At 67.8% G+C, this 230,206-nt stretch carries 202 protein-coding genes and 3 tRNA genes; 100 read left to right on the top strand and 105 right to left on the bottom strand.

All coding sequences use genetic code 11. The annotated features are described in order from the left end of the window. Nucleotides 1-161: 161 nt before the first annotated feature. On the top strand, nt 162-842 hold the full coding sequence (gene gntA / locus IQ292_RS15615) for a guanitoxin biosynthesis heme-dependent pre-guanitoxin N-hydroxylase GntA (protein ID WP_287980021.1): 681 nt from the start codon (nt 162-164) through the stop codon (nt 840-842). Next, nucleotides 815-1,483, top strand: a complete 669-nt coding sequence (locus IQ292_RS15610) for a DUF1989 domain-containing protein (RefSeq protein WP_238941166.1) — start codon at nt 815-817, stop codon at nt 1,481-1,483. The genes gntA and IQ292_RS15610 overlap by 28 nt, the downstream gene beginning before the upstream one ends. Before the next feature lie 43 nt (nt 1,484-1,526). On the opposite strand, the gene IQ292_RS15605 is transcribed toward IQ292_RS15610, so the two are convergent. Further along, nucleotides 1,527-2,762, bottom strand: a complete 1,236-nt coding sequence (locus IQ292_RS15605; RefSeq protein WP_203311230.1) for an efflux transporter outer membrane subunit — start codon at nt 2,760-2,762, stop codon at nt 1,527-1,529. 712 nt (nt 2,763-3,474) lie between these two features. Between IQ292_RS15605 and IQ292_RS15600 the strand changes: the two genes are divergently transcribed. From IQ292_RS15600 to IQ292_RS15590, 3 genes are all read left to right on the top strand, one after another. Further along, nucleotides 3,475-4,725 (top strand): HlyD family secretion protein, encoded by a 1,251-nt coding sequence (locus IQ292_RS15600; protein WP_203311229.1) that lies wholly within the window; start codon nt 3,475-3,477, stop codon nt 4,723-4,725. Continuing rightward, nucleotides 4,722-7,052, top strand: coding sequence for a peptidase domain-containing ABC transporter (locus IQ292_RS15595; RefSeq protein ID WP_203311228.1), 2,331 nt, complete (start codon nt 4,722-4,724; stop codon nt 7,050-7,052). The genes IQ292_RS15600 and IQ292_RS15595 overlap by 4 nt, the downstream gene beginning before the upstream one ends. Nucleotides 7,053-7,198: 146 nt before the next feature. Beyond that, nucleotides 7,199-8,071 (top strand): alpha/beta hydrolase, encoded by an 873-nt coding sequence (locus IQ292_RS15590; protein WP_203311227.1) that lies wholly within the window; start codon nt 7,199-7,201, stop codon nt 8,069-8,071. 98 nt (nt 8,072-8,169) lie between these two features. On the opposite strand, the gene IQ292_RS15585 is transcribed toward IQ292_RS15590, so the two are convergent. Beyond that, the gene (locus IQ292_RS15585) at nt 8,170-8,589 is read right to left on the bottom strand and encodes a DUF427 domain-containing protein (protein WP_420853710.1); all 420 of its coding nucleotides are present in this window, start codon (nt 8,587-8,589) and stop codon (nt 8,170-8,172) included. On the opposite strand from IQ292_RS15585, the gene IQ292_RS15580 reads away from it, so the two are divergent. The 4 genes from IQ292_RS15580 to IQ292_RS15565 all read left to right on the top strand — a co-directional run bounded on the left by IQ292_RS15580 (nt 8,588) and on the right by IQ292_RS15565 (nt 13,095). Further along, nucleotides 8,588-8,770, top strand: a complete 183-nt coding sequence (locus IQ292_RS15580) for a hypothetical protein (protein WP_203311226.1) — start codon at nt 8,588-8,590, stop codon at nt 8,768-8,770. The genes IQ292_RS15585 and IQ292_RS15580 overlap by 2 nt on opposite strands. Beyond that, complete coding sequence (locus IQ292_RS15575) at nt 8,767-9,426, top strand: UPF0149 family protein (protein ID WP_203311225.1); 660 nt, start codon at nt 8,767-8,769, stop codon at nt 9,424-9,426. The genes IQ292_RS15580 and IQ292_RS15575 overlap by 4 nt, the downstream gene beginning before the upstream one ends. 216 nt (nt 9,427-9,642) lie before the next feature. Next, entirely contained in the window at nt 9,643-11,595 is a 1,953-nt protein-coding gene (locus tag IQ292_RS15570) for a DUF3857 domain-containing protein (RefSeq protein WP_203311224.1), read from the top strand. Nucleotides 11,596-11,688: 93 nt separating this feature from the next. After that, entirely contained in the window at nt 11,689-13,095 is a 1,407-nt protein-coding gene (locus IQ292_RS15565) for an MATE family efflux transporter (RefSeq protein WP_203311223.1), read from the top strand. A 5-nt stretch (nt 13,096-13,100) separates the two neighbouring features. Here the strand turns inward: IQ292_RS15565 and IQ292_RS15560 are convergent, their stop codons facing one another. Continuing rightward, complete coding sequence (locus tag IQ292_RS15560; RefSeq protein ID WP_203311222.1) at nt 13,101-14,021, bottom strand: NADP-dependent oxidoreductase; 921 nt, start codon at nt 14,019-14,021, stop codon at nt 13,101-13,103. A gap of 96 nt (nt 14,022-14,117) precedes the next feature. Further along, nucleotides 14,118-15,560 carry a L,D-transpeptidase family protein gene (locus tag IQ292_RS15555; protein WP_203311221.1) on the bottom strand — a complete coding sequence of 481 codons (1,443 nt, stop codon included), beginning with the start codon at nt 15,558-15,560 and terminating at the stop codon, nt 14,118-14,120. Between the two features lie 252 nt (nt 15,561-15,812). Between IQ292_RS15555 and IQ292_RS15550 the strand changes: the two genes are divergently transcribed. The 3 genes from IQ292_RS15550 to IQ292_RS15540 all read left to right on the top strand — a co-directional run bounded on the left by IQ292_RS15550 (nt 15,813) and on the right by IQ292_RS15540 (nt 17,933). Next, entirely contained in the window at nt 15,813-16,199 is a 387-nt protein-coding gene (locus IQ292_RS15550; protein WP_203311220.1) for a hypothetical protein, read from the top strand. Next, complete coding sequence (locus tag IQ292_RS17830) at nt 16,184-16,819, top strand: PAS-domain containing protein (RefSeq protein WP_338057646.1); 636 nt, start codon at nt 16,184-16,186, stop codon at nt 16,817-16,819. Before IQ292_RS15550 ends, IQ292_RS17830 begins: the two co-directional genes overlap by 16 nt. Before the next feature lie 67 nt (nt 16,820-16,886). Continuing rightward, nucleotides 16,887-17,933: a retroviral-like aspartic protease family protein gene (locus IQ292_RS15540; protein WP_203311219.1), complete on the top strand. Its 1,047-nt coding sequence runs from the start codon at nt 16,887-16,889 to the stop codon at nt 17,931-17,933. On the opposite strand, the gene IQ292_RS15535 is transcribed toward IQ292_RS15540, so the two are convergent. From IQ292_RS15535 to IQ292_RS15510, 6 genes are read right to left on the bottom strand one after another with little or no spacing between them, the layout of a single operon-like run. Then, nucleotides 17,884-18,870, bottom strand: coding sequence for a glycosyltransferase (locus IQ292_RS15535; protein ID WP_203311218.1), 987 nt, complete (start codon nt 18,868-18,870; stop codon nt 17,884-17,886). The genes IQ292_RS15540 and IQ292_RS15535 overlap by 50 nt on opposite strands. Beyond that, complete coding sequence (locus IQ292_RS15530) at nt 18,867-19,754, bottom strand: polysaccharide pyruvyl transferase family protein (protein WP_203311217.1); 888 nt, start codon at nt 19,752-19,754, stop codon at nt 18,867-18,869. The genes IQ292_RS15535 and IQ292_RS15530 overlap by 4 nt, the downstream gene beginning before the upstream one ends. Further along, nucleotides 19,751-20,824, bottom strand: a complete 1,074-nt coding sequence (locus tag IQ292_RS15525) for a glycosyltransferase (RefSeq protein ID WP_203311216.1) — start codon at nt 20,822-20,824, stop codon at nt 19,751-19,753. The genes IQ292_RS15530 and IQ292_RS15525 overlap by 4 nt, the downstream gene beginning before the upstream one ends. After that, nucleotides 20,821-21,744, bottom strand: a complete 924-nt coding sequence (locus IQ292_RS15520; protein ID WP_203311215.1) for a galactosyltransferase-related protein — start codon at nt 21,742-21,744, stop codon at nt 20,821-20,823. Before IQ292_RS15520 ends, IQ292_RS15525 begins: the two co-directional genes overlap by 4 nt. Further along, nucleotides 21,741-22,883 (bottom strand): glycosyltransferase, encoded by a 1,143-nt coding sequence (locus tag IQ292_RS15515; protein ID WP_203311214.1) that lies wholly within the window; start codon nt 22,881-22,883, stop codon nt 21,741-21,743. Before IQ292_RS15515 ends, IQ292_RS15520 begins: the two co-directional genes overlap by 4 nt. Continuing rightward, the gene (locus IQ292_RS15510) at nt 22,880-24,898 is read right to left on the bottom strand and encodes an HAD-IIB family hydrolase (RefSeq protein ID WP_203311213.1); all 2,019 of its coding nucleotides are present in this window, start codon (nt 24,896-24,898) and stop codon (nt 22,880-22,882) included. The genes IQ292_RS15515 and IQ292_RS15510 overlap by 4 nt, the downstream gene beginning before the upstream one ends. Before the next feature lie 297 nt (nt 24,899-25,195). Between IQ292_RS15510 and IQ292_RS15505 the strand changes: the two genes are divergently transcribed. The 3 genes from IQ292_RS15505 to IQ292_RS15495 all read left to right on the top strand — a co-directional run bounded on the left by IQ292_RS15505 (nt 25,196) and on the right by IQ292_RS15495 (nt 27,747). Next, on the top strand, nt 25,196-25,828 hold the full coding sequence (locus IQ292_RS15505) for a Dps family protein (RefSeq protein WP_203311212.1): 633 nt from the start codon (nt 25,196-25,198) through the stop codon (nt 25,826-25,828). Between the two features lie 384 nt (nt 25,829-26,212). Continuing rightward, nucleotides 26,213-26,521, top strand: a complete 309-nt coding sequence (locus IQ292_RS15500) for a hypothetical protein (protein ID WP_203311211.1) — start codon at nt 26,213-26,215, stop codon at nt 26,519-26,521. A 437-nt stretch (nt 26,522-26,958) separates the two neighbouring features. Continuing rightward, entirely contained in the window at nt 26,959-27,747 is a 789-nt protein-coding gene (locus tag IQ292_RS15495) for a PEPxxWA-CTERM sorting domain-containing protein (RefSeq protein WP_238941147.1), read from the top strand. A gap of 1,382 nt (nt 27,748-29,129) precedes the next feature. On the opposite strand, the gene IQ292_RS15490 is transcribed toward IQ292_RS15495, so the two are convergent. From IQ292_RS15490 to IQ292_RS15455, 8 genes are all read right to left on the bottom strand, one after another. Continuing rightward, complete coding sequence (locus tag IQ292_RS15490; protein ID WP_203311210.1) at nt 29,130-29,540, bottom strand: hypothetical protein; 411 nt, start codon at nt 29,538-29,540, stop codon at nt 29,130-29,132. Nucleotides 29,541-30,291: 751 nt separating this feature from the next. Next, nucleotides 30,292-33,999, bottom strand: a complete 3,708-nt coding sequence (locus IQ292_RS15485) for an RHS repeat-associated core domain-containing protein (protein ID WP_203311209.1) — start codon at nt 33,997-33,999, stop codon at nt 30,292-30,294. Nucleotides 34,000-34,199: 200 nt separating this feature from the next. Beyond that, nucleotides 34,200-34,664, bottom strand: a complete 465-nt coding sequence (locus tag IQ292_RS15480) for a hypothetical protein (protein ID WP_203311208.1) — start codon at nt 34,662-34,664, stop codon at nt 34,200-34,202. A 1,021-nt stretch (nt 34,665-35,685) separates the two neighbouring features. Beyond that, a tRNA-Glu gene (locus tag IQ292_RS15475) sits at nt 35,686-35,760 on the bottom strand. A gap of 79 nt (nt 35,761-35,839) precedes the next feature. Beyond that, entirely contained in the window at nt 35,840-37,648 is a 1,809-nt protein-coding gene (gene recJ, locus IQ292_RS15470) for a single-stranded-DNA-specific exonuclease RecJ (RefSeq protein ID WP_203311207.1), read from the bottom strand. Next, nucleotides 37,648-38,328 carry a prolyl hydroxylase family protein gene (locus IQ292_RS15465; RefSeq protein WP_203311206.1) on the bottom strand — a complete coding sequence of 227 codons (681 nt, stop codon included), beginning with the start codon at nt 38,326-38,328 and terminating at the stop codon, nt 37,648-37,650. Before IQ292_RS15465 ends, recJ begins: the two co-directional genes overlap by 1 nt. A gap of 93 nt (nt 38,329-38,421) precedes the next feature. Further along, nucleotides 38,422-39,339 carry an RcnB family protein gene (locus IQ292_RS15460; protein WP_203311205.1) on the bottom strand — a complete coding sequence of 306 codons (918 nt, stop codon included), beginning with the start codon at nt 39,337-39,339 and terminating at the stop codon, nt 38,422-38,424. 127 nt (nt 39,340-39,466) lie between these two features. Beyond that, entirely contained in the window at nt 39,467-40,012 is a 546-nt protein-coding gene (locus IQ292_RS15455; protein ID WP_203311204.1) for a (2Fe-2S)-binding protein, read from the bottom strand. A 207-nt stretch (nt 40,013-40,219) separates the two neighbouring features. On the opposite strand from IQ292_RS15455, the gene IQ292_RS15450 reads away from it, so the two are divergent. Beyond that, a complete protein-coding gene (locus IQ292_RS15450; protein WP_203311203.1) occupies nt 40,220-41,527 on the top strand; it encodes a sugar MFS transporter in 1,308 nt (435 codons plus the stop codon). Nucleotides 41,528-41,533: 6 nt separating this feature from the next. Here IQ292_RS15450 and IQ292_RS15445 read toward each other — a convergent pair whose 3' ends face one another. From IQ292_RS15445 to IQ292_RS15425, 5 genes are all read right to left on the bottom strand, one after another. Beyond that, a complete protein-coding gene (locus IQ292_RS15445) occupies nt 41,534-42,694 on the bottom strand; it encodes a CaiB/BaiF CoA transferase family protein (protein ID WP_203311202.1) in 1,161 nt (386 codons plus the stop codon). Then, on the bottom strand, nt 42,691-43,875 hold the full coding sequence (locus IQ292_RS15440) for an acyl-CoA dehydrogenase (RefSeq protein ID WP_203311201.1): 1,185 nt from the start codon (nt 43,873-43,875) through the stop codon (nt 42,691-42,693). The genes IQ292_RS15445 and IQ292_RS15440 overlap by 4 nt, the downstream gene beginning before the upstream one ends. 90 nt (nt 43,876-43,965) lie before the next feature. After that, the gene (locus tag IQ292_RS15435) at nt 43,966-46,089 is read right to left on the bottom strand and encodes a TonB-dependent receptor (RefSeq protein WP_203311200.1); all 2,124 of its coding nucleotides are present in this window, start codon (nt 46,087-46,089) and stop codon (nt 43,966-43,968) included. 87 nt (nt 46,090-46,176) lie between these two features. Then, nucleotides 46,177-46,476 (bottom strand): hypothetical protein, encoded by a 300-nt coding sequence (locus IQ292_RS15430; RefSeq protein WP_203311199.1) that lies wholly within the window; start codon nt 46,474-46,476, stop codon nt 46,177-46,179. 5 nt (nt 46,477-46,481) lie between these two features. Then, nucleotides 46,482-46,658: a hypothetical protein gene (locus IQ292_RS15425; RefSeq protein ID WP_203311198.1), complete on the bottom strand. Its 177-nt coding sequence runs from the start codon at nt 46,656-46,658 to the stop codon at nt 46,482-46,484. 117 nt (nt 46,659-46,775) lie between these two features. On the opposite strand from IQ292_RS15425, the gene IQ292_RS15420 reads away from it, so the two are divergent. Continuing rightward, nucleotides 46,776-47,366 carry a S24 family peptidase gene (locus IQ292_RS15420; protein ID WP_238941146.1) on the top strand — a complete coding sequence of 197 codons (591 nt, stop codon included), beginning with the start codon at nt 46,776-46,778 and terminating at the stop codon, nt 47,364-47,366. 18 nt (nt 47,367-47,384) lie between these two features. Here the strand turns inward: IQ292_RS15420 and IQ292_RS15415 are convergent, their stop codons facing one another. After that, a complete protein-coding gene (locus tag IQ292_RS15415; RefSeq protein ID WP_203311196.1) occupies nt 47,385-47,555 on the bottom strand; it encodes a hypothetical protein in 171 nt (56 codons plus the stop codon). Between the two features lie 161 nt (nt 47,556-47,716). Between IQ292_RS15415 and IQ292_RS15410 the strand changes: the two genes are divergently transcribed. The 3 genes from IQ292_RS15410 to IQ292_RS15400 all read left to right on the top strand — a co-directional run bounded on the left by IQ292_RS15410 (nt 47,717) and on the right by IQ292_RS15400 (nt 54,213). Then, nucleotides 47,717-47,950 carry a hypothetical protein gene (locus tag IQ292_RS15410; protein ID WP_238941145.1) on the top strand — a complete coding sequence of 78 codons (234 nt, stop codon included), beginning with the start codon at nt 47,717-47,719 and terminating at the stop codon, nt 47,948-47,950. 174 nt (nt 47,951-48,124) lie between these two features. Then, nucleotides 48,125-50,098 (top strand): autotransporter assembly complex protein TamA, encoded by a 1,974-nt coding sequence (locus IQ292_RS15405; protein WP_203311195.1) that lies wholly within the window; start codon nt 48,125-48,127, stop codon nt 50,096-50,098. Further along, the gene (locus tag IQ292_RS15400) at nt 50,095-54,213 is read left to right on the top strand and encodes a translocation/assembly module TamB domain-containing protein (protein ID WP_203311194.1); all 4,119 of its coding nucleotides are present in this window, start codon (nt 50,095-50,097) and stop codon (nt 54,211-54,213) included. Before IQ292_RS15405 ends, IQ292_RS15400 begins: the two co-directional genes overlap by 4 nt. On the opposite strand, the gene IQ292_RS15395 is transcribed toward IQ292_RS15400, so the two are convergent. Continuing rightward, nucleotides 54,207-54,752, bottom strand: coding sequence for a TetR/AcrR family transcriptional regulator (locus tag IQ292_RS15395; protein ID WP_203311193.1), 546 nt, complete (start codon nt 54,750-54,752; stop codon nt 54,207-54,209). The two genes, IQ292_RS15400 and IQ292_RS15395, sit on opposite strands and share 7 nt — an antisense overlap. A gap of 57 nt (nt 54,753-54,809) precedes the next feature. On the opposite strand from IQ292_RS15395, the gene IQ292_RS15390 reads away from it, so the two are divergent. After that, complete coding sequence (locus tag IQ292_RS15390) at nt 54,810-55,271, top strand: monooxygenase family protein (protein ID WP_203311192.1); 462 nt, start codon at nt 54,810-54,812, stop codon at nt 55,269-55,271. 4 nt (nt 55,272-55,275) lie between these two features. On the opposite strand, the gene IQ292_RS15385 is transcribed toward IQ292_RS15390, so the two are convergent. Next, on the bottom strand, nt 55,276-56,700 hold the full coding sequence (locus IQ292_RS15385; RefSeq protein WP_203311191.1) for an aldehyde dehydrogenase family protein: 1,425 nt from the start codon (nt 56,698-56,700) through the stop codon (nt 55,276-55,278). 112 nt (nt 56,701-56,812) lie between these two features. Between IQ292_RS15385 and IQ292_RS15380 the strand changes: the two genes are divergently transcribed. From IQ292_RS15380 to IQ292_RS15350, 7 genes are all read left to right on the top strand, one after another. Further along, entirely contained in the window at nt 56,813-57,787 is a 975-nt protein-coding gene (locus IQ292_RS15380) for a quinone oxidoreductase family protein (protein ID WP_203311190.1), read from the top strand. A 171-nt stretch (nt 57,788-57,958) separates the two neighbouring features. Further along, nucleotides 57,959-61,333 carry a glycosyltransferase gene (locus IQ292_RS15375; RefSeq protein WP_203311189.1) on the top strand — a complete coding sequence of 1,125 codons (3,375 nt, stop codon included), beginning with the start codon at nt 57,959-57,961 and terminating at the stop codon, nt 61,331-61,333. 126 nt (nt 61,334-61,459) lie between these two features. Then, nucleotides 61,460-62,521 (top strand): aspartate-semialdehyde dehydrogenase, encoded by a 1,062-nt coding sequence (locus IQ292_RS15370; RefSeq protein ID WP_203311188.1) that lies wholly within the window; start codon nt 61,460-61,462, stop codon nt 62,519-62,521. Continuing rightward, a complete protein-coding gene (locus IQ292_RS15365) occupies nt 62,518-62,964 on the top strand; it encodes a GFA family protein (protein ID WP_203311187.1) in 447 nt (148 codons plus the stop codon). Before IQ292_RS15370 ends, IQ292_RS15365 begins: the two co-directional genes overlap by 4 nt. Nucleotides 62,965-63,080: 116 nt before the next feature. Next, complete coding sequence (locus tag IQ292_RS15360) at nt 63,081-63,773, top strand: alpha/beta fold hydrolase (RefSeq protein ID WP_203311288.1); 693 nt, start codon at nt 63,081-63,083, stop codon at nt 63,771-63,773. 56 nt (nt 63,774-63,829) lie between these two features. Next, nucleotides 63,830-65,647, top strand: coding sequence for a M2 family metallopeptidase (locus IQ292_RS15355; protein ID WP_203311186.1), 1,818 nt, complete (start codon nt 63,830-63,832; stop codon nt 65,645-65,647). Next, the gene (locus IQ292_RS15350; RefSeq protein ID WP_203311185.1) at nt 65,641-66,348 is read left to right on the top strand and encodes an SIMPL domain-containing protein; all 708 of its coding nucleotides are present in this window, start codon (nt 65,641-65,643) and stop codon (nt 66,346-66,348) included. Before IQ292_RS15355 ends, IQ292_RS15350 begins: the two co-directional genes overlap by 7 nt. Before the next feature lie 85 nt (nt 66,349-66,433). Here IQ292_RS15350 and IQ292_RS15345 read toward each other — a convergent pair whose 3' ends face one another. From IQ292_RS15345 to IQ292_RS15335, 3 genes are all read right to left on the bottom strand, one after another. After that, nucleotides 66,434-67,009: a hypothetical protein gene (locus IQ292_RS15345; RefSeq protein WP_203311184.1), complete on the bottom strand. Its 576-nt coding sequence runs from the start codon at nt 67,007-67,009 to the stop codon at nt 66,434-66,436. A 113-nt stretch (nt 67,010-67,122) separates the two neighbouring features. Continuing rightward, nucleotides 67,123-68,559, bottom strand: coding sequence for an AMP nucleosidase (locus IQ292_RS15340; RefSeq protein WP_203311183.1), 1,437 nt, complete (start codon nt 68,557-68,559; stop codon nt 67,123-67,125). A 187-nt stretch (nt 68,560-68,746) separates the two neighbouring features. Continuing rightward, nucleotides 68,747-69,226 carry a peroxiredoxin gene (locus IQ292_RS15335; RefSeq protein ID WP_203311182.1) on the bottom strand — a complete coding sequence of 160 codons (480 nt, stop codon included), beginning with the start codon at nt 69,224-69,226 and terminating at the stop codon, nt 68,747-68,749. Nucleotides 69,227-69,333: 107 nt separating this feature from the next. On the opposite strand from IQ292_RS15335, the gene IQ292_RS15330 reads away from it, so the two are divergent. From IQ292_RS15330 to IQ292_RS15285, 10 genes are all read left to right on the top strand, one after another. Further along, nucleotides 69,334-69,894: a YqgE/AlgH family protein gene (locus IQ292_RS15330; protein ID WP_203311181.1), complete on the top strand. Its 561-nt coding sequence runs from the start codon at nt 69,334-69,336 to the stop codon at nt 69,892-69,894. Nucleotides 69,895-70,019: 125 nt separating this feature from the next. Next, entirely contained in the window at nt 70,020-71,438 is a 1,419-nt protein-coding gene (gene ahcY, locus IQ292_RS15325) for an adenosylhomocysteinase (protein WP_203311180.1), read from the top strand. A gap of 206 nt (nt 71,439-71,644) precedes the next feature. Continuing rightward, nucleotides 71,645-73,993: a PAS domain-containing sensor histidine kinase gene (locus tag IQ292_RS15320; protein ID WP_238941144.1), complete on the top strand. Its 2,349-nt coding sequence runs from the start codon at nt 71,645-71,647 to the stop codon at nt 73,991-73,993. Nucleotides 73,994-74,030: 37 nt separating this feature from the next. Continuing rightward, nucleotides 74,031-74,477 (top strand): tRNA (adenosine(37)-N6)-threonylcarbamoyltransferase complex ATPase subunit type 1 TsaE, encoded by a 447-nt coding sequence (gene tsaE / locus IQ292_RS15315; protein WP_203311179.1) that lies wholly within the window; start codon nt 74,031-74,033, stop codon nt 74,475-74,477. After that, entirely contained in the window at nt 74,474-75,439 is a 966-nt protein-coding gene (locus tag IQ292_RS15310; RefSeq protein ID WP_203311286.1) for an aminoglycoside phosphotransferase family protein, read from the top strand. Before tsaE ends, IQ292_RS15310 begins: the two co-directional genes overlap by 4 nt. After that, nucleotides 75,436-76,191: a nucleotidyltransferase family protein gene (locus IQ292_RS15305; protein WP_203311178.1), complete on the top strand. Its 756-nt coding sequence runs from the start codon at nt 75,436-75,438 to the stop codon at nt 76,189-76,191. Before IQ292_RS15310 ends, IQ292_RS15305 begins: the two co-directional genes overlap by 4 nt. Continuing rightward, nucleotides 76,184-79,138: a double-strand break repair protein AddB gene (gene addB / locus IQ292_RS15300; RefSeq protein ID WP_203311177.1), complete on the top strand. Its 2,955-nt coding sequence runs from the start codon at nt 76,184-76,186 to the stop codon at nt 79,136-79,138. The genes IQ292_RS15305 and addB overlap by 8 nt, the downstream gene beginning before the upstream one ends. Next, entirely contained in the window at nt 79,125-82,550 is a 3,426-nt protein-coding gene (gene addA / locus IQ292_RS15295) for a double-strand break repair helicase AddA (RefSeq protein ID WP_203311176.1), read from the top strand. The genes addB and addA overlap by 14 nt, the downstream gene beginning before the upstream one ends. A gap of 60 nt (nt 82,551-82,610) precedes the next feature. Continuing rightward, complete coding sequence (gene trxA / locus IQ292_RS15290; protein WP_203311175.1) at nt 82,611-82,934, top strand: thioredoxin TrxA; 324 nt, start codon at nt 82,611-82,613, stop codon at nt 82,932-82,934. A 369-nt stretch (nt 82,935-83,303) separates the two neighbouring features. Further along, a complete protein-coding gene (locus IQ292_RS15285) occupies nt 83,304-83,444 on the top strand; it encodes a hypothetical protein (protein WP_203311174.1) in 141 nt (46 codons plus the stop codon). A 21-nt stretch (nt 83,445-83,465) separates the two neighbouring features. On the opposite strand, the gene IQ292_RS15280 is transcribed toward IQ292_RS15285, so the two are convergent. Next, nucleotides 83,466-84,263 (bottom strand): inositol monophosphatase family protein, encoded by a 798-nt coding sequence (locus IQ292_RS15280; protein WP_203311173.1) that lies wholly within the window; start codon nt 84,261-84,263, stop codon nt 83,466-83,468. A gap of 14 nt (nt 84,264-84,277) precedes the next feature. Beyond that, the gene (gene argJ / locus IQ292_RS15275) at nt 84,278-85,507 is read right to left on the bottom strand and encodes a bifunctional glutamate N-acetyltransferase/amino-acid acetyltransferase ArgJ (protein WP_203311172.1); all 1,230 of its coding nucleotides are present in this window, start codon (nt 85,505-85,507) and stop codon (nt 84,278-84,280) included. 40 nt (nt 85,508-85,547) lie between these two features. On the opposite strand from argJ, the gene IQ292_RS15270 reads away from it, so the two are divergent. Beyond that, a complete protein-coding gene (locus tag IQ292_RS15270; protein WP_203311171.1) occupies nt 85,548-86,381 on the top strand; it encodes an energy transducer TonB in 834 nt (277 codons plus the stop codon). 22 nt (nt 86,382-86,403) lie between these two features. Here the strand turns inward: IQ292_RS15270 and IQ292_RS15265 are convergent, their stop codons facing one another. Both IQ292_RS15265 and IQ292_RS15260 read right to left on the bottom strand, forming a co-directional pair. After that, on the bottom strand, nt 86,404-86,835 hold the full coding sequence (locus tag IQ292_RS15265; protein WP_238941143.1) for a YybH family protein: 432 nt from the start codon (nt 86,833-86,835) through the stop codon (nt 86,404-86,406). Beyond that, entirely contained in the window at nt 86,832-88,472 is a 1,641-nt protein-coding gene (locus tag IQ292_RS15260) for an EAL domain-containing protein (protein ID WP_338057645.1), read from the bottom strand. Before IQ292_RS15260 ends, IQ292_RS15265 begins: the two co-directional genes overlap by 4 nt. A gap of 105 nt (nt 88,473-88,577) precedes the next feature. Here IQ292_RS15260 and moaA point away from each other — a divergent pair, with 105 nt between their 5' ends. From moaA to IQ292_RS15240, 4 genes are all read left to right on the top strand, one after another. Then, a complete protein-coding gene (moaA, locus tag IQ292_RS15255) occupies nt 88,578-89,597 on the top strand; it encodes a GTP 3',8-cyclase MoaA (RefSeq protein WP_420853707.1) in 1,020 nt (339 codons plus the stop codon). Then, the gene (locus IQ292_RS15250) at nt 89,594-90,373 is read left to right on the top strand and encodes an NAD kinase (protein ID WP_203311169.1); all 780 of its coding nucleotides are present in this window, start codon (nt 89,594-89,596) and stop codon (nt 90,371-90,373) included. The genes moaA and IQ292_RS15250 overlap by 4 nt, the downstream gene beginning before the upstream one ends. 128 nt (nt 90,374-90,501) lie before the next feature. Further along, nucleotides 90,502-90,576, top strand: a tRNA-Asn gene (locus IQ292_RS15245). 405 nt (nt 90,577-90,981) lie between these two features. Next, nucleotides 90,982-91,188 carry a hypothetical protein gene (locus IQ292_RS15240; RefSeq protein ID WP_203311168.1) on the top strand — a complete coding sequence of 69 codons (207 nt, stop codon included), beginning with the start codon at nt 90,982-90,984 and terminating at the stop codon, nt 91,186-91,188. A gap of 187 nt (nt 91,189-91,375) precedes the next feature. Here the strand turns inward: IQ292_RS15240 and IQ292_RS17825 are convergent, their stop codons facing one another. Then, on the bottom strand, nt 91,376-91,498 hold the full coding sequence (locus IQ292_RS17825) for a hypothetical protein (protein WP_275298334.1): 123 nt from the start codon (nt 91,496-91,498) through the stop codon (nt 91,376-91,378). Nucleotides 91,499-91,631: 133 nt separating this feature from the next. Between IQ292_RS17825 and IQ292_RS15235 the strand changes: the two genes are divergently transcribed. Beyond that, nucleotides 91,632-92,048: a secondary thiamine-phosphate synthase enzyme YjbQ gene (locus IQ292_RS15235; protein WP_203311167.1), complete on the top strand. Its 417-nt coding sequence runs from the start codon at nt 91,632-91,634 to the stop codon at nt 92,046-92,048. Nucleotides 92,049-92,161: 113 nt separating this feature from the next. Beyond that, complete coding sequence (locus tag IQ292_RS15230) at nt 92,162-92,746, top strand: CC0125/CC1285 family lipoprotein (RefSeq protein ID WP_203311166.1); 585 nt, start codon at nt 92,162-92,164, stop codon at nt 92,744-92,746. A gap of 217 nt (nt 92,747-92,963) precedes the next feature. Here IQ292_RS15230 and secA read toward each other — a convergent pair whose 3' ends face one another. From secA to IQ292_RS15210, 4 genes are all read right to left on the bottom strand, one after another. Further along, nucleotides 92,964-95,708 (bottom strand): preprotein translocase subunit SecA, encoded by a 2,745-nt coding sequence (secA, locus tag IQ292_RS15225; protein ID WP_203311283.1) that lies wholly within the window; start codon nt 95,706-95,708, stop codon nt 92,964-92,966. A 115-nt stretch (nt 95,709-95,823) separates the two neighbouring features. Next, nucleotides 95,824-96,075 (bottom strand): hypothetical protein, encoded by a 252-nt coding sequence (locus tag IQ292_RS15220; protein ID WP_203311165.1) that lies wholly within the window; start codon nt 96,073-96,075, stop codon nt 95,824-95,826. A gap of 61 nt (nt 96,076-96,136) precedes the next feature. Beyond that, the gene (mfd, locus tag IQ292_RS15215; protein ID WP_203311282.1) at nt 96,137-99,616 is read right to left on the bottom strand and encodes a transcription-repair coupling factor; all 3,480 of its coding nucleotides are present in this window, start codon (nt 99,614-99,616) and stop codon (nt 96,137-96,139) included. 239 nt (nt 99,617-99,855) lie between these two features. Further along, nucleotides 99,856-100,119, bottom strand: coding sequence for an FAD assembly factor SdhE (locus IQ292_RS15210; protein ID WP_203311164.1), 264 nt, complete (start codon nt 100,117-100,119; stop codon nt 99,856-99,858). An 85-nt stretch (nt 100,120-100,204) separates the two neighbouring features. On the opposite strand from IQ292_RS15210, the gene recG reads away from it, so the two are divergent. Beyond that, nucleotides 100,205-102,256: an ATP-dependent DNA helicase RecG gene (recG, locus tag IQ292_RS15205; RefSeq protein ID WP_203311163.1), complete on the top strand. Its 2,052-nt coding sequence runs from the start codon at nt 100,205-100,207 to the stop codon at nt 102,254-102,256. A 159-nt stretch (nt 102,257-102,415) separates the two neighbouring features. Here the strand turns inward: recG and IQ292_RS15200 are convergent, their stop codons facing one another. The 5 genes from IQ292_RS15200 to serS form a co-directional block, all read right to left on the bottom strand. Next, nucleotides 102,416-103,600, bottom strand: coding sequence for a YXWGXW repeat-containing protein (locus IQ292_RS15200; protein WP_238941142.1), 1,185 nt, complete (start codon nt 103,598-103,600; stop codon nt 102,416-102,418). A 481-nt stretch (nt 103,601-104,081) separates the two neighbouring features. Beyond that, nucleotides 104,082-104,414 carry a PilZ domain-containing protein gene (locus tag IQ292_RS15195; protein ID WP_287979529.1) on the bottom strand — a complete coding sequence of 111 codons (333 nt, stop codon included), beginning with the start codon at nt 104,412-104,414 and terminating at the stop codon, nt 104,082-104,084. A 78-nt stretch (nt 104,415-104,492) separates the two neighbouring features. After that, nucleotides 104,493-105,737, bottom strand: a complete 1,245-nt coding sequence (gene tyrS, locus IQ292_RS15190; protein WP_203311161.1) for a tyrosine--tRNA ligase — start codon at nt 105,735-105,737, stop codon at nt 104,493-104,495. A 64-nt stretch (nt 105,738-105,801) separates the two neighbouring features. Further along, entirely contained in the window at nt 105,802-106,947 is a 1,146-nt protein-coding gene (locus IQ292_RS15185) for a M23 family metallopeptidase (RefSeq protein WP_203311160.1), read from the bottom strand. A 1-nt stretch (nt 106,948) separates the two neighbouring features. Then, on the bottom strand, nt 106,949-108,229 hold the full coding sequence (gene serS / locus IQ292_RS15180) for a serine--tRNA ligase (RefSeq protein ID WP_203311159.1): 1,281 nt from the start codon (nt 108,227-108,229) through the stop codon (nt 106,949-106,951). Between the two features lie 102 nt (nt 108,230-108,331). Here serS and IQ292_RS15175 point away from each other — a divergent pair, with 102 nt between their 5' ends. Continuing rightward, entirely contained in the window at nt 108,332-108,841 is a 510-nt protein-coding gene (locus IQ292_RS15175) for a host attachment family protein (RefSeq protein ID WP_203311158.1), read from the top strand. Between the two features lie 80 nt (nt 108,842-108,921). Here IQ292_RS15175 and IQ292_RS15170 read toward each other — a convergent pair whose 3' ends face one another. Then, nucleotides 108,922-109,902, bottom strand: a complete 981-nt coding sequence (locus IQ292_RS15170) for a hypothetical protein (RefSeq protein WP_238941141.1) — start codon at nt 109,900-109,902, stop codon at nt 108,922-108,924. Nucleotides 109,903-110,295: 393 nt separating this feature from the next. Here IQ292_RS15170 and dksA point away from each other — a divergent pair, with 393 nt between their 5' ends. Continuing rightward, a complete protein-coding gene (gene dksA / locus IQ292_RS15165; protein ID WP_203311157.1) occupies nt 110,296-110,760 on the top strand; it encodes an RNA polymerase-binding protein DksA in 465 nt (154 codons plus the stop codon). A 52-nt stretch (nt 110,761-110,812) separates the two neighbouring features. On the opposite strand, the gene IQ292_RS15160 is transcribed toward dksA, so the two are convergent. Continuing rightward, nucleotides 110,813-110,968: a YdcH family protein gene (locus IQ292_RS15160; protein WP_203311156.1), complete on the bottom strand. Its 156-nt coding sequence runs from the start codon at nt 110,966-110,968 to the stop codon at nt 110,813-110,815. 220 nt (nt 110,969-111,188) lie between these two features. On the opposite strand from IQ292_RS15160, the gene IQ292_RS15155 reads away from it, so the two are divergent. Together IQ292_RS15155 and IQ292_RS15150 are read left to right on the top strand one after the other, a co-directional pair. Continuing rightward, nucleotides 111,189-111,386, top strand: a complete 198-nt coding sequence (locus tag IQ292_RS15155) for a YdcH family protein (RefSeq protein WP_203311155.1) — start codon at nt 111,189-111,191, stop codon at nt 111,384-111,386. A gap of 105 nt (nt 111,387-111,491) precedes the next feature. Beyond that, the gene (locus IQ292_RS15150) at nt 111,492-111,953 is read left to right on the top strand and encodes a DUF1465 family protein (RefSeq protein ID WP_203311154.1); all 462 of its coding nucleotides are present in this window, start codon (nt 111,492-111,494) and stop codon (nt 111,951-111,953) included. A 5-nt stretch (nt 111,954-111,958) separates the two neighbouring features. Here the strand turns inward: IQ292_RS15150 and IQ292_RS15145 are convergent, their stop codons facing one another. Both IQ292_RS15145 and IQ292_RS15140 read right to left on the bottom strand, forming a co-directional pair. Next, a complete protein-coding gene (locus IQ292_RS15145) occupies nt 111,959-113,248 on the bottom strand; it encodes a glycoside hydrolase family 130 protein (RefSeq protein WP_203311153.1) in 1,290 nt (429 codons plus the stop codon). Nucleotides 113,249-113,362: 114 nt separating this feature from the next. After that, nucleotides 113,363-114,331 carry an NAD(P)H-dependent flavin oxidoreductase gene (locus IQ292_RS15140; RefSeq protein WP_203311152.1) on the bottom strand — a complete coding sequence of 323 codons (969 nt, stop codon included), beginning with the start codon at nt 114,329-114,331 and terminating at the stop codon, nt 113,363-113,365. A gap of 128 nt (nt 114,332-114,459) precedes the next feature. Here IQ292_RS15140 and IQ292_RS15135 point away from each other — a divergent pair, with 128 nt between their 5' ends. Beyond that, nucleotides 114,460-117,042 (top strand): M1 family metallopeptidase, encoded by a 2,583-nt coding sequence (locus IQ292_RS15135; RefSeq protein WP_203311151.1) that lies wholly within the window; start codon nt 114,460-114,462, stop codon nt 117,040-117,042. 121 nt (nt 117,043-117,163) lie between these two features. Here the strand turns inward: IQ292_RS15135 and IQ292_RS15130 are convergent, their stop codons facing one another. Next, nucleotides 117,164-117,508, bottom strand: a complete 345-nt coding sequence (locus IQ292_RS15130; RefSeq protein WP_203311150.1) for a hypothetical protein — start codon at nt 117,506-117,508, stop codon at nt 117,164-117,166. 200 nt (nt 117,509-117,708) lie between these two features. On the opposite strand from IQ292_RS15130, the gene IQ292_RS15125 reads away from it, so the two are divergent. Together IQ292_RS15125 and IQ292_RS15120 are read left to right on the top strand one after the other, a co-directional pair. Continuing rightward, nucleotides 117,709-118,371, top strand: a complete 663-nt coding sequence (locus IQ292_RS15125) for a class I SAM-dependent methyltransferase (RefSeq protein WP_203311149.1) — start codon at nt 117,709-117,711, stop codon at nt 118,369-118,371. Further along, nucleotides 118,368-118,973, top strand: coding sequence for a hypothetical protein (locus IQ292_RS15120; protein ID WP_203311148.1), 606 nt, complete (start codon nt 118,368-118,370; stop codon nt 118,971-118,973). Before IQ292_RS15125 ends, IQ292_RS15120 begins: the two co-directional genes overlap by 4 nt. 57 nt (nt 118,974-119,030) lie before the next feature. Here the strand turns inward: IQ292_RS15120 and IQ292_RS15115 are convergent, their stop codons facing one another. Continuing rightward, nucleotides 119,031-120,683, bottom strand: a complete 1,653-nt coding sequence (locus tag IQ292_RS15115; RefSeq protein ID WP_238941139.1) for an aminotransferase class III-fold pyridoxal phosphate-dependent enzyme — start codon at nt 120,681-120,683, stop codon at nt 119,031-119,033. Nucleotides 120,684-120,716: 33 nt separating this feature from the next. On the opposite strand from IQ292_RS15115, the gene asd reads away from it, so the two are divergent. Beyond that, the gene (gene asd, locus IQ292_RS15110) at nt 120,717-121,595 is read left to right on the top strand and encodes an archaetidylserine decarboxylase (protein WP_238941138.1); all 879 of its coding nucleotides are present in this window, start codon (nt 120,717-120,719) and stop codon (nt 121,593-121,595) included. Nucleotides 121,596-121,613: 18 nt separating this feature from the next. Here the strand turns inward: asd and IQ292_RS15105 are convergent, their stop codons facing one another. After that, on the bottom strand, nt 121,614-122,942 hold the full coding sequence (locus IQ292_RS15105) for a replication-associated recombination protein A (RefSeq protein ID WP_203311278.1): 1,329 nt from the start codon (nt 122,940-122,942) through the stop codon (nt 121,614-121,616). 150 nt (nt 122,943-123,092) lie between these two features. Here IQ292_RS15105 and IQ292_RS15100 point away from each other — a divergent pair, with 150 nt between their 5' ends. The 3 genes from IQ292_RS15100 to IQ292_RS15090 all read left to right on the top strand — a co-directional run bounded on the left by IQ292_RS15100 (nt 123,093) and on the right by IQ292_RS15090 (nt 125,008). Beyond that, on the top strand, nt 123,093-123,749 hold the full coding sequence (locus IQ292_RS15100) for a PadR family transcriptional regulator (protein WP_338057644.1): 657 nt from the start codon (nt 123,093-123,095) through the stop codon (nt 123,747-123,749). Next, nucleotides 123,746-124,036: a DUF2218 domain-containing protein gene (locus IQ292_RS15095; RefSeq protein WP_203311145.1), complete on the top strand. Its 291-nt coding sequence runs from the start codon at nt 123,746-123,748 to the stop codon at nt 124,034-124,036. The genes IQ292_RS15100 and IQ292_RS15095 overlap by 4 nt, the downstream gene beginning before the upstream one ends. 120 nt (nt 124,037-124,156) lie before the next feature. After that, a complete protein-coding gene (locus IQ292_RS15090) occupies nt 124,157-125,008 on the top strand; it encodes a serine hydrolase (protein ID WP_238941137.1) in 852 nt (283 codons plus the stop codon). A 122-nt stretch (nt 125,009-125,130) separates the two neighbouring features. On the opposite strand, the gene IQ292_RS15085 is transcribed toward IQ292_RS15090, so the two are convergent. After that, nucleotides 125,131-126,258, bottom strand: a complete 1,128-nt coding sequence (locus tag IQ292_RS15085; RefSeq protein ID WP_203311143.1) for an alpha/beta fold hydrolase — start codon at nt 126,256-126,258, stop codon at nt 125,131-125,133. Nucleotides 126,259-126,381: 123 nt separating this feature from the next. Between IQ292_RS15085 and IQ292_RS15080 the strand changes: the two genes are divergently transcribed. Continuing rightward, complete coding sequence (locus tag IQ292_RS15080; protein WP_203311142.1) at nt 126,382-127,413, top strand: acetamidase/formamidase family protein; 1,032 nt, start codon at nt 126,382-126,384, stop codon at nt 127,411-127,413. Nucleotides 127,414-127,503: 90 nt separating this feature from the next. On the opposite strand, the gene IQ292_RS15075 is transcribed toward IQ292_RS15080, so the two are convergent. Both IQ292_RS15075 and IQ292_RS15070 read right to left on the bottom strand, forming a co-directional pair. Then, a complete protein-coding gene (locus tag IQ292_RS15075; RefSeq protein ID WP_203311141.1) occupies nt 127,504-128,385 on the bottom strand; it encodes a polysaccharide deacetylase family protein in 882 nt (293 codons plus the stop codon). Nucleotides 128,386-128,580: 195 nt separating this feature from the next. Continuing rightward, complete coding sequence (locus IQ292_RS15070) at nt 128,581-129,315, bottom strand: SDR family oxidoreductase (RefSeq protein WP_203311140.1); 735 nt, start codon at nt 129,313-129,315, stop codon at nt 128,581-128,583. 130 nt (nt 129,316-129,445) lie between these two features. On the opposite strand from IQ292_RS15070, the gene IQ292_RS15065 reads away from it, so the two are divergent. Then, complete coding sequence (locus tag IQ292_RS15065) at nt 129,446-129,757, top strand: ArsR/SmtB family transcription factor (RefSeq protein ID WP_203311139.1); 312 nt, start codon at nt 129,446-129,448, stop codon at nt 129,755-129,757. Here the strand turns inward: IQ292_RS15065 and IQ292_RS15060 are convergent, their stop codons facing one another. Next, a complete protein-coding gene (locus IQ292_RS15060) occupies nt 129,758-130,618 on the bottom strand; it encodes an aldo/keto reductase family oxidoreductase (protein WP_203311138.1) in 861 nt (286 codons plus the stop codon). It abuts the gene before it with no gap. A gap of 89 nt (nt 130,619-130,707) precedes the next feature. On the opposite strand from IQ292_RS15060, the gene IQ292_RS15055 reads away from it, so the two are divergent. Next, the gene (locus tag IQ292_RS15055; protein WP_203311137.1) at nt 130,708-131,610 is read left to right on the top strand and encodes a LysR family transcriptional regulator; all 903 of its coding nucleotides are present in this window, start codon (nt 130,708-130,710) and stop codon (nt 131,608-131,610) included. A gap of 39 nt (nt 131,611-131,649) precedes the next feature. Here IQ292_RS15055 and IQ292_RS15050 read toward each other — a convergent pair whose 3' ends face one another. Both IQ292_RS15050 and IQ292_RS15045 read right to left on the bottom strand, forming a co-directional pair. After that, nucleotides 131,650-132,678: an oxidoreductase gene (locus IQ292_RS15050; RefSeq protein ID WP_203311136.1), complete on the bottom strand. Its 1,029-nt coding sequence runs from the start codon at nt 132,676-132,678 to the stop codon at nt 131,650-131,652. A 66-nt stretch (nt 132,679-132,744) separates the two neighbouring features. Continuing rightward, a complete protein-coding gene (locus IQ292_RS15045) occupies nt 132,745-133,884 on the bottom strand; it encodes a glycosyltransferase family 4 protein (RefSeq protein WP_203311135.1) in 1,140 nt (379 codons plus the stop codon). A 75-nt stretch (nt 133,885-133,959) separates the two neighbouring features. Here IQ292_RS15045 and IQ292_RS15040 point away from each other — a divergent pair, with 75 nt between their 5' ends. Then, on the top strand, nt 133,960-134,664 hold the full coding sequence (locus tag IQ292_RS15040) for a glutathione S-transferase family protein (protein WP_203311134.1): 705 nt from the start codon (nt 133,960-133,962) through the stop codon (nt 134,662-134,664). A gap of 16 nt (nt 134,665-134,680) precedes the next feature. On the opposite strand, the gene IQ292_RS15035 is transcribed toward IQ292_RS15040, so the two are convergent. Then, nucleotides 134,681-135,088: a PAS domain-containing protein gene (locus tag IQ292_RS15035; RefSeq protein WP_238941136.1), complete on the bottom strand. Its 408-nt coding sequence runs from the start codon at nt 135,086-135,088 to the stop codon at nt 134,681-134,683. 112 nt (nt 135,089-135,200) lie between these two features. Between IQ292_RS15035 and radA the strand changes: the two genes are divergently transcribed. The 5 genes from radA (at nt 135,201) to IQ292_RS15010 (ending at nt 139,773) form a co-directional block, all read left to right on the top strand. Further along, entirely contained in the window at nt 135,201-136,586 is a 1,386-nt protein-coding gene (radA, locus tag IQ292_RS15030; protein ID WP_203311132.1) for a DNA repair protein RadA, read from the top strand. A gap of 107 nt (nt 136,587-136,693) precedes the next feature. Further along, entirely contained in the window at nt 136,694-137,263 is a 570-nt protein-coding gene (locus tag IQ292_RS15025; protein WP_203311131.1) for a CvpA family protein, read from the top strand. Continuing rightward, the gene (locus tag IQ292_RS15020; protein ID WP_203311130.1) at nt 137,260-137,697 is read left to right on the top strand and encodes an iron-sulfur cluster assembly scaffold protein; all 438 of its coding nucleotides are present in this window, start codon (nt 137,260-137,262) and stop codon (nt 137,695-137,697) included. The genes IQ292_RS15025 and IQ292_RS15020 overlap by 4 nt, the downstream gene beginning before the upstream one ends. Further along, nucleotides 137,690-139,447, top strand: coding sequence for a cation:proton antiporter domain-containing protein (locus IQ292_RS15015; RefSeq protein ID WP_203311129.1), 1,758 nt, complete (start codon nt 137,690-137,692; stop codon nt 139,445-139,447). Before IQ292_RS15020 ends, IQ292_RS15015 begins: the two co-directional genes overlap by 8 nt. Next, the gene (locus tag IQ292_RS15010; RefSeq protein WP_203311128.1) at nt 139,429-139,773 is read left to right on the top strand and encodes a DUF423 domain-containing protein; all 345 of its coding nucleotides are present in this window, start codon (nt 139,429-139,431) and stop codon (nt 139,771-139,773) included. Before IQ292_RS15015 ends, IQ292_RS15010 begins: the two co-directional genes overlap by 19 nt. Nucleotides 139,774-139,827: 54 nt before the next feature. Here the strand turns inward: IQ292_RS15010 and IQ292_RS15005 are convergent, their stop codons facing one another. The 3 genes from IQ292_RS15005 to IQ292_RS14995 are packed head-to-tail and all read right to left on the bottom strand — an operon-like array spanning nt 139,828 to nt 141,643. Further along, entirely contained in the window at nt 139,828-139,968 is a 141-nt protein-coding gene (locus IQ292_RS15005) for a DUF2256 domain-containing protein (RefSeq protein WP_203311127.1), read from the bottom strand. Continuing rightward, the gene (gene aroB, locus IQ292_RS15000; protein ID WP_203311126.1) at nt 139,968-141,071 is read right to left on the bottom strand and encodes a 3-dehydroquinate synthase; all 1,104 of its coding nucleotides are present in this window, start codon (nt 141,069-141,071) and stop codon (nt 139,968-139,970) included. The genes IQ292_RS15005 and aroB overlap by 1 nt, the downstream gene beginning before the upstream one ends. Beyond that, nucleotides 141,068-141,643: a shikimate kinase gene (locus IQ292_RS14995; protein WP_203311125.1), complete on the bottom strand. Its 576-nt coding sequence runs from the start codon at nt 141,641-141,643 to the stop codon at nt 141,068-141,070. Before IQ292_RS14995 ends, aroB begins: the two co-directional genes overlap by 4 nt. Nucleotides 141,644-141,720: 77 nt before the next feature. Between IQ292_RS14995 and IQ292_RS17820 the strand changes: the two genes are divergently transcribed. The 4 genes from IQ292_RS17820 to IQ292_RS14980 are packed head-to-tail and all read left to right on the top strand — an operon-like array spanning nt 141,721 to nt 145,507. Further along, nucleotides 141,721-141,855 carry a hypothetical protein gene (locus IQ292_RS17820; protein ID WP_269801925.1) on the top strand — a complete coding sequence of 45 codons (135 nt, stop codon included), beginning with the start codon at nt 141,721-141,723 and terminating at the stop codon, nt 141,853-141,855. Beyond that, complete coding sequence (locus IQ292_RS14990) at nt 141,839-143,641, top strand: hypothetical protein (protein WP_203311124.1); 1,803 nt, start codon at nt 141,839-141,841, stop codon at nt 143,639-143,641. The genes IQ292_RS17820 and IQ292_RS14990 overlap by 17 nt, the downstream gene beginning before the upstream one ends. Then, on the top strand, nt 143,638-144,549 hold the full coding sequence (locus IQ292_RS14985; RefSeq protein WP_338057643.1) for a tyrosine recombinase: 912 nt from the start codon (nt 143,638-143,640) through the stop codon (nt 144,547-144,549). The genes IQ292_RS14990 and IQ292_RS14985 overlap by 4 nt, the downstream gene beginning before the upstream one ends. 10 nt (nt 144,550-144,559) lie before the next feature. Continuing rightward, on the top strand, nt 144,560-145,507 hold the full coding sequence (locus IQ292_RS14980) for an acetyl-CoA carboxylase carboxyltransferase subunit alpha (RefSeq protein ID WP_203311123.1): 948 nt from the start codon (nt 144,560-144,562) through the stop codon (nt 145,505-145,507). A gap of 85 nt (nt 145,508-145,592) precedes the next feature. Here the strand turns inward: IQ292_RS14980 and IQ292_RS14975 are convergent, their stop codons facing one another. Both IQ292_RS14975 and IQ292_RS14970 read right to left on the bottom strand, forming a co-directional pair. Next, nucleotides 145,593-145,760, bottom strand: coding sequence for a Flp family type IVb pilin (locus tag IQ292_RS14975; protein WP_203311122.1), 168 nt, complete (start codon nt 145,758-145,760; stop codon nt 145,593-145,595). A gap of 117 nt (nt 145,761-145,877) precedes the next feature. Then, nucleotides 145,878-146,078 (bottom strand): Flp family type IVb pilin, encoded by a 201-nt coding sequence (locus tag IQ292_RS14970; protein ID WP_203311121.1) that lies wholly within the window; start codon nt 146,076-146,078, stop codon nt 145,878-145,880. A gap of 31 nt (nt 146,079-146,109) precedes the next feature. Between IQ292_RS14970 and IQ292_RS14965 the strand changes: the two genes are divergently transcribed. The 6 genes from IQ292_RS14965 (at nt 146,110) to IQ292_RS14940 (ending at nt 152,086) form a co-directional block, all read left to right on the top strand. Then, a complete protein-coding gene (locus IQ292_RS14965; RefSeq protein ID WP_275298333.1) occupies nt 146,110-146,556 on the top strand; it encodes a (deoxy)nucleoside triphosphate pyrophosphohydrolase in 447 nt (148 codons plus the stop codon). A gap of 1,482 nt (nt 146,557-148,038) precedes the next feature. Further along, nucleotides 148,039-148,278: a hypothetical protein gene (locus IQ292_RS14960; RefSeq protein ID WP_203311120.1), complete on the top strand. Its 240-nt coding sequence runs from the start codon at nt 148,039-148,041 to the stop codon at nt 148,276-148,278. Between the two features lie 144 nt (nt 148,279-148,422). After that, a complete protein-coding gene (locus IQ292_RS14955) occupies nt 148,423-149,070 on the top strand; it encodes an HK97 family phage prohead protease (RefSeq protein WP_203311119.1) in 648 nt (215 codons plus the stop codon). A 2-nt stretch (nt 149,071-149,072) separates the two neighbouring features. Further along, a complete protein-coding gene (locus IQ292_RS14950) occupies nt 149,073-150,260 on the top strand; it encodes a phage major capsid protein (protein ID WP_203311118.1) in 1,188 nt (395 codons plus the stop codon). A 375-nt stretch (nt 150,261-150,635) separates the two neighbouring features. Next, nucleotides 150,636-151,427: a DNA-processing protein DprA gene (locus IQ292_RS14945; RefSeq protein WP_203311117.1), complete on the top strand. Its 792-nt coding sequence runs from the start codon at nt 150,636-150,638 to the stop codon at nt 151,425-151,427. Then, a complete protein-coding gene (locus IQ292_RS14940; RefSeq protein ID WP_203311116.1) occupies nt 151,424-152,086 on the top strand; it encodes a phosphoribosyltransferase in 663 nt (220 codons plus the stop codon). The genes IQ292_RS14945 and IQ292_RS14940 overlap by 4 nt, the downstream gene beginning before the upstream one ends. Before the next feature lie 191 nt (nt 152,087-152,277). On the opposite strand, the gene IQ292_RS14935 is transcribed toward IQ292_RS14940, so the two are convergent. Then, nucleotides 152,278-152,985 (bottom strand): DUF4145 domain-containing protein, encoded by a 708-nt coding sequence (locus IQ292_RS14935; protein ID WP_238941158.1) that lies wholly within the window; start codon nt 152,983-152,985, stop codon nt 152,278-152,280. A 318-nt stretch (nt 152,986-153,303) separates the two neighbouring features. On the opposite strand from IQ292_RS14935, the gene IQ292_RS14930 reads away from it, so the two are divergent. The 5 genes from IQ292_RS14930 to IQ292_RS14910 all read left to right on the top strand — a co-directional run bounded on the left by IQ292_RS14930 (nt 153,304) and on the right by IQ292_RS14910 (nt 156,164). After that, on the top strand, nt 153,304-154,029 hold the full coding sequence (locus IQ292_RS14930) for a hypothetical protein (protein ID WP_203311114.1): 726 nt from the start codon (nt 153,304-153,306) through the stop codon (nt 154,027-154,029). Between the two features lie 49 nt (nt 154,030-154,078). After that, nucleotides 154,079-154,702, top strand: coding sequence for a hypothetical protein (locus IQ292_RS14925; RefSeq protein WP_203311113.1), 624 nt, complete (start codon nt 154,079-154,081; stop codon nt 154,700-154,702). Continuing rightward, nucleotides 154,695-154,967: a MerR family transcriptional regulator gene (locus IQ292_RS14920; protein WP_203311112.1), complete on the top strand. Its 273-nt coding sequence runs from the start codon at nt 154,695-154,697 to the stop codon at nt 154,965-154,967. Before IQ292_RS14925 ends, IQ292_RS14920 begins: the two co-directional genes overlap by 8 nt. Next, on the top strand, nt 154,918-155,985 hold the full coding sequence (locus IQ292_RS14915; protein WP_203311111.1) for a tyrosine-type recombinase/integrase: 1,068 nt from the start codon (nt 154,918-154,920) through the stop codon (nt 155,983-155,985). Before IQ292_RS14920 ends, IQ292_RS14915 begins: the two co-directional genes overlap by 50 nt. A gap of 105 nt (nt 155,986-156,090) precedes the next feature. Further along, a tRNA-Cys gene (locus IQ292_RS14910) sits at nt 156,091-156,164 on the top strand. Between the two features lie 3 nt (nt 156,165-156,167). Here the strand turns inward: IQ292_RS14910 and IQ292_RS14905 are convergent. Further along, nucleotides 156,168-156,575 carry a hypothetical protein gene (locus tag IQ292_RS14905; protein WP_338057642.1) on the bottom strand — a complete coding sequence of 136 codons (408 nt, stop codon included), beginning with the start codon at nt 156,573-156,575 and terminating at the stop codon, nt 156,168-156,170. 65 nt (nt 156,576-156,640) lie between these two features. Between IQ292_RS14905 and IQ292_RS14900 the strand changes: the two genes are divergently transcribed. The 3 genes from IQ292_RS14900 to IQ292_RS14890 are packed head-to-tail and all read left to right on the top strand — an operon-like array spanning nt 156,641 to nt 159,460. Then, nucleotides 156,641-157,306 (top strand): protein-L-isoaspartate O-methyltransferase family protein, encoded by a 666-nt coding sequence (locus tag IQ292_RS14900; protein ID WP_203311110.1) that lies wholly within the window; start codon nt 156,641-156,643, stop codon nt 157,304-157,306. Nucleotides 157,307-157,325: 19 nt separating this feature from the next. Then, nucleotides 157,326-158,837 (top strand): TolC family outer membrane protein, encoded by a 1,512-nt coding sequence (locus IQ292_RS14895; protein WP_203311109.1) that lies wholly within the window; start codon nt 157,326-157,328, stop codon nt 158,835-158,837. Between the two features lie 59 nt (nt 158,838-158,896). After that, nucleotides 158,897-159,460, top strand: a complete 564-nt coding sequence (locus tag IQ292_RS14890; protein WP_374758576.1) for a DUF2497 domain-containing protein — start codon at nt 158,897-158,899, stop codon at nt 159,458-159,460. 87 nt (nt 159,461-159,547) lie between these two features. Here the strand turns inward: IQ292_RS14890 and IQ292_RS14885 are convergent, their stop codons facing one another. From IQ292_RS14885 to IQ292_RS14845, 9 genes are all read right to left on the bottom strand, one after another. After that, nucleotides 159,548-159,688 carry an entericidin A/B family lipoprotein gene (locus IQ292_RS14885; protein ID WP_203311107.1) on the bottom strand — a complete coding sequence of 47 codons (141 nt, stop codon included), beginning with the start codon at nt 159,686-159,688 and terminating at the stop codon, nt 159,548-159,550. A 65-nt stretch (nt 159,689-159,753) separates the two neighbouring features. Further along, entirely contained in the window at nt 159,754-160,635 is an 882-nt protein-coding gene (locus tag IQ292_RS14880) for a hypothetical protein (RefSeq protein WP_203311106.1), read from the bottom strand. A gap of 11 nt (nt 160,636-160,646) precedes the next feature. Then, on the bottom strand, nt 160,647-160,826 hold the full coding sequence (locus tag IQ292_RS14875; RefSeq protein WP_203311105.1) for a hypothetical protein: 180 nt from the start codon (nt 160,824-160,826) through the stop codon (nt 160,647-160,649). Continuing rightward, nucleotides 160,823-162,334: a PAS domain S-box protein gene (locus tag IQ292_RS14870; protein WP_203311104.1), complete on the bottom strand. Its 1,512-nt coding sequence runs from the start codon at nt 162,332-162,334 to the stop codon at nt 160,823-160,825. The genes IQ292_RS14875 and IQ292_RS14870 overlap by 4 nt, the downstream gene beginning before the upstream one ends. A gap of 8 nt (nt 162,335-162,342) precedes the next feature. Continuing rightward, nucleotides 162,343-162,795 carry a CsbD family protein gene (locus IQ292_RS14865; protein ID WP_203311103.1) on the bottom strand — a complete coding sequence of 151 codons (453 nt, stop codon included), beginning with the start codon at nt 162,793-162,795 and terminating at the stop codon, nt 162,343-162,345. Nucleotides 162,796-163,061: 266 nt separating this feature from the next. After that, nucleotides 163,062-163,226 (bottom strand): hypothetical protein, encoded by a 165-nt coding sequence (locus tag IQ292_RS14860; RefSeq protein ID WP_203311102.1) that lies wholly within the window; start codon nt 163,224-163,226, stop codon nt 163,062-163,064. 131 nt (nt 163,227-163,357) lie between these two features. Next, on the bottom strand, nt 163,358-164,665 hold the full coding sequence (gene xylA, locus IQ292_RS14855) for a xylose isomerase (protein ID WP_203311101.1): 1,308 nt from the start codon (nt 164,663-164,665) through the stop codon (nt 163,358-163,360). Between the two features lie 2 nt (nt 164,666-164,667). Beyond that, nucleotides 164,668-166,110: a xylulokinase gene (xylB, locus tag IQ292_RS14850; protein ID WP_203311100.1), complete on the bottom strand. Its 1,443-nt coding sequence runs from the start codon at nt 166,108-166,110 to the stop codon at nt 164,668-164,670. An 8-nt stretch (nt 166,111-166,118) separates the two neighbouring features. Then, entirely contained in the window at nt 166,119-167,216 is a 1,098-nt protein-coding gene (locus IQ292_RS14845; protein WP_203311099.1) for a glycoside hydrolase family 43 protein, read from the bottom strand. 190 nt (nt 167,217-167,406) lie between these two features. Here IQ292_RS14845 and IQ292_RS14840 point away from each other — a divergent pair, with 190 nt between their 5' ends. After that, nucleotides 167,407-168,486: a LacI family DNA-binding transcriptional regulator gene (locus IQ292_RS14840; protein ID WP_203311098.1), complete on the top strand. Its 1,080-nt coding sequence runs from the start codon at nt 167,407-167,409 to the stop codon at nt 168,484-168,486. A gap of 297 nt (nt 168,487-168,783) precedes the next feature. Beyond that, nucleotides 168,784-170,208, top strand: a complete 1,425-nt coding sequence (locus IQ292_RS14835; protein ID WP_238941135.1) for a sugar porter family MFS transporter — start codon at nt 168,784-168,786, stop codon at nt 170,206-170,208. Nucleotides 170,209-170,321: 113 nt separating this feature from the next. Here IQ292_RS14835 and IQ292_RS14830 read toward each other — a convergent pair whose 3' ends face one another. The 15 genes from IQ292_RS14830 to IQ292_RS14760 all read right to left on the bottom strand — a co-directional run bounded on the left by IQ292_RS14830 (nt 170,322) and on the right by IQ292_RS14760 (nt 192,101). Continuing rightward, nucleotides 170,322-170,900 (bottom strand): cell wall hydrolase, encoded by a 579-nt coding sequence (locus IQ292_RS14830; protein ID WP_238941134.1) that lies wholly within the window; start codon nt 170,898-170,900, stop codon nt 170,322-170,324. Between the two features lie 96 nt (nt 170,901-170,996). Then, nucleotides 170,997-171,848 (bottom strand): NAD(P)-dependent oxidoreductase, encoded by an 852-nt coding sequence (locus IQ292_RS14825; protein WP_203311097.1) that lies wholly within the window; start codon nt 171,846-171,848, stop codon nt 170,997-170,999. Between the two features lie 32 nt (nt 171,849-171,880). Then, entirely contained in the window at nt 171,881-172,948 is a 1,068-nt protein-coding gene (locus IQ292_RS14820; RefSeq protein WP_238941133.1) for a DUF2332 domain-containing protein, read from the bottom strand. A 19-nt stretch (nt 172,949-172,967) separates the two neighbouring features. Then, nucleotides 172,968-174,758 (bottom strand): methyl-accepting chemotaxis protein, encoded by a 1,791-nt coding sequence (locus IQ292_RS14815; RefSeq protein ID WP_203311095.1) that lies wholly within the window; start codon nt 174,756-174,758, stop codon nt 172,968-172,970. Between the two features lie 33 nt (nt 174,759-174,791). Further along, on the bottom strand, nt 174,792-177,572 hold the full coding sequence (locus IQ292_RS14810; RefSeq protein WP_203311094.1) for a TonB-dependent receptor: 2,781 nt from the start codon (nt 177,570-177,572) through the stop codon (nt 174,792-174,794). A gap of 144 nt (nt 177,573-177,716) precedes the next feature. Next, nucleotides 177,717-179,060, bottom strand: coding sequence for a glycoside hydrolase family 27 protein (locus tag IQ292_RS14805; protein WP_420853705.1), 1,344 nt, complete (start codon nt 179,058-179,060; stop codon nt 177,717-177,719). An 89-nt stretch (nt 179,061-179,149) separates the two neighbouring features. Continuing rightward, nucleotides 179,150-181,525 carry a hypothetical protein gene (locus IQ292_RS14800; RefSeq protein WP_203311093.1) on the bottom strand — a complete coding sequence of 792 codons (2,376 nt, stop codon included), beginning with the start codon at nt 181,523-181,525 and terminating at the stop codon, nt 179,150-179,152. Nucleotides 181,526-181,616: 91 nt separating this feature from the next. Beyond that, on the bottom strand, nt 181,617-181,970 hold the full coding sequence (locus IQ292_RS14795; protein ID WP_287979587.1) for a hypothetical protein: 354 nt from the start codon (nt 181,968-181,970) through the stop codon (nt 181,617-181,619). Further along, nucleotides 181,967-182,506 carry a pseudouridine synthase gene (locus tag IQ292_RS14790; RefSeq protein ID WP_203311092.1) on the bottom strand — a complete coding sequence of 180 codons (540 nt, stop codon included), beginning with the start codon at nt 182,504-182,506 and terminating at the stop codon, nt 181,967-181,969. The genes IQ292_RS14795 and IQ292_RS14790 overlap by 4 nt, the downstream gene beginning before the upstream one ends. Continuing rightward, nucleotides 182,503-184,116: an NAD(P)/FAD-dependent oxidoreductase gene (locus IQ292_RS14785; protein ID WP_203311091.1), complete on the bottom strand. Its 1,614-nt coding sequence runs from the start codon at nt 184,114-184,116 to the stop codon at nt 182,503-182,505. Before IQ292_RS14785 ends, IQ292_RS14790 begins: the two co-directional genes overlap by 4 nt. Nucleotides 184,117-184,650: 534 nt before the next feature. Continuing rightward, nucleotides 184,651-185,709, bottom strand: a complete 1,059-nt coding sequence (locus IQ292_RS14780; RefSeq protein ID WP_203311090.1) for a LacI family DNA-binding transcriptional regulator — start codon at nt 185,707-185,709, stop codon at nt 184,651-184,653. Continuing rightward, entirely contained in the window at nt 185,709-187,214 is a 1,506-nt protein-coding gene (locus IQ292_RS14775; protein WP_203311089.1) for a tryptophan halogenase family protein, read from the bottom strand. Before IQ292_RS14775 ends, IQ292_RS14780 begins: the two co-directional genes overlap by 1 nt. Continuing rightward, nucleotides 187,211-188,242, bottom strand: a complete 1,032-nt coding sequence (locus IQ292_RS14770) for a cupin-like domain-containing protein (RefSeq protein WP_203311088.1) — start codon at nt 188,240-188,242, stop codon at nt 187,211-187,213. Before IQ292_RS14770 ends, IQ292_RS14775 begins: the two co-directional genes overlap by 4 nt. Further along, nucleotides 188,235-188,957: a SapC family protein gene (locus IQ292_RS14765; RefSeq protein ID WP_203311087.1), complete on the bottom strand. Its 723-nt coding sequence runs from the start codon at nt 188,955-188,957 to the stop codon at nt 188,235-188,237. Before IQ292_RS14765 ends, IQ292_RS14770 begins: the two co-directional genes overlap by 8 nt. Before the next feature lie 99 nt (nt 188,958-189,056). Then, nucleotides 189,057-192,101, bottom strand: coding sequence for a TonB-dependent receptor (locus IQ292_RS14760; RefSeq protein ID WP_203311086.1), 3,045 nt, complete (start codon nt 192,099-192,101; stop codon nt 189,057-189,059). 188 nt (nt 192,102-192,289) lie between these two features. Here IQ292_RS14760 and IQ292_RS14755 point away from each other — a divergent pair, with 188 nt between their 5' ends. Then, nucleotides 192,290-194,563, top strand: coding sequence for a beta-glucosidase (locus IQ292_RS14755; RefSeq protein ID WP_238941132.1), 2,274 nt, complete (start codon nt 192,290-192,292; stop codon nt 194,561-194,563). A 91-nt stretch (nt 194,564-194,654) separates the two neighbouring features. Here IQ292_RS14755 and IQ292_RS14750 read toward each other — a convergent pair whose 3' ends face one another. Then, the gene (locus IQ292_RS14750) at nt 194,655-195,452 is read right to left on the bottom strand and encodes a glycoside hydrolase family 16 protein (RefSeq protein ID WP_203311085.1); all 798 of its coding nucleotides are present in this window, start codon (nt 195,450-195,452) and stop codon (nt 194,655-194,657) included. Nucleotides 195,453-195,693: 241 nt separating this feature from the next. Between IQ292_RS14750 and IQ292_RS14745 the strand changes: the two genes are divergently transcribed. Together IQ292_RS14745 and IQ292_RS14740 are read left to right on the top strand one after the other, a co-directional pair. Then, entirely contained in the window at nt 195,694-196,374 is a 681-nt protein-coding gene (locus tag IQ292_RS14745; protein WP_203311084.1) for a response regulator transcription factor, read from the top strand. Continuing rightward, nucleotides 196,365-197,744 (top strand): HAMP domain-containing sensor histidine kinase, encoded by a 1,380-nt coding sequence (locus IQ292_RS14740; protein ID WP_338057641.1) that lies wholly within the window; start codon nt 196,365-196,367, stop codon nt 197,742-197,744. The genes IQ292_RS14745 and IQ292_RS14740 overlap by 10 nt, the downstream gene beginning before the upstream one ends. Before the next feature lie 31 nt (nt 197,745-197,775). Here IQ292_RS14740 and IQ292_RS14735 read toward each other — a convergent pair whose 3' ends face one another. Further along, nucleotides 197,776-198,141: a PepSY domain-containing protein gene (locus tag IQ292_RS14735; RefSeq protein WP_203311083.1), complete on the bottom strand. Its 366-nt coding sequence runs from the start codon at nt 198,139-198,141 to the stop codon at nt 197,776-197,778. Nucleotides 198,142-198,388: 247 nt separating this feature from the next. Here IQ292_RS14735 and IQ292_RS14730 point away from each other — a divergent pair, with 247 nt between their 5' ends. Both IQ292_RS14730 and IQ292_RS14725 read left to right on the top strand, forming a co-directional pair. After that, nucleotides 198,389-199,090: a phosphatase PAP2 family protein gene (locus IQ292_RS14730; protein ID WP_238941131.1), complete on the top strand. Its 702-nt coding sequence runs from the start codon at nt 198,389-198,391 to the stop codon at nt 199,088-199,090. Nucleotides 199,091-199,118: 28 nt separating this feature from the next. Next, nucleotides 199,119-201,590: a TonB-dependent receptor gene (locus tag IQ292_RS14725; protein ID WP_203311082.1), complete on the top strand. Its 2,472-nt coding sequence runs from the start codon at nt 199,119-199,121 to the stop codon at nt 201,588-201,590. A gap of 22 nt (nt 201,591-201,612) precedes the next feature. Here the strand turns inward: IQ292_RS14725 and IQ292_RS14720 are convergent, their stop codons facing one another. Continuing rightward, a complete protein-coding gene (locus IQ292_RS14720) occupies nt 201,613-202,866 on the bottom strand; it encodes an aspartyl/asparaginyl beta-hydroxylase domain-containing protein (protein WP_203311081.1) in 1,254 nt (417 codons plus the stop codon). A gap of 96 nt (nt 202,867-202,962) precedes the next feature. Next, on the bottom strand, nt 202,963-205,947 hold the full coding sequence (locus IQ292_RS14715; RefSeq protein ID WP_203311080.1) for a TonB-dependent receptor plug domain-containing protein: 2,985 nt from the start codon (nt 205,945-205,947) through the stop codon (nt 202,963-202,965). A gap of 242 nt (nt 205,948-206,189) precedes the next feature. On the opposite strand from IQ292_RS14715, the gene IQ292_RS14710 reads away from it, so the two are divergent. Then, the gene (locus IQ292_RS14710) at nt 206,190-206,672 is read left to right on the top strand and encodes a hypothetical protein (RefSeq protein WP_203311079.1); all 483 of its coding nucleotides are present in this window, start codon (nt 206,190-206,192) and stop codon (nt 206,670-206,672) included. A 69-nt stretch (nt 206,673-206,741) separates the two neighbouring features. Beyond that, nucleotides 206,742-208,394, top strand: a complete 1,653-nt coding sequence (locus IQ292_RS14705; RefSeq protein ID WP_203311078.1) for a M28 family metallopeptidase — start codon at nt 206,742-206,744, stop codon at nt 208,392-208,394. 59 nt (nt 208,395-208,453) lie between these two features. Here the strand turns inward: IQ292_RS14705 and IQ292_RS14700 are convergent, their stop codons facing one another. Continuing rightward, nucleotides 208,454-208,885 carry a glycine zipper 2TM domain-containing protein gene (locus IQ292_RS14700; protein WP_203311077.1) on the bottom strand — a complete coding sequence of 144 codons (432 nt, stop codon included), beginning with the start codon at nt 208,883-208,885 and terminating at the stop codon, nt 208,454-208,456. 108 nt (nt 208,886-208,993) lie between these two features. After that, entirely contained in the window at nt 208,994-210,829 is a 1,836-nt protein-coding gene (locus IQ292_RS14695; RefSeq protein ID WP_203311076.1) for a DUF885 domain-containing protein, read from the bottom strand. 281 nt (nt 210,830-211,110) lie between these two features. Between IQ292_RS14695 and katG the strand changes: the two genes are divergently transcribed. After that, entirely contained in the window at nt 211,111-213,384 is a 2,274-nt protein-coding gene (gene katG / locus IQ292_RS14690; protein WP_203311075.1) for a catalase/peroxidase HPI, read from the top strand. A gap of 43 nt (nt 213,385-213,427) precedes the next feature. Here the strand turns inward: katG and IQ292_RS14685 are convergent, their stop codons facing one another. From IQ292_RS14685 to IQ292_RS14675, 3 genes are all read right to left on the bottom strand, one after another. Beyond that, nucleotides 213,428-214,120, bottom strand: a complete 693-nt coding sequence (locus tag IQ292_RS14685) for a VIT1/CCC1 transporter family protein (protein ID WP_203311074.1) — start codon at nt 214,118-214,120, stop codon at nt 213,428-213,430. A 72-nt stretch (nt 214,121-214,192) separates the two neighbouring features. Next, nucleotides 214,193-215,569, bottom strand: a complete 1,377-nt coding sequence (locus tag IQ292_RS14680) for a carbohydrate porin (protein WP_203311073.1) — start codon at nt 215,567-215,569, stop codon at nt 214,193-214,195. A gap of 24 nt (nt 215,570-215,593) precedes the next feature. Beyond that, entirely contained in the window at nt 215,594-217,252 is a 1,659-nt protein-coding gene (locus IQ292_RS14675) for an NRAMP family divalent metal transporter (RefSeq protein ID WP_203311072.1), read from the bottom strand. A 497-nt stretch (nt 217,253-217,749) separates the two neighbouring features. Here IQ292_RS14675 and IQ292_RS14670 point away from each other — a divergent pair, with 497 nt between their 5' ends. Continuing rightward, nucleotides 217,750-218,028 carry a metal/formaldehyde-sensitive transcriptional repressor gene (locus tag IQ292_RS14670; protein WP_203311071.1) on the top strand — a complete coding sequence of 93 codons (279 nt, stop codon included), beginning with the start codon at nt 217,750-217,752 and terminating at the stop codon, nt 218,026-218,028. Between the two features lie 61 nt (nt 218,029-218,089). Then, nucleotides 218,090-218,659 carry a ClpP family protease gene (locus tag IQ292_RS14665; RefSeq protein WP_203311070.1) on the top strand — a complete coding sequence of 190 codons (570 nt, stop codon included), beginning with the start codon at nt 218,090-218,092 and terminating at the stop codon, nt 218,657-218,659. 3 nt (nt 218,660-218,662) lie between these two features. Here IQ292_RS14665 and IQ292_RS14660 read toward each other — a convergent pair whose 3' ends face one another. The 6 genes from IQ292_RS14660 to IQ292_RS14635 form a co-directional block, all read right to left on the bottom strand. After that, complete coding sequence (locus IQ292_RS14660; protein WP_203311069.1) at nt 218,663-219,409, bottom strand: proteasome-type protease; 747 nt, start codon at nt 219,407-219,409, stop codon at nt 218,663-218,665. A 16-nt stretch (nt 219,410-219,425) separates the two neighbouring features. Next, on the bottom strand, nt 219,426-220,250 hold the full coding sequence (locus IQ292_RS14655; RefSeq protein ID WP_203311068.1) for a transglutaminase family protein: 825 nt from the start codon (nt 220,248-220,250) through the stop codon (nt 219,426-219,428). Beyond that, on the bottom strand, nt 220,250-221,185 hold the full coding sequence (locus IQ292_RS14650) for an alpha-E domain-containing protein (protein ID WP_203311067.1): 936 nt from the start codon (nt 221,183-221,185) through the stop codon (nt 220,250-220,252). The genes IQ292_RS14655 and IQ292_RS14650 overlap by 1 nt, the downstream gene beginning before the upstream one ends. Further along, the gene (locus tag IQ292_RS14645; protein ID WP_203311066.1) at nt 221,185-222,702 is read right to left on the bottom strand and encodes a circularly permuted type 2 ATP-grasp protein; all 1,518 of its coding nucleotides are present in this window, start codon (nt 222,700-222,702) and stop codon (nt 221,185-221,187) included. The genes IQ292_RS14650 and IQ292_RS14645 overlap by 1 nt, the downstream gene beginning before the upstream one ends. Before the next feature lie 139 nt (nt 222,703-222,841). Continuing rightward, nucleotides 222,842-223,189, bottom strand: coding sequence for a lysozyme inhibitor LprI family protein (locus IQ292_RS14640; RefSeq protein WP_203311065.1), 348 nt, complete (start codon nt 223,187-223,189; stop codon nt 222,842-222,844). Nucleotides 223,190-223,234: 45 nt separating this feature from the next. Further along, nucleotides 223,235-224,047, bottom strand: coding sequence for a BPL-N domain-containing protein (locus IQ292_RS14635; RefSeq protein ID WP_203311064.1), 813 nt, complete (start codon nt 224,045-224,047; stop codon nt 223,235-223,237). 203 nt (nt 224,048-224,250) lie between these two features. Here IQ292_RS14635 and IQ292_RS14630 point away from each other — a divergent pair, with 203 nt between their 5' ends. Genes IQ292_RS14630 through IQ292_RS14615 form a run of 4 tightly spaced genes read left to right on the top strand, consistent with a single transcriptional unit; the run spans nt 224,251 to nt 229,402 of the window. Then, nucleotides 224,251-226,278 (top strand): M3 family metallopeptidase, encoded by a 2,028-nt coding sequence (locus tag IQ292_RS14630; RefSeq protein ID WP_420853703.1) that lies wholly within the window; start codon nt 224,251-224,253, stop codon nt 226,276-226,278. After that, nucleotides 226,275-227,468, top strand: coding sequence for a kynureninase (kynU, locus tag IQ292_RS14625; protein WP_203311063.1), 1,194 nt, complete (start codon nt 226,275-226,277; stop codon nt 227,466-227,468). Before IQ292_RS14630 ends, kynU begins: the two co-directional genes overlap by 4 nt. Further along, complete coding sequence (gene kynA / locus IQ292_RS14620) at nt 227,465-228,298, top strand: tryptophan 2,3-dioxygenase (protein ID WP_338057640.1); 834 nt, start codon at nt 227,465-227,467, stop codon at nt 228,296-228,298. Before kynU ends, kynA begins: the two co-directional genes overlap by 4 nt. 21 nt (nt 228,299-228,319) lie before the next feature. Next, nucleotides 228,320-229,402, top strand: coding sequence for a PLP-dependent cysteine synthase family protein (locus IQ292_RS14615; protein ID WP_203311062.1), 1,083 nt, complete (start codon nt 228,320-228,322; stop codon nt 229,400-229,402). Nucleotides 229,403-229,462: 60 nt separating this feature from the next. Here IQ292_RS14615 and IQ292_RS14610 read toward each other — a convergent pair whose 3' ends face one another. Together IQ292_RS14610 and IQ292_RS14605 are read right to left on the bottom strand one after the other, a co-directional pair. Next, nucleotides 229,463-229,735 (bottom strand): hypothetical protein, encoded by a 273-nt coding sequence (locus IQ292_RS14610; protein WP_203311061.1) that lies wholly within the window; start codon nt 229,733-229,735, stop codon nt 229,463-229,465. Between the two features lie 56 nt (nt 229,736-229,791). After that, complete coding sequence (locus tag IQ292_RS14605) at nt 229,792-230,157, bottom strand: hypothetical protein (RefSeq protein ID WP_275298336.1); 366 nt, start codon at nt 230,155-230,157, stop codon at nt 229,792-229,794. Nucleotides 230,158-230,206: the final 49 nt, after the last annotated feature.

Genomic DNA, 230,206 nt, shown 5'->3' with positions numbered 1-230,206 from the left:
ACGTTTGGGAAGGTTGCGCGGTGAACGCTTCGGCGCGCGAGGAGTCTCGCAAGATATTATCCTGTGAGGGTATTTCTGATTGAGGCACATCAAGACGGCCGTCGATACGCGGAACGGCGGCACCGACGTGCCGTTACCCATGCATGTTGCTACCGAAATCGATGTTCGACTGGGCCGATCCGGGCGAGGAGGAGGCGAGCCGACTACTGGCGACCCATATCGCGGACCAGGAATTTCCCTGTGTCGGAGCTAAGGCCGCGCTCGCCAAGGGCACACTCGATGTCCTGGGCGCCCGGGACATTGCCAGCGCTTGGGATGATATGCGTATCCACGATCGGCTGCGGGTCTTCGCCGCCCGCTATCGTGCGGAGCCTTCGCTCTTCCGAAGCTTCGCGGTCGTCTTCTCCGGACCGGGCGACCTGACCGAAGAGGCGTTCGAACAGGCGATCTGGCAGCGGATCCAGTCGCTGTCCGACAAGGATGTCTGGCTCGGGCAGGAATGGGACTCGCGCGTCAGCCCCGATCCGTCCAACCCGCATTTCTCTCTGTCCTTCGGGGGCGAGGCATTCTTTGTCGTGGGATTGCATCCGCGTGCCAGCCGACCCGCGCGGCGGTTCGCCAGGCCGGCTATGATCTTCAACCTGCACGATCAGTTCGAGACGCTGCGCGATCAGGGCAAGTACGAGACGATGCGCGAGAAGATCATGGTCCGGGACGAAATGCTGGCCGGGTCGCGCAATCCGATGCTGGCGCGGCACGGCGAAGCCAGCGAGGCGCGGCAATATAGCGGGCGGATCGTGGAGAGCGGATGGCAATGCCCGTTCCGCTACGCCGGCAAGTGATGTCGCGCGTGCCGGCAGGCGCCGTCGTCGAGATCCCGGAGCGCAGCGGGGATGCCTTTCGCCTCGCAAAGGGCCAATGTCTCACCGTGATCGATCCGCGCGGGTGCCAGGTCGCCGATCTGCTCGCCTTTCGCGCCGACGATCTGGGCGAGGTGCTGTCCTCGGGACGGACACTCGACTATGCCGAGACGATCCGCCTGACGACGGGCCACATCCTCTATTCCAACCGATCGGGACCGATGCTCGAGATCGTCGCGGATACGGTGGGCGTGCACGACTTCCTGCTGACGCCATGCTCCTTCGCGACCTTCGACCATTTTTATCCCGATCTGCCGCGCCACCGGGGCTGCTTCGGCAATCTGGCGGCGGCGCTGGAGCCGTTCGGCGTGACGCCCGACCAGATACCCGTGGCCTTCAACTGCTTCATGAACGTCCCGGTCGATCCGTCCACCGGCAAGCTATCGGTGTTACCGCCGGTCAGCCGGGCGGGCGACAGCATCACGTTCGTCGCGCGCATGGACCTGATCATCGGCTTGACCGCGTGTTCGGCCCCCGCGTCCAACGGAGGGTCGTTCAAGCCGATCCATTATGTCGTCCACGGCGCCGAAGAGGCGGGATCGCTTCACCCGCATCACGCATAGTCCGCGCTGACGCCCGGCGAGCCCACGCGCGCGAATTGGTGGGTCACAATGGAGAACCGCCCAGCGCCTTGTAGACGTCGATCGCCGCGGTACACCGCAAGGCCTGGGCGTCGAGCAGCGTTTCCTCCACCGCAATCTCGCTCCGCTCCGCGTCCAGGACGAGCGCGAGGTCGCCTCCGCCGTTTTCGTAGCGGAGCCGGGCGAGCGCGACGGCGCGGCGGGAGTCGGCGGCGGCGCCGCGCAACGCGCGCTCCCGTTCCGCCGAGCCGCGCGCCGCCGCCAGCGCGGCATTGCCCTCTTGAAGAGCGTCGAGCAGTTTCTGGCGGTACTGGGCGAGCGCTTCCATCTGATCGGCGCGGGCGCCGGCGTAGCCCGCCCGCAGGCGACCGCCCTGGAAGATCGGCGCGAACAAACTTTGTGCCGCGCTCAGGGTCAGGCCAAAGGGCCCGCTCGTCGCCAGCGCCTGTCCCAATGAATTGGCGGACAGCTTGAGCGACGGCAGGAACGCCGCGCGCGCGGCGCGCACGTCGCCGTTCGCGCCGGCGATCCGCGCCTCGGCCGCCAGAACGTCCGGACGGCGAAACACGAGATCGCCCGGCTGACCCGGATCGATCGCGGGCGCGACGAGCGTCGACAGCGCCGTCGGCGCGAGCGAGAAGGACGGGGCTTCTCGGCCGAGCAGCACCGCCAGCGCGCCGACCAGGGTTTCCCGCGATTGCGTCAGTTCGGCCCGACGTGCCTCCAGCCGTCCGACCTCGACGGCCTGGAGCCGCTCGTCGACCTCCGCCGCCGTGCCCTCGCGCCGCCGAACGGCAACGATCCTGGCGAAGGATCGGGCATTGTCGAGGAGGCGCGCGTTCAGCCGCAGGCGGTCGTCGACGGCGGCGATCGACACGAAGGTCCGCGCCGTTTCCGACGCCACCACCAGCCGTGCGGCGCCACTGTCGAACTGCGCCGCATCGACACGCGAGAGCGCGGCGCGGCGGCCGGCGCGCAGGCCGCCGAACAGGTCGACGTCATAGGCGATATCGAGCCCGGCCTGACCGGCGCTGCTCGTATATTGGCTGGTGTTAAAGCCATCGGTCCGTGTCTGCGTGAGGCCGGCGTTCGCCGCCACGCTCGGCAGCAACGCCGCCCGCGCGAGACCGGCGCTCGCCCGCGCACGAAGAACGCGCGCACGCGCCGCCTCGACGCTAGGGTTCTCACGGACCGCATCGGCGACCAACCGAGGCAGGAGGGTCGAGCCGAACCGATCCCAGAATCCAGCGTCGAGCGCCACCGCGGCCGGTTCCGCTGTATCGTCGTGCCAGCGCGGGGAATCGACCGGCGGAGGCGACACGACCGCGACCGGCGGCACCGAGCAAGATGCCGTAAATACAGGTAGAAGAAATAGGGCCTTTCGCATCACGATGTACTTACCGTGCGCCGACTGACGAATCCTTACTGCGCGTTCCGCCAATTTGAGTAACGAACGCGCTGTTCCGAAAAGAGACAAAGGAGATCAAATTCAACGAAATGGCGGAACGGAGATGGTAAATTTGTCGAATCTCCCTTGGCTAATATTGTGGTAACCTTTCGATAAGGTCAAAAAGCTCGGGCGCCAATTTCCGGCGAATCAATAAGGGGAAAGAAGGATGCGTACTCTCGACATCGCTGAGACGAACGACGTCTCCGGCGGCTGCTTCGGCCTGCTGCCTTGCCTGTTCGGCGGCCTGTTCTCGTGGAATTTCTGCGCCCCGGCGCCGCAGGCTTGCGCGCCGCAGCCGGCGCCTTGCAACCCCGCGCCGGCGCCTGCGCCGTGCAATCCGGCGCCGGCGCCCTGCAAGCCCGCTCGCCATTGCCGCTGACCGGTCGGCCCGTCGCGGCGGGTTGACGGGTGCCCAGGGGCCGCGGACGATCCGCGGCCCCGTCCGGCAGGCACCATCACGCTTTACGCGCCTTTTACCGCTACCGCGCTAGCCGCATCGTCATCGCACCGGGCGCACAGGGCAATGACGACACCGCTGTTCCGATATGAAGTCATCGAGGCCAAACGCGACCGGCTCACGGGAGTCGTCGTGGCCGCCGTGCCGCCGCGCTCGGGCACCTACGCCGTCATCCTCGCGCTCGCCTGCGCAGGCTTTCTGCTGATCGCGATCTTCGGACAATTCTCGTCCCGAACGCATGTCTCCGGCATCGTGACCTACGACCGTGGTTTCGCGCGCGTGTATCCACCGCAAACCGCGGAAATCCGCGCCATCCATGTGCGCGAGGGGCAGGTCGTCGCGGTGGGGACGCCGCTCGTCACCATTTCGCTCACCCAGGGTCAGGACGCCAACGGCGTCGGCGTCAGCGGTCAGCTCACCGAACTGGCGCGGCAGGACCAGCAACTGCTCCGACAACAGCAACTCGCGCAGACGCTGGGCATCGGCGAGACCGGCAGCCTAGAACAGCAGCGCGCGGGGCTCGCCGCCATCATCGCGTCGCTGGAGCGGCAGCGGGCGCTCGCCCGGGATCAGGTCGAGGCGGCGCAGGTCGAGGCGGCGCAGGTCGAGGCGGCTCGTGCGACGCGGCTCGCCAGGGCCGGCGCCGGGCCGCGCCAACAGGCCGACAGCGCGCGGGCGGCCGTCACCGCGCGCCGCGCCGAGGTGGAGGCTCTCGAGGAGCGCATCCTTGGTCAGCGCCGGGAACTCGGCACCATCTCCGCGCAATTGGCGCAGCGCCGCGTCGCCACCCAGCAGACCTTGTCGCAGGTCGCCGCGCAGCGCGCGAACCTCGCAGCGCAGCGTGCGACGGTGATCCGCCAAGACCGCTTGGTCCTGACCGCCCCGGTCGCCGGCCGCGTCACGGATCTGGTCAATCAAATCGGACAGCGCACGCGTCCCGACGTGTCGCTGGTCACCGTGATCCCGCAGGGCAGCGTCCTGGAAGCGCAGCTTTACACGCCTACCCGCGCCGCCGGCTTCGTGCGGCCGGGAGACGAGGTCCGCCTGCTCTTCGACGCGTTCCCCTTCCAGAAATTCGGCGCGGGCATCGGCCGCGTGATCGACATCAGCGGGGTACCGGCCGATCCAAGTTCGCTGGATCCCGGATTGAAGATCGACCAGCCCGTCTTTCGCATCCGGGTCCGGCTCGATCGCGGCAGGGGTGCCGGCGCACAGCCCCTGCGTCCCGGCATGACGCTCGCGGCCAATCTCGTGCTCGAACGGCGTCGAATGTGGGAAGTGCTCCTCGATCCGCTGCTGCGCGCGGCACGGTCATGACGGTATTCGCTTTCCCCTGGGCGCGCCAGATGACGCCGGTCCTACAGGCGGAGGCAGCCGAATGCGGGCTGGCCTGCCTGACGATGGTGGCGCAATTCCACGGCCACCGCGTCAACCTGGCAGGACTGCGGCAACGCTTTCCGACGTCGATGAAGGGCGTGACGCTGACCGAGCTGATGACGGTGGCGGATCACCTGGCACTCGGCCCGCGTCCGCTGCGTCTCGACATGGAGGAGCTGGGCGAATTGCGCCTGCCCGCGATCCTGCATTGGGATCTCGAGCATTTCGTCGTGCTGGAGCGGGTGGCCGGTCGACGCGTATCCATTCTCGACCCCGCGATCGGCCGCCGCGACCTGTCGCTGGCCGAGGTGTCGCGGCACTTCACCGGCGTGGCGATGGAATGCCAGCCGACCCCCGGCTTCGCCCGCGTCGAAGCGCGCGTCAACGTCCGCCTTTCCGACCTGTGGAGCAGGCTGACCAATTACGGGCCCGCGGCGACGCAGGTCGCGGGCTTGTCGCTGCTGATCCAGTTGACGGCGCTGGCGCTGCCCTATTTCATGCAGTTGACCATCGACGGGGCTATCACGCAGGGGGACGCAGGTCTGCTCTCCATGCTCGCGCTCGGGTTCGGCGGTCTTTACGTCCTCAACGCGTTGCTCACGGGATTGCGCGGCTGGGTCGTGCTGACCCTCGGGGAGACTTTGGCGGCGCAACTTGCGGGCAATGTCGTCCACCATCTCGTCCGCCTGCCGCTCGCCTATTTCGAGCGTCGCCATGTCGGTGATCTGATGAGCAGGATCGGGTCGATCCGTCCGATCCAGGAATTGCTGACCCAGGGTATCGTGAACGCCGTCATCGACACGATGCTGGCGCTGACCACGCTGGTCGTGATGCTGTTGATCAGTCCGGCACTGGCGGGCGTGGTCGTCGCGGCGACGCTGATATTCTTCGCTATTTCCTTCGCCATGTTTCCCCGATGGCGCCAGAGGTTCGAGGAGCAGATCCTCGCGAAGGCGAGCGAGGAAACATATCTGCTCGAGACGATGCGCGCGATGCGGGCGATCAAGCTGCACGGCAGCGAAGGCCTTCGCGAGGCCGGGTGGCGCAACCGCAACAACGAGGTGGTCAACGCGAGCTATCGCGCGCAGATGTTCACGCTGCGGACGGGACTGGCGCAGCACGTCCTTTTCGGCATCGAACTCGTCCTTGTCGTCTACCTTGGCGCGAATGCGGTGATCGGGGGGGCGATGACCCTGGGGGTGCTCCTTGCCTTCGTCTCCTACCGCAGCAGTTTTTCCGACAGCGCGATCAACGTCGTCCAGCAGCTGCAGCAATGGCGGATGATCGGGCTGCATCTCGAACGCCTGTCCGACATCGTCGGTGAGGTGCCCGAGGGCATCGGTGCGGCACCCCCACGTCCGGAATGGCAGGTGCCCGCGGAGATACGGCTCGAGGACGTCAGCTTCGCCTATAGTCCCGTCGAACGACCCATTCTCGACCGCATCAGCTTCACCGTCCCCGCGGGCGGGTTCGTCGCGATCGTCGGTCCTTCAGGGGCCGGCAAGACGACGCTGATGCGCCTGATGCTGGGGCTGTTGACGCCGACCGGCGGTCGCATCCTGATCGACGGCGTTCCGCTCGGCCCGGCGACGCTCGCCGCCTGGCGTTCGCGGGCCGGGGCTGTCCTGCAGGACGATGCGCTGCTAAACGGCACGCTCGCCGACAATATTGCGTTCTTCGATCCCAGACCCGATCAGACCCGGATCGAACAATGCGCGCGTTTCTCGCGCATTCACGACGACGTGGCGATGATGCCGATGGGCTATCACAGCCTGATCGGGGACATGGGCTCCGCGCTGTCCAGTGGCCAGCGTCAGCGGCTGCTGCTGGCCCGTGCTGCCTATCGGCAGCCCGATGCCCTCTTTCTCGACGAGGGCACCGCAAACCTCGACGAGGTGAACGAGGCCGCGATCGGCGATGCGATCCGTGACATGCCGGTCACGCGGATCGTCATCGCCCACCGCCCCGCTCTGGTCGAGCGCGCGGATACGGTCCTGTTGGTCAACGCGGGCAAGGTTAAGGTGATCGAGCGCGCGCGCGCAGCCGGACCGTCGCCTGGTTCGGTGACCATCGACGTGCCCGCCGCCGATCCTGCGGATCACGCGGTGCATGCCGGCTTCGGTACGGCGGCCCCGCCGTCTTCGCCGCCAGCGTCCGTAGCGACGGATGCCGCGCCACCGCGTGCCACCACGCAACAGCGACGCGCCCTGGCGGACGCATTCCGCTCGATCCTCACCGAACACGAGCAACGCCGGACGATCGTCTGACCCGCGGCCGTTCGGCAGCGAGGCCTTTGACGTTTCCAGCCGTCCCATCGATTGCGAACGCGGCATGCGATCCGGATTGGGCAAACGCAAAGGTCACGCTACGGTCCGCGTCTGGTGGTTGTCGCCGCAAGAGGAGAGAGGGGCCGATGCGAAACAGAAGCGGTGTCGCGACCGCGATCCGGGCAGGCCTGGCCCTGCTCGCCGGGTTCGCGACCGTCGGCTGCTCGCCGCTCGGTCTGTTCGATACGCTGGTGCCGAAGGACGGCGGCGTGGCGAAGGTCGGCGCCGACATCGCCTATGGCGACGCGCCGCGTCAGACGCTCGACGTCTATGCACCGCGCAGGGCGGCGAACCGCGCGATGCCCACATTGGTCTTCTTCTATGGTGGCAGCTGGAACAGCGGCACGCGCACCGGCTATGCCTTCGTCGGCAGGGCGCTGGCCGCGCAGGGCTTCGTGGTCGTCGTTCCCGATTACCGGCTCGTCCCGGCGGTGCGCTATCCCACCTTCGTCGAAGACGGCGCGGCGGCGGTGCGCTGGACGAGGGCCCATGCCGCGCAATTCGGGGGCGATCCCGGTCGGATCATGCTGATGGGCCATTCGGCGGGGGCCTATATCGCCGCGATGCTGGCGCTCGACGACCGCTGGCTCAGGGCGGACCGGGCGGCGATAAAGGGCTTCATCGGCCTGGCGGGCCCCTATGACTTCGCACCGTTCGACGTCGATGCCAGTCGCGCCGCGTTCGGTGCCTGGCCGCGCCCGGCGGACACGCAACCGGTGACCTGGGCCGGAGCTGGCGACCCGCCGTCGCTGCTCCTTGTCGGCGCCGACGACACGGTCGTACGGCCGCGCAACAGCGAAGCGCTGGCGGCGCGGCTGCGGGCGGGTGGCGTGGCGGTGGACCTGCGTTCCTATCCGAACATCGGCCACGTCGGTCTGCTGCTCGCGCTGGCACGGCCGTTCCGCGGCAGGGCGCCCGTGCTGCGGAATGTCGCGGCCTTCGTCCGTGCACGCGAATGAAGCGTGTCGACCGATCGGCCTTCGCCCGCCCGCGGGCGGCGTGTGCGATCACCGACGCCTGGCACCGATGCCGGTATCGGTCGCCCGCGCGTGCCGCGTCAGGCGACCGTGACGCCCTTCCAGAAGGCGATGCGCCCGCGTATGTCCGCCGCCTCGGGCTTGGGATCGGGATAATACCAGGCGGCATCCACGTTTTGAGAACCCGCGACGTCGAGCGTGTAATAATGCGCGCCCCCCTTCCAGGGGCAGGTGGATGTCGTGTCACTCGGGCGGAGCAGGGCGTCGTCGACCGCCTCGCGCGGGAAATAATCATTGCCCTCGACGACGACGGTATCGTCACTGCTGGCGATTAGGGCGCCGTTCCACCGCGCTTCGACCATGGTGCGTCTCCTGCATTTGGCGATCCCATATATGGGGGGCTGCGCGTCGAGGCGCCAGCCGTCCCGATCCGCGACGAACGCGCGCTGCCCAAGCCCGCCCGATCCTGCTAGCGCCAGCCGCATGTTGAAGACTCGCATGAAGCGCATCGCCGCGGAAACCGACCGCGCGCGCGCGCGCCTGGCCGCCGTCGAGGCCGCAGTTGCGGCGCTTGTCGACGAGGATCTGCTCGATTTCGCCGACATTTTCGCCGCGGGAGAACCGACGCCACTTCGCGCCATGGCGGATGCGGAAATGCAGCGGCGCGGGATCAGCCTTTGAGACGGCTGCCGTCCCGGTTCCGCCGCCTCGACGGCGCGCTGGCGGACCTTCCCGTCGAGGAGCCGATGCTTCTCACCGAGCTGGACGGCTTCCTCACCGGGCTGGTCGTCTGTCCTCAGCCGGTGGACGCGAGCGAATATATGACCGTCATCTGGGGCATCGACGTAGACGGTGTGCCACCGTTCGACGATCCTCGTGACGTGCAATGGTTCGCCGGTGCCGTCGCGGCGCGGCGCGACGAGATCGCGCGCGATCTCGCGCGCGGCAAGTTCCAGCCGATCCTCGATACCGACGCGCGCGACGGCGATCCGATGTGGGAATATTGGATCGACGGTTTCGCGGAGGCGATCGCGCTGCGGCCCGAGGCGTGGGACCAGCTTGCCGACGATCAGGCAGGCGCCGAGCCCTGGTCGCGCATGACCATGTTGATCGCGATCGCGCGCGGCGACAGCGATCTGGACAGTGTCGCGATCAATGCGTTCGAGGACCATGCGGTGGCCGAACTGATCGACACCGTCCGAGGCCTGTACGACTCCCGCAAGCGCGCGCCGGGTTCGGCGGCGATCGCTGCGGCGGCGACGGGCGTCGCCAAGATCGGCCGCAACGAGCCTTGCGCCTGCGGGTCCGGTCGCAAGCACAAACTGTGCTGTGGATGATCGAAGCGGCGTCACCGAGCGGAAAGGGGGAGGGCGCCGAGCTTCAGCACGATGCAAGAAGACCGTGGTGCCGGTTCGCGTCAATTGTTCCGATGTGAAGCAAAATACTGCCTCCCCACAACATCTCGTCAGCTTCTTGTAAGCAACGGCCGATATCATCTTTCGATACATGCCCCGTCAGGTGTCCTGCCTGACGGTCCAATCGAAAGAATGACCATGAAGATCTTGTCATGCGCGGTTGCGGCCGGGTCTCTGCTGGCGGCTGCGGCAGGCGTGCGCGCGGAGGATGCCCCAAGCTTTTCCGTCGGTGCGCCCGCCGCGTGGGTCAAGCCGGTCGCGACACCGGTCGAAGTGGTTCGGGCCGGCCACGCCCCCCATCACATGTTGCTGCGCGCAGACCAGCTGGTCTTCGAACCGGAGGGCGGCATGTCGCTGCACTGGGTCGCCGCGAACCAGGTCGTGCCCCCTGACGATCTCGCCAAGCTCGGCACGATCTCGCTGACGTGGAACCCGGAAACGGAGACGTTGCGCATCCATACGGTGGTCATCCGTCGCGGCAGCCAGGTGATCGACGTGCTGAAGGACCAGCATTTCACCGTTCTGCATCGCGAGACGAACCTCGAACGGGCGGCGATCGATGGCCGGTTGACGGCGACGCTGCCGATCGCTGGCCTTGCGGTCGGCGATATCGTGGAGATCAGCGGTACCCGGACCAGCCACGATCCGGCGCTCGGCCGTCACCACGAGGCGCGACTGAACCTGTCGCCCGGCACGATGCAGACGCAATTCGACGCGCAATGGGAAAAGGCCATTCCGATCCGCTGGCGCGCTCTGCCCGGCGTTCCCGATCCGCACATCACCACGGGCCGGACCGAGACGCTGTCGATCAGCGAAACCGACGTACCCGATCCGCATCTGCCCAAATACGCGCCCGAGCGCTTTCGCCAGGCCGACGCGGTCCAGTTCTCCGACTGGCACGACTTCGCGGAAGTCTCCGCGACGATGGCGCCGCTGTACGACAAGGCTTCGTTCGTCAAGCCCGGCGGTGCGGTGGAGGCCGAGGCGACCCGCATCGCGCATATGACCGCCGATCCCGTTGCGCAGGCGGAGGCGGCGCTGGCCCTGGTGCAGGAACAGGTACGGTATCTGTACGTCGGGCTGAACGATGGCGGCTATATCCCCGCTGCCGCGGAGGATACCTGGACCCGCCGATATGGCGACTGCAAGGGCAAGACGGTGCTGCTGCTCGCCCTCCTGCATCAGCTCAAGATCGAGGCGCAGCCCGTCCTCGTATCCGCCGGTTCGTTCGGCGATGCGATCCCGAGCTTCCTGCCCTCAGCTGGCCTGTTCAATCATGTTCTCGTCCGCGCGGTCATCGCCGGGCGAACCTATTGGCTCGACGGTACACGGATGGACGACCGGCATCTCGCCGACATCCGCACGCCCGCCTTCCACTGGGGACTGCCGGTGCAGGCGCAGGGCGGGACCCTCGTCGCGATGATGCCGCCGCCCGCCGACAAGCCGCTGCGCGAGACGGCGTTGCGGCTGGACGCATCCGCAGGCTTCGACAAGCCGGTCGTCGCCCATGCGGAGGTGACGTTCCGGGGCGATGGCGCGCTGGTCATCCGTCGACAGCTTGCCGCGCTGTCGACCGAGCAGCGCGAACGGACGCTGCGAGGCGTGTTCGGCAAGCAGTTCGACTATATCGCGCCGACGGACGTGCTGTCGCGCTTCGATGCCACCAAAGGCGAAGAGACGCTGGTGCTCAACGGTATAGCGTCGCTGGACTGGACCGACGACGCGCTGGAACTGACCGGCGTGCAGCTGGGCGAGTCGCTGGATCTCGCGCGCGAGCCGGGGACGCCGGCGGACATACCCTATGCCCTGCCTTACCCGAATGGCCGACGCTTTCGGGAGACGATCGTACTGCCGAATGGCGGGCACGGCTTCACCCTCGACCCGCTTCACTTCGACCAGACGGTTGCGGGCGTCGCGACCCACCGCGACGGGCGGATCGTCAATGGCGTCGTCGAGCTGGAAACCGACACCAACAGCCTCGTCCCGGAATTCCCGGCGTCCGAGGCGGCGCCGGCCCAGCAGATGCTGCGCCACCAGTTGCGTGAACATGCCTATCTGCATCGTCCCCCACATGCGGGCGCTGCATCCTGAGCAGACGGGGGGCGGGCGGCGATAGCTCAAGCGGGTGACGGGAAGGGAGAGGAAGGCGGTCGGCACGGCGGGCATTTGCTGTAAGGCACTGGCATGCAGCCGACCCTTTCCCCGTCTCTCGCCGCTCCGCCACCATCGTCGGTCAAGGACGAGGGAAGGGCGTTGCTGTCGCTTGCCGGGCCGCTGGTCGGCGCGAACCTGTTGCAGATGGCGATCGCCGCGGTCGACGTGATCTTCGTCGCGCGGCTCGGCGCCGTCGACCTGGCGGCCGCGACGCTGGCGGCCTTTCTCTTCAATCTCCTGAGCTATGCGCTGATCGGCCTGACGAGTGCGGCGGCGCCCCTGATCGCCGCGGAACGTGGCCGCAAGGCGCACGCCGTCCGCGGCGTACGGCGCGACGTGCGCATGGCGTTGTGGGTCGGGTTGATCGGTGCGGTGCCGGTGATGCTGCTGCTCTGGCATGGCCAGGCCCTGCTGTCGCTTGCCGGCCAAGATGCCGAGGTCGCGCGACGGGCCGGCCTGTTCCTGCGTATCCTGCTCGCCGCCGTGCCGCTGTCGGTCGCGGCGGGCGTGATGCGCATCGCCGCGGCGGCGCTCGGGCGGCCGGGCTGGGCATTCCTCGCGACGGGCGTCGCCCTGCTGGTGGACATCGTCGGCAATTGGGTGCTGGTCTTTGGCCATTGGCACGCGCCGCCGCTGGGGCTGGCGGGATCGGCACTGGCGAACCTGATCAGCTTCGCGGTCATGACCCTGACCTATGCGGTGATCCTCGTGCGTGATCCGCGGTTGCGGCGCTATCGCCTCTTCGGCCGCTGGTGGCGTGGCGATGGCGCCCGCGCGTGCGACATCTGCCGTATCGGGCTGCCGATCATGGCAACCTGGATGCTGGAGGGGGGACTGTTCGGCGGCGCGGCCTTGCTGATGGGCCTGATCGGCGTCACCGACGTTGCAGCCCATGCCATCGCGCTCAACATCGCCGCCTTCGCATTCCAGCTGCCGTTCGGCATCGCGCAGGCGGCGACGATCCGCGTCGGTCTGGCGTACGGCGCCGCGGATCGCCGCTGGATCGCGCTGGCAGGGAATGTCGCGCTGGCGATCGGCGTCGGCGTGATGGCCGTCACCGCCACGATCATCTGGACCGCCCCCCGATCCCTCATCGGCCTGTATATCGACACGCACGATCCCGCCAATGCGACGGTGGTGGCGTTGGCCGTCCGCTTCCTGACGGTGGCGGCGGTGTTTCAGCTGGCGGACGGCGCGCAAGCCGTGGCGGCCGGTGTCCTGCGCGGCATCCAGGACACGCGCGTACCGATGCTGATCGCCGCGTTCGGCTATTGGGTCGTCGGCTTCGGCAGCTCGGTGGCGCTCGGCTTCGCGACGCCGCTCGCCGGAGCCGGCATATGGTGGGGCCTTGCGGCGGGGCTGCTCGTCGTCGCGCTGCTGCTCACCATGCGCTGGCGCGCGCGCGGCCGGCTCGGGCTGGAACCCGCGCCGCCCTGAGCGGCTCAAACGACCAGGATGACCTTGCCGCGCGGATGATCGTTGCGGGCGAAGCGATGCGCATCCTCGACCGCGTCCAGCTTGAAACGGCGCGATATCTCGACCCGAACGGCGCCCTCGGCGACCAGATCCAGCACCCGGCCGAGCGCCACCGCGTCGGGCTGCGCATGCCAGCGGGGCACGGTGCGGACGCCGAGCGCGGCGGCGCGCGCCTCGTCCGGATCAAGCGTCGACACCAGGATGCCCCCCGGTTTCAACGTCTCGAACGACCTGGCCTGCGTCTCTCCCCCCTGCGTGTCGAAGACGAGGTCCAGCCCGGTGGCGACGTCCTCGAAACGCTGGCTGCGATAGTCAATGACGGTATCGGCGCCGAGGCAGGCGACGAAATCGAGATCGTCCGCGGCAGCGGTCGCGAACACGGTGCAGCCCTTCCAGCGTGCGAACTGGACCGCAAGGTGTCCCACCCCGCCTGCCGCGCCATGGATCAGCACCCGCTGACCGGTTTCCAGCCCGCCATGGTCGAACAACCCCTGCCAGGCGGTCATCGCCGCCAGCGGCAGCGCGCCAGCGATATCGGTCGACACCGGATCGGGGATGCGTGTCATCTCCTCGGCGGTCACCCGCACGCGCGTGGCCTGTGCGCCGCGATCCTGCCCGATGAAGGCGCACACGCGGTCGCCCGGCGTCCAGCCTTCGATCTCGCTCGTCTCGATCGTGCCGGCAAGATCGCGGCCCAAGGTGATCGGCAGCTTGGCCTCGCCGACGGGGGCATAGGCGCCTTCCGCCGTCTTCCAATCGACGGGGTTCACGCTTGCTACCTCCACGGCGACGATCACGCCGCCCGCAGAGGCCGGAGGATCGACGCGCTCGACGACCAGCGTTTCGGGTTGCGTGAAGCGGTGAACCCGCACGGCTTGGACGGTCATCGTTGGATCCTCGATTGGGGTGCCGCATGCCCAACCAAGGTCTTCACGCGCCGTTCCCGTACGGCTGCCGACGGACGCGTCAGGCGAGCGACGGCGTCACGGGCCGATGTCCGCGGCGCCCTTCTGGACGCGCAGGGCCTTGCCCGCCTTGAAGCCGAGCGCGGCACCGACGCGATCGTCCCACGCGTACGGGTCGTTGCGGACGATCGGTTCGCCGTCGTCGCCGAACAGCACGGTCTGGTACAGCATACGAACGGGGATCTGTCGGGGTAGCTTGACGAACGTTTCCTTGCCGGTCGCGCGCGCCTGATGCCAGGCGTCTAGCACGCCCTCGTCGGTGGCGATCATCTCGGCGAAGCCGAGCGCGTCGTCCACCCGGACGCAGCCGTGGCTGCGCTGGCGCTGCACCATGCCGAACAGCGCCTTGGCCGGCGTGTCGTGCAGGTAGATGGCCTGGTCGTTGAGCATGTCGAACTTGACGAGGCCCAGCGAGTTCTTCGGACCAGGCTGCTGCACGATCCAGCCGTCCTTCCACACCATGTTGTTGGCGCGCAGATAACCCTGACCCTTCCCCGCGATCTCCTTCTCCTGGATCGATCGGGGCACCGTCCAGGTCGGGTTCGCCACCAGACGGAAGACGGGCGAGCCAAGCTGCGGCGTTTCCCGGTCAGGCTCGCCGACCACCACCTTGCGGCTGTCGACGATCGCACCGTCACGCCAATAGGTCAGCCGCGCCGCCGCGAGATTGACATCGATGCGCGTCTTGGGCGGATTGCGATCGAGCCAGCGGAGCCGCTCCATCGCGACCGCAATCGCGCGCGCACGATCCGCGTCGGACATGTTGAGGATGGCGAGCGCTTCGGCCCCGATGATCCCATCGGGCCTCATGCCGTAATCCGCCTGCATCCGCCGGACGGCATCGACCAGTGGCGGAGCGTAGATCGAGCCTGAGGGCGGCGCTCCGTCCAAATAGCCCAGCACCACCAATTCGTGGGCGACCGCCGGGATGCGTGGATCGTTCGCGCCGGGCTTTACCGGCTGGTCGGTCACGGCGATGTCGGGGGTCGAATCCGGTGCCGGCTGCCGGCGCTTCAGATAGGCCGCCGACAGCCTGGCGTAATTGGCGTCCTGCGGGGCAAGCCCGTTCAGCCAGCCGGCCAGATCGCCGTTGTGCAGCGCCGCCGCCAACCCGGCCTTAAGATCCGGATGGGGACGGGGGACTGTGTAGATGTCGTAGAGCTTCGTCGGGTCGGTCGCGCCCTGCGACAGCGCGGCGGCATAGCGCAGCGCCTGCTCCGTCCGCTGACGATCGTCCGCTGGCGGTGGGCCGAAGTCGACATGGTCGAGCCCATGCGCCGCGCGGCCGTCGATCGCCGTGCGCAATTGGTCCGTCGTCTTGCTGGTCCAGCCCGCCTGCGCGACGGGCGCCTGCGGCGTCGCCGTCGCACTGGCGTTACGGTCCTGTGCGACCTCGACGTTGCAGGCCGACAGCAGCAACGCGACGACGACGATACTTCCTGACCTTGACCGCACGCTCATCTCCCGCCTGTGCAGAGGGTAGAACGGCGTGGCAGGCAGTCTGCTCCGTCCGGATCATAGCGGATGCGCAACATTTTACGCCGCGGCGCTCCCGCGACGGTGGATCGATCGATCTCGGTACGGTTCTGTCCATCCGCCAATGTGAGTTTATTAAGGCTTGTGGGCGATGGTCCGGTCTTGAAGGCGCGGTCCGTCGGTAAGGCCGACAGGACGGTCATCGACCGCGTCTTCGTGCCTGGAACAGGACCTGGAATGTCTCGCGAACACTATGAAATCGCATTCGATGAGCAAGCGTCGCTGTTCTCGATCACCGCGCGCGGATTCTGGACCGTGCCGGTCGCGACGAAGTTCACCGCGGAGGCTCTGGCGCGCGCCACCGCGGCGCGCCTGCGCCACGGTCCTTTCCGGGCGATCGCCGACCTGCGTGAATCCAGCGTCCACTCCGGCGCGGTCGTGGACATATTGGCGTTGTTCGTGCCGAAAGCGATGAAGCTGACGTCCGCGCCGGTCGCCGCGGTGGCCTCGTCGAACCTCGCGAAGCTACAGACCGAACGCTACCTGCGCGGTCCGAACTGTCGTACGTTTCTGTCGATGGACGAAGCCCGCGCGTGGATGGATCGGCTGTGGGAGCAGCGCTGACCGACACGCCGCTGGATGCGGCTGCACAGCTCGCGCTTCTGATGGCCCACGTCCGTCAGGGAGTGGTCATGTACGACGCCGACGAGTCGATCATGCTGATCAACGACCGCGTCCCGACGATCTTCGGATTCGCGCGGGGTTCGATCTCGATCGGCTCGACGTTGGGCGGCTATCTCGCGTCCGTCGGCAGGGCCGTCGGCTGGCCTGCCGATCGGGTGGCGCGCGTCCTCGACAATCATCGTAGCTGGTCGCGACAGGGGATCCCGCAACGGTTCGACCACGTCTTCGACAGCGGCAAAATCTTTGAGGTGACGTTCGATCCGATCGCGGCGGGGGGTGCGATACTGACGTTCCTGGATGTCACGCATGAAAGGATGATGCACCGTCGCAGCGACTCGCGTGACGCACTGGCCCGCCAGTCCGGCTCGATGCTGGCGACCGTCGCGCGGATTTCGGCGGACACGCGCAACCTCGCGCTGAACGCCAGCATCGAGGCCGCCCGCCTCGGCGATCTCGGCCGCGGATTTGCCGTCGTCGCGGCCGCGATCCGCGACTTGTCGCGCGAGACCTCCGCCGTGCTGATCGAGATGGCGCGCGTCAACGAGGACCTGCTGCGCTGATCCCGACGTCTGCGACGCAATCCCCCGGAAACATTGGATTGGCGTCGTCGCGGTGCTAGGATCGGCCATGGTCGCGTGCTGCCTCTTCTGGCTTGCCGGTGCGCTGTTCCCCCAGGCGGCGGCGCTGCCGCAGCGCGTCCCGGATCCCCCGCCCGCCGCCCGCCTCCCGCCCGGCGAAGCACAGATCGACGACGCGCTGGAGATCGCGGGCGAAAGCGTCGCCGGCGAGCAACTCGACACGCGCATGGCCGTGGGCGTGACCGTTAACGGCCATGGCCCCTACCGCTTCGTCGTCGATAGCGGCGCGGATCGGTCGGTGATCGCGGACAGGCTTGCGCGTGCGCTTGTCTTGCCACCCGGCGAACCGGTGATGTTGCACGGCATGGCCGGGACGAGCCGCCGCGAGACGGCGCGTATCGCTCGGCTCGGGATCGGCAGCAGTATCGTGGAGGACATCGCGGCGCCGACCTTGCCCGAGGCCACTTTGGGTGCGCGCGGCCTGGTCGGGATCGATGCGTTGCGGGGTCAGCGGCTGATGCTCGATTTCGAGACGAACGCCGTCACCGTCGAGGATACGCGGCGGCCGGTGCAGACCCGTGCCGACGACATCGTCGTCACCGCGCGTCGTCGCGGCGGCCAGCTGATCCTGACGCAGGCGCGGGCCGGCGGCGTCGGCATCCGCGCGGTCGTCGATACCGGGTCGCAGCTGACGATCGGCAATCTCGCGCTTCGCGACGCCCTGTTCCATCGCCGTCGGACGCCGCTGCAGTCCGCCACGACCGAACTGATCAGCGTGACCGGCGAGCGGATGGAAGTGCCGCTGGCCATCGTTCCGGAGATGCGGATCGGCAGCATCACGATGCGCAACGTCGTCGTCGGCTTCGCGGACCTGCCCCCGTTTGCGCTCTTCGGGTTGCGCGACACACCGGCGATGATGCTGGGAACCGACCTGATGGGGAGCTTCCGCCGCGTCTCGCTCGATTTCGGGGCGAAGAAGGTCCGGTTCCAGCTGCGCCGATGCGGACCTCCGCCCGCGCTCGACCGCGGCTGGCAGTCGCTTCGCCTCAACGGCGAGTCGCCGGGCGTCTGTCCACCGGCGCCGACGGGACGCTGACGTTCCGCCCGTGTCCGCGCGTGCGGCGCTGGGCGGCTGCACGGGCTGCCACCCAAGCATAGATGGCCATGCCGCGGATCTTGCAGCGCAGGCGGAAGAAGTGGAAGGCCCGGACGCTCGCGTGGGTGCGTATGGGAGCGAACACATCGCGCGGCAGCGCCGCGAGGTCGCCCAGCAGAAAGCGGAGCACGCGCGGGTCCTTGAACAGGAATTTGGCGTAGAGCGCGCCATCGCCGATGCCGTAGCCCGCCAGCAGCGAGCGTTCCTCGGCCGGCAAACGGCGTCCGTGATGGTGGTCCACCACGAAGCGGGGATCGTAGCGAATGGCAACGCCGGCCGCCTGCGCGCGGACGAGATAGTCGGTATCTTCGGCTGCGCGGAACGGCGTGCCGGCCCCGAAGCGCGCATCGAACGGGCCGACGCGGCCGGGCACATCGCCGGTCATGGCCAGATTGGCGCCCATGGCGAAGCCGCCGGGAAAGCGATGCGGCGCGGCGACCATCGGATGGTCCTCGAGTTTGATGGTGAGCGGAAGGTCCGCCGGATCGCCCGGCAGGATGCGCCCGCCGACGATCGCGGGCGCCTGCAGGGCGGAGAAGCAGCTGACGAGCGCAGCGAAATAGTCGGTATGGAGACGGCAATCGTCATCCGTCATCGCGAGGATCGCGCCGCGGGCATGGGGCAGGCCGGCATTGCGCGCATGCGCCAGTCCAGCCCGCTCGGCCTTGATCAGTCGGACCGCGAACGGCTGATCCGCTGCCCAGCGCGCGAGACAGTCGGCCGTGCCGTCGGCGGAGCCATTGTCCACCAGCACCACCTCGATCCGCGGCGCCTCCGGATGCGCGGCGGCGCGCGTGATCGACGACAGCAATCGCGGCAGGGAAAGCACGCGATCGCGCGTGCACACCAGCAGGCTCACCACCGGCGTGTCCGTCACGCGGCCGCCGATCTTATGGCTGGAACCGAGCGATGAAGCCGATGACTTGCCGAGGTCCACGCCTCGACATAGCGACCGATCTTTCCATAGTCGTTGTCGAGGACGACATGGGGAATGTCGAGCAACAGCGCGAGGATATGGCCGTGCAGGCGGTCGGTGACGATCGCTTCTCCGCGCGACAGAAGACGAAGGCCGCGGCGGAAACGCGCCAGCGCTTGCGCCGCATGATCGCCCTCCACCGTGCCTTCGTCGTCGAGCCAGTCGCAGGCGAGCGTCCCAGGGGCAAGCGCGGGGGCATGCGCATCGCGCTCGACATCCGTGCGCATCAGCGCCAGCAAGGGTACGTCTGTCCTTTGCCGCGGCTGGGGGCCAAGCGCGAACGCGGAATCGGGGGCGATAGCCGCCGAGGAGCCGATCATGTCGCGCGCGATGCCGAGACTGGGGCAGTCACGAACGTACAGCGTCAGCGCGGGATGGGCGGCAACGACGCTCGCAAAGCGCGCGGCGGCCGTCGCATCGCGAAAATGGATCGACTGGGGCAATTGCACGATCCGGCGATCGGGCAGCGTCGCGAGCACCGTTTCGCGCAGCCGCTGGTGATGCGGCCAGATGTCGCCGAGATTGCCGCCGCCGTGCAGGAAGACGATGCCGTCGGGACAGGCGGCGCGCAGTGCCCGCTCATCGAAATCGTGCCAAGTGCAAACATAGTCGGGTTCGCGGCCGGTGATCGCGCGCAGCATCGCCAGCTCGCCGAGCCAGATCGCGCTGTCGCCGACATTGGCGTGGTCGGGAAAATCGAGCAACGCATAGCGGTCGCCCGGCCCGACATGGCTGCGATACAATCGATCCAGCGCCGCCTGCTGAACCACGATCACATCGGTCATGCCGCCAGCCTGGCGTCACCCGCCATCACCGTCCGGTACAGCGCCTCGCAGCGATCGAGCCAGCGTTCGCGCGTGAACAGGCGCATCACCCGGTCGCGCGGTACGGTGGGGTCTATCGCCATCGCCTCGCGCATCGTGGCGGCCAGTCCCTCGACGTCGCCGGGCGGCGCGAACCGGCCAGCTTCGCCGACCACCTCGCGCGCGGCGCCCATGTCGAACGCGGCGACGGGCAGGCCGCAGGCCATGGCTTCCGCCGCGACCAGTCCGAAGGGTTCGTCCCAGCATGGCGTGAAGACGAACAAAGAGGCGCGACCGAGCTCGTCGGCGAGCGCCGCCGCACCGAGATGGCCGCCATAGACGACGGTATCGGCGATCAGCGGTTCGACCTCGGCGGACCAGTAATCCGGGTCCTCGATCGCGCCGAACAGGGTCAGGCGAATGCCCGCCGCGCGCGCCGCCCGGGCGGCGAGATGGGGCCCCTTGTTGGGGGTGATCCGCCCACACCAGACCGCGTCGCCGTTACCGTCCGTGCGGTAAGGCCAGCGCGCCGCGTCGATACCGTTGTGCAGTATCGAAACCTCCGCCGGCGCGCCGGCGGGCCACCATGCCTCGCGCTGCCGTGCAGACGTGACGGTCAGGTGATGGCGCGGCGACGGGCTCTGGCTGACGAACCAGTGCAGCGCGTCGTACGGCGGGACGTGGAGGGAGGTGACGGTCGGCACCATCGCGGTGCGTCGCTGCTCGAGCGGGAAGCGATGCAGACTGTTGTTGTGGACGACGTCGAAGCCCCCCGCCGCGATCCGGTCGCACGCCGCCGCATAGCCATGGTCCAGATGCGCGATGAGCGGAGCGGATCCACGATGCTCCGCCCAGGGAAAGGTCCGTTCGTAATGCTCGGGCAGGACGGGATCGATGGCGAAGCGCGGATCGCTGTCGCCCGAGGCGAACAGAACCACGTCATGACCGCGATCCTGCAGCCCGGCGGCGAGCTGCCAGCAATGCGCCTCCATCCCGCCGGCGAAGGGTTCCGCGATCCGCTGACGAACATGGGCGAGGACCGCGATCCTCATGCCGCGACCGTATCCGGCGCTCGCGCGGCCGCTTCCAGGTGACGCAGGACGGTCGCCGTATTCGCATAGGGCTGGTGGCTCTGCTGTCCGGTCAACGCGCGATCGCCGTCGTCGGGCGCGCGCAGGATCCGGATCGGCCGGCCGGGGGCGTCGTCGATCAGGCCCATCAGGCGAAAGGCGTGCAGCCAATGGCCCATGGTGCGATAGCCCCATTTCTGCTCGAACAATTGCGCGTTGCGCACCACGCTGTCGAGGTGATGGACGGGCGGCATGTGGTGCGGGTGATATTGATGATAGGCGAGCCCGCCCTTTATCCACGCGATCGGCACGCCCGCGCCGTCCAGCATCTTGCCGAAATCGGTGTCCTCGCCGCCATAGCCGACATAGCGTTCATCGAAGCCGCCGACGCGCAGGAAGGTGTCGCGCCGCATGGCAAAGTTGAGCGACCAGAAGCAGCGATAATCCGCGCACAGCTCCAGCCCCCGGGCGGGCGGCCCGCGCCGGTCCGAATGTTTTTCCGCCACCGCCGCAAAGGCGTCGTAGGACCAGTCGCCCGCCGTCGCGCCGCCGGGCAAATACATGACCTCACCCATCAGCAAGCCATCGAAGGTCGCCGCAAAGCCGGCATAGTCCGCGACGAGTTCCGGCGCGGGGATGCAATCCATGTCGAGGAAGACCAGCGTGTCGCCGCGCGCCGCGCCGGCGGCGACGTTGCGCGCCATCGCGAGCGGCAGGGAATCCGCCTCGATCCGGATCTGGCGGACGGGAAAGGGCGCGTCTGGCAGGTCGTAGAGATCGTCCTGCATGACGGCGACGATGAATTCGGTCGGCATCATCGTCTGTCGCGTCAGTCCGAGCACGACGTTGACGAGGTGATCGGGGCGGCCTTTCGCTAGCGTGACGACGGAGACGGAGGTCATAGGGGGCGGGGCTCCAGGGAGGGGGCGAGGGTGATGGTGATCGGGGTCCACAGCCGGTCGGCGAGGGCTTCGAGCCACAGCGCGACCCGGTCAGCGGGCGCATCGTCGATCATTGCGCGCTGCCGGTCGGGCCGATGATGGGCACGCGTCTCGGCGAGCGCGGCGTTCCAGCCTTGCGCCGAAGAGGGAAGGTGGGGGCGAACGGTGGCGACGCCAGCCGCGGCGAGCGCCTCCGCCTTGCGGTGCTGTTCGTCGAAATAGCGCCATTCTGGCACCGCAAGCCAGGGTCGCCCGGCGGCGAGGATCTGCTGGCACGTCGTGTTGCCGGTCGAGGCGATGACGAGGTCCGCCGCCGCGATATGGTCGGCGGCATCCTCCACCCAGCCGCGGTGCTCGACGTTGGATGGTTCGGTGGCATGCCAGTCACGCTGCACCTTGCCGATCGTGATCCACCGCGCATTGGGGCGCGTGCGCGCGCCGACGCCGATCGGCGCCTGGGCAAAGCCTTCGCCGCCGCCGCCCGAAAGGACGAGGATCATCTCCTCGTCCGCGCCGATACCGATCCGCTGGCGCGCCACCTCGCGTTCCGGCACGCGCACGTCGACGCCGAGCCCGCCGGCGAAACAGGTCCGCGCGCGAAATGCATCGTCCCAGTCGGGCTGGCCGAGATCGGCGTGAAAGGGCGCGAGCAGCCCCGCTGCCCCGTCATAGGCGGCGCGATGACCCGGGTCGGTGCGGTCGCCGTGCTGCAGCACCTTGACGTGCGGCACGGAGCAGATGCGTGCGAACTGGGCCACCTCCGCCGACACGTCGCAGAGGATCAGCGCCGGATCCGCGGTGTCGAACCAGTCGGCCAGCGTCCTCATCGCGCGGCGGATCCCCGGCCAGCCCAGCGGCGCGCAATGCAGCGTCTGCGGGGTCGGGACCCAGTCCATGGTCGTCGCCTCGTCGCCGGTGGCTTCGAACAGGGACGGAATACGGACGATGTCGACCTGTTGCGGAAGGGGCGGGAAGATATCGTCGCGCGCGCAGAAGATCGTCATCGGTCGCGCGGACGGCAGCGCCCGTGCGATGGCGGCGCAGCGCTCGGCATGGCCGCGCCCCTGATGATGGACGAAATAGCCGAAGGGACGCATCATGCCGCCGCCGACACGCACGGCTTCGGTGTCGACCGGGCCACGAGACCGAGTGTCGTCAGCCCCTCCAATACACCGGCCGCGTGCCGGCCCGCGACGCGCAGCAGCCCTGGTCGCTCTGGCAGATGGTCGAGTTCCGCGCCGGCATTGCCGACGACGATGGCGTGACCGCAGGCAGCCAGCATGTCGTCGTCGTTGCCGCTGTCGCCCGCCGCGACGCAATCCGCCAGCGTCAGGCCTGAGCGGGCGGCAAAGGCGGCGATCGCCTGCGCCTTGCCGCCGGTGGGCGCGAGCACATCGATCAGGCGACCGTGCGAGAAGACGGTGCGTGCGGCGAGGCCTTGCGCGCGAAGCGTGAGGCGGACGCGTTCCGCATCCGTTGCGGTGCCGTAGAAACTGATCTTGTGCGGCCCCGCCGTCGCCTCCGGCTGGCGGGTGATCCCCAGCGGCGCAAGGGCGTCCTCCACGGCCTCGCGATCCCAATGGGCGTCGAGCGCGCGGGCATAGTCGGGGCAGGCGCGCCACCCGCCATGTCCGTCAGCGAGCATCAGCCGCGTCCCGACGTCGACGATGAACGCGTCCGGCTGGGGAAGCCGCCAGCGTTTCAGGATCATGCGTGCCGCGTCGAAGCCGCGGCCCGTCGCGATGACGAAGGGCAGGTCGGTCGCCTCGCGCCACGCGGCGAACGCGCGTGCGCTCTCCATACAGCCCGTCAGCGTGTTATCGATGTCGCAGGCGAGCAGGCGCGGGGCGGCAAGGTCGCGGTACAGCGTCGATGTCGTCGCGGCATAGCGGTGCCAGCAATAGCGGCCGACATTCGCCCGGGCGGCGGTTGCAAAGCCGGCGTGGCGCGTGGAATCGGCGACGATCGCCTCCATGGCCGCGCCGATCGCGGCCTCGTCCTTCGGGTCGACGAGCAAGCCGTGGCCGATCGTCGCGAGGATATCGGCCGGACCGCCGTTGCGCGTCGCGACGACGGGCACGCCCGCCGCCGCCGCCTCGACCAGCGTCAGGCCGAACGGCTCGTGCAGCGCGGGGTTGACGAACACGCCCCCGTCGGCCGCGCGCGCATAGAGGGCGGCGACGTCGTCCGCGTCATGGGACGCGGGCAGCGCGAAACGGCCGCGCAGGGCCGGGGCGTCGGCCATCGCCCGCAGCTCGGCAAGCGCGGCACGCTCCTCCCCGCTGGCATGCGCGTGTTGCCCGGCGAGAATGACGAGGTTCGCGCGTGCACGCAGCCCGGCGTTGCCGGCGAAGGCGCGCGCGATCGCGCCGAGGTTCTTCTTCGCGACCGGCCTGGCGATGGCGAGCACGATCGGCAGTTCGGGGCGTTCGAACCATTCATCCAGCCGGTCCGCCAGCGTCCGCACGGCTCTTTCGCGGCCTTGGCGCGGCACGCCGGGCGCGACGACCCGGATGCGGTCGCCGAGCGCGACGCCATAGCCTGCGACCTGCCGCCGGGCTTCCTCTTCCGTCGACACGACGACGGAAGAGGCGGCGGCAATGGCCGCGCGTTCGGCGTCAATGCGCGCGTCCAGCCCAGGGCTTTCGATGCGCTGTTCCCGCTTGTCGATGCCGAGCGCATGCGGCGTGTAGACGAAGGGGATGCCGAACCGTCGCTGTGCGACCATCGCGACCGCGGCCGCATCGGCGAAATGCGCATGGATCACGTCGGGTCGGCGCGGCAGAGCGGCGAGCATCGCGACGAACGCCTCGATGAACGCACCGAGGTCCGCCCCCAGTGCCTCCTTCTCGAGGTAGCGACGATCGTCGGTAGCGATGCGGCGAATGGTCACTTTGTGCGCGACCGTTTCGTGGCTGCGGGCATGCGTCGCGCCCAGACGCATGTCGTCGAACGCGCGCGTGACGATGACGACCTGTTCCACATCGTCGCGCATTGCCTGATGGTGAGCGGCATCGAGCACATAGGCGATATGGCCGCCGGTGTCCGCCGTGATCCCGAAATCGACGGGCGGCGCCTTCAGGCAGCCGCCGAGCGCCAGATGAAAGATGATCATGTGCGCCCCTTTTTCTTTTTTGCTGGGGCTCAACGTCGTTCGGGAAAATTGTGTCCAAGAATTATTACTTAGGTTAATTCCGCCGATCGTCGGAAAAGGTTCCGCACGCGCCAAATACTTTTGTGTTGATACAGATCAATGCGTCTCGTAATCTTTCGGGGCGCGTGGGGTGTTTGACCGCGGCTCGGCAGAAACGTCCAATCCGGCGTCATGCCGGAAGCTGAACGAGAATTTAGACAACGCTATCGGCGCTGGCGGCGTTCTGGGCAGTGTTCATCTTCCATGAAGGAATTGCCGATGCGCCTCCCACTGTTCGTCGCTGCGTGCCTCGTCGCCGCGCCCGCCGCCGCCCAGAGTCAGCAGGCGTCGGGCAGTTTCCCGCAGAACAGCATTTCGGACCGCGACCATGGCGGCCCGCGGGGCGAGGCGCAGCGCGCTTCGATCGCCGCCCTGCAGCAGACGCTGACCGAATTGCAGCAGCTTCAGCTCCAGACGAAGCAGGCGCATTGGAACGTCTCCGGCACGCTCTTCTATCCTCTGCACGAGCTGCTGCAGGAGCATTACGAGGGCGTCGGCAAATATGCGGACGAGGTCGCCGAGCGGTTGCTCGCGATAGGCGCCTCGGCCGATGGCCGCGCCAACACGATCGTACGCACCAGCCGCGTGCCCGAAATCACCGGTGGGTTTATCGACGACGGGCAGGTGATCGTCTGGTTCGCGCGCAACTATCGCGTGGTCAGCGATGAGGTGGGACAGGGGATCAAGGCCACCGAAGACGGCGATCCGACCACGTCGAACCTCCTGCAGGAGGTGCAGCACGCGATCGACAAATATCAGTGGCAGATGCGCGCCATGATTCAGCCGACGCCGACCGACCAGAATACGGGGGTTCCGCTCAACGGCGGTCAGCCACTGCCGATGGCGAAATAAGGCCCTGCCGCCGGTCCTTCCGCATGCGGGGCGGACCGGCGGACCTGACCGCCGAGGCACCCGACCGGCCGCGTGCCGTCCTCGAACCTCGCGGCATCGGCAAGGTTTTTGCCTGGTCCGCAGCTTCGTTTGATCATCGTCAATGCATCTCGTCTCTGCCTTCGCCACGAAGGCGGGGCAGAAAGCATGCGCGCGATGGATCCGATCCCGCCTCAGCCCGATGTCGTTTCGTCCGCACCCGGTTGCGACGTGATCCTCGAGATCGACGTGATCGCCAGGCGGAAGCAATCGCGGATAGTCTGTCCGACCACTCCGGCAGGGCGGCGATGACCAAGTTCCTGCAGGGGCACACTGCGCTGGCCATGGATAGCGGCGACGGCGGCGGTGGCGGCGTGGGACGCTATCGCTGGCGCGACGCCCGACGATCGTCTCCCGGCCACGCTGCTCGGTCACATCCGGTGTCGTCACAGGGCCGATGTGGCGGCCGCTCGTGAGCTGGTCGCGGCCTTTGGCGAGATGCACGCGTTTGACGCGCCGGACACGCTAGGACGCCTGCTGCGGACCTTCTCGACAAGCCGCCGGAAGACGATCGATTTCGAGCAACTGACCGTCCTGGCTTTTGCCGGACATCATCTTACGCCGGATGCACGCAACGTGCTGGTCGATACGCTCGCCTACAGCTTGCTGGGATAACGCGCGCCGCCCCGGGCAGGCGAACGCGCCCGGCGTCACGTTCCTGGGGTGTTCCTGCCGCCCGGTCTCCGCTCGCCTCGGCACGGGTTAAGCCTCGTGTCTAGGCCGCAGCGTGTACCATGGTCGCGGGTGCCGGCCGTCCGCCTGATCGCCGTCACCGCCGTGCGCTCGCATGTTTCTGATGCAACGGAGGGCGAGAAACGGGCCCGATCGATGCGGTCGATCCCTGCGCAAGAATACCGCGAGCGAGCGGTTCGAAGCGCCCCTCGTTACCTAAGACGGATCCCACTCCTGTAGCCGCAGGTCGACCGAGGAGAATGTATCGCATTGATACACAGCAAAAAACTTAGGGATGGGGGACTGTCCTTCTGGTGAACGCGAGATTAACACGATGTTCATGCTTCGCGCAGGGACGGAGCGTCGAGAGGATGAATCACATGAAAGTGCATACCGCGATCGTCGCCACGTTGCTGGCGTCAACCATTGTGGCTGCGCCGGCGTCCGCCGCTACTGTTGTCGTGAACACCGTGTCCGGACTGCCCAGCGCGTCGACCTGGGGCACCATTCCGGGAGAGAATACCGGCGGCGGTACCGCGACGGTGAGCACCACGGCGCCCCGGTCCGGCAACGGATCGCTGGAGATGACCGGCGACCGCACGCGCACGCAGCTCGGCATCCAATATGCAGGCGCGCGGACCGATCTTGGCGCGCTTTCGGCGGTGACAGGCCTGACCTTCGACTGGCGGATCGCGGCGGATTCCACCAACCCGTACAACACCGACTATACGCCGGCGCTCCGCCTGCTGATCCAGGACGGATCGGCACGCAAGGAACTGATCTGGGAAGGGGCCTATAACGGCACCTACGGCAACACGCTGCGTGACACCTGGTATTCGTCGTCCGTCAACGACAAGTTCTACATCACCGGCGGGGACGTCAACGCCGGACAGACTATCGCGCAATGGGCGGCGCAGTTGACCGGTGCGACGGTGTCGGGGTTCTCGGTCGGCGTGGGTAGCGGCGCGACCACCGGCTATCATGCATTTGCCGACAACGTCACGTTCATCACCAACAGCGGCAGCACGACCTACAATTTCGAAGCGGCGACCGGCGCGGTCCCCGAACCCGCAACCTGGGCGCTGATGATCCTCGGCATGGGCGCGGTCGGCTTCGCCATGCGCCGTCGCAACAAGACCACCACCACGACGGTGGCATACGCCGCCTGATCAGCCGCGACGACCAAAGCATAACGTCCGTCAAGCCGCCGTCCTTTGAAGAAAGGGCGGCGGTTTGCGCGTCTTGTCCTGCGGCATCAGCAATCTTGATGCGGAAAGGGTGCGAGCATCACCCGGTCTCAGTCTGAGCCTGAGGGATGGTGATATGAGGATGATCAGATCGCTACTTCAGCGGGAGTGCAGCTGTATAGGCCACTCCGGTATAGCCTCCTAGCGGAGCCCCCCTTTCCATTATCGTCACCTACTCACGTCGCATTTCACTGCAATCCGAATGACGGTTTTCGCACCATCTCCGTAGCTTTTGCTCACCAGAGCATCGATCAGCTGAAAGGCCTTTCTGAGTTCATCAGCGCGCTCCGCCTTGGCCTTGACGGAAGAGTCGGCAAATCGCGCCATAGCTCGCTTCCACTTGAAAGCGGCCCAACCGTCACAAATGCAGCCCCCCGCCGTGGGCTTAGTCTCTGGTCTGCGGCTGAACATAACGAAGTGCGTCAATAACATTTTCCGTGAGACGCAAGCATCTCACGATGTTTTTTAATACGTCGTCCGAATGAATATGATGCGTATCTTTTTCCCCGTTTATGCGGCATAAATTGACTTGGTAGCCCTTGTCGTCAAAGCGAAACTCCAAAAATTTGTATCCATCCAATTTAAACCAATGGGTTTTTTGATCTAACGCATGCTCCATTTCATATATTAAATCGCGATGGAGATTGAATATGGAGGTAATGCCACAACTTATGACTTCGATGCCAAGGAAAAATCCAACCTAACGTTCTCGGCATCGATTCCTGAAAAAACTTTTTGCCGGACCAGCCCGGGATCCGCCTCCCCGAGGTAATCGGAAATGCAATCCATATAAATATCTAGGAATTTCATTTTTACATTCCGGATATATTGAAATTAGAGGCTGGGTCGGTAGTCAGTTATTTGGGTCTAGGCGACCTTCGGCCTGCGCCATACATGCAGAGGCCGGCAACGTCCCGCAGACGTCGTTGTTGAGGCGAACCGCCGATCATTCCAGCCCCTGCCCGACGTAGCTTTTCTGAGCGACCGAATAGACCGTGCCGCCCGCACTCGTCGTCTCCCACGTCTGGCGGTCGAGATCGCTCAAGGTCAGTTGTTGAACATGGCCGTGGACATGTGTCCGGTGGCGATACTGGGTGCCTGGAGCAGGACAAAACAGGCCAGGATGACGGTCGCGCCGTAGCGCTAGTTGATCCGGTCCGTCAGCATCATCAGGCCGACGACGCCAACTGCGATCGCAGTTCCACCGTCGCAGCCTTGCCGAGCAGTTTGCCTGTAAACATTGGATAGCGTCGGCCATTACTCCGGAACCTGAAGGATCATCCTTGATAATTCATAATGATAATTTAGCGAGCGCCTCTACAGATGACTTTACCAGGCACTTCAATTTTGTACCGAGAAAACATTATTCCTATGTTGGAAGAATCTCCGCTTTTGTTTGATGACAGGATATCCGATTTAATGTTTGCAGAACTGGCATTGCATCCACCAATTATAATTTTATTTGGCGATAGCCAAGCAATCTCAATATTAGCCGCGCCGCGTATATCAGCTATCTTTTCATCAACCATTTGACCGTCAAGTCTTTTGAAATTCATGAAGATCGTGTCTTTGGCATTGCATCCTGCGCCGCAAGACTGGTGAAATACCGTGACGGCTTGGTCTCCGGTTGGGGATATGATTTTTGTAGAATGAGGTGACTGATCTGAGCAGCCGGTCATGAATAAATAGGCTATGATTAGGATTGATTTATTCATTTTAAGTAGCACCCGTGCAATCAGGTCTTGGCCCAACCAAAGCGTTCAGGGTCAACACTTTCGATGTACACCTGGTCCATGTCGCGATCAGTTGCGCTTGACACGGCGCGGCCCTCTATACTGACAACCGCGCCAGCCTCACCGAGGCGCTCGGCATCCGCGATGGTGCTTAGGTGGGGGCGATTGATCAGCCATGACGCAGTCCTGGGGGGGGCGACGATCACCACAGCCGCACCCGTCAGGGCTGCGGAGATGGCGATCGGAGGATGATCAAATCAGTTTTACAGAGAAGGAGTAGATGTATAGGCCACTCCCGCATAGGCTCCTAGCGGAACCTCCCTTTCCATTATCGGCACCTTACTCATGTCACATCTGACTTTGAACCGAATTACTGTTCTCTCATCATCCACGTAACTTTCACTTACCAGAGCATCCATCAGCCGGAACGCTCTTCTGAATTCATCAGCGTGTTCCGCCTTAGCCTTGACGGAAAAGTCAGCAACTTGCGCCACCATAAACTCCTACCTATTCGGACAACCAGGAAAACGATCCACCCCGTTCCAGAGAACTGGAACTACATCGCCCTTATCAAGAAATATATTTGAAGCATTGCTAGAGCGGATTTGGGTCAGACCTGAGTGATAATTAGCATGTTGATTGGGCGACAGATCTGCATCTCCTGTCTTCACCTCGCCCAAATACCAGACCCTGTTGTTGGGCGTGGAACCCGGCGCCAGCGCAATGTAGTCCGCTACCGCGTATCTTGAGGACGTAGAAGGAAATTCGCAATCCTAACGTTCTCCGCAACCGAATATCCAGCAGCCCTCAAGGCTCCTACCTTCTCCGAAACCTTGAGGTTGTGCCAGTCCCTGCGTTCGCAAATCGAAGTGTTTCGATTTCCACTTTGCGGCGACGTCGGTGTCGGTGCCAAACTGGAGGCAACGGCTGATCCTTTCTTCTTGCAGAATATCAGACAGAAGAGGCTTTTGATGATCGGTATCGGATTGAGAAAGAATCCGCCACCTCCGCCTCGCGGTGCGGGTGTCGGAAGACCAGGATAAGTCGCGCACAATGTCCCCGGTGGCGTGCCGGCCGGGCAATCGGACAGCCCACTCGGATCGGTGAAGTTTACCGGATCGTTGCCCGCATAGGAATACCAGTTGAGCCCGTCTCCGTATCCGATCGGATCGGTCTGCATGAAGCGGCCGAGCGTCGGCGAGTAGATGCGCGCCTTGTAATGGTACATGCGCAGGCTCGCCAGCCACGCCTGGCCCGTATACTGGAAGCGCCCGATGTTGGTCCCTGAGGGAATGCCGAATTCGTCGTAGCGGTTGATCCCGATCGCATTGCCCGCGCCATCCGTCACCGCGACGACGCTGCCGCGTTCGTCCGCGACCAGCCAGCGGCGATCGCCGGTACCGGCGCCTTCGTACCAGACGATCGGCTCGTCGTCGCCGGGGCCGAAGACGTAGCGGCGCAGGATCGTCCCGCTCGTGTTCTGCTCCGAGATCAGGTCCGACCCGTCATATTGCAGGGTGATCTGCCCGTCCTCGTTGAGCAGCCGACCGACCGGGTCGTAGGCGAGCGAGGCGCCCGGGCCCGACACCAGCCGGTTCTCCCACGTATAGCCATAGGCCGAGCCGCCCGAGTTCGTCAGGTTGCCGCGCGCGTCATAGGCGAAGCCGACGCCGCCGGCCTGCGTGTACTGGTTCAGGCCGTTGACGCCATAGGCCCGGTCGACGTTGGTCGGAGCCACCCAGGTATACGCGTTGTTCGAGCTGGCGCGGCTGCTGATCTGGCCCGCCGTGTTATAGCCCAGCGTCAGCGTCAGATCGCCGGCCGTGCCCGCCAGATCGTGCGTCAGCCCGGTGAGCTGCGAGCCGGCATTGTAGCCATAACCCGTCGTCGTGCCGTTGCCCCGCGCGATCGACGTGCGCCGCCCGAGATTGTCATAGGCGTAGCTCGCGAGCACGAACCCGCCATTCTCCCGGATCGCGGACACCTCGCCCGTCGTCAGATACTCGTAGGTGACGAAGAACCCGTCCGACCAGGCCAGCCGGGTCCGCCGGCCCGCCGCGTCGTAGCTGTACGACCGGCCCAGCACGTTGCTGGTCTCCGCCGTCTTCCTGCCCAGCGCATCATAGGAAACGTCGATCGTCTTGCCCGCAACGTCGAATGCCCGCGTCATGTTGCCAAACAGATCGTAGGCATATCCCCGGCTCGGACTCGAACCGTCGGTGACGCCGGTCAGACGGTCGAGCGCGTCATAGCTGTACCGCAGGACGTTGTTGTCCCGCAGCCAGCGCTGCGTGATGTTGCCGTTTTCGTCATACACCAGCCGCTCGGTGCTGCCGCCGGGGTAGGTGGTGGTGCCGAGCCGGTCCATGCCGTCATAGGCATAGGCCGTGACGTTGCCGTTCGCGTCCGTGACCGATGCGGTCTTGCCGTTCGGCGTGTAGCTGGTCGCCTCCGTCGCGGTGGTCGACGTCCCATATCCCGCCGTCACCTGCGTGACGCGGCCCGCGGCGTCATAGCCGTAGCGGGTAATGCGGTCGGGACCCGACGGACCTTCGGCCTGCGCCGTACAGGCAGAGGCCGGCAACGTCCCCCAGACGGCGTTGTTGAGGCGAACCGCCGAGCATTCCAGCCGCTGCCCGACGTAGCTTTTCTGGACGACCGAATAGACCGTGCCGCCCGCACTCGTCGTCTCCGACGTCTGGCGGTCGAGCCCGTCGAAGCCGCGCGCCACCTGCTGCCGCGACGAGAAGCCGTTCCAGCCGCTGTCGGAAGCGTCGGTGACGGTTCCCTGCTCGACCAATGTCGCCCGGCCTCGCGCGTCATAGGTCGTGCGCACTGCACGCCTGGCGAGCGGCCCCGCGCCGTCGGGATCGGGCGCAATCTGGCCGATGCGCTGTCGTGCCGCGTCATACCGGAAGTAGCTGGTGTCATCGGCTCCGGGGAGCGGCCCATCCACGCTGACGGCGTTGCCGACGACGTCATAGGTCGTCGACACGGTCGATGCCACCGACCCGTCGCCCGCCTGATCGGTGACGGTCGCGGGCAGGCCGTTCACGTCGTAGGATAGGGTCGTCACGCGCTCGTTTGCGCTGCCCGGGCAGCTCGCCGCGGTCCGGCAGGTCGCGGACCGGTTCACCCGTTGCACGCCGTTGACCATGGTATAGCCGAATGTCGTCGTCGCTCTCAGGCCGGTGGCATCCGGCGGCGCCACGACGGAGAGGACGTTGCCCGTCGTCTGATCGTAGCTGTAGTCGGTCTGGTTCGCGCGTGCATCGCGCGTCCACTGCGGCTTGTCGCAGGTCGCGGCACTGGTGCAGGGGAACAGCGCGCTACTGACCGCATCGGCGATGCCGGATCCGGGCTTGGCGATGACGCGCGTCTCCGTCACGTTGCCGTGCGTGTCGTAGGTATATTGGGTGGCGTTTCCCTCGGGCGCGGTCACGCGGGTCGTGCGACCATAGCTGTCGTATTGAAAGGTCGTCGTCTGCCCCGCCGGATTCGTCGAAGACAGCATCTTCTGCGTCGCGATGTTGAAGGTGTAGGACGACGTGGCGCCGTTCGGGTCGGTGACGCTCGTCGTCCGGACGTTGCCATTGTCGCTGTAGACATAGCTGGTCGTCCCCGACGCATCGGTGACGGACGCAATTCGGCCAATCGAATTGTAGACGATGGTAATGTCCGCCGAACCACTGCCGGGATAGGTGATCGATGTGATGCGACCGGAGGCGTCGATGCCATAGGCCGTCGATCGACCCGCCATGTCGGACACGGACAGCGTCCTCGCCCCGTAATAGGCGGGCTGGGAGTAGGTGGACGTCCCCAGGACACCCGTGCCACGCTGGACGTTCTGGACCGAAACGCCGGTCCGCGCCAGCCAGTCCCCCGCCGTGCCCACCGTGTTGACGGCATCGCTGACGTACAGATAATTGAGCCGATAGCCGCTGCTGCTGTCGACCGCGCTCAGACGGCTCAGCACCACCGGCAGGCCGCCGCTCCACGGCGTACTCGGCAGGATCCAGAAGGAGCCGGACGCATAGGAGAACGTCAGCGTCTCGCCATCGGGGCGCCGGACCTGGGTCGCGCGATAGCCGTCCCGATAATCACGCTGCGTGAACGTGGTGACGCTGCCGTCCTTCGCGGTATAGACGTAGGCTGCGTTCTGGAGGACGAGCGATGCTCCGTCGCCCTGGTCCGAAACGTAGGTCGAGCCCGTCTTCGTGAAGGTTTCCGTTCCGCCTCCGATGCCGACGACGACTTTTCCATTGGCCTCATACAAGGTCAGGTCGAACTGGTCGCGCCATTGGTTCAGGCCCACCCAATGGCGCTTGTGCGTCAGGCCGCTCGACTCATTGCCGACCGAGATGTCCGTGATCGATAGATTGAGCGCGCCGGTAGCGAGATCGACACCGTAATTGTCCGGCGAAGACTGGACCGGGGCCACCGGCGTGGCAGGTATGGATTGCGCAAGCACCGGATGTGCGATGCCCGAACACAAGATCGTAGACAGGCAGAATAAAGTGCGCTGCGATGCTTGAGAGGCGAAGCGCCTCCGCACGACCTTGGACATGATACCCCCGTGCAATTTCGAGCTAGGCTGCCTCACGCTTGAGGCGAAGGACGGACGTGGTGCGGCAGGGTCCGCTACGGGCACATCTGCCAGCGCGGCGGCTTCGGCCCCGCCGGACCCGTTACGAGGATCGTCGCCGTACCGTTTGCGATCTGGCCTCCCGCGGCGTTCTGGACCGTGTAGGGCACGCTGAAAGCGTAGGTCTCCGCCGGCTCGCACATTTGCGGGATGGGGAGGAAGGGAGCCGCGTAGCTTACCGATTGCGCGCCGCTCGCGATGCTGGCGCTGCCGCCGCCTGACGGAACGGCAAAACTGACGATCAGCGCCGGGGCGCTCGAGGACGCCAACGTCGGCAGCGCAATCGTGTAGCGGCCGCTGGACTTGAAGTTCAGCGTCGGATTGAGCGCGACCGGAGCCGATGGCGAGGGGGTCGGCGTGGGCGTGGGCGTCGAACCATCCGCGACTGTGTAGGACGTGCGATTGCCCGCCGGGTCATATCCAATGGTCGTCGACTTGCTGCCGTTGGGCGCCGCGCTCACTGACGATACGATAAGACGTCCAAGGGAATCATAGCGATACGTGTTAATGGCCTGACACCAAGCACCAGCGTTCGTCAGCATAAGGCATGCTGACGCCAGCAAATATCGGCGTTTCATTTGGCCCCCGATCGATCGTGGGACGAATCATCCCATAATCTATGCGTTACGTTTGGACTTGTGTCTCTTTGGGAGGATAGATGCGTCCCGAGTCGAATCTATGATTACAACGACGTACTCTTGGCGTGATACCGTATTTTGTCTCACACCTTTCGAGAAAATCAATTGACTGTAATGTTTGAAATGAAACTAAAAGAATTGCGTACAATTCCTGTTGGGAGCGCCGGAAGTCAGGAGAATTTTCGCAAGGAAAATCAGAGCTATCGATTGTCCTGGGCCGCGCTCCATTCTCGTGAGCCTCGCCACCGGAACGAAGCGGCGGGAGAAGGTAGGCCAGTGGGGGCGACCGATTTGTCTAGCGGATGATCAGGTCGGTCGGCTGCGCTCCTGCGATCTTGCAAGCCGCAGCAGGCCGATGGATGTCGGTATCGCTGGCGGAACCGGCAGACCCAACCTATGCCGGCTGCCGCTTCCACACATACGATGACTGCGGCGCAACCAAGAGTTGCTGCGAAACCTGCGCCACCAGATATCCGCCTTCGGTGATCTGTCCGACCGCATCGCGCTCGAATCCATCATTGGAATGCGGCTTACCAGCTCCTGTGCGCAACAAGCTCAATCGGAGCGTGTCGGCAAATGAGAAGGAACTGGGGACGCTGACGCGTGTGTCCCGATATACCGGCTCGACGGGAAGAGGGGCTCACGCGCGGGGCGTGGTGGCCGTCATGGGACCCGAAACGACGCTCGGATGCGAGACGCGATGGCATATCCGAATCGATAACCTTCGACCCAAGGCGGTCAATATCGAACCATCGCAGCCAAATTATTTTGGGGGACGAGATGATGTCGCTGATCGCACCGTGTCTGCAAAAAGCGCAGATTTCTGCCGATTTTGCCTTGACAATGGTGACCCCTACGGGAATCGAACCCGTGTTTCAGCCGTGAAAGGGCCGCGTCCTAACCGCTAGACGAAGGGGCCGCCGCGATGGCGTTGGGGGCCATTAGGGGAGGGCGCCCGGCCGGTCAAGCCGCTTTCGGATGGGGATTTTGCGCGCCGCTCACTCGACCCAGGCGGCGTCGTCGAGATGAAGCTCGGCGACCGCCCGGCCGCTCCAGTCGTCACGCCGTACGCGCCCGGCCAGCCACAGCCGTCGGTGGGGCGGGGCGGCGAGCAGCGTCTGCCCAAGGGCGGTGTCGGCGGCGCGGAACGCCATGGCCTTGAAACTGCGGCCGTCGTCGCCGGCGACGATGGCGCGCACGTGATTGACGCCCACGCGGTCGACCTTGATCAGGCGCACAGGCCCGGTCGCGATCCGCGGCGCCGGCCATCCCGTGCCATAGGGCCCGCCCGCGTCGAGCGACTCCACCAGCGCGGGCGTGACGCCGCCTGGCGCCACGACGGCGTCGAGCCGCAGCGAGCGTCCCTCCCGCGCAATGGCGACCGCCGCGGCGAGCCGTTCCTCCAAGAAATCGGCGAGGGCCTCGATCTTGTCCCCGGCCACGGTCAATCCCGCCGCCATCGCATGACCGCCCCCCGCCAGCAGCAATCCGTGCTCGCGCGCCGCCAGAATGGCCGCGCCGAGATCGACGCCCGTGATCGACCGGCCCGATCCCTTGCCCATACCATGTTCGTCAAGCGCGATGACGATCGACGGCCGGTCCAGCCTTTCCTTCAACCGCCCGGCAACGATGCCGATGACGCCGGGGTGCCAGCCTTCGCCCGCAACCACGGTCACCATGCGATCGTCGCGCGCGCGCTCCTCTGCGACCACCTGGACATCCGCTTCGATCGTGCGGCGTTCCTCGTTGAGCCGATCCAGTTCGACCGCGATGGCCTGTGCCTCCGCGGCATCGTCGGTGACGAGCAGCCGGACGCCGAGGTCGGCCCGACCGACTCGACCCCCCGCATTGATCCGTGGCCCGAGGGCAAAGCCCAGGTCCTGGCATGTCGGGGCTCGCGTCAGGCGCGATGCCTCGATCAGCGCGGCGATGCCGACGTTGCGGCGCTGAGCCATGACTTTGAGCCCCTGCGCCACGAACGCGCGGTTCAGCCCGCGGAGCTGGGCGACATCCGCCACGGTTCCCAGCGCGACGAGGTCCAGCAGGTCGAGCAGCCGCGGCTCCGCGCGATCCGCGAAGAAGCCGCGGGCGCGCAACGTCCGGATCAGCGCCGCGCCGAGCAGGAAGCAGACGCCCACCGCGGCAAGGTGACCGTGCGCCGCCGCCTCCGCCGCCTCGTCCAGACGGTTCGGATTGACCAGCGCATGGGCGGGCGGCAGCGCCGACAGGCATTTGTGGTGATCGACGACCACGATGTCGGCAGGTGCAGCGCGCGCCGCCTCCAGCGCCTCGAACGCCTGCGCGCCGCAGTCCACCGTCACGATCAGCGACGCGCCCTCGCCGGCAAGTCGCAGCAGCGCGGCGCCCGAGGGGCCATATCCCTCCATCAGGCGATCGGGAATATAGGGGCGGGCCGTCAAACCCAATGCGCGCAGCAGGCGGATCAGCAGCGCGGCGGACGTGGCGCCATCGACGTCATAATCGCCGAACACCGCCACCTGCTCGCGGCGCTCGACCGCATCGGCGAGCCTGTCCGCCGCGCGGTCCATGTCGCGAAAGATCGAGGGATCGGGCATGAAGCCGCGGATCGACGGCAGGCGATGGGCGTCCAGCGCCTCCCGCGGGCAACCGCGGGCGAGCAGCAATTGCGTGACCAGATCGTCCGTGCCGAAGCCTTCGCGCCCATCGGCGGCGAGGCCGCGCCAATGCCACGGCTGGCCGAGGAAGGACGAGGCGACGCCGAGCGCGTGCGGCGGCCCCGCGGCGCCGACGTCGCCGGTGACGGAATCGGAAGGACGAGGCGGCATCAGTAGCGCGTCCAGCGCCCCTCACGAAACCATTTGGTGACGACGTACTTCGTCCCCTCCACCACGGCCATCCCCTCGTGGAGGGTCAGCGTGTTGGGGCTGCCGTCGGGATTCATGTTGTTCCACGCCAGCAGCATGCCGGCGCGGGGCGCGACCTTGAACCCCGCCTGGGGGAACCAGGTTGCACCGCCGTCCTGGACGTCGTTGAGGTAGATCATCGCGGTCCAGGTGCGCTGGCCGCCCGACTTCGCCATCGCCGCCCAATAGCTTTCGGTGTCGTGGAAATAATCGTGATGCGCGCGAAACTGCTGCCCGGGCGCGTAGCGCTGTCCCTGCATCGTCTCGCCCTGCTCGGGCGCGATCCCGAGCAGCGCGGCGATCGCCTCGTCGATCGGACGTATGTCGGGCGACCAGCGATCCATGTCGCAGCTTTCGCTGGTGCGAAAGTCGTCGCCTGCCTTGTCGGACAGAAGGGTCGACGGGCGGCGATTGGCGTCGATGACGCCGATCAGCATCGCGCACTGTGCGGGCGTAAGGAAATCGAGCTGATAATAGGCCTGTACACCGGCCACGCCGGCCGACACGACGGCGGGATTGTCATCAAGGCGGCGGACGACCTGTTCGCCGATCAGCTGGCGAAGCGGGTTGGCGGCGGAGGCGGAAGGCTTGCGCGCGAACATCTCTGCGGGATGCCGCCGCTCGGCGGCAAAGGCAAGGGGCGGCGGGAGCGCGCGGGGCGGCGATTCGATCGGCCGCCGCCCCGACACGCCGGGTCAGAAGAAGATGTCGTAGACCACGTCGACCACCCGGCCGCTGCGCAGATCGACGAGCAGCGCATCGTCGTAGTAACGCACCCAGCGATACGGCCCATAGGCTTCGGGCAGGCGATAGTCCCAGGGATCGTCGATCCAATAGTTCGAACCCCACAGGCCCGAATAGAGGGTCGAGCCGATCGAGAAGCGGCGGTATCCATAGCCCCAGCCGGACGGCGCATAATAATGCGGCAGGCGGTATGCGCCCCGGTTGTTCGCGCGATACCGGCCCCAGTCGTACCGGCGGTCGTCCCGCCAGCCGCGGTTCCACGCGCCGCGATCCCCGCCCCGCGGACCATCCCAGTTCGGCTGCCGGTTCCAGTCGCCGCCGCGCCAGTCGGGGCGCCCGGCGGCGAGCGGCGGGCGGGCGCCGCCGTCGGCGCGGTCCCAGCCGGGCCGGCGATCGCGCCAGGCGGCGCCGTCCTGTGCTCGTTGCGGGCGATCGTCCACTGCCGCCGGCCGGTCGCGCCAGTCCTGACGGCCTTCGAGGCCGGCGCCGCGATCGGGCCGATCGCCGCCGTCCGGCCGGCGCCAGCCGCCGCCATTGGGATCGCGCCATCCGCCGCGATCCCCGCCACCGGGTCGGTCGAACCGGCGCTGGGCATCGTTCGCCGCAGGCTGTCGATCGTCACGACGATCCTGCCACGGACGCTCGGCGCGAAAATCCGGACGCGCGCCTTGGAAGCGGCCGGGATCGCCGGGGGCGGGTTGCGGCGCGGACGCGGGCGGCGCCCCACGGGCGTCACCGGGGGGGCGCGGACGCTCCGGCCTTCCGCCCCGATCACCACCCCATGGGCGACCGCCATCCTGCGCCTGCGCCTGCGCCGCAGCCGGCACCAGCATCGATGCCGCGAGCAGCGCCTTGATAAAGGTCTTCATTGCCTGCCGTCCTCACTCGCCGGCGCACGAGCCGGCCCCGATCATGCATGATATTTGCATGAGCGCGGGTGTGTCGAAGCTGAATTGCTCCGTCAGCGTTGCGAAAGGAAACGAACGGCCCGTCCGGTCACCTGGGCGGCGGCGGCACGAGAGCGGGGACCGCGCGCGCGGCGTCGGCCGGATCGATTCCGGGGCGGGCGCCGGCGGGGATCGTCTCCTCGCCGCGAAGCGCTCGGCCGGCACGCTGCACGGCTTCGATCAGGCGCGGGTAGACGCCGCATCGGCAGATGTTGGGCAACGCCGCCTCGATCGCCTCTTCTCCCGGATCGGGCGTGCGGCGCAGCAGCGCCTGCGCCGCCATGATGATGCCCGGGATGCAGAATCCGCATTGCGGCAGATTGGCGGCGATGAAGGCGAGTTGCAGCGGATGATTGCGCTCGCGCGACAAGCCTTCGATCGTCGTGACATAGCTGCCCTCGATCCGGCCGATCGGCACGGTGCACGCGGCGACCGCGCGTCCGTCGATGTCGACGATACAGGCACCGCATTCTCCCGTGCCGCAGCCATATTTCGCGCCGGTGAGATTGGACGCGTCCCGGAGCGCCCACAGCAGCGGCGTGTCGGGATCGAGCTTGTACTCGACCGGCTGGTTGTTGACCGTGAGGCGCGCCATGACGAATGCCCTAGCCGAAAAGCGGCCGTACGATCCAGCGATGCGCCAACATGCTTGCGTCGCGCGGCGATCTGCGGAAAGCCTCCGCCGTCGCAAGGGCTTCTTGCCAGGTCGGCAGGCGCCCATCCCGGCAGCTTGCCAGCATGGCACGGGCGTGCTTGTAGATCTTGAAACCGATTACATGGGAAGAGAGGGGCCGCGCGCCACATGGCAATCAACGTCACCACCCACCAGCCGGACGGCGCCGCTGCCGGCGATGCCGCCCACGGCTATGACGCACCCGACCTGCGCGTGTTCGTCATCGCGCTGTTCTTCATCTTCGGCGGCATCACCAGTCTCAACGACATCATCATCCCGAAGCTGAAGGAGCTTTTCACGCTCGACCATGCGACGTCGATGCTGGTCCAGTCGGCCTTCTTCCTCGCCTATGCGCTCTTCTCCTTGCCCGCGGCGGCCATCGTGCGGCGCGCGGGTTACATGCGCACCGCGTCGATCGGCCTGGTCACCATGATGGTGGGCTGCCTGCTCTTCATCCCGGCGGCGCAGAGCGCGAAGTTCGAGATGTTCCTGGCGGCGCTGTTCGTGCTGGGCGCGGGCATCACCATCGTCCAGGTCGTCGCCAATCCGCTGATCTCGCTGCTCGGCAAGCCGGAGACGGCGTCGAGCCGCCTGACCTTCGCGCAGGCGTTCAACTCGCTGGGCACCACCATCTTCCCGCGCGTCGGTTCGTCGCTGATCCTGGGCGGCCTCGCCAGCGTCAGCGCCGCCTCGCTGAGCGGCGCCGCGCTCGTTGCCTATCGCCAGGAAGCGTCGCAGGCGATCGTCCATACCTATATCGGCCTTGCCGTCGCGCTCGCGATCATCGCGGCCGTGGTCTGGACCCGGCGCAACCGGCTCAACGAGGAACAGGACCAGACGGGCAGCATCCTCCACGCCTTCAGCCTGCTGAAGCGGCCGCGCTTCGCGATGGGCGCGGCCTGCATCTTCCTGTACGTCGGCGCGGAAGTGTCGATCGGCTCGGTCATCGTCCTGTACCTGATGCAGTCGTCGGTGTTCGGGATCAGCGACCAGGCCGCGGGCAATTACGTCGCTTATTATTGGGGCGGCGCCCTGGTCGGCCGGTTCATCGGATCCTACGTCCTGACGCGCATCGCGCCGGGCAAGGTGCTGGCGGCGGTGGCGACGGGCGCGATCGCGCTGATCCTCGTGTCCGCCAATTCGACCGGTACGCTGGCGGGGTGGACGCTGCTGGCCATCGGCCTGATGAACTCCATCATGTTCCCGACCATCTTCAGCCTCGCCAGCGAGGGGCTGGGCAAGCGCGCGGCGGAAGGATCGGGCGTGATCGCCACCGCGATCGTCGGCGGCGCCATCGTGCCGCCGCTGACCGGGCTGGTCGCGGACGCCAGCGGATCGATGCAATTCTCGCTGATCCTGCCGGCGATCTGCTATGCGATCATCCTCGCCTACGGCCTCTACGCCCGCAAACCGGTGCGCGAGGTCGAGGGCGCCTGACGCCGTTCAGGGCTCGGCGTCGGCCGAGCCCTTTCGCGGCGCGGGCCGGCCGAGCACGAGGCTCGCATCGGAAAAGCGGATCGGCGTGCGCAGGCCGCGGATCGGCTGCTGGTCCAGCACCATGCCGCGCGCCACGACCTGCGGGTCGGTCAGGGCCTGCTCGACCGTATTGATCGGTCCTGCGGGCACCCCGGCGACCTCGAGCCGGGCCAGCAGGTCGTCGCGGCCGAAAGTGCGGGTCCTGTCGGCGATCGCGGCGAACAGCGGCTCCTGGTGGTCCAGCCGGCCGGCGTTGGTCGCCCATTCGGGCTGTGGAGACAGCGCCACCACGTCGCAGAAGCGGCGGAACTGCCCGTCGTTCCCGACCGCGAGAATGAACCAGCCGTCGGCGGTCTCGAACACCGCATAGGGCGACACGTTCATATGCGCGTTGCCGACGCGCGGCGGACTGTCCCCGGTCGCGAAGTAATTGGCGGCCTGGTTGGCGAGCACGCCGACCATCGTGTCGAGCAGCGCCATGTCGATATGCTGGCCGCGCCCGGTGCGGCCGCGCATCGCCAGCGCCGCCTGGATCGCGATGACGCTGTAGAGGCCGGTGGCGATATCCGCCATCGCGACGCCGATCTTCTGCGGCGCGCCGTCTGGCTCGCCGGTCAGGCTCATCATCCCGCTCATGCCCTGGACGATGTAATCATAGCCCGCGCGGGCGGCATAGGGGCCGTCCTGCCCGAAGCCGGTGATCGAGCAATAGACGAGGCGCGGGTTGAGCGCGGACAGGCTGGCATAGTCGAGGCCGTATTTGGCGAGGCCGCCGACCTTGAAATTCTCGATCAGCACGTCGGATTCGGCGGCCAGCGCCCTGATCCGCGCCTGACCCTCCGCCGTCGTGAAATCGACGACGTTGCTCGTCTTGCCGCGGTTGCAGGCGTGGAAATAGGCGGCGTCGCGGCTGCCGTCGGGATTGGTGACGAACGGCGGGCCCCAGGTGCGGGTGTCGTCGCCGGCGGGCGCTTCGATCTTGGTGACCTCAGCCCCGAGATCGGCGAGCACCTGTCCGGCCCAGGGGCCGGCGAGGATGCGGGCGAGCTCGAGGACCCTGAGCCCGGCGAGGGGGGCCGACGCGCAGCCCGCCCCGGAGGGGGAGGGGGCTGGCCCGCCGTCGCTCAAAACGCGGCGATCCCGGTGATGGCGCGGCCGAGGATCAGCGCGTGGACGTCGTGCGCGCCCTCGTAGGTGTTGACCGTCTCCAGGTTCATGACGTGACGCATGACCTGATATTCGCCGGAGATGCCGTTGCCGCCGTGCATGTCGCGCGCGGTGCGGGCGATGTCGAGCGCCTTGCCGACATTGTTGCGCTTGACGATCGAGACCATCTCCGGCGCGAAGCGGCCTTCGTCCATCAGGCGACCGACGCGCAACGAAGCCTGCAGCCCGAGTGCGATCTCGGTCTCCATATCGGCGAGCTTCTTCTGGTACAGCTGGCGCCCGGCGAGCGGCGTGCCGAACTGCTTGCGGTCGAGCCCATATTGCCGCGCGGCGTGGAAGCAGAATTCCGCCGCGCCGAGCGAACCCCAGCTGATCCCGTAGCGCGCCCGGTTGAGACAGCCGAAGGGACCCTTCAGGCCCTCGACGTTGGGCAAAAGGGCGTCCTCGCCGACCGCGACCTCGTCCATCATCACCATGCCGGTGATCGACGCGCGCAGGCTGAGCTTGCCCTCGATCTTGGGCGCGGACAGGCCCTTCATGCCCTTTTCGAGCACGAAGCCGCGGATCGCGCCGCCATGCGCGTCGCTCTTCGCCCAAATGACGAATACGTCGGCGATCGGGCTGTTCGAAATCCAGGTCTTGGCGCCGGAGATCAGATAGCCGCCGTCGACCTTGGTCGCGCGGGTCGTCATGCCGCCCGGATCTGATCCGGCGTCGGGTTCGGTCAGGCCGAAACAGCCGATCCATTCGCCGCTCGCGAGCCGCGGCAGATACTTGCGGCGCTGCTCGTCCGATCCATAGGCGTGGATCGGATACATGACGAGGCTCGACTGGACGCTCATCATCGAGCGGTAGCCCGAGTCGATCCGCTCCACCTCGCGGGCGACGAGGCCATAGGCGACATAGCTGGCGCCGACGCCGCCGAATTCCTCCGGGATCGTCGGGCCGAGCAGGCCGAGTTCGCCCATTTCGCGGAAGATCGCCGGGTCGGTGTGCTCGTGCTGGAAGGCCTCGACGATGCGGGGCGCGAGCCGGTCCTGCGCATAAGCGCGCGCGGTGTCGCGGATCATGCGTTCGTCTTCGCTTAGCTGCTCGTCGAGCAGGAACGGGTCCGCCCAGTCGAACTTGCCCATGCCGGCCATCGTCTCACTCTCCTTTTGGAGGGTCCGGTACGGCGGTTGCGGCGGGGAGGCAACCACCTTCCCCGCCGGCCGGCGGAAGCGGCAGGTCCGTCACAGGCCGAAGCGCAGCGTCGCGCGCAGATCGCGGCCAGCGAGGGGGGCAAAGTCCTTCAGGAAGCTGGAATGCCGCCGGGCGACCACGTCGAAGACGTTGTTGGCCGAGAGCAGCAGACTGGTCCTGCTGTCCGCGCCGAAGGGCTTCAGCGACACCGACGCGTTGACCATCGTATAGGCCGGCGTGCGGGTTTCGAAGGCCGCGATCCGGCCTTGCGCGAAGGCGTGTTCCACCTCGACCCGGCCGCTCAGCCGGTCGCCCTGCGCCTCGATGCCGCCGAGCAGGCGCGCGGGCGGGATGCGCGGCACCGGCCCCTGGTCGACGATCGTCGCGCGGACATAGTCGCCGAGCAGGTCGGCATTGATCGCATAGCCGCCGAGCTGCCCTAGCTTCACCGATCCGTCCGCCTCGAAGCCCCAATAGCGGGCATCGCGCTGTTGATACTGGAAACAGGGCAGATCGACGACGCGGCCGGACGGCGCGGCTGCCGCGGCGCAGACCGCCTGATCGACCTGGTTTTCAGAGATGTAGTTGGTGAACCAGTTGTAATAGGCCGATGCGTCGAGGCTGAAACCCGGACCGTGCGCGTGCAGCGTCGCCTCGAGCCCCCACGACTTTTCGAGGCGGAAGTCCGGATTGCCGAGCTCATACGCCTGCGTCCCGGCGTGGGCGCCGTTCGCGAACAGCTCCTCCGCCGAGGGCGCGCGCTCCGTGCGCGAACCGTTGAGGCCAATGCGGATCGTGTTGGTCACCGCGTAGGACGCGCCAAGCGACCCCGACACCGCGTCGAAATGGCGCTTGCCGGCGAAGAAGCGGAGGTCGCCGGCGGGCGTGCGCGCGGCAAGATCGCTCACCTCGTAGCGCAGGCCTCCCTCCGCGCGGAACGGGCCGCTGGCAAATTGCTGGAGTGTGAAGAAGCCCGTCTGGTTGGTCTCGTTCCTTGGCAGGAAGGCCTCGTCGCCCTTCACGTCGAACTGGCGATTGAAATACTGGACGCCGCTCGCGCCCTGCCAGCCGCCGCGATTGGCCTGGACCAGTTCCAGCCGCCCTTCGAGCCCGTTGTTGAAGAAGGCGGTGCCGACGCTGCCGTCCTCACCCAGCTCGAAATGGCGATAGGTCGCCTGACCGGCGCGGATGCGGATGCGGTCGAGAAAGCCGCCGCCGGTCTGTACCTCGCCGCGCAGGTCGACGCGGTTCTGGACCACGGACAGGCGCGGCGCCTCCTGAGCCTGGCCGACGGCGGTCGCGTAGCGGATCGGCACCCCGTACAGGCTGTCATAGTGGCTGTAGCTGACGCCGAGATTGCCGGTGTCGGTGATGATTGATGCGCCCGCACCCGCGGTCCAGGTCTCGGCGGCGGAATTGGGCAAACGGCCGCGCAAGCGTGCGGCGGCGGCGAAGTCGATCGGCTCCTCTGCGTCCGGCTGCGGCAGGCCGACCTGGCTGAGCGCGGCGGCGCGCGCCTGCGGCGAGAGCAGATAGCCGCGCCCGGTCCGCAGATCGTCGGACTTGAGGTAGGAACCATCGGCGTGCAGGACGAGATGCTCCCCGACCGCGACGTCGCCCGCCGCGCCGGCCGAGCGTTCATCCGCAGCCGAGCCGTAATTGGCGATACCGTTCAGGCGATAGCCGTCGCGCGGCACGCTGCGCGGGATGCGGGTGTCGATCACGTTGACGACGCCGCCGACGGCCGACGATCCGAACAGCAGCGCGGAGGGGCCGCGGAGCACCTCGACCCGTTCGGCGAGCAACGGGTCGATGATCACCGCATGATCGACGCTGGTGTTGCTGACGTCGATCGAGCCGATGCCGTCGGTCAGCACGCGGACGCGATCGCCCTGAAAGCCGCGGAGGATCGGGCGCGACGCGCTGGGGCCGAACGACGTCGCGGATACGCCCGGCTGACGGGCCAGCGTCTCGCCGATCGTCGGGCGCAGTTCGCGCGTCAGCGCCTCGCCCGACAGCACGGTGGTTCCCTGCAGGACGTCGCGCTCGCTCTGATCGACCGGCGCGGTGACGATGATGTCGCGCCGCTGGTCCTGCTGCGCGGCCTGGTCGGCGAGCGGTAGGGCGGGCAGCGCGAGCGCGGCGACGCCGGCGAGCAGGATGGGCGTGATCATCGATACTCCAAGCAACTGAACGACGAGTTAGTCGGCGGTCACCTAGACGTCATGTTACATTATATCAAGTCTTGATGAGCGCGACGATCATGCGTCGTCGATCAGGAGGATCGCGACCCTCGCGGTGTCTTCGGTCCGATGCTCGACGTGCAGATCGGCGACGAAGGCGCCGCGTACCGGCAGTTCCGCCAGCGGCAGCGCCGACAGCCAGCACTGGCGATCACCGCCCCCCAGCGCGAGCGTCAGGCGCAGGCGGTGCCCCGCGAAGGTCGCGCTTGCCCACGGCTGCTCCTCGTGGCCGATAACCTCGATAGCGACTTGATATGTCTCGGCATTTTGGTGCAACGCGCGCAGCAACCGTGCGATTGCTCCAAGATGGAAGTTCACAAAAGTCACGGTCGTTGCTCCCCCATGAAGGCGCGGACGCGCGCGGTCAGCGCGGCGCGCGGCAGCCGGCCTTCGCGAAGGTCGCGGACCAGCCGCGGGTCGTTGACCGCCAGTCGGCCGAACACGCTGGGCTTCATCCCGTGACGTCGCAGATAGGCATTGATGTCGGCGAGCAATGTCATCGTCTCCCTCCCGAGTCCGAATCTCGTGTTCTTGAAATGTTCTCTCAAATCCAACTTGTCTAGGAAATTTTCCTACGGTACCGTCCTGACGTGGAGCGACACGATCCAAGGGCGCGCTTGCGTGCGCTGACGGAGGCGCGCGGCGTCAGCCTGGCGGCGCTGTCGGCGATGCTCGGCCGCAACGCCGCGTACCTCCATCAGTTCGTGACCCGGGGTTCGCCGCGTTCACTGGCGGCGGACGACCGTCGCAGGCTGGCGGATTTCTTCGGCATCGACGAGGCGGAGCTCGGCGCCGAGCCGCCGCGGAATGCTTTCCCGCTGCCGCGGCTGGACGTCGCCGCGTCCGCCGGTCCCGGGTCGCTGGTCGATAACGAGACGCTGCTCGGCACGGCGGCGATCGACCCGGCGCTCGCGCGACATCTCGGCCTGCGCGCCGGCAAGGCGGCGATCGTGCGCGTCCGCGGTGACTCGATGGAGCCGGGGCTCGTCGACGGCGACCTGATCGTCGTCGATCAGGCCAAGACGCGGCCGGACGCGCAGGGCGGCGTCTTCGTCGTCCGCATCGACGGCGCGGTGATGGTCAAGCGGGTGCGGGCAGGGCGGGGTGCGCTGGTCGCGACCAGCGACAATGTCGCCGCGCCACCGCCTCCACCGGGGCCGGTCGAGGTGATCGGTCGCGTCGTCTGGCTGATGCGGGCGCCGCGATAGGCGCCGCGCGAGCGGGGGTCAGCGACGCCGGTCGCGCAGCCAGATCGCGATCGCGCCGCCGCCGCCGATCGCGAGCCCGGCGAGGAATCCGATCGTCACCTGCCCCTCGACCAATCCGATCACGGCGCCCAGGATCGAACAGACGGCGATGAGGACGCCGCCGGCGGCGGAGGGAGGAGTGTCGGCCATGATGCGGCGTCCTGCCACGTCCCGCCGCGGGACGCCAGTACGGCCGATCCGTCCCGTCGCGGGAAGACGGGGACGCCGGGCGCCGGCCCCGTTTACCATCGCACGCCGCCGCGAGCCGTCGCGGCCCGCGAACTGGCACATTGCTTGTAATGGTCGAACCCATGTCCGTGCTGCATCCTTTCGCCGATTCCCCCATCCATGTCGTCGACGCCGACCAGGTCACCGAGGCGGCCAGTCTGCTCGCCGATTTCGGGGAACATGCCGCGCTGGAGGCTGCGATCCGCGCAGGCCGGATGCGCGACATCGGCAATCACGTGCATTTCTGCCGCTGGCGGCAGACCGAGCGGCTGATCGAACTTCTCGCGCGCGAGGAAGCGACCGGCACCGTGCACTGATCGGGTCCGTCGGCGCACCGGCGATGCTGCCGGGATGATCGGCAGGGGCCGTCCCGCCGATCGCCGCGCCGGACCCTCCCAGAGCCGCACCGGTCCCGTCCCGCGCCGGACCGAAGCCCGGGCAACCGACGTCGGGGCTGTCGCGCCGCGTCGCGGGGCGCTACAGACCATGGCATGACGGCGCGCTTTGGGTGGTTCGGGCTGAGCGCGACTGCCGCGGTTCTCCTTTCCGGGCAGGCATGTGCGCAGACGGCGCCGCCCGTCGCCGTGCCGCCGACGGACGATCCGGTGCCGCTCGATCCCAATGCACCGCTCGCGCCGATGCCCGACATCGGCGTCGCCTGGCCCGATCTCGGTACCGGGGCGGGCGCACCGGCGGCCGGCGCAGCGGCGACGACGACGCGAACCGACGATGCGGGGGCGGAGCGGCGCTATGGCTGGCGGATCGACGGCATCGACGCGGTCGAAACGCCGCTGCTGCGCCGCCGCTTCGCGCAATTGTCGACGCTCGACGCCAATGACGGGACCGCCGCCAATGCCGCGCAGCTCGACCGGCGCGCGCGCGAGGATGCCGAACTGTTGACCACCCTGCTGCGCGGCGAGGGCTATTATGATGCGCGCGTCGCGACCCGGATCGAGCCGGGCGACAAGCCTGTCGTCGTGCTGTCGGCGGAGCCGGGGCAGCTCTATCGGTTCAGCGGCGTCACCGTCGCCGGGCTGGTGGGCGCGGGCGCGCAGGCGGCGCCGCTCCGCCAGGCGTTCGGGGTCAAGCCGGACGACCCGGTCAATGCCGATACGGTCGTGGCGGGGCAGGCCAGGCTGAAGACGGATCTGTCGCGGCAGGGATTTCCCTTCGCCGAGGTCGGTGCGCCGGAACTGGTCGTCGACCATGCGACGCGGACGGCGACGCTCGATCTTCCCGTCACGACGGGGACCGAGCGGCGGTTCGGCCGGATCGTCGCGCTGCCCGGCAACCGGGTTTTCGGAATGGACCATGTGGCGGAGATCGCGCGCTTCTCTCCCGGCCAGCGCTACGACGCGGCGTCGCTGGACGATCTGCGCCGCGCGCTGATCCAGACCGGCCTTGTCTCGTCGGTAGAGGTGAAGCCGATCGACAGCGCCGCCGATCCCACGACAGTCGACGTCGGCGTCAAGCTGGAGCCGGCGCCGCCTCACACGATCGCGGGCGAGCTGGGCTATGGCACGGGCGAAGGCGCGCGGGCGGAGCTGAGCTGGACGCACCGCAACCTCTTCCCGCCCGAAGGCGGACTGACTCTGCGCAGCGTGCTCGGCACCCAGGAGCAGCTCGGCAGCATCGTCTTTCGCCGCAATAATTTCGAGGGTCGCGACCGCGTCCTCACCGCCGAATTCGCCGCCGCGCATACCGTGCGCAACGCCTATGACGCCAAGACCTTCTCGCTGTCGGGCAATCTGGAACGGCAGACCAACATCTTCTTCCAGAAGGCCTGGACCTGGTCTTTCGGCGCGGAACTGCTCGCCTCCGACGAACGCGACGTCATCGCCGCGACCGGGCAGCCGCGGCGGCGCACCTTCTTCATCGGCGCGCTGCCGACCAGCCTCAACTACGACGGTTCGGACGACCTGCTCAACCCGACGCGCGGTTTCCGTCTGGGCGGCCGCGTCAGCCCCGAGCTGTCGCTGCAGGGCGCGGTATTCGGCTATACCCGCGTCCAGCTGGACGGCAGCGCCTATCATCCGCTGACCGACGGCGTCGTGCTGGCGGGCCGGATACGGCTGGGATCGATCCTGGGCGCGCCGCGCGACCAGATCGCGCCGTCGCGGCGCTTCTACGCGGGGGGCGGCGCGTCGGTGCGCGGCTACGGCTATCAGGCGATCGGACCGCGCGACGTCAACAACGACCCGATCGGCGGCCGGAGCCTCGCCGAATTCTCGATCGAAACCCGCGTCAGGGTGAAGGGGAATTTCGGCATCGTGCCGTTTCTCGACGGCGGCAACATCTACACCAGCGCGCTGCCGGGGCTGAGCCGCTTCCAATATGGAGCCGGGATCGGCGCGCGTTACTATTCGAACTTCGGCCCGATCCGCCTCGACCTCGGCACGCCGCTCAATCCGCAGAAGGGCGACAGCCGCGTCGCGGTCTACGTCTCGCTGGGGCAGGCGTTTTGAGGCGCGCCTGGCGCTGGATCGCGGGGCTGCTGGCCGCGCTGCTGCTCGTCGTCGGCGTGGCCTTGGTCGTCGTCGACAGCGATGTCGGCCATCGCTGGGTCGCGACGCGGATCGGCACGATCCGCACGGCCAACGGCCTCCGCTTCGCGATCGGGCGGATCGACGGCTCGCTCTACGGGCGCAGCCGGTTGCGCGACGTGCGCGTCTACGATCTCGACGGGCTGCTGGTACAGGCGCCGGAGGCGACGCTCGACTGGCGTCCCTTGGCATGGTTGCGCAACCGACTCGACATTCGGGCGCTGATCGTACCGCAGGCGACGATGTTCCATGCACCGCGCACGCGACCCGGCGCCAAGGGCGGTCCGGTCCTGCCCGGCTTCGATATCCGCATCGGCCGCCTCGCTGTCGCGCGGCTGATGCTGGCGAAGCCGGTCCTCGGCAGCGCCCGTACCGGTCGGATCGAGGGGGATGCCGATGTCCGCGACGGTCGCGTGCGCGTCGCCCTCGATGCAGCCGTCGCGGGGACCGACCGCTTGCATGTGCGCATCGACGCGGAACCCGATCGCGACCGCTTCGACCTTGACGTGAAGGCGGCGGGCGCGCGCGGGGGCGTGCTCGCGCGCAGCCTCGCCCGCGGGCGTGCCGTCGCGGTCGCGATCGACGGAGACGGCAGCTGGACGCGCTGGCGCGGCCGGGCGGTCGCGCGTACGGCGGCGGCGCAGATCGCGGACCTGAAGCTCGCCGCCGATGCGGGGCGCTACCGCCTTGGCGGGCGCATCGCGCCCTCGTCGCTGCTCACCGGCAAGGCCCAGAGGCTGACCGCGCCGTCGGTCCGTGTCACGGGCGATGCGACCCTGGTGGCGCGACGTCTCGACGGGCGGCTGAGCCTCGCCAGCGCGGCGCTGACCGCGAATGCGACCGGCGGCATCGATCTGGCAGCGTCGGCGTGGCGGGGCGTCCGCATCCGGGCGCGCCTGCTGCGGCCGTCGGCGCTGTTTCCCAACATGAGCGGGCGCGACATCGTCGCCCGCGCGATCCTCGACGGCGGCTTCGCGGCGCCGCGGCTGGACTTCCGCGTCGCCGGTGCGCGGGTCGCGTTCGACCGGACGGGGTTCGAATCCGTCTATCTGGCCGGCGGCGGGCGGCTCGGTGCCAGCCCCGCGCGCCTCGTCGCGCGCTTCGCCGCCCGCCAGGTGACCGGCATCGGTGCCGTCGCTGGGGGGATCCTGCGCAACCTGTCGGTCGACGGACCCCTGCTGGTCACGTCGCGGCTGTTGCGCGGCGACGCGCTGAGGCTGCGGTCCGACCGGCTGCAGGGGCGGATCATGCTGGCGCTCGACCTGACCAACGGCCGCTACGAGGTCGGGCTGGTCGGCGCGCTGGGCCGCTATCTGATCCCCGGACTCGGCGTGGTGGACGTGCGGTCGTCGCTCCGCGTCGTCCCCGGGCCGGGCGGACACGGCACCCGGGTCGTCGGGCGGGGCAGCGCGGACGTGCTGCGGCTCGACAACGCCTTCTTCCGCACGCTTGCGGGGGGGCTGCCGCATCTGACCAGCGCGATCGAGCGGACCCCCGACGGCATCCTGCATTTCACCGACCTGCGACTGTCGTCGCCGCTGCTGCAACTGCGTGGCACGGGGTACCGCCGTCGCGACGGCAGCTTCCATGTCGAGGCAAGCGGCCGTCACCAACGCTACGGCCCCGTCCAGCTCAAGCTGGACGGCAGGATCGAACGGCCTGCGATCGACCTGCTGCTCCAGTCGCCGGCACCGGCGCTCGGCCTGGCGAACGTCCGGGCCCATCTCGATCCCACGCCCGACGGCTTCACCTTCGGCGCCAACGGCGGATCACGGCTCGGGGCCTTCGCGACGCATGGTGCGATCCTGCTCCCCAAGGGCGGACAGGCCGCGATCGACATCGGTGACCTGACGATCGGCGCGACCGTGGCGCGGGGACGGCTGACCATCGTGCCCGGCGGCTTCGACGGTCGCCTCGCGGTCGCCGGCGGCGGGTTGGATGGGGGGCTGCGCTTCCGTCCCGTCGGTGACAATCAGGGCATCGCCGCGACGCTGGACGCACGCGACGCGCGGTTCGCGGGTGCGACGCTCCGCCGCGGGCACCTGGAGGCGAACCTCGTCCTCGATCCCGCCGGCACGACGATCGACGCGACGGCGACCGGGCAGGGCCTGCGGCAGGGGCGGCTCGTCCTCGCCCGCTTTGCCGGCAATGCGCAGCTGCGCGACGGCACGGGCACGATCAAGGGAACGCTCGCGGGGTCGCGGGGTCGTGGCTTCGACATCCATCTGTCCGCCGACGTCGCGCCCGACCGCTATGCGATCGCCGCGGAAGGCAGCGTGGACCGGCGCCCCTTGCGGCTGCTGTCGCCGGCGGTGCTGACGCGCGACGACGACGCATGGTCGCTCGCCCCGACCCGGCTGAGCTTCGCGGGGGGCACGGCCAGCATCGGCGGACGCTTCGCCTCGCAGGCGCTCACGCTGGATGCGACGCTTTCGGCGATGCCGCTTGCGATCCTCGACATCGGCTATCCGGGGCTGGGGCTCAGCGGACAGGCGTCGGGATCGCTGCGCTACGCGGACAGCGCGGACGGGCCGCCCACGGGCCGCGCCGACCTGACGATCCGCGGCCTCAGCCGCGCCGGCCTGATATTGTCGTCTCGACCGATCGATGTCGGGCTCGCCGCCGCCCTGTCGGCCGACCGGCTGGGCGTGCGCGCGGTGATGGCGGCCGACGGTCGGACGATCGGGCGGGCACAGGCGCTGGTGAAGCCGCTGGGCAGCGGCGATCTGCTGACGCGCGTGACGCATGCGCCGCTGTTCGCGCAACTTCGCTACCAGGGGCCGGCCGACACGTTGTGGCGGCTGACGGGCGTCGAACTGTTCGACCTGTCGGGACCCGTCGCGATCGGCGCCGATGTCGGCGGCAGCCTGGTTGCGCCGTCGATCCGCGGCGCGATGCAGGCCAATGGCGCGCGCATCGAAAGCGCGACGACGGGCACGGTGCTGACCGGCGTGCAGGCGGCGGGTCGCTTCGCGGGGTCACGGCTGCGCATCGACCGCTTCGCCGCGGATGCCGGCAAGGGCGGGCGCGTCACCGGCACCGGCAGTTTCGACTTCGGTACCGGCCAGGGCGTCGGCCTCGATCTCGCTTTGCAGGCGGATCATGCGGTGATGATCGCGCGCGACGATATCGGCGCGACCGTCACGGGCCCGCTGACCTTCACGTCGGACGGCAGGGGCGGGCGGATCGCCGGCGAGGTCGTGCTGAACCGCAGCCGATACCGGCTGGGGCAGGCCAGCGCAGCGGCGGCCCTGCCGCAGCTCAACATCCGCGAGATCAACCTGCCGGGCGGCGGCGGGGACGAGGACGAGGCGCCGTCGACACCGTGGACGCTCGCGATCAAGGCGCATGCCCCTGGCAGCATGCTCGTCAGCGGCCTGGGTCTGTCGAGCGAATGGGGAGCGGACCTGACGATCGGCGGCCAGCCGAACAATCCGGCGATCACGGGGCAGGCGACGCTGATCCGCGGAGACTATGAATTTGCGGGGCGCGAATTCACCCTGCAGCGCGGCATCATCCGCTTCGGCGGCGAGGTGCCGGCGAACCCCGCCCTCGATATCGCAGCGGATGCGAACACGACCGGCCTCAATGCCTCGATCCGGGTAACGGGAACCGCGCTGAAGCCCGAGATCGGCTTCACCAGCACCCCCGCGCTGCCGCAGGACGAGCTACTGTCGCGTCTGCTGTTCAGCACCTCGATCACCAACCTGTCGGCGCCCGAGGCGTTGCAGCTCGCCGCCGCGGTGGCGGCGTTGCAGAACGGCGGCAACGGGCTCAACCCGATCAATGCGGTGCGCCGCGCGGCGGGTCTAGACCGGCTGCGCATCCTGCCCGCCGATCGCCAGACGGGGCAGGGTACGTCGATCGCGGCGGGCAAATATGTGACGCGGCGATTCTATGCCGAGATCGTCACCGACGGGCAGGGCTATTCCGCGACCCAGGTGGAATTCCAGGTGACGCGCTGGCTGTCGCTGCTGTCGAGCATCTCGACGCTGGGCCGGCAGAGCGTGAACGTGCGCGTGTCGAAGGATTACTGAACGATACCGGCGACGAGGATGCGCAGCGCCGCCTCGTCGCCGGCCGCGTCGCGCGGCTGTCGCCCGTCGAGCGCCAGCGTGGCGAGGCCATGCACCAGCCCCCAGCACGCGAGCGTCGCCGCTTCGGCCGCCGCGGCATCGTTCACCATGCCGGCGACCCGCTGCGAGAGCACGGTGAAGCCGCTGGCCTTGCAGGCCGCGTCGATCGTCGCCTCGGCGGGGCCGGCGAACATCAGCCGGAACAGCGCCGGGCGGGCACACGCGAAGGCGATATAGGCCAGTCCCTGTGCGATCAGCGCCTCGCGCGGTGACCCGGCTGCATCCGCCTCCAGCAGCCGCTCGCGCAGCAAGGCAAAGCCGCGTTCGGCCGCCGCGCCGAGCAGCGCCGCCTTGTCGGCGAAATGCCGGTAGGGTGCCATGGCGGAAACGCCCGCGGCGCGCGCCACCGCCCGCAGGCTGAGATCGCCTGTTCCCGTCTCGAGCAGGACGAGCGCCGCGTCGACAAGGGTGGTGCGCAGGCCATTGTCCGCCGGATCCATGTTTACACCGTAAACGTCAGATGGTAGTTTACGTTGTAAACATGATGGAGACTCGAAATGCAAGCGCAGCGAACGACCGTCGACCTGACCGCCTATCCCGATCTGATGGTGGTCATGCTGGGATTCCGGCTGCGCGGCCTGCGCGCCATCCCTGCGATGATGGCGATCGGCAAGGGGCTGGGCGAGATCGCGCGGCGGCACCCCGATGGACTGTTGCATCACGAAGGCTTCCTGTTCGGGTGGAATCATGTCGGCATACGCCAATATTGGCGCGATCCGGCCGCACTCGCCGCCTTCACGCGAAGCGAACCGCACGGCGGATGGTGGCGCAGCTTCCTGCGCAATCCGAGACAGGCGGGATTCTGGCATGAAGCGTACAGCATGCGCGGCGGGATGGAGGCGATCTACGTCAACATGCCCGAAGGCACCGACATCGGCATGACGGGTTTCGCACCCGCGCGCGACGCCGGCGGCGCCTTCATGACCGCCGCCGGACGGATGGCGGCGGCGCGGGGCTGAAGGATCAGGCGGGTTCGCCGATGATCGTCTTCACCTCCATGAAGTCGGCGATGCCGAATTTGCCGCCCTCGCGGCCGTTGCCCGACTGCTTGTAGCCGCCGAAGGGGGCGCCGGGCGCGGGGGACCAGCTGTTGATCGTGACCAGCCCGGCGCGCAGCCGCGGCGCGACCTGCGCCGCCGCGGCGGGATCGCCGGAGATGGCGGCGGACAGGCCGTAGTCGGTGTCGTTTGCGAGCCGCACGCCCTCGTCCAGGTCGCGGTAGCGCGTGATCGTCGCGACCGGGCCGAACGTCTCCTCGCGGGCGATGCGCATGTCGGGCGTCACGTCCGCGAACAGCGTCGGGCGGATGTAATAGCCCGCGTTGCGCCCGTCGGGACGGCCAGGGCCGCCGGCAACCAAGGTCGCGCCTTCGTCGATCGCGGACTGGATCAGCCCCTGGATCTTGTCGAATTGCGCCCTGTTGACGACCGGGCCGATATGCGCGCCCGCCTCCGCGGGATCGCCGACCGCGACGCCGTCGAAGATGGCCTTGGCAATCCCCGTCGCCTCCGCCACCTGGCTGTCGTGGACGAGCAGGCGGGTCGGCGCGATGCAGCTCTGCCCGGAGTTGGCCAGCACGCCCTGCAGCGTCGGCGGCAGCGTGGCGGCGAGGTCTGCCCCCTCCAGCACGAGGTTCGGCGCCTTGCCGCCCAATTCCTGGTGCACGCGCTTGACCGTCGCCGCGGCAGCCTGCGCCACGGCGATACCGGCCCGCGTGGAGCCGGTGAAGCTGACCATGTCGACGTCGCGGTGCCGCGACAGCGCCGCGCCGACCCCCGGTCCATCGCCGTTGACGAGGTTGAACACGCCCGCCGGCACCCCCGCCTCGTGCAGGATGTCGGCAAGGATCATCGCGCAGCGGGGCGCTTCCTCCGACGGTTTCAGCACCATCGTGTCGCCCGCCGCGAGCGCCGGCGCGACCTTCGCGCAGATCTGGTTGAGGGGCCAGTTCCATGGCGTGATCATCGCGACGACGCCCAGCGGTTCATGCACCACGCGCGCCTTGCCGATCCGCTCCTCGAACGGAAAGGCACGCAGCGCCTTGGCGGTGGCCAGAAAATGGCCGAGGCCGGCGGGAACCTGGCCGCCCGCGGCAAAGGCGATGGGCGCGCCCATCTCCTCGCTGATCGCCTTGGCGAGATCCGCCGTGCGCGCCTTCATGCCCTCCGCGATCCGGTCGAGCAGCGCGGCGCGTGTCTCGACGTCCGTTCGCGCATAGTCTTCGAAGGCGCGGCGCGCGGCGGCCACGGCGCGGTCGACATCCGCGTCGCTGCCCAGAGTGATCTCCGTGACGGGCTGTTCGGTGGCGGGGTCGATCACCGCATGCGGACGGCCGCCGTCGCTATCGACCCAGGCGCCGTCGATGAAATGCTGAAGATGCCGGTGCATGTCTCACTCCCGATCGGTTATCCCGGTCAGACTGATCGTCGGCGAGACGGGTTGCAACCGGAAACGGGCGCGGACGTTCGCGGCTCGCGATCACCGGAAGAAAGGCAGGGATATGGAACGCGTCGCACGCATCGACCGCACCGGCGGACCCGAGGTGATCCAGTGGATCGATGTCGACCTGCCACCGCCCGCGGCGGGCGAGGTACGCATGCGGCATCGCGCCGTCGGCCTGAACTATATCGACACCTATCACCGCAGCGGCGTCTATCCGGTGGAATTGCCGGCCGGACTGGGCAGCGAAGCCGCCGGCATCGTCGAGGCGGTGGGCGAGGGCGTGCAGGGGTTCGCGGTGGGCGATCGCGTCGCCACCTTCGGTCCGGCGCGCGGCGCCTATGCGACCGCGCGCAACCTGCCGGCGGCGCAGCTCATCCACCTTCCCGACGAGGTCGACGCCCGTACCGCCGCCGCCCTGATGCTGAAGGGCTGCACGGTCGAATGCCTGGTCGAACGGTGCGCGCGCGTCCAACCCGACCAGACCGTGCTGGTCTGGGCGGCGGCCGGCGGAGTCGGTCAGCTGCTCACCGGATGGCTCAAGGCGATCGGTGCCAAGGTGATCGGTGTCGCCGGCTCGTCGGACAAGATGGCGCATGCCCGCGCCGCGGGCGCGGACCATGTCCTCGACCATCGGCACGAGGACATCGCCGCGCGTGTCCGCGAACTGACGGAGGGGAAGGGCGTCGCGGTCGTGTTCGACGGCGTTGGCCAGGCGAGCTGGGACGCGTCGCTCGCGGCGGCGGCACGGCGCGGGCTGATCGTCAGCTACGGCAATGCCGGCGGCGCCGTGACCGGCGTCCAGCTGGCGACGCTGGCCGCCAAGGGATCGCTGTTCGTCACGCGACCGACGCTGTTCGATTATTATGTCACCCCCGAGGAGCGGCAACACGGCGTCGGCCGCGTCTTCGCGATGCTGCGCCAGGGTGCGATCCGCCCGCAGATCGGCCAGACCTTCCCCCTGGAACGCGCCGCCGACGCGCACCGCGCGCTGGAGGCCGGCGAAACGCGCGGCAGCACAGTCCTGCTGCCCTAGGCGGTCGGCTGCCCCCATCCGGCCCTCACTGGCCGCGCAGGGGCGGGGGTAAGCGGGCGCGAGGGGCGTGGGCGGGGCGGGCGTCCGGGCCGTCGCGGTCGTTATTGTTGCGCCGCCGTCTTGATCCGATCCGGGCGAAGCGGGCATGGAGGGCGCCGGAGTTCCTGATCGATGTCGCAAGCCCCCATATTCTATGACGCAAGCGGCCGGCGCAAACGTCGCTTCACGTTCGCGATCATCGCGTTCGTGCTGCTGGTCGTGCTGGCCGTGGCGGTCTTCGTGACGTCGATCGGGGCGGTGCCGGCCGCGCCGCTGCTGCCGGTGCAGGCGGAACGGGCGACGTTGCGCAAGCTGCCGCCGCCGCACGGCTTCCTCGGTCGGACCGAACGGAGCGTCGACTATTGGGCGCGTCGCCTGTTCGGGCAGGCGGGCGGCAAGGCGGCGGGCAGCGGAAACCCGTCGCTGGCGATCGGCTTCTATACCCCCTGGGATCAGTCGAGCACCGCGAGCCTTTCGCGCCACATCGACCAGCTCGACTGGGTCATCCCCGGCTGGATCTCGATCACCGGCCGCGACCACCACATCACGGTGTTCCGCGACACGGCCGGGCGCGAGGTGATCAATCGCGCTGCCCGCAGGCCGATCGTGACGCCGATGGTGCAGAACGTGCTGAACGGCGAATGGGACGGACCCGGGATCGCGGCGATGCTCGCCGATCCGAAGGCGCGGGGCGCCTTCCTCGACAAGCTCGTGCCCTGGCTCGCCCAGAACAACACCACAGGCGTCTTCTTCGATTTCGAGGAACTTCCGGCGTCGGCGCACGCCAATTATCGCGCCTTCCTGGCGGAAACGCAGCGCCGGTTCGCCCCGCGCGGGTGGACGGTGTCGATCGCCGCGCAGCTCGGCAATCCCGAATGGGATCTGCCCGCTTATGCCAAGGTGACCGACAAGATCTTCCTGATGGCCTATGACGAGCACGAGGTGAGCGGGCCGCCGGGACCGATCGCATCGCAGCAATGGTTCGCCCGCACGGTGGCCGATTCGGCGCGCGGCATTCCCAAGTCCAAGCTGGTCGTCGCCTTCGCCTCCTATGCCTATGACTGGCATGATGGCAGCGGCGACGCCCTCGACGTCGAGGAGGCCTGGCAGAATGCCTCCGACAGCGGCACGCGGCCCGCCTATGACCGGGCGAGCGGCAATACGAGCTTCGCCTATATGGAAGGCAACAGCCGGCACATCGTCTGGCTCGCCGACGCCGCCTCCGCCTATGACCAGTTGCTGCTGCTGCAGCGGGCCGGGGTGCGCAGCGTCGCGCTGTGGCGCCTCGGTTCCGAGGACCCGGGGGTCTGGTCGATCTTTGGGCGGACGCATCGCCAGCTGCCGATGCCGTCGGCGATCAACGCGGTACCGGCGGGCACCAACGTCGACATCGAAGGCAATGGCGAGATCCTGAAGATCGCCGCCGAGCCCGTTGCCGGCGCACGGCGCGCGATCGCCGGGCCAGACGGCCGCATCGCAGACGTGATCTTCGACCGGATGCCGTCACCCTATGTCGTGGAACGGACCGGCTATCGGCCCGGGCTGCTCGCGCTGACCTTCGACGACGGTCCGGACCCGAAATGGACGCCGCAGATCCTCGACGTGCTGAAGCGGGAACATGCGCCCGGCACCTTCTTCATGGTGGGCGAGAACGCGCTGACGCAGCGATCCCTGCTGCTGCGCATGATCTCCGAGGGGCATGAGATCGGCAGCCACACCTATACCCATCCCAATCTGGCGACGGTCGGCCCGGCCCAGGTGCGCTTCGAGCTGAACGCCAACCAGCGGCTGTTCCAGGCGTTCACCGGCCGGTCGCTGCGGCTCTTCCGCGCACCGTATTTCGGCGACGCGGAGCCGAGCACCGCGGACGAGATCGCGCCCGCGCTGATGGCGCAGCGCCGCGGCTATATCTCCGTCGGCCTCCACGTCGACCCGGACGACTGGAAGCGGCCGGGCACGCAGGAGATCATCGACCGCACGATCGACAAGATCGTCAACGGACCCAAGGTCTGCGACGACGAGTCCGACGCGAACTGCAGTCGCAACATCATCCTGCTGCACGACGCGGGCGGCAACCGGCAGGAGACCGTGGAGGCGTTGCCCGTCATCATCGAGCGTCTGCGCGCGCTCGGCTACCATTTCGTGCCGGTCTCCACGCTCGCTGGCCTGTCGCGCAACCAGTCGATGCCGCCGATCTCGGCGAGCGATCAGCTCGCGGCCCGCGCCGACCTCGCGCTGTTCTCGACGCTGGGCGGGCTGGTCATCGCGCTGCGCTGGCTGTTCGGCATCGCCATCACCGTCGGGATCCTGCGCGCGGTGACCTTGTCCGCACTGGCCCTGATCCAGGCGCGGCGCGAGGGACGCGAGGTCTTCCCGCCGATCGACCCGGCGCGCTTCGTCACGGTGATGATCCCCGCCTATAACGAGGAACGCGTGATCGAGCGCGCGGTGCGCGGCGTGCTGGCCTCCACGGACGTCGAGATCGAGGTGATCGTCATCGACGACGGGTCGAAGGATGCGACCAGCGCGATCGTCGCCCAGGCGTTCGGCGACGATCCCCGCGTCAGGCTGCTGACGCTCGAGAACGGCGGCAAGGCGCGGGCGCTCAACCGCGGCCTGGAGCTGGCCCGTGGCGAGATCGTCATCGCGCTCGACGCCGATACTCAGTTCGAGCCTGCGACGATCGCGCGGCTCGCCCGCTGGTTCGGCGATCCGGCGCTCGGCGCCGTCGCGGGCAATGCGAAGGTCGGCAACCGCGTCAACGTCGTCACCAAGTGGCAGGCGCTCGAATATATCACCGCGCAGAACCTGGAACGGCGCGCGCTCGCGCGGCTCGATGCGATCACGGTGGTGCCCGGTGCGGTCGGCGCCTGGCGCCTCGCGGCGATCCGCAGCGTCGGCGGCTATCCCGACGACACGCTCGCGGAGGATCAGGACCTGACGATCGCGATCCAGCGTGCGGGGTGGAAGGTTCGGTACGATCAATATGCCGTCGCCTGGACCGAAGCGCCCGAGAGCTTCCGCGCTCTCGCCAAGCAGCGCTTCCGCTGGGCCTATGGCACGCTGCAATGCCTGTGGAAGCATCGCAGCGCGATCGGCGGCTCGCGCCCGCGCGGGCTCGGCTGGATCGGTCTGCCGCAGGCGATCGTGTTCCAGGTGCTGCTCGCGGCGATCTCCCCGATCATCGATCTGGCGCTCCTGGTCAGCTTCGTCTTCACCTGGTTCGACGTGCAGGCGCACGGCTGGGCGCAGACCAGCCACGACATCTACACGATGCTGACCTTCTGGGCGGTGTTCACGACGATCGACCTGCTCGCCGCCACGATCGCCTTCGCGCTGGAACGGCGCGAGCGGTGGCGGCTGCTGTGGCTGTTGATCCCGCAGCGCGTCGGCTATCGCCAGGTGATGTACTATGTCGTGCTGAAGGCGATCGCCCAGGCATTGCGCGGGCCGATGGTCGGCTGGGGCAAGCTCCAGCGCACCGGGCGGGTGCAGGCGGCTCGCTAACCTGCGATCCGGCAAAGCTGGATCGCAGGCGGATAAAGCGCTGCTTCGCCGCGCATCAAACGGAAACGTGTTGCCCGCTTTGGCGCAATGACGCTACGGGCGCGCTTCGCATGCGGAAGGAAGGTCATGGGGTATCGGGTCGTCGTCGCGGGTGCGACGGGCAATGTCGGGCGTGAGATGGTCAACATCCTCGCCGAGCGCGAGTTTCCGGCGGACGAGATCGCGGTGCTTGCCTCCTCGCGATCGGTGGGGGACGTCATCGACTATGGCGAGACCGGCAAGAAGCTGACGGTCAAGAACATCGAGCATTTCGATCCCGCTGGCTGGGACATCGCCCTGTTCGCGATCGGTAGCGAGGCGACCAAGGTCTATGCGCCCAAGTTCGCCGCCGCCGGCTGCACCGTGATCGACAATTCGTCGCTGTACCGGATGGATCCCGACGTGCCGCTGATCGTGCCGGAGGTGAATGCCGCCGCGATCGACGGCTACAAGGCCAAGAACATCATCGCCAATCCGAATTGCTCGACGGCGCAGATGGTCGTCGCGCTGAAGCCGTTGCACGACGCCGCGACGATCAAGCGCGTCGTGGTCGCGACCTATCAGTCGGTCTCCGGCGCGGGCAAGGTCGGCATGGACGAACTGTTCGAGCAGAGCCGCAACATCTTCGTCGGCGATCCGGCGGAGCCCAAGAAGTTCACCAAGCAGATCGCCTTCAACGTCATTCCGCACATCGACAGCTTCCTCGACGACGGCTCGACCAAGGAAGAGTGGAAGATGGTCGTCGAGACCAAGAAGATCCTCGACCCGAAGATCAAGGTCACCGCCACCTGCGTACGCGTGCCGGTGTTCGTCGGCCATTCGGAGGCGATCAACATCGAATTCGCCGACGAGATCAGCGCCGAGCAGGCGAAGTCGATCCTGCGCGAGGCGCCGGGCATCATGCTGATCGACAAGCACGAGGACGGCGGATACGTCACGCCCATCGAAAGCGCCGGCGACGATGCCACCTTCGTCAGCCGCGTGCGCGAGGACCCGACGGTCGAGAACGGCCTGTCTCTCTGGTGCGTCAGCGACAATCTTCGCAAGGGCGCCGCACTCAACGCGGTGCAGATCGCCGAGCTGCTCGGCCGGCGCCACCTCAAGAAGGGTGACAGTGCGCTGATCGGCGCGGAGGACGACGGGGAATGATCGCAGGCGGCTGTCGGTGCGGCGCGGTCCGGTACACGATCGCCCGCGACGACCTGCCACGCAGCTATGCTTGTCACTGCCACGTCTGCCAGCGGTGGACGGGCAGCGCATTCAGCCAGAGCGTGATCGTCGCGGAGTCGACGCTGGCGGTCGACGGCCCGATTGTCGTCTACGAGCACGTAACCGAGGATCGCGTTTCGACGCAGCGGGTGTGCGGCACCTGCCACGCCCGCATATACAATACCAACACGCGGCGGCCCGGCTATGCGGTGGTCCGCGCGGGCACGCTCGATCGATCGGAAGAGCTCGTCTGCGTTGCACACATCTTCACCGCGTATCGCCAGCGATGGGTTACGATCCCCGCCGACGTGCCGAGCTGGGCCGAAGCGCCCGAGCCGGATACGTTCGGGCGCTTACTCGCGGGGCAGACGGCGGCGCGCTGACGCGTTAGGGCGGCTTGATATCCTTCAGCCGAAACGGGACGCCGCGCGTGACCTCGACCACCACCGAACCCCAGACCTTCGCCAGCTTCGACGGCGCCCGTATCGCCTGGCGGGAAATGGGGGAGGGGCGGCCGGTGGTGCTGATCCACGGCTATTTCTCGACCGCGGAGGTCAATTGGATCAAATACGGCCACGCCGCGCGCCTCGCGTCGCGGGGCTTTCGCGTCATCATGCCCGACCTGCGCGGGCATGGCGCGAGTGACAAACCGCACGATCCCGCCGCCTATCCGGCCGACGCGCTGATGCGCGACGGGTTGGCGCTGGTCGCGTATCTGGGACTGACCGATTACGACCTCGGCGGCTATTCGCTGGGCGGCCGCACGACGATGCGGATGCTCGCCAACGGTGCGACGCCGCGGCGGGCGATCATCGCTGGCATGGGTCTCGACGGCATCCTGCGTACCGCCGGTCGCGGCAGCTATTTCCGCAGCGTGCTGACCAACCTCGGCAGCTTCGCGCGCGGCACGCCCGAATGGCTGACGGAGGCGTTCCTGAAGACGACCGGCGGCGATCCGGTGGCGTTGCTCAACGTCCTCGAAACCTTCGTCGATACGCCGATCGAGACGGTGCGCGGCATCGCCGTGCCGACCGCGATCGTAACCGGCGTCGACGACGACGACAACGGATCGGGCGCCGCTCTGGCCGAGGCGATGCCGCATGCGCGCTTCCACGAAATCCCCGGCAACCACATGAGCGCGGTGACGAAGCCGGAACTGGGCGAGGTCATCGCCGACGTCCTCGCGGCTTGACCGCGGGGGTTCGCCCCGGCCATCCTTCGGCAACGATAGAACCGAAGGGGCTTTCAATGTTGCGCACCGCCATATCCTCCCTCGCGCTCGCCGTGGCGCTGGTCGCGTCGCCCGCGCTGGCCCAGCAGCAGGGCAAGCCGACCGCCGCGGAGGCGGACGCCTGGGTCGCGGGGGTCGAGAAAGAGGCGGCGGCCATGTCGGTCGACGCCAGCCGCGTCTCCTGGGTCAACGCCACCTACATCACCGACGACACGGACGCCCTCGCGGCGAAGTCGGGCGCGGAGATGACGGAGAAGGCGGTCGAATGGGCGAAGGGCGCGGCACGCTTCAACGGTACGCCGGGCCTCTCCTTCGACACGAAGCGCAAGCTCGACCTGCTGAAGAACGGCGTCGGCCTTCCCGCGCCGACGACGCCCGGCGCCGCGGACGAACTGGCAACGATCACCACGCGCATGTCGTCGCGCTACGGCAAGGGCAAGGGGACGCTGGGCGGCCAGCCGATCAACGGCTCCGACATCGAGGCGGCGATGGGCACGACGCGCGATCCCGCCAAGCTGCGGGAGATGTGGGTCAGCTGGAACGACAACGTCGGCGCGCCGCAGCGCAAGGACTATGCGCGGATGACCGCCATATCGAACGCGGGCGCGAAGGAACTGGGCTTCGCCGACGTCGGCGCGATGTGGCGTTCGGGCTACGACATGACGCCCGAGCAGTTCGCGCAGCTGACCGACAAGATCTGGGCGGAGGTCGAGCCGCTGTACACGTCGCTGCACACCTATGTGCGCTGGAAGCTCAACGCCAAATATGGCGATGCCGTCCAGTCGAAGACGGGGCCGATCCGCGCGGACCTGCTGGGCAACATGTGGGCGCAGGAATGGGGCAATATCTACGACCTCGTCGCGCCGCCGGGGGCGGGCGACCTTGGCTATGACACGGGCGAATTGCTGAAGGCGAAGGGCTACGACCCGGTGCGCATGGTCAAGCAGGGCGAGGCTTTCTATTCCTCGCTCGGTTTCGCGCCGCTGCCCGAGACCTTCTGGCAGCGCTCGCAGATCGTCAAGCCGCGCGACCGCGAGGTGATCTGCCACGCCAGCGCCTGGGATATCGACAGCGTCGACGACATCCGGATCAAGATGTGCACCAAGGTGAATGGGGACGATTTCGTCACCATCCATCACGAACTGGGGCATAATTACTATCAGCGCGCCTACAAGGCGCAGCCGTTCCTGTACAAGGGTGGCGCCAATGACGGGTTCCACGAGGCGATCGGCGACACCGTCGCGCTGTCGATCACCCCGGACTATCTCGTCAACATCGGGTTGCTCCAGCCGGCGCAGGTGCCGAGCGCGGACAAGGATATCGGGCTGCTGCTGCGCCAGGCGATGGACAAGGTGGCGTTCCTGCCCTTCGGCCTGCTCGTCGACAAATGGCGCTGGGGCGTCTTCTCCGGCCAGATTCCCGAGGGCCAGTATCAGGCGGGCTGGGATGCGCTGCGGCTGAAGTACCAGGGCGTGGTGCCCCCCGTCGCGCGCGACGAGAGCAAGTTCGACGCCGGCGCCAAATATCACATTCCGGCGACGGTGCCCTATGCCCGCTACTTCCTGGCGCGCGTGCTGCAGTTCCAGTTCTACAAGGCCGCCTGCCAGCAGGCTGGCTGGAAGGGGCCGCTGCACCGCTGCTCCTTCTACGGCAACAAGGCGGTCGGCGAAAAGCTGAACGCGATGCTCGCCATGGGCCAGTCGAAGCCCTGGCCGGACGCGCTGCAGGCGTTCACCGGCAGCCGCGAAATGTCCGGCAAGGCGATGATCGAATATTTCGCGCCGCTCAAGACGTGGCTCGACAAGCAGAACAAGGGCAAGCCGCAGGGATGGTGAGACGCTGGGCCTCGCTCGCGATCCCGGTTGCCATGGCGGCCTCCGCCAGCGCGCAGCAGGCGGTGCCGCTGCTCGCGCCGGGCGAGGCGCTGGTGCAGGTCAGCGCAACGGGCGAGGTGAAGGGGATTCCCGACATCGCCATTCTGGCGGTCGGGGTGTCGGCGGATGCCGCGACCAGCAAGGCCGCGCTGGCGGCCAATGCCGCAAAGGCGGATCGACTGGTCCAGGCGCTGCATGCGGCCGGCGTGGCGGATGCCGCGATGAAGACGAGCGACCTGTCGGTGCGGCCTCGACACCCCAGCGGCAAGGATGGGGAGGAGGGCGACGCGGTCATCGGCTATCGCGCGAGCAACCGGTTGTCGCTGCGCGTGCCGGTCGACCGTGCGGCGCGCGTGATCGATGCGCTCGGCGATGCGGGGGCAAGCGAGATCGACGGTCCGACCTTCGCCTTCGCCGACCCCGAACGACTGACCGGTCAGGCGCGCGACGCGGCGGTGCGGCAGGCGCAGCGGCGTGCGCGCGACTATGCCGACGCATTTGGGCTGAAGACGATGCGCGTCGTCCGCGTCAGCGAGCGCAGCGCGGACGTCGACGCGGCAAGCGACATCGTCGTCACCGGATCGCGCGTCAGCGCACCGGTGCGACCGGGGGAGCAAGCGGTACGGGTCACCGTTTGGGTCGACTATGCGATGACCCGATGACACCCGCGTCCGTGCGTCGCGCACGGGCGACGACGACGCGCTAACCCAGCGGCCGGCATAAGACGCCGTCCCCCTCCGTCAGCCATTATTCCGGTATCGTGTTCTCGTCTGCGATTCCGGCTTCGAACGACTTTGAGGCGTCCTGGCCGTCAGGCGTATGCGCGCCCTTGCCGCGCTTTGGCGCCGCCTTCGGCGTGCTGCCGCGCAGCGAAAGGAGTGCCGCGGCCGCCGCCGCACCCGCGGCGGCGACGCCGGCGCCGATCGCCGCGACGCCCCAGGTGCCGCCGACCTTGCCGGCGAGTCCCGTCGGCGCCGCCTTGGTTTCGGTCTTCCGCGACGGGCGGGGGGTGGGACGCTTCGCGGCGCGGGGCTTGGCGACGCGCGCCTTGGCGCCTTTGGCCGCTTCCGCCACCGCGCCCTCCGCCTTGGCAGCCGTCGCGCGCACGCGGCGCGTGGTCGCCTTGGCCGCACCCTCGACCGCCTTCTCGACCTTGTCGACCGTCGATGCGGGCGCGGCGGCCTTCGCGGCGGTGCGGCGGCGCGGCTTGGCCTCGCTCGCGGTCGTGCTCGTCGGACGCGCCGTGCTAGACTTGCGCGGCGCGCGGCGGCGCGGAGTGGTCGTGCCGGCCTCGGTCTTCGGCGTGTCGGTGTCGTCGGCCATGATGCGGCTCCCTGATGCGAAAACGGGTTTCGGTTCGCAGCCGTAACGCATCATCGCCACATGGTTTCCGGCCGCGCCAGCGACATGCCGAAAAACCAAAGTACGTGAAGGGCTTACCGGAAGGGCGGCTCGTCGAACGCGCGCAGCTTGCGGCTGTGCAGGCGATCGCCCTCGCGGCGCAGCTGCTCGCACGTTTCGATGCCGATCCGCATATGCTCGCTGATCGCCCGCTCGTAGAAGCGGTTCGCCTGTCCCGGCAGCTTGAGCTCGCCGTGCAGCGGCTTGTCCGAGACGCAGAGCAACGTGCCGTACGGCACGCGGAAGCGATAGCCCTGCGCGGCGATCGTCGCCGATTCCATGTCGATGCCGACCGCGCGGCTCAGCGAGAAGCGCAGCGCGGAGGCCGAGTAGCGCAATTCCCAGTTGCGGTCGTCGGTGGTGACGATCGTCCCGGTGCGCAGGCGCCGCTTGAGCTCCTCGCCCGACTGGCCGGAGATGATCTCCGACGCCTTGGCGAGCGCCTGCTGCACCTCGGCGATGGCGGGCACGGGGATCTCGGGGGGCAGGACGTCGTCGAGCACGTGATCGTCCCGCAGATAGGCGTGTGCCAGAACATAGTCGCCGATGCGCTGCGACGGGCGCAGGCCGCCGCAATGGCCGATCATCAGCCACGCCTCCGGCCGCATCACGGCGAGATGGTCGCAGATCGTCTTGGCGTTGGACGGGCCGACGCCGATGTTGACCAGCGTGATGCCGGTGCCGTCCGCCGCCATCAGGTGATAGGCGGGCATCTGGTGGCGGCGCCACGCGCTGTCGGTCACCAGCTTGTCGATGTCGTTCGGGCTGGTGATGACGATGTTGCCCGCGCCAGACAGGGCGGTGAAGCGCGAGCCTTCCCCGAGTTGCGACGCGCCCCAGCGGACGAATTCGTCGACGTAGCGGTGATAATTGGTGAACAGGACGAACCGCTGCGTATGTTCCGCCGGCGTGCCCATGTAGTGGCGCAGACGTGCCAGACTGAAGTCGGTGCGCAAGGCGTCGAACAGCGCGAGCGGCCGCGTGTCGCCGTCCGAGATCCACAGGCCGTCGGCGATCTCGTCACCGATATGCGACAGCTCGGTAGCCGGGAAATGCCGCGACAATTCGGTCGCCGACACCGTGTCGAGGCTGAGGGCATGGCCGGGATCGAGCACGTAGGGGAACGGGATCTCCTGTCGCCCCGGCAGCGCCTCCACGGTGACGTCGTAATCCTCGATCAGCAGGGTCAGCTGCTCGGTCAGATAGTCGGCGAACAGGCCAGGCTTGGTGACGCTGATCGTATAGGTGCCGGGCGAGACGAGACGGCCGAACGAACGGGCCGGCGTCGGCCGGTTCAGGTTCCCGGCATAATGCAGGCGGATGACGGGATAGGCGAAGCTGCCGTCGTGACGGCTTTCGGGCGAGGGCGGCGTGCCATCGGTGAGATAGGCGTTGAGCGCGGCCTGCAGGCGGTCGACGGAGGCGCGATAGAGGCGCTCGAGTTCGGAGACGATCTGGGATGCGGTTGACATCCCGGATGGTTACGCGCGGTCCGTGACGCTGGCAAGACGGACGGCGGGTGTCGTCCCGGCAAGCGGCCGTAGCGCGCGGCGCCGCGTCGGGTTGCGGCGGGGGCAGGGGGCAGGGGGCAGGCGCCGCGCTCGGCCACGCCCTCCCTGCCGGTTGCCGCCCGGCCTGACGAAGGCCGGGAGGCTGCGCTCACATTTCGCTCAGCAGATGCTCCGCGCTGCTCACCTTGAATTCGCCCGGCGCCTCGACGTGCAGCTGCTTCACGACGCCGTCCTCGACCAGCATCGCATAGCGTGCCGAGCGGGTACCCATGCCGAACTTGCTCGCGTCGATCGCCAGGCCCAGCGCCTCGGCGAAGGCGGCGTTGCCGTCGGCGAGCATCGTGATGCCTTCCGCCCCCGCGGTCTTCGACCAGGCGGCCATCACGAATGCGTCGTTGACCGAGGTGCAGGCGATTTCGTCGACGCCCTTGGCGAGGATCGCGTCCTTGTGCTCGACGAAGCCGGGCAGGTGGCGCGCCGAGCAGGTCGGGGTGAAGGCGCCCGGCACCGCGAACAGTGCGATCGTGCGACCGGCGAAATAGTCCTGGGACGAGACCGTGTCGGGCCCGTCGGGCGTGACCTTGACGAGCGGGATGGACGGGATCGTATCGCCGACGGAGATGGTCATGACAGGCCTCTTCGATAAGGAGGAAAGGGGAACCGGCGACTGGTCGGGCAAAGCGGTCGAGATTTCAACGTGGGATTTCGCGCCTGCGCGTCCTATGTTGCAGGGCGATGAAGGATCTCGCGTTTCTCACCGGCCAGTTCCTGCTGGCGACGCCGGGCATGATGGACCCGCGTTTCGCCCATGCGGTGATCGCGATGTGCTCGCATGACGCGGCGGGGGCATTGGGCATCGGGATCGGCGCGACGATCGACGGGCTCGGCCTGCACGACCTGCTCGACCAGTTCGATATCGATCACGGCGTCGCGCCGAACGTGCCGATCCACTTCGGCGGTCCCGTCGAATCGCGTCGCGGGTTCGTGCTGCATGCCACCGACTGGGGCGGGCAGGACACGGTCGACGTCGCCGGCCGCTGGGCGATGTCGAGCACCATCGACGTCCTGCGCGCCATCGCCGACGGCAGTGGCCCCAGCCGCTATCTCGTCGCGCTCGGCCATGCCGGCTGGGGCGCGGGGCAGCTGGAAGCCGAGCTCGCCCAACCGGGGTGGTTCAACGTAGCGGGCGACGACGAGCTGCTGTTCGGCACGGCCGCGGACCGGCGCTGGGCCGGCGCCTTCGCCAAGGCCGGGATCGATCCGCGGCTGCTCGTGGCGGACACCGGCACCGCCTAGGAACCCCCGCCGATCAGATATAAAGATATCTTTATATTTGATCTCGCGGGCGTGACGACGTACATGCGCGCGCATCCGGCACGGGGACGAGCCCCGCCGAACAACGCACGTTCAGGAGAATCCTCGTGGCCACCGCGCTCGCTACCGAGACCCACGATTACGTCATCAAGGACATCGGCCTCGCCGACTTCGGCCGCGCCGAGATCAAGATCGCCGAGACGGAAATGCCCGGCCTGATGGCGCTGCGCGAGGAATTCGGCGCGTCGCAGCCCCTGAAGGGCGCGCGCATCACCGGCTCGCTGCACATGACGATCCAGACCGCGGTGCTGATCGAGACCTTGGTCGCGCTTGGCGCCGATGTGCGCTGGGCGACCTGCAACATCTTCTCGACGCAGGATCATGCCGCCGCCGCCATCGCCGCCGCCGGCATTCCGGTCTTCGCGGTGAAGGGCGAGAGCCTGGCCGAATATTGGGACTATGTCGGCGACATCTTCGACTGGGACGACGGTAACGGCCAGACCGCCAACATCATCCTCGACGACGGCGGCGACGCCACGATGTTCGCGCTGTGGGGTGCGAAGCTCGAGGCCGGCCAGACGTTCGGCGAGCCCGAGAACGAGGAGGAAGTCGAGTTCCAGCGCTCGGTCAAGGCGTTCATCGCCAAGAAGCCGGGCTATCTGACCCAGACCGTCAAGAACCTGAAGGGCGTGTCGGAAGAGACGACCACGGGCGTCCACCGCCTGTACGAGATCGCGAAGAAGGGCGAGCTGCCGTTCCCGGCGATCAACGTGAACGATTCGGTGACCAAGTCGAAGTTCGACAACCTCTACGGCTGCAAGGAATCGCTGGTCGACGCGATCCGTCGCGCGACCGACGTGATGCTGGCCGGCAAGGTCGCCTGCGTCGCGGGCTTCGGCGACGTCGGCAAGGGCTCGGCGGCTTCGCTGCGCAACGGCGGCGCCCGCGTCCTCGTGACCGAGATCGATCCGATCTGCGCGCTGCAGGCGGCGATGGAGGGCTATGAAGTCGTGACGATGGACGAGGCGGTCAAGCGCGCCGACATCTTCTGCACCGCGACCGGCAATGCCGACGTCATCACCGCCGATCACATGAAGGCGATGAAGCCGATGGCGATCGTCTGCAACATCGGCCACTTCGACAGCGAGATCCAGATCGCCGCTCTGTCCAACTACAAGTGGACCGAAGTGAAGCCGGGCACCGACCTGGTCGAATTCCCGGACGGCAAGCAGATCATCGTCCTCGCCAAGGGGCGCCTGGTCAACCTCGGCTGCGCCACGGGTCACCCGTCGTTCGTGATGTCGGCGTCGTTCACCAACCAGACGCTGGCGCAGATCGAGCTGTGGACCAAGGGCGAGAACTACAAGAACGAAGTCTACGTCCTGCCCAAGCACCTCGACGAGAAGGTCGCGGCGCTGCACCTGGAGAAGCTGGGCGTGCAGCTGTCGAAGCTTTCCGACAAGCAGGCCAAGTACATCGGCGTGCCCGTCGAGGGGCCGTTCAAGCCGGATCATTATCGCTACTGATCGTCCTTGCGATCGGAACGGGAAGGGGCGGGGCCGCGAGGCGCCGCCCTTTTCGTCATGCGCCGCATTCCCGTTCGCACCGGCGGCAGGGGCAGGGGCATTGGGAAGGGCCGGGCGCGGGGACAGGTCATTGCCGCCCTCCCGCAATCCGTTCTACAGCTTGGCCGAAACAAGCGGCGCGACAGGCGAACCGTGAGGGGTAGGCGTTGATCCAGCTTTCGGTGATGGCGGCGGTCGTGGCGGGGGCGGTGCTTGCGCTGCTGATCGCAGGCGGCGGCTATGCGCTCTACCTCGGCTGGCGCTGGCGGGGAGAGGCCGCGGCGGCCGTCGCGCGCGTGCGCGAGTGGGAGGCTTTGCGCCAGGTATCCCCCGCGATGGCGATGCTGGTGCGCGCCGACGGGCGTGTCGAGATGCCGCCGCGCCTGGTCGACTGGTTCGGCTTGGCGAGCGCGCCGCGCTTTCTTCAGGATCTGACCGGGGACGGCGGCCTGCCGGAGGATGAGGCGGCGGCGCTCGCGAACGACGTCAAGGCCGCGCAGCGTGCCGGGCGGTCGTTCGTACGCGCGCTGCATCCGCAAGGATCGGGCCGCAGCATCACGGTGCGCGGGGCACGCGCGCCGGGCGATCTCGGCGCGACCGGCGCGGTCGTGCTGTGGACGCTCGACGCGACCGAGACGCAGGGTGAGATCGCGCGCCTTTCCGCGGAGGTCGACGAGCTGTCCGCGGCGTTCGACGCGCTGACCGGACTGATCGAGGCGGCGCCGTTGCCGATGTGGTATCGCGCGCCGGACTTCCGCCTCGCGATGGTCAACCGTGCCTATGTCCGCGCGGTGGAAGGCAAGGATGCCGCCGACGTCGTCGGCCGCGAGCTGGAGCTTGTCGAGGGATCGGGACGCGGCGGCCCGAAGGCGGGCGCGCGGCTGGCACGCGAGGAGGGCCGCCCGCAGGTGGCGACGCTGCCCGCGACGATCGGCGGCGAGCGGCGTGCCTTCCACGTCCACGACATCCCTCTGCCGACCGGCGGCGTCGCGGGCTATGCGGTCGATATCGAGGACCTCGAACAGTCACGGGCCGATGCAAAGAGGTTCGCCGAGGCGCAGCGCGCGATGCTCGATCGCCTGTCGGCGGGCGTGGCGCAATTCGGACCCGATCGCGGTCTGGTCTTCTGCAACCAGCCCTTCCGACGGATGTTCGCGATGCGGGCGGAATGGCTTGCGGATCGGCCCGAATTCGACCGCGTGCTGGAACGGATGCGCGAGGCGAGCCGCCTGCCGGAGGTGCGGGATTTCCCCGGCTGGAAGGCGGAGCGGCGGCAATGGTTCGTCCCCGGCGAGGATGCGGCGGAGGAGAATTGGCATCTGTCGGGCGGCGTGCACCTGCGCGTCGTCGCGCAGCCGCTGCCCGATGGCGGGCTGCTGCTCATCTTCGAGGATCGGACCGAGCAGGTGCAGCTGGCCAGCGCGCGCGACACGCTGCTGCGCGTGCGCACCGCGACCTTCGACAATCTGTTCGAGGCGCTGGCAGTGTTCGCGGCCGACGGCAAGCTGCAGCTGTGGAACAACCGGATGCGCACCGTGTGGGGCTTCGAGGAGGAGTTCCTCGCCGCGCACCCGCGCGTCGATGCCTTCGCGGAGGCGGCGGCCTCCCGTCTCGCGACGCCCAACCGCGCCGCGCTGATCCCCGAGCTGGTCCGCTCCGCCACCGCCGAACGGCAGCAGCGCGGCGGGCGCGTCGCCTTCGCCGACGGGCGGCATTTCGAGTTCGCCGCCGTGCCCCTGCCGGACGGCAATGCGCTGCTGACGATGCTCGACATCACCGACAGCCGCCGTGCCGAACAGGCGCTCCGCGAACGCGCCAATGCTCTGGAGGCGGCGGACAAGGTGAAGACGCAATTCGTCGCGAACATGAGCTACGAGTTGCGCACGCCGCTGACCTCGATCAGCGGCTTCGCGGAGATGCTGCACGGCGGCTATGCCGGCGCCCTATCCCCGCAAGGAGATCAGTATGTCCAGGCGATCCTGGATTCGGTCGAGCGGCTGGGGCTGCTGATCGACGACGTGCTCGACCTCACGCAGGGCGGCGACGAGGCGGAAATCGCGCGCGTCGACGTCGACCTCGCCGCGGTCGCGCGGCAGGCGGCGGAGACGATCCAGCCGGCGGCGAAGCGCCGCAAGCTCGACTTTGCGGTCGAGCTGGCGCGCTCGACCGGCCGGGTGACGGGCGATCCGAAGCGGCTGAAGGAAGTGGTCGAGCATCTGTTGCGCCATGCGGTCGCGTCGACGCCGGAGGGCGGCCGCATCCTGCTGCACGCCGACGGCAATGCGACGCGGGCGCGGATCGTCGTGTCCGACGACGGCTATGGCATGGACGCGCAGGCGGTGGCGCATGCCTTCGACCGGTTCGCCGAACCGGGTATGCAGCCGACGGGCGAGCGCGCGCTCGGCCTCGGCCTGCCGCTGGCAAGGCAGTTCGTCGAGGCGCATGGCGGCACGATCGAGCTGGTGTCCGAGCCGGGGCAGGGGACGCTGGTGACGGTGGAGTTGCCGCGGCGATGAAGCATCGCCGCGCAGGTCCTTGCCATGAAGACGTCTCATGAACGTCGTGCACCTTCCGGATGCCGCCGCGACCGAAGCGTTCGGGGCGAAACTCGCCGCCGTTCTTGAACCCGGGGACGTGATCGCCTTGTCGGGCGACCTCGGCATGGGCAAGACCAGCATCGCGCGCGGGCTGCTCGCCGCGCTGGGCCTGCCAGGCGAAGCGCCGAGCCCGAGCTTCGCGATCGTGCAGCCCTATGCTCCGCCGGAGGTGCGCCTGCCGGTCCTCCACGTCGATCTCTACCGCATCGACGATCCGGCGGAGATCGAGGAACTGGGGCTGGATGACGCGCTCTACGACTCCGCGTTGCTCGTCGAATGGCCCGAACGCGCCGCCGGACGCTGGCCCGAGGCGCTGGCGCTTACCTTGTCGGCGGCACCGGACGGCGGACGAATCTTGACAGCCGATCTGCCCGCGTCATGGAAGCGGCGATGGCCGATATGACTCCGCCGGGCGGCGCGCCCGCCTTCCTCGAACGTCACGGCTGGGCAGGTGCGATCGTGCCGCTCGCGGGCGATGCGTCGTTCCGCCGCTACTTCCGCGTCCATGCCGGCGAACGGCGCGCGATCCTGATGGACGCGCCGCCCCCGCACGAGGACCCGCGGCCCTTCCTCTCCGTCGCGGCCTGGCTCGGCGACCATGGTTTTGCGGCGCCGACGATCCACGCCGTCGACCTCGACCAGGGCCTGGTTCTGCTCGAGGATTTCGGTGACGACCGGCTGCGCGAGGCGGCGGATGCGGATGCGACGGGCGCGCTGCCCCTGTACGAGGCAGCGATCGATGTGCTCGTCGCCCTCGCCCGGCATCCGGCGGAGGGGCTGGAGCCGTACGACCGCGCGGTGCTGCACCGCGAAGCCGCGCTGTTCGTCGAATGGTATTGCCCCGCGGTCGGGCTGGACGTGGATCTGGACGGCTATCGCGCCGCGTGGGACGCGGTGTTCGACCATGCGCTCGCCGCCGAGCCCGTTACCGTGCTGCGCGACTATCATGCAGAAAATCTGATGCTCGTCGGGGCGGAGCGGCGTCTCGGCCTGCTCGACTTCCAGGATGCGCTCGCCGGCCACCCGGCCTACGACCTCGTCTCGCTGCTGCAGGACGCGCGCCGCGACGTTGAGCCTTCGCTGGAGGAGGCGATGCTGGCGCGGTACCGTGCCGCGACCGGGGCGGACGATGCGTTCCTGCGCGCCTATCACGTGCTGGGCGCGCAGCGGAACGCGAAGATCATCGGCATCTTCACGCGCCTGTGGAAGCGGGATGGCAAGCCGCGCTACCCGACCCTGTGCCCCCGCGTATGGGCCTATCTGGAGCGCGACCTGTCGCAGCCGGTGCTCGGCCCCGTCGCCGCCTGGTTCGACGCCAACGTGCCGCCGGAGAAGCGCGGCGACCCGCTGGTGCTCGCCGCATGACGCGGTTGCGCTCGCTGCGTCCGGAGCCTGGCGGACGCGTGCCGGAAACGGCGATGGTCATGGCCGCGGGGCTCGGCAAGCGCATGCGCCCGCTCACCGCGACGCGCCCGAAGCCCCTGGTGGAGGTGGCGGGCAAGCCGTTGATCGACCACGTGTTCGATCGCCTGCGCGCCGCGGGTGTCCGCCGCGCGGTGGTCAACGTCCATTATCTGGGCGACCTGCTCGAAGCGCATCTCGTCAACCGCTACGCCGATATCGAGATCCTGATCTCCGACGAGCGCGCGCAGCTGATGGAGACCGGCGGCGGCCTCGTGCAGGCGCGGCATCTGCTCGGCGACGATCCCATACTCGTCGTCAATAGCGACAATCTGTGGCTCGATGGGCCGGTCGACGCGCTCAAGCTGCTCGCCGCGCGCTGGGACGATGCGCAGATGGACGCGCTGCTCCAGGTGGTTCCCTATGCCCGCGCCAACAACCACAAGGGGCAGGGCGACTTCCGTCTCGCCGCCGACGGGCAGATCGTCGGGCGTCGTCGCGAGGGCGGCACCGCACCCTTCGTCTACACCGGCGTCCAGATCCTGCACCCGCGGATCATCGCGGACTGGCCGGAGGGCCCCTTTTCCACCAACCTGTTCTGGAACCGCGCGATCGAGGCGGGCCGCGCCTTCGGTCAGGTCCACCAGGGATTGTGGTTCGACGTCGGTACCCCGCAGGCGATCGCCAAGACGGAAGTCCTGATCGCGGATGGCTGAGCGCCGCCGCCCCAGACTGTTCACGATCCCGTCGCACAAGGCGTTCGCCGACACGCTGGTCGCGGGGCTGCTGCGACGCGCCGGCGACGATCGCATGGCGCTCGCGCGCGGGCTGGTCCTGCTGCCGAACAACCGCGCCGTCGTGGCGGTGACCAACGCCTTCGTCCGGGCGAGCGGCGGGGGATTGCTGCTGCCGCGACTGGTGGCGCTGGGCAGCCCCGATCTGGGCGAGGCGGTCGGCGCCGCGCTGGACCCGGTGGACGATGCCGCGCCGCCGCCACCCGCCGTCGCGCCCATGCAGCGGCGGATGATCCTGTCGCGACTGGTGCAGGAGGAACGCGCGCGTGCCGGCCAGCCCGTCGACGCTGCCGAGGCCGTCCGGCTCGCCGGCGACCTTTGCCAGACGCTGGACCAGCTGTTGGTCGAGGAAGTGCCGCCGGCGCGGTTGCGCGACATCGATCTCGCGCCCGAGCTCAGCGAGCATTGGCAGCGCGCGCTGTCGACCTTTGCGGTCGTGCTCGAACGCTGGCCCGCGGAACTCGCGCGGCTGGGGATGATCGATGCGGCGACGCGGCGCCGGATGCTGCTCGACCGGCTGGAGGCGCGCTGGCGTGACGCGCCGCCGATCGGCTTCGTCTGCGCGGCGGGCATCACCGATCCCGCACCCGCGGTCGCCCGCCTGCTCCGCTGCGTCGCGGAAGCGCCGGCGGGGATGACGGTGTTCGCCGGGCTCGACCTCGCCATGCCGGACGAGGAATGGGACGCGCTGGGTCCGCATGCGCCCGACGCGGTCACCGGTGCCATCCGTCGGTCCATCGAAACGCATCCGCAATTCCATATGAAGCAGCTGATGGAGCGGATGGGCGTCGGCCGATCGGAGTTCGCGCCCTGGCCGGGCAGCGCCGGCCCGGACGCCGGCGTCGTGCGCGGGCGGGCGATCGCCAATGCGCTCGCACCCGCCGCCTTCACCGGCAAGTGGACCGCGCTGAAGGCGGAGGATCGCCGCCTGACCGGCGTCACCGCCGCCGAACTCGCGACGCCGGCGGAGGAGGCGCAGGCGATCGCGATCGCGTTGCGTGGCGCGCTGGAAGAGGAAGGGCGAACCGCCGCCTTCGTCACCCCGGACCGCGCGCTGGCGCGCCGCGTCGCCGCGCATCTCGAACGCTGGGGCATCACGGCCAACGATTCGGCGGGTCGGCCGCTGTCACTGTATGCGTCGGGTACGCTGCTGCTCGCGCTGGCGGAGGCTGCGGCGCAACGGTTCGCGCCGCTCGCCCTGCTCGCGCTGCTCAAGCATCCGCTGGTCAGAAGCGGCGAGCGGCGGCTGGCATGGCTCGACGGCGTCCGCAGCCTCGATCGCGCGCTCCGGGGGCCGCGCCCGGCGCCCGGTCTGGACGGCATCGCGGCGCATCTCGAACGCGGCGGACGCAAGCGCGCGGCGGCCTGGTGGCAGGAGGCGTCCGAGCTGCTGCGGCCGATCGAGCGGACGTTCGATGACGGGCCACAACCGCTGGCGACGATGCTCGCCTGCCTGCGCGAGACGGCGCAGGGCCTGTGCGGCGACGACCTGTGGGCCGGCTTGCCCGGCCGCGCCGCGGCACAGTTCATGGACGATCTGGAGGCGGATGCCGCGGCCGGGCCTCCGCGCGTCGATCCTGCCGGGCTGGCGCCGCTGCTGCGCGGGTTGCTCGACGAGGTGGCGGTACGCCTGCCGAGCGGGCGCAACCATCCGCGCATCGCGATCTACGGCCTGCTCGAGGCGCGGTTGCAGACCGCCGATCTGATGGTGCTGGGCGGCCTGAACGAAGGCGTCTGGCCCGGGCGGCCCGCGCCCGATCCGTGGCTGGCGCCGCGTATCCGCGCGGCGCTGGGGCTGCCGGGCCTCGAATATGCCGTCGGCGTCGCCGCGCACGAATTCGGCCAGGCCCTCGGCGCGCCGGCGGCCCTCGTCACGCGGGCGCGCCGCGACGCGGCGGGGCCGACGCTGGCGTCGCGACTCTGGTTGCGCCTGCAGGCGATGGCCGGCGACCGCTTCGTGCGCGCGCACGATCTGGAGCGCTGGGTCCATGCGCTCGACGCGCCAGGCGAGCACGCGCCCGCCGATCGGCCCGCGCCCATACCCCCCGCCGCGCGGCGGCCGAGCACGATCTCCGTCACCGAGATCGATCGGCTGAAGGCCGACCCCTATGCCTTCTACGCCCGGCGCGTGCTGGCGCTGATGCCGCTCGACCCGGTCGATGCCGATCCGACCGCCGCCTGGCGGGGCACCGAGGTGCATCGCATTCTGGAGGAATGGTGGAAGCAGGACGGCTGTGCCCCGGACGCGCTGGTCCGCCGGGCCGAGGCGATGCTGGCCGACGAGCGGACGCATCCGATGATGCGCGCGCTGTGGCGCCCGCGTCTGATGGAGGCGATCGACTGGATCGCCGGCGCGGTGGCGGCGCAGGCGGCCGAGGGGCGGCAGGTGGCGAGTGCCGAAGGATCGGGCCGCACCGAGATCGCGGGCGTGACGCTGACCGGCCGTTACGACCGGATCGACCGGTTGTCCGACGGCAGCCTCGCGATCGTCGACTATAAGACGGGCAAGCCGCCCTCCGCCGCCGCCGTCCGGGCCGGCTACAGCCTCCAGCTCGGCCTGCTCGGCGCGATCGTCGAGCGGGGCGGGTTCGCGGACGTGAAGGGCCGTGCCGCGGCGTTCGAATATTGGTCGCTCGGCAAGAAGCGCGACCAGTTCGGCTATATCGACACGCCGGTCCATCCCGACGCCGCGCGCGACCGGATCGCGACCGCCGACTTCACCGCCATCGCCGTCGCCAATTTCGTCGAGGCCGCGGGCAAGTGGCTGACCGGCGCGGAGCCGTTCACCGCCAAGCTCGTCCCCGAATACGCGCCCTATGCCGAATACGACCAATTGATGCGCCGGGACGAATGGTATGGCCGGGACTGACGCGCTCGCCACCTTGCCCCGGCTGAAGGGCGCGCAGGCCGCCGCGAGCGATCCGGAGGCGCATGTCTGGCTCTCCGCCTCGGCAGGGACGGGCAAGACGCAGGTGCTGGCGGCGCGCGTCTTTCGCCTGCTGCTGCGCGGCGTCGATCCTTCGGCGATCCTCTGCCTGACCTTCACCAAGGCGGGCGCGGCGGAAATGGCGCAGCGGATCAACACCCGTCTTGCCGCCTGGGTGCGGATGGCGCCGCCGCAGCTCGCCGCCGATCTCGACGCCCTCGGCGAGCGCGCCACGCCCGACTTGCAGGAACGCGCCCGCACCTTGTTCGCGCGCGTCCTCGACGCGCCGGGCGGGGGCTTGCGCATCCAGACGATCCACGGCTTCTGCCAGAGCCTGCTCGCCGCCTTCCCGGTCGAGGCCGCGCTGACCCCCGGCTTCCGTCCGCTGGAGGCGCGCGAGGAGGCGGTGCTGGCGCGCGAGACGTTGGCGCAATTGCTCGCTGATGCGGAGCGCGAGGGGCGTCTTGCCCCGATCGAAACGATCGGCGCGCTGTCGCTGCGGATGGGCGAGGGCGGCGCGGAAAGCTTCCTGCTCGCCTGCGCACGCTCGCTGCCCGCGCTGGAAGCGCTGCCGAGCGGCATCCAGCCGTGGCTGCGCCGCGCGCTCGACCTGCCGCAGGGCGACATCGGCGAGGCGCTGGCATCGGGTTGCGACCTCATCGACACCGACGTGATCGAGCGGCTCGCGGCGGCGAATCGCGCCTGGGCGTCCGCGACCGGTCTCGGCCATGCGGCGCGGTTCGACGCCTGGCTCGCCGCCTCGCCCGAAAACCGGGCACTGACGCTGGAGGATCTCGCCGGCACGGTACTGACCGGCAAGAACGAACCGCGCAAGGCGTCGAAGAAGCTGGTCGATGCCGAACCGGACTATGAGACGCTGGCGGCGGAACTCGGCGCGCACTGCCTCGACCTGCTGGCGCTGACCAGCCGCGCTGCCTATGCCGACCTGCTCGCCGCGGGGCTGGAGGTCGGCCGCGACTATGCCCGTGCCTATGCGGCGGCGAAGCGGCGGATCGGCGCGGTCGATTTCGACGACCTGATCGCGGTCACCGTCCGCCTGCTCGAACAGCCCGGCATCGGCGAGTGGGTGCGCTACAAGCTCGACCAAGGCACGGAGCACGTGCTGATCGACGAGGCGCAGGACACCAACCTCAACCAGTGGCGGATCGTCACCGCGCTGGCGGCGGAATTTTTCGTCGGCCGCGGCGTCTTCGCCCCGTCGACGCGTACGCTGTTCACCGTCGGCGACTACAAGCAGGCGATCTTTGGGTTCCAGGGGACGGACCCGATCAACTTCCGCTGGGCGGAGGGGCATTTCGCGCAGCGCGCCGCGTCGGTCGCGGGCGATCTCGACTGGCCCGCGCACGAGCGCGGCCTGCCGTTCAACCAATTGTCGCTCACCCATTCCTTCCGCTCGACGCGGCCCGTGCTCGAATTCGTCGACGCGGCGGTGGCGACGCTGGGCGAGCCGGGCCTCGGCATCGCCGGCGACCTGGAGCGCCATGCCAGCGAGGTGGTCGGGCCGGGACGCGTCGACCTGTGGCCGCCCGTCGTCGCGGGCGGCAGCGAGGAGGACGAGGAAGGCTGGATCGACGACGCGGTACGCGAGCAGGCGGTGCGCATCGCCCGCGCCGTGCGCGACTGGCTGAAGCAGGGCCTGATGCTGGAAAGCAAGGGCAGGCCGCTCAGGCCCGAGGATGTGATGATCCTCGTCAAGCGGCGTGGCGACCTGGCCTCGCTGATCGTTGCGCGGCTGTATGCGGAGGGGGTGCCGGTGGCCGGCGTCGACCGGCTGCGGCTCAACGCACCGCTGGCGGTGCAGGACCTGCTGGCCGCGATCCGCTTCGTGCTGCAACCCGACGACGACCTGTCGCTCGCCGCCTTGCTCGTCTCGCCGCTGATCGGCTGGACCCAGGACGAACTGATGGCCGCCGCGCCGCGGGAGACGGGCAGCCTGTGGTCGCGACTCGTCGATACGCAACCCGAAGCGCGGCTGGCGCCGCTGCGCGCCATGCTCGGCCGCGCCGACATCGACACGCCCTATCAGTTCCTCGAGGCGCTGCTGTCCGGCCCGCTCGACGGCCGGCGCAAGCTGATCCGCCGGCTCGGCGAGGAGGCGCGCGACCCGATCGAGGAGTTGCTGAACGCCGCGCTGCTGTTCGAGACCACGTCCACGCCATCGCTGCAGCGTTTCCTCGACTGGTTCGATCGCGGCGACGTGGAAATCGTCCGCGACCCGTCCGCGCCACTCGACGCGGTGCGGGTGATGACCGCTCATGGTGCCAAGGGCCTGCAGGCGCCGCTTGTCATCCTCGCCGACGCCACCGTCGACCCGACCGCGGCGCCGCGCACGCTGGTGCGCTGGACGCCGGAGCCGGGCGCGCAGCCTATCCCGATCTTCCGCCCGCGGTCGGCGGAGCGGGGTGGTCCGCTGGACGAGGCGATCACCACGCTCGAGCGGCGTGAGCTGGAGGAGCATTGGCGGCTGTTCTACGTCGCTGCGACCCGCGCGGAGGAGCGGCTGGTGATCGGCGGCGCGCTGGGGTCGCGGGCCAAGGGCGTGCCGCCCGCCGCCAGCTGGTACGCCGCTGCCGAGCGCGCCTTTACCGCGCTGGGCGTCGAGGGGGAGGGCGTCCGCAGCTTCGCCGGCACCGATCCGCAGCCGCCGGTACGGCCGCGTGCGGCAGCAAAGGTCGAGGAGGTAGCCCCCACGGACATTCCCGACTGGGCCCGTCGCCCGGCGCCGCAGGAAAGCCGTCCGCCGCGCCCGCTCGCGCCCTCGTCGCTCGGCGAGGACGAAGTCAGCGACCCGCCGCCCGGTCCTGCCATGCGCGCCGCGGCGGAGCGCGGGCGGCTGTACCATGCGCTGTTCGAGCGGCTTCCGGCTGTGGCCCCTCACGCGCGGGCGGCAGCGGGCGAGCGCTGGCTCGCCACCGCCGGCGGTCTTGTCGATTCGGCGGCGCGGGGCGAGATCGTCGATTGCGTGCTGTCGATCCTCGACGATCCGCGTTTCGCCGACCTGTTCGGACCCGATGCGCTGGCGGAGGCGCCGATCGCCGCGACGATCGGCGGGGGGATCGTCGTGTCGGGCACGGTCGACCGTCTCCTGGTGACCGAGGATGCGGTCCGCGTCGTCGATTTCAAGACGGGCCGCCGGCCGCCCACCACCCTCGCCGACGTGCCGCATTACCATCTCGCGCAGATGGCCGCCTATGCGGCGGCGCTCGCGATCGTCTTTCCGGGACGGCGGGTGGAGGCCGGATTGCTCTATACCGCCGGCCCGCGCCTGTTCGACCTGCCGCCCGATCTGCTCGCCGCGCAGAAGCCGGGCTTGCATCGAGCGGAGCAAAGCTAGGGCTCGGGCGGTTGAGCCGGCACGCGTGCCATCCTAGATGGGACGCAAAGGAGACTATTCATGGCGACGAAGACGATCACCGATTCCAGCTTTCAGTCCGACGTGCTCAACGCCGACGGGCCTGTGCTGGTCGATTTCTGGGCCGAATGGTGCGGACCCTGCAAGATGATCGGGCCGAGCCTCGAGGAACTGTCGGAAGAGCTGGGTGAGAAGGTGACGATCGCCAAGCTCAACATCGACGACAATCCCGACGCGCCCGGCCGCTACGGCGTGCGCGGCATCCCGACCATGATCCTGTTCAAGGGCGGCGCCCCGGCGGCGACCAAGGTCGGTGCCGAGCCGAAGGGCCGCATCAAGGCATGGCTGGAGGGCGAGCTGGCGTAAGAGCGCCGTCCTCGTCAGGACCAGGTGAAATGGAGCGGGGTGGCGCGACATTGTTCGCCCACCCCGTTTTTGTGCGCCCCTGACCGGATGGGAGTTGCCGAACTTCAGGTTTTTCGTTGATGTTGCGCGGGTTGTCGGCAGTTGTTGATATTGGTGGAATCCGCCGGTTATCGATCAGAAGATAATATTCGCGTTCCACGTTCGGCCTTCATGCATCGGCAATGCCCTTTGTAGCGCCGAATCGGTCGACGGAATTCATGAGCGGGTCTCTTCAAAAACCGTTTGCTCAGAGATAATTGTAGAAAAAGCCTTTCCTGCAGCTTTGTATGTCGATATCCGACATGTATAAGACAGGGAGCCCCTCCGCCTATGCACGATTCCGAAGATTGGGCTCCCGTCCGGACACGTTTGCACGAGGTGCTCGTCTGGGTCGCCTTCGGCGGCGTACTCGGTATCTTCTGGCGTGAGATCTTGCGGCTCGTACGGCACTGGCTGCTTCAGGCGGGCTGAACGCGTGCCGCTACGCGACCGCTAGCCCTCCAGGATCGCCAATGCCTGCTCCCACAGGTCCGCCGACGCCGCTGCGATCATGCCGCTGCGGCCGTCGCCGATCCGGTAATCCGCGCCGTCCAGCCGGCGGACCACGCCACCCGCCTCGCGCAGGAAGAGACTGCCGGCGGCGTGGTCCCACGGCAGGGTACGACGGAATAGTGCGGCGTCGTTGTCGCCGAGCACCAGCCGGGGATATTGCTCCGCCGCGCAGCGGGGCATCGGGACGATCTGCCAGCGGCCGGCCGCGCGCGCGTCGATATCCGCCAGTTCCTCGGCCGACAGGAAATAGCTCGCCACGCCCGCCACCGGCTGCGGCCCCGACGATCGATGCGCCGTCACCTGCACGCCGTCGACGAACGCACCACCGCCCGAAACGGCGTGGACGAGCCGTCCGCTGACGGGGTCGAGGATCCAGCCCGCCTCGACCACGCCATCGTCGGCGAGCGCGACCATGATGCCGAACGGCGTGCGACCGTTGGCATAATTGTTGGTGCCGTCGATCGGATCGACGATCCAGACCCGGCCATGATCGAGCCCCTCCAGCAGCGAGGCGTCGGCCGACACCGCTTCCTCGCCCACGACGCGGGCGTGCGCGTCGATCGCGCTCAATCCCTCGGTCAGCGCGGCCTCGCTCGCGCGGTCTGCGACCGTGACGAGGTCGTCCGCCGCCTTCTCGATCACCTGGTCGGGCGACAGATTGCGGAAATGCGGCATGACGATATCCGCACCGACGCGGCGCATCAGCGCGACGACGGCGTCGTGGTGGTCGTGGATCATGGCGGCGCCGGTCCTCAGCTGCGATAGTCGGCGTTGATCGAGATGTAGCCGTGCGTCAGGTCGCAGGTCCACACCGTCGCGCGGCCATCGCCGAGACCCAGGTCGACGCCGATTTCGATCTCCTGCCCCTTCAGATGCGCGGCGACGGGCGCCTCGTCATAGCCCTCGACGGCGAGGCCGCCTTCGGCCACCTGCGTCGCCCCGAAGCGGATCGCCAGCCGGTCGCGCTCCGCCGGCTCGCCCGCCTTGCCGACCGCCATCACGATGCGGCCCCAATTGGCGTCCTCGCCCGCGATCGCCGTCTTGACCAGCGGAGAGTTCGCGATCGACATGGCGATGCGACGCGCGCTGCCATCGCTTTCCGCGCCCTCGACGGTGATCTCGATGAGCTTCTGCGCGCCCTCGCCGTCGCGCACCACCAGCAGGGCAAGTTGGCGGCAGAGGTCGGCGAGCGCCGCGGCGAAGGCGTCGGCGCCGTCGCTGTCGGCGTCGACCAGCGGCGTGTTGCCGGCCTTGCCCGTTGCGAAGGCCAGCACCGTGTCGCTGGTCGAGGTGTCGCCGTCGACGGTGATGCACGAGAAGGTGCGGGCATTGGCCGCGCTTAGCCCGCCTTGCAGGAACGCCGGGTCGACCGCGGCATCGGTGAAGATGAAGCCCAGCATCGTCGCCATGTCGGGGGCGATCATGCCCGATCCCTTGATGATCCCGACCAGGGTCACGGTCCTGCCTTCGACGATTGCGGTCGTCGTCGCGCCCTTCGGATAAGTGTCCGTCGTGCCGATCGTCTCGGCCGCCGCCTGCCAGTCGCAGGCGTCCGCGGCGAACGCGAAGTCCAGGCCGGCTTCTGCCTTGTCGATCGGCAGCGGCACCCCGATCACGCCCGTCGATGCGACGAAGACGTCGGAGGGTTGGCAGCCGAGATGCTGCGCGGTGCGCGCCGCGATCGCCTCGACCGCGGTGCGGCCGCGGTTGCCGGTGAAGGCGTTCGAATTGCCGGCGTTGACGACCAACGCGCGCGCCTGGCCCAGCGTCAGCGCCTTGCGGCACCATTCGACCTCGGGCGAGGGACATTTGCTCTGCGTCAGCACGCCCGCGACCGACGTACCCGGATCGAGCGCGACGAAGGTGAGGTCGCAGCGGTCCCACGCCTTGTACCGGGCTCGCGCGACGTGCGGCACGACGCCCGCGATCGGGGGCAGGTGGGGGAAGGTGGCTGGGGCCAGCGGAGAGATGGACGAGGACATGCCGCCCCCATAAGCTGGTTCCGGGACAGGGCAAAGACACATGATCGACGCAGACGAGCCGGCAGCACCGACGATATTGTATGCCGGCACGCGGCCGCCGCCCCGCCCGCGCCGGCGCCTGTCGGGTGACAACAGGTCGCTGATGATCGGTGTGCTTCTGGCCATCGCCGCGATCGTCATCGCCGGCACCATCGTGGCGGCCATGCTCGCCGTCCGCGGCTATCAGGTATATCGCGACGGTCGGCGACAGGAGCCGGCCGCGCCGCCGCAAGTCATCGGCGCTCGTCTGAAGAAGGCGGCCGAGGTGGCGTCCCCACGCGTATTGAAGAAGGGGTTCGTGCCCGCCGCGCCGATAGGGGATCAGGGTTCCTGGTTTCCGTCCGATGCTTATCCGGCGGAAGCGCGGCGTCGAGGCGAGGAGGGTCGGGTCTCTGTGCTGCTGGCGATCGATGCGCAAGGCCGGGTCGCGGGCTGCACCGTCATGACGTCGAGCGGGTCGGCGATCCTCGATGAGCAGACCTGCGCGCTGGCACGGCGCAACGCCCGCTTTTCACCGGCGCGGCAGGATGGGGTTGCGGTGGGCGCTACGTATCGCATGCGTGGTGTCAGATGGGCGCTGGATCCTGCCGCCTCGCAGCGCATGGAGGTCGGGCAGGCGCCAAGGTTCCTGGTCGACCAGGTGATCGAGGTGGCGGTGACGCCAGAGGGGGCGGTGTCCGGCTGCAAGGTCGTGCGCCAGGGAACGCCAAGTGGCGATCCCTGCGCGTCGGCTCCGATCGGCCGGAAGCTGTTTGCGCCGCCGGTGCGCGACGGCCGGCCGACGACGGCCCGCGTCCGACTCGCGTCGAGGATGCTGCTGCTACCGGCGCAATAGCCGACGGGCTAAGGCTGAGCCCTCAGCTGCTATGGTCGGAAATGATCTTCCAGCCTTCCGGCCGGCGTTCGAACAGCAGCGAGGTCATGCCGGTGTCGGTCCGGCCGCCGGGATAGCGCAGCGTCCAGCGCGCCCACAGCATCTGGTGGACGTTGCTGATCCGGCGGTGGCCGAGCATCTGGAAGCTCAGTGCGCCGCGCTTGGTCGGGTCGGTGCCATAGCCCTTGTCGTAGCGGGCGGCGATCGCCGCCTTGCCGCGGACGAGGCCGTCCTTGGTCACGAAGACGGCATCACCGGCGTAGATGTCTAGGAACTTCGCCATGTCGCCGCTGGTCCAGCCCGCGGCGCTCGCGACCATCGCCGCCTCGATCGCGGGTTGCGGATCCGCGTCGGGGGCGGGGGCGGGGATGGGGGCGGGCGCGACCAGCGCGGCGGCGAGCAGGATCGGCATCATCGTTCGTCCTCCGTGACGGGATTGACCAGCATCGCGAGGCGCGCCTCGTCGAGCGGGGGTGCGAGCAGGAAACCCTGGTATATGGCGCATCCTTCCGCCGCGAGCAGCGCCCGCTGCGCCTGCGTCTCCACGCCCTCCGCGATCACCGGCAGGCCGAGCGACCGCGCCAGCGTCATCACCGCGCGGACCACCCCCCGATGGCGCGCGCCGTCGCCGACCGCCAGTGCCTTGTCCAGCTTGAGATAGTCGAGCGGCAGCGCCGTCAGATAGGCGAGGCTGGAATAGCCGGTGCCGAAATCGTCGAGCGCGACCTTGATGCCCGCATCGCGCAGCGCGTCGAGCACGCCGGCCGCAGCTTCCAGGTCGCGGATCGCGCTCGATTCGGTGATCTCGACGGTCAGTCGCGCCGGCGGAAAGCCGCTGGCGGCGACGCGGGCGAGGAACGCGTTCGCGAAGCCCGGGCGGCCGAGATCGGCCGGCGTCAGGTTGAGCGCGACCCGCAAGGCGGCGCGGGCATCCCGCCACGCCGCGGCGCGCGTCAGCACCAGCGACTGGATGTGGTCGGACAATGCCAGCCCGAGGTCGGCGCGCTCCGCCGCGGCAAACAGCACGTCCGCGCCGAGCGCGCCCAGCCGGCCGTGCCGCCAGCGTGCCAGCGCCTCGACCCCGATCACCCCGCCGTCGCCGATCCGGGCCTGGGGCTGGAACAAGATGTCGATCTCGCCCTGCTCGATGGCATAATGCAGGTCGACCGCCATCGCATCGAGCGGCGCGGCGCCTTGTGGACCGACGACGCGGACCATGCCGCTGTCGCTGGCCTTGGCGGCGGCGAGCGCCTCCGCGGCGCGGCGCAGCAGGCGACCGGCATCGTCGCCCTGCACACTGCCGGCCATCGCCCAGCGACTGCCGAGCACCGCGAGCCGCCCCGCGACCGCGAGGGGCTTCGCCAGCGCGCCGTCCAGCCTGGCCGCCAGCCGGTCGAGCGTCGCCGCATCCGCCGCCGCGGCGACGATCAGTTCGCCGCCGCTCGGCACCGCGACGATCGCCGCATCGCCGAGCAGGTCGGCTACGATCGCCTCGACCTGGTGGCGCGCCTCCGCAATCAGCACGTCGCCCGTCGCCCGACCGCGTGCGGCGTTCAGGATGTCGAGGCGCGACAGGGCGATCATCAGCACGCCGATCGGGGCGCCCTGCGCCAGTCGGGCCGCGATCCAGCGCTCCGCGACCGCGACCTGTTCGTCCTCCCGTTCGCTGGGCAGGCGGCGGTCGTCGGGGCGGGCGCCCGCGCGATTGGCGTGGCGGCGGGCGAAGCGGAGCGTCTGGCGGACCGAATCGTCGGCGGCGTCGCAGGCGAAATGCGTCGCACCGGCGGCGTAGAGCGCATCGAGCGTCGCGTCGTCGTCGACCGTGTCGAGCAGTGCGACCAGCGCGCCGCCCGTCGCGGCGGCGAATCCGCCCAGTGCGCGCACCGCCTCGATCCCCGATTCGGCGTCGCGGCGCGCATCGACCAGCGCCACCGCGGCGTTGCCCGCCATCGCCGCGTGCACGTCCGCCTGCCGCGCCGTGCTGACGATCCAGCCGTCCGCGCGCGCCACGGCCGCCAGTCGATCATGATCCTGCGGCGACACGATTATCACGGTGCCGCGCTCGTCTCTCCGCCCCATCGTGCCACGACTAGGCGGTGCGACCGTTTCGGGCAATGTGGAACGGACTTGTCCGCGCCGGGTTGACGTCCTAGCTCGATGACCATGGCCTCCGCTCCACCTTTTCCCGATCAGCGGCTGGTCGATGCGCATGGCCGGGCGATCCGGTATCTGCGCATCTCGGTCACCGACCGCTGCGACCTGCGCTGCCGCTATTGCATGGCGGAGCAGATGACGTTCCTGCCGCGGGCAAAGCTGCTCAGCCTCGACGAGATCGCGATCATCGCGGAACGCTTCATGGCGCGCGGCGTGACGAAGATCCGCCTGTCGGGCGGGGAGCCGCTGGTGCGGCGCGACGTCGGCGATCTGGTGCGCCGCCTCGGCCGTCATGTCGGCCAGGGCCTCGACGAGCTGACGATGACGACCAACGGGACGCGGCTGGCCCAATATGCGGACGAGATGGTCGCGGCGGGCATCCGGCGCATCAACGTCAGTCTCGACAGCCTCGATGCCGACCGGTTCCGCTTCATCACCCGGCATGGCGACCTCGGCCAGGTGCTCGGTGGCATCGCGGCGGCGAAGGCGGCCGGGCTCGCGATCAAGATCAACATGGTCGCGCTCGCCGGGCTCAACGAGGACGAGATCGGCACCATGCTGCAATGGTGCGTCGACGAAGGGCATGACCTGTCGCTGATCGAGACGATGCCGCTCGGCGCGATCGACGAGGATCGCGTCGACCGGTTCGTGCCGCTGACGCGTGTCTTCGAGGCGCTGGCCGCGCGCTTCCCTCTGGCCCGCGACCCGCATCGCACGGGCGGTCCGGCGCGCTACTGGCGCGTCGGCGAGAGTGCGACGCGGCTCGGCCTGATCTCTCCGCTGACCGCCAATTTCTGCGACGGCTGCAACCGCGTGCGGCTGACCACCGAAGGTACGTTGTACATGTGCCTGGGTCACGAGGATCGCGTCGATCTAAAGGCGGCGCTCCGCGACGGCGGCATACCGGGCCTGGACGCGGCGATCGATCAGGGGCTGATGCGCAAGCCCGCGCGGCACGACTTCACCATCGGCGCAGGCGCCGCGCCCGCGACGACGCGGCACATGAGCGTCACAGGCGGATGAACGCCTTCGAACGGCGCGCGCTCGTCGCCTCGCCCACCGCACCCGCGCAGGCCGCCGCCGCCGAACTGGCGGATGCCGCCGACTGGGTCGATCCGGCCGAGGCGGATGTCATCATCGCCCTGGGCGGCGACGGTTTCCTCCTCCAGACGCTCCACGCGCAGCTCGATCAGCGTCGCCCGGCGGTACCCGTGTTCGGGATGAACCTGGGCACGGTCGGGTTCCTGATGAACGAATGGCGGCGCTTCGACCTCGGCGAACGGCTCGCCCGCGCCAAGCCGTTCAAGGTGACGCCGCTCAGCGCCACCGTCACCGGCATGGACGGCCGCGTGCATCAGGCGCCGGCGATCAACGAGGTGTCGCTGCTGCGCGAGACGCGGCAGACCGCCAAGCTGGAAGTGACGGTCAACGACCGGATCGTGCTCGACGAGCTCGCCTGCGACGGCATATTGGTGGCCACCCCCGCGGGGTCGACCGCCTACAACCTGTCCGCGCAGGGGCCGATCCTGCCGCTTGGCTCGAACATGCTCGCGCTGACGCCGATCAGCCCGTTCCGCCCGCGGCGCTGGCGTGGCGCGATCCTGCCCGACAAGGCGCGGATCTCGATCCGCGTCCTCGACCCCGGCAAGCGACCCGTGTCGGCGGTCGCCGACCAGCGCGAGTTCCGCGACGTCGCAGAGGTGGCGATCGGCATGGATCGCGCGCGCGAGCTGACGTTGCTGTTCGATCCCGAACATGCGCTGGACGATCGCATCACCATGGAACAGTTCATCGCCTGACCCGCGCCGCCGGGCCGCGCAGGGCAGGTGGAACGCCTCCGACACGCCATTGTGGAAAACCCGCGAAAACGGGGTTGCGCGATCCGAATTGCCGTTTATAGACCCCCTCCACACAGCGACGGTAACGGTCCCTGATAGCTCAGCGGTAGAGCTCTCGACTGTTAATCGAGCGGCCGTTGGTTCGAATCCAACTCAGGGAGCCATCGCTTCGCCCTTGCGAAGCTGACCTGCCGTCACTGTGTCCTTCCCGATTAGCGGTTGCCAAGCCTTTCGCGACGCGACATCATGGCCGCTGGCGAGGCGCACAACGCGCCCGCGGGAGAGGCTTCACATGATCTACCTGGAATTGGCGATCGGCGCGATGGCCGCGGCAGTGCTCGCGGTGCCCGTCCTGCTCGCGGTCACGAGCAAGCCTTCGGTGGACGCGGAGGACTCGCTGCCGGGCTGAGCCAGCCGAGGGGTGTGGGCATCGCCGCATGGCGCGACTGCACCGAACCTTCACATATTGATCACGTTTAACGCATCGGAAATGGCGCGCGATTAGGGTAGGGGCGACGCGAGCATGCCGCGCAATGGCATGCCGCTTCGTTTGTACAGGATCGTCGCCCGTGGACCTCATGCATCGTGCGACCGCCGCACAACTCGTCGCCTCGCTGCATCGTCCGTTGCGGGCATCGGTCGGCGAATGCCTGGACCTCTGGCGGCGGCTCGATGACGTCACGCGTGCCCACGCCTATCTGGTGCTCGAGGGCCCGGAGCCGAATGCGCGGCGCACGCTCAATGCAACGGAGATCGCCGCCCTCGTCGCGCACTGATCGACAGCGTCGGCCGTCGCCAGGATCGAAACGGCGTGGTGCGCCCGTGCCGACTGCATCGGAACCGAGGCGAAAAGGCAGGCCCGATTGCGCGAGAGCCCGTTTCCAAACGGGGGCTAACCCTCGCAACACAGCGTTCGGTGTGGCTGCGCGGGGCCGCCGCCGCTATCGACGCACGGATCACGCCCTAGCTTCGCTCGAAACCGATCGCGATCGCCACCGCGAGCACGACCAGCACGGCCAGGAAGACGAGCATGCGCGGGATCGCCTGCCGCTGCGGCTTGTTCCGGAAGGGGTCCTCGTCGGCCATCGGTTGATCTCTCAATATGTTATCGACCAGCCTTAACGTCCGGCGGTAGCTTTGGTGACGTCGGCGAGCGGTTGCTTGCCGCGTGCGCATGCCCGCCCCACATGCTGGGTTGTCAACATCGAAAGGGAAGCGAATGCGGCAGGCGCTGGGCATGCTGGCCATCGACACGCGCGGCAAGGGGCTGCTCGAGATCACCGAGCGCGTTGCGGGCTGGGTGGCGGAGCAAGGCCTCGCCGACGGCCTGCTCACGATCTTCTGCCGTCACACCTCCGCGTCGCTGGTGATCCAGGAGAATGCCGCGCCGGCCGTGCGCCGCGACATGGAGGCCTATTTCGAGCGGATCGCGCCAGAGGACGCGGCCTACGAGCATGACGACGAGGGACCAGACGACATGCCGGCCCATCTGCGCACCGCGCTGACCGGCGTGCAGCTGACCATTCCGCTGATCGACGGCGCGCTCGCGCTCGGCACGTGGCAGGGGATCTATCTCTTCGAACATCGTCGCCGGCCGCACCGCCGCAGCCTCGCACTGCACCTGATCGGCGCCTGAACGCGGCGATGGAGCGTGCCATGATGGAGCCAAGTCGTTCATCGCTCGTTCGACTCGCATAGCGTAAGAACGGCGGGTTCGCCGCACCCGCGCGCGAATGGAGTATGGGAAACATGATGCATCTTGGCCGTAAGGCGATGATCGCGGCGATGGCCGCGAGCACGCTGATGGTCGCGGGTTGCGCGACCGAGACCACATACCGGCCCGCCACGGGCCAGGGCTTCAATCGGACGGGTTACAGCGAACGGCGGATCGAGCCGGATCGCTTCATCGTCAGCTTCGCCGGCAACAGCGTCACGTCGCGCGACACGGTCGAACGCTACCTGCTGTTTCGCGCCGCCGAACTGACGCTGCAGAACGGCTTCGACTATTTCGTCATGGCCAACCGCGACACCGATCGCCAGTCGCAGGTCTATACGACGCCGGGGATCGGCGGCTTCGGTGGATTCGGCGGTTATTGGGGCCCGGCGTGGCGCTATTACGGCCGCGGCTTCGGCTGGCGCACTTGGGACCCGTGGTTCGGTGGCTTCGGCCCCTGGGACAATGGGTTCGATATCCGCCAGATCGACCGGTACGAGGCGACCGCGGAAATCGTCATGCGCCACGGGCCGATCCCGCGCGACAATCTGCGCGCGTTCAACGCCCGCTCGGTCGTCGACACGATCGGGCCGAGCGTGGTGCTGCCCAAGGCGAACTGACGCGGCGCGGCGGGCCGACGCCGGACGCAAAGTGGGGCCGGTCGCGGATCGCGCGACCGGCCCCTTTTCATTGGCCCCGCCCTGCACCGATCCATCCCCTCGCCGGATCGCACACCAGATGGGTGCAGTGCGCGGACATGGACCCCGGCAGCGGTGCCGCGGCGTCGCTCTCGCGGCCCGCGCCCGTCCCAACGGGCGCGGCTAGCGCCACTTCGCTTCAGGCGGTTACCGCGCCATGGCAATGCTTGTACTTGCGGCCCGATCCGCACGGACAGGGAGCGTTGCGATTGACGCGGCCTTCCCAGCCGGCCGGATCGTCGCCCAGGTCCGGCGCCTCGGGCTGCACCATCTGCATCGGCGGCAACTGCGGCATGACGCGGCCCAGCGTGGCGGCGTCGATGTCCGCCGAATTGTCCTCGCCGGTGAACGGGTCGAAGTGCGTCGTGATGAAATCGGGCAGCTCCGGCAGCGGCGGCGGCGCCTGGATCTGGAACTCGGCATAGGCGATCGTGCGGCTGACGTCCTCGCGGATCGCGTCGAGCATCCGCTGGAACAGGCTGAACGCCTCCTGCTTGTACTCGTTGATCGGCGTCTTCTGCGCATAGGCGCGCAGATGGACGACCTGGCGCAGCGCGTCGAGCGTCGCCAGATGCTCCTTCCAATGATGATCCAGATTCTGGAGCAGGATCGATTTCTCGACCTGCTGCCACGTCTCCGGCTCGAGCTGCGCGGCCTTTTGCGCAACCATCGCATCGGCCGCCTCGCGCACGCGCTCCTCGACGATCTCCGGATCGATCGCGTCTTCCGTCAGCCAGTCTTCCACGGGCATGTCGAGGTTCAGCGTCTCGACCAGCCGCGTCTTCATGCCGGCGACGTCCCATTGTTCCGGATAGGAACCGACCGGGCAGGCCTCGCCGACGATCACGTTGACCGTCTCCGCGCGCATGTCGCTGACGACGTCACCGACCGTCTCGGCATCCATGATGTCGGCGCGCTGCTCGTAGATGACCTTGCGCTGGTCGTTCATCACATCGTCATATTCGACGACCTGCTTGCGGATGTCGTAGTTGCGCGCCTCGACCTTCTTCTGCGCGGTCTCGATCGCCTTGGTCAGCCACTTCGACCCGATTGCCTCGCCGTCCTCGATATTCGACCGCATCATGCGCGCGAACAATGTGTCGGGGCCGAAGATGCGCAGCAGGTCGTCGTCGAGGCTGAGGTAGAAGCGCGACAGGCCGGGGTCGCCCTGGCGGCCAGAACGGCCGCGCAGCTGGTTGTCGATGCGCCGGCTCTCGTGCCGCTCGGTGCCGAGCACGAACAGGCCGCCCGCCGCGAGCACTTCCTGCTTCTCGACCTCGATCTCCTCTCGGATGCGCGCCGCCGCCGCCTCATATTCGGGCGTACCCTCGACCAGGTCGGGATGCTCGTCGAGCATCCGGAATTCGAGGTTGCCGCCCAATTTGATGTCGGTGCCGCGGCCGGCCATGTTGGTCGCGATCGTCACCGCCGACTTGCGACCGGCCTGCGCGACGATATGCGCCTCCATCTCGTGGTAGCGCGCGTTGAGCACCTTGTGGTCGACGCCCTCCTGCACGAGGAATTCGCTCAGCAGCTCGGACTTCTCGATCGACACCGTGCCGACCAGTACCGGCTGGCCCTTGGCGGCATGTTCCCGGATCTTCTTGGCGATCGCGCGGAACTTGTCGTTGGTGTCCTTGTAGAATTCGTCCTCCTCGTCGACGCGCTGGACGGGCACGTTGGTCGGGATGGTGACGACGTTCATCTTGTAGATGTCGTAGAATTCGGCCGCTTCCGTCGCCGCGGTACCGGTCATGCCGGCGAGCTTGGGATACATGCGGAAATAGTTCTGGAAGGTGATCGAGGCCATCGTCTGGTTCTCGGGCTCGATCGTGACGCCCTCCTTCGCCTCGACTGCCTGGTGCAGGCCGTCGGACCAGCGGCGCCCGTCCATCATGCGGCCGGTGAATTCGTCGATGATGACGACCTTGCCGTCCTTGACGATATAATCGGTGTCGCGCTTGAACATCATGTTCGCGCGCAGCGCCTGGTTGAGGTGATGGACCACCTGCGTATTCTCGAAGTCGTAGAGGTTGGCGCCCTGTAGCAGGCCCGCCGCCTCCAGGAGCCGCTCGGCCTTCTCGGTGCCGTCCTCGGTCAGGATGATCGACTTCTGCTTCTCGTCCTTCTCGTAATCGTCGGCGCTCAGCTGCTTCACGATCGCGTCGACGCCCATGTACAGTTCCGACTTGTCGTCGGTCGGGCCGGAGATGATCAGCGGCGTGCGCGCCTCGTCGATCAGCACCGAATCGACCTCGTCGACGATCGCCATGCTGAAGGCGCGCTGCACCATCGACGAGCGCTCGTACTTCATGTTGTCGCGCAGATAATCGAAGCCGAACTCGTTGTTCGTTCCGTAGGTGATGTCGCTGTTGTAAGCGGCGCGGCGCTGCTCGTCGGTCAGATTGGGGATGATCGTACCGACCGTCAGACCCAGGAAGCGATAGACCTGGCCCATCCACTCCGCGTCGCGGCTGGCGAGATAGTCGTTGACGGTGATGACATGGACGCCGTCGCCCGGCAGCGCATTGAGATAGGTGGCGAGCGTCGCGACCAGCGTCTTGCCCTCGCCGGTGCGCATCTCGGCGATCTCGCCGCGATGGAGGACGATGCCGCCGATCATCTGTACGTCGAAATGGCGCATGCCGAGCACGCGCACCGCCGCCTCGCGCACGGTGGCGAAGGCTTCGGGCAGCAGGTCGTCGAGCTTCGTGCCGTTGGCGAGCTGCTCGCGGAACTTGGCGGTCTGGCCGGCGAGGTCCTCGTCCGACAGCGCCTGCAGCTGCGGCTCGAAGGCGGCGATCTTGGCGATGATCGGGTTCAGGGACTTGACGTACCGGTCGTTGGACGAACCGAACAGGGATTTGGCGAGGCCGCCGAGCATAAGCGTGATGTCCTGATGAAGGCCGGCGCGCACGCGATGACAGGCGGCGCGGCCGATGATGACATGGGTCGTGGGCGCAGGCGGCCGAAGCCACGGGACGTTCGATGCAGGGGCGCTATTCGCGCCGGCGGCTCGCGTACAGCCGCACGACCGCAAGCGATCGGGCGGGGAGGGGGTGGGCGACCGCGATGTCAGTCAGGCGGGCGATCGCCGCCTGCGGCCGTTGTGCGACCCGCACCGCCGCGACGCGCGCCGCGGCGGCGGTGACCTGCGCGCTCACCGCCTGCGCCGCGGCGGGCGCACGCGCCGCCGATCCTACCCCGGTCAGGGCGGACAGCAGCGCGGAAAGAAGCAGCAACAGGTTCATCGGGCGCCCGGCATAGAGACTGCGGCGGCGGGCGTCCACCGTGGAAGCGGGGCGGGACGTCTCATCCCGCGGCCTTGGCCAGCCCTTTCGACAGCTGCAGCGCGCCGTGCAGCCGCGCCTTGGCGTCGGGCCACGCGCGTTGCAGCACCAACTTGCTGTCGGGGCGCAGCTTGGCGACGCCGTTCAGCCGGTCGACATAGGCGAGCAGCCCCTGGACGTTGGGCGGCTTGTCGTCGTGGAACGAGACCAGCACGCCGCGCGGGCCGACGTCCATCTTGGCGATGCACGCCTTCTTGGCGTTGAGCTTGATCTCGATGACGCGGATCAGATTGTCGGTGGCGTCGGGCAGGGGGCCGAACCGGTCGATCATCTCCGCCGCGAACGCCTCGATCTCGCGCGACGAATCCAGCTCGTTGAGGCGGCGGTACAGTCCCATGCGCAGGTCGAGGTCGGGGACGTAATCGTCCGGGATCAGGATCGGCGCGTCGACGGTGATCTGCGGCGAGAAGTCGCGCGGGCGATCGCTCGCCAGGCCGCCGGCCTTGGCGTCCATGATCGCCTCTTCCAGCATCGACTGGTAGAGTTCGTAGCCGACCTCCTTGATATGGCCCGACTGTTCGTCGCCCAGCAGGTTGCCCGCGCCGCGGATGTCGAGGTCGTGGCTGGCCAACTGGAAGCCCGCGCCCAGGCTGTCGAGGTCGGACAATACCTTCAGGCGCTTTTCCGCCGTATCGGTCATCTGCCGTTCCGGCGGCGTCACCAGATAGGCATAGGCGCGTGTCTTAGACCGGCCGACCCGCCCGCGAAGCTGGTAGAGCTGCGCCAGTCCGAACCGGTCGGCGCGGTTGACGATCATCGTGTTCGCCGACGCGATGTCGATGCCGCTCTCGATGATCGTCGTGGAGATCAGCACCTCGAACTTCCTGTCGTAGAAGGCGCTCATCCGCTCCTCGACCTCTGTCGCGCTCATCTGGCCGTGCGCGATGACGTAGCGGACCTCGGGCACCTCATTGCGCAGATAGTCCTCGAGGTCCGGCAGGTCGGCGATACGCGGCGTGACGAGGAAGCTCTGCCCGCCGCGATAATGTTCGCGCAGCAGCGCCTCGCGCAGCACCACCGGATCCCACGGCATCACATAGGTACGCACCGCCAGCCGGTCGACCGGCGGCGTCTGGATCACCGACAGTTCGCGCAGGCCGCTCATCGCCATCTGCAGCGTGCGCGGGATCGGCGTCGCGGTGAGGGTGAGCATGTGCACGTCCGCGCGCAGCGCCTTCAGCCGCTCCTTGTGGGTCACGCCGAAACGCTGTTCCTCGTCGACGATGACGAGGCCGAGCCGCTTGAACTCGATCCCCTTGGCGAGCAGCGCGTGCGTGCCGACGACGATGTCGATGCCGCCGCTCGCCAGCCCCTCCTTGGTCTTCTTCGCCTCGGCGGCGGGGACGAGGCGCGACAGCCGGCCGATCTCGATCGGAAAACCTTCGAAGCGCTGGGTGAAATTGTTGAAATGCTGCCGCGCGAGCAGCGTCGTCGGACAGATGACCGCGACCTGCATCCCCGCCATCGCCGCGACGAAGGCGGCGCGCAGCGCGACCTCGGTCTTGCCGAAGCCGACGTCGCCGACGATCAGCCGGTCCATCGGCTTGCCCGCCGCCAGGTCGGCGAGCACGTCCTCGATCGCGCGGTCCTGGTCGTCGGTCTCGTCATAGGGGAAACGGTCGACGAAGCTCGGATAGCCGCTGGGATCGGGCTCGGCGATCTCGCCGGGGCGCAGCGCGCGCTCGGCGGCGACCTTGATCAGCTCGCCCGCGATCTCGCGGATCCGCTCCTTCATCCTCGACTTGCGCCGCTGCCACGCCTCGCCGCCCAGCCGGTCGAGCGCCGTCGCTTCCTCGCTGCTGCCGTAGCGCGACAGCACCTCGAGGTTCTCGACCGGCACGAAGAGCTTGTCGCCGCCGGCATATTCGACCGCGACGCAGTCGTGCGGGCTCTGGCCGACGGGGATCGAGGTCAGGCCGAGATATTTGCCGATGCCGTGGTCGGAATGGACGACGAGGTCGCCCGGCGTCAGCGTCGCTAGCTCGGCCAGGAACGCGTCCGCCGACTTCTTGCGCTTCGCCCGCCGCACCAGCCGGTCGCCCAGCATGTCCTGCTCGGTGAGGACCGCGACGTCCGGCGCGGTGAAGCCATGGTCGAGCGGCAGCACGACGAGCGCGACGCCCGCGCTCTTCCCCGTATCCGCGATGCCCAGCGCTTCCTGCCAGGTCTCCGCCGCCTTGGCGCCGGTCAGGCCATGGTCCTTGAGCAGGGTGCCGAGCCGCTCGCGCGCGCCGTTCGAATAGCTGGCGAGGACGGGCTTCTTGCCCTCCTTGCGCAGCCGGCCGAGGTGCTGGACGACCGCATCGTAGACATTGGCACCGCTCGAGCGCTCGGGCGCGAAGTCGCGCGCGCCGTCGACGCCGAAGTCGAGCACCGTCCGGCTCTCCGGCTCGTGGAACGGCGTCGTCGTATGGACGTGCCGCGCCTCCAGCGCCTCGCGCCACTCGCGCTCGCCGAGGTAGAGCGCCGTCGAGCCGAGGGGGCGGTAGCTGCCCGGCTGCGCGCCCTCCGCGCGCTGACGGTTCTCGTAATAATCGGCGATCGATTCCAGCCGCCCCTCGACCGCGCCCGCGACGCCCGCGTCGCGCACCACCACGTCGTCGGCGCCGAGGTGATCGAACAATGTCGCCAGCTTGTCCTCGAACAGCGGCAGCCAATGCTCCATGCCCGCCAGCCGCCGGCCGTCGCTGATCGCCTGGTACAGCGGATCGCCCGTCGCCGTCGCGCCGAACTTGTCACGGTACCGGCTGCGGAAGCGCTTGATCGACTCCTCGTCGAGCAGGGCCTCGGACGCGGGCAGCAGGGTGAAGCCGTCGACGCGTCCCGTGGTGCGCTGGTCGCCGGGATCGAAGGTGCGCACGCTCTCGATCTCGTCGCCAAAGAAATCGAGGCGCAGCGCCTGCTCCTCGCCGCTCGGGAACAGGTCGACGATCCCGCCGCGCACCGCATATTCGCCATGGTCGTGCACCGTGTCGGTGCGGACATAGCCGTTCGCCTGGAGCAGCGCGGCTAGCTTGTCGCGGTCGATCCGCTCGCCGGGCGCGAGCCGGGCGACGAGCTGACGGATGCGGAACGGCGTCAGCACGCGCTGCGTCGCCGCGTTGGCGGTGGTCAGCAGCAGCTGCGGTGCCTTCACCGGCCGCTGCAGCCGGTGCAGCGCCGCCACGCGCTCCGCCATGATCCGCAGCGTCGGCGAGGCGCGGTCATAGGGCAGGCAGTCCCAGGCCGGAAGGCCGATCACCTCCAGGTCGGGCGCGAAGAACGCCGCCGTCCCCGCGATCGCCCGCATCGCGCCCTCGTCGGCGGCGACGAACACCGCGCGCGCGCCCTTCTGCGCGGCGGCGCGCGCCAGATCGGCGAGGAAGGCCGGCTGGAATCCCGCCGGTATGCCCGACAGGGTCAGCGGTGTCTTGGCGGACAGGATCGTCTTCAGGTCGGGCATCGCGGCTTTCAAATTCCCCTCGTGCGGGCAGGAGGGGTCGGTCAACATTTTCCCGTCCCGCTTGCGGGAGGGGCAGGTCGAAATGTCCCCCCACCCGCTTGCGGGAGGGGCAGGGGGTGGGCCCGACGTGTAGGATCAGGCGGCAAGGCAGGAGGATGGATCAGGCCCACCCCCAACCCCTCCCGCAGGCGGGAGGGGAGAATAGAAGCGCCCCTCCCGCACACGGGGGCGAGCAGGCGTCAGAACGTCGGCACGTAGGTGATCGCCCGCATGCGGTCCATCATCGGACCCTGCCAGCGCTCCGGGCATGGTAGCGAACCGATCGCCCAACCCATGATATCGACGTCCTGCTCCTCCAGAAGCGTTTCGAACCAGTCGAGTTCCGCGGGCGTCATGCTGGCGCCATGCGCGTCGAAGAAACCGCCGATCATCAGGTCGGCCTCCTTGGTGCCGCGATGCCAGGCGCGGAACTTCAGGCGTTTGAGGCGAGTGGCGTGGTCCATGCGGCCCCTTCTTTGCGGCAAATGCGCGGATGCCCGGCAGACGCTGGCGGCGTCCGTCGGGTACGGTATAGCGGCCCATGTAATCATGCGCCCGCTCATCCTCAATCCGCTGTTCGCCGAGGTCACCGCGCTCAAGGGCGTCGGTCCCGCGCTCGCCAAGCCCTTGGACCGGCTCGGCTTGCAGCGCGTCGTCGACGTCGCCTTTCACCTGCCGAACGGCTGGGTCGACCGCGTCGCCCGCGACGCGCTGGACGAGGCCGACGTCGGCCGCATCGTCGCGATCACGCTGACCCCGGTCGACTATCGTCTGTCGAGCGGGCGCGGCCCGACGCGCGTCCAGGCGGTCGACGCGCGCGGCAACGCCGTCAGCCTCGTCTATTTCGGCGGCTCGTCGGGCTGGGTGAAGAAATTGCTCCCGCTGAACGAGCCGCGCCGCGTCTCCGGCAAGCTCGAACAATATGGCCAGACGCTGCAGATCATCCATCCCGACCTCGCCGAGCCCGACGAGCCGTTCCGCGCGCGCGAGCCGATCTATCCGCTGTCGGAGGGGTTGACCTCGCGCCGCCTTGGCGCGCTCGCGCAGCAGGCGGTCGAGCGCGCGCCCGACCTGCCCGAATGGATCGAGCCGGGGCTGAAGGGAAAGCGCGGCTGGCCAGGCTGGCACGAGGCGCTGGCGCGAATTCACGAGGATCCGGCCGACAAGCCGGCGCGCGAGCGCCTCGCCTATGACGAGATCTTCGCCAACCAGCTCGCGATGACGCTCGTCCGCGCCGACACGCGCAAGCGGCGCGGTCGTGCGCTCCACGGCGACGGGCGCCTGCGCGACCTGCTGAAGCTGCCCTATACGCTGACCGGCGCGCAGACCCGCACGATCGCGGAGATCGAGGGCGATCTCGCGCAGACCGCGCCCATGCTGCGCCTGCTTCAGGGCGACGTCGGCGCCGGCAAGACCCTGGTCGCCGCGATGGCACTGCTGATCGCGGTCGAGGCCGGGGCGCAGGGCGCGATGCTCGCCCCGACCGAAATCCTCGCGCGCCAGCATTATGAGACTTTGCGCCGGACGCTCGCTGGCCTGCCGCTCACCATCGCCGTGCTGACCGGGCGCGACAAGGGTCGCGCGCGGGAGGCGACGCTGATGGGGCTCGCCAGCGGCGAGATCGACATTCTCGTCGGCACGCACGCCATCTTCCAGGAGGCGGTCGGCTACAAGGACCTCGCGCTGGTCGTCGTCGACGAGCAGCACCGTTTCGGCGTCGCCGAACGAATGATGCTGCAGGCCAAGGGGCGGACCCCGCCGCACCTGCTGGCGATGACCGCGACGCCGATCCCGCGCACGCTGACGCTGGCGCAATATGGCGAGATGGACGTCAGCCGCCTCGACGAGATGCCGCCGGGACGCCAGCCGATCGAGACCCGCGTCGTCAGCCAGGACCGGCTGGACGAAGTGGTCGAGGCGCTGGGGCGCCATATGGCGGATGGCGGTCAGGCCTATTGGGTCTGCCCGCTGGTGGAGGAAAGCGAGAAGAGTGACCTCGCCGCCGCCGAGATGCGCGCGGAGCAGCTGCGCGCGCGGTTCGGGGATCGCGTCGGCGTCGTTCATGGCCGGATGAAGGGGCCGGAGAAGGATGCGGTGATGGAGGCCTTCGCCGGCAACCGCCTGTCGGTGCTCGTCGCGACGACCGTCATCGAGGTGGGCGTCGACGTGCCGAACGCGACGCTGATCGTCATCGAACATGCCGATCGCTTCGGGCTGGCGCAGCTCCACCAGCTGCGCGGCCGCGTCGGGCGGGGCGGGGGGCTGTCGCGCTGCCTGCTGCTGCGCGGCGCGGCGCTGAGCGAGACCGCGCGCGCGCGGCTCGCGCTGATGCGCGACACCAACGACGGCTTCCGGATCGCCGAGGAGGATCTGCGGCTGCGCGGCAGCGGCGAACTGCTCGGCACGCGCCAGTCGGGCGAAATGGCCTTTCGCCTCGCCACGCCCGACATGCTCGCCGACCTCTTGCAATGCGCCCAGGACGATGCCCGCCTGCTGATCGACCGCGACGGCGGCCTCGAAGGGCCGCGCGGCGCGGCGGCGCGCATCGCGCTCTATTTGTTCGATCGCGACGCGGGCGTGGCGCTGCTACGCTCCGGGTAAGGCGCGAACGGCAGGGCAGGCGATTGCCGGGGTAATGCGCGAAGTCGCCGTTCGGTCGGCTCCGTCGCCTGACCCGGACCGAGAGCCGCTGCATCGTCGGTCCGCAGGGCGCACGTCCGGATCGCGCGTGCCGCGAGCCGGACCGGCCGGAGTGCCCCGCTATCCGTGATGCCCATGGTGGTCGCCGCCGCCTCGATGGGGCGGATGCGGAGGGGCGCCGGGCCGCGGCGGCGGCGCATGGAAGGCGACGCGTGGCGCCGCCGCCGCATGGGGAGGGTTAGCCCAGGCACGACCGCCCTGCGCGGCCCATTCGCCATGCGGGGCGGGCCCCGCCCGGTCCCGCATGCCCTCACCGCCATAGCCGCGTGCCTGCGGGACGGCGCCATGCCACTGGGGCGGCGGAGCGTGGAACGGTGGCGAGGCGGGGGCTGCGCCTGGGGCGGTGTCACGCTGCCAGGGCGGCGGTCCGCCGCGATGCACGACCGGCATCGGCGCGCGGGCGAATGCCTGCGCCTGCTCCTGCGCGGATGCTCCACCGAGCTGTGGCGCATGCGGCGCGCGATACGCGGTCGGCAGGGTCGACGGTGCGTTCCCGTGCAACGGCGCGCCGCTCGGTTGCCAGCCGCCGCGACGCGGATCGGCGAAAGGCTGACGACCTGCCATCAGCGGCCGCGCGGTCGCGACGATTGGCGGGTGGCCATGGTTCGCGGTCGCGAATAGCCGCGGGTCGCCGCGCGCCGCCGTGAAATGCGCGAACTGGTTCTGCGTGGGCGCGACATGGGCCTCGTGCGCGGCGATCCAGTCCTGCCGGCTCGGCCGCGCCTGCACGCCGCCCGGGCCGCCATTGTAGCTGACCCGCGTGATGCGGTTCACCACCACGTCCTGCCGATAGACGTTGGTGATGTGGACGTTGGTGATGGTGTTGACGGCGCGATTGTAAAAGATGTGGCCGCCGTTCCAGTACCCGCCCTGATAGCCGACACCGGTATAGCCGAACCCATAGGGCACGCCGCCGTAGAAGCCGACGTGCGGGCCCCAATAACCGGCGTGAAAGACATAGGCGCCGTCGCTCCAACCCCACCAGGGCGGCGTCCAGAGCAGGCCGGGGCGGGGCGCCATTACCCAGGTGCCCGGAACCCAATAATAGGCGTATTCTATGTCGTCCCAGGCCCAATAGCCCGGCGTCCAGACGTAATCCGGTCCCGGCAGCGCCGGCTGCGCATAGACGGGCAGCGGGGGCGGCGGGGATCCGACGCTGATGTTGATCGACAGCTGCGCGGCTGCCGCCGTCGCGACGACCATGCCTCCGCCCAGCGCCAGTAGTGCCACCAAGCCCCTTTTCATCGAGCCGCCTCCTTGCATTGCCATCCCCAAGTCCTGCGCGCACGTCGCTGAACGGTGAATTACAGAACGGCAAGTGAAGGATATGTAATTCCGATGTCATGATAGGAGGGAGCGGGGCTCTCCTCCAATTCAGGGCAGTTGGACGAACAAAAAATATTTTGAAAAAAGGAAACTACGAAAGTGTTGCGCTCAATCTAGTAGTGATGGGGGCATCCGTGTCGTCATATATTATGAAGGCGGGGATATCATTCTAATTGCGTCGAACGGGAGCACGTAGTCTGTGCCCTGACACGAATATGTGCTATGGCCACCATGCTCTTTGACAGGTGCGGAATGACGTGGCCGCAAAAGCGACCAAACACCGTGACCTTTGTGACCTTCGGAACTATGTTGCGCGCGCGTGCAACGGAAGATCGTCGCACGACAGCAATCTGTCGCAAATCGCGCTGGGACTTGCCGGATCGTTCAACGAAAAACCGGCTCAGCCGTGCATGCCGCCCAGCACCGCGTGGTACCGATTCGCCGGGATCGCCCGCTCGAGCTGGCACCCGATCCGACCGCCGAGCGCCCAACGGACCGCCGCCTTCACTTCGCCCAGGACGGGCAGCTGGATGGAGATCCATTCGCCGACGCTGACGGCGGCATCGCTGCGGAGCATCAATCCCCCAGGCGACAGGTTGACGATCAGCACCGGCAGCGTGCGGCCGTCGACCAGTCTCGCCCGGCTGCGATGATGCACCTCGTCGCGCGGCTCGGCCCGCCCGTCGGCCGAGTGGCGTCCATCGGAAAGACCCATCGAAGCAGCACTCGTCACGCCGGTTCTCCCTTGGTCCGCTACGGTACAATTTGGACCAATATGGATCAATCATAGGGAGAGTAAGTTTACAAAGGCTTATTCCGCCGGAATGAGCAATCCGTGATTTTTTCTGCCGGCCGAAAGACGGACCGGCTCGGCGCCGACGACGATCATCTGCGCCTCGTCGGTCACCTTCTCGGCGCCGATGCGCGCGCCGCCGCCCGCGATCAGCCGGCGCGCCTCGCCCTTCGACTTGGCGAAGCCCAGCGCGATCAGCGCGTCGACGACGCCGATCGTGCCGCCCTCGACGGTGATCGTCGGCAGCGCGGCACCGGCGCTGCCTTCCTCGAACGTGCGGCGTGCGGTCTCTGCCGCCTCCTCGGCGGCGGCGCTGCCCCGGCACATCGCGGTCGCCGCGTTGGCCAGCACCTTCTTCGCCTCGTTGATCTCGGCGCCTTCCAGCGCTTCGAGACGGGCGATCTCGTCGAGGGGCAGGTCGGTGAACAGCCGCAGGAACCGGCCGACGTCGCGGTCGTCGGTGTTGCGCCAGAACTGCCAATAATCGAAGTGCGGTAGCTGGTCCTCGTGCAGCCAGACGGCGCCCGCCATCGTCTTGCCCATCTTGCCGCCGTCGGCGGTGGTAATCAGCGGCGTGGTGACGCCGAACACCTCCGTCCCGTCCATCCTGCGGGCGAGCTCGATGCCGTTGACGATATTGCCCCACTGGTCGCTGCCGCCCATCTGCAACCGGCAGCCGTGGCGATGCGCCAGTTCCCGGAAATCATAGGCCTGCAGGATCATGTAGTTGAACTCGAGGAAGCTCAGCGACTGTTCGCGATCGAGCCGCAGCTTGACCGAGTCGAAGCTCAGCATCCGGTTGACGCTGAAATGCTGGCCGACCTCGCGCAGGAAGGGAATGTACTCGAGGCGGTCGAGCCACTCGGCATTGTCGAGCATCACCGCGTCGGTCGGTCCCCCCATCTCACCTTCGGGGCCGAAGGTCAGGAAGCGTTCGAAGATGCGCTTGATCGAGGCGACGTTGGCCTTGATCCCCTCTTCGCCGAGCAGCTTGCGCGCCTCGTCCTTGAAGCTCGGGTCGCCGATCTTGCCGGTACCGCCGCCCATCAGCACGATCGGCTTGTGACCGGTCTGCTGCAGGCGACGCAGCAGCATGATTTGCACGAGGCTGCCGACGTGGAGCGACGGCGCAGTGGGGTCGAAGCCGATATAGCCGGGGACGACCTGCTTGGCCGCCAGCGCGTCGAGCGCCTCCGCATCGGTCAGCTGGTGGATGTAGCCGCGCGTCGAGAGCGTATTGAGCAGGTCGGAGGCATAGGTCATGCGCGCAGCCGTTACACAGCCGGGACGGTCCCGTCACGGGGGTTGGTGGGCGCGCGACCCGGGCTCAGCGCCGCGGCAGCTGCACCTGCGGATCCACCGGGGTCCGGCCCTTGCGCAATTCGAAGTGCAACTCCGGCCGGTCGGCGAAGCCGGTGTCGCCCGACAAGGCGATCGTCTGGCCACGCTTCACGCTCTGCCCGCGCTGGACCAGCAACTTGCTGGCATAGCCATAGACGCTGGTCCAGCCGCCGCCGTGCTTGATGATGACGAGGCCGCCCAGCGCCGCGATGCCGTCGCCGGCATAGGCCACGACGCCATCCGCGGTGGCGCGGATCGGGGTGCCGATCGGCACCGCGATCGTGATGCCGTCGTTGCGCTCGCCGCTGCGTCCCGGACCGAAGCGGCCGACGACATTGCCCTCGGCCGGCCAGGCGAAGCCGCCCCCTGCAAGGCGGGTCGGCGCCTCGACCACCGCGGTCGGCGGGAGCACGCGCCGTGCGCTGGCGACGGGCTTGGCGGGTGCCTGCCGCGGCGCGGGGGCGGGTTCGCCGCCGGTGAGGATATCGTCGATATCGAGGCGAAAGGCGGCGGCGCGCTCGGCGGTGGAGGCCGCGCGGCCCGGCTCGCCGGGGATCAGGATGCGCTGCCCGGCCCGCAGGATGTACGGTTCCTCCAGCGCATTGGCGGCAACGATCCGCGACCATTCGACGCCATAGGCGCGGGCGATGGCGATCCCGCTCTCGCCCTGGCGCACCAGGTGGTAGCGCCCGCCGGGAATGGTCAGTCGCTCGCCGGCGCGGACGGTGAAGGGCGGGGCCAGATCGTTGGCGCGGGCGATCGCCTCCGATCCCGCGCCGGTGCGCTCCGCGATGCCGCGCAGCGAATCGCCGGGCTGCACGACGTAGCGCTGGTCGGAGACGGTCCGCGCATCCGGCGTGACGGGACGCGCCTCCCACGCCGGCCGCGCGGTGCGCGGCATCGCGACGGGAACGTCGACCTGCCGCGCCGGACGGTCGTCGCCGTCGTTCGCGGCGTCACGCCATGGCGCACGCGGATAGGCGACCGGCGGCGGGTCGTATCGCTGGGGCTGGCGGGCAGGCGCCTCGCGGACCGGCGGGGGTGGGGGGGGCGCGTCCTCGACGGGCATATCCACGCTGGGGATGCATCCCCCCAGCAACAGCAGCGCGAACGGGGCCGCGACGCGCTTCATCTCAGCGCGCCGGCTCCAGCCGGTTCAGTCCGCCCATGTAGGGCTGCAGCGCCGAGGGCACCGCGACCGACCCGTCCTCCTGCTGATAGTTCTCCAGCACTGCGACGAGCGTGCGCCCGACCGCGAGGCCCGACCCGTTCAGCGTATGCACGAAGCGCGGTGCTTTCTCCCCCTCGACCCGGTAGCGCGCATTCATCCGCCTCGCCTGGAAGTCGGTGCAGATGGAGCAGCTGGAAATCTCCCGATAGCGCGCCTGACCGGGCAGCCATACCTCGAGATCGTAGGTCCGCGCCGCCGAGAATCCCATGTCGCCCGCACACAGCAGCATCCGGCGATAGGGCAGTTCCAGCGCGTCGAGCACGCCCTCGGCGCAGGCGGTCATGCGCTCGTGCTCGGCCTCCGAGGCATCTGGGGCGACGATCGACACCATTTCCACCTTGTCGAACTGGTGCTGGCGGATGTAGCCGCGCGTGTCGCGCCCCGCCGCGCCCGCCTCCGAGCGGAAGCACGGGGTCAGCGCGGCGAAGCGCAGCGGCAATTCGCCCTCTGGCAGGATCGCCTCGCGCACGATGTTGGTCAGCGACACCTCGGCGGTCGGGATCAGCCAGCGGCCGTCCGTGGTGCGGAACAGGTCCTCCGCGAACTTGGGAAGCTGCCCCGTGCCGAACACCGCCTCGTCGCGCACGAGCAGGGGCGGGCAGACCTCCTCATAGCCGTGCTGGCGGGTCAGCCGGTCGAGCATGAACTGGCCGAGCGCGCGCTGCAGACGGGCGGCGTGGCCGCGGACCAGCGTGAACCGCGCGCCTGCCAGCGCGACGCCGGTCTCGAAGTCCAGGCCGAGCGCGGGGCCGATCGCATCGTGCTCCCGCGCCGCGAAGGCGAAGTGGGGCGGCGTGCCCCGGCTGTGGACGACGACATTGTCGTTTTCGTCCGCACCGTCCGGTACGTCGGCGGCGGGGCGGTTCGGAAGGGCGGCGAGCGCGGCGTCGAGCGCGGCGGCGGCGTGTGCCTCATCCGCTTCGAGCGCGGGAAGAGCCTCCTTGAGGGCGGCGACCTGCGCCATCAGCGCCGCGGCACGCGCCTCGTCCTTTTGCGCCTTCGCCTGGCCAATGCCCTTCGACAGCTCGTTACGGCGGGTCTGCGCGTCCTGCGCCGCGGCGATGGCGGCGCGCCGTGCGTCGTCGAGGGCGATCAGGTGCGCCGACTGCGGCTCGAGACCGCGACGGGCGAGGGCGGCGTCGAAGGGGGCGGGGTCGTCGCGAAGGCTGCGTATGTCGTGCATGGTGCCACGGCTATGGCCGCGCCCCCCGCCAGGCGCAAGCCGGCAACCGCGACCGGGTGCGCGGCGTTGTCGATCCCGACGATAACGATCAGGAGACGTCAGATGCAGGTGCCCCACAATGCCTTCGTGCTGGTCGCGGACGGCCGAAAGGCGCTGTTCTTCCGGAACGAGGGCGATGCCGACTATCCGAACCTCAAGGTCGAGCATGCCGAGGAACATGTGAACCCGGCCGACCGCGATCAAAAGACGGACGCCGCCGGCGGCGCCTCCTCGACCCAGTCAGGAGCCGGTGCGCCGCCGGTCGCGCAGGGCGGATCGAACCATGCCAGCGGCGGCGGTGCGCAGTTCGCGCCGTCGCGCGGGTCGATGGACGAGACGGACTTCCACCAGCAGGAGGAGGATCGTTTCGCCGCGGAAACCGCGGACATGCTGAAGCGGCGCGCCCTGGCGAACGAATTCGAGGCGCTGATCATCGTCGCGCCGCCGAAGACGCTGGGCGAACTGCGCAAGCATTATCACAAGGAGGTCAGCGATCGCCTGAAGGGCGAATTGGCGAAGGATCTGACCGGACATCCGGTCCCCGATATCGAGAAGGCGCTGCAGTCGGCCTGACGCGCCGACGATAGGCGTAAACGAAAAGGGGCCGCCGGATGCAATCCGGCGGCCCCCTTTTTAGAAGCGAAGGTAACGTGTCAGGCGGTCGCCGGGCGCGCCATCCGGCGCCTGACGACGAGCGCCGCTGCGGCCGCGCCGAACAGCAGGACCATCGGCGGAGCCGGCACCGGCGCGGGCGGTCCCGGAGGTCCGGGAGGCCCCGGCGGCGGCGGCGGCGGGTTCGGACCGCTCGAGGACCATCCGCCACTCGTACTCCAGCCCTTCTGATCCTGGTTCTGCTGCTGTCCCTGTTGCTGCCCCTGCTGCTGGTTCTGGTTCTGGTTCTGGTCCTGGCTTTGCTGATTCGTATTGGTGTTGGTGTTCTGATTGTTGTTCGAGTTTTGGTTGCTGTTCGAATTCTGATTGCTGTTGTTGTTCTGGTTGTTGATGTTGTTCTGATTGTCGACGACGACATTGGCGCCGCCGGTGGAGCTCGACGTCGAGCTCGAGACGTTTCCGGACGACGAGGAGCTGCTGGAGACGTTGCCGGACGACGAACTGGAGACGTTTCCGGACGACGAACTCGAGACGTTGCCGGAACTGGAGACATTGCCGGAGGAGGACGAGGAACTGCTGCTCGACGTCGATCCGCCGCTCGACGTCGACGAGATTACGATGCTGCCGCTCGATCCCGAACTGCCGCCGCCGAAGAACCCGCCGCCGAAGAACCCGCCGCCGCCGCCGGCCCAGCCGCCGCTGCCGCCGACAACGACCGGCACGGCACCGCCGCCGCCGCTGACGAATCCCTCGCCGCGGGGCAGAGGAAGCGGGACCGGCGCTGCCTGGCTCGCCACCGTGACGACAGCCGGCGCGCAGGTCGTGGTGGTCCGCGTCACGATCCGGCGAACGCCCCCCTTCCGCACGACCGAGGCCAGCTCGCGGTGCACGACGCGCTTCTTGACCTGCTTGACGAGAGTGGGGCGGCTGGGCCGCTCGGCGACATGCACCGCTCCGCCGCCGATCAATGCGCCGCCGCATGCGCAAGCGCACAGTTTCGCCAGGGCCATTCGGACGGACATATCTGTTCTCTCTCACTTCCGACCTGCGCTGGCCGGTATCCCCATTGCGTCGAAGGATCGCCGCTAGCTCACCAAGTGCAAATCAAAGGTTGAAGCGCAAGATCATTAACCATGATCATCGGCGAATCCGGCGCCTGAAATGCCATGCGATCGGCCTCAACAGCCTTAATGTGCCAAGGCGAAACACATCGTCGTCCGCGAAGGCGCGGTTCGGCGACAGGGCTATTTGCGATAGCCGACGCCGTCGACATGGTGATTCGCAAGAAAATGTCGCGAATGCGCAGAATTCGGCAACTCGCCTCGCTTGTGAATGACGCGGGGCACGATTATAGGCGCGAACACCAAGACTTGGGGGCGGGCCCTTGGCACTCGAGGGGCCGGAGGGAGAGTGGCATGGTAGCGCAAGTGCATCGCGTACACGACGACACGACCAATCCATTGCCGGCCAACGACGCGGAGGACGGCTATCGTCCCAGCGCCGACGAGCCGTTCATGAGCCTGAGGCAGCAGGCCTATTTCCGGGCGAAGCTGCTTCGGTGGAAGGAGGCGATCCTGAGCGACGCCGCAGGAACGCTCAACCAGTTGCAGCTGGACTCGCTGCGCGAGGCCGATCTCACCGATCGCGCTTCGAGCGAGACGGATTGGTCGATCGAACTGCGGACGCGGGATAGGCAGCGCAAGCTGATCGCAAAGATCGATGCGGCGCTCCGTCGGATCGACGACGGCGAATACGGCTATTGCGAAGTGACTGGCGAACCGATCAGCCTGGGACGGCTGGAGGCACGCCCGATCGCGACGATGACGGTCGAAGCGCAAGAGCGCCACGAGCGCAGCGAGAAGATTTCCCGCGAAGACTGACGAATCTCGCTGAGGACCCCTCCCGCGTCGGGAGGGGTCGGTCGCGAACCCGTCAGAGTCGTGCGATCTCTTCCTTGATCCGCAGTTTCTGGCGCTTCAGGTCGGCTAGCGTCGCCGCGTCGGGCATCGGGCGATGGACCTCGTCTGCGATGCGGCGGTCGAGCGCGGCATGCTTGGTCTCCAGAGCCTGTTGATGCGCAGTGTGCATTTCGGTGTACCTCCTGATGCATGCGGTTGGGGGAATGGAGTTAATCACCAAAGGGCGAAAAAGTCCTCACCGAAATCAGGTCAAAGCGACCGGCCGAGCCATGGTATGCGACGACCTGCATGCGACCGGCGATGCTGCCGCAGCGCTTGTTGCGGCGACGAGCGTTTCGTAAACTGCGGCCGCGTCGTCGATCCCGATCGACGTGACGCGAGGGGGCACGATGGACGAAAACGAGATCGCAGCACGACTCGATCGACTCAGGACCGAGCATCGCGACCTGGACGCCGCGATCGAGGCCCTGGGAGGGGTGGGGGTTCCCGACCAGTTGCAGCTTGCGAGGCTGAAGAAGCGGAAGTTGCGCCTGAAGGACGAGATCGCGATGCTGGAGGACACGCTCATCCCCGATATCATCGCCTGATATGCCGACGCCGATGACGATCATCGCCGCAACCGCCCCAGTTCGACACACCATATGGTGCGGTGCTTATGGCTCCCGCGCTCGGCCTGTGGCACCCGCAAAACGATGAATTCCGGACACTCCGAATCGCGGATCCATCGGCGCCTCATCGACGCCCTCTATACCGAGGCGATGGTGCTCGCCGACGAGGCGCGGGCGTATTTCGACGAGGCGGGCCGAGCCGAGCGGGACGCGCTCGACCCGCTGATCCGCGTGGGATTTTCGTGCGAGTCGCTGAAGGTGACCACGCGCCTCATGCACGTGATCGCCTGGCTGCTGACGCAGCGTGCGGTCGACGCGGGCGAACTCAAGCCGCGCGAGGCGCTCGACCCCACCCGCCGGCTCGGTACGGCCCCCTCGTTCGACGCCGACCTTCTCGATGCGCTGCCACCCCGCGCGCGGGCACTCGTGGCGTCCAGCGCCGACCTGCATCGCCGCGTCGGGTTGCTTGATGGCGCGCAGGGCATTGCCGCCGGCATCGTCAGCCCCGTTCACGGCCTCCACGACCGGATCGCGCAGGCCTTTTGACCAGGTTATTGCGGCGCCATCACCGACAGCAGGTCATCCACACTGCCAACCGCGAAAGCGGTATGCTCGTCGCCCACCGCGTAGGGCAGGAGGATGCGCCGGCCCTGCAGCAGCGCGCCGCAGCTATAGGTGACGTTGGGCACGTAGCCGCCGCGCTGCTCCGCGCTGGGGAACAGTAAGGGGGACGGGGTGCGGGCAAGGACGCGCGACGGATCGTCCTTGTCGAGCAGGCAGGCGCCGACGCAATAGCCGCGCACCATGCCGACGCCATGCGTGAAGACGAGCCAGCCTTCGTCGATCTCGATCGGCGAACCGCAATTGCCGATCTGCACGAATTCCCAGGGATATTGGGGCGCCATGATCGGTTCGCCGTGCTCCCACGTGTAAAGATCGGGCGAGCGCAGCAGCCAGATGCGCTCGTTGTCCTGTCGCCCGAGCATGACGAACTGGCCGTCGACCCGCCGCGGGAACAGTGCCATGCCCTTGTAGCCGGCCATTGCGCCGAGCAGCGGGCGCATTTCGTACGTCCGCTCGTCTATGCCGCGCAGCAATTCGCAGCGCGCTTCGCGCCCGTCGAATGCGGTATAGGTGCCAAGCACGCTCTCGACCCCGTCGTGATCGGTGAAATTGACGAGGCGGAGGTCTTCGACACCCTGACGCTGACTGGGCAGGATGGGAAAGATCACCGTTTCCGAAATGTCGCGACTGTCGGGCGAGTGGAGTCTGACCCAACCGGCGTCGTCGTCGCTCTCGATGGTCGGGGGCACACCCTGATCGCTGGCGGGGTCGATGACGAGGCCGTGCGCGCCGTCCCACCGTCCGGTACGGAACGTCACGGAAGAGATGTGACCCTCGCCGATCCCGCGCAGCGACAGGATGAAGCGCGGGTCGCCGCCGTCCTGCACCCGATCGGGCGCGCGGACGATGCTGGGGTTGAACAGCGCTGCCGACTCGAAGGCATATTCCTGGCTGAAATAGGCGCCGAGCAGCAGGCGGTCGCGCTCCTGCGTGATGGGACCGCAGTCGAGCCTGTCCCGCATCTGCTCGAAGCGACGGAGAAAGGCCTCGTCGACGTTGCGGTGCCGCTCTCGCATCGCGCCGTGCAGCAGGTCGAGCATGCGCGTCCGCATCGTCTCGTCCAGCGCCATCAACCGTGCCGTGACCTGCGCGACCCGGGTCGGGCGATCCTTGGCGAAGGCATCGGGGTAGCCGAAGTCGAACGGCCGGATCACGGTCCGTGCCGGATCCGGCTGCAATAGCAGGTCGAGGGTGGTGAAGACATCGGCGGCGTTCATCGGCTTCTGCGTCCTTCGGCAAGCGGCGTCCCGTATCGACGGCACAGCGCAGCAGACGCGCGATTGATCCATGTCGGCGGTCTCGGATCGGTCCGCCGACCAGCCGCCGCCGGTTCAGCCGGTCGTCAGACCCATACGAGCCCGGGCGGCGCGATACTGGTCCGCCAGGCGGGCGACGCGCGCAGCCGCCGGCTCGACCGCCTCCACCGCGCCGATTCCCTGTCCGGAACCCCAGATGTCCCGCCACGCCTTGGCCTTGGCGCCATTGCCGCCGCCGAAATCCATCGTCTTGAGATCGCCCTCGGGCAGATGGTCCGGGTCGAGCCCCGCCGCCTCGATCGAGCTGCGCAGGTAATTGCCGTGCACACCGGTGAAGAGGTTCGAATACACGATGTCGGCGGCGCGCCCGGCAACGATCGCGTCCTTGTAGGCGGGGGCGGCGTTCGCTTCGTCGGTCGCGATGAACGGGGAGCCGATATAGGCGAGGTCCGCGCCCATCGCCTGTGCGGCGAGGATCGCATCACCCGTCGCGATCGAACCGGACAGCGCCAGCGGTCCGTCGAACCATTGCCGGATCTCCTGCACGATGGCGAACGGCGACAGCCGGCCCGCATGGCCGCCGGCACCGGCGGCGACCGCGATCAGCCCGTCCGCGCCCTTTTCGATCGCCTTGCGCGCGAACCGGTCGTCGATGACGTCGTGCAGCGTGATGCCGCCCCAGTCGTGAACCGCGGTGTTGAGATCCTCGCGCGCGCCGAGCGAGGTGATGACGATCGGGACCTGCCATTTCGCGCAGGTCGCCAGGTCCGCCTCCAGCCGATCGTTCGACTTGTGCACGATCTGGTTGACGGCGAACGGCGCGGCGGGCGCATCCGGATGGTCGCGGTTGTGCGCCGCCAGTTCCTCGGTGATGCGATGAAGCCATTCGTCGAGCAGCGCCTGCGGTCGCGCGTTGAGCGCCGGGAACGAGCCGACAATGCCGGCCTTGCATTGCGCGATGACCAGATCCGGGTTGGAAATGATGAACAGCGGCGACCCGATGACGGGCAGGCGCAGGCGATCGAACAGGGCAGGCAGGCTCATGGATCGGTTTTGTAGCGCAACGGATCGCGCTGTCCAGCGGGTCGGCGGTCGGTCGGATGTCCGGGCGCTTGCGGCACCATGGTAAAGGTGTAGGAGGTTAACCATACACCTACCGGAGAGACTTGCCCATGAAGTTCGCCGCCGTCACCGCGCTCGCGCTGACCGTCTCCACGCCGGCGCTCGCCGCCGGCTCCCTGCCCAAGACCGTCGTTCCGGTCCTCTACGACATCACCGTGTCGCCCGACGCGGACAAGATGGTGTTTTCGGGCAGCGAGGACGTGACGGTCGACGTCAAGGCGGTCACCCGCTCGATCGTGCTCAATGCCGTCGACCTCGCCGTCGCCAGCGCGTCCTTCGACGGCAAGGCTGTTCCGTTCGCGATCGACAAGGACAAGCAGCAGCTCACGCTCACCCTGCCGCAGGCCGCCGCGAACGGCCGGCACACGATATCCTTCACATGGACGGGCAAGATCAACCAGTCGGCGGCGGGCTTCTTCGCGATCGACTATACCAACCAGGACGGCTCCAAGGCGCGCATGCTCGCGACGCAATTCGAGGCGCCCGACGCCCGCCGGTTTGCGCCGATGTGGGACGAACCCGCGTTCAAGGCGAAGTTCCGGCTGAAGGCGGTCGCACCGAAGGGGCAACTCGCCTTCTCCAACATGCCGGCCAGCAACGTCACGACACAGGCTGACGGAAAGCAGCTCTACAGCTTCGCCGAGACGCCGGTGATGTCGAGCTACCTGCTGTTCCTCGGCATGGGCGACATGGAACGCAAGACGGTCAAGGCCGGCAACGTCGAGATCGGCGTGATCACGCGCCGCGGGGTGGTCGATCAGGGCGATTACGCGCTCGCCCAGGCGAAGCGCCTGCTGACCTATTACAACGATTATTTCGGCACGCCCTATCCGCTGCCGAAGATGGACATGATCGCTGGCCCCGGCTCCAGCCAGTTCTTCGGCGCGATGGAGAATTGGGGCGCGATCTTCTATTTCGAGCCCGAACTGCTGTTCGACCCGAAGCGTGCGACGGAGAGCGGCCGCCAGCGGATCTTCACGGTCGTGGCCCACGAGATGGCGCACCAATGGTTCGGCGACCTCGTCACCATGGCCTGGTGGGATGACCTGTGGCTCAACGAGGGCTTCGCCTCGTGGATGGAAAGCAAGTCCGCCGGCGATCTCAATCCGTCGTGGGAGGCCGGCGCGTCCGCCGTCGCCTTCGATCGCGAAGGCGCGATGGGCTTCGACGCCACCGCCGCGACGCACCCCATCATCCGCCACGTCGAGACGGTCGACCAGATCGGCGAGGCCTTCGACGGCATCACCTATTCGAAGGGGCAGGCCGTGATCGGCATGCTCGAATCGACGCTGGGCCCGGACACCTTCCGCGCCGGCATCCGCCGTTACATGGCGAAGTACAAATATTCGAACACCGTCACCGATCAGCTGTGGTCGGAACTGTCCGCCGCCGCCGGCACGCCGGTCGAACAGATCGCGCACGACTTCACGTTGCAGGGGGGCGTCCCGCTGGTCAGCCTGTCGAATGCCCGCTGCGTCGCCGGCGTGACGCAGGCCAGCCTGGCGCAGGGGCGCTTCGGCATGGACGCGGCGTCCAAGACCCCGCAGACATGGCATGTCCCCCTGGTCGCCGCGACGCTGGGCGGCGGCGAGACACGCACCGTGGTCACGGGCGCTGCGACGGCCGTCAGCATCAAGGGCTGCGGCACGCTCGTGCTCAACCGTGGCAAGGGCAGCTATACGCGCGTGATGTACGATCAGGCGGGTCATGACGCGATCGTGCGCGACTATACCAGGCTCGCGCTCACCGATCGGCTCGGCACGCTGGGCGACGATTATGCGCTGGCGGCGGGCGGATATCAGGACCTCTCGCGCTTCTTCGATGTCATGGCGAAGGTGGCGCCGGACGCCGATCCGCTGGAATGGGAGATCGTCGCGGGCCGCCTCGGCAGCCTGACCGGCCTGTATTACAAGACGCCGCTGGAGCAGCCGCTGCGCCAGCGTACCGTCCAGGTGCTGGCGCCGATCATGCAGCGCATCGGCTTTGCCGCGAAGCTGGGCGAATCGCCGCTCGTCTCCAACCTGCGCGAGTCTTTGGTCGCGCGCCTCGGCTCGAACGGCGATCCCGAAGTGACCGCACAGGCGCGCCGTTATGTCGCGGCGCTGGCGACCGATCCCACCGCCATCCCGCCTGCGATCCGCCAGCCGATCCTGTCGACCTTCGCGATCAACGCGACACCCGCCGAGTGGGAGCAGCTGCTGGCGCTGGCGAAGGCCGAGAAAAATCCGGTCGCGAAGAACGGCTTCGTCTCGCTCTTGGGGGCCAGCCGCGACGACACCGTCGCCGCCAAGGCGCTCGAACTGCTGCGCACGGACACATTCACGGCGCCGCAAAAGGCTTCGCTGCTCCGGTCGGTTTCGGGGTCGCACCCGGACATGGCGTTCGATTGGGCGGTGGCTAACCGCGCATTGGTCGAGCCTTTCGTCGAGGAAAGCCAGCGCGCGGGCTTCATCGTCGGCCTGGGTGGCGGATCGAACGACCCGGCGATGCCCGGCAAGATCCAGGCTTATGCCGACAAGTATATCCCTGCCGCGTCGCGCGGCGGCGCGAAGCGAACGCTGTCGGGCATCGCGGTCCGCAAGTCGGTCGCCGATCGCCTCCGGCCCGCGGTGGCGCGCTGGGTGGGGCGCTAGGTCAAGCGGCCTGCATGCGGCGTTCTCGCCATCCCCGGTGCGCCGGGGATGGTGAGCGGGCGCGCTTACCGTCGCGGGGCATGCGCCCCGAGGGCTGGAAGCGCGCCCCGTCGCGGCAGACTTATTTGCGCGCGGGCAGGCCCGTCACACGGGCCATGCCGTCGTCTCCGAACGAGATCAGCCAGTTGCTGCCGTCACGGCACGTCGCGGCCCAGGCTGGCAGGCCATTGATCCCGGCCGGCTGACGGCGCGTGCCGATGACGCCCTGACAGGCGTTGCCGGCATCGCGGATCGCGCGCAGGATCACGCCGCGGCGCTGCGGTTCGGAAAGAGCGACGACCTTTTCCGCGAACCCGCCGGGCTTTGCGACGACCGTCGGCGTGGCGGCGTTCGAAGCTCCTTGGTTCGACGGGCCGCAGGCCGCCAGCAGGGCCATGGCCGGGAACGTCATCGCCAGCACGCGCATCGTCATCGTCCTTTCCGTCGTCGATCGAGGTGCGTCTGCGTAACGCATCCTGGCGGGATCGGCTTCCGCGAATTTGTGACAGCTCGGTTTCGCATTTATGATGAGCGCTGTCGCACGACGGTCGCCAAACTGACACGCTCGGCTGTCACAGCCTTGTCCCGAGATGTTGCGAGCTATTCGCGAGGGCAAGGGAGCATCGTTTGGCAACGCAGATGAATACGGCGGGTGTCGCCAAGGCGTATGACCGCTGGGCGCCGGTCTATGACCTCGTCTTCGGTCCCGTGTTCCGGCAAGGCCGCGCCGCAGCGATCCGTGCGGCGGAACGCGCCGGGGCGCGCATCCTCGAGGTGGGGGTCGGTACCGGTATCTCGCTGCCCGGTTATTCCGCCGGCAGCCGCATCGTTGGCGTCGACATTTCCGAGGACATGCTGGACAAGGCGCGCGATCGCGTCCGCAAGCTTCGGCTGGCGAACGTCGAGGCGATCGAAATCGGCGATGCCGAGGCCCTGCGCTATCCCGACAACGCGTTCGACGCGGTCGTCGCGCAATATGTCGTCTCCGCCGTTCCCAACCCGCACCGGGCGCTCGACGAGTTCGCCCGCGTCTGCCGGCCGGGCGGCGAGATCGTGGTGACGACGCGGGTCAGCGCGACCGGGGGCATGCGCGGCAGGATCGAGAAAGGGCTGATGCCGATCACCAGCCGCCTCGGTTTCCGCACCGACTTTCCCTTCTCGCTCTACGAGAATTGGGCGGCGGGGCGCGACGACGTGACGTTGATCGAAGCGCGGCCCATCCCCCCGCTCGGCCACTTCTCGCTTGTCCGCATCGCCAAGCATGCCTCCACGCAGGACCCCGTCCGATGACCAACTTCCGCACGCAGCTCGCCGAACAGCGATGGGACGACCATCGTTACTATCACCACAGCCTGGTCAACCAGAGCCTCCATTTCATCAGCGCCTGTACCTTCCTGACGGCCTATGCGCTGCTGTTCGTCGATGCCGCGGTCGCCAGCCTGCTCGCCTGGGGGGTCGCGATGACCAGTCGCCAGGCCGGCCATTTCTTCTTCGAGCCGAAGGGCTACGATCACAAGAATCAGGCGACGCATGCCCATAAGGAAGAGATCAAGGTCGGCTACAATCTCGCCCGCAAGGTCGTGCTGATGAGCCTGTGGGCGCTGATCCCCGTCACGCTGTTCCTCGAGCCGACGCTGTTCGGCCTGCTGCCTGCGCCCGATGGCTGGCAGACGACGCTGCGCCGCGTCGGCACGGCCTGGCTGGTGCTCGGGGCAGGGGCCATCGTATTCCGCTCGCTGCAGCTGTTCGTGCAGCGCGACGTCGAGACCGGACTCGTCTGGGCGGCGAAGATCATCACCGATCCGTTCAACGACTTCCGCATGTACAAGAGCGCGCCGCGCCGCCTGCTGCGCGGCGAGCGGTTCGACGACCCGGAAGCGGCGCACGGCTGAGGCGCCGCAGCGGTCGCCATCGAAGGGGGTTGCTGCTGCGCCCCCTCCAGTGGCCTTTCAGCCTCGGCCGAACCGAGCCGCGATCGTTTCGCGGAGCAGCCGCCGGCGGACGTCCTTGTTGGTCGCGCCCTCTGCATGCCAGAACCAGCCGTCGTCGCGCATCGTGCGCACCGCCACGACGAACCGCTCGACGATCTCGGCGAACAGGCTGTCGTCGATGTCGAGGCTGAAGATCAGTCGCCCCGTGCCGACCCAGCTGAGCGCAAGGCCCGCCGCCCGGAGGTAGAATTGCAGCATCCAGTTGTAGGCCGAGGGCGCGTCGTAGAGCACGGTCCAGATCGTCTGGATGTTCGCGACGCGCACCGGCAACCCCTCCGCCGCCAGCGCGGCGTTGAGCGTCGCGGCGCGCGCGTCCCAGCGCCGGTCGAGCCCGTCATACAGCGCGTCGCCCGCGGGTCCTTCGATGTGGCGGAGGAAGGCATTCATCGATCCCATTACATAGGGATGCGCGTTGAACGTGCCGCGCGCGAAGCAGATGTCGACGGGGCGATCGTCGCGCCACCTCTTCATCAGATCGGCACGTCCCGCGAGAACCCCCACGGGCAGACCGCCGCCCAGCGTCTTGCCATAGGTGACAAGGTCGGGCCTTACATCGAAATAGGCCGCCGCGCCGCCCTTCGCGAGGCGGAAGCCCACGAAGACCTCGTCGAGGATCAGCACAATGCCGTTGGCGCGGCATACCGCCGCCAGCCGGCGCAGCCAGGCGGCATAGGCGTCGCGGTCGATGCCGGCCTTCCGCCCGCCGTCGACGAGCTGTCCATCGGACGGGGCAGCGCCATTGGGGTGGAGAACCTGCAGCGGATTGACGAGCACACAGGCGATGTCCTTGCGCGTGGCGAGCACATGCAGCGTCTGCTCCGACTGGTCGGCCAGCGTCAGCGTGCCGTCGGCGGGGACGGGATTGCCGATCCCCGGCTGCACGTCGCCCCACCAGCCATGATAGGCTCCGGCGAACCGGACGAGCCGGCGCCGGCGGGTATGGTAGCGCGCGAGCCTGACCGCCTGCATCACCGCCTCCGTGCCGGACATGTGGAACGACACTTCGTCCATGCCGGACAGCGCACGCAGGCGCGCGACATTGTCCGCGACCACCGGATGCAGCGCGCCCAGCACCGGCCCGAGATCCTCCACCAGCGCGGCGCCCTCGCGGATCATCTGCTTATAGGCGTCATAGCCGAGCAGGTTGACACCGTACGAACCGGTCAGGTCGATCAGGCGGTTGCCGTCGAGATCATAGACGTTGGGGCCGTCGGACCGTTCGAGGAAGGCGCCCGTGCCCAAGGTCTCGCGAACGCGGCGGCTGAACTGGAAGGGCACGCGATAGGCGCCGGTGAACTGCAGGTCGGACAGGCCGTCGCGGGTCGCACGCGTCAGCGCCAGCGTTCTGGCGAACCGCGTCGCATAGAGCGCGCCCAGCCGTTCGAACGCCGCCTGTCGCCGTGCGGCGATCTCGTCTGGTGCGCCGTCGGCCCGGAAGAAGCGCTCGGGACCATATTCGTAGAAGGGGATCTGGCCGGCGATGCGCTTCGCCATGCGGACGTGCCCGCCGAGCGACCGATGCTTGGCGCGCGACAGCGCGAGGCGCCGGCGCCCCTTGGCCGCGGCGATCAGTCCGGCGCCTGCGGCGATGGGATAGAGGAGGATGGACATGGATGCGACTGAGCGCATGCGCGTGACGCGCCGATGACAGCGCCGAAGGGATTGATGCGCGTGCTGATGCAGGAGGACGTCAATTTCCTCCTGACCAACCGTCTTCCCCGTCGTCTCGCGACGACGCTGGTAGGCCGGATCGCCCGCGTCGAGCATCCGCTGGTCGCGAAACCGGCAATCGCCTTGTGGCGGTTTTTCGGAGGGGTCGACCTGTCGGACGCGGCGACGACGCGGTTCCGGTCCCTGCGCGATGGCTTCACCCGGGCGTTGAAGCCGGGCGCGCGGCGGTTCGACCCCGACCCGGCGACGATCGCCGCGCCCTGCGACGCGATCGTCGGCGCGCACGGCCGGATCGACGGCGATGCGCTGTACCAGGTCAAGGGCTTCCCCTACCGGCTCGGCGACCTCATTCCCGATCCCGCCCTGGTCGAGCGGTTCCGCGACGGCAGCTTCGTGACGCTGCGACTGACCGCGGGAATGTATCACCGGTTCCACGCGCCGCACGATCTGACCGTCGAGGGATTGACCTATCTCTCCGGCGACTGCTGGAACGTCAATCCGATCGCACTGAAGCGCGTCGAACGGCTGTTCTGCCGCAACGAGAGGGCGGTCATCGAGACGCGCCTCGACGACGGGACGCCGGTGCTGCTGGTGCCGGTCGCGGCGATCCTGGTGGCGAGCATCCGGCTGGCGTTCCTGGGCAGCGCGCAATGCCTGCGCGACTTAGGATCGGCACGGCTCGCGTGCGACGTCGCCTTGTCCAAGGGCGCCGAGATGGGTTGGTTCGAACATGGATCGACGATCCTCGTCTTCGTACCCAGGGGCGTGCGCCTGCGGCCCGAGCTGGTCGAGGGCGAGGCGATCCGGTCCGGGGATGCCATCGCCTTCCTCGATCCGCCGTCGTTGCCATGAAACGGATGACGGCAGACCTTATGCCCCGCCGCGCTCGCGACGCAGCTGCTCCCAATAGGCGAGCCGCTCCTGCAACCTCTTCTCGAACCCGCGCCCGGTGGGTTCGTAGAAGCGCTGCGGGCCCAGATCCTGCGGCCAGTAGTTCGCGCCCGAAAAGGCATCCTCCGTATCATGGTCATAAGCATAATCGGCGCCATAGCCGATCTGCTTCATGAGCTTCGTCGGTGCGTTGAGGATGTTGTCGGGCGGCATCAGCGAGCCCGTCTCCTTCGCGGTCCGCCAGGCGCTCTTCTGCGCCTTATAGGCTGCGTTCGACTTGGGGGCGGTGGCGAGATACAGGCAGGCCTGGGCAATCGCCAGTTCCCCCTCCGGCGAGCCGAGGAAGTCGTAGGTGTCCTTCGCCGCGATGCATTGCACCAAGGCCTGCGGATCGGCGAGCCCGATATCCTCCACCGCAGCGCGGGTAAGCCGCCGCAGTACGTAGAGCGGTTCCTCGCCCGCCGTGAGCATGCGGGCGAGATAGTAAAGCGCCGCCTGCGGGTCGGAACCCCGGATCGATTTGTGCAGCGCGCTGATCAGATTGTAGTGACCCTCGCGATCCTTGTCGTAGACCGCGACGCGCCGCTGCAGGAATGCCGACAGGCCCGCCGGATCGAGCGGTTCCGACAGTTCGACAGAAAACAGCGTCTCGGCCTGATTCAGCAGGAAGCGGCCATCGCCGTCGGCCTGCGCGACCATCGCCTCGCGGGCGGCGGCGGTGAGGGGCAGGGCGCGACCTTCCGCCGCCTCCGCCCGGTCGAGGAGCTTCGTCAGCGCGGGCGCACCGAGGCGATGCAGGATCAGCACCTGCGCGCGGCTGAGCACCGCCGCGTTCAGCTCGAACGACGGATTCTCGGTGGTCGCGCCGACCAGCGTCACCGTGCCGTCCTCGACATAGGGGAGGAAGCCGTCCTGCTGCGCGCGATTGAACCGGTGGATCTCGTCGACGAAGAGCAGGGTGCGCCTGCCGATGCGCGCATGGTCGCGCGCCTCGGCAAAGGCCTTCTTCAGCTCGGCGACGCCGGAGAAGACCGCGCTGATCGGGACGAAGCGCAGGCCCACCGCATCCGCGAGCAGGCGTGCGATCGTCGTCTTGCCCGTGCCCGGCGGCCCCCACAGGATCATCGACGACAGGCGGCCGGCGGCGACCATACGCCCGATCGCCCCGTCGGGACCGGTCAGATGCTCCTGCCCGACGACCTGCGCCAGCGTCCGCGGGCGAAGCCGATCGGCGAGCGGCGCATCGGGTCCGGGTCCAGAGGCATTGGGGGAAGGCGCCGGTTCGAGCCCGGTCAGCAGGTCTGCCATGGCCGGAAGATAGGTTGCCGGGGCGGGTGCGTCGACGTGGAAGGTCACAAAAGTCGCAGTGTTTTGGCGGTTTTCCAAGATATATCGTGAGGTATCTTGACGACTGAATATCAAGATATATCTTGAGCGCATCGAGATATGGAGTTGATGATGTTCGATCACAGGGATCACCGCGATCACGGCCGTCATGGCGGCCACGGTGCCTATGCGCGCGGGCGCGCGAACGGTTTCGGGCCGCGCGGCGGCTGGGAACAATGGGGCGAGCGACTGGAGCAGCGCTTCGCCGAGATTTTCGGGGAGCATGCCGGTCGCGGCGGCGGCGGTGGCGGCGGTGGCCGACGGCGCATGTTCGATGGCAGCGAGTTGCGCCTTGTCCTGCTGAAGCTGATCGCGGACTCTCCGCGCCATGGCTATGAGCTGATCAAGGCGATCGAGGAGCTGACGAGCGGCGCCTATGCCCCGAGCCCCGGCGTCGTCTACCCGGCGCTGTCGATGCTGGACGAGATGGAGTTGATCGAGGAGCAGGCAAGCGAGGGTTCCCGCAAGCGTTTCGCGGTAACCGAGGCGGGGCGGGCGCATTTGGCCGAGAATGCCGATGCGGTAGCGACATTGATCGAGCGGCTGACAGATGTCGGCTCGGAGCGCGACAGGGTCGGCTGGATGCGCTCGCCGATCCAGCGTGCGATGGGCAACCTGCGCCATGCGATCCAGAATGCCGTCCCCAAGGGAGAGGCGGAGGTGGAGAGGATCCATCGTATCGCTGGCATCCTCGACGAAGCGGCGCAAAAGGTGGAGCGGTTGAAATGAGCGTGTCGGTCGCGCGCGTGCCGACGCATTCGTCGAGCCGCTACCTCCAGCAATTGGCGAAACACTGGAGCCACAAGATGGAGGTCGTCTTCACCGCGGAGGAGGGGACGATCGTCTTTCCCAACGCATCGCGACTGGAGATGCGGGCCAGCGACGACACGCTGGACCTGCTGCTGACGGTTCCCGACGGCGAAGACGAGGCGCGGATGCGCGAGGTGGTCGCGAGCCACCTCGACCGCTTCGCCTTCCGCGAGGCACCGCTGACGTTCGATTGGCGTCAGGGATAAGCGGCACGGTGACCGGAGGCGGCGACAAGAATTCGGTCTGAATGCGGAGAGGGTCTGTTCAGGCTTGCCGTGTTAAGGGTAAGCCAAGGACGTAGAACAAGGCCGATCATGCGCGCACCGATGCTTTCCCGCCTCTTCCTTCTTACCGGCATGGCGGCGACCCTGTTGTCGCCCATCCCCGCGGCGGCGGCGACGTCGCCCCACCTCATCGGCCTCGAGCGCCAGCTCAGTGCGCTGGTGAGCGGACGACCAGGCGAATATGGCATTGCGGCGCTCGATCTTCGCGACGGGTCCAGCGTGGCGGTGAACGGCAACGTGTCCTTTGCGATGGCCAGCACGGTAAAGCTGGCCATCGCCGCCGCCTATCTCGCCGATGTCGACAAGGGACGCCGCAGCCTGAGCGATACCGTCGCGGGGCGGAGCGCGGCGAAGGCCATGGAGCTGATGATCGTCCGCAGCGACAACCAGGCGGCGGACCAGCTTCTCGCCGCGCTGGGCGGGCCTGCCGTCGTCCAGCAATGGCTGCGCTCGCACGACATGGCAGGCATACGGGTCGACCGGACGATCGCGCAGCTGTTGCGCGATCGTGGCCATCTCGCGGACGTGAAGGACGTGGCGACGCCGAACGCCATGGTCGCGCTGCTGGGACGATTGGTGGACGCGACGGTGCTGACCCCAAAGAGCAGCACCTTCCTGTTCGACCTCATGCGGCGTTGCGCGACCGGCACGCATCGTATCAGGGCATTGCTCCCCACCGGTACGACGGTGGAGGATAAGACAGGCACGCTCGACGGCGTCACCAACGACGTCGGGTTCGTCACCATGCCTGACGGTCACCGCGTGGCGGTCGCCATCTTCGCCCGCGGCGGGCGTGATCGTCAGTCCGGCATCGCGTCGATCGCGCGTCGTCTCTACGACTATTTCGCCGACAGCGAGCGGAACGCCCTGGCGATGTTCATGCAATTGCGCTGACGTGGCGCCCCGGCCGTGACGGCTTCGGGGTTCGCCGCGACGGCATCTCGTGCCGCTGACGGCGGATCGGCGCCGCGCGGCACGTTGCTTGCCGGCGAGGGGCCTCCCGGAACGTCGGGCCGTTATTCGCTGCGCCGGAGCAAGGCGACCAGATCCTGTTTCCAGAAGCGGGCGGCGGTATGGGTACCGTGCCCGCGCGTGTCGTCGCTTTCGGGGATAAGGAAGAACCGCGCGTCCTTCATCCGTGCGACCGCACGCCGCGGATAATCCAGGTTGCGCGGATTGATGAAATCGTCGGCGGAATTGATCCAGGTGGTGGGCGCCGTAATCGCCTCGAGCCGCGACCAGGGCGCATAATGCCGCGATGCGTCCAGCTGGTAGATGAGGTCGTTCGCGTCGGTCGCCGCGATCGACGCCGCGACGCGTTCTCGCGCGAAGGTCGCGGCGGCGTCGCGCGTGGGATATTGCGCCTGGAAGTACAGGGGCGCGGCGCCCGCGACGAACAACAGGCTGGCGGCGGTGCGCAGTCCCTGCACCGGCGGCGCGCGATAGTCGCCGTCCGCCCAGGCGGGATCGGCCTTGATCCCGTCGATCGCGAGCTGTCGCCACATGCGGTTGAGCCCTGCGATCTCGACCGGCTCGCAGGCCAGCGGCATCAGCGCCCTGGCGAAATCGGGATGCGATTCGCCCCAGACGAGGCTGTGCATGCACCCCATCGAGGTTCCCATGATCAGCCGCATCCGGCGGATCCCCAGACCATCGTGCAGCAGCCGATATTGCGCCTCGACCATGTCGTCATAGTCGTACTGTGGAAAATGCATGCGCAGCCCGTCGGACGGCTTCGACGATTTGCCGTGGCCGATCCCGTCAGGAAGGATGATCCAGTAGCGGGCGATGTCGAGCGGCTGGCCGGGCCCGTAGAGTTCGTCCGCGAATTGTGGGCTGAGGAACTGTCGCCCGGTCCCGCCGGTGCCGTGCAGCACCATGACGGCATTGTCGATCTCGCCCCTGGCGTTGCGGTGCGGCTGCCCCAAAGTGGTGTAATTGATGCGCAACGTCGGCAGCGTTTCGCCGGATCGAAAGCGGAAATCGCGGATGGTGAACTGCGCGTCGCGCGCGGGCCATCGGGAGACGGCCGGAGCGGGCCTGGCCGCGGGGGCCAGCGGCTGGGGCTGAGACTGAGCCTGCGGCTGGGGCGCGCCGAGCGCGGTTGCGGCCTGCAGCAGCAGAAGCGGGGCTAGGAACACCATGACCCATCGTCGCCTCTGATCGAACGGCTGGCAAGTCATTGTCATCAGAGCGGATCGTCGTGGCACCGCTTCCACGAACGTGGATCGGCCCCTAGGCTTCGCCCGGATGGAGGAAGGATCGATATGGCCGTGACCTGGAAATTGGTGCTGCTGCTCGCGGTGTCGAGCGCCGCCGGCGCCAAGCAATATGACCTGCCCGCGACGCCGGCCACGGTCGCGTGGGGACATTATGAAGCGGGCGCGACCCCGGTGCTGACGGTGCGGTCGGGGGACACGGTGGTCGTGCATACGCTGATTACCAACAGCCCCAAGGGGCTGGAGGCGGCTGGACTGCCCGCGGACCAGGTGGAGCCCTCGCTGCGGGCGGTATTCGACGGCGTCCCGACGTCGGCGCGAGGGCCCGGCGGGCATATCCTCACCGGGCCGATCGCGATCGAGGGCGCGCAGCCGGGCGACACGCTTGAGGTCCGGATCCTCAAAATCGACCTCGCAATCCCCTACGCCTACAACGCCTTCGGCCCCACGACCGGCTTCCTCACCGACGATTTCCCCTATCGGCGGATCAAGATCGTGCCGCTGGACCGGCGCCGCATGATCGGCAGGCTCGCCCCCGGCGTGGAGGTGCCGCTGCATCCTTTCTTCGGGTCGATGGGCGTCGCCCCGCCAGCGGCGTTCGGCCGCTACGACTCCACCGCTCCATCGATCCACGGCGGCAACATGGACAATCGCCTGCTGGTCGCGGGCACGACGCTGTTCCTGCCGGTGCACGCGCCGGGTGGCCTGCTGGAGGTCGGTGACGGCCATGCAGCGCAGGGCAATGGCGAGGTGGATATCACCGCCCTGGAGACATCGCTGACGGGGACGCTGCAGCTCATCCTGCACAAGCAGGGGGAGGGGACTGCCACCGAGGCGGCCTATCCGCGCGCCGAGACGCCCGATGCCTATGTCGCCATGGGCTATGACGAGGACCTGTCCAACGCCGCGCGCAAGGCCGTGCGGAACATGATCGCGTTCCTCGTCGCTGCCAGGGGGATGACGCGCGACGACGCCTATATGCTCGTCAGCACCGCCGGCGACGTGGAGGTTACCGAGCTCGTGGATCGCAACAAGGGCGCGCACGTCGTGCTGCCCAAACATGTCTTCGTCGCTCGATGAACATCCCGTCGCCCATCAGATTATCCGAATAATGTCCTGATTTTGTTGTTTATATCGGGCGGCTCGCATCGGGCGGGCCGCCTCGGTCGCTCAGGCCGCGAGGCCGTTGGCGGTGACGTACGCCGCGATCTCGCCCGCGGTCGTCCACCATATCCGGGGATCGTTCGCCTCGCGCAGCGCCGTGAGGACGCGGGCGAGCGGCGGCACGCGGTGCGCTTGCCCCATGATGTAGGGATGCAAGGCGATGCCCAGCACCAGTGGCCGGCGATCGCATTCGGACAATAGCTGATCCACCGCCGACCGGATCATGCCGGCAAAGGTCTCGGCCTCCTGCCTGCGCTGAATAATGGCCGGTATATCGTTGATTTCCTGCGAATATGGTATCGACAATAAGCTGCCTCCGCGTGTGGCGAGCCGTGTCGGCTGGTCGTCGTGCGCCCAGTCCAGCACGTAGCTATAGCCTTCTTTCGCGAGGAGGTCGGGCGTGTGGCGGCTTTCGGAAATCCATGGGCCGAGCCAGCCGGTCGGCCGCGTTCCAAGCGCGGCGAGCCGCTCCGTCACGTCGCGGATCATGCGATCCTCCCCATGGCGGTGCATGCCGCCCTGTGCGGCGGCGTTGCTGCCGCCATGCGCGGCGATCTCGTCGCCACGATCGCGGCAGGCTTCGGCGAGCCCGGGACAGCGATCGAGAACGTCGGCGTTGAGCAGCGCGGTGGTGCGCAGGTCCAATCGGTCGAACAGGTCGAACAGGCGCCATACCCCGACGCGATTGCCGTAATCGCGCCAGGCATAGTTCATCACGTCGGGGTCGGTCTGCGACGGCGCCAGTTCCGCGCCCAGCCCGCCGCCGAAGTCGAAGACCTCGTGATTGACGCCGAAATAGAGCGCAAGGCGCGCGCCGCCGGGCCAGTCGTACACCGGACGGTCGGTGATCGGTCGATAGGGATAGCGGTGATGGTGGTCGCGGCTCATGGGCGCCCGAACGAGCGGGCGGCCGAAACGGCTCCGGCATGGGTCGGCAGCCGGGTGATCGCCTCCCGGCCGGTTGGGGCCTGCGCGACCCTTCGTCGGCCGCGGGCTGCATCGGGACCGAGGGAACGCCCGCGCCGTGCCACATCGCGGAGCGGTCGACCCCTCCCGGTGGGGAGGGGTCTGGCAAGGGCCGCGCTAGGCGGTCGCGCCGCCGTCGATGTTCAGCGTGGTGCCGGTGATGTAGCTGGCGTCCGGGCCCGCGAGGAAGGCGACGGCGCCCGCGATCTCTTCGACCGTGCCATAGCGACCGAGGGGGATGGCGCCGGTCATCTGCTGCGCGAATTCGCCGTCGGCGGGGTTCATGTCGGTGTCGATGGGTCCCGGCTGCACCGTGTTGACCAGGATGTTGCGCGGCGCGAGGTCCTTCGCCCAGCCGCGGGCGAGCGCCGCCACCGCCGCCTTGGTCGCGCTATAGACGGTGGTCGCCGGAAAGGCCTTCTCGCTGGAGATGCTGCCGATCAGGATGATCCGGCCGCCGTCCCGGAGATGCGGCAGTGCCGCGCGCGTGCCGACGTGGAGGCCCTTTACGTTGACGCCGAACTGCCGCTCGTAGGTTTCGTCCGTGTCGTCCGTAATCAGCGAGAATTCGGCCACACCGGCATTGTGCACGAGGATGTCGATCCCGCCCAGTGCATCGGCCGCCTGTTCGACCCCGGCACGCTGCGACGCAGGAACGGCGGCATTCGCCTGGAACGCGAAGGCCGTGCCGCCAGCGCCCTCGATGGCGGCGACGATGGCCTCCGCCGCGGCCTTGTTGCCGGCATAGGTGATGGCGACCGCCGCGCCGTCTGCGGCGAGCCGCCTGGCGATCGCCGCGCCGATGCCGCGCGAACCGCCGGTGACGAGCGCCTTCTTTCCTTCAAGTGACATGTGCAGTCTCCAAATTCCTTGCCCGCGATCACGGCATCGTGCGCTGTCGGCCCGAGGAAGATGGGGGATCGGTTCAACGGTTCAATGATCCCGAACTATTAAATCGAATTATTCGTCCTATATCGTGCCCATGCCCCGCTTCACCCATCCCCGGCTGGAGGACGTGCCGCTCGATCTGGCGCTGCACGCCCTGGCCGATCCCAATCGGCTGGGCATGGTGGCGCGGCTCGCGACGGCGGAACGGCTGAGCTGCGCCGATGCCGCACCGTGCGAGTCGATCCCCAAGAGCACGCTGTCCAATCACCTCAAGCTGTTGCGCGCGGCGGGGTTGATCGAGACGACGCAGGCGGGGCGCGAGATGATCAACGTGCTGCGCCGCGAGGAATTCGACGCGCGTTTTCCCGGACTGCTCGACGCGGTGCTCGCCAATCGGCCGGTGTGATCACCGGCCGATCGCGTCGAGTTCGGCGACGGCCGCCTCGGGCAGCGACAGCGCGGCCGCGGCGAGGTTTTCCTGCAAATGGGCCGGCGATGACGTGCCGGGGATCAGCAGGATGTTGGGCGAGCGCCGGAGCAGCCACGCCAGCGCCACCTGCATCGGCGTTGCGTCCAGCCGTGCGGCGACATCGGACAATGCCGTCGACTGCAGTGGGCTGAACCCGCCGAGTGGGAAAAACGGGACGTAGGCGACGCCTTCCGCCGCGAGTGTGTCGATGAAATCATCGTCGGCGCGGTGGGCGAGATTGTACTGGTTCTGGACGCAGACGATCGGCGCGATGCCGCGAGCCTCCTCGAACTGCGCGGGCGTGACGTTGCTGAGGCCGATATGCTCGACGAGTCCCTGCCGCTGGAGGTCCGCCAGCGCCTTCAGCGGCGCGGCGAGCGAGCCTTCCGCTGGGCCGTGAACATCGAACATCAGGCGCAGGTTGACGACGGGCAGCGACGTCAGACCGAGGTTCCGGAGATTGTCCTCGACCGCGCGCGCGAGGTTATCGGGCTCGAACGCGGGCAACCATGATGCGTCGTCGCCGCGGCGGGCGCCGATTTTCGTGACGATCAGCAGATCGTCGGGATAGGGCGCCAGCGCCTCGCGGATCAGCCGATTGGTGACATGCGGGCCGTAGAAGTCGCTCGTGTCGATGTGGTCGACCCCGGCGTCGAGCGCGGCCCGCAGGACGGCGAGCGCCTGGTCGTTGTCGCGGGGCGGTCCGAACACCCCCGGGCCGGCAAGTTGCATCGCGCCATAGCCGAGCCGCTTCACGGTACGCCCCGCGAAGGAATAGGTGCCTGCCTGTTCGATCATCGTCTGTCTCCTTGCCGGCCGGAGATACGTGTTGCCTATCTTCGCGATAAGCGGGAGATATCCGAACAGGCTGTGCGGAAAACCGAACGATGAAGGCCGATCTCGCCGATCTTAACGCATTTTTGTCGGTCGCACGCGCACGCGGCTTTCGCGACGCGGCCCGCGCGGCCGGTTCGAGTGCGTCGACGCTGAGCGAGGCGGTCCGCAGGCTGGAGGCGCATCTGGGTGTCCGCCTGCTGCATCGCTCGACGCGGAGCGTCGTGCCGACGGAGGCGGGCGCGCGGCTCATCGAGCGATTGACCCCGGCGCTGGGCGAGGTGGAGGCGGCGCTCGACGTGATCGCTCTGTTCCGCGACCGTCCGGCGGGAACGCTGCGCCTCAACGTGCCGGTGAGCGCGGCGCGGTTGGTGCTGCCGACGATCCTCCCGCGGTTCCTCGCCGCTTATCCCGACATCCAGGTCGAGATCGTCGCGGAGGACGGGTTCGTCGACGTGGTGGCGTCGGGCTGCGATGCGGGCATACGCTATGACGAGCGGCTCGAGCAGGACATGATAGCCGTGCCGATCGGCCCTCGCGTGCAGCGGTTCGCGACGGCGGCGGCGCCCGCCTATCTGGACGCGCGAGGGCGGCCGGGCCATCCACGCGACCTGCTGTCGCATCCCTGCCTGCGCGGACGGTTCGGCAGCGGGGCGCTGACCGGCCCTTGGGAGTTCGAGTGCGGCACCGAGATCGTCCGGGTCGAACCTCAGGGTCCCCTCGTCGCCAGCGTCGCCGGCGCGGTCGACCTGCTGGTCGACGTCGCGATCGCCGGTGGGGGGATCGTCCATCTGTTCGAGGATTGGCTGCGGCCGGCACTGAACAGCGGGGCGCTGGAACCGGTGCTGCACGACTGGTGGCAGTCCTTTTCCGGCCCCTTCCTCTATTATTCCGGGCGCCGGCTGGTGCCGCCGCCGCTCCGCGCCTTTGTCGATTTCGTCCGTGCGGAGGCGTGACGCGGGCACGCTGCGCGGCCGCGGTCGATGCGCATCAGGTCACAAGGCGATCTCGCGGCGTTCGGCCGCGCTTCGCGATCCCGCGTCGAGCACCTCCATCACGGCCAGCGCCTCGCCGGGCGGCACCGGATTGGGACCTTCCCCGCGGATCGCGGCGGCAAGGGCGGACCAGAACAGCCGGTAATCGCCGCGTGCGTTCGGCACGCGAACGGCGGCCGCGGGGCCGTCGACGGGGGTCAGGATGCCGTCGAGCGGATCATGCCCCCAATCCTTGCCCTGTGGCCGACGGCCCGCGATCGTCGCCGCCTCCTGAGGATCGATGCCGTTTTTGATCCAGCTGCCGCCCGTGCCGTGCACGGCGAAGCGCAGGTCGTGCGCGGCGGCGATCTTGCTGGAATGCAGCGTCACCCGCTTGTCCGCATAGCGCAATACGGCCTGAAAATAGTCGGGGGCGGGCGCACCCGCGCGCAAGGTGGCGATATCCGCGCTGATCGCGAGCGGGCGACCGAAGAGCAGCAGCGCCTGATCGACCAGATGCGGCCCAAGATCCAGCCACGATCCCCCGGCGCGCGCTTCCTTCCACGTGGCGGCGGGCACGGGCCGCCACCGATCGAAGCGGCTTTCCATCGTGGCCACGGCGCCGAGGCGACCGTCCGCTATCAGCGTCCGGAGCGTGCGGAAGTCGGCATCCCAGCGACGATTGTGGAAGACGGTTAGCAGCTGGCCGGATCGCTCGCTCACGGCGACGAGGCGGCGGGCGTCCTCAAGCGTCGTCGCGAACGGTTTGTCGACCAGCACGCTCTTGCCGGCGGCGAGCGCCGCCAGCGCATGCTCGGCATGCAGTGCGTCCGGGCTCGAGACGATGACGAGGTCAATGTCCCGGTCGTCGAGGAGCTGTTCGACGCTTGGGACCACGCGCACCGCGGGAATGTCGGCGTGGACCTTGGCGGAGTCGCGGGATACGACCGCTCGAAGCGCCATGTCCTGCGACGCGGCGACATAGGGCGCATGAAAGGCGCGGCCGCCGAGGCCATAGCCGATCAGGCCGACGCCGATCATCCTCGTCATCGCGTCACTCCCCGATTGCGCATGGGCGTCGACGGAGCGGCATCGGCGGCCGATCGTCCGGTCGCGTCAACGCGCCAGCGCGAGATAGGCATCAAGCACCGCCTGATTCGCGGTGTCCCAGCGATAGGCGGCGGCCCGCTCGTGCCCGGCCGCGCCCATACCGGCGCGAAGGCCAGGATCGGCGGCGATCCGTGCGATCGCGTCGGCATAGCCCGCGACGTCGGTCGGATCGACGAGGAAACCGGTGACGCCATCCTCGACCAGATCGACTGCGCCGGTCGCTCGCGCGGCGACAACGGGCACACCGGCGGCCATCGCCTCCGTGGTCACGTTGCCGAACGTCTCGGTGATGCTCGGGTTGAAGAACACGTCCATCGACGCGACGGCGCGACCGAGATCGTCGCCTGATTGGAAGCCCGCAAAGACCGCGCCGGGCGCGACCTGGGCGAACCACTCCTCGGCCGGCCCCTTGCCGATCACCAGCGCCTTGTGGCGGACGCCGCGGCGGCGCAGTTCGGCGAGCACGTCCGCAAAGACGTCGAGCCCCTTTTCCTTGACGAGCCTGCCGAGGAAGCCGACCGCGATCTCGTCGTCGGCGATGCCGAGCCCGCGTCGCCAGTCGAGGCTGCGCCGCTCAGGCGTGAACCGGGCGTGGTCGATGCCGCGCGACCAGAGCGTCATCGGCGTCGTGACACCCCATTCCTTGAGCAGCGCGCCCATGCTGGGGCTCGGGGGCATGACGAGATCGACGCGATTGTAGAAGCGCGTCATGATCGCCTTGATCAGCGGCTCGATGAAACCGATCCGATAGTAGCGGAAATAGGTCTCGAACCGCGTGTGGAACGAGGCGACGACCGCGACATCGTGGCGACGCGCCCAGGTGACCGCGCCGTGGTTGAGAAACTCCGGGGCGGAGACGTGGACGATGTTGGGCGCGAACGCCTCCAGATCGCGCCGCGTCGCGGCGGGCAGATAGCGGCCGAGCCGGTATTCGGCGCGGCCGCCCGGCATCGGTATGGCGGGCACGGATACGAGATCGCCCGTCGGCGCGAAGGCGGGCGGATCGATCGTCGGCGAATAGACGCGGACGGTCACGCCCGCGGCGAGCAGGTGGCCGACAAGCAGGTTCAGTGCCTGGTTCGCACCGTCGCGGGTGTAGTTGTAGTTGCCGCTGAACAGGGCGACGCGCAGGTCGGACGGTTGCATGATGCCGCGTGCCATAGCCTTCAGAATGCGGCACGACTATGTCGTCGCTGCAATACGCATCCCGAGGAGCTTGCCATGGCCGACCTGTCCGCCTTTCCGATCGCAACCCGCTGGCCCGCGCAGTTTCCGGATCGGATCCAGCTCTACTCGTTGCCGACGCCCAATGGGGTCAAGGTCTCCATCATGCTGGAGGAGACGGGCTTGTCCTACGAGCCGCACCTCATCGACTTCGCCAGCGACGATCAGAAGACGCCCGAGTTCCTGTCGCTCAATCCCAATGGCAAGATCCCGGCGATGATCGACCCGGAAGGGCCCGGCGGCCAGCCGATGGCCCTGTTCGAGAGCGGCGCGATCCTGCTGTACCTGGCTGAAAAGACCGGCAGGTTCCTGGGGCAGGGGCCGGTCGACCGCTGGGAGGCAATCCAATGGGTCATGTTCCAGATGGGCGGTGTCGGACCAATGTTCGGCCAGCTCGGCTTCTTCAACAAGTTTGCCGGCAAGGACTGGGAGGACAAGCGTCCGCGCGACCGCTACCTCGCCGAAACGCAGCGTTTGCTGGGGGTGATGGACGCGGCCCTGGCGGGTAAGGACTGGTTCCTGGGCGATCATTATTCGATCGCCGACATCGCCATGCTCGGTTGGGTTCGTGGTCTCGTGACCTTCTACGAGGCGCGCGACCTGGTCGGCTTCGACCGGTTCGGCAACGTCGCGGCGTGGCTGGCGCGCGGGCTGGACCGTCCGGCGGTGCAGCGAGGGCTCACGATCCCGGCGCGGGGCTGATCCACCGCGCGGGCGTTCAACGGTAGAGGGCGCTGACGTCGAACTTCAGGCCCTCGAGCGCGGTGAGCGTGCCGCCTCGAAAGAAGGGCGCGGCGACCAGACGCATCCAGCGGACGCCGCCGTTCACGGGGCGCAGTTCGACGTCGAGCGTGAAGCCGCGATGGTGCTTGAGCGCATGTTTGCGCAGCCGCTCCATCGCCGCGCGGGAATGTTCGGCATATAGCCGCACCGCGTCCTGACGGGTGATCAGGGCACCCCGCGGCAGACCGAACAGATCGTAGACCGCGTCGGACCAGATCAGCCGCTCCGTTGGGAACTCGCAACGCCAGAGTCCCGGCATGCCGCCCGGCACCTTTAGCGAATCATGAACCACGCCCAGATCGAACCGGCTCGCGCGTTCGGCGATCGGCCAACTGTGGTTCAATGCAAGAGGTTCAGTCGGCAACATACTCGAATCGGCCCTATCACGGCAAAGATGAACTTTCCATCACGATGCGCGTGTTCCCTTATCGTTCCGCATGGGCTAGATAGGCGGCATGGCGAAACCCCAGAAACGCTACGTGTGTCAGGCCTGCGGCTCGGTCTCTCATCGCTGGACGGGGCAGTGCGGCGATTGTGCCGAGTGGAACACGCTGGTCGAGGAAGCGGGCGCGGTCGTTACGCCGTTCCAGGCGAAGCACAATCTGCAGAGCGGCGGGCGGACGGTGCAGCTCGTCGGGCTCGATGCCGATATCGCGCTGCCGGACCGGATGGCGACCGGCATCGCCGAACTCGATCGCGCGCTCGGCGGCGGGTTCGTCCAGGGATCGGCGACGCTGATCGGCGGTGACCCGGGTATCGGCAAGTCGACTCTGTTGCTGCAGGCCGCGGCGCGATTGGCGAGCGGCGCGCCCGATGGAGCGGCGAGGCGCGTGGCCTATGTGTCCGGCGAGGAGGCGGCCGACCAGGTGCGGCTGCGCGCCCGGCGGCTCGGGCTGGGCAACGCGCCCGTCCAGCTCGCCGCCGCGACCTCGACGCGCGACATATTGACGACGCTCTCGATCGGGGCGGCGCCCGACCTGCTGGTGATCGATTCGATCCAGACGATGCATTCCGATCTGATCGAGGGCGCGCCGGGCACGGTGAGCCAGGTCCGTGCCTCCGCACAGGAACTGATCCGGTTCGCCAAGGAGCGGGGTACCGCGCTCGTGCTCGTCGGCCATGTCACGAAGGACGGCAGCATCGCGGGGCCGCGCGTGCTGGAGCATATGGTCGATACCGTGCTCGCCTTCGAGGGCGAACGGAGCCATCAGTATCGGATCCTGCGTGCGATCAAGAACCGGTTCGGCGGCACCGACGAGATCGGCGTCTTCTCGATGCAGAGCGAGGGGCTGAGCGAGGTCGCCAATCCCTCCGCGCTGTTCCTGACGCATCGGGACGAGGGGGTGACGGGCGCCACGGTGTTTCCGGCGCTCGAGGGAACCCGGCCGGTATTGGTCGAAATCCAGGCGCTGACGGTGCGGCTGGCGAGCGGCGCGACGCCCCGGCGCGCGGTCGTCGGCTGGGACTCGGGTCGTCTGGCAATGATCCTTGCGGTGCTGGAGGCGCGCTGCGGCTTGTCCTTCTCGTCGGCGGAAGTCTATCTCAACGTCGCGGGCGGTTATCGCGTGCAGGATCCGGCGGCGGATCTGGCGGTCGCGGCGGCGCTGGTGTCGGCGCTGTCCGAGCGGCCGGTACCCGTGGACGCGGTGGCGTTCGGCGAAATCGCCCTGTCGGGAGAGATCCGGCCGGTCGCCCATGCCGCACTGCGGCTGAAGGAAGCCGGCAAGCTGGGCTTCGAGCGCGCGCTGGTGCCGACCGCGATGGCGAAGGAAGAGAGCGCGCTGACCCTGTCCGGGTTTCGCACCTTGGCGCAGTTCGTCGATCATATGCTCGGGCGTTAGGGGCGGGCGAACCGCGGCCGTCCGCTACGGGTCGGCGCGTCCGCCGCGCGACCGGAACCGCGCTGACCCCCTAGTCGCGGCGGCCTCGCGTCCCTATCGAAGGTTGCATGGCTTTGACCGCTCTCGATACCATCGTGCTGCTTCTCGTCCTCGGCACCGCCGGTATGGGATTGGTGCGCGGGTTCGTGACGGAGGTGCTGTCGCTGTTCGCCTGGGTGGCGATCGTGGCGATGCTCAAGCTGTTCCACATCGCGCTGGCCGCGACATTGGTCAAAACCATCGGTACGCCCTCCGGGGCGGCTGTCGCGGCCTTCGCGATCATCGCGGGCGGCACCTATGTGGTCGGCCGGCTCGTCGCCACCGCGATCGGGCGGCGGACGCGCAGCTCGATCCTCGGGCCCGTCGACCGGGCCCTCGGCTTCGGCTTCGGGGCGCTGAAGGGATTGATCCTCGCCAGCCTCGGCTTTCTCCTCGCCGCGCTGGTGGTCGATACGGCGCGCGGCGGCGCGGCGAACCGGCCCGAATGGATGATCCGGTCGCGCACCTATCCGCTGCTCAACGCCACGAGCGCCGGCATCGCCGATTTCGTCGATCGCCGCCGCCGTGGCCTGCCCGTGTTCGGGTCGCGCGCCGCGATCGCCGAATCCGCCCCGACCAATGCGAGTGACGCGCCATGAACGCCCCCCTCTACAATGCGGAGATCCTCCGCCTCGCCGCGTCCATCCCGCATCACGAACGGCTGACGCATGCCGCCGCCACCGCGGAGAAACGATCGCCCGTCTGCGGCAGCCGGGTAACGGTGGACGTCGGGGTGGACGAGCAAGGCCGCGTCGACGCGGTGGGATTGCTGGTGCGCGCCTGCGCGCTCGGCCAGGCGTCCGCGTCGCTGCTCGCCGCCCACATCCTCGGCCGCACGCCGGAGGACGTCGCCGCGGCCCGCGATGCGCTCGCCGCATGGCTCTCGGGCGAGGGGACTGCGCCGGACTGGCCCGGGATCGACGTACTGGCGCCCGCGCGCGACTATAGCGCGCGCCACGCATCGATCCGCCTCGCCTTCGAAGCGGCGGCGGAGGCGGCGGAGCAGGCCGTCAAGGCGCGCGCCCATGCATGATGCGTCGCCCGTATCCATCCTGCGCGACGGCATGGTGCTGCTCGGTGCCGGCCTCGCCTTCGTGCTCCTGTTCCGCCGCCTCGGCCTTGGTGCCACTCTGGGCTTTCTCGTCGCGGGTGCCGTGGTGGGGCCGCATGTGCTGGGCGTGGTCGGCGATGCCGAATCGAAGATCGGCGTTGCCGAACTGGGCATCACGCTGCTGCTGTTCATCGTCGGGCTGGAACTGAATCCGTCGCGCTTGTGGCGGATGAAGAAGGAGATTTTCGGCGTCGGCCTGCTCCAGGTCGTGGCCTGCGGACTGGCGATCACCGCAATCGTCTGGTTCGCCGGCTTCTCGATCACCGCCGCGCTCGCGCTCGGCCTGCCGCTGGCGCTGTCCTCGACCGCGCAGGTGCTGCCGATGCTGCAGTCGGCTGGGAGGCTGCGCACGCCCTTTGGTGAGCGCGCCTTCTCGATCCTGCTGTTCCAGGACCTGTCGATCGTCCCGCTGATCACCATCGTGGCGGCGATGAGCCGCAATCCGGCCGATGCCAACGCACCGCCGGGCTGGTTGCTCGGCATCTACACGGTGCTTGCGGTTTTCGGCCTGATCCTGGCGGGGCGGTTCCTGTTGCGCCCCTTGTTCCGCCTGATCGGCAATCTCGGCGAGCGCGAGATGTTCGTCTTCGCCGCGTTGTTCACCGTCATCGCCAGCGCCGCGATCATGGAAGCGCTGGGGCTTTCGACCGCGCTGGGCGCGTTCATCGCGGGCGTGATGCTTGCCGACAGCCCCTACCGCCACGAACTGGAGGCGGACGTCGATCCCTTTCGCGCGGTCTTGCTCGGCCTGTTCTTCCTTGCCGTCGGTATGATGCTGAATCTGCCCGCCATCGTCGAGCGGCCGGCGTTTGTCGCGACGATGGCGGTGGCGCTGATCGCCACCAAGGCGGCGGTCATCTTCCTGATCGGGCTGGCCTTCCGCATGACGTGGCGCAGCGCGCTGGCGCTGGGGCTGTTGCTCAGCCAGGGCGGTGAGTTCGGCTTCGTGCTCTTCGCCCAGGCGCAGGCCGGCTTCCTGATAGCGCCGGATGCGGCCAGCCTGTTCGGCGCCATCGTCACGCTGTCGATGGCGACGACGCCGTTCCTGATGGGCGTCACCCGCCGCTTCCGGGAAGAGCCGATCGCGAAAAACCAGGAGCGCGACGGCCCCAAGGCGGACGGTGCCAATGCGATCATCGTGGGATACGGCAGGTTCGGGCAGACGGTCGGACAGATGCTGCTCGCCAGCGACATTCCGGTGACGCTGATCGATACCGATATCGAGATGATCGACATCGCGGGCGAGTTCGGCGCCAAGGTCTATTATGGCGACGGGACGCGGCTCGACCTGCTGCGCCAGGCGGGCGCCGCGGAAGCGGAACTGATCCTGTTCTGCATCGACGGCGACCAAATCCAGCCCGACACGCTCGAAGCGGTGCACGAGGCCTTTCCTGACGCCGAGATCTACGTCCGTGCCTATGACCGGCGCGCGCTGGTCAAACTGAAGCAGGGGCCGGCGCGCTACGTCGTGCGCGAGGTGCTGGAATCGGCGGTCAAGATGGCGCGGCTCGCGCTCGACGGGCTGGGCGTCTCGGAGGCCGACATCGATCGCGCCGAGGAAATGTACCGGTCCCGCGACAAGGAGCGGTTGCGGATCCAGATCGAGGCAGGCGACATCCGGGCCGCCCGCGCTCTGGTCGCGGAGCAGCAGCCATGGGGGAACGACCGCTGATGCTCGGCATATTGGCAGCCCTGTCCGGCGCGCTCGCAGTCGCTGCGGGGGCGTTCGGCGCGCATGGTGCCAGCGGCGCGGCGCAGGAATGGCTGAAGACGGGCGGACATTACCAGCTGATCCATGCCGTCGCCGCGCTCGTTGCCCTGCGCATGGAGGCGCGGGGGCCGGCCTGGCTGTTCGTCGCGGGCGGCGCGATCTTCGCTGGCACGCTCTACCTGATGGCGGTCGGCGCGCCGCGCTGGTTCGGCGCGATCACGCCGATCGGCGGCGCGATGCTGATCGGCGGGTGGCTGTGGCTGGCTTGGTCGCTGCGGGCGGGGTGACGCGCTGATCCTTCGCGCGCCTACCGCTCCGGTGGGAACGGATGGCGCGCATGGTCACCGCTTCCGTCGGCACGCGTCCGAGCAATAGACGACATTCTCCCAATCGCGCGCCCATTTCTTGCGCCAAGCGAACGGGCGGTTGCAGGCCGGGCAGACCTTGGTCGGCAGGTCGCGCTTGTCGACGCCGTTCGGCATCAGCGGCCTTGCGTGTCGAGGAATGTCTCGACGGCGGAGAGGTCAACCGTTCGATCGAGGTAGGTCGCGCCGATTCCACGAGCGAGGAGAAAGGGCAGGGTCCCGGCCGCCATCTTCTTGTCATGGCGCATATGCGCGACCAGCGTCGCACCCGATGCCGCGATACCTGTGGCGGCGAGGCCGTCCGGCAGGCCCACGTTGCGGAAATGCGCGGCGACCCGCGCGGCGTCTTCCGTGCCGCACAACCCCTGCGCTGCCGAAAAGGCGAAGGCGAGCGCGCAGCCCGCGGCGACCCCTTCGCCATGCAGCAGCCGCTGCGAATATCCCGTTTCCGCCTCCAGCGCGTGGCCGAAGGTGTGGCCGAGGTTGAGCAGCGCGCGCATGCCGTTGGTTTCATGCTCGTCCGCCGCGACGATGCGCGCCTTTGCGGCGACGGCATACGCGATGGCATATTCCCGCGCCGCGGCATCGCCCGCGAGCAGCGCTTCGCCGTTCGCCTCGCACCAGGCGAAGAAAGGCGCATCGTCGATCAGCCCGTATTTGACGACCTCCGCATAACCGGCCCGCATCTCGCGCGGCGGCAGCGTGTCGAGCACGGTCGGGTCGATCAGCACCAGCGAAGGCTGGTGGAAGGCACCGATCAGGTTCTTGCCCGCGCGCGTGTTGATCGCGGTTTTGCCGCCGACGGAACTGTCGACCTGCGCGAGCAGGGTAGTGGGCATCTGCACGAAGCCGCAGCCGCGCTTGAGGATCGCGCAGGCGAAGCCGACGAGATCGCCGATCACGCCGCCGCCCAACGCCAAGACATGGTCTCCGCGCTCGACGCCCAGCTCGAGCAGCCGATCGCACAGGGCGGCAAGCTGGCTCCAGCTCTTTGTCCCCTCGCCGGGTGGGAGCACGATCGCCTCGCTCTCGATACCGGCGGCATCGAGCGACGCCTGTAGCGTCGCAAGGTGCGGTCGGATGTTCTCGTCGCTGACGATCGCCATCCGTCTGCCGCGCGCCAGCGGCGCGAGCTGCTCGCCCGCGCGCGCGAGTACGCCGGCCTCGATCAGGATCGGATAGCTGCGGTCGCCGAGCGCGACGGTGACGGTTCGGCTCATCGGCGGCCGCCCGCGCCCAGCGCCTTCAGGATGGCGGCGACCGTCGCCTCGTGCGGGGCCTTGTGGCTGATGATGTGGATATGCGCCTCGGCGTAGATGGGGTTGCGGACGGCGGCGAGCTCGGTGAGCACCTGTAGCGGATCCTTGCCGCGCAGGAGCGGGCGCGTGTCGCGGCGGCGAACGCGCTCGGCCAGGACGTGCGGATGCGCGTCGAGCCAGATGGCGGTCGCCTCCGCGAGGATCAGCGCGCGCGTCTCGGCATTGATGAACGCGCCGCCACCGGTTGCGATCACCTTCGGCCGGCCGTCCATGAGCCGCGCGATGACCCGACGCTCGCCATCGCGGAAATAGGCCTCGCCGAACCGTTCGAAGATCTCGGCGATCGTCATGCCCGCCGCCTCCTCGATCGCATGGTCCGCGTCGACGAAGGGCAGGGAGAGGCGGCCGGCGAGGCGGCGACCCACGGTCGACTTGCCGACGCCCATCAGCCCGACGAGCACGATCGGGCGCGCCGCCGGCGCGGCGGATGCAGGGTCCGGCCCGGCAGTCTGGGGAACAGCGCTTTGCAACATGGTTTGCCGCGCTATACAGCGGGGGCGGACGGGGCAAAAGCTCCGTCCCCGCGTTTTTCCGTGAGCCAAGGTAGGTTATGTCCCGCTTCGCGATCTCCGTCATCGTGCTCCTCGTGGTTGTGGTCGGCGGGCTGTTCCTGCTCGCCGGGCGCGCCTCCGAGCGGCCCCAGACCCATGTCGAGAAGGCCGTGACGCTTGCCAATCTCAGCTAGGCTGCGCGTCGGCGTCGCCGCGGCCGCGCTCGGCGCGGTGGCGATCGCCGCGTTCGGCCCGGCATCGGGCCAGGAGCGCCCCGAATCGATCCTGCCCCCCGGATTCGGGGAACCGGCCGCCCAGGCCAGTCCCACCCCGCGTCCATCGTCCAGCGCCACCGCGCCGGCGCCGGGCGCGACCGTGTCGCCGGATACGATGGTCCAGCCGTTGCCGACGGCCAGCGCGTCGCCCACCGCGACGCCCAGCGCGATGCCGACGGTGGATCCCGCCGTGCTCGCGCAATATGAGATGCCCGATTATGCGCGGCGATCGCTCGATGCGGTCGGGCCGGTCGGGCCGCGCGAGGGCGGACTGGATGCGGATCTGTTCGCGCAGGCGGACGGCCATTTCGCCGAGGCGCTGATGCGGCGTATCGCCGCTCCCTTGCCGTCCCGCTGGATGTCGATCCTGTTGCGCCGCGCCCTTGCGACGCGCGTCGCGACGCCCGCCGGGGTCGACGGCGCGGATTTCGCCGCGGAACGCGCCTGGCTGCTGCTGCGCATGGGGGAGTCGGTGGCGGCGCGCGCAGTGGTGCAGAGCGTCGACACCGAGGACTATACCCCCAAACTCTTCCAGGTCGCGATGAGTGCCGAACTGGCGAGCGGCGATCCGGCCGGCCTGTGCCCGCTGGCGGACGCCGGCGCGACGCAGGCGCCGGCGCGGGGCTGGGTGCTGGCACGCGCGATCTGCACCGCGCTGCGCGGCGAAGCGGCGGCGGCCAAGGCGCAGATGACCGCGATCCGGCGCCGCAACGTTGCGACCGGCATCGACCTGCAGCTGACGCAGAAGGTGGTCGGCGCCGCGCCGGGCGGCGGACAGGCGGTGACGATCGAGTGGGCCGGCGTCGACCGAATCGACGACTGGCGGTTCGGCCTTGCCGCCGCGACGGGCGTCACGATCCCCGACCCCTTGCTCGCATCGGTCGGCCCGCAGGTGCGCTACTGGTATGCCCTGTCGCCCGGCATCGGCCTGGGCGACCGGATTGCGGCCGCCGAGGCGGCGGCGGGGCAGGGCGTCCTCTCGTCGAACGCATTGGTCGATCTCTATGCCGCTGTCGACGCGGCCGACGACATGCCCGGCGTCGCCAGCGCGACGGCGAGCGATCTCAGGACCGCTTATGCCGGGGGGAGCGTCGATGCCCGCTTGGCGGCGATGCGCCAATTGTGGGGTGATGCGACGACGCAGCCACCCTATGCGCGGCTGGTCCTTACCGCGCGCGCGGCCGGGCGGATCCCCGCGCGGATAGGGCTGAGCGATGCCGACCGTCTGGTCGCATCGATGCTGACCGCGGGGCTCGATCGCAGCGCGGCGCGATGGCGCATGGCGGTACCGGAAGGCGGCGACGCCTGGGCGATGATCACGCTCGCCGATCCCGACGCGGGCGAGCGCCTGAACTATGGCGTGCTGTCGCGCTATTCGGGCAGCGGGGATGCGGCGTTGAAGCAACGGCTGTTCTTCGCGGGCCTGGCGGGGCTCGGCCGCCTGGCGCCCGAGGACGTGGAGCGTGCCGCCGAGGCACTCGACGTGCGGATCGGCGCATCGACACCCTGGACCCAGGCGATCGATCGCGCCGCGGCGAACGGTGACCAGGGCAACGTCATCCTGTTGGCAGCGATCGGCATGCAGACGCCGCACTGGCGCGGCGTGCCCCCCGCGATGCTCTACCGGATCGTCGGGGCGCTCCGCACCGTCGGGCTGGAAGGCGAAGCGCGGATGATCGCGGCGGAGGCGCTCGCGCGCGTGTGAGCGACGCTCCGCTGATCGATCGTTTTCTCGACATGCTCGCCGCGGAGCAGGGGGCGGCGGCCAATACCATCGCGGCCTATCGCAGCGATCTCATGCTGGCGTCGCAAGCGCTCGGTGGGCGGTTGAAGACGGCGGACGAAGCCGCGATCCGGCACCTGTCGGAACTCTGGGCGCCGCTGACGCGCGCGACCGTCGCGCGCAAGGCAGCGGCGCTCCGTCGCTTTTTCGCGTTCCTGCATGGCGAGGGCGACATCGCGGACGATCCCTCCGTCGCGTTGCCACGTCCCGGCAGCGCGCGGCGGCTGCCCAAGGTGCTGAGCCACGCGGACGTAGAGCGCCTGTTCGCCGCGATCGCCGGGCGTACGGGCGTGGCGCGGCCGCTGCCGGGCGACCTGCGTCTCGCCGCCCTGATCGAGTTGCTGTACGGCTCCGGCCTGCGCGCGACCGAGGTCGTGGCGCTGCCGCGCGCGGCCGTGCATCCCGACCGGCCGTTCCTGATCTTGCGCGGCAAGGGCGGGCGGGAGCGTCTGGTGCCGATCTCCGACCGCGCCCGCGCCGCCGTGGCGGCGTGGCGGGCCCATGTAGCGCCGGACCGAGCCTGGCTGTTTCCGTCGGGAAAGGGCCACCTGTCGCGCATCCGGCTGTATCAATTGGTGAAGGCGCTTGCCGCCGAGGCGGGAATCGCGCCCGACCGGGTCAGCCCGCATGTCTTGCGTCATGCTTTCGCGACGCACCTGCTCGCGGGCGGAGCCGACCTGCGCGCGCTGCAGGCCATGCTCGGTCATGCCGACATCGCGACGACCGAGATCTACACGCATGTCGACAGCGGCCGGTTAGTGGAGCTCGTCAACAGCCGCCATCCGCTCGCCGACAGCGGCCGCGTTGACGGGAAGGCGGCGCGCATCTAACCCCCCGCCGATGCCGAGCTTCCTCGATTTCGAAAAGCCGATCGCCCAGTTGCAGGGCCAGATCGACGAATTGCGTGAAACCGCCGCCGACGGCGGGGTCGATATCGCCGCCGACGTGGCGCGACTCCAGGCCAAGTCCGACAAGCTGTTGCGCGACACCTTCGCGAAGCTGACGCCCTGGCAGAAGACCCAGGTTGCGCGCCATCCGGAGCGACCGCATTTTCGTGATTACGTCGCCGGCCTGTTCGACGAATTCGTGCCGCTCGCGGGCGATCGCGCATTCGCGGACGATCAGGCGATCGTCGGCGGCTTCGCCACCTTCCGCGGCCGGCGCGTGATGGCGATCGGGCATGAAAAGGGCTGGGACATCGCCAGTCGCCTGAAGCACAATTTCGGCTCCGCCAAGCCGGAGGGCTATCGCAAGGCGATCCGCCTCGTCGAGCTTGCCGATCGATTCGGGCTGCCGGTCGTGACGCTGGTCGACACGGCGGGCGCCTTCCCGGGCGTGCAGGCCGAAGAGCGCGGCCAGGCCGAAGCGATCGCACGCTCGACCGAGGCGTGCCTTGCCGCCGGTGTCCCGGTCGTCGCGGCGATCGTCGGCGAGGGCGGATCCGGCGGCGCGGTCGCGCTGGCCGCGGGCAATCGCGTGCTGATGTTCGAACATGCCGTTTATTCGGTGATCAGTCCCGAAGGGTGCGCGGCGATCCTCTGGCGCACGTCCGACAAGGCGCCGGATGCGGCCGAGGCGATGCGAATCACCGCGCAGGACCTGCGTGGACTTGGTATCGTCGACACGATCGTTCCGGAGCCGCTGGGCGGCGCGCATCGCGATCCCGCCGCGGCGATACAGGCGCTGGGCGATGCACTGGCGCAGGCGCTCGATTCGCTTGCGCCCCTCGATGGCAAGGCGCTGCGCCAGGAGCGGCGGCAGAAGTTCCTGGCGATGGGGCGCCTCTGATCGGCAGTCGGCGCCGGACTGACAAACCAAAAGGGCGGCGAACCGATGGTCCGCCGCCCCTTTTCTTGATCGTCCGATCGTCAGCTTAGCTGACGGTCATGTTCGACGTCACGTTCTGGAAGGTCGTCGTGAGCTTGCCGCCCAGACCCTTCATCGCGGCAATCGCGGCCACGGCAATCAGCGCGGCGATCAGGCCGTACTCGATGGCGGTCGCGCCCTTGCTGTTCTTGATGAATTTGCGAATCGCGAGCATTCCGGTCTCCACTATCAAACGTCAGTCACCCGGCTGAACCGGTTTGCGACCGGACCAGCACATCCGGATTAGCGGGAGAGAGGTTGCGAAACATTTAAAGCGCGGCGGCTCGGGCGCTTAGTTTGCACTTTGCACCTTGCTGCTGACCTGCGTCCACATGTTGGTGTTGGCGTCGGCAACGCCCTTGAGCGCCGCGATCATCGCGATAACGATCAGGGCGACCACCAGGCCATATTCGACCGCAGTCGCGCCACGCGCCTCGCGGGCGAACGCGAAGACGGCCTGACACAGGCGGCGAAGGGCAAGGCGCACGGTCATGCCACCGCCTTAAACGGAAAAGGGTTTACGATTGGCTGACAAAGGAACCGTAGCGAGCCCACCTTTGGTCGTCGTCGCCGCTGCCATGATCGATGCTGACGGTCGCGTGCTGCTGCAACGCCGGCCGGAGGGAAAGGCGATGGCCGGCCTGTGGGAGTTTCCCGGCGGCAAGGTCGAACCCGGCGAGGCGCCCGACGCGGCACTTGTCCGAGAGCTGGCGGAGGAATTGGCCGTCGAAGTGGCGCTGCCTGACGTGCAGCCGATCACCTTCACCGCTGCGCCGCTGGCGGGACGGCAACTGCTGCTGCTGCTCTACCGCGTCGTCGCATGGCGGGGCGAGCCGCGCCCCGTCGAATCACCCGAACTGCGCTGGGTTGCGCCCGCCGATATGGCGGACCTGCCGATGCCACCGGCGGACGTGCCGCTGGTTGCGGCGCTCGGAGCCTGGTCCGGAAAGGATTTGCACGCGGACGGTTGACCGCGGCGCAAAAAGCCATCATCAGCCGCGCCTCTCCCGACGTCGAGGCCCGATGGCGGAGTGGTGACGCAGAGGACTGCAAAGCCCCACCGAATCGCCAGAATTCAGCGGTTGTTCGCAGTTTTCCAGCCTCCCACCAGTCACTGAAAATCAATGACTTAGCCGGTCAGTGCGAACCGCGGCCAGGCGCGCGCTTACCGTCGGCCTGCCTGTCGAGATCATCGGCAATACGGACAGTTTCCGGACAGTCGACAGCTACCCGCTGCACCATTAGAAGCGACCGCGAGAGTGCACCGTCGCTAGGAATACGCGGCGGCTGCCCACGCAAATGTTCGTCGACCTATGTCTCAGTTTGTCCGCTGGGCGTTGCGGTCGCTGAGGCAGCGCGCGGTAAGGTCACCTCGACCGGACAGTCTACGGATAGTTTGGTTCAACCCTCCGTACTTTCGGCCTTGAACAAGCACGAAAGGTCCAATCTTGGACCTATAATTGGGCTTCAGCCTTCTCCGGCGCCGCGCGAACTATCCGGCCGTCCGTTGACTGTCCGTTGTCGAGAGCCGCGGAAATTCTTGAGTTACGGACAGTCCGGAGGGTTCGGATAGTTCGTTCAAAGACCTTTCCATATGTGTGCGTGTGCATGTGCGATATGCACATACTATCCGTACTATCCGTACCATAAGAGAAGATAAAAGATGGCTATGGTTGACCCTCTTGCTCACAGCCCCGCGCGGGATAACTTCACGACGTTCTGCAGTGGTCAGCTGCGGACTGATCCTGGGGCTCGAATCGCAACTAAGGACTTGCGCGCCGTCTATGCGGCGTGGGCGGAGCCCTTAGGGTTGCCCGCGTTGAGTTACCCGGCCTTGAAGCGTGAAATGTCCCGGCTTGGCCATCGCTACGTCCGAAACGATGGCAGCTTCTACGATGGTGTGGCGTTTGCCGACGTAGTCGATGGGGCGCCTCGACCGATCCTCCGCCGACATATCGAATTGGCAAAGGCCCATCTGGCGATCGTGATGCAGGCGCTTGAGAGCACTGCCGTGCGCGCTGGAAGCCCAGGTGGGATGATCAGGCCTGCACCGGGGGGTGGTCAAAAGTCTGAGGCCGTCAACGCCGGGACCGGATCGCAACAGAGAAAATCTCGGCGCGAAATTCGCCGGGAAAGTTTTTTGTAAGAGCCTCCCGTGACGGTTTCCCTTGAGCAGTCGAAATCCACAGTGCCCGGTCAGAGGTTTGGCTCGCTGCGCGAGCTCGGCGCGCGTCCAGATATGCCAGCTTGCCAACCTTGCAGCGCTTCATCTCAGCGCGGCCCGACTTCCCCATCGAAACCAGAGGCCATTCGGGACGATCGTATATCATTGATCTCGATGCGGCTGAGCGATTCATCCGAGAACACTGGATTGATCGCCGACGAAAAAGGCCCGGCTCAGCACAGCAACAGCCGTACTTGCCATTTGCCCCCTTGCCGAAGGACCCAACGAAATGAAGCCTGAGCCGAGCGCAAACGACGTCGGAACGTCGATCCTTACCCTCATTGGAACGCTGGAGGCGGCCGGCACACAGCCGGCTGACGTTCTGGCGGGCGTTTCAGCGGCCTGCCTATTTACGCTGACCCGCTATGGCGCAGCCGAGGCCTTGCCCCGCATCCTTCGGAACGAAGCAAGTCGTTTGGAGCGCATGGATTTGCTCGACCGGGGTGCCCGAAACCTCATCCAAGATTGATCTTGTTCTGTCGCCTGGAAAGTGTTAGCGGAGGGGTCGCTAATCGCGTGAGATGCGCGATGGCACCCCGCCACCCGCGTGAGATGCGCGTCAGGCGACGGCTTTAGGAACCGCCCCGTTGGGGCGCAGCTGTCGAGACGCGCAATGCACATCCACGACCAATCGTTTGTTTTGAGCGGCCTTGATGAGGCCGGCTCATTCACCGGCATAGCCTCGGCTGCTGGAATGAACCGCAATCGGTATGATTACTCTCCCGATGCATTCACTGCCTCGCTTGCCGAACACAAGGCACGGGGCACAATGCCGGCCCTGCTGCTGCATCACGATCTGACCAAGCCTGTCGGTGCTTGGAAGGAAATCACCCCCATAGCGACGGGCCTGAAGGTCCAAGGCCGTCTCACGCTCGAAACTGCGGATGGGCGGGAAGCCTATGCGCATCTGAAAGCGGGGTCGCTGGCCGGCCTGTCTACTGGCGCAATCCACCATTTAGAGGATGTAAGCCGCAATCGCGACAAGCCGGGTACGATAGTGAAGAAGGCTGATCTGTATGAAATCAGCCTTGTTTCGGTGCCCGCGTTGCCTAGCGCGAGAGTATTGCGGGTAAATTCCATTGGCGGTGCCCGCGATCTGGAAGAACTTCTGCGCGAAGCTGGACTTTCGGGCCGTAAAGCCAAGGCAGGCGCGTCTGCCGCATGGCGCGCAATCAACACCACTGATGAACCGGATGCCGCGTTGGTATCCATCCTCACCGGTGCGAGCCAGTCTCTCGCACGCTTCAAAAAGGATAAGTGAACATGGCCGATATCGAAGAACTGCTGCGTCAGCACGTCGCCAATGTGGACGAGGCGCTGGAAGGTTTTCAGGGGCAGGTTACGACGCTGGAGGAACTGGTGCAGGCGCATCAGAGCGCGCTAAGTCGGTCCACCGGGTCTGTTGCCCGGGGTGGCCGCATTCAAATCGACACGGTGGCAGCGCCAGCCGCTACCCTTGATTTGGGGGCCGGCAACGGCGCTCGCATGTCGATCAGCGCCGAAGATCGCAAGATCATGGGCAAGATCATGCGGGGCCATACATCGGCAATGCGCGAAGCCGATGAAGGGGATGGCGGCGTCCTCGTTCCGGAGGCCATCGCCACGCAGATCGAGGCGATGGTGCGGCGGCAGTCGCCGATCCGCCGCATGGCGCGCGTCGTCAGTCTCGAAACGGGCAAGACGGTTTTCCCGATCAACAAGGGTGGTGCGACGTCCGGCTGGGTCGGCGAGGACGAGGAACGTGTCGAGACGAAGGGGCCGAGCCTCGCGGCGATGACACCCCCCGGCGGCACGGTTTACGCGCTCCCGAGCGCAACCGAAGAACTCGTCGATGACGCGATCGTCAACCTCGAGCAATTCATCGAAGAGAACGTGGTCGACTCGATAGCGGAGCAGGAGAGCAAAGCGTTCATCTACGGTGATGGCATCCGCAAGCCGGCGGGTTTCCTCGCGCAGACGATCACGGATGAGAACGATGATGATCGCAAGGTTGGGACGATCCAGAGCGTGGCTATGCCTATCCGTGGCGTCCAAATGGAGATCGATTGGAAGTTCCTGCTGGCTGTCATCTTCTCGCTGAAGGGTGGCTATCGGCAGGCGCCTGGCACCGCATGGCTCGCCTCTACCGACATGATCGCGCGGCTGGCGACGATGACCGACGCAACCGGCAAGCCGTTCTACATGCCGAGCCTTCAGGAGAACTTGCCCGGCACCCTGCTGGGCTATCCTGTCGTGGAGTGCGAGCATATGCCGGCGACTGAATCGCAGGCCTATCCGCTCGCGTTCGGCAACTGGCAGCGCGGTTACATGATCGGGGATCGGACGCAGCTGAACGTCCTGCGCGATCCCTACACCGTCAAGGGTCGCATCCAGTGGTACTTCCGCAAGCGGGTGTACGGCTCGGTACTGAACAGCGAGGCCATCAAGGTGGTCAAGGCCCTGCCCGCGTAACGAGACTGCCCCTATCCTTGCGGCTGCTGCGGCGCAGCCAACAACGGAAAGTCCGATGCTCAGGGGCGCACTACGGTGTTGTGGGGGCTCAATCGGACAACGTCGCAGAGGGGAGCCACGGGAACGTGGCTCCCCTCACGCTATCGAGTTTCCTGAAAGCGAAGCGCGGATAGGCGTGACAATCAGGACCGCGCTCCGGCCCTCGACTTCATGGTCGGTCCACATCCTGTCACGCTGGCCTCTGGCAGGCCAAAAGCGGGCGATGCAGGCCGCATCGCCCGCAGCCATTTAGCCGCTTCTCCAACCGCCTCTTGGCGATGGTATTGAAACCGGCCGCCCGATAGGTAGGGTGGGTGGGTGCTGGAAAGACGAGTCATGGCGGATGATGCGGGAGGGCAGCGCCGATCGGCGCGATCGGTCCCGGCCGCCGGCGCCAGCGCTGGCCGATCTGGCCGCTACGTTCCGCCAAGCGACGTTCACGCATATCCGCTGACCGGCCTGTTAGAGGCCATCGGCCGCAACACCTTTGCCGAACGGCAAATGAGCATGCTTAATGCCGTTGCGGACACAGACGAGGCTGGCGCTGCGCGCGTGTTCTATGCGGGCAACATCCACTTGCTGGAGGGTCGCTGCATAGCGGTCATCGGCGCGCGGAAAGCGACTGAGATGGGCCGGCGTCGCGCACGCCAGCTCGGCCGCCAGTTAGCGCAAGCCGGCGTCGTGGTGGTGTCTGGCCTCGCCGAGGGGATCGACACTGAGGCCCTCAGCGGAGCGATGGAGGCCGGCGGCAAGGTGGTGGCCGTCATCGGCACCCCGATTGACCAAGCCTATCCCGCGAAGAACAAGGCGCTACAGGAGGCGATCTATCGGGATCATCTTCTCATCTCGCAGTTTCCGATCGGCGCGCGCGTTTTTCCGTCCAACTTTCCAGCACGGAATCGCACTATGGCAGCGATTTCGGACGCCAGCGTTGTCATCGAGGCGTCAGACACGTCCGGCACGCTGCACCAAGCGGCGGAATGCCAGAAGCTGGGCCGCTGGCTAGTGATCGCGAAAAGCGTGAAGGACGATCCGGCGTTGACTTGGCCGGCCAAGTTCATCGGCAAGCCGATGACGACGATCTTGGAGAGCACACCGCAGCTTCTGGCGACCATCTACGGCGAATGACGCTCTGGGCGCACGTCTACGGCGGCTATGCCAGCTATGAGAACGCCTATCCGTGGGGAGACGGCGAGCACGTTGCGCACAAGTTCGTTCAGTTGCTTAAGGGAGAGGTCGCGAACGGTTACGGTTGGTTGCCGCGCGCGACCGGTCCGGGGAAACTCAAGATATCGACGCCGCTGCGGCACAACGCATTCGCTGCCTTTGGTGAGTGGGGCGGGGCCATCGCAAACCAGCTATACCCCGATGGGGCATGGTTGGTGCCTGTGCCGTCGTCGTCATGTCTCAGCGTCGGTCAGGACCCGAAGGGGCGCGCCCTGGCGGCGGCCATAGCGGCCCGCAGCGCGTCGCGTTCGGTGGATGCCCTCCATTGGCACATACAGCTGCCTAGCGCCCGCTCTGGCGGCCCTAGGGATGCCGAAACGCTCTTCGCTAACGTCCGAGCACGGACAGACCTCGCAAAGCGACCTGTAGTGCTTGTTGATGACGTGGTGACGGGTGGCGGTCACGCCATCGCTTGCGCCCGCGCGCTGCGGGCGCTTGGCCATGAGGTTGAGCATGTGATTGCCGGCGCTCGCACAGTCAAATCCCCGCCTGTCGGTGGCATGTTCGCGATTGCAGATTGGGATTTGGAAGCAAATCCATTCGCTGGCATTTTCGGCTAAGTTGAAGCAAAAGCTTCTATGCTTGTGTGCCGAGCGCAACCCTCTGCGGTGCTGCGGTGCCGGTCATGCAATTGATAGATGATGCCGCTTGTAAGGATAGTCCGGACAGTTGAAGAGGCTGCGCCCCTCATGGAAGGGAGCGCCGAAGGGCCTCAGAGCCTTTCAGGTAAAAGGCCCCATGTCGCGGCTGACTAACTCTGTGGAGGTTTACGACGCGCCTCTCTCCGAGCCTGTGCTGCTAAGATTTTTCCAGGTTCGGTGTAGATGCGTTCTAAAAGCGCGTTTGTGAAGTCCTGAAGATCACCTGCATCCACTTCGTCTAGAGTGCCGTCATGGGCGCCATCATTCCCGTCTTCTCTTACGCAACGCGCGAGCTCTTTCAGGTCGAGAGGAAGCATATTCTCTTGGAACAACCACTCGAGCCGATAGGCAAGCTTCTCACGTTGCTGCCTGTTCGGCTGTTTAGTGGCGTCATCTGCGTTTGTAGGAAGAAGGCCCTTCGTGACGATGTCCAAGCAGAGGCGAAACATCGCCCCAGCGGCATTATAGCACCCGCCAGCAACCGAAGCGGTGCCCTCGGCGAAAACCTGTTGAATTGTTTCTGGCGTATATGCAGGAGCCTGAGCGCTTGCGACGTCGCGCTGAGTAACGACGCCTTTTATTGTCAGCTTATCGTTAAGGGTACCGTCATACGAGCGGAGAGAATTATCTCTACGATATTTATCCGTGTCTTCAATAGCTCTAAGCTGGCAACGAAATATTGACGGGCGGTGACACCGCCTGCACGTTCCAATGACTTCATGATTGGTCACCCAGCCATGGCTGGTACCGACGAATACGTCTGCATATACGTCAAACGTGATGTAGGACGATGCGCATCTCGGACAATCGCTGACCATCTCCGCCACAGAATTCTCCAAAACGAGCAACCGGCGAGGGACATCTCGCATGTCATTTACCTAAAGACATCTTGAGGATCATCCGAATTGCTTCGGGCCGCGACGGATGTGGATCCTGTCGTTCGATCCACGCGTCGAGGTCGGCCAATTGGTCGGGTTGAAGCCGTACACCGATTAGCTGGCCTGATTGGCCCGGGCGCTTCGAACTTCTGTTATCAGAACTTGCAGGGATCATGCGCTTCTGTTATCAGAAGGTCGAGCCGGGCGGAAGCTACCAACGACCGCACCGGCTCTGACCCATCGCTGGAGGATAAGTCCATGCAACAGGCTGAGGGCGCGCATAGCGCCACGGTGACGGCTGCGTCACCGAGAAAATCAAATGACCTTTCCGCCTCACGTCGGGGCGCCCTCGGGATGCTGGCAACCTTGCCAATGCTGGTCGCCGCCTCGCCATCGACACCCAGACAGGGTGCCAGCGATTCTGACTGGAACGCTGCAACTGAAAATCTTCTGAAAGCGGAACGGATTTTGGCTGCTGCAACGGCGCAGGATGTTGCCGCTCGTGCTGCTTATGCCGCTGGTGAACCGGACAGGGCCACGGTCGACTGGGAGGGCCTAAATGGCATCCTCCCTCGCATCGGCACCTACCGCGCTATTGATATAGGCGCAGCGCGCGAAGCTACCCAGCGACAGATTAATCGTGGGTATTGGCTCCACGACCCGGGGCGGGCACTTCGTCGTTTGGCCGCTTTGGATCAGCTTGAGGCTTTCCGCGAGGCCGCAGAGATCAACGATCAGAAGCATGCCCGGCGAGCGAAAGAGGCGGCAGATCGATGCGACGAGGCAATTGCGGATGTTTGCCGATGCGAGGATCGACTGCTCGAAATGCCGTCGCCAAATCGGAAAGCCCTGCTTTGGAAGCTTGAGCGACTGATTAACGATGACGGGGATGGCTGCACCGCCTCCTGGTCGATCGCCTACGTTGAGCCGATGCTGCGTGACGCCCGGCGCCTGCTAGGCTCCAAGCATAACCTTCCCATTTGACATTGCACTTGCACCGGCCTATGACGGTGCAAGTGCAATGGGGTTTGCGATGATCGATTACGATACAGCCCGCTTCAAATCGTCTTTGGTTGCTGCGGCCGCCGGCATCGAGATCAACACCTTCCGGGCGTATTTCAAGCGCGGGCACTTCCTGATGTTGGGTGAGACAGAGCAACTTGCCGCCTCACACGGGGTGGCGCACATGTGGAGCTTACGCGACGCACTGGGGTTCGCGATTGCCGGAGAACTCATCCGCGTCGGGGTGGATGCGGGCAAAGCTTTCAAGGCCGCCATGTGGGGCTTTGCTCATGTCGGCAGCATGCAATTCGACCCGCCCATACCGGGAATGCCGCCCGCGCGACAGCCTGGCGAACTATGGGACGCTCAACAGGTCGGCTTTACGTTCATGGCCTTCTTTCCGGCGACGGGAGCAGTGCGGGTGTTCCCGGCTTCGAATCAAATCCAGATCGCGGAGGCGATCGAGGATCCAGAGACTCATAAGCCGTCGGCGTCAGTGCTGCTCTTCCTCAACGACATCGAAACGCGAGTTCTCGAGGCGTTGGGCGTCGACCGCAACCCGCCATCCACGACAGGCGAACCGGCTATCCTTCCGCCCGGAAGGACGGCGTGTCAGCACGATGGGCGGCCGGCAAAGGGGGCGCGCCGTGGCTGAACGGCTGAACCTTCCCGATTGGCCGAGATTGATGAGCGCAGGCATGGCGGCCTCCTATCTTGGTGTCAGCTCCGGCACCCTTCAGTCGTGGGGTATTGCACCGATTGAGACGCCCGGTCGGCGCGTCCTGTACGATCGCAAATCGCTGGACCGGTATGCCGATCGTCTCGCTGGTCAGCCATTGACTCCCAATGAAGCCGCAGGTTGCGCATTGGATGAAGAACGTGCGTTCTTCCGCGACAGGGCGGCTCGCGGCCATGGCTAGGAAGCATCTCAAGTATACCTACCCAGTTAAGGGCGGACGGTACTGGCGCTTTCGGCATATTCCGACTGTCGGTGACGTGCCGCTCCCCGGCTCGCCCGGCGATCCGGAGTTTCATGCGCGCTATGCCGAATTACTGGAGATTGCGGTCAGGCCTTGCAAAAAAGTCGAGCGAGACACCTTCGCAGGCTTGATTAGCGAGTATCAGCGCAGCGTCGAATTCAAGAGCCTCGCGGACACGACACAGGCAGATTACATCAAGACCCTATTTCTCATCGAGGAGGAATTAGGTTCCAGGCGCTATCGGTTCACCACTAGAGCAATGATCAAGGCCGTCCGCGACGGTCATGCCGAGCATCCGCGCAAGGCGCATAAGATCAAGCAGATGGTCAGTCGCCTGTATTCATGGGCAGAGGAAAACAGTCTGGTCCCTGATGGCTTCAATCCTGCCAAGGGCATTCGACAAGTGCGGCCGAAAGGCGGTGCCAAGGAGATCGTAGTCTGGTCCGACGCGGAAATCGCGCTGATGCTGGCCGGCTGCCCTGAACACGTGAAGACGCCCGTGCTGCTCGCGCTCTATACTGGGCAGCGTCGGCAGGACATCGTTCGCATGACCTGGCAACAGTTCCAGGGGGATGTCATCCGGGTTCGCCAGAGCAAGACCGGAGCCCTGTTAGACGTCGCTTGCCACAGCGAGCTTCGTCGTCATCTCGACCAGTTACGAGGCCGCGCGAAAGGTGTGGTAATCTGCACGAGCATCGAGGGGAGGGCGTACACACCCAACAGCCTTTCACAGGCACTGCGCCGGGTTGTGAAGATGACCATTGGCTTGCCCGACGATCGGTCGCTGCATGGCCTCCGCTATGCTGCTGGTTCTCGGATGAGCGAGGCCGGGTGTTCGGTTGCGGAGATCGAGGCGGTGCTCGGGCACCAGACCTTCAAGATGGCCCTAAAGTACGCTTCCCAGCGGCTTCGCGCGCAAGCCGCTATTGCGGCGATGGAGGCGCGCGATGCCGGCTGAGGTTTGCCGAACTGCGAACTCGATCCAGAAAAGTGCGAACTTTCGTTTCGCGCCCGTTGACGCGGCGGCAAAAAGCCCGCAATTGCGCGCCTCTCCCGACGTCGAGGCCCGATGGCGGAGTGGTGACGCAGAGGACTGCAAATCCTTGCACCCGGGTTCGATTCCCGGTCGGGCCTCCAGAATCAGACGACGTCGTTTCTCACCCGCTTGGCATCGAGCCGCATCAGCATCGGGCGAAGGCGAATGCCGAGGCAGATGACCGTCGGCCAGAACAAGGTGTTGACGACGTCGGACGTCGTGTCGGCCCATCGCCACGATCCGTAATGCATCCGGTCCATCACCTCGTTGAAGGTTTCCGCCAGGACGACGAAGGACAGGGGCACGAAGCTGCCCAGCGAGCGGCGGGTCACGATGCGCGCGACCATCAACACCGCCAGGCCGGCGTGCAGATGCAGGATCGTGTCCGGCAGGCCGGTGCCGTCGCCGATCCAGTCGATGAAGCGGTGGTAGATCGCGGGAATCATCGCCGCGCCATAGGTGTTGGGGCAGGATCGGGCAAATCGCGCCGCTTGGCGCGGGGCAGGGGGCACGATACAAGCCCGATGGATCACGAAGTGTATTGCGTAGCTAAGACAGCTGTGCGAGAGGGGTAAGCATGAACACGAGTTTCGACGCCACCAACGCTGAAACGATGCGGCACGCGATGGTCGCCAGCCAGCTGCGCACCAACGCGGTCAACGATCAGCGCGTGATCGCGGCGATGATGACAGTGCCGCGCGAGATGTTCGTGCCCGCCGCAGCGCGCGAGATCGCCTATCGCGATACCGCGGTGCCGGTCGGCAACGGCCGCGCGGTCAATTTGCCCATGGTGACGGGCCGGCTGCTGACCGAGGCGTATCTGCAGGCTTCGGACCGCGTTCTGCTGATCGGCGCGGCCGGCGGCTATGCCGCCGCGCTGCTGGCGCAGATCGTCGCGCAGGTTGTCGCGGTCGAGGAGGATGCCACGCTCGTCGCGCTGGCGCGCGAGGCGCTTGCCGCGACTCCCAAGGTCGAGGTGGTGGAAGCGCCGCTTCCCCAGGGCCATGCCGCTGGCGCGCCCTATGACGTCCTGATCGTCGACGGCGCGATCGAGGATGTTCCCGACGCCCTCGTCACTCAGGTCAAGTCCGGCGGCCGGGTCGTGACCGGTCTCGTCGACGGCGGCGTCGTGCGCCTGGCGAGCGGGCGGAAGACCGACGGCGGCTTCGGGTTGAAGCCGTTCATGGACAGCGACTGCGTCGTCCTGCCGGGCTTCGCCAAACCGCGGGGCTTTACGTTTTAACATGATCTGTGGGGGGAGGATGCACGCGTTCCGTATCATGCTGGCAACCGGCGCGGCGCTGGTCGCCATGCCGGCGGGTGCCGAAACCCTCCGCGAGGCGCTGGCGAAAGCCTATGCCAACAATCCGACGCTGACCGCGCAACGCGCGGCGCAGCGCGCGACGGACGAGAATGTGCCGATCGCCCGTTCCAGCGGCCTGCCCGGTCTCTCGCTGAACGGGTCGGCGACGGACAACGTACTGCAGGCCAACAATAATTTTCTCAATCCCGAGCGGATCGCCAACGGGCAGCTGCAATTCTCCGTGCCGCTGTACCAGGGCGGCGCGGTGAAGAATGCGGTCAGGGCGGCCGAAACGCGGGTAGAAGCGGGTCGGGCGACGCTGCGCGGCGTCGAGGCGAACACGTTCACGAGCGTCGTCGCCGCCTATATGAACGTGACGCGAGACGAGGCGATCGTCGGTCTCAACCAGCAGAACGTCCACGTCCTCGAGGTCAATCTGCGCGCCAGCCGCGATCGTTTCCAGGTCGGTGATCTGACCCGGACTGACGTCGCGCAGTCCGAGGCGCGGCTTGCGCTGGCGCGGGCGCAGTTGCAGTCGGCAGAGGCGCAGCTCATCGCCAGCCGCGAAAACTATATCGCCGTGGTCGGTGCGCCGCCCGGAACGCTGGAGAGCGCGCCGCCGCTGCCGAACCTGCCGACATCGCCGAAGGCGGCGGTCGATGTCGCGCTCGAACGCAATCCGCAACTGATCGCCGCCCGCAAGGCGGCGGACGCGACGCGCTACGACGTCGGCGTGGCGCGCGCGACGCGGCTGCCCCGCGTCGCGGCGGTGACGACCGGGACCTATTTCAATTATCTCGGATCGATCCCGACGGTCGCGAACGGCCAGCGTATCCCCGGGAGCGGCACGGCCGCGACGGCCGGCCTGCAATTGTCGCTGCCGCTGTTCCAGGGCGGCCAGCCGGCGGCCCGCGTCCGTCAAGCGGAAGCTGGACGCAGCCAGGCGATCGAGACGCTGACCGCGACCGAGCGCAACGTCGTCGCGACGACGCGGTCCGCCTATGCGCAGTGGCAGTCGTCGGAACAGGTGATCGCGAGCTCGGAAGCCGCGGTGAGCGCCAACAAGCTGAGCCTGGAGGGCGTGCGGGCCGAAAACAGCGTCGGTACGCGCACCATCCTCGACATCCTCAACGCCGAGCAGGAACTGCTCAACAGCCAGGTGACATTGGTGAGCGCCCGTCGCGATGCCTATGTCGCGGGCTTCGCGCTGCTCGCCGCGATGGGCAATGCCGAGGCGCGCGACCTCGGGCTCGATGGCGGATCGCTGTATGATCCGACGATCAATTATCAGCGCGTGCGCGGTCGGATCGGCGATTTCGGCGGCGATGGCGAGCCGGCCCCCGTCGCGACATCGACCGCGCAGACACCGGCGCAGACCGCGATCGTGACCAAGCCGCTCGATCCATCGCTCGATACACCGGTTGACAGAAGCGCTGGGTTAACCACAGGTGCTCAGGCGCCAAACCGCTGATGGTGGCGGGCATGCGCTTGGGAACGGGAATCATGGGGGACATGAGCGTCGAGCCGTCGATGGAGGAGATCCTGTCCTCGATCAAACGGATCATCGCCGAGGAAGGCGAAGCGACGCAGGGCCGCGCCAGGCGGCCGCACCGTGCCGCGCCGATGCCGGAACCCGAACCCGAACCGGAAATCGATGCCGAGGAAGTGCTCGAGCTGAGCGATCCCATGCCGCAGCCCGCGGCGGATAGCCGTCCGGCTGCGCCTCCTCGCCAGCCCGAGCCGGCGCCGCACCTGGCCGATCGTGCCGCCCCGCGCGCCCCGGCGGCGCCGTCTCCTGCGCCTCAGCCCGAGCCGCAAACGCAGCAACCGCAAATGCATCAACCTAATACCACGCCGCGTTCCGCGCCCGAGCCGATCGTGTCGCAGCAGGCGCTGGCGGCCAGCCTCGGCTCGCTCGAGACGCTGAGCAAGCTGATCGTCAAGCCGGCGCCCGAAAGCGACGGCACGCTGGAGGGCCTGGTCCGCGAGATGTTGCGCCCGATGCTGCGCGACTGGCTCGATGCGAACCTGCCGGACATGGTCGAGACGCTGGTCGCGCGCGAAATCGCCAAGATCACCTCGCAGATGCGCTGAGGCCGATGCACGGACGCCGCCGGATCGCTCCGACGGCGCCTGCATCAGGTCGGATGGCCGTCGACGTCCGCCGCGGCCATCGCTGCTTCATTTCTTCGGTTCGCCCGACGCATCCGAGATGGCGGTGCCCGCGGACTTGATGTCCTTGCCGGCACCGTTGACGGTGTTGCAGGCGGCGAGCGCCAGGAATGCGGCGGTCGCGGCGATGAGGCCGATCTTGCGGGTCATGACACGTCTCCTTCAACGGTGAACGGGTTGCGGCGGGGCCGATACGCTACCCCGCCGCGGACACTTCAGCGCAGTCGGCGGCGGGTCGCCGTCGTGGCGCCAAAGGCGGAAGCGGCCGCGCCGATCAGCAGCGCGAGCACGAGTACGAACGACGTACCGGCGGCGGCGCCGGCAGCCTTGTCGGCGGCCGTCTTGGCCGAGGCAATCGTCTGGTCCTTCGCCTTGACGAAGTCGGCCTTGGCCCGGGTGACCTGCGCCTGCGCCTGCTCGCGGCTGATCTTGCGCTGCGCGGCGACGATGTCAACGATCCGGCTTTCCGCCTTCGCGCCGTCCGCGCCGCCGCGCGCGAGCGCCGGCAGCTGCTTGGCGACTTCCTTCTGCGCCTGCTCAGGCGTCATCTGCGCCGGATCGGACGGAGCGTCGGACAGATAAGCGGCGGCTTCGTCGCGGACGTCGTTCTGGTCGACGCCCGCGATCTTGGCGGCCTGCGGTGCTGCGGCGCCGACGGTCTGTCCCGCCGCACCCGCTACCGTCCCGACGGTGCGGAATGCGCCGCCGATGATCCCGCCGACCGCGCTGGTCAACAGATACAGCGTCAGGATCAGCGTAACGCCCCATACGACGAGGCCATGGACCAGCGCATCGAACCGCTCGGTCACGCCCGAGACGCGCGCCGCGGCATAGCCGCCCGCGCCGAGTGCCACCACGGTGGTGACCAGCCAAAACAGGCCGGCGCCGATGCCGAAACCGGTCGCGCCGGGGGTCGTACCCTCGACGGGGTCGATCATCGAGAGGCCGATGCCGGTGCCGAGAATGCCGAGCACCAGCTGGACGGCGATGGCGATAACGACGCCTGCGAATATCGCGCCCCAGGAAATGCGGGTGATGCCGCGCGTCGCGGCCGACGCCTCGAGCGGCGTCAGGCCGGTGGTCATATTGGTTGCCATGTTTGCTCCTGCTATTGGGAATTTTCGGAAGGGTCGGACGCGGGCGGATCCTCAGCCTCCGCCTGTTCGGTGCGCCCCTTGCGGATTTCGGCGTCGTCGCCGATCAGCTTGCCGATCGCCTCTCGTGCCGCGCCCTTGCCGGCGCGGACGTGGTCGGGGCCGGCGAGGGGGGGTGTCTTCTTTCCGGTCATCGTGCCTCTCCCGGACGGGTGATGACGATCGAATCGCCGTCAAAGCCGCGCGCGCGCGCCCAGGCGGCCGCCGCCGTTCGACGGTTGACCCCGATCTTCGCGTAGATGCGGGCGACGTGGTTGCGCACGGTGTTGCCCGACACGTCGAGCGTCCGCGCGATGCTCTTGTCGTCAAGACCACGGCAGATGAGCGCGAGCACCTCGCGCTCGCGGCCGGTCAGATCGTCCAGGCTCGCGCCTTGCGCCTCGTCCTGCGGGGCGCGAAGGCGCGCCAGCTTGTCCATGATCGAACGGCTGAACCAGCTCGTGTCCTTCATCACGGCATCGATCGCCTCGACCAGTTCGGTCTCCGTCGCCTTGCGCTGGGTGATGTCCTGAAACGCCCAGAGCAGGCACGTGTCGCCGCCGAGCATGAACGCTTCGGTGGACACGAGGCAGTCGATCAGGCCGCCATCCTTGTTGCGGATGCGCGCCTCGTGGCCGCGCAACTCCCGCTCGCCTGCAATGCCGTCCTCGATCGCCTGCGCGGTGGCGTCGTCGATCCACAAGCCGACGTCGTGCAGCGATCGCCCAATGATCTCCGCCGATGCATAGCCCGTCATCTGGCTGAAACTGCCGTTGATCTCGCAGAGCAGGTGACCGTCGCGCGCGCCGATCGCCATCGCCACCGGCGCCATCTGAAACGTGCGGGTAAACCGTTCCTCGCTGTGGCGCAGCGCGGCCTCGGCTTTGCGCCGGGGCTCGAGATCGGCGAAGGTGAACAGCATGCACGGCTGATCCGACAGATCGATCGGCTGACCGGCCACGATGACGAGCTTGGTGGTGCCATCGGGAAGGGCGAGTTCCGCCTCCATCTGCGGGATCGTGCGTCCCTCGGCCAGGCGCTCCTTGGCAAGGTCGCGCTTCTCCGCAGCGCGCAGGACGTCCACCTCGTAGACGGTCTTTGCCAGGACCTGGTCCCGGTTGTGGCCGGTCATCTCGAGGAAGCCCTGGTTGACCTTGACGAAGCGGAGATCGGACAGGCGGCAGATCACGGCTGGCGCAGGATTGGCGTTGAACGACTGTTCGAAGCGATCCTCGGCCTCGTACCGTGCCGTGACGTCCTGGATGACGAGCACGACGCAGCTCGGCGCATCCTCGTCCGCGTCGTTGAGGACCAGGCTGCGGACCTGGTGCACCCAGCGCGGCGCATCCTCGCCCGCGACGGTGACCTCTACGACGACCTCGGAAAAGGAATCGCCCGCGACGACCCGCTCGATCGGATAATCGTCGGCCTCGAGGCGGTGGTTGTTGCGGTAGCGCAACTGGAACCGCTCGCGATATTCGTCGACGTCCGCGCCGAGCTGCGCCAGGCGCTCGACGCCATGCATGCGCAGCGCGGCATCATTCGCCCAGAGCAGGCTCTGGTCGGGGTCGACGAGGATCACCCCCTCGTCGAGCCCCGCGATGATCTGACGCAGGTGCCTCAGGTCGACAGTCTCGCGAAGGGATTTGAGCGACGCGGCCATGCGCAGCCTTACGCGGTGCGGCCGTGGATCAGCCAGCCGAGGGCGTAGCCGCCGATCGCGGCGCCGACGGCCCACAGCAGCGCGTTGGCGGACATCGCGGCGTTCGCGTCCTTGCCGCCGCGGCGCGCGGCATCGCTCGCCTGGCCCGCAACGCGCTGTACGGTCTCGCCCGCGCGACCCGCCGCCTCGCGGGCCTGTTCCACCGTCCGGTGCGCGGTCTCACCGATCGCGTCGGCGGCATCCGCGAGCTTTTCCCTAGCATGGTCCGCGATGGCCGGAGCGGCGTCGACCGCGTCCTCGCCGATCGAGCGCGCACGACCATACAGATTCTCGGCGCCGCCCGCGACCTGATCGACCACGCCAGCGACCTGCCAGTCGCGGCTGCCAACCGCGTCGCCGACCGCCTTCTCGACCTTGCCGCCGACATAGCGGGCACCGCCGTGCAGTTCGTTCTTGTTCATGGCGAAATCCTTCATCGTTGAGGAAAGGGACAGTGCGATGCGGCGACCATCGGCGCAGCTGGCACCAATCGGCGCTACGTCCGGTCGGGCAGGCGCGACGGCGCACGCTCGCGCCGCGAACTGCGGGCGGTCGCCAGGCGCCGGGCCTTGCGGATGACGAAACGGAGCATCGACGTCCTTCACACCGCCGGGCGCGAATTACGACCGGTCCGGTCGCATAAACCTATGTGAAGAGAGGTCGGTCCTGGTATTTTTGCGTGGAAGGACTAGTCGTCATCTACCACGAGGCTCGCGGCGCGCTCGTCATAGGCCGCGGCGAAGCGTTCATGCAGGGAGCGGGCGACGGGATCGGCGCATTGAAGGGCACGGACCGCATGCGCGTCGCGCCGCATGATGAGATAGTCGCGTTCCATTTCGGCAACATCGTCCATGGCAGTCCTCCGTCATGAACAATAGGTGCCGCAGGCCCCGCGGGATATGGCGCAAAAGCACTCCGCGCCTGGTAGTTCGGCTGGTAGTTGCCGCCGCGTCGGACACCGGACCGACGCGGCGGGCGCGATGATCAGAGGAAGCGGTTGATGATATTCTCGATCCGCTCTTGCCGGCCGGACCTCGGCCGGGGATCGATGTCGCGTGCGACGGCCAGGTCCGCGATGCCGGCGAGGTCCAGCGTCGCGATCTCCTGGCCGAAGGCGGCGTCCCAGCCTGCGTATCGCTCCGTCTTGATCGCGTCGAGGCGGCCGTCCTCGATCAGGGCGGCGGCGTTCAGCAGACCCTTGGCGACCACGTCGATCCCGCCGATGTGACCGTGGAACAGGTCGACGGCGTCGATCGACTGACGACGTACCTTCGCGTCGAAGTTGAAGCCGCCGGTGGTGAAGCCGCCGGCGCGCAGGATCTCGAGGACCGCGAGCGTCATTTCCTCGACCGAATTGGGAAACTGGTCGGTGTCCCAGCCATTCTGCGGGTCGCCGCGGTTGGCGTCGATCGAACCGAAGATGCCGAGCGCCCCGGCGGTCGCGATCTCATGCTCGAACGTGTGCCCCGACAGGGTCGCATGGTTGGCCTCGATATTGACGCGGACCTCGTTTTCGAGCCCGTAGCGCTTTAGGAAGCCGTAAACCGTTGCGGTGTCGAAGTCATATTGGTGCTTCGTCGGCTCGTGCGGCTTGGGCTCGATCAGGATCGTGCCGGCGAAACCGATCTTGTGCTTGTGCTCGACGACGAGGCTGAGGAACCGGCCGAGATTGTCGAGTTCACGCTTCAGATCGGTGTTGTGCAGGGTCTCATAGCCTTCGCGGCCGCCCCAAAGCACGTAGTTGCTGCCACCCAGCCGGTGCGTGGCTTCCAGCGCATCGCGGACCTGCATCGCACCGAAGGCGAAGACTTCGGGGTCGGGATTGGTCGCGCCGCCGGCGGCGAAGCGCGGATGGCTGAACAGATTGGCTGTTCCCCACAGCAGCTTGCGGCCTGACGCGGCCTGAAGCTGTTCGAGATGATCGACCGCCTGCGCGAAATGCGCGCGATGTTCGGCGACCGTTCGCGCGTCCGCCATGACGTCGACGTCGTGGAAGCAGTAATAGGGAATGTCGAGCTTGGTGAAGAAGTCGAAGGCGACCCGGCGCTTCTCCGCCGCGGCATCGGCGTCGTTGGCGCCGCGGTGCCACGGGCGATCGAACGTGCCGCCGCCGAACACGTCGCTGCCGGGCCAGCAGAAGGTGTGCCAGAAGCATGCCGCGAAGCGCAGATGCTCCTCCATCGTCTTGCCCAGAACGACCCGCGACTTGTCGTAGAAACGGTAGGCGAGTTCGTTGTCGCTGTCCGGCCCTTCGTAGCGGATCTGCGGAATGTCGGCGAAGAAGTCGGCCATGCTCAAAGGGTCCTTATGCGGGAATAGGCGTCGCGATAGGCGGCGTATTTCGGGGCGAGGCGCGCGGCGATCGTCGGATCGGGCTCGATGACATGCGCGACCGGGGGCGGGCGGCAGATGTCGGCCGGGTCGCCCCCATCGACCGCGAGCCGGGCGAGGCGCGCCGCGCCGAGCGCCGGTCCGACTTCGCCGCCGTGGAGGTACACGAGGGGAACGCCCATGGCGGCCGCGAGCGTTTGACCCCAGTAGCGGGAGCGGGCGCCGCCGCCGATCACCGCCAGGCGGTCGATCGTCGTGCCGGCCTCGCGCAGCACGGCGAGACCGTCCGCAAACGCGAAACCGACGCCCTCCAGCACGGCCTGGGCGAGGCGTGCCGGGTCGGTATCGTGGTCCAGCCGCAGGAAGCCGCCGCGCACTTGCGGATCGTTGTGCGGTGTCCGCTCGCCCGACAGGTACGGTAGGAACAGCTCGGGCCCGCTTGCGGGGCCGGCTTGCTCCGCGCGCGCGAACAGGTCGGCGGCTCCTGCCGCGCCCGTGATGCGCGCCACCCAGTCGATACAGGCCGCGGCTGACAGATGGACGGCCATCTGGTGCCACATGTCGGGAAGGCAATGGCAGAAGGCGTGCACCGCGCCGGCGACGTTAGGTCTGAAGTCGCGCGTCGCGACGAAAATTACGCCCGATGTGCCGAGCGAGAGCAAGGCGTCTCCGTCACCCACGACGCCGACCCCGGCGGCACCCGCCGCATTGTCGCCGCCGCCGCCCGCCACCGGGACCTGCGCCATGCCCCAGAATGCGGCGATATCGGCGCGCAGCATGCCCGCGGTCTCGCTTCCCTCGACAAGCCGCGGCATATGCGCCGTCGAGAGACCCGTGGCTGCGAGAAGCGTCTCGCTCCAGGTCCGTGCCGCGACATCCATCCACAACGTGCCGGCGGCATCCGACATGTCGGATGCCTTCTCGCCGGTCATCACCAGCCGCACATAGTCCTTCGGCAGCAGCACGGTTTCGGTCCGTGCGAACACGTCCGGCTCGTGCGCGCGGACCCAGGCAAGTTTGGGCGCGGTAAAGCCTGGCATCACCAGATTGCCGCCGATCGCATGGAACGCCGGTGTTTCTGCCTCAAGCGCGGCGCATTCGGCGAAGGAGCGCCCGTCGTTCCACAGGATCGCCGGTCGGAGCGGCCGGTCATCGCCACCCAGCAGCGTCGCCCCATGCATCTGGCCAGCCAGCCCGATAGCGCGCACGTCGCGGCGGATGACGGGGTCGATCGCCTGCACCGCCGCCGTCGTCGCCGTCCACCACGCGTCCGGGTCCTGTTCGGACCATGATGGATGCGGGCGCTGAACCGTCAGCGGCGCATTGCCCTGTCCGACGACGCTGCCGCTGTCATCGAGTGCGACCGCCTTCACCCCGGATGTACCGATGTCGATGCCCAGATACATCGTCCGGTTCAGTCCTTGAACGGATTGACGGTGCGGATCGTGCCGTCGGGATTGAAGGTGAGTTCCGTCACCTTCGCCGAGCGAAGGTGGTTTCTGTTGCTCAGCTGCGTGTCATGATAGAACAGCCACCACTTGCCCTGGAACTCGACGATCGAATGGTGGGAGGTCCAACCCTGCACCGGCAGCAGCACATGTCCTGCATAACGAAAGGGCCCATAGGGCGACGTGCCGATCGCATAGTTGATGAAATGCGTGTCGCCCGTCGAATAGGTGAAATAATATCTGCCGTCGCGCTTGAACGCCCATGATGCCTCGAAGAAGCGGCGGTCGTGATCGCCGCCCAGCATGGGCTTGCCGTGCTCGTCGAGGATGACGACGTCGCGGGGCGGCTCGGCGAACTGCTTCATGTCCGGCGCCATGCGCGCGATCTTCGGCATCAGCGCAGGCTTGGCGTCCTGCTTGAGATCGGTATCGCCGGCCTTGGGGGCGTAACGACCCGTCGCCCATCGCTGCAACTGGCCGCCCCAAATGCCGCCGAAGTACATGTAGCTCTGTCCATCGGTGTCGGTGAAGACCGCCGGATCCATCGAGAAGCTGCCGCGGATCGGCTGCGGATCGGCCTTGAACGGACCGGTCGGCGACTTTGATGTCGCGACGCCGATGCGGAAGACGCCGGCTTTGTCGCGGGCGGGGAAATAGAGATAGTAGGTGCCGTTCCGATAGGCGGCGTCGGGTGCCCAGGTCTGCTGCGACGCCCATGGTATGTCCTTCACATCCAGCGCCACCGGATGCACGGTCACCGGACCACCGATGCGATCCATGCTCAGCACGCGATAATCGTGCATCGCATATTCGCTGCCCAAGTCGTCGTCGGGAATACCCGCGTCGACGTCGTGGCTCGGATAGACGTAGATTCGGCCATTGAAGACATGGGCCGACGGGTCGGCAAAGAAGAGGTCGCGCACGAGCGGCTGCGCCAGATAGCGCTTGCCCTCGGGGCTACGCGGGTCCGGGGAGGATACAGGCGCACTGTTTTGTGCCAGCGCAAGGGTACTGGATGCGGCGAGCGCGAATGCGGCAAGCGCACGGTATAGGCGTTGGTGCATGAACGCGAAATCCCTCCCTGACGAGCGGTCTTCTTTCGAGACCTGTACGACCGATTCCGATCGAGATAGCGCTACCATATTGAGCGACTGGAGTGGGTGCAAGCGGTTTCATTCACATCCTCGCTCTTGTGGGCCACCGCAGATCGGTTCATGTCATGCCGCATTCAGCTTGGACGGCACCGAAACGATCATGGATTCCAGCACCGCCGCCCCGCCGCGCCCGTCGCGGCGATCCGGCTCCGCGCCGACCATCAGCGACGTCGCCAAGCTGGCGGGCGTCTCGCCGATGACGGTGTCGCGCGTCATCAACAGCGAGAACAACGTTCGCCCCGCCACCCGCGAAGTCGTCAATGCCGCGATCGCGACTTTGGGCTATTCGCCCAATCGCGCGGCGCGCAGCCTGGCCGGGGCAGGGCAGCTTCGCATCGGTCTGCTCTACAGCAATCCGAGCGCCGGCTTCCTCAGCGAGTTCCTGCTCGGCAGTCTCGATCAGGCGAGCCGCAGCGACGTGCAGATCGTGGTCGAGAAATGTGAGCTCGGCGATCACGAACTCGAGCGGGCGCAGCATCTCATCGCGAGCGGTATCGACGGTATCATCCTGCCGCCGCCCCTTTGCGAGGCACCAGCGCTGCTCGCGCTGCTCGACGAGGCGAACGTGTGTGCCGTGTCCGTCGCCACCGCGATGCGTGATGAGGACCGGCTGGCAATCCGGATCGACGATCACGCCGCCGCAGCGACGATGACGCGCCACATCATGCAGCTCGGCCACCGACGCATCGGCTTCATCAAGGGGGACCCGAATCTTGCGGCGTCCGCGGAACGGCTCGAAGGGTTTCGCGCCGCACTGGCGGATGCGGGAATCGCGGAGGATCCGTCGCTGATCGTCCAAGGTCTGTATACCTATCGATCGGGCCTGGACGCGGCCGAGCAGCTGCTCGATCGGGTGGAACCGCCCACGGCGATCTTTTCGTCCAACGACGACATGGCGGCGGCCACCGTCGCCGTGGCGCATCGTCGCGGGCTCGACGTCCCCGGCGATCTGACCGTCTGTGGGTTCGACGATACGACGCTGTCGACCGCCATCTGGCCCGAGCTGACGACAATCCACCAGCCGATCGCCGACATGTCGCGGTCCGCGCTCGAATTGCTCGTCACGACGCTGCGTCGTCAGCGCGGTGGCGATGGCGTGGAGGTTCCGCGCCTGCTGGACTTCACGCTCATCCGGCGCCAGTCCGATGCGCCGCCCCGTCGTCGTCCCCGCGAGCGCTAGGCTCGGGTCCACTCGCGGGGAAGCGGCGCCGGCGCGATCCGGCCTCGCTGGAACGCACATCCGCGCACATCGTCGACGCTTGACGGACGCGCTCGACGTGATAGCGATAACACCTCAAGGGCGGCAGCGCGATACGCCCTGCCACCGCAAGGGGGGAGTGCCGGGCGTGCCGTGCCAGTCGATTCGCCAGGACGATTTACTCGCTGCCACGCCGCGCCGCCGGGGCCGGCGGTCGACCGACTTTACGTAGAACAAGCCACATAAACGCGCCGGCATTCGACCGGCATAGGAGAGACGATGACGGATACGATGCGGGGGGCGGGGGGCACCGCCGTCAATCACGGCTTCATTGCCGCGATCGTCGCGGTGGCGACGATCGGCGGCTTCATGTTCGGCTATGATTCGGGTGTCATCAACGGCACGCAGAAGGGGCTCGAGGCCGCATTCGCGCTGGGCAAGCTCGGCATCGGCGTCAACGTCGGCGCGATCCTGGTCGGATCCGCGATCGGCGCATTCGGGGCGGGACGGCTGGCCGATGCGATCGGCCGGCGCAACGTGATGATGCTGGCCGCGCTGCTGTTTCTGATCAGCGCGATTCTCGCGGGCGCGGCGCACGCGTCCGGCGTCTTCATCCTGGCGCGGATCATCGGCGGCCTTGGGGTCGGTGCGGCAAGCGTGATCTCGCCCGTCTATATCTCGGAGGTCACGCCCGCCTCGATCCGTGGCCGCCTGTCCAGCGTCCAGCAGGTGATGATCATCACCGGCCTGACGGGGGCCTTCGTCGCCAATTTCGCGCTCGCGCGCTATGCGGGCGGGTCGACGGCGTCGTTCTGGCTTGGCTTTCCGGCGTGGCGCTGGATGTTCTGGCTACAGGCGATCCCGGCCGCAATCTACCTGGTCGCACTAGTCTCGATCCCGGAAAGTCCCCGCTTCCTCGTCGCGAAGGGTCGCGACGCGGAAGCCCATGCCGTGCTGACGCGCCTGTTCGGCAGCGCGGAGGCGGATCGCAAGGTCGTGGAAATCCGCAATTCCCTGGCCGCCGATCATCACAAGCCCAAGCTGTCCGATCTGATCGACAAGACGACGGGCAAGATCCGGCCGATCCTGTGGGCGGGTATCGGCCTTGCCGTCTTCCAGCAGTTCGTCGGCATCAACGTCGTCTTCTATTACGGCGCGGTATTGTGGGAGGCGGTCGGCTTCACCGAAGATTACGCGCTGCAGATCAACATCCTGTCCGGCATATTGTCGATCGCGGCCTGCCTCTTCACCATCGCGACGGTCGACCGGATCGGCCGCAAGCCGCTGCTTCTCGTCGGATCCGCGGGGATGGCAGTGACGCTGGCCGTGGTCGCTTGGGCATTCTCGACGGCGGTCACCGACGCGTCCGGTGCCGTCAGCCTTCCGGGTCATAACGGCCTCGTCGCGCTGATCGCGGCGAACCTGTACGTGATCTTCTTCAACGCGAGCTGGGGCCCGGTCATGTGGGTGATGCTCGGCGAGATGTTCCCCAACCAGATCCGCGGGTCCGGACTGGCGGTGTCGGGCTTCGCGCAGTGGATCGCCAATGCCGCGATCTCCGTCAGCTTCCCTGCGTTGGCGGTGAAGCCGGGGCTGGCCGTCACCTACACGGGCTATGCGGCCTTTGCGGCGATCTCATTCTTCTTCGTCAGGGCGATGGTCAACGAGACGCGGGGCCGCGAGCTGGAGGATATGGCGGGCTGACCACCGGCCGACCAGCGGCAGAGACGGAGGGGCGGCGCGCGGCGTCGCCCCTTTCTGCGTGGGTGGACGGGTGAGAGACGGCGTCGCGGGTTATCAGCCTCGCTGGGTCGAAATTAGGTGCGGACGTAGAAGAGATGGGTTCCGACGCGGCCGACCTTGACCATGGAATCGCGCCAATAGGGCACCATCCAGTCGGTGTGGTAATGGGTCGCGCGGCCGACCGCGGCATAGACGTGGCCCGAGAGGGCGCGCCGCGCCGCCAGCCGCGCGCCCGCCCAGCCGAGGTGGATGGGCCTGCGGGAGACCGACCCGTCGCAGGCGAACGAGAACTGACAGCCCGTCGCGCGCGTCGATCCGGCATAGACGACGCCGCAGATCGTCTTGGGGAAACCAGACGCACGCACGCGGTTGAGGACGACCTGGATCACCGCGCGCTGCCCGCTGACATCGTCCCCAGCCTCGTACAGTGCGGCGGTGGCGAGACAGTCGACCGCCTGCGCCCGCTCGGCGGTGCCGCCGCGAAAGCGATAGGGCAGCGCGGCGAGCCGCCGACCCGCATCGATGGGTATCGCGGCATTCGATGCGCGGGCCTCCGCCATCGTCAGCGGCCGCGTCGCCGGCGGTCGTGGTGCCGGCCATGGCCCGACGAGGCCGATGCCGACCGCGACGAACCCGGCGACGAGGACAAGCAACAGCCAGCGATCGGCCGCGCTGCTTCTCCGGGGTGATCGTCGTCGTCGCTGCGCCACGACCGTCGCTGTTACGGCGTGATTGCCAAGCCGTGAAGTCTATAGGCCGGCGCCGCGCCGCACCGCGAGGGCGGCCCCGGCCCAGTCGACATCCTCCCCCTCGACGGCGATCGTCGCGCGCAGATGGTCGCGGACGATGCCGAGCAGGGGCATGGGCGCGCGGTAGCGCGTCGCCGCGGCGTCGGCGAGGGTCATGTCCTTCAGCCCGAGCGGCGCGGCGAAGCCCGCGGGGCGGAAGCGATCTTCCACCAATATCGTGCCATAGGTCTGGTAGACGGGCGCGCCGAACAGCGTGCCGGTCAGCACCTCGAGCAGCATGTGACGGTCGACGCCGCCCTTTTCGGCGAGCGTCATCGCTTCCGCCATCGCCTCGACCGCCGCCATGATCATGAAGTTGCCGCTGAGCTTGACCAGGTTCGCGGTGGCGGGCGCGGCGCCGATGCGAAAGGTGCGTTGTCCGATCGTGTCGAACAGCGGCACGCACCGTTCGACGAGGCCGGGATCGCCCGCCGCGAGGACGAACAGCTTGCCGGCCTGCGCCGCTGGCGGGCGACCGAACACGGGCGCGGCGACATAGGCGCCCGACGCGGCGAGGCGCTCGGCGAGATCGACGCTGATCGTACTGTGGCCGACATGGAGCGCCGGCGCGCCCGCTATGCCCCCGTCGCCGAACACGACCGCCTCCACGGCCGCGTCGTCCGCGAGCATGCTCATCACGACGTCGCCCTGCGCGGCATCGACCGGGCGTTCGGCGCGGGTGGCGCCCGCCGCGACCAGGTCGTCCGCCTTGCCCGGGGACCGGTTCCAGACGGTGACGTCATGGCCTGCCTCGACCAGATTCTTGGCCATGGCATGGCCCATTTGGCCCAGCCCCAGAAAACCGATCCTCATGCGCCTTCCTCCATGCGAAGGCGCGGAACGCGTCATCCGGCGTTGGTTTCCCCGCCACCGTGCCAGTCGATCCACGCACCATAGGCGTGACAGGTCGCCAGATGCCGCGGCCGTCCGTCCGGCCAGCAGGTCAGCGTCAGGTGGACCGCGTCCCGTGCCTGTGTCCATTCGAAGCCGATGCGGGCGAGAGGACGATCCACGGTCGCGCGACGCCCGTGACCCGCGATCAGATCGTCGACCTGCGCGCGCGCCGGCTCGTCCAGATATTGCAGGGCCATGGAGTGGAAGACGACGCGGCAGACGCCGGCCGCTTGCGGCTCGGCGAGGCGCAATGGCAGCCAGTCCGTGATGTCGCCGCGGTCGACCCGGGGTGGATCGGTCCGGGCCATGTCGAGCGCGTGGCCGAGGCGTGCGGCCCGGTCCGCCTGATCCGCCCAGACGTGCGCCATCAGCCGCTCGCGGGCGTTCGCGTCGCGCGGATCGAGCGGATGCCGGTCGACACCCCGCGCCCCGGCGATCGCGACGGGACACGCGGGCGGGGTGCCGCCGTGCCATGCGGGTGCGATCCGGACAGCGGATAGGGGATCGCCCGCCGTCACGCCGCCCAGGTCATAGGAATATCGCGCGAGGTTCAGATTGAGCCCGGCACTGCTGCCGAGTTCGAGCAGCTCGCACGGCATGTCGTGCGCGTCGCGCAACGCCATGATCGCCGCCATTATCGCGGCGGCGCGACCGACCTCGTTGGTCTGCGGCGTTTCGCGCATCCACCCCGCGATGAACGCGTCGGCGGCAGCCAGCGCTTCGCCGATGACGCGATCGGCATCGCCCCAGCGTGCGGCGTAGAACGCCGACAGCGCGGGCATCGTGCCGCGCAGGGCCAGCGCATGCAACGCCGCGTTCAGCCGCATCGCCAGCGCGTCCGAAGCGGTGTCGCGCGGCCAATCGGCGATAAGCGCGGCCGTGCGCGGCGCGCGGTGAATCTGTCGCGCGCAGGTTTCGAGCACGGTGGCGACGAAGGGCGATCCCATCGCCGCCACCGCCGCGGCCTGCCGTGTCAGCGGGATCGCAGCGGCGGCACCGTCGGTCGCAGGATCATCCATCGTCATCGTCACGTGCGCGTCAGAACACATCCCAATCGCCATTGGCAACGCGACGTGCCGGCTGGGCGCTGCGAACGGGCGGCGCGAGGCGCGCGGGCCGGGTGACCGGCGCCGCCGCCGGCATTTCGTCGACGACGAAGGTCGCCACCGAGGCGGCGAGCGCTTCCGCTTCCTCGACGAGACGTCGCGACGCGGCGGAGGTTTCCTCGACCATCGCGGCATTCTGCTGCGTCATGCCGTCCATCTCGCCGATCGCCACGTTGATCTGGCCAAGGCTCGTCGCCTGATGATCCGACGAGCGGGCGATGGCCTCCACCGCCGCGCTGACGGCGGCGACCCGTTCGATGATCCGGGCCAGCGCCTGGCCGGTCTGGTCGACCAGCGCGACGCCCGCCTTCACATGGGTGGAGGCGGCGCCGACGCGCGTCTTCACTTCCGTCGCGGCATCGGCGGAGCGCTGGGCAAGCGCGCGGACCTCGCTGGCGACGACGGCAAAACCCTTGCCGGCCTCTCCCGCCCGGGCGGCTTCGACGCCGGCGTTGAGCGCGAGCAGGTTGGTCTGGAAGGCGATGCCGTCGATCAGGCTGATGATCGCGGCGATCTCGTTGCTGGCTTGTTCGATGCCGTTCATCGCCCCGATCGCCTCGCGCACGATGTTTCCGCCATGCTGCGCTTCGTCGTGCGCCTGCGCCATGGCGGTGCTCGCCTGCGTCGCGGCGCCGGCATCGTCCCGGATCGAGCGCGTCACCTCGTCCAGCGCGGCCGCCGATTCCTGCAAGGCGGCAGCCTGTTGCTCGGTACGCTGCGCGAGATCGAGGGCGGCATGATGGATCTCGCCCGAATTCAGCTTGATCGTGCGAACGCTGTGGCTGACGTCGCCCAGCACGCGCGACAGGCTCTGGGTCGCGCTGTTGAAGTCGTCGGACAGGCTGCGGAAGGCGACGGGTACGTCGGTGATCCGCGCGGTGAGATCCGCGTCCGACAGGCGATGCAATGCGCCGCCGATCGCGGTCATCGCCTTTGCCCGATCGGCGTCATCGGCGACCTTCGCGGCGGCCGTGTCGCGGAACACTTCGACGGCGCGTCCCATGTCGCCCAGTTCGTCCGCCCGCGTCGCCGCCTCGACGGCGATGTCGTGCCGCCCTGCGGCGAGCGTCGCCATCGCCTGCGTCAGCGTGGTGATCGGCCGCGCGATCTGGCGGCTCAGCAGCATGGACAGGCTGATCGCGACCCCGATCAACGCGATGCCGCCGACGGCGAGCGCCACCAGCGAGGCCAGGATGGCACTGTCCTGACGCGCTGCATTGCGCGCCATGCGCTCGGTCTCCGTCGAGCGCAGATCGCGCAGCGGCAGCGCGACCTTGCTGACCAGTACCGCGGCGCCGGCCCCGCGTACCGCCGCCTGAGCGTCTTCACGCCGGCCGGCCTTGACCCAGCCGATCAGCCGGTCGCCCCAGTTGCTGCGCCATTTGTGCGTCTCGGCGACCGCCTCGCGCACCTGGGCCAGTTGGACAGGATCGGTCAGCATCCGCTGGAGTTCGACCGCAGTCTGATCGAACTCGGTGCGGCCCTCGTCGTAGGACTTCAGGTAGCTGGGATCCGCCGTCACCAGAAAGCCACGGAACTGGCTGTTCTGGCGCAGGATTGCGGTCTCTAGCGTCAGCGCCTTGGCATAGATGGTCTGGCTGACGTTGTTCTGCTCGGTGGTGCGGTCGATCATCAGGATGGTGCCGAGCAGCACCAGCATGACGATCGCCGCCGAGGCGTTGATCGCGAGGAAGGAAAGGCCGAGCTTGCGCGGGATCTTCATGGGATCAGGGATGTCCGTTCTGGAAGGTCGGGATCAGAAGCGCGAGCGCAGCGTCACGCCGTAGGTCCGCGGTTCGGCAAGGAACGAGGCGAAGATCGCATTGCCGGCCGCATAGGTCGGCGAACCGAACCGGGCGACCTGCGACAGGCTTCCGGCGCCCTGGAACGGCGCTGCAAAGGCTACCTGCTGGTAGTTGGTGTTGAGGATGTTCTGGCCCCAGAACTCGATCGCCCAGCGCTGATCGCGGCCGCGGATGCCGACGCGGGCGTTGACCAGGACATAGCCGTCCTGGATCTTCTCCGCGAACAGGTCGGAGCCGGTGTTGTAGTCGCTCGTCATGCGCCCATCGGCATAAAAGAGCGCGGTGAGCCCGTTCGATCCGATCCGCGGCGTGAAGGTCGCAGAGGTGGTGACCGTGTGGCGCGGCGCGTTCGACATCTGGCTGCCGGGCAGAAGGAAGAGCGCGTTGTTGAGCGCCTCGCCGGCATCGCTGCCGACCAGATCGTTGCGATATTGCGTGTGCGCGTAGGTGTAGCCCAGGTTGAAGGCGAGGTCGGGGGCGGGATAGGCACCCGCCTCGAGCTCGAAGCCCTGCGTGACGACGCCGGCCTTCACCTTGCCGGTGCAGGCGCCGGTCGCCGCCGAATCGTCCTGATCCGCACCGTTGAGCGGCGTGCTGCACGACCCGATGTTCTGGACGATATAGTTCGTGCCGTTGAAGGTGTTGAGCTGGAAGTTCTTGAATGCCGAGCGGAAGGCGGCGAGGTTCGCGGTGAATTTCGGCGTCGCGTATTTGATGCCGACCTCGAACGCCTGAACCGTCTCGGGATCGAAGCGCAGGTTGCTGGCGCTCGACGCGGTCGGCGTCGCGAACACGGTGGCCGACAGGTCCGACCGGTCGAGATTGTAGCCGCCCGCCTTGTAGCCGCGGGCGTAGGACGCATAGAGCAGCGTGCTGGGCGCCGGCTTCCACGACAGGACGCCGGTTCCGGTGAACTGGCCCTCGCGGATCGAGTCCTTGATGGGCACGCCGGTCAGCGCCGACGTCGAGTTGCCGGTGCAGGTCAGCGTGATGATCCCGCCGATCAGCGGCTTCAGCGCCGCGGGCACCGCCGCGCTGGCGAGCAGCGGGCTGAGCGCCGCCTGCTGCGCCGGGCATACCGTGTTGTTGTTGTTGAAGCTGGCGTTCAGCGACTTGTGCTCGTTGGTGTAGCGCAGGCCGCCGGTCACGCTGAGCGTGTCGGTGATCTTGAAGATGTTGTGCGTGAAGAAGGCGTAGTTGCTGCTCGTCTGATCGTAGACGTCGCGCAGGCTGCCGACGTTGTTGACGGTGCTGAGCCGGTCGATGCCGGCGACGACGGCCGCGCCGACGCCCGCGGTGATCGCCTGCCGTCCGGTCGCGCCGCCGAGCGCCGCCACCGGCGTGCTGCCCAGGCAGCCCGGATTGGCGGGATTGCGCAGCGCGGCGAGCGGGTTGATCGTCGCGACGATGCGGCAGGCGGCGAAGGCGCCGTATTGCGAGCCGAACTTGAGGTTGTCGACGACCTCCAGATTCTCGTGCGCGTAATAGCCGCCGACCAGCCAGTCGAGCCGGTTGTTGAACAGGCCGCCGCTGAGCCGCGTTTCCTGCGTGAAGGTGTGGAACTGGCGATAGGCATTGCCGTCGTCCGGGCGATAGCCGATGTCGACATTGCCATAGTCGATGTCCGCAGCGCCCCCGGCCTTGTATTCGCGATAGGCGGTGATCGAGATCAGCTGGACCTGACCGATGTTCCAGCCCATGCGCGCCGAGCCGCCATAATCCTTCGTCACGTTGGCGTAGGCGCGACCGGGCGTGTTCGCGATCTGGCGGTTGTAGGGATCGCCCGCGCTCGGCAGCACGCCGCCGAGGCTCTGCAGGATCTGGACGATGCGGTTGCCGTTGGGGTTGATCGTGAAGTCACCGGGAACGCCGGGCGTCGGATCCAATTTCTCGCGCGTGTCGATATAGACGGCGCCGCAGCACTTTTCGTTGCGATAGGTATAGTCGCCGATCAGGCGGACCGAGAAGGTCGACGACGGCTTGTAGAAGAGCTGTCCGCGGACGAAATAGCGGTTGCGGTCGTTGTAATCGGTGTTGTTCGTGACGTCATGGTAGAAGCCGTCGCGCTTGCCGAACACGCCGTCGATCCGGAAGGCGAGCTTGTCCTTGACGATCGGACCGGTGAGCGCACCCGCCAGGCGGACGGCGTTGTAGTTGCCGTAGCTGGCCTCGCCATAGCCGCCGAAGTCGAAGGACGGATATTTGGTGTAGATGCTGATCGCGCCGGCGGATGAGTTGCGGCCGGACAGCGTCCCCTGCGGGCCGCGGAGCACCTCGATCCGCTCGACTTCGCCCAGGTCGTTGAGGCCGGAGCCGGTGCGGCTGCGATAGACGCCGTCGATGAACACCGCGACCGAGCTTTCGAGGCCCGGATTGTCGCCGACGGTACCGATGCCGCGCAGGCGCGCGGTGGCGTTGGCCTCGGAGCCGGTCGACGAAACGATGAGCGAGGGGGCCAGCTGCGCCATCTGGCGGATGTCGGTCGCGCCGGAATTCTGCAGGGCCGCGGTGCCGTAGGCGCTGACGGCGATCGGCACGTTCGACAGCCGCTCGGACCGCCGCGTCGCCGTGACGATGATGTCGGACGTGTTCTTCGAGACCGCTTCCGCCTTCGCCTTGTCCTTGTCCGTCTCCTTGCCCGTCGGCAGCGTTCCGCGCAGACCCTGCGCGCTCGCCGGCGCCACGAATGCCGCACATGCCGTCGCCGCGAGCAAATACCCCCACTTACGCATCAATCTAGCCCCACCCCTGGTTCGGTTGTCATTCCGGGGTCGGGATGTGGCGGCAAAATGCTCAAGGACGCGTTAACTGCCCGGGCAGAAAACGCGATTTTCCAATTGATTGCTTCATTCCGGATGAATCGTTCCGGTTCGCGCCTAGGCGCGCGTCAGGCGGTACAGGCCGGCGCCGTGCGGCGGAATCCGTCGTTCGACCTTGCCATTTGCCATGCCGTCGTCGCGCCGGGCCCACAGGTCGCGCACTGCGGCGCGCCGCATGCCGATGGCGGCCAGCGGCAGGGTGATCTCGCGCGCATCCTTGCCCGTGTTGAACAGCGCCAGATAGGTGTCGCCGTTCGGCGCCTTGGCCGACCAGATGCGCGTATAATCCTCGACGAAATGGGGCCGGTTGGCGTGCGAGGCCTGGTTCACCGCGATCACCTCCGGATTCGTCAGCAGGGCGGTCGTCGCCGCGTCGAGGTGGCGAAGGTCGCCTCCCATGATCAGCGGCGAGCGCGCGATCGACCACAGGGTCATCACCGTGCGCTGCTCGTCGGGGGTGAAGCGGGTGTCGCGCTGTCCCATCGCCAGCCGGCCGAGCGGCAGCATGTCCGCGTCGGGCCAGCGGCCGTCGCCCATATAGGGGTTCCAGTTCTCCAGCCGGACGAACTGCGCCTCCAGCAGGCTCCAGTCGTCCCAGAAATCGTCGGAGATGCGCCACATCTGCGCATGGCGGCGGGCGTGGTCGCCGCGCACCACCGGGGTTTCGCCGGGCGACATGCTGAGGATCATCGGCCGCCCGCTACGGTCGATCGCGCGGGCGATCGCCTCGATCTCCGGCGCGTGCGCGTCATAGGGACGGCTGAGATCGTCGACCTTGACGAAATCGACGCCCCAGCGGGCATATTCGGCGAAGACGCCGTCGTAATAGGCCTGGGCGCCCGGCCTGGTCATGTCGACGCCGTACATGTCGACGTTCCACGAGCAGGTGCTCGACGTATCCGCGATGTCGCGCGAGCGATACTGGGTGCCGAACACCGGCAGGTTCGCCGCCACCGCCGCGCGCGGGATGCCACGCATGCGATGGATACCGAAGCGCAGCCCCATCGCATGGATGTCACGCGCGAGGCGCGCGAAGCCCGTGCCGCCCGCGGCCGAAGGGAAGCGCACGGGGTCGGGCTGGAACCGCCCGAAGCCGTCCATCACCGGCACGATATCGGCGTTGTAGGCATAGCCCTTCGCGCGCGGGTCATACCATTGATGATCGATCGTGAAGATGTCGTAGCCGGCGGGGCGAAGCAGGCGCGCCATGATCGCGGCCGTGTCGCGTGCCTGCGCCTCGGTGATGGTCACGGCGAAGCTGTTCCAGCTGTTCCACCCCATCGGCGGAGTCGGCGCCAGGGGGCGCGCAGCGGTCGCCGCCCCAGACGCGGACGCCAGCGTGGGCAGGGCGGGGGTCGCGGCCATCCCGCCCAGCAAAGTGCGACGAGACATAGCAGCCATCGGATTCGCTCCCCCCGTCGCCAGCCGGCACTTGTTATGTCTGACTATATATCGCGCCGCCGCGGGGTCAATCGCGCGCGGGGAACGCGTCAGGGGAGGGATACCGTCGCGATGGCGCCCGGTGCATCGGCCAGCCGGATGTAGAGCGCGTGGCCGGCGGGTCTGGGTACGGCGACCGAGCTGCCGACGAAGCCGGGCGGCAGCGCCACCGCCTTTGCGAGGTCGGGCGTATCGCCGACCGCGGTGGCGAGGAACAGGTCGCGCCCGGCCAGCGTGCACTCGCCGGTCGTGTCAGGACAGGATAGGCCGGTCAGGACCGGCAGTCGCACGGTCTGGACGAGCGGCTGCCAATCCCCCGTCGCATCCCCCCGCCGTACGCGGTAGCGCAGCGCCCCCGAAGCCGTGGCGCCGAGGAGCGATCGCGGCACGAAGCGGGCCACGGCGATATCGTCGCCGACCCGCTGGATCGCACCCGACGCGGCAGTCAGCGTCGCGGCGGCGTCGTCCGACGCGACCTCGATCGCATCCTCGGTCGATGTGCCCCCGGCCAGGCGGAGCGACACGGCGAGCGTGCCGTCCACCGGCATGACGCCATCGGGCAGCACGATCGGCAGCGTCGCAGGCTGGGCCGGCGCGGTCACCGCGCGGTGGACGATCGTCGCGGCGGGGCGCGCCGGGGCGATGATCGCGGCGACGCTGGCGGAGCGGCCGTCCCGCAGCCGGACCAGGGCGGTCCGCGCGTCGGTCGCGGCAGGGGTCCCGTCTGCGACGAGGTCCAGGCGATCGCCGCGGTCCCCGCGCGTGAGCGTGGTCGCGACGAAATGTCGCCCGCCCAGGTCGAGCGACGCGACCTGGTCGAGCCTGGTGCCCTCCAGCACGCCAGCCCGGTCGCCCTGATGGATGAAGAAACGATCGAGCCGGCTCGCCTCGGCACGGGCGGTCAGCGTGATGGTGTCGGGCGCCGTGGTGCCGAAGCGGGTGATCGCCAGCGACAGCGTGCCCGGCTTCGCACCGGCGAGCGGCAGCTGCGCCTCGGCCCGATCGGGCGCGACGGCCTTCCACGGCACGGGTCGCGTCTCGCCGTCGGCAAGCCTCAGCGTCGCTTGCGATACGCAGGCGGAGGACTCGCCGGTCAGCACCAGCGGCTGTTCGCGTCCGACGACGACGGTGGCATCGGGTCGCGGCGTCCATGTGCCATCGCCGCCATATTGAACGGGGAGGCGCGGCCCGGTGAACGGATCGAATCCCCACTCGCCCTGCAACACCGCCTGGCGGATCGGACCCGACACCGGCAGCGCGGTGCCCGGCGCGAGGCGGATGCCGCCGCCTTCCGCGTCCGGCACGACCGGCAGATCGGCCGTGCGGCCGCCGTCGCCGACGAGGTGCAGCCGGAGATCGCGCGCGTATCGCGTGGCGAAGAGCAGCGACGCGTCGTCGATCGGCATGACGAGGTCCGGCCGCGCGAGGCACACCGGCGCGGCCGAGCCCGCCCGCCAGAGCGGCGCTGGCGCCGCACCGATCGGCGGCATCGGCACGACCAGCACCGAGCGCGGGTTCTGGAACGAAGGCGCGCTGTTGAGCAGAAGATGGGTTGCCTCGCCGCGTCCGAGCGCCAGCGTCGGCAGATACTGGTATTGCGCGCTGCGGAACGCCCCGAACAGCTTCGCCACGTCGCGCACAAGGCCGATATAGGGACTGTAATAGCCGGCGCCCCCCTCGGGCGTGGCCGCGACCTGATAGGCGAGGTCGACGGGTGCGCCGGTCAGCGTGTCGGTCAGCGTCGCGCCGCGCTGGGCGTTGAGGACGAGGTCGTCGCGGTTCTGCGTCAGGCATTCCGCCTGCTGGTCGCGCGGCCTGGCGAGACAGTCGGCGTTGAACTTGATGCGCAGCATGTTGGCGAGCACCGGCGCCGCCTTGCCCAGCCGTTCGGGGTCCGCATCGCCGATCCTGCCGATCGCGTCGACGAAGGTGTCGAGCCGGGCGCGGTCGAGCGAAGCCTGGTACAGATCCTGCGCCGCGCGAACGAAGATGCCGGGGCGGCCGCGCACCGCGTCGCGCACTGAGTCGAAGCCGCCGCCAGCCTGCGGTGCGAGCAGCAGCACCGCCTGGCGCGCGCCCTGCGGCACCGCGATATCGAGCACGTTCTTCTTCCGCCGCCAGCTCTCCACCGCATAGAACCAGTCCTTTGGCGGCGGGTTCGTCGCGCCGCGCAAAAAGGCGACCATCAGAACGTAATGTGCGGACTGATCTGCCGGCAGCAGCGCCCGCGCGACGAGGCGGTCGCCGGGCTGGAGCGAGGGCACCTGCGGTAGCGGCAGCGAGCGGCCACCCCGGTGCACGGTGACGGAGACGTCCGGGCCGGCCAGATCGAAGCTGTTCCCCTGCGCGCTCGCCGCGACGGGCGCAACGAAGAGGGCGGCGGGCAGGGCGACGGACGCGAGGACACGGACGAGCGAGCGGACCATGGCCGCGGTTCATAGGCGGCGAACCGGGGCAGGGCCATGGCGGGATGATGACAAAGACGTCCTCGGCACGCCATGTTTGGCCATCGACGGCCTACCGGCCGTGCAGCGCCGCCAGCGCGATGCCGGCGAGATTTTGCGTGCGCTTGACGTAGCGCAGGCGCCATCGGCCACCCAGGGCATGGTAGGCCGCCTGATGGTGGCGATAGGCCGGCGGGCAGCGCACGTCCCCATTCGCCTGAGCGATCACCGCCGCAGCATCGCCCAGCAGGACCACCTTTTCCCATTGGCGCGCCCCGGCCAGCGACGCCGCGGCGAGCAGCGCGAGCCATTCGGCGTCCATGCTGGTGCCGGGGCCGAGGTCGCATCGGATGTGGCTTTGCCCCGCCGCGACGACCGCCGTCTCCATGCCGGCGGGCCGCAGGCCACCGTCGAAGAAGATCTTCACGCGACGCGCCAGGCGCCGGGGGCGAGGCCGTCGAGCGTCCAATCGCCGATCCGCCAGCGTATCAGCCGCAAGGTCGGATGGCCGACCGCCGCGGTCATCCGACGCACCTGCCGGTTACGCCCCTCCCGGATCGTCAGACGCAGCCAGCAATCGGGAATGGTGGCGCGGACGCGGATCGGTGGCACGCGCGGCCAGAGCGCCGGATCGTCGATCCGCTCGACCTCGGCGGGGCGGGTGGGGCCGTCCTTCAGCATCACGCCGCGACGCAGGGCAGCGAGGGCCGCCGCGTCCGGTTCGCGCTCCACCTGGACGAGGTAGGTCTTGGGCAGCTTGAACTTCGGGTCTGCGATCCGTGCCTGCAGCCGGCCGTCGTCGGTCAGGAGCAACAGTCCCTCGCTGTCGCGATCGAGCCGTCCCGCCGGATAGACGTTTGGCAGGTCGATATAGGCTGACAAGGTTGCGCGGCTCGTCGCAGCGTTCCGGTCCGTGAACTGGCTGAGCACGTCATAGGGCTTGTTGAACGCGATCAGCGTCATGCCGCCATGCTCGCCGCCACCGCCTCTGCCACCTTGATGCCGTCGACCGCGGCGGACAGGATGCCGCCCGCATAACCCGCGCCTTCGCCCGCCGGGAACAGGCCGATCGTGTTGACGCTCTGGAAGTCGTCGCCGCGGGTGAAGCGAACGGGGGAGGAGGTGCGCGTCTCCACGCCCGTCATCACCACGTCGGGATGATCATAGCCCGCGATCTGGCGACCGAAGACGGGGATCGCTTCGCGCATCGCCGCGATGGCGAAGTCGGGCAGGCAGGCGGCGAGGTCCGTCGGCGTTACGCCGGGGCGGTACGAGGGGACGACGCTGCCCAGGCTCGTCGACGGGCGTCCCGCCAGGAAGTCGCCGACCCGCTGCGCCGGCGCCCGATAGTTCGAGCCGCCCGCGACGAACGCGCGCGACTCCAGGTCCCGTTGCAGCGCCAGACCGGCGAGCGGGTCGCCCGGAAAATCGCGGGCCGGATCGATCGCGACGACGAAGCCGGAATTGGCATTGCGCTCGTTGCGCGAATACTGGCTCATGCCGTTGGTCGCGACGCGTCCCTCTTCCGAGGTGGCGGCGACGACGGTGCCGCCCGGGCACATGCAGAAGCTGTAGACGGTGCGACCGTTCGAACAATGGTGCGAAATGTGGTATTCGGCCGCGCCCAGGATGCGGTTTCCGGCATCCTGTCCGAACCGTGCGCGGTCGATCCAGCTTTGCGGATGTTCGATCCGCACGCCGATCGAGAAGGGCTTGGCCTCGACGAAGACACCCGCCTCCTGAAGCATCGCGAAGGTGTCGCGGGCGCTATGGCCGATCGCCATGACGACATGGCTCGCCGCCAGATACGATCCGTCGTGCAGGTGCAGCCCGCGCAGACGCCGCTCGCCGGTGGCGTCGGTGTGGACGTCCAGTCCGTCGACGCGCGTCTGGAAGCGATATTCACCGCCCAGCGCCTCGATGCTTTCGCGCAGGCTCTCAACCATGGTCACCAGGCGAAAGGTGCCGATGTGCGGGTGCGCCTCCGTCAGGATCTCCTCCGGCGCGCCCGCCTTGACGAATTCGGTCAGCACCTTGCGGTTCAGGTGACGGGGATCCTTGATGCGGCTGTACAATTTGCCGTCGGAGAAGGTGCCGGCGCCGCCTTCGCCATATTGGACGTTCGATTCTGGGTTCAGCACGCTCTTGCGCCACAGGCCCCAGGTGTCTTTCGTCCGCTCGCGCACCAGTTTGCCCCGCTCGAGCAGGATGGGACGATAACCTGACTGGGCGAGGATCAGCGCCGCGAAGAGGCCGCAAGGGCCTGCGCCGATCACGACGGGCCGCTGTGCGCCGGACGGCGGCGGCGCCGGCGGCCGATAGCGGGTATCGGGTGTCGGTCCGACGTCGCGGTCGCGGCGGAAGCGTGCGAGCACGGCGCCCTCGTTCTTCACCGCGACGTCCACGGAATAGACGAGCTGGATGTCGGCCTGATCGCGCGCATCGTGGCCGCGCCGCGCGACGGTGAAGCGGATCAGGTCGCGCGGGGTGATACGAAGCCGGCGGATGATCGCGGCGGGAAGGGCTTCGTCGGCATGGTGCAGGGGCAGCTTGAGTTCGGTCACGCGGATCATGGGGACGCGCCATACATCGGGATCGAACCGCGTGCGATGGGGCAGCGAATGGCGGAGGCAGCGCAGCCGCATCTCGGCCGAACATGCGCCGCAGACCGATGCTCGATCGCCCCATAGGGTCCCGTGTCCCGATACGGAACGTAAGCCTCTGAATAGAAGGCGCGAATTAACCACGAATCCCTGATCGGCAGGGGTAGAATCCGCCATTTAGGGTCGGGTTGTAAGATTGCGGAAAGATTTCAGTCCTTAAAACGAACCTATAGGCAATCGATTGTAGTGGAGGGGTTCATGCAACGTTGTCGGGAAATCGAACTGTTGAAAGATCGGCTCGAAGAGGCGCTCGCGCTCGCAGATGCCTGTGCGCTTTGGACGGCCGCAGCGCATATATCCCATAGTCTCGACCTCATTCCGGCATCGGAATCGCAATTCCGGGGGCGTGTGCCGCTCATCCTCTGACCGGACACTTTTCCGTGCACCGGTCGGCACGAACCCTGGGGGGGGTACGCGCCCGCTGCTGCGCGGACGGGGATCGCCCTAGCGGCGATCCCCGGGTCTTCCGGTCGACCCGCGAACGACCAAGGTCGCCGAGAAGATCACGGGATCAGGGGAGGTGGGGCGACCCGCCTTTTCCGCGATCACCAGGTCGACGGCGCGTGCGGTCATGTCGGCGATCGGCTGGACAATCGCCGTCAGGGGCGGCCTGACGAAGCGTACGATGGGAGTGTCGTCGAAGCTGACCACCGACAGCGCGTCGGGAACGGCGAGGCCGCGCTCCCGCGCCACCTCCATCGTCGCCAACGCCATCTGGTCGTTGCTGGCGATGATCGCCGTCGGGGGAGCGGCCGAGGCGAGCAGCCCTGTCGCTGCCTCGCGACCGGAGGCGTAACCGAAGTCGCCGCGCAGCAGCAGGCTTTCCGTCTCGAGACCGGCCGCCGCCATCGCGGCCTGCCAGCCGTCGATTCGCCACCCGCTCAGCTCATAGTCGGGCGGTCCCGCGATGAAGCCGATGCGGCGATGGCCCAGCGCCAGCAGATGCTCCGTCGCCAGGCGCGCGGCACCGGCGTCGTCCATCGCCACCGCAAAGCCCGGACCCGGCTTGGGCGAGCCGATGCGGGCGAAGCTGATCCCCTGCGCCTCGAGCAGGTCGGTGATCTGCGGGTTGTCCGAATGCGGCGGTGTCAGGATGACGCCGTCGGGCTGCAACGCGGCGATCGCGCCCATCAGTTCGCGCGCGATATGGTCGCTGTGCGTATCGACGAGTTCGACGATCAGCCGATAGCCGTGGTCCGCGCAGGTCAGCATGCCGCCCAGCATCATCTGGTCGACCCAGTCGGCGCCCTGCCGGTTGCGCCAGTCCGCGATGGTGCGATCGCGGTCGTTGAGCGCGACGATCAGATAGGAGCGCGATCCGCCCATGCGCTGTGCGGCGATCGACGGCACGTAGCCGAGCTTGTCGATCGACGCGCGCACCCGATCCATCATCTCGGGCCGGACGTTCGGCTCCTTGTTGATGACGCGGCTGACGGTCTGGAGGGAGACGCCGGCATCGGCGGCGACGTGGCGGATGGTCACCGCCTGGCGACGCCGCGGCATCAGGCGGGTGCCGCGCCGCAATAGCGCGAAACATAGGCGGCATGCTGCGGCAGGCCGCGTACGGTCGCCTCCACGCCCTGCCGCAACCCGTCGAGGAAGCGGGCGAGCTCGTCGTCGGGCAGCTTGGCGGCGATCGGGTGATGGGTGAGCGGCGTCAGACCCTGGCCGAGCATGACCTGGATCCAGCTGTTCTCCGCGAACAGCTCGTCGTTGCGGCGGAAGACCCGCCCCGTCTCGCGGAACAGGCCGATCTTCTGCGCGAGGCTGTCGGGGATATCCATCGCCGCGCACTGCCGCCAGAAGGCGGAATCGCGGCGCTCGGTGACCTTGTAATGGAGGATCAGGAAGTCGCGGATCTGCTCCATGTCGGTGAGTTGCTGGTCGTTGAACTCGGCGATGTCGTGCGCGGAAATCGGCCCGGGCGGCAACAGCCGGATCAGGCGCAGGATCGCGCGCTGGATCAGATGGATGCTCGTCGATTCCAGCGGCTCCATGAAACCGCCGGCGAGGCCGATCGCGATACAGTTGCGATGCCACTGCTTCCGCCGCGCGCCGGTGACGAAGCGCAGCCGGTTGGGCTCGGTGAGTACCGCGCCCTCGACATTGCCGAGCAGGCGGTCGAGCGCGGCGTCCTGCGTCAGGTAGCGGCTGCAATAGACGATGCCGTTGCCGACGCGGTGCTGCAGCGGGATACGCCATTGCCAGCCGGCGTCATGCGCCATGGCGCGCGTATAGGGGACGGGCGGGCGCACGCTCTCGGTCTGCACCGCGATCGCGGCGTCGCAGGGAAGCCAGTGCGTCCAGTCGTCATACCCGACGTGCAGCGCCTGTTCGATCAGCAGCGCGCGAAAGCCCGTACAGTCGAGGAACAGGTCGCCGGCGACGCGCTGGCCGTCATCGAGCACGAGCGCCGCGATATCGCCGCTCTCGCCGTCGAGCTCGACCCGCGCGATGCGACCCTCGATCCGGGTGGCGCCGTCGCCCTCCGCCATCTTGCGCAAGAAGCGGCCGTAGAGCGTCGAATCGAGCTGATAGGCGTAGCTCATTCGGTCGTCGGGCAGGTGCGCGAACTTGCCCTCGCGCGCGGCCATCAGTTCGAGGCAATAGTCGTCGTAGGACCGGTCGTGGCCGCGGGCACGCCCTTCGAGCCAGAAATGCTGGAAGCCGGCCGCCCAATGGTCCTTTCCGGTCAGGCCGAAAGCATGGAAATAGCTGTCGTTCGGCCCCTTCCAGCCGTCGAACTGGATGCCCAGCTTGAAGGTCGCCTGCGTGGCGGCCATGAACTCCGCCTCGTTGATCCCGAGCAGGCGGTTGAAGGTGATCAACGGCGGGATCGTCGATTCACCGACGCCGACCGTGCCGATGGCGTCGGATTCGACGAGCGTCACGGTCGCCGTCCGCCCGAGTGTCCGGGTCAGGGCCGCCGCCGCCATCCAGCCTGCGGTGCCTCCGCCCGCAACGACGATGCGCCGTGGCGCGATGCGGGGCGGCGTGACGTCGCTCATCGGCTGAGCGCCCGCATGAGATAGCCGCGCAGCCGCGCAGCCAGTTCGGGCGTCATCGGGTCCAGCACCCCGCGGCCGCCCGCCGGGATATGATCCGTGACCGAGGCATCGTTGTCGAAGACGTAATAGTCGAACATGTCGCGCCAATGCGCCTTCTCGTCCGCCGGCAGATCGCGGATCGCCATCATCGCGTGGTTGAGGACTTCCTGCGGTTGGCCCATCCATCGCGGCGTCTCGCGCCACCAATAATTGACGAGGACGTTGAAGTCCTCGAGCCCCTCGACATGATGCCACCAGAGGGCGGGGATGTAGAGCGCATCGCCGGGCGCCATCTCCACGACCTGGCCATGCGCCATCGCTTCCGCGAAGCGCGGATGGCGGACGAGGTCGGGATTGCTGAAATCGACCATGCTGACCGCCCGGCCCGCGGGGGTATTGTCGACCGGCCCGAGGTAGAGGTTGCGGAACTGCTCGCGCGGGAAGAGCGTGAAGCGCCGCCGGCCGACCGCCACCACCGCGAGGTTGTTGGGCACGTCGTTGTGCGCGGCGATGCGCGTGCGCGTCCCCATCCAGATGCTGGCGAGCGGCTCGCGATCGCCCAGATCGACATGATTGGCGGCGTGCAGCCCCTCGAAATACTGATGCACGTCGATCGAGGCGAGATAGACGACCGGCGCCTCCGGCTTGCCGGCGAAGGCCGCGATGCGCGCGAAGATCTCCGGCAGCTTTGCTTCGAACGTGCGGAAATTCATCGCCATCGCATCGTCGTAGAACAACCGACCGCCGCTGCCCGGCTGACCGACCGAGACGGTGAAGGGTTTGTCGCGGTGATGGGCGAGCAGATAGGCACGGGCCGCGTCCCCGGATCGCCGGCCCGCCTCCACGAGCGGCCAGCCGGCGGCGAGCCCGCGCACGACGAACGGCTGCTGTGCCGTCCGCAACCGGACGTCGAGTTCGGCGGCGTCGGCAATGGCGACCTCGGCCACCGCTGCAAGACCCGCGAGCGGTCCGGGATCGGCCTCAGCCATGCGCGATCCGCCGGTTCCGCCGCGCAACCAGGTCGCCGAGATGCGCCAGCGAGGCGATCGCCATGTAGATGGGCATCAGATGACCGGCGGCATTGAGTTCGGCGAGGGCCTTGCCATCGAGCGCCGCGAGCTTGTCCTCGTCGATGATGTGGAAGCCGACGAGGCGGTTGCTCGATCCGTCGTCCAGCGTCACCTCCAGCGTGAAGGGTTCGAGCAGGTCGTGGCGCTGCAGGGCGGCGAAAAAGCCGGCGGATGCCCGATATCCCTCGTCGAGCGCGCCGAGCTGTTCGGCAACCTGTTCCAGATAGGGGGTCGGCTGGCCGAGTTCGTCGAACACCCGCGCGCCTTCATCGCCCGTGGCGATGCGGGGGGAGGCAAGGTCGACGTGAACCTGTTTCGCGCCCTCGCCGTCCGGTGCGCCGCCGATCAGGAACGGCTGGATGTCCATCGCCAGCGGGCGGTAGCGCGCGTCCCAGCGCCCGCCCTCGAGATAGAGATTCTCCCCATTCTCGAACCCGAACATGGCAAAGGCGGTGAAGCGGTCGCGCGTGTCGTTGAGGCGGAAGAGGATGGGATATTCGCTTTGCACCGCGCGGAATTCGGTCGGCACGGTGATGCAGCACATCTGGGCGTCGCCGAGGGCGGCGGCGCGGTCGGTACGGATGCGGAGGTTGCGATGTGCCTCCGCCGTCAGGATTGCATGCTGGCTGGTCATCGAACCTGAGTCTCGTGTCTGGACATCGCTCGGGCAGGCGTGCCGCCGCCGGACGCAAAAAGCCAGCCTTCTCGTCGAAGGCTGGCCTTAAGCGATGCGTCAGAAGGTGAAGCGCACGCCCGCGGAATAGCGCGCGTCCTGCTTCGTCACGAAGGTTATGTTGCGGTCGGAGCGCAGATGCCCGCCGCGATCCTCGCCCAGCACGTTGATCCCCTCCGCGAAGATGGTGATCATCGGGGTTATCGCATAGCTGGCGCTCGCGTCGAGCTGACCGTAGGTGTTGATATAGGTCGGGTTGATGCCCGAACCCGCCAGATATCCCTTGCGCCAGTTGTAGGCGGCGCGGGCATTGATGCCGTATTTGTCGAAGAACAGGACGGCGTTGGCACTATCCGACAGGCCGACGATCGCGAACTGCGACACGGTGGCCGGCAATGCGTTGTTATACTTCCGGTTACCGTTGACGATCGTGTAGTTCAGGATCGTGCCGAAGCCGGTGTTCCAGAAATTGTGCTGCAGCGCGAATTCGAAGCCGTCGACCGCCGCGGTCTGATTGCTGTTGAACGGCGTCGTAATGACGAAGTTGGCCAGCGGATCGCCAGGACCGGCGAGCAAGACGCCGTTCTTGCCGACATAGGCCGGGAAGTTCCGGATATAATAGTTCTGGATGAAGGCGAAGGTACCGTCATATCCCGGCGCGTTGATCGCCGCCTGATAGCGCGGCCCGTTATAGGTCACGCCGTTGATGGTCGTGGTCGGCGAGGCGACGTTAGGGATGGTCGTGTTGATCTGGGTCTGGCCGATGTAGTTCGACACGTCCTTGTGGAAATAGCCGACCGAGAAATAGCTGTCCTTGGTGTAATACCATTCGGCCGACAGGTCGATGTTCTTGGACTTGTACGGGATCAGGTTCGGATTGCCGACCGATCCGGTGCCGCCGCCGACGCGGAACAGCTGGTCGATCCGTCGACCGCCCTGCAGGCTGCCGTAATCGGCGCGGGTGATCGTGTGGCTGTACGATGCGCGCAGCTTGACGTTCTCCAGCGGCGACACGTCGAAGTCGACCGCCGGCAGCCAGTTGTGGTAGCTGCCCTTGAAGGTCGTGAAGCCGCTGCCCTGGAACAGCACGTTGAATTCGTTCTGCGAGTTCTGCTGGCCGCCGACGGGCGTCGGGACCAGGGCGCTCGCCGAGACGTCGGTATTCTCGTAGCGGACGCCTGCGATCAGGTGACCGGGGCGCGAGAACAGGTCGAACTTGCCGTTAAACTGGAAATAGGGCGCGACGGTCTTCTCGCGCACGCGCGAGTCGGTGGTGTAGGGGAGCAGGCACTGCAGATTGCCGCCGCACGTCTGATAGGCCTTGTCGGTCAATGCCAGCGCGGTCGGCAGGTCGAAGGTGAAGAACGACTTGATGATGTTCGGGTCGTTCGCGCCGCTGATCCCGGCGAACTTGTCGGGAATGCTGGTCAGCTGGAAGATGTTGTCGGGCAGCAGCGCCGCCGCGGCCGCGCGCTGCGCGGGGGTGCTGCCGCCAGCGCCGCCCCAGGTGTCGTTCTGCAGCACGCTATAGGCCGAACGCACCTTGTTGTCGGTATATTCGACGCCCCAGTCGAGGCTGTCCATGAAGCCATGGCCATTGTCGTAATGGCCGCGGACCTGCACCTGGTTGATCTCGTCGCGGAAGTAGGAATTGCGGAACGCGTTGCCGGTCGGCACGATGTTCGCCGGATTCAGCGCATCGATGCCCGGGTACATGGTGTAGGACAGCACCGGCAGATCGTGATCGAAATTGATGGTCTGGCTTTGGATGCCGAAGACCGCCGTACCGAACGAGTTGCTGTTGCCGTAGGGGCTGTTGGGCTTCGATTCCGCCGTCGAGTGATGCGCGTCCAGCGACATGGTGACGCCACCCGGCGCGTCCCAGGTGATGTTGCCGCCCAGCGACTTGTTCTCGTTGCGCACCGCCGTCTGCGAGGCGGAATAGGCGAGGTCCTTGGTCTCGCCGGCGCCGAACCGCTCGGTGTAGAAGATCGGTCCCGCGACCGGACCGTCGGTCCAGGCACTGACCGTGTCGTTATGATTGTACCAGATGCCGACGCTGTTATCGCGGATATCGATCGTGTTGCGCGAATAGGTATAGTCGATCGTCGCGGTCACGCTGTCGATCGGACGGAATTGCAGCACCGCCTGGCCGTTGATGCGTTCGCGCCGGCCGTTGACCACGTCGTAGCCGCCGTTCTGCGGCACCTGGTAGACGTCGGTCGCCTTGGGGCGGTTGGTGATGTTGGCGTAGCGCGGGTCGCCCGGTTGCGCGAGCGAACCCCAGTTGTTCTCGTTGCCCAGATAGCCGTCGCGCCACCCGATGTTCGCCTGGTTCGCGCTGAAGTTGCGCCGCTGGTAGGCGCCGGTGATGAGGATGCCGATCCGGTCGTCGGCGAAGGTGTCGGAGATGATGCCCGACACTTCGGGCGTGATGTCCTTGTGGCCGTTCTGCGACGTGTCGATCACGCCGCGCGCCGCGATCGAGCCGCGCAGGCCCGTCTTGTCGAACGGGCGCGGGGTGCGGATGTTGATCGTCGAGCCGATGCCGCCCGACGGCACCGTCGCGCGTCCGGACTTGTAGACCTCGAGCGCCGCGACGCCTTCCGACGCGATATTGGCGAAGTCGAACGAGCGCGATCCTGGCGCGCTGTTGCCGTCGCCGATGAACGAGGTCGGCATCTGCCGCCCGTTGAGCGTGACCAGATTGTATTCGGGGCCGAAACCGCGGACCGTGACGAACTGGCCCTCGCCGTTGGAGCGGTCGATCGACACGCCGGTAATGCGCTGCAGCGATTCGGCCAGGTTGGTGTCGGGGAACTTGCCCATGTCCTCGGCGCTGATCGCGTCGACGATACCTTGCGCGTTGCGCTTCAGGTCAATCGACTCGCGCAAGCTGGCGCGGATGCCGGTGACGACGATATCGCCGTCGCCCTGGCCGGCGTCGCCGGTCTGCGGCGAGGGTTGCGGATCGGTCTGCGACGGGCCGGGCTGGCCGACGGTCGCCGCCGCATCCTGCGCGCTGGCGGTCGCGGGTATCGCAAAGGCCAGGGTCGATGCACCGATGGCGAAATTCGAAAGCAGGCGAGCACGTACGCTGCGCATGAGATCCTCCCCAATAGACAAAGGCGCGGTTCCGCCGCGCTTCTTGAGAACGTTCACTTCGCGCAACTCAAAACCGCTGTCAAGCCGCGTTTGTGGCTGAGTTACAAAGGTTGTGAACGTTCACCCGATATGCTTGAAAGGCCCGGAAACGTCACCGCTGGAACGACGGCGGGCAGGGGAGGAACGCGATGAACACGAGGCGATACAAGGCTTTGGGCGCTGGGGCGATGCTTGCGATCGCGATCGGTGGTGCGGGCGCGGTCACGGCGGCGCCGCCGCAGCAGGATCGCGCCGGCGCGGCGGTGAGCCCGGCCGATGCACGGGCCCGCGCCGACCGGCTGGTCGCGCGGATGACGCTCGATGAGAAGATCGCGCTGGTGCACGGCCTGTTTCCGCCGATGGCGGCGGGCAAGACCGCCAACGAGCTGATCCCGTCGGCGGGCCATGTCGATGGTATTCCCCGCCTCGGCATCCCGCTGGTGCGCGAGAGCGATGCCTCGCTCGGCGTCGCCAATCAGGTCGAACAGCGCAAGGGGGACGTCGCGACCGCGTTGCCGTCCGGCCTTGCCACCGCCGCCAGCTTCGATCCCGCGATCGCGCATGCGGGCGGCGCGATGATCGGCGCCGAGGCCCGTGACAAGAGGTTCAACGTCCTGCTGGCGGGTGGCGTCAACCTGACGCGCGATCCGTGGAACGGCCGCAATTTCGAATATCTGGGCGAGGATCCCCTGCTCGCCGGAACGCTGGCCGGCGAGCATATCGCCGGCGTCCAGTCGAACCGCATCGTCTCGACGATCAAGCATTACGCGCTCAATGCGCAGGAGACCGGCCGCAACGTCGTCGACGCGCGGATCGGGGAGGCCGCGCTGCGGATGAGCGATCTGCTCGCCTTCCAGATTGCGGTCGAGCGCGGCAATCCCGGCTCCGTCATGTGCGCCTACAACAAGGTCAACGGCGACTGGTCGTGCGAGAACCGCCATCTGCTGACGGACGTGCTCAAGCGCGACTGGGGCCATCGCGGCTGGGTGATGAGCGACTGGGGCGCGGTCCATTCCACTGCCAAGGCGGCGAACGCGGGGCTCGACCAGGAGTCGGGCCAGGAACTCGACAAGGCGATCTATTTCGCCGCGCCGCTCAAGGATGCGGTCGAGAAGGGGCAGGTGCCGCTCGCGCGCCTCGACGACATGGTCGCGCGCTACCTGACCGGGCTGATCGAAACGGGCGCGTTCGCCGCCGCGATGCCGGCGCGCGCGGTGACGCCGGATTATGCGGCCCATGCCGAGGTCGCGCAGCGCGCGGCGGAAGCGGGGATCGTGCTGCTCAAGAACGACGGCGACCTGCTGCCCATCGCAAGGAGCGCGAAGCGCATCGTCGTCATCGGCGGCAACGCCGATGTCGGTGTGCTGTCGGGCGGCGGCTCGAGCCAGGTGCGCTCCGTCGGCGGCGCGCCGGTGGAAATCCCGCTCGCGACCGGCGCTTCCGCGTCGTTCGCCCGCATCACCTACCACGCCTCGTCGCCGCTGCTGGCGCTGCGCAAGGCCCTGCCCGGCGTGCGGATCGACTGGATCGACGGGCGGAACCTCAACGCCACGGTCGATGCGGCGAAGGCGGCGGACCTCGCGATCGTCTTCGCGACGCAATGGACCAGCGAGGCGCAGGACGTCCCCAACCTCAACCTGCCGGATCAGCAGGACGCGCTGATCACCGCGATCGCCACCGCCCAGCCGCATACCGTCGCGGTGATGGAGACGGGCGGCCCCGTGCTGATGCCGTGGCTGGCCAAGGTACCGGCGGTCATCCAGGCCTGGTATCCGGGTCAGCGCGGTGGCGAGGCGCTGGCGGGAATCCTCAGCGGTCGGATCAACCCGTCCGGCCGCCTGCCGATCACCTTTCCCGCCAATGCGTCGCAGCCGCCCCGCTCGCGTCCGGTCGGGCTCGACCGGCTCAACGCCCTCGAAGCGTCGGCGGCCGCCGATCCGGCGAATGCCGCGCGCTACGTGCAGGAAAGCTTTCCGGTCGACTATGTCGAGGGCGCCGACGTCGGCTACCGCTGGTACGAGAAGAAGGGCCTGAAGCCGATGTTCCCGTTCGGGCACGGGCTCAGCTACACGCAATTCGCCTATCGCAATCCGCAGGTGACGGGCGGACGCACGCTCAGCGTCACCTTCGACGTGGTGAACACCGGCAAGCGCGCGGGCGCCGACGTGCCGCAGATGTATGTCGCTCGCGACGGCAGCGGCGCACCGATGCGGCTCGCGGGCTTCCGGAGGATCGAACTGAAGCCGGGCGAGACGCGGCGGATCACGCTGACCGCCGAGCCGCGCATCGTTGCCGACTATGACACGGCACTGCCGGGCTGGCGGATCGCGGGAGGCACCTATCGCGTGGCGCTGGCCCGCGACGCGACCGACCGGACGATGGTCGCCACCGCGACGCTGGAGCCGCAGACGATGAAGCCTTGATGCGGCGCCGTTGAGCGATTGAGGCAGAAGGGGGGCGGACGTCGACGGCATCCGCCGCCCCCGGAAGACGGGAGGCGGCGAGGGGGCCGTCCTACCGCTTCCAGTAGCGCACGTAATCGACGCGCATCATCTGCGGGAGCGCGGCGTCGTCGACACCTTTCGCCCCGCCCCAGTCGCCACCCACCGCCAGATTGAGGATCATCTTGAACGGCTTGTCGAACGGCCATGCCGCGGCGCCGCCTGGCTGGTCGTTGGCGACGCGCATATAGGCGCGGCCGTCGACGCCGATCAGGATCGCGTCGGGACGCCAATCGAGCTGATAGTCGTGCCACGCGGTGCACGCCGTCGGCACCGGCCTCTCCGCGCCGCGTTGCGTCTTCAGGACATGATTGAACTTCGCGCTGTGGACGGTGGCGTGAACGACGTTGGGATTCCAGCCGACCATTTCCATGATGTCGATCTCGCCCTTGGCGGGCCATGGTCCCTGATCGGGCAGCAGCCAGATCGCCGGCCATGTGCCGCGCCCGCACGGCAACTGCGCCCGGATCTGGTAGAAACCGTAGCCGAAGTCCCGCCGGCTCACCATGCGAGCCGACGTATAGGCCTGTCCGCCGGCATCCGGCTTGTCCGGCCGCTCCCGGCGGGCGACGATCTCCAGCGCCCCGCCGACGACCCGCGCATTGTCCGGACCGTAATATTCGAGCTCGTGATTGGGCCAGCCGGCCCGGTTGTGCGACGTGTCGAACCGCCAATTGGCGCTATCGACGGCGTTTCCGGCGAATTCGTCGGCGAAGTCGGGCGCGCGGGCCGGCGCCGCGATCGGCTGATCGGCGGCATAGTTGGTCGCGCCGAGCGTCGTGGCCTGCAGCATGACGAGGGCGAGCAACATCGGCGATCTCCTTGGTCCGCGCGTTCGATACGTCGCGCCTGGCATGCAGCCTAGAGTGTGATCCCCGCGCGTGGAAGCGGTACCGGCCTTCCCCCCACCCGGCTGGGGTGAAGGCCGATATCGCGCCGATCCAGCCTTGCTGGATCGCACCCCGGGCGCGGCCGGGCAGCACGCGCAACGGCGACCGCCATCGAACTGTCATGGAGTTCGGGCATCGAAACGGCCGGAACGGGGGGACGTCATGCAGTTGCTGGTCGTGGAGGACGATCCGATCATCGGCGAACAGATCGTCGCGGGGCTGACGCGCGTCGGCCATGCGGCGCGGCTGGCGACGACCGGGTCCGAGGCGATACGCCTGCTGCGCGAAGAGGCGTGCGATGCGATGGTGCTCGATCGCATGCTGCCCGACATCACGGGCCTGTCGGTGATCGACCATGTCCGCCGCGAGGGGCATGCGACGCCGATCCTGATGCTCAGCGCGCTGGGGTCGGTGAAGGACCGCATCGAAGGGCTGGAAACCGGGGCCGACGACTATCTCGCCAAGCCGTTCGACATGGACGAACTCGCCGCGCGCGTCGCCTCGATCGCGCGGCGGCGCGGCGGCCGGTCCGAAGGCGCGCGGCTGCAGGTGGGACGTCTGCACCTCGACCCGAGCGGCCATCAGGCCTGGTTCCGCGACGCGTCGATCGTGCTCAATCGCAAGCAATATTCGCTGCTGGCCCACCTCATGCGGAATGCGGACCGGCTGATCACGCGCTCGATGCTGCTGGAGGGGGTCTGGGGCTATTCCTTCGCGCCGACCACCAACATCGTCGAAAGCAACATGAGCCGGCTGCGCACCGCGCTCATCGGCCTTGGCTGCGACCCGATCGAGACGCAGCGGGGCGCGGGCTACGTGCTCCGGTCGGAGCGGTGCGCCTGACGCGGGTCGCATCGCCGTCGCCGCGCGTCGGCCGCCTCGCCGTGCGGGTCGGCATCGCCTTCGCGATCGCGATGGCGGTGGTCGGGCTGATCGGCTTCATCGTCGCCGAGCGCTGGGTGACGCACCGCATCGACGTGTCGCTGCGCGAACACGCGGCCAAATATCTCGCGCTCGGCGGCGGCGCTCCGGTGACCGACGCCGCGGTGGCGGCGCGCATCGAAGACTGGCAGCGGCGCAAGGTGCTGAGCGAGCGGACCTATGTGCTGTTCGGATCGGATGGGCGACGTATCGCCGGGCGGCTGGACATCGCCGTGCCGCCGCCCGGCCTCTCCATCGTCCGCTTCCGCGGCGGCGGCGTGTCGGTGCAGGAGGGCAGGGCGCTCGCGACGCGCCTTCCCAGCGGCAGCCTGCTCGTCGTGGTCCAGCGCAGCCAGGCGGCGACCGCGCTGCGTGCGCTGCTGCCGCAGGTCGTGCTGGCCATCTCGCTCGTCGCCTCTCTGCTCGGCATCATCGCGACGTGGCTGTTCGCGCATGTCATCGCGCGGCGTCTCGCGGTGGCGCAGCGCGCGGCCGACGCGATCGCGGCTGGCGATCTCAGCCGTCGCATCCCCACCGACGATCTCGACGGCATGTTCGCCGCGCAGGCGGAGGCGCTCAACCGCATGCTCGACCGGATGGAACATCTGGTTCGCGCGCAACGGCTGTTCTCCAGCAACCTGGCGCACGACCTGCGCTCGCCGCTGACCCGGTTGCGCGGGACGCTGCGCGACGGCGCCGCATGCACCGTCGACGACGGCCGTACTCTTGCGACGACGTTCGAGCGGGCGGAGCGCGAGTGCGCGGCGATCATCGGCATCTTCGACGCGCTGCTGCGGCTTGCCGAGATCGAAAGCGGCCAGCATCCCACCGCCGTCGGTACGGTGGCGCTGCGTCCCCTGATGGAGGACATCGCCGATACGATGGAGCCCGTGCTCGCGGATCGCGGCGGCAGGGTGACGATCGGCCGCCTCGACGACGCCTGCGTGCAGGGTGACGCCGATCTCATCAACCAGATGCTGGTCAATCTGTTGGAAAACGTCGCCACGCACGCGCCGCGCGGTACGCGGGCCGAACTATCGGCGACGCGCGACGGCGACACCGTCGTGGTGACGGTCCGCGACGATGGACCCGGGCTTGCGCCCGAAGATCGCGTCCGCGTGACCCGGCCTTTCGAGCGGGGCGCCGCCAGCACGGATCGGCGCGGAAGCGGCCTGGGCCTGGCGATCGTCCAGGCGATCGTCCGCTTCCATCACGGCCATCTGGCGCTGCGCGACGCGGCGCCCGGACTGGCCGTCGAGATCCGGCTTCCACAGGCGCGCGCGTCCGTCTGACCGCCTTGCCGTCGGAGCGTCGCAGGACGCATCACGGGCGGTCGCGTCGTGCCCGGCGGCTCCGCCGACGGCGCGTCCACATATCGATGTACATCCACAGGCCGGACCCCGCGAAGAACAGGAGCGCCGCGCCTCCCGCGAGGTTGAGCGCGATGCCGACCGGGCCGAACTCCTCGCCCGAATGGATCTTCTTGATCCAGTGGTTCCAGGAGCCGAGCGCGGTACGCGTCTTCTTCGGCGGCGCGGAGGGGGCGTCCGCCAGGGTCGATGCGGCGGGCGCAGGGCGCGCCGCGGGCGTATCGAAGACCGACGTCAGCTGTGTCGCTATGCCGGTCGCGGCGAGAATCAGCAGCAGCAGCGCGAACCAGGGGGCAAGCAGACGGTGCCAGCGACGCATCGGAATTCCTGATCGAACGAGGTGAAGGGTGTCCGGCGACGGGGCGACCCGCGGCGGCGACATCGATCCCAGACACGCCGAATGTGACACTGGGCTGATGCCAACATTCTAAGTTTGCAATGTTGCGCGTTGATGGCCGAACGGCGCGTCGCTGTCACCATTCCGTCACGGACGAAGCCTAGCCGGCGAGCCGAAGCGGATCAGCCCGTCCGAGGAATCGGGCTGATCGGCATCTGGGGGACTTGTCATGATCGTCAGGATTCTGACGCCGATCGCCTGTGCGATCGGCGTCCTGGGCATGGGTGTGTCGGCCGGGGCCGCGTCGGAGGAGGAGGCGCCGCGTCTGCTCGACGCCCGTGCCTTTGCGCCCGACCGGGTGATCGCGCCGCCGCCAGCGCCGGGATCGGTCGTGGCGACGGAGGAACTGCGGTTTCTCAGCAGGCTCCACGCGGCTGTGTCGACGGATCGCGTTGCGCGGGCAGCGCGCGACGGCAAGGACAAGACGCCGCACGCGTTCAACGATGCCGCCGGGCGGGACCTCCAGGCGCTGCCGGCTACCACCGCGCTGCTGCGGATCGTCAAGCAGGAGACGGGTGCGGTGGTCCGCGCGGGCAAGGCCTATTTTCATCGCACGCGGCCTTATGTCGCCGACCCGCGCCTGGCACATTGCGACAACGGCAACGGCACGGACGACAGCTACCCGAGCGGCCATGCCGCCTTCGCCTGGTCGACGGGCTGGACGCTGGCGCAGTTGATGCCCGACCGGGCGCCCGCGCTGCTCGAACGCGCCCGCGACTATGCGGACGGCCGCGAGATTTGTGCCGTCCACTATCCCTCGGACGTCGAAGCCGGCCACGCGCTCGGCACCCTCGTCGCCGATCACCTGCTGCACGACCCGCGCCTCGCCGATCAGGTCGCCGCCGCGCGCCGCGAACTGGCGCAGCGCTGATCCAACCTGCTTTTCGAAAGGAACCGCCATGACCCGCCCGACCCTTCGCGCCGCCCTGCTCGCAGCCACCGCCTGCGCCCTGCCGACCGCCGTCCACGCCAATCCCGGCGATTCCGCCGCGCGGCCCGCGGTCGCACCGGGCAGCGACCAGACCACCAGCGCTACGCAGGCCGGGCAGGCGAACGACAAACAGGCGCTGACCACGTCGGACATCATCGTGACGGGATCGCGGACGGCGGAGAGCGCACCGCTGACGGCTTCGCTGACGACCACGCAGCCGCAATCCGCGGTCAGCCGCGACTATATCGAAAACACGACGGCCACCGCCGACGTCAACGAGCTGATCGCGCTCACGCCCGGCGTATCCATCTCGGGCGCGGGTAACGGCTATGGCCTGGGTGAGACGAAGGCGACGATCCGGGGCTTTCAGGACGGCGAATACAACGTCACCTACGACTCGATCCCCTTCGCCGACACCAACAATCCGACCCACCATTCGACGGCCTTCTTCCCGTCCAACACGATCGAGACGGTCGTCGTCGATCGCGGCCCCGGCAACGCCAGCCAGCTTGGCCAGGCAAGCTACGGCGGCAACATCAACATGTACTCGCGCGCCGCGACCACCAATGCGGAGACGCGCGCCGAAGCGATCGTCGGCAACTGGAGCACCTTCCTCGCCCGCGGCCTGTTCGAGAGCGGCAGCATCGACAAGCTGGGGGGGACGCGCATCGTGCTCACCGGCCAATATCTCACTTCAAACGGCGCGCTGACCTATTCGTCCGTCGGATCGAAGAACCTGTTCGGCAAGGCGGTCGTGCCGGTCGGTGCGCGCAACACGCTGACCGTGATGAGCAGCTGGAACCGCAATTATTATTATCAGTCCGACGTGCTGAAGGGCACGACCTGCGGCAGCGCGGCGACGGACGCCTATAATGCCGCCAATCCGAAGGCGACGACGACCACCGCGCTGGGGGCGGATGGACAGCCGCTGACGCAGCTGACGGGACGCGGCTGTTCTGCGACGTCGCAGGTCGGCATGTACGGGCTCAACTACGGTCTGGGCAACGATCCGACCAAGCAGGATTACTGGAAATACAATCGCACCGACAAGACGACGGACTTCTCGTACCTCCGCCTGCAGAGCGACCTCGGCGGCGGCCTGTCGCTCGACAACCGCGCCTATATGTATGGCTACACCAACAACACATTGTCGGGGAACACCGGCAACGTCATAACCGGCTTTAGCGGGGCCGGGACGGCGGCATCGCCCTACAAGGCGGTCGTCAACACCAGCGACATCCTGGGGTACGACAAGCTCAACAAATACCGCGTGCTCGGCTATATCGGTCAGGCGGACTATGATTTCGGCTTCGGCAAGCTGCGCGTCGGCGGCTGGTACGAACATGCCGATACCGACCGCCACAATTTCGACCTCGACCGCACCACCGGCCTGCCCAGCTATAACGAGAAGGCGAACCTCGGCACCGCGGCGACCAGCACGCTGCCGCCGATCAGCCAGGCCAACATAAACTTCGTCCAGCATTCGACGTGGAACCAGTATCAGCTGTTCGGCGAGCTCGAACTGCGCCCGGTCGACGGCGTCTCGATCACGCCCGGCGTCAAATACGTCCACTTCACCCGCGGCGTCGACGCGCTGCTCAACCAGAAGACGCGCAGTCCGCTCGACACCAGCGCCACGTGGACGAAGACGCTGCCGTTCCTCACGGCCAACTGGCTGGTGGCGAAGAACTGGTCCTTCTACGGCCAGTACGCGCAGGGGATGTACGTACCGGACCTGTCGAGCTTCTATTCCGCGTCCGGCCAGCTTTCGACCGCCCTCGACGCGCTGAAGCCGCAGACGACGACGAATTACCAGGTCGGCAGCGTATGGCACGGCGATTACGTGTCGCTCGACGTCGATGGCTATATCATCAACGTTGACAACAAGATCGGCACCTGCACCACGGTCGGCTGCGACACGACGCTGCTGATCAATCAGGGGCAGGTCCGTTACAAGGGCGTCGAGGGGCAGGTCAGCGTCATGCCCGTCCGCGGGCTGACCGTGTTCGGCAACGGATCCTACAATTACGCGCACAGCGTGCAGACCGGCGCGCAGATCGCCAAGGCACCCTTCTCGACCGCGGCGGCTGGCTTCATCTATCGACGCGCCGGTTTCCGCCTTTCGTTCGACCAGAAGTATACCGGCCCGCAATATGCCAGCGACTATAACGGCAGCCCCGGCTTCCGCCTGTATCGCATCCGCCCCTATTCGATCGGCCAGTTTGCGATCAGCCAGGAGATCGAGGGTGGCCTGAAGCTGGGCGTCACGGTCACCAACGTGTTCAACAGCCGGGCGGTCACGAATATCGCGACCGCGTCGACCGGCGCCCCGACGGTGACGGTCAACGGGACGAAATACCAGTCCGGCTACGGTCAGCTCGACCAGTTCAACTATCTGCCGCCGCGCAGCTTCCTGCTGACAGCGGGGATCGCCTTCTGATGATGGCGTGGTGATCGGCGGTTCAGGGTTGCACGGACCCGCCGCCGGTCACCGCGAACACCGTCTGCAGCTGCACCTGCTCGTCGGGCGTCAGGTGCGGGTTCCAGACGTCGAAGATCAGGACGACGCGGGGCTGATCGCTGTCGTTCCATGCCTCGTGCTCGATCGTGTCGTCGAAGGCGAAGGGTTCTCCCTCGCGCCAGGCACGCGTCTCTCCGCCCACGCGGAAGCGGCAGCGCTCCGGCACGACGAGCGGCAGGTGCACGATCGCGCGGGTGTTCGTGACCCCCGTGTGCGCCGGGATATGGGCATGTGCCTTCAGGATCGAGAAGAAGGCGGTCGGCGCCTTGCCGGGAATGTTCGTTTGGGGGATCGACGCCAGCGCCGCGGCGGTCTCCGGGCAGCGGGCGCAGACCGCCTCGTTGCGGATGCCATATTCCCAGAGGAAGCAGGCGCTCCAGTCGGTATTGCCGTCCAGCGGCGACCATTTGTTGTTTGGCGTGCCGGCTTCCTGCCGGACATAGGGTCGGATGGCGGCATCGCCCGACCCCATCAGCGCCAGCGCCTCCGCGCGGATCGCGTCCGACTTGGCGGCCAGCGCGTCGAACCACGGGAAGTGCGCCGGATCGAAGAACTCCTCGGCGGGCAGGAATGGGAAGTGAACGCCTGCGCACTGGTTGGCGTAGATCGCACGACGTCCGAGCATATGGTCGATGCAGGCCGCCATGCGGCGCGACGGCGCGTCGGGCAGCGCGGCGGCGATGTCGCGACCCAAAGCGGCGTTGTGCTCGGCGAGAAAGGCTCTCCCCCGCGCAAGGGCGTCGTCGATCGCGGGGGGGCGCTCGGTCATCGCGGACGCCATCTGGACGATGCCCGCCCAGGCCTGCGCCGCCTCCGATGCGGCGCCGTGGCGCTGGTACCATTCGGCCGACCGCAGCAGCGCCGTGAAATGCGTCCGGTCCAGCGAAAGCGCCTGATTCAGCGCGAAGCGCTCGCCGGATGCGTCTCCGAGCATGCGATGCACCGTGGCCTGATTGACCCATAAGGTGGGCTGCGCCGCATCCGCCGCCGCCGCGGCGGCGAACCGTGCCAGTGCCGCATCCAGATCGCCGTCCGCCATGGCGCGCATGCCTGCTGCATTGAGCAGTTGCGGATGGTCGGGCGCATGGGCCAGCGCCGCCTCGAGCGCGGTCCGTTCCGCGGCGGCGTCGCCGCGCTGTCGCGCAAGCAGCGCCTGCGAAGCGTGATGCTGGGCGGCGGGGGAGAGATCGGACATGACGGTTCGAAGCTCGCACGGCTGGATGGAAAACACAAAAAAAGGGGCGACCCTGCCAGGCCGCCCCCAATCGAGATGTCCGTCGGGACGGACGCCTTAGAAGCGCAGCTTGCCCGAAACGGTGAACAGGCGGCCCAGCACGTCGTAGGTCGACGGATAGGTGTTGCCGCTGTTGAAGGCGGTCGAACCGGCCGACGAACCCACCAGAGGCGGCTTATTGTCGAACAGGTTGCGCACGCCCATCGTGAAGGTGAGGTGTTCGTTCACCTCGACCTGCGCGGCGAGATCGATGTAATTATAGGCCTTGATCTCGTTGAAGTTGTAGGTGCCGCCCGCGAGCGGGGTCGGACCCGTCACCACACCGCTGAACAGCGGCGTCGTCACCTGACGCGCGGTCGCATCCGGGGCCAGCGCCTCGTAGCGGACCTTGCCGATGTGACGCCACAGCACCGAGAAGGTACCCGGCCCGAAGGTCAGGCTGGTGCGCTGGTTCCACTGGAACTCCGGCTGGATCGACGAGCAGCTCGTGCTGTAATAGCCGACGCAGTCGCGATCGTACGCGCTTTCCGACGCACGGAAGTAGTTGTGCGCGGTCCAGGTGCCCTGGAAGCTCAGGTTCAGGCCGACATCGCCGAAATCACGCGCGTAATTGGCGTTGAGATCGATGCCGTCGGTGCGCAGGCGGCCGCGGTTGGTGAGCGGCTGCGGCAGGCCCGCGACCGTGGCGCTCGAGCCGCTGAGGCGACCCGTCGCCGTGCTGCGGCGGATGCTGGTGCAGGCGGCCGACGCGGCCTGCGCCGCGGTGATCGCTGCGGGGTTGGTCCCGAAGCACTGCGTCAGGATGTCCGCCGGGGTCGCCGCGGTGATCGCATTGTTCACGCGGATGTTGAAGTAATCGACCGCGACGCTCAGGCCCGGGACGATCCCACGCGGCTGGATCACGACGCCCACCGTGTAGGTGTCGGCCTTTTCCGGCAGGATGTTCGGGTTGCCGCCGCCGGTGACGTTGGGCTGACCCGACGCCGGCTCGGCGATCGAGCCGATGACGTTGGCCGGCGCACCCTGGTTGCGGCAGGCGAGGGCGAGGTTCGCGCTCGCCAGCGGCTTGGCGCCGACGCAGGGGTCGAGGCCCGGCGACAGGTTGTCGAGACCGGTGGTGACGGGCGAGAACAGCTCCGCGATGTTGGGCGCGCGCACCGCACGCTGGTAGTTGCCGCGGAACTTGATCTCCTGGACGGGCTCGAAGCTGCCGCCGAACTTGTAGGTCGTCGCCGAGAAGGTCGGATTGTTCGCCGCCTGAACCTTGTAGTTCGAGTAGCGCACGCCGGCCTCGAGCGTCAGCGAGTGGAAGAACGGCTTGTCGGCGACGAGCGGCGCGATGATTTCGCCGAACGCCTCGCGCACGTCGTAGCTGCCGGCGAAGGGCAGCACCGCACCACCGGCACCGCCGAGCTCGCCCGGCGACAGCGCATAGGCATCGGGCGTGCGGGTGTAGGTGTACTTGCGATATTCGCCACCGGCCGCGAAGGCGATCGGCTCATTGGCGAAGGGCGAGGTGGTGCCGAAGTCGCCGTTCAGAACCGCCTTCGCCTGCGAGAGCGCGGTGTGGATCTGAATGGTGCTCTTGCCGTTCAGGAAGTTCGCCTGGTCGGCGGTGATTGATCCGGCCGGGCCAAACAGGTTCACGGGAACACAGCCGTTGGTGGTGACCGTGCAGGTCGTGGTGTTCGTCGCGTTGAGCGCCTGCTGCACGCGGCTGCGCAGCACGTAACCCGACTGCGTCTGGTTCAGGTCGCTCTCGCCATAGGCACCCGAAACGTCGAGCTTGACGTGCTCCGAGAAGCGGAGGCGCAGGCCGGCCTTATAGTCGAACATCGTCGTCGTGTACGTCGAGATGCGCGGCCCGAGTTCGACCGAACGGCGGTAAACCTCCGGCAGCTGGATGGCTGTGGCGGTGTTGCAGGCGGTGCCGAGTGCGATGTTGTTGAGCGCGCAGAGCTGATCGCGGATGCCGGCGGGCAGATAGGGGTTGTTGCCGGGGATGGTCAGCGCTTCGCCGAAGATGCCCGACGGCGCGATGATCTGCTGGATCGTGTTCTTCGAGAACATGCCGCGGCTGTACACTTCGAGGTTGTCGTTCACCTCGTAGTTCGCCTGGGCGAACATGTTGTAGCGCTTGAACGGCGTCTGGAAGATATTGTACGGATTGAAGTTGAAGCCGTTGTAGAACGGGACGAGCGCGGTGCCGGCCGGATTGACCTGGAGGTCGTTGCCGGCGATCGCGATGCGCGTCGGGACCGAGGTCGGCGACGAGCCGGATGCAACGCCGTTGCCCGAACCGATGCCGAAGATCGAGATGTCGCGATCACCCTGATACAGGGGGTCGGCTTCCTGATAACCCAGGCTCAGCACCGCGTTGCCGCGGCCGTCGCCGAAGTTCGCGCCGATCGTCAGGTCGGCCGTGAAATAGTTGGAATCGCCACGCTCGGTGATCTGCTGGCTGGCCTGAGCCTCCATGCCGGCGAAGTTCTTCTTGGTGATGAAATTCGCGACGCCCGACACCGCGTCCGCGCCATAGGTGGTCGAGGCGCCACCGGTCAGCACGTCGACGCGCTGGATCAGCGCGGTCGGGATGTTGTTGAGGTCGACGGTGCCGCCGGCTGCTGCGGGGACGATGCGGTCGCCGTCGAGCAGGACGAGGTTACGCTGCGAGCCGAGGTTGCGCAGGTTGATCGTCGCGAAACCACCGGTGCCGTTGTTCACGGCCGAACCGATGCCGGGAACCGCGCCCGGCAGCTCGCGGATGATCTGTTCGACGTTGTTGGTGTTGCGCAGCGTCAGCTCGTTCTCGGAGACGGTGTTGACCGGGCTCGACGAGACGAGGTTCGGGTTGCTGATCAGCGTACCGGTAACGACGATGTCGCCGCCTTCCTGGGCGGGCGGCGGTGCGTTGGGATCGTCGGTTTTCTGCTGCGTCTCCTGCGTCGCAGGTGCGGTCTGCGCGATCGCGGGCGTCGCGATCAGCGCCGCGCCGACGAACAACGTCGTCGTCAGCAGGCGGGAGCGAAGATTTTGCGTCATAGATACCCCTTTGTGGTCGACGCTCGCGAACGAGCGGGCCTGTGCGCCGGTCTTTCGAAGGCCGGTCACGCATGCAAATTCGCAGGGGATGCGGGAGCCTACAATATGGTTTTAAATTGATACTTCAAAATGTAGCCGGGGCGTGACAAAATCGTCACAATGAAAGTGGCAAGAAATACTGTCCTATTCCTCGCTCTAAAGCAGGATGACTGACGTATTTCCTGACCGAATAAAGGTACCCTATGCTGACCCTATTGCTGATGATCGCCGCGCCTGTGCAGGAAAGCGGAAACAATTTGTTACAGACGTTGGCAAGTTGCCGGGCCATCGCCGACAATAACGAGCGGCTGGCCTGTTACGATCGCGTCTCGAAAGCGGTCGACGAGGCGCGGCAGCGCAAGGACATCGTCGTGCTGGATCGCGAGCAGGTGCAGAAGACGAAGCGGTCGCTGTTCGGCTTTTCCTTGCCTTCGATCAAATTGTTCGGAGATGGCAAGGACGACGACAGTCTGAAGCAGCTCGTCGGGACGATGCGCGCATCGGCTTCGCAGCCGGGCGGATTGATACGCTTCACGCTGGACGATGGCGGCGTCTGGGAGACGACCGAGCAGTCGATGAACCGTCTGCGCGAAGGCGATGTCGTCACGATCAAGCCAGGGTCTCTCGGCAGCTATATCGCGACCGCGCCCGGGCGGCGTGCCGTGAGGGTGCGACGACTACGGTGACCGATGCCCTCGCCAGTGACGTATCGACTTGATAGCGTCGCCGGCCAACCTTCTGAAAGACGGGGCGTCATGTCGCGAATTGTCATCCTTTACCGTGCCGCGCTGGCTGCCGTCGCATCCGCCGGCGCCGTCGCCGGCCAAGCGCAGGACGTTTCGACGCAGCCCGAGCGCCTCTCGGCCGACGTCCGGACGCTGGCGTCGCCTGCGTTCGAGGGGCGTGCCCCGGGAACGCCGGGCGAGGAGAAGACGGTCGCCTGGTTGATCGCGCAGTTCAAGGCGGCGGGCCTGGAGCCCGGCGGTGCCGATGGTAGCTGGACGCAGCCGGTGCCGCTGATCCGCACCAAAGTCGGCCAGGGAGAGGTGGTCGCGAACGATACGGCCTTGGCCCCGGGACGCGACGTCTATCTTTCCACCGTCCGGCCTCAAAGCCGCCTGCGCGTGACGAAAGCGCCGCTGGTCTTCGTCGGCTACGGCGTCAGCGCACCGGAGCGTAACTGGGACGATTTCAAGGGCGTGGACCTGCGCGGCAAGGTTGCGGTCTTCCTGATCAATGACCCGGATTTCGAGGCGGGACCGGGGGACGATGCGGCAGGACGGTTCGGCGGCCGGCGCATGACCTATTACGGCCGCTGGACATATAAGTTCGAGGAAGCGGCGCGACGTGGCGCGATCGGCGCGCTGATCATCCACGATACGCCGGGCGCCGGCTATGGCTGGGCGATTGTCACTGCGCCGGGCGGTGAAAATTACGATGTCGCCGATCCGTCCATGCCCCGCGTCGCCGTGCAGGGATGGATCGAAGGAAGTGCCGCCAACCGTCTGTTCGCCAAGGCGGGCCTCGACCTCGCGACGCTGCGCGCCGCGGCGCGGCGAGCCGATTTCCGTCCCGTTCCCCTGAAGGGAACCGGCCTATCGGTGGACCTGCCCGTCGCCGTGACGCGTGCGCAAAGCCGCAACGTGATCGCGAAGCGCACCGGGCGCAGCCGGCCCGAAGAGACCATCATCTATGGGGCGCATTGGGACGCCTATGGCCAGGGGGTGCCGGACGCGGAGGGGCGGACGGTGCGCCCCGGCGCTAACGACGATGCGCTGGGTGTGGCGGGGGTGCTTGCGATCGCGCGCGCGGCGGCGAAGGTGCCACCCATGACGCGGACCCAGGTGTTCGCCCTGTGGACGGGCGAGGAGAGGGGGCTGCTCGGTTCGGAAACCTATGCCGCGCATCCGATCTATCCGCTGGCGAAGACGGTCGCGAACCTGACGCTCGACATCCTGCAGACCGCGGGACCGTCACATGACGTCCTGCTGGTCGGCAACGGTCAGAACAGCCTGGAGGACCAGCTCGCCGCCGCCGCGAAAACACAGGGAAGGATCGTGACGCCAGAGGCGCTGCCGGAGCGCGGGCTCTTCTATCGCGCCGATCATTTCTCGCTCGCCCGGCGCGGCGTGCCGACGCTTCTGCTGATGGCGATCAGCGGCGCGCCCGATCTGGTCGACGGCGGTCGCGTGGCGGGCCAGCGCTGGCTGGACGAATATATGCGTTGCTATCACCAGACGTGCGACGCCTGGTCGCCGACATGGAACCTCGCGGGCGCAGCGGCGGACGTCGACCTGATCCGGCGCGTCGGCTTCGACCTGGCGGCCGGGCACGACTGGCCCATGTGGCATTCCCAATCGGAGTTTGCCGCGATCCGCGCCAAGAGCGATGACGATCGCACGAAATGAGAGAGGCGACATCCTCGCGGATGTCGCCTCCCCCTCATGCTGATGGACGCGAGGCGCGATCAGCGGCGGCAATAGGCCGGGTTATCGGCGCGCGCGACGGCGTTACCGGCCAATGCGCCGGCGCCGGCGCCGAGCACGGTACCCAGGGTGCGGTCGCCCCGCGTGTCGATCGTACGGCCCAGCAGGCCACCTGCAATCGCGCCGATCACGCTGCCCGCCGTGCCGTTCTGGCAGCGGCGCGGCGCATAGCGATAGTCGCCGGCGTCGTGATAGTAACGCTGGCCCTGGTAGTAACGCGGACCCTGGTTCCAGCCGTCGCGGTACGCCTGACGATACGCACGGTCGTGATTACGATAGCCGTCGTCATAGCTGCGGCCGTAATAGTCGTTGTAGCCACGGCCATAATAATCCTGCGCCTGCGCCGCGACCGGGGCCAGCGACATCAGGCCCATCGCCAGTGCACCGGCACCGATCGAAAACTTCTTGAACATCTTGCCTGCTCCCATCACCAGAACGGGTCGGCCCCGATTGGGCGTCGACAAGGATGCTTATGGCGAATCGCCCTTGAGTCTTCGCTGAATGCAGTCGTTATCCTTCGTTCAGCCGGCGCGGCGACGCGCGATCCAATCGTCGACGCGGTTCTCCAGCACCGACAGCGGCATGGAACCGGACCCGATCAACAGGTCGTGGAAGCCCTTGATATCGAATTTGGAGCCCAGCGCGTCCTGCGCCTTGGCCCTGAGCGCCATGATCTTGAGCATGCCGATCTTGTAGCCCGTCGCCTGGCCCGGCAGCGTTATGTAGCGGCGCACCTCGGATCGTGCCTGATCCGGACCGCTGCGGCCGGTGGTGATCATGAAGTCGATCGCCTGCTGCTCGGTCCAGCCCTTGGCATGGATGCCGGTGTCGACGACGAGACGCGCGGCACGGAACAGTTCCTGGTCGAGCCGCATGAAATCGGCGGCGAGATCGGGATAGGCGCCCATCTCCTTGCACAATGCCTCGCTGTACAGGCCCCAGCCTTCGCCGAACGCGACATAGCCATAGGCGCGCCGGAACTTGGGCGCGCCGGTCTGGCGCGCCTGGATGTCGCCCTGCATGACATGGCCCGGAATCCCCTCGTGGCACATCAGGTCGTAGACCGCGGCGGGATCCTCGGCGTTGCCGAGCAGGTGAACATAGACGCGCCCCGGCCGCACGCCGTCGGGGCTGGGTCCGGCGGCGTGCGCCGCGCCGCCCGCAACCTCGCTGAACGACGGCTCGCGCACGACTTCAACCTTGTAGGCGGGCAGGAGCCCGAAATAGGTCGGCAGCAGTGTTCGGGTATGCGCGATCGCATCGTTCGCGGTCTTCAGATAGGCGGCGCGCGACGCGTCGGTGTAGGGCGCCGGCGGAAACAGCTTCGCACGCTGGTCGTAATAAGCCTGCCGGTCCTTCAGCCCCGCCTGCCGCGCGAGCTTGTCCTGCTCACCCTCGATCCGCGCCACCTCCTTGAGGCCGATCTGGTGGATCTGCTCGGCGGTGAGATCGGTGGTGGTGTTGGTCCGCAGCGCGGCGGCATACCATTCGGCCCCGCCGGGGAGGGAGTTGGCGCCGACCCGTCCCGACGGCGCGGTCGGCAGATCGGCCTCGGCCCAGGCGATGACCCGCTCATAGGCGGGCTTGATCGTCAGCAGCGAGGCGCGCGCGTCATCGAGCAGCGCGGCGGCTTGCGGGGCCGAAAGCTTGAGACCCGCGACCTTCGCCTTTGCATCGGCCCATAGCGGCGAATCCGCTCCGCCGTCGAACGGTGCCCCGGTGATGATCGCCCGGCTGCCCGCGATGACGCGCTCCATCTCGAATTTCGGTGCCCTGATGCCGGCGGCATCCGACGCCTTGCTGCGCAGGATCGCATCGTCGAGCACCGCCGGGATCGCGCGCAGCCGCGCGGCATAGGCCTGCATGTCGCGCGTGTCCCGAACCGTATGCGTGTTGATCAGGAAGTTCGGCAGTTCGGCGTGCACGGAATAGAGGAACGAGTAGAACGGGGGCTGGTAGCGACGGTATTTGTAGCCGGTTTCAGCGCGGTCGAGTTCCAGCGCCCAGATGTCATAATTCGCCTGCGCAGCGGGGGACAGGCGGGCGCGGTCGAACTGCCGCTTCATCGCCGCGACGCTGGCCCGGCGCCATTCCAGCCGCTTCAGCATCGCGGCATCGCTGTTGTCGTCGAGCCGATCCTGCCCCTCCTTGCTGCCGAGCCGCGTCGCCAGCTGCGGGCGCATCGCCATCTCCTCGGCGAACTGCGCGTCCAGAAAGGCGGTGAGACGCGCGTCTTCGCTGGCGACCGGCGCAGCTACGCCCGGCACCGGCGCCTGGACCGCGACGGCGGCAGGCGCGGCGATGGGCAGGGCGGCGGGCAGGGCAGCGATCGTCGCGGCGCGGAGCAGATGGTGCATTTTTGGTCCCCCTCTTCATGTGGCGATCCGCCTGCGCTCTTGCCGGGCAGCGGGATCGGGCGGCGGCACGATGGCCTGAATTGCGGCCTTAGCCAATGGCTTCGCACGCGAATGGCCGGTGTCGGACAAAGCGAGGCCATGAACGCGAATTTACGAAACGCAATGCGGCACTCCAACGTTCTTTGCTGACGTGGATCAGGCGCGAACCGGACCTAACCGTGGTGCCGGGCGCGTCTCGGACGCGCGTCCGATCCGCCGACCGACCGCGCAGGAGCAGCTTCATGAACGATTACAAGGACGTATTGGCGGGCAAGTGTCCCTTTGGCGGTGACCGGATCGGCGGCGCGTTCACCAGCAAGCCGACGCTGCAGGATTGGTATCCGAACCGGCTTCGCGTCGAGCAGCTGCATCGCAACGGCCCGCGCGCCAATCCGCTGGGCGACGACTTCGATTACAAGGCCGCATTCGAGGCGATCGACCTTCAGGCCCTAAAGGCGGAGATCAAGGCGTTCCTGACGAGTTCGGTCGCCTGGTGGCCTTCCGACTATGGCAATTACGGGCCACAGATGATCCGCATGGCTTGGCACGCCGCGGGCACCTATCGCATCGCGGACGGGCGAGGGGGCGCCGGCGAGGCACTCCAGCGGTTCGCGCCGATCGACAGCTGGTGGGACAATGGCAACACCGACAAGTCACGTCGCCTGATCTGGCCGATCAAGCAGAAATATGGCGATGCGCTGTCCTGGGGCGACCTTATGGTGCTGACCGGCAATTGCGCGCTCGAGATCATGAACTTCCCCACCTATGGCTATGCCGGTGGCCGGCGTGATGCCTGGGAGGCGGACGACGCGACCTATTGGGGTCCGGAGCACGTCGACATGACCACGGTCTCGTCGTTCGACGAGATGGTCAACCGGGACGAACGGTGGCGGGGCCGCAACGGCGACGCGGATTATGATCTCGAACAGCCGCTTGCCGCCACGCATCAAGCGCTGATATACGTGAATCCGGAAGGCCCTTATGCCAGCGGCGACCCGATGGGGTCGGCACGCGACATCCGGGTGGCCTTCACGCGCATGGCGATGAACGACGAGGAGACGGTCGCGCTGATCGCCGGCGGCCATGCCTTCGGCAAGAGCCACGGCATGGTCAAGGCCGACCGCATCGGTGCGCCGCCGGAGATGGCGCCGATCGAAGAGATGGGTCTCGGTTGGCACAACCCGGAGGGCACGGGCGCCGGCGAATTCACGATGACAAACGGCATCGAGGGCAGCTGGACGCCCGACCCGACGACCTGGGACAACAGCTACCTGGAAAACCTGTTCAAGTTCGAATGGGAGCAGACGAAGAGCCCGGCCGGTGCGTTGCAGTGGACGCCCGTCGACAAGACCGCGCCGCACACGCCGGACGCGCACATCCCCGGCAAGACGCATCCGCTGATGATGATGACGAGCGACATCGCGCTGAAGGTCGATCCCGTCTATCGCGGGATCTGCGAGCGCTTCCTCAACGACTTCGACTATTTCACCGAGCAATTCTCCAAGGCCTGGTACAAGCTGACGCACCGCGACATGGGGCCGAAGGAGCGGTACCTGGGGGCCGAGAAGACGATCCAGGACGACCTGTTGTGGCAGGATCCGATCCCGCCGGTGGATCACCCGTTGATCGATGCCGATGATGCCGCATCGCTGAAGCGGCGCATCCTCGAAACCGGGCTCAGCGTTTCCGACCTCGCCTTCACCGCCTTCTCGGCGGCATCGACCTATCGCCACAGCGACAAACGCGGCGGCGCAAACGGTGCGCGCATCGCACTGGCACCGCAGAAGGACTGGGCGGTCAATCGCCGCACGCTGCCGGTGATCGCGCGGTTGCGCGAGCTAATGGACGGTTTCAACGGCTCGGCGCCGGGTGGAAAGAAGGTCTCGCTGGCGGATCTGATCGTGCTCGCGGGCTGTGCCGCGGTGGAGAAGGCGGCGGCCGACGCCGGCCTCGCGATCGACGTCCCCTTCGTCCCGGGCCGGATGGATACCGACGACGCGCGGACCGACGCCGACAGCTTCGAGTGGCTGAAGCCCGTCGTCGACGGTTTCCGCAACTATGTCGACGATCAGTTCGACACGATCACCGGCGGCAAGCTTTCGCCCGAGCAACTCTTCCTCGACAAGGCAAATCTGCTCGCGCTGAGCGCGCCCGAATGGGTGGTGCTGACCGGGGGATTGCGTGCGCTCGGCGCGAATTGGGACGGGTCCGATACCGGCCTGTTCACGGACCGTGTCGGCGTGCTGACGACCGACTTCTTCGATGTCGTCACGAGCATGGACTATGTCTGGGCGAAGGCGGACGAGGCGGGCCATGCGTTCACGGTCAGCGACCGCGACAGCGGCGAGACGCGCTTCCGCGCGACGCGCTGCGACCTGATCTTCGGCGCGAATTCGCAGCTGCGCGCGATCACCGAAGTCTATGCCTCTCGGGGCGGGCACGAACGCTTCGTCCGCGACTTCGTCGCCGTATGGGACAAGGTGATGATGGCCGATCGCTACGACAGCCATCAATAAGCATTGTGGCCGGGCGGCATGACGTCGCCCGGCCACGTTGCCGTCATACGGTGGTGCCCGCCAGATGGCCGATCAGCGCCGTCGCGGCCATTGCCAGCGCGCCCCAGAGCAGGACGCGAAGCGCGCCGCGGACCTGACTTGCGCCGCCGGCCGCGGCGCTGACGGCGCCGAGGATGCACAACGTCACGAGCACGCCGATCGTCACGACGGGAAGCACGAGCGCGTGCGACGACACGATGGCGAGCGCGACCGGCACCGCCGCACCAACGGAAAAGGATGCCGCCGAAGCAACGGCCGCTTGGACAGGACGGGCCGCGCCGCTGTCGGTGATACCGAGTTCGTCGCGCGCATGGGCAGCCAGCGGGTCGTGCGCCGTCAATTCGCGCGCGACCTGCCGCGCCGTTTCCCAGCTCAGTCCGCGCGCATGATGAATGGCGGCAAGCTCGGCCTCCTCGCCATGCGGGTCGTCGGCCAGCTCGGCATGTTCCTGCGCCAGATCGGCAGCCTCGAGATCGGCCTGCGAGCTGACGGAGACATATTCGCCGGCCGCCATCGAAAAGGCGCCGGCAACAAGACCTGCGACGCCGGCGATGAGGATCGCATGGCGATCCGCACCGCTTGCACCGACGCCGACCACGAGGCTGGCGGTCGACAGGATGCCGTCATTGGCGCCCAGCACCGCCGCGCGCAGCCAGCCGGTGCGGTTGATGCGATGCTTTTCACGATGTCGGCGCATGGCCTTCGTCCCTCTCGTCAGCCTCGTACCGTCGCGCGATAGCGCGATACGCGGCGCCTGTATCCCCTGTCTTCAGAATGCACCGTGCAGCCGTACGGCGACGATGTTCGCCGGGCCCCGGTCGCGATTATAGGCCGGGTTGACGACCAGCTGATAATCCAGCGACGTCTCGATTCCGCGCGCCGCGACGAACTTGTAATAGGTCTCGCCGATCCATTCGGCGCCCGGATGGGGCAGGCGGCCATCGCCGACCAGCACGCCGATCCCGCCTGCGGCCAGATAGGCGCGATGATCCCGGCTGATGCCGTTGACGATGGCGACGACCCCGACCGTATCCGCCGCACGGTGCCACGCCGCCCCCTTCAGCGCCATGCCAAGCTGCGCGGTGCGATCGATATCGGTGAAGTCGTAGGGTTCGATGGACCCGTCGGCGACGCCGGCCCGCGCGAACAGGCCGAGCGCGTCGCCGAGCTGCTGTTCGGCATTGGCGGCAACCCCGAGGCGCGTCTGCCGGCGGCGTACCGACGCGGTATCGATCGGATCGCCGGTCTGCGCGGCAAGCGACAATGCATCGTCGAAACGGCCGAAGCGCCCGCGATTGCGGAACAGCGTGACGCGCAATGCCCCCGGCTGTCCGTCGATCGTGTGGCGATGCTCCACCTCCGCATCCAGCTGATATTGGCCGAACCGCGATTCGAGCGTTTCGCCGTTGGGCACTTTCGACAGGTTGAAGGCGCCGACACGGAGCGTCCAAGGCCCGCGATACCATTCCGCCGCGATGCCGGTCGAATAGCCCCATGCATCGGCCGCATAATCGAAACTGCCCGCGTCGACCGCCGACCAGTTGAGGAAGTCGCCGCGCGGATCGTGCGCAAAGCTGTTGGTGTCGAAGATGTCGCCGACGCCGAACTTGCCCATGGTCAGCACCAGGCGGTCGGTCGAACGTGCGCCGCCCAGCTGGTTGGCGCTGCCCGCCACCGCCTCGCGCGAGCCGCCGAGCGCGATCGTCTGACGCAGGAACACACGCTGGAGGCGAAGATAGGGCGACCTGCGCCCGACCTTATAGGCCTCCGCACTCGGGAAGCCGGCGACGCCCAGCGTATTCGACAGGCCGAAGCCCTGGTCGACCTCCGGATTGATCCAGACCTCGCCTCCGGCCCAGGGGCGCAGGCCGGCGAACAACGTGACGTCGACGGTCTCGCGCGCCTGGTTCGGGGTCAGGCTGTTGGGTCCCGCATAGGGCGATGCGAAACTCGGCGTTGCCTGGACGACGTAGGTCGCCTGGCCGTGCAGCGCGAAGCGCTCGGGCGACGCGCCCTCGCCGTCGGCAGCCGTCGCCGCCGTCTGCGTCGGCGCACGATCCTGCACCTCTTGCGCGAGCGCTGGCGCATGGATCGGCAGGCCGGCGAGCGCGCATGCGCCCGCCAGCAGCGGATTGGACCTGGTCATGACGATCCCCCTGTCGTCGGAATGTTACAGCTGATGCATCAGCGCAAGGTGGATGATCCGGACGAGGACGAGGCCGCCGGCAACCACGAGATACAGGCGCAGCGCCCCGAGCCAGAGCCGTTCGCCGCGGCCGATCCTCGCCGGCGCCAGGGCATCGAGCGGCGGCATCCGCCATTCGGCACGCCCGGACCGGTCGATGATGTCCGCCGGCGCGCGCGCCAGCACGCGCTGGCTCAGCCAGCCGATCGCCGCGACGGTCGTACCGACGCCCAGGATCCACAGCATCGCTCCGGCGCCGAATCCCGGTATCAGCACCGAGCCGGTGAGGATGACCGACAGCAGGATCAGCACCGCGATCACCGCGCCGGTGAACAGGTTGAGCCAAGGGCCGTTGCGCCACGGACCCAGCACGGCCGCGTCATTGCACAGGAGCAGCAGGAAGACCGTGGCGCTCGGCAGGAGTACCCCCGCCAGCGACTGCACCGCATTGGTCAGCAGGCCGAGCGGCGTGCCGGGTATGAGCACGAGCGCCGCGGCGACGGCGACAAGGCCCGCATAGACGCAATAGAAGCCGATCGACTCGCGGGGCGAGCGGTGAAGCGAATGGCGGATGCCGAAAGTGTCGCCGATCGCATAGGCTGTGCTGAGCGACACCGCCGAGGCGCCGATGATCGACGCATCGATCAAGGCGATGGCGAACAGCACGCCCATGACGTGGCCGCCCCGCGTGGCGATCGCATGCGCGACCGCCCCGGCATCGGTGAAGCGACCGACACCCGTCGTTCCCGCAAAGGCGGCAGAGGTGAAGGCGATCATTGCCACCGCGCCAACGATCACGACGGCGATGCCGATCCAGAGGTCGACGCGGCTATACCCCATGAATTGCGGCCCGATGCGCTTGTCGATGAGATAGCTCTGCTGAAAGAACAGCTGCCATGGCGCCACGGTGGTGCCGACGATGGCGATGATCAGCAGCATCACGTCCGACAGTTGCCCGTGCCGCGGCAGGCCCGGCACGACCAGGTCGTGCACGACGCCGTGCACCGGCGGATGCATCGCCAAGGCGACCGGGATCAGGAGCAGCGAGCCGAAGACGAGGATCATCATGAAGCGCTCGAACCGGCGGAAGCTGCCCGTACTCGCCGCCGTAATGATCAGCAGCGCGGCAACGGCGACGCCTGCGAGCCGCGGTACGCCGAGATAATCGAGGCCAAGCGTGATCCCGATGAATTCGGTGACGATGGTCAGGGCGTTGAGCAGGAACAGGTCGACGACGCTGAACGCTCCCCAGAAACGGCCGAACCGCTGGAAGATCAGCCGGGCGTGTCCGACCCCCGTCACCGCGCCGAGCCGAAGCACCATTTCCTGGTTCACATAGAGGACCGGGACGAGCAGCAGCAGCGTCCACAGCAGGGACGTGCCGTAATTCTGGCCGGCCTGCGTGTAGGTGCCGAACGCTCCCGCGTCATTGTCCCCCACCATGACGATGAGGCCGGGGCCGACGATCGCGGCCAGCGTCGCGAGCCGGCGGCGCCAGTTTCGGCGCGCACCGGTGTCGGCGACGTCGATCGTGCCGAACGCACCGATGATGTCGCCGGTGTGCGCGCAATCGAGGTGGGCGGTGGGGCGGACGGCGCGCGCGGCGGGATCACCCGCCGGCAGCGCGAGGGCATGCTGGGTCATGGCACGAACTCCGCGTGCTATTTCGATTCAGATGTTTCCGGGCAGGGGCCGGCGTTCAGACCGTGGCGCCAGGGCCCTCGTCCATCGGCCGCGTCGTGGCTGGACGACGCGCGGCCAGGCGGACCCGACGGCTTAGCGGCTCGACGGGACGTAGATGGGCATGGCGTTCTATGCGCAGGAGCAAAAGGGTCATCGCGACCTCCTTGGGGACCGGGAAAAAATTACTTCCGGTCCGGGAGGTCGACGGACCGCCGTTCAGGCGGCGGTCGCGATCTCCCCGACCGGGGCACGTCCCGCGATCGGCATCAGTGGAGCAAAGCTCCTACTGTCGCCCTCGCCGGACAGGGTGCTAGATCGGGGTTTCATCGTCGTCCTTCGTCAGGCGCCAGGGGCGCGTTTGGCCATCGACTCGCGGTACGCCCGCGTCGATGGACGCGGCATACCCATCCGGGGTATAGGATCAAGTGTAAAATCGGTCATGGAAGGTTCGGACGGGCGTGAGCCACATCGAGAGGGAAAAGAAGAAGCTGCTCAACCGGCTCAAGCGCCTGCGCGGCCAGATCGAGGCGATCGAGCGTGCGGTCGAGGAGGATCGCGAATGCACGCGCGTGCTGCAACAGGCGACCGCCTGCCGTGGCGCGCTCGACGGCTTCATCGCGGAGGTGATCGAGGACCATATCCGCGCGCATCTGGTCGATCCCGCCGCGCCGGCCGATAGCGTGCAGCGCGCCGCCGCCGAGGAACTGGTGGAGATCGTCCACGCCTACCTGACCTGACCGACGAGGCCGGCATAGCGCGGGAAGCGGGAACCGCTGCGTCGCCGCGCGTTGTGTCGCCATGGCCTTCCATGCTCTTCAGCCCCTCGATTTCCGCGCGCCCGCGATCCTGCTGTCCGGCACGGTCGACCAGGCGATGTACGGGCAGTTTCGCCAGCAGCTCGACGCCGCGCCCGCAGAGGGATTGTGCGTCATCGAGCTGTCGACGCTCGGCGGCGATCCCGAGGTCGCGCGGATGATGGGCGAGGATGTCCGCTTCCGCAGCGAAATCGAGCCGGATCGTCGCATCGTCTTTCTCGGCAAGGCCGCGGTCTATTCGGCGGGCGTCACCTTCATGAGCTTCTTCCTCCGCGAAAACCGGTATCTGACCCGGGGCACGCGACTGATGATCCACGAGCGGCTGATGGGGGCCAGCCTGGAGATCAACGGTCCGCTGACGCGGTGCGTGGCGACCGTGGAGGCGAAGCTGAACGAGCTGCGGGCATCGATCGCCATCCAGAACGAAGGGTTCACCAACCTCGTGCGGGGATCGGACGTTTCGCTGGACGAATTGATGGAGAAGGCCCCGAGCAACTGGTACCTGGATGCTGCGGAGGCACGCTCGCGCGGGCTCGTCGAGGCCGTCCTGTGACGGTCAGTCCGCCATGAACGGCGGCGGCGGGATGGTGGCGCGCACTTCGTCGAGCAGCATGGACCAGCGCATCGAAAGGTCGTCGAAATAGGCGTCGCGTTCCTCGATCCGCCGCGAGACGATCGGCGCGGCGGCATCGGTCGGGATGACGATCAGATCGATCGGACGGCCTACCGACAGGTTGGAGCGCATCGTCGAGTCGAAGCTGATCAGCCCCAGTTTCACCGCCTCGCTCGCCGGCATGTCGTACCGGAGCGAGCGGTCGAGGATGGGCTTGCCGTATTTGATGTCGCCCACCTGCAGGAACGGCTTGTCGCGTTGGCATTCGATGAAATTGCCGGCCTCGTAGAACAGGTACAGGCGCAGTCGCTCGCAGCCGATCCGGCCGCCCAGCAGCAGCGACACGCCGGTCGAGATGCCCTGCGCGGCGAGGCCGATCGAGACCTGATGACGGGCGGCGAGCACCGCTTCGCCGACCAGCTGGGCCGCCCGGAACATCGTCGGTGCGTCGCTGAGCCGGCGGGGCGGCCCGCCTTCCTCCGTCGGCGGCAGTCCCTCCGCCAGGGTCGACAGGACCAGCTGCGTCACCGAGAGATTGCCCGCCGTCGCGGCGACGAGCAGCCGGTCCGGGCCGGCGGCGAGGAGATGCAGCTTGCGATAAGTGGATATGTCGTCGACGCCGGCGTTGGTGCGCGTGTCCGCGATCATCACCAGTCCCTCTTCGACCAGCATGCCCAGACCGTAGGTCACCGAAAAGTCCGCTCCATCAACTCTGCCGCTGGTGCCCTGCCTGCGTCACCGACACCGCGACGTCCAGCGTTTCCTCGCCCCCGCCGATACGCGCACCGGCGATTGGCGCGGCTTCGCGATAGTCGAGCCCGATCGCGACGCGCACATAGGCATCGTCCGGACAGATGCCGTTCGCGCTGTCGAAGCCGACCCAGCCGAGATCGCCGACACAGGCTTCCGCCCAGGCGTGGGCCGCAGGCTGGTCGTCGGCACCGTCGCGACGGAACAGGTGCCCGGACACGTAGCGCGCGGGTATGTCCATGGCACGCGCCGCGGCGACGAACACATGGGCGAAGTCCTGGCAGACTCCGTGACCCATCGCCAGCGCGTCCGCCGCCGCCCGCCGCACGTCCATGCCGGTCGCATCGAACCGCATCCGCGTGGCGAGCAGGCGGTTCAGCGCATGCAGCCGGTCGAGCGGCGTGGCGCCCGCCGCAAGCGCCTCGGCGGCAAGCGCATGGATGGCGGCATCCGCCACCGTCAGCGCCGAGCCGCGCAGGAAGACCGCGGCGGGCAGCGGCTCCGTCGTTCCGCTCACGACCCCCGCGCGATCCTCGGTCAGCACCTCTCCGGCGACCTCGATCGTCAGCGCGTCGAGCGGCCCGTCGACGTAGATCATCGTGACGTCGTTGCCATAGCCGTCGCGCGTGGCGCGCAGCCGTGCATCGCAATCCACGTCGATCTCCCAGCCGATCACCGTCTGCCCCGCGAAGCTGGGCGGCGTAAGGCGGGCGAGCTGCACCAGCCGGGCCTGGGGCGATGCGAAGCGATAGGTCGTGCGGTGGCGAACAATGAGGCGCATCAGGTGAACCGGAACTGCTGCGAGATGGCGCGGTCGAGATCGGCGATGTCGCCGATGAAGCGGCCCAGATATTCGTGGAGCCCGCCCTGGAACAGGCTGTCGATGCTGGTGCCGCGCATCGCCCCGCGCTGCCGCCGCGCCAGCCGGTCCGCCTCGCCCTGCATGCCGGTCCGCTGGCCGATCCGGTTGAGCAGCGTGACGATCCGCTCCATCGACGCCATCAGCGACCGCGGCAGTTCGTCGCGCAGGATCAGGAAGTCGGCGACGAGCCAGGGCCTAAGACCTTGTCGATAGAGCCAGCGATAGGCCGTGACCGCCGATACGGTGCGCAATATCCCCGTCCATTGGTCGCGGTCTACCGCGCCGCCGACGGCTTCGCCCTGCGGCAGCAGGAGATGGTATTTGACGTCGAGCAGCCGCGCCGTCCCGTTCGCCCGCTCCACCGCGGTGCCGAGCGCGATGAAGGCGCGCGCCTCGTTGTGGAGCATGCGGTTCAGCGCACCCTCGAAACCGCGTGCGTCCGCCTTGACCTCTTCGATCAGGTTCAGGATGCGCTCGCTGTCACGCAGGTGCTGGTGGCCGCGCACGCTGATCCAGGCGCGGTTGATCGACAGCCATGCCTCCCGCGACAAAGCGGTTCGCACCGCGCGCGCATTGTGGCGGGCGGCGTCGATGCAGGAGCGGATCGAACCCGGATTGGCAGCGGCGAGCAGCAGATATTGCGCGACGTCCGCCGGCTGCAGCGGCGCCCCCGTCGCCTCGAAGCTCGCCGTTGCGGTGGCGACGGCGAGCGCGGAAGACCAGGCCTCGCTGCCCGCCGGACGCGCCGCCAGTTGATCAAGGCGCAGCGTCGCCTCGACCAGCTGAGCGGTGAACTCGGCCCGCTCGATGTAGCGCCCGAGCCAATAGAGCGAGGCGGCGGTACGCGACAGCATCAGGCGCGCCCTCCCGTCGCCGGATCGGTGAACAGATCGGGCAGGATCTGGCTCTGGTGCATGCCCTCCAGCGACTGCGACTGCGTCAGGAAGGGGTCGCCGAGCACGAAGCTATCCTTGGTGCCGCCGCCCTGGCTCGAATTGACGACGAGCGACCCCTCGCGCAGCGCCACGCGCGTGAGGCCGCCGGGCGTGATCGTGATGCCGTCCGCCCTGGTCAGGACGAACGGGCGAAAGTCCACGTGGCGCGGCGCAAGCCCGTCCTCGACCAGGGTCGGGCAGGTCGACAGCGCCAGCGTCGGCTGCGCGATGTAGCGATGCGGCTCCGCCTTGAGCGCGGCGCGGAAACGGTCGATCTCGGCGCGCGACGAGGTCGGGCCGACGAGCATGCCATAGCCGCCCGATCCGTCCACCAGCTTGACGACGAGTTCGTCGAGATGGTCGAGCGTATAGGCCAGCGCCTCCGGCTCGCGGCAGCGGAACGTCTGGACATTGGGCAGCAGCGCCTCGCCGCCGGAATAATAGCGCACGATTTCGGGCATGTAGCTGTAGATCGCCTTGTCGTCGGCGATCCCCGTCCCGGGCGCGTTGACGAGCGCGACGTTGCCCGCGCGATAGGCGGCGATCAGCCCCGGCACGCCCAACAGCGAGTCCGCGCGAAAGACGAGCGGGTCGAGGAAGTCGTCGTCGATCCTGCGGTAGATGACGTCGACCCGGACGGGACCTGAAATCGTCCGCATCCACACCACGTCGTCACGCACCTCGAGATCCGCCGCCTCGACCAGCTCGATGCCCAGATTGTCGGCGAGGAAGCTGTGTTCGTAGAAGGCCGAATTGAATGGGCCGGGCGTCAGCAGCACGCAGACGGGTTCGTTCGTCGCGCGGTCGGGCGCGACCGAGCGCAGGGTCGACAGCAAGGCATCGGGATAACCGTCGACCGCCTGTACGGGGAACATCGCGAACAGTTCCGGGCACAGGCGCAGCATCGCCTCGCGGTTCTCGATCATGTACGATACGCCCGACGGCGTGCGCGCATTGTCCTCCAGCACGAAGAAGTCCGTCGGTCCCGTGCGGACGAGATCGATGCCGCAGATATGCGCGAAGACGTTCTTCGGCGGGCGGATGTCGGCGATCGGCGCGGCGAACTGTGGGTTGCGCAGGATCAGGTCGGCAGGAACGATGCCGTCCCTGAGGATGCGACGTTCGCCGTAGATGTCGAGCAGGAACGCATTGATCGCCGCGACGCGTTGTTCCAGCCCTCGGGTCAGCGATGCCCATTCGCGCGCGCTGAATACGCGGGGAAGGATATCGAACGGGATGATCCGCTCCGCCGCCTCCTCCTCGCCATAAACGGCGAAGGTGATCCCGATCTGCCGGAAGGCGGCCTCCGCCGCATCGTGGCGTCGCTTCAGATCCGCGACCGGCATCTGCCCGATCCAGTCGGTCAGCGCTCCGAGTTCGGGGCGCTGCCCGTCGCCGACGCCGAAAATCTCATCGAAAACCTGCCGATCCTGCATGGCGTCTCCCGGTCGGTCCCGAAGCTGCCGCAGCTTTGTGCGATGCACAAGGGCTTTGTCGGATCATGACACTTGCCGGAAGATGAGCGATCGTATCGTGCGCAGGGAAATGGCTTTGCGATCCGTTCGTGCGTGGCGTTCAGCGGTATCGCCGCAGCCAGGCGATGCGCGTTACGGTCTGCTTGCTGAGGCATGCCGGATGGTCCAGCCGCACGATCGTTCCCGCGCCCGGACTGAGGTCCAGCGGGCAGGCGGCGTCGCGACGCGCGATCCATTGGCGCTGCGCGGCGCGGAGCACGGCTTGTCGGCTCGGGGTCAGCCGGCGCATCGTCGTGCGGTAGGTCGCGTTCAGTTCGGCATCCGCGCGGCGATAGTCCGCATCGTAACAGGCGGCCATCGCGTCGGTGACGCCCCGCGCCGCATCGCCGCTGGCAAGGCAGCGATCCAGTGTCGAGACGCCGGCGAGGGCAAGCGCGAGGATGAACATGGCCAGGTCTCCTATGGCAGACGGGGAGAATGATACGCAGACCGATCAGGTCGCGGCGATCCGCCGCAACTGGTCGATCGGCCACGCCAGCGGATTGCGGCGCGCAGCGCGGACCGTCGGGATCTCACGCAGCAGCAGCTCGACCGGGCGATCCTGCGGCACTGCCGATCGCGGTAGCCCCGCGTCCTGGTACCAAGACGCATCGGCTTCCGGATGCGGGCCGCTCAGCACGACCACGCCCTTGCCGCTGCTGTAGCGGGCCGCGGCGATGTCGCCATTGCGATAGGCGGCGAGGGGGCGGAATCCCGGCCTGTCCGCAGCCTGCGGGAGATAGGGCCCGTCCTGATAATACAGGGTGCGATGGCGGTCGCCCCAACGGACTCCAACGACCGTGTCGGCTTCGGAATGCGCCTGCGTGCCTGGCCGGCCGACTTCGCTGTCCAGCGTCGCGTCGATCAGCGCGAGGTTCGTGCGGTCGGCGAGGTAGGCACCCATGCAGATGCCGATATAACCGCCCCCGTTGGCGACGAAGGACCGGATGGCAGACCGCCGCCCATCGCCCAGTGCGTGCAGGGCGCCGTCGATGTCCTGTCCACCGCCGGGCTGGATATAGACAGTATAACGGGACAGCGTCCGCGCCGACACGTCGCGCCGTTCGTTCGGACCGACGAAATCGACGCGATACTGCGGGTCGACGCGGTGGATCGCGCGCATCAGTGCTTCGGCGCAATCCTCGCAGGCCGCTGGCCCGCGATAGATGGCGATGCGCACCTCGTCGTCGTGTGACCGCAAGGCGGAGGCAGAAGAGGAGAGGCCGGCAAACGCGAGGATTGCCGCCACGACGACGATGGCTTTCATGACGGGCTCGCTCGGTGACTGCGGCGATCTCGGACACGGCGGGAGCCGCCTCCATCGTGATCAAGCCGTGTCGGCCGTGAAGGTTCCCCGGCGCGGTCCCGGATTTCGGCCGAAGGCGGCGTGCATAGACGCGGTGAAGCCCCTATGTTCGGCCTGCCACCATGGCCCGATCCGGTCGGATCGAGCCCGTCGAGAGGATGACGATGACGAGTTCCGCGTTGCTGCTTCCCACCGATTTGCCCCCGTTCGACGCACTGACGCCGGATGCGATCCTGCCGGCGCTGGAGCGGGCGATCGCCGACCAAGATGCGACGGTGGCTATGCTCGCGCGCGACCGACCGACCACGTTCGAGGAGGCGTGGATGCCGCTGGAGCGGGTCGGCAACGCGATCGACGCGCTGTGGTCGGCAGTATCGCATCTGCATGGCGTCGCCGACACGCCGGCGCTGCGCGCCGCCTATGCCGAGGGTATGGGGAAATTGGTCGAGGCGAGCACGCGTCTGCGCCAGGACCGCGGCATCTACGACATGCTGGTCGCGCTGTCGGCGACGCCCGCCTTCGCCGAGCTGCCGCGCGCGGATCGCGTCGCGGTGGAGCACGCGCTGCGCGACTTCCGCCTGTCGGGCGTCGCGCTGGACGCGGCGGAGCGCGAACGCTTCGCCGCCGTGTCGGTCGAGCTGTCGCAGCTGGCCACCGCCTTTGGCAGCGCGGTGCTCGACGCGACCGATGCGTGGAGCGAGCATGTCACCGATCCCGCGACGCTGGCGGGTCTGTCGGAAGCCGATCTGGCGATGTTCGCGGCGGCGGCGAAGGCCAAGGGTCTCGACGGCTGGCTCGTCACGTTGCACGCACCCAGCGTCAATGCCGTGCTGACGTTCGCGGAGGACCGTGCGCTGCGCGCGCGCGTCTATCGCGCCTTCGGCACCCGCGCTTCGGACGAGGGGCCGCATGCCGGCCAATTCGACAACGGCCCCCGCATCGCGCGGATCCTCGAGCTGCGCCACGAGCTGTCACGGCTGCTCGGCTTCACCGATCCCGTCGCATGGTCGCTCGCGACGAAGATGGCGCCCGACGGGGCCGAAGTACTGGCCTTTCTGCGCGACCTCGCGCGGCGGGCGAAACCGATCGCGGAACGGGAATTGGCCGAACTGCGCGAATTCGCCGCGGACGAGCTCGGGATTTCGGACCTCCAGCCGTGGGATGTCGGCTTCGCCAGCGAACGGCTGCGTGGCTCGCGCTATGCGGTCGACGAGCAAGCGGTGCGGGCCCACTTCCCGGTCGAGCGGGTGGTCGAGGGCTGGCAGGCGCTGCTCCACCGCCTGTTCGGCATCCGGCTCGCGCCGCGCGACGACGTCGCGCTGTGGCACGAGGATGCGCATTACTACGACGTGGCGGATGACGAGGGACGCGTCTTCGCGGGCCTCTACGTCGATCTTCATGCCCGGACGGGCAAGCGCGGCGGCGCGTGGATGTCGGAGGCACGGCCCCGGCTCAACGACGGCAACACGATCGGCGTGCCGGTCGCCTATCTCGTCTGCAACTTCGCGCCGAAGAGCGGGGACGCGCCGTCGCTGCTCAGCCACAACGACGTCGTCACGCTGCTGCACGAGACGGGGCATTGCCTGCATCACCTGTGCACGCGCGTCGATCGGCCCAGCATCGCCGGCACGAGCGGCTTTGAGTGGGACGCGATCGAGCTGCCGAGCCAGTTGATGGAGGATTTCGCCTGGGACCGGGCGGTGCTGACCAGCATGTCGGGTCATTACAAGACCGGGGCGCCCCTGCCGCCGGAGATGTTCGAGAAGCTGGTGGCGGCGCGCCGATATCACTCCGCGCTGTTCGTGGTGCGGCAGGTCGAATTCGCGCTGTTCGACCTGCTGCTGCACCTTGGCACGATGGGGTCGGATCCGATCGAGGTACTGGAAGCGGTTCGTGACGAGGTGGCGGTGATCCGCCCCCCTGCCTGGCATCGCTTTCCCCATGCCTTCAGCCACATCTTCGCGGGGGGCTATGCGGCGGGCTATTACAGCTACCTGTGGGCGGAGGTCCTCGCGGCGGACGGCTTCCGGCGGTTCGCGGAGGCGGGGCTGGTCGACCGGGCGACCGGCGATGCCTTCCGCGACGAGGTGCTGGCGCGCGGTGCGAGCCGACCGGCGGCGGACAGTTTCCGCGCGTTCCGCGGTCGCGACGCCGATGTCGAGGCACTGCTCATCCGCCGCGGGCTTGCATGACCGACTTCGCGGCGACGCGTGCTGCGTTCGACCTGCCGGAGGGGCTGGTCTACCTCGACGGCAACTCGCTGGGACCACTGCCCCGCGCGGCGGCGGCACGCGTCGAGCGGACGATCCGCGCGGAATGGGGCGAGCGGCTGATCCGGGCCTGGAACGATGCGGGCTGGATGGCGCAGCCGCCACGCGTCGGGGATCGCATCGGCCGGCTGATCGGCGCGCCCGCGGGCAGCGTCGTGGTCGGCGACACGCTGTCGATCAAGGTCTATCAGGCCCTCGCCGCCGCACTCGCGCTACGGCCAAAGCGTCGGATCGTCCTGTCGGACAGCGGTAATTTCCCGACCGACCTGTATATCGCCCAGGGGCTGCTCGACACGATGGGGCAGGGGCATGCGTTGCGCGTCGTCGCGCCGGAGGCGGTCGCAGACGCGATCGACGAGGACGTTGCCGCGGTGATGCTGACGGAGGTCGACTATCGTACCGGACGGTTGCACGACATGGCGGCGTTGACCGCGCACGCGCATGCGGCCGGTGCGCTGACGGTCTGGGACCTGGCGCATTCGGCCGGCGCGATCCCCGTCGACCTGTCCGCCGCCGGCGCGGATTTCGCAGTCGGCTGCACGTACAAATATCTCAACGGCGGCCCGGGTGCCCCGGCGTTCATCTATGTCGCGCCGGACCATGCCGACGACGCGCGACCTGCCCTCGCGGGCTGGATGGGTCATGAGAAACCCTTTGCCTTCGCTCCGGACTATCGCCCCGGCGCGGGGATCGAGCGGATGCGCGTCGGCACGCCGCCGGTCATCGCACTCGCCGCGCTCGAGGCGGCGCTCGACGTCTGGGACGGGGTGTCGATGGCCGACGTCCGCGCCGCCTCGCTCGACCTGTCGGAGCGGTTCATTGCCGAGGTGGAGGCACGCTGCCCGACGCTGACGCTTGCCAGCCCGCGCGACGGCCGCCGGCGGGGCAGCCAGGTGTCGTTCCGCCATCCCGATGCTTATGCCATCATGGCGGCGCTGATCGATCGCGGCGTGATCGGCGACGTGCGCGCGCCCGACATCCTGCGCTTCGGCTTCACGCCATTGTATCTCGGCCATGCGGAGGTGGCGCGCGGCGCGGCGATCCTGGGGGAGATCATGGCGAGCGAGGCATGGCGCGATCCCCGCTACCAGGTGCGGCAGGCGGTGACGTGAGCGACCGGCCCTACGACCCCGCGGGCGACGGCGCCGAGATGTCGTTTCGCGGGCGCATGTCCTATGGCGACTATCTGTCGCTGGACGCGATCCTCGATGCGCAGCATCCGCTGTCCGATGCGCACGACGAACTGCTGTTCATCGTCCAGCACCAGACGAGCGAATTGTGGCTCAAGCTCGCGCTGCACGAGATGGAGGCGGCGTGCGCGGCGATCGCGAGCGACCGGCTCGACGTCGCCTTCAAGATGCTGACCCGCGTCGCACGCATCTTCGAGCAGCTGAACGGCGCGTGGGACGTGCTGCGCACGATGACGCCCTCGGAATATTCGCAATTCCGCACCTCGCTGGGTCAGTCCTCCGGTTTCCAGTCCTACCAGTATCGCGCGATCGAATTTGTCGCCGGCAACCGCAATGCGGCGATGCTGAAACCGCATGCGCACCGCGCCGACCTGGATGCGCGGCTGCGCGCGATCCTGGCGCGGCCGAGCCTGTACGACGAGGCGATCCGCCTACTCGCGCGTCGCGGCTTCGCCGTGGAGCAGGAGCGCCGCGACCTTGCCGACCAGCGGGGCGAAAGCGAGGCGCTGGTCGACGCCTGGGCGCGCATCTATGCCGATCCCGCGGGGCAATGGGACCTGTACGAGCTCGCAGAGAAGCTGGTCGATTTCGAGGACTATTTCCGCCGCTGGCGCTTCAATCACGTCACGACGGTGGAGCGGATCATCGGCCTGAAGCGCGGGACCGGCGGCACGTCGGGTGTCGCCTATCTTCGACGGATGCTCGACGTCGTGCTGTTTCCCGAGTTATGGCGGGTTCGGACGGTTCTGTAGCGGATTGAGGCGGGGGACGGCATGGCGCGGGGCGATAACGGATGCGAGGCGACGCGGCGCGCCTGGCTCGACGAGGCGGTGCGACGGATCGAGGCGGACTTCAACCGTTCGGCGGACACGCACCTCATCCACCTGCCGCTGCCGCGCTATCCGGGCATTGACCTGTACCTCAAGGACGAGAGCAGCCATCCTACCGGCAGCCTGAAGCACAGGCTGGCCCGATCCCTGTTCCTCTATGCGCTGTGCAACGCCTGGATCGGTCCGGGGACAACCGTGATCGAGGCATCGTCGGGTTCGACCGCGGTCAGCGAGGCCTATTTCGCGCGCATGCTCGGCCTGCGTTTCATCGCCGTCGTCCCGGCCTCGACCGCCGCGCCCAAGCTCGACGCGATCCGTTTCCACGGCGGCGAGATCCATGCCGTCGACGATCCGCGCACCGTCTATGACGTCGCGCACCGGCTCGCGGCCGAGACGGGCGGTCATTATCTCGACCAGTTCACCTATGCGGAGCGCGCGACCGACTGGCGCGGCAACAACAACATCGCCGAAAGCATCTTCGCGCAGATGGCGGAGGAGCGCTATCCGACCCCGTCATGGATCGTCTGTGGCGCGGGAACCGGTGGCACGTCGGCGACCATCGGGCGATTCCTGCGCTATCGCCGCCATGCGACCCGGCTGTGCGTCGCCGATCCCGAGCATTCGATCTTTCATCGTCACTTCGCCGATCGCGGCGAGACCGTGCTGCCGGAGGGATGCTGCAGCTGTATCGAGGGTATCGGCCGCCCCCGCGTGGAGCCGAGTTTCGTCCCCAGCGTAATCGACCGCATGATCCCCGTCGCCGACGCCGACAGCATCGGCGCCATGCGTGCCCTGTCCCGGCGTCTCGGCCGCAACGTCGGCGGGTCGACGGGTACCAACCTATGGGCGTGCCTTCGGATCGTCGAGGAGATGGCGGCGCGGGGCGAAAGGGGGAGCATCGTCACGCTGCTATGCGATGGCGGCGACCGTTATGCCTGCACCTATTATCAGGATGCGTGGCTGGCGGAGCGGGGCATCGGCTGGATCGACGCGGACGGGGCGACCACGGCCGCCCTGGCCGGCTGACCCGTTACGTCGCGGCCCGCCGCAGCTTAGGCCAGCGCATCGCGAGCGATCCGACGGCGCTCAGGCAAGCGGCGGGTCGGCGCTTTCGACCAGTTCGACGGCCTCGAACCCATAGCTGCGCCAGCCGCGCTGCCGCGCCGCATCCGCTGCCGCGGCGCGCTTCCCGGTCGCCTCGCGCAGCGATTTCGCATGGCCCCAGAACACCTCCGTCTTGCCGTCCGCCGTCACGGCAACGATCCGCCAGTAATGCGTGAGCGGCGCGGCCGTCGGACCGATCGTCTTGACGTAGCCATCCGGCATCGTCGCGGTGAGATAGCGTTTGCGCTTCGCCATGCTGGTCCTTGCCTGAAGACCCTGCCCGAAGCACGACGGCGCGGCGCATGGCAAGGTCAGCGGCGCGCCCGCTCCCACGTGGTGCGATAGGCGAGCAGGGCTTCGACCGCGTCCGTCTGGAACAGGCGTACGCCTTGATCGGCGAGTCGACCCCATACCGCCTGCGGGTCGTGCCGCGCCTCCGGATCGCCGCCCATCCCGGTCACGAAACCGTGGAACAGCGTGTTGATCCAGATCGGAACGCCGAGCGCCTTGGCTCGCGTGGTGATGGCGGGAAGCGCGGTGACCGGCAGTATCGGCAGCTCGATCGCGATCGGCCGGGTCGGGCCCTGCATTTGCTTCTCGATGATCTCGGCGACGTCCGCCGCCCGGGGGTCACCGGTGATCGGAATGACCGTGTGTGGACGCCCCGTCGGATACAAGGGGGTGTTCGGAAGATTTGATCGCGCGGGTTCAGGTGCTTCCGTGTGT

This window comes from Sphingomonas beigongshangi, from assembly GCF_016820445.1.
GTDB lineage: Bacteria > Pseudomonadota > Alphaproteobacteria > Sphingomonadales > Sphingomonadaceae > Sphingomonas > Sphingomonas beigongshangi.
This window is presented reverse-complemented; position numbering and strand designations above follow the sequence as displayed.

Coding starts and splice junctions, on each gene's coding strand:
- gntA (WP_287980021.1), top strand. CDS start 162: ATGTTCGACTGGGCCGATCCGGGCGAGGAGGAGGCGAGCCGACTACTG.
- IQ292_RS15610 (WP_238941166.1), top strand. CDS start 815: ATGCCCGTTCCGCTACGCCGGCAAGTGATGTCGCGCGTGCCGGCAGGC.
- IQ292_RS15600 (WP_203311229.1), top strand. CDS start 3,475: ATGACGACACCGCTGTTCCGATATGAAGTCATCGAGGCCAAACGCGAC.
- IQ292_RS15595 (WP_203311228.1), top strand. CDS start 4,722: ATGACGGTATTCGCTTTCCCCTGGGCGCGCCAGATGACGCCGGTCCTA.
- IQ292_RS15590 (WP_203311227.1), top strand. CDS start 7,199: ATGCGAAACAGAAGCGGTGTCGCGACCGCGATCCGGGCAGGCCTGGCC.
- IQ292_RS15580 (WP_203311226.1), top strand. CDS start 8,588: ATGAAGCGCATCGCCGCGGAAACCGACCGCGCGCGCGCGCGCCTGGCC.
- IQ292_RS15585 (WP_420853710.1), bottom strand. CDS start 8,589: ATGCGAGTCTTCAACATGCGGCTGGCGCTAGCAGGATCGGGCGGGCTT.
- IQ292_RS15570 (WP_203311224.1), top strand. CDS start 9,643: ATGAAGATCTTGTCATGCGCGGTTGCGGCCGGGTCTCTGCTGGCGGCT.
- IQ292_RS15565 (WP_203311223.1), top strand. CDS start 11,689: ATGCAGCCGACCCTTTCCCCGTCTCTCGCCGCTCCGCCACCATCGTCG.
- IQ292_RS15560 (WP_203311222.1), bottom strand. CDS start 14,021: ATGACCGTCCAAGCCGTGCGGGTTCACCGCTTCACGCAACCCGAAACG.
- IQ292_RS15555 (WP_203311221.1), bottom strand. CDS start 15,560: ATGAGCGTGCGGTCAAGGTCAGGAAGTATCGTCGTCGTCGCGTTGCTG.
- IQ292_RS15550 (WP_203311220.1), top strand. CDS start 15,813: ATGTCTCGCGAACACTATGAAATCGCATTCGATGAGCAAGCGTCGCTG.
- IQ292_RS15540 (WP_203311219.1), top strand. CDS start 16,887: ATGGTCGCGTGCTGCCTCTTCTGGCTTGCCGGTGCGCTGTTCCCCCAG.
- IQ292_RS15530 (WP_203311217.1), bottom strand. CDS start 19,754: ATGACCGATGTGATCGTGGTTCAGCAGGCGGCGCTGGATCGATTGTAT.
- IQ292_RS15525 (WP_203311216.1), bottom strand. CDS start 20,824: ATGAGGATCGCGGTCCTCGCCCATGTTCGTCAGCGGATCGCGGAACCC.
- IQ292_RS15520 (WP_203311215.1), bottom strand. CDS start 21,744: ATGACCTCCGTCTCCGTCGTCACGCTAGCGAAAGGCCGCCCCGATCAC.
- IQ292_RS15515 (WP_203311214.1), bottom strand. CDS start 22,883: ATGATGCGTCCCTTCGGCTATTTCGTCCATCATCAGGGGCGCGGCCAT.
- IQ292_RS15510 (WP_203311213.1), bottom strand. CDS start 24,898: ATGATCATCTTTCATCTGGCGCTCGGCGGCTGCCTGAAGGCGCCGCCC.
- IQ292_RS15505 (WP_203311212.1), top strand. CDS start 25,196: ATGCGCCTCCCACTGTTCGTCGCTGCGTGCCTCGTCGCCGCGCCCGCC.
- IQ292_RS15495 (WP_238941147.1), top strand. CDS start 26,959: ATGAAAGTGCATACCGCGATCGTCGCCACGTTGCTGGCGTCAACCATT.
- IQ292_RS15490 (WP_203311210.1), bottom strand. CDS start 29,540: ATGAATAAATCAATCCTAATCATAGCCTATTTATTCATGACCGGCTGC.
- recJ (WP_203311207.1), bottom strand. CDS start 37,648: ATGCCGCCTCGTCCTTCCGATTCCGTCACCGGCGACGTCGGCGCCGCG.
- IQ292_RS15465 (WP_203311206.1), bottom strand. CDS start 38,328: ATGTTCGCGCGCAAGCCTTCCGCCTCCGCCGCCAACCCGCTTCGCCAG.
- IQ292_RS15460 (WP_203311205.1), bottom strand. CDS start 39,339: ATGAAGACCTTTATCAAGGCGCTGCTCGCGGCATCGATGCTGGTGCCG.
- IQ292_RS15455 (WP_203311204.1), bottom strand. CDS start 40,012: ATGGCGCGCCTCACGGTCAACAACCAGCCGGTCGAGTACAAGCTCGAT.
- IQ292_RS15450 (WP_203311203.1), top strand. CDS start 40,220: ATGGCAATCAACGTCACCACCCACCAGCCGGACGGCGCCGCTGCCGGC.
- IQ292_RS15440 (WP_203311201.1), bottom strand. CDS start 43,875: ATGGCCGGCATGGGCAAGTTCGACTGGGCGGACCCGTTCCTGCTCGAC.
- IQ292_RS15435 (WP_203311200.1), bottom strand. CDS start 46,089: ATGATCACGCCCATCCTGCTCGCCGGCGTCGCCGCGCTCGCGCTGCCC.
- IQ292_RS15425 (WP_203311198.1), bottom strand. CDS start 46,658: ATGACATTGCTCGCCGACATCAATGCCTATCTGCGACGTCACGGGATG.
- IQ292_RS15415 (WP_203311196.1), bottom strand. CDS start 47,555: ATGGCCGACACTCCTCCCTCCGCCGCCGGCGGCGTCCTCATCGCCGTC.
- IQ292_RS15410 (WP_238941145.1), top strand. CDS start 47,717: ATGTCCGTGCTGCATCCTTTCGCCGATTCCCCCATCCATGTCGTCGAC.
- IQ292_RS15405 (WP_203311195.1), top strand. CDS start 48,125: ATGACGGCGCGCTTTGGGTGGTTCGGGCTGAGCGCGACTGCCGCGGTT.
- IQ292_RS15395 (WP_203311193.1), bottom strand. CDS start 54,752: ATGGATCCGGCGGACAATGGCCTGCGCACCACCCTTGTCGACGCGGCG.
- IQ292_RS15390 (WP_203311192.1), top strand. CDS start 54,810: ATGCAAGCGCAGCGAACGACCGTCGACCTGACCGCCTATCCCGATCTG.
- IQ292_RS15385 (WP_203311191.1), bottom strand. CDS start 56,700: ATGCACCGGCATCTTCAGCATTTCATCGACGGCGCCTGGGTCGATAGC.
- IQ292_RS15380 (WP_203311190.1), top strand. CDS start 56,813: ATGGAACGCGTCGCACGCATCGACCGCACCGGCGGACCCGAGGTGATC.
- IQ292_RS15375 (WP_203311189.1), top strand. CDS start 57,959: ATGTCGCAAGCCCCCATATTCTATGACGCAAGCGGCCGGCGCAAACGT.
- IQ292_RS15370 (WP_203311188.1), top strand. CDS start 61,460: ATGGGGTATCGGGTCGTCGTCGCGGGTGCGACGGGCAATGTCGGGCGT.
- IQ292_RS15365 (WP_203311187.1), top strand. CDS start 62,518: ATGATCGCAGGCGGCTGTCGGTGCGGCGCGGTCCGGTACACGATCGCC.
- IQ292_RS15360 (WP_203311288.1), top strand. CDS start 63,081: ATGGGGGAGGGGCGGCCGGTGGTGCTGATCCACGGCTATTTCTCGACC.
- IQ292_RS15355 (WP_203311186.1), top strand. CDS start 63,830: ATGTTGCGCACCGCCATATCCTCCCTCGCGCTCGCCGTGGCGCTGGTC.
- IQ292_RS15350 (WP_203311185.1), top strand. CDS start 65,641: ATGGTGAGACGCTGGGCCTCGCTCGCGATCCCGGTTGCCATGGCGGCC.
- IQ292_RS15345 (WP_203311184.1), bottom strand. CDS start 67,009: ATGGCCGACGACACCGACACGCCGAAGACCGAGGCCGGCACGACCACT.
- IQ292_RS15340 (WP_203311183.1), bottom strand. CDS start 68,559: ATGTCAACCGCATCCCAGATCGTCTCCGAACTCGAGCGCCTCTATCGC.
- IQ292_RS15335 (WP_203311182.1), bottom strand. CDS start 69,226: ATGACCATCTCCGTCGGCGATACGATCCCGTCCATCCCGCTCGTCAAG.
- IQ292_RS15330 (WP_203311181.1), top strand. CDS start 69,334: ATGAAGGATCTCGCGTTTCTCACCGGCCAGTTCCTGCTGGCGACGCCG.
- tsaE (WP_203311179.1), top strand. CDS start 74,031: ATGAACGTCGTGCACCTTCCGGATGCCGCCGCGACCGAAGCGTTCGGG.
- IQ292_RS15310 (WP_203311286.1), top strand. CDS start 74,474: ATGACTCCGCCGGGCGGCGCGCCCGCCTTCCTCGAACGTCACGGCTGG.
- IQ292_RS15305 (WP_203311178.1), top strand. CDS start 75,436: ATGACGCGGTTGCGCTCGCTGCGTCCGGAGCCTGGCGGACGCGTGCCG.
- addB (WP_203311177.1), top strand. CDS start 76,184: ATGGCTGAGCGCCGCCGCCCCAGACTGTTCACGATCCCGTCGCACAAG.
- addA (WP_203311176.1), top strand. CDS start 79,125: ATGGCCGGGACTGACGCGCTCGCCACCTTGCCCCGGCTGAAGGGCGCG.
- trxA (WP_203311175.1), top strand. CDS start 82,611: ATGGCGACGAAGACGATCACCGATTCCAGCTTTCAGTCCGACGTGCTC.
- IQ292_RS15285 (WP_203311174.1), top strand. CDS start 83,304: ATGCACGATTCCGAAGATTGGGCTCCCGTCCGGACACGTTTGCACGAG.
- IQ292_RS15280 (WP_203311173.1), bottom strand. CDS start 84,263: ATGATCCACGACCACCACGACGCCGTCGTCGCGCTGATGCGCCGCGTC.
- argJ (WP_203311172.1), bottom strand. CDS start 85,507: ATGTCCTCGTCCATCTCTCCGCTGGCCCCAGCCACCTTCCCCCACCTG.
- IQ292_RS15270 (WP_203311171.1), top strand. CDS start 85,548: ATGATCGACGCAGACGAGCCGGCAGCACCGACGATATTGTATGCCGGC.
- IQ292_RS15265 (WP_238941143.1), bottom strand. CDS start 86,835: ATGATGCCGATCCTGCTCGCCGCCGCGCTGGTCGCGCCCGCCCCCATC.
- moaA (WP_420853707.1), top strand. CDS start 88,578: ATGACCATGGCCTCCGCTCCACCTTTTCCCGATCAGCGGCTGGTCGAT.
- IQ292_RS15250 (WP_203311169.1), top strand. CDS start 89,594: ATGAACGCCTTCGAACGGCGCGCGCTCGTCGCCTCGCCCACCGCACCC.
- IQ292_RS17825 (WP_275298334.1), bottom strand. CDS start 91,498: ATGGCCGACGAGGACCCCTTCCGGAACAAGCCGCAGCGGCAGGCGATC.
- IQ292_RS15235 (WP_203311167.1), top strand. CDS start 91,632: ATGCGGCAGGCGCTGGGCATGCTGGCCATCGACACGCGCGGCAAGGGG.
- IQ292_RS15230 (WP_203311166.1), top strand. CDS start 92,162: ATGATGCATCTTGGCCGTAAGGCGATGATCGCGGCGATGGCCGCGAGC.
- secA (WP_203311283.1), bottom strand. CDS start 95,708: ATGCTCGGCGGCCTCGCCAAATCCCTGTTCGGTTCGTCCAACGACCGG.
- IQ292_RS15220 (WP_203311165.1), bottom strand. CDS start 96,075: ATGAACCTGTTGCTGCTTCTTTCCGCGCTGCTGTCCGCCCTGACCGGG.
- mfd (WP_203311282.1), bottom strand. CDS start 99,616: ATGCCCGACCTGAAGACGATCCTGTCCGCCAAGACACCGCTGACCCTG.
- IQ292_RS15210 (WP_203311164.1), bottom strand. CDS start 100,119: ATGGACCACGCCACTCGCCTCAAACGCCTGAAGTTCCGCGCCTGGCAT.
- recG (WP_203311163.1), top strand. CDS start 100,205: ATGCGCCCGCTCATCCTCAATCCGCTGTTCGCCGAGGTCACCGCGCTC.
- IQ292_RS15200 (WP_238941142.1), bottom strand. CDS start 103,600: ATGAAAAGGGGCTTGGTGGCACTACTGGCGCTGGGCGGAGGCATGGTC.
- tyrS (WP_203311161.1), bottom strand. CDS start 105,737: ATGACCTATGCCTCCGACCTGCTCAATACGCTCTCGACGCGCGGCTAC.
- IQ292_RS15185 (WP_203311160.1), bottom strand. CDS start 106,947: ATGAAGCGCGTCGCGGCCCCGTTCGCGCTGCTGTTGCTGGGGGGATGC.
- serS (WP_203311159.1), bottom strand. CDS start 108,229: ATGCACGACATACGCAGCCTTCGCGACGACCCCGCCCCCTTCGACGCC.
- IQ292_RS15175 (WP_203311158.1), top strand. CDS start 108,332: ATGCAGGTGCCCCACAATGCCTTCGTGCTGGTCGCGGACGGCCGAAAG.
- IQ292_RS15170 (WP_238941141.1), bottom strand. CDS start 109,902: ATGTCCGTCCGAATGGCCCTGGCGAAACTGTGCGCTTGCGCATGCGGC.
- dksA (WP_203311157.1), top strand. CDS start 110,296: ATGGTAGCGCAAGTGCATCGCGTACACGACGACACGACCAATCCATTG.
- IQ292_RS15160 (WP_203311156.1), bottom strand. CDS start 110,968: ATGCACACTGCGCATCAACAGGCTCTGGAGACCAAGCATGCCGCGCTC.
- IQ292_RS15155 (WP_203311155.1), top strand. CDS start 111,189: ATGGACGAAAACGAGATCGCAGCACGACTCGATCGACTCAGGACCGAG.
- IQ292_RS15150 (WP_203311154.1), top strand. CDS start 111,492: ATGAATTCCGGACACTCCGAATCGCGGATCCATCGGCGCCTCATCGAC.
- IQ292_RS15145 (WP_203311153.1), bottom strand. CDS start 113,248: ATGAACGCCGCCGATGTCTTCACCACCCTCGACCTGCTATTGCAGCCG.
- IQ292_RS15140 (WP_203311152.1), bottom strand. CDS start 114,331: ATGAGCCTGCCTGCCCTGTTCGATCGCCTGCGCCTGCCCGTCATCGGG.
- IQ292_RS15135 (WP_203311151.1), top strand. CDS start 114,460: ATGAAGTTCGCCGCCGTCACCGCGCTCGCGCTGACCGTCTCCACGCCG.
- IQ292_RS15130 (WP_203311150.1), bottom strand. CDS start 117,508: ATGCGCGTGCTGGCGATGACGTTCCCGGCCATGGCCCTGCTGGCGGCC.
- IQ292_RS15120 (WP_203311148.1), top strand. CDS start 118,368: ATGACCAACTTCCGCACGCAGCTCGCCGAACAGCGATGGGACGACCAT.
- IQ292_RS15115 (WP_238941139.1), bottom strand. CDS start 120,683: ATGTCCATCCTCCTCTATCCCATCGCCGCAGGCGCCGGACTGATCGCC.
- asd (WP_238941138.1), top strand. CDS start 120,717: ATGACAGCGCCGAAGGGATTGATGCGCGTGCTGATGCAGGAGGACGTC.
- IQ292_RS15105 (WP_203311278.1), bottom strand. CDS start 122,942: ATGGCAGACCTGCTGACCGGGCTCGAACCGGCGCCTTCCCCCAATGCC.
- IQ292_RS15100 (WP_338057644.1), top strand. CDS start 123,093: ATGTTCGATCACAGGGATCACCGCGATCACGGCCGTCATGGCGGCCAC.
- IQ292_RS15095 (WP_203311145.1), top strand. CDS start 123,746: ATGAGCGTGTCGGTCGCGCGCGTGCCGACGCATTCGTCGAGCCGCTAC.
- IQ292_RS15090 (WP_238941137.1), top strand. CDS start 124,157: ATGCTTTCCCGCCTCTTCCTTCTTACCGGCATGGCGGCGACCCTGTTG.
- IQ292_RS15085 (WP_203311143.1), bottom strand. CDS start 126,258: ATGGTGTTCCTAGCCCCGCTTCTGCTGCTGCAGGCCGCAACCGCGCTC.
- IQ292_RS15080 (WP_203311142.1), top strand. CDS start 126,382: ATGGCCGTGACCTGGAAATTGGTGCTGCTGCTCGCGGTGTCGAGCGCC.
- IQ292_RS15075 (WP_203311141.1), bottom strand. CDS start 128,385: ATGAGCCGCGACCACCATCACCGCTATCCCTATCGACCGATCACCGAC.
- IQ292_RS15070 (WP_203311140.1), bottom strand. CDS start 129,315: ATGTCACTTGAAGGAAAGAAGGCGCTCGTCACCGGCGGTTCGCGCGGC.
- IQ292_RS15065 (WP_203311139.1), top strand. CDS start 129,446: ATGCCCCGCTTCACCCATCCCCGGCTGGAGGACGTGCCGCTCGATCTG.
- IQ292_RS15060 (WP_203311138.1), bottom strand. CDS start 130,618: ATGATCGAACAGGCAGGCACCTATTCCTTCGCGGGGCGTACCGTGAAG.
- IQ292_RS15055 (WP_203311137.1), top strand. CDS start 130,708: ATGAAGGCCGATCTCGCCGATCTTAACGCATTTTTGTCGGTCGCACGC.
- IQ292_RS15050 (WP_203311136.1), bottom strand. CDS start 132,678: ATGACGAGGATGATCGGCGTCGGCCTGATCGGCTATGGCCTCGGCGGC.
- IQ292_RS15045 (WP_203311135.1), bottom strand. CDS start 133,884: ATGCAACCGTCCGACCTGCGCGTCGCCCTGTTCAGCGGCAACTACAAC.
- IQ292_RS15040 (WP_203311134.1), top strand. CDS start 133,960: ATGGCCGACCTGTCCGCCTTTCCGATCGCAACCCGCTGGCCCGCGCAG.
- radA (WP_203311132.1), top strand. CDS start 135,201: ATGGCGAAACCCCAGAAACGCTACGTGTGTCAGGCCTGCGGCTCGGTC.
- IQ292_RS15025 (WP_203311131.1), top strand. CDS start 136,694: ATGGCTTTGACCGCTCTCGATACCATCGTGCTGCTTCTCGTCCTCGGC.
- IQ292_RS15020 (WP_203311130.1), top strand. CDS start 137,260: ATGAACGCCCCCCTCTACAATGCGGAGATCCTCCGCCTCGCCGCGTCC.
- IQ292_RS15015 (WP_203311129.1), top strand. CDS start 137,690: ATGCATGATGCGTCGCCCGTATCCATCCTGCGCGACGGCATGGTGCTG.
- IQ292_RS15010 (WP_203311128.1), top strand. CDS start 139,429: ATGGGGGAACGACCGCTGATGCTCGGCATATTGGCAGCCCTGTCCGGC.
- IQ292_RS15005 (WP_203311127.1), bottom strand. CDS start 139,968: ATGCCGAACGGCGTCGACAAGCGCGACCTGCCGACCAAGGTCTGCCCG.
- aroB (WP_203311126.1), bottom strand. CDS start 141,071: ATGAGCCGAACCGTCACCGTCGCGCTCGGCGACCGCAGCTATCCGATC.
- IQ292_RS14995 (WP_203311125.1), bottom strand. CDS start 141,643: ATGTTGCAAAGCGCTGTTCCCCAGACTGCCGGGCCGGACCCTGCATCC.
- IQ292_RS17820 (WP_269801925.1), top strand. CDS start 141,721: ATGTCCCGCTTCGCGATCTCCGTCATCGTGCTCCTCGTGGTTGTGGTC.
- IQ292_RS14980 (WP_203311123.1), top strand. CDS start 144,560: ATGCCGAGCTTCCTCGATTTCGAAAAGCCGATCGCCCAGTTGCAGGGC.
- IQ292_RS14975 (WP_203311122.1), bottom strand. CDS start 145,760: ATGCTCGCGATTCGCAAATTCATCAAGAACAGCAAGGGCGCGACCGCC.
- IQ292_RS14970 (WP_203311121.1), bottom strand. CDS start 146,078: ATGACCGTGCGCCTTGCCCTTCGCCGCCTGTGTCAGGCCGTCTTCGCG.
- IQ292_RS14960 (WP_203311120.1), top strand. CDS start 148,039: ATGAAGCCTGAGCCGAGCGCAAACGACGTCGGAACGTCGATCCTTACC.
- IQ292_RS14955 (WP_203311119.1), top strand. CDS start 148,423: ATGCACATCCACGACCAATCGTTTGTTTTGAGCGGCCTTGATGAGGCC.
- IQ292_RS14950 (WP_203311118.1), top strand. CDS start 149,073: ATGGCCGATATCGAAGAACTGCTGCGTCAGCACGTCGCCAATGTGGAC.
- IQ292_RS14945 (WP_203311117.1), top strand. CDS start 150,636: ATGGCGGATGATGCGGGAGGGCAGCGCCGATCGGCGCGATCGGTCCCG.
- IQ292_RS14940 (WP_203311116.1), top strand. CDS start 151,424: ATGACGCTCTGGGCGCACGTCTACGGCGGCTATGCCAGCTATGAGAAC.
- IQ292_RS14935 (WP_238941158.1), bottom strand. CDS start 152,985: ATGGTCAGCGATTGTCCGAGATGCGCATCGTCCTACATCACGTTTGAC.
- IQ292_RS14930 (WP_203311114.1), top strand. CDS start 153,304: ATGCAACAGGCTGAGGGCGCGCATAGCGCCACGGTGACGGCTGCGTCA.
- IQ292_RS14925 (WP_203311113.1), top strand. CDS start 154,079: ATGATCGATTACGATACAGCCCGCTTCAAATCGTCTTTGGTTGCTGCG.
- IQ292_RS14915 (WP_203311111.1), top strand. CDS start 154,918: ATGAAGAACGTGCGTTCTTCCGCGACAGGGCGGCTCGCGGCCATGGCT.
- IQ292_RS14900 (WP_203311110.1), top strand. CDS start 156,641: ATGAACACGAGTTTCGACGCCACCAACGCTGAAACGATGCGGCACGCG.
- IQ292_RS14895 (WP_203311109.1), top strand. CDS start 157,326: ATGCACGCGTTCCGTATCATGCTGGCAACCGGCGCGGCGCTGGTCGCC.
- IQ292_RS14890 (WP_374758576.1), top strand. CDS start 158,897: ATGGAGGAGATCCTGTCCTCGATCAAACGGATCATCGCCGAGGAAGGC.
- IQ292_RS14885 (WP_203311107.1), bottom strand. CDS start 159,688: ATGACCCGCAAGATCGGCCTCATCGCCGCGACCGCCGCATTCCTGGCG.
- IQ292_RS14880 (WP_203311106.1), bottom strand. CDS start 160,635: ATGGCAACCAATATGACCACCGGCCTGACGCCGCTCGAGGCGTCGGCC.
- IQ292_RS14875 (WP_203311105.1), bottom strand. CDS start 160,826: ATGACCGGAAAGAAGACACCCCCCCTCGCCGGCCCCGACCACGTCCGC.
- IQ292_RS14870 (WP_203311104.1), bottom strand. CDS start 162,334: ATGGCCGCGTCGCTCAAATCCCTTCGCGAGACTGTCGACCTGAGGCAC.
- IQ292_RS14865 (WP_203311103.1), bottom strand. CDS start 162,795: ATGAACAAGAACGAACTGCACGGCGGTGCCCGCTATGTCGGCGGCAAG.
- IQ292_RS14860 (WP_203311102.1), bottom strand. CDS start 163,226: ATGGACGATGTTGCCGAAATGGAACGCGACTATCTCATCATGCGGCGC.
- xylA (WP_203311101.1), bottom strand. CDS start 164,665: ATGGCCGACTTCTTCGCCGACATTCCGCAGATCCGCTACGAAGGGCCG.
- xylB (WP_203311100.1), bottom strand. CDS start 166,110: ATGTATCTGGGCATCGACATCGGTACATCCGGGGTGAAGGCGGTCGCA.
- IQ292_RS14845 (WP_203311099.1), bottom strand. CDS start 167,216: ATGCACCAACGCCTATACCGTGCGCTTGCCGCATTCGCGCTCGCCGCA.
- IQ292_RS14840 (WP_203311098.1), top strand. CDS start 167,407: ATGGATTCCAGCACCGCCGCCCCGCCGCGCCCGTCGCGGCGATCCGGC.
- IQ292_RS14835 (WP_238941135.1), top strand. CDS start 168,784: ATGACGGATACGATGCGGGGGGCGGGGGGCACCGCCGTCAATCACGGC.
- IQ292_RS14825 (WP_203311097.1), bottom strand. CDS start 171,848: ATGAGGATCGGTTTTCTGGGGCTGGGCCAAATGGGCCATGCCATGGCC.
- IQ292_RS14820 (WP_238941133.1), bottom strand. CDS start 172,948: ATGGATGATCCTGCGACCGACGGTGCCGCCGCTGCGATCCCGCTGACA.
- IQ292_RS14815 (WP_203311095.1), bottom strand. CDS start 174,758: ATGAAGATCCCGCGCAAGCTCGGCCTTTCCTTCCTCGCGATCAACGCC.
- IQ292_RS14810 (WP_203311094.1), bottom strand. CDS start 177,572: ATGCGTAAGTGGGGGTATTTGCTCGCGGCGACGGCATGTGCGGCATTC.
- IQ292_RS14805 (WP_420853705.1), bottom strand. CDS start 179,060: ATGGCTGCTATGTCTCGTCGCACTTTGCTGGGCGGGATGGCCGCGACC.
- IQ292_RS14800 (WP_203311093.1), bottom strand. CDS start 181,525: ATGGTCCGCTCGCTCGTCCGTGTCCTCGCGTCCGTCGCCCTGCCCGCC.
- IQ292_RS14790 (WP_203311092.1), bottom strand. CDS start 182,506: ATGACGCTGATCGCGTTCAACAAGCCCTATGACGTGCTCAGCCAGTTC.
- IQ292_RS14785 (WP_203311091.1), bottom strand. CDS start 184,116: ATGATCCGCGTGACCGAACTCAAGCTGCCCCTGCACCATGCCGACGAA.
- IQ292_RS14780 (WP_203311090.1), bottom strand. CDS start 185,709: ATGCCGCGGCGTCGCCAGGCGGTGACCATCCGCCACGTCGCCGCCGAT.
- IQ292_RS14775 (WP_203311089.1), bottom strand. CDS start 187,214: ATGAGCGACGTCACGCCGCCCCGCATCGCGCCACGGCGCATCGTCGTT.
- IQ292_RS14770 (WP_203311088.1), bottom strand. CDS start 188,242: ATGGCTGAGGCCGATCCCGGACCGCTCGCGGGTCTTGCAGCGGTGGCC.
- IQ292_RS14765 (WP_203311087.1), bottom strand. CDS start 188,957: ATGACCAGCCAGCATGCAATCCTGACGGCGGAGGCACATCGCAACCTC.
- IQ292_RS14760 (WP_203311086.1), bottom strand. CDS start 192,101: ATGCGCAGCGTACGTGCTCGCCTGCTTTCGAATTTCGCCATCGGTGCA.
- IQ292_RS14755 (WP_238941132.1), top strand. CDS start 192,290: ATGAACACGAGGCGATACAAGGCTTTGGGCGCTGGGGCGATGCTTGCG.
- IQ292_RS14750 (WP_203311085.1), bottom strand. CDS start 195,452: ATGTTGCTCGCCCTCGTCATGCTGCAGGCCACGACGCTCGGCGCGACC.
- IQ292_RS14745 (WP_203311084.1), top strand. CDS start 195,694: ATGCAGTTGCTGGTCGTGGAGGACGATCCGATCATCGGCGAACAGATC.
- IQ292_RS14735 (WP_203311083.1), bottom strand. CDS start 198,141: ATGCGTCGCTGGCACCGTCTGCTTGCCCCCTGGTTCGCGCTGCTGCTG.
- IQ292_RS14730 (WP_238941131.1), top strand. CDS start 198,389: ATGATCGTCAGGATTCTGACGCCGATCGCCTGTGCGATCGGCGTCCTG.
- IQ292_RS14725 (WP_203311082.1), top strand. CDS start 199,119: ATGACCCGCCCGACCCTTCGCGCCGCCCTGCTCGCAGCCACCGCCTGC.
- IQ292_RS14720 (WP_203311081.1), bottom strand. CDS start 202,866: ATGTCCGATCTCTCCCCCGCCGCCCAGCATCACGCTTCGCAGGCGCTG.
- IQ292_RS14715 (WP_203311080.1), bottom strand. CDS start 205,947: ATGACGCAAAATCTTCGCTCCCGCCTGCTGACGACGACGTTGTTCGTC.
- IQ292_RS14710 (WP_203311079.1), top strand. CDS start 206,190: ATGCTGACCCTATTGCTGATGATCGCCGCGCCTGTGCAGGAAAGCGGA.
- IQ292_RS14705 (WP_203311078.1), top strand. CDS start 206,742: ATGTCGCGAATTGTCATCCTTTACCGTGCCGCGCTGGCTGCCGTCGCA.
- IQ292_RS14700 (WP_203311077.1), bottom strand. CDS start 208,885: ATGTTCAAGAAGTTTTCGATCGGTGCCGGTGCACTGGCGATGGGCCTG.
- IQ292_RS14695 (WP_203311076.1), bottom strand. CDS start 210,829: ATGCACCATCTGCTCCGCGCCGCGACGATCGCTGCCCTGCCCGCCGCC.
- katG (WP_203311075.1), top strand. CDS start 211,111: ATGAACGATTACAAGGACGTATTGGCGGGCAAGTGTCCCTTTGGCGGT.
- IQ292_RS14685 (WP_203311074.1), bottom strand. CDS start 214,120: ATGCGCCGACATCGTGAAAAGCATCGCATCAACCGCACCGGCTGGCTG.
- IQ292_RS14680 (WP_203311073.1), bottom strand. CDS start 215,569: ATGACCAGGTCCAATCCGCTGCTGGCGGGCGCATGCGCGCTCGCCGGC.
- IQ292_RS14675 (WP_203311072.1), bottom strand. CDS start 217,252: ATGACCCAGCATGCCCTCGCGCTGCCGGCGGGTGATCCCGCCGCGCGC.
- IQ292_RS14665 (WP_203311070.1), top strand. CDS start 218,090: ATGGCCTTCCATGCTCTTCAGCCCCTCGATTTCCGCGCGCCCGCGATC.
- IQ292_RS14655 (WP_203311068.1), bottom strand. CDS start 220,250: ATGCGCCTCATTGTTCGCCACCGCACGACCTATCGCTTCGCATCGCCC.
- IQ292_RS14650 (WP_203311067.1), bottom strand. CDS start 221,185: ATGCTGTCGCGTACCGCCGCCTCGCTCTATTGGCTCGGGCGCTACATC.
- IQ292_RS14645 (WP_203311066.1), bottom strand. CDS start 222,702: ATGCAGGATCGGCAGGTTTTCGATGAGATTTTCGGCGTCGGCGACGGG.
- IQ292_RS14640 (WP_203311065.1), bottom strand. CDS start 223,189: ATGTTCATCCTCGCGCTTGCCCTCGCCGGCGTCTCGACACTGGATCGC.
- IQ292_RS14635 (WP_203311064.1), bottom strand. CDS start 224,047: ATGAAAGCCATCGTCGTCGTGGCGGCAATCCTCGCGTTTGCCGGCCTC.
- IQ292_RS14630 (WP_420853703.1), top strand. CDS start 224,251: ATGACGAGTTCCGCGTTGCTGCTTCCCACCGATTTGCCCCCGTTCGAC.
- kynU (WP_203311063.1), top strand. CDS start 226,275: ATGACCGACTTCGCGGCGACGCGTGCTGCGTTCGACCTGCCGGAGGGG.
- IQ292_RS14615 (WP_203311062.1), top strand. CDS start 228,320: ATGGCGCGGGGCGATAACGGATGCGAGGCGACGCGGCGCGCCTGGCTC.
- IQ292_RS14610 (WP_203311061.1), bottom strand. CDS start 229,735: ATGGCGAAGCGCAAACGCTATCTCACCGCGACGATGCCGGATGGCTAC.